At 43.6% G+C, this 230,686-nt stretch carries 155 protein-coding genes, 2 tRNA genes, 3 rRNA genes, 1 pseudogene and 2 CRISPR repeat arrays; of the genes and pseudogenes, 70 read left to right on the top strand and 91 right to left on the bottom strand.

Going from position 1 to position 230,686, the window contains the following annotated elements; all coding sequences use genetic code 11:
• Window positions 1-687: 687 nt before the first annotated feature.
• The 13 genes from AXF23_RS03150 to AXF23_RS03215 all read right to left on the bottom strand — a co-directional run bounded on the left by AXF23_RS03150 (window position 688) and on the right by AXF23_RS03215 (window position 21,775).
• The gene (locus tag AXF23_RS03150; protein WP_107624269.1) at window positions 688-2,700 is read right to left on the bottom strand and encodes a fructose-1,6-bisphosphatase; all 2,013 of its coding nucleotides are present in this window, start codon (window positions 2,698-2,700) and stop codon (window positions 688-690) included.
• Between the two features lie 2 nt (window positions 2,701-2,702).
• Window positions 2,703-3,860 (bottom strand): glycosyltransferase family 4 protein, encoded by a 1,158-nt coding sequence (locus AXF23_RS03155; RefSeq protein WP_107624270.1) that lies wholly within the window; start codon window positions 3,858-3,860, stop codon window positions 2,703-2,705.
• On the bottom strand, window positions 3,861-5,099 hold the full coding sequence (locus tag AXF23_RS03160; RefSeq protein ID WP_107624271.1) for a glycosyltransferase family 2 protein: 1,239 nt from the start codon (window positions 5,097-5,099) through the stop codon (window positions 3,861-3,863). It abuts the gene before it with no gap.
• Between the two features lie 19 nt (window positions 5,100-5,118).
• Entirely contained in the window at window positions 5,119-6,276 is a 1,158-nt protein-coding gene (gene lysA, locus AXF23_RS03165) for a diaminopimelate decarboxylase (RefSeq protein WP_107624272.1), read from the bottom strand.
• Between the two features lie 145 nt (window positions 6,277-6,421).
• Entirely contained in the window at window positions 6,422-7,738 is a 1,317-nt protein-coding gene (locus AXF23_RS03170; protein WP_107625777.1) for an aspartate kinase, read from the bottom strand.
• A gap of 46 nt (window positions 7,739-7,784) precedes the next feature.
• Window positions 7,785-8,531: a cell division ATP-binding protein FtsE gene (locus AXF23_RS03175; RefSeq protein ID WP_089366252.1), complete on the bottom strand. Its 747-nt coding sequence runs from the start codon at window positions 8,529-8,531 to the stop codon at window positions 7,785-7,787.
• Between the two features lie 256 nt (window positions 8,532-8,787).
• Entirely contained in the window at window positions 8,788-9,522 is a 735-nt protein-coding gene (locus AXF23_RS16060; protein WP_199222156.1) for a hypothetical protein, read from the bottom strand.
• A 1,943-nt stretch (window positions 9,523-11,465) separates the two neighbouring features.
• Entirely contained in the window at window positions 11,466-13,112 is a 1,647-nt protein-coding gene (locus AXF23_RS03190; RefSeq protein WP_107624273.1) for a fumarate hydratase, read from the bottom strand.
• Between the two features lie 96 nt (window positions 13,113-13,208).
• Complete coding sequence (locus AXF23_RS03195) at window positions 13,209-16,139, bottom strand: M16 family metallopeptidase (RefSeq protein WP_107624274.1); 2,931 nt, start codon at window positions 16,137-16,139, stop codon at window positions 13,209-13,211.
• 46 nt (window positions 16,140-16,185) lie between these two features.
• Window positions 16,186-18,039, bottom strand: coding sequence for a DUF4954 family protein (locus AXF23_RS03200; RefSeq protein ID WP_107624275.1), 1,854 nt, complete (start codon window positions 18,037-18,039; stop codon window positions 16,186-16,188).
• 109 nt (window positions 18,040-18,148) lie between these two features.
• Window positions 18,149-19,399, bottom strand: a complete 1,251-nt coding sequence (hflX, locus tag AXF23_RS03205; RefSeq protein WP_107624276.1) for a GTPase HflX — start codon at window positions 19,397-19,399, stop codon at window positions 18,149-18,151.
• 508 nt (window positions 19,400-19,907) lie between these two features.
• The gene (locus AXF23_RS03210) at window positions 19,908-21,296 is read right to left on the bottom strand and encodes a DUF5458 family protein (RefSeq protein WP_009010480.1); all 1,389 of its coding nucleotides are present in this window, start codon (window positions 21,294-21,296) and stop codon (window positions 19,908-19,910) included.
• A 20-nt stretch (window positions 21,297-21,316) separates the two neighbouring features.
• Window positions 21,317-21,775: a hypothetical protein gene (locus AXF23_RS03215; RefSeq protein WP_009010481.1), complete on the bottom strand. Its 459-nt coding sequence runs from the start codon at window positions 21,773-21,775 to the stop codon at window positions 21,317-21,319.
• A gap of 1,086 nt (window positions 21,776-22,861) precedes the next feature.
• Here AXF23_RS03215 and AXF23_RS03220 point away from each other — a divergent pair.
• The 10 genes from AXF23_RS03220 to tssR all read left to right on the top strand — a co-directional run bounded on the left by AXF23_RS03220 (window position 22,862) and on the right by tssR (window position 34,974).
• A complete protein-coding gene (locus AXF23_RS03220; protein ID WP_009010482.1) occupies window positions 22,862-23,284 on the top strand; it encodes a GPW/gp25 family protein in 423 nt (140 codons plus the stop codon).
• 253 nt (window positions 23,285-23,537) lie between these two features.
• Window positions 23,538-25,307: a type VI secretion system baseplate subunit TssF gene (locus AXF23_RS03225; RefSeq protein WP_107624277.1), complete on the top strand. Its 1,770-nt coding sequence runs from the start codon at window positions 23,538-23,540 to the stop codon at window positions 25,305-25,307.
• Window positions 25,304-27,745 carry an AAA family ATPase gene (locus tag AXF23_RS03230; protein ID WP_107624278.1) on the top strand — a complete coding sequence of 814 codons (2,442 nt, stop codon included), beginning with the start codon at window positions 25,304-25,306 and terminating at the stop codon, window positions 27,743-27,745. Before AXF23_RS03225 ends, AXF23_RS03230 begins: the two co-directional genes overlap by 4 nt.
• Window positions 27,730-28,665, top strand: coding sequence for a hypothetical protein (locus AXF23_RS03235; protein WP_089366246.1), 936 nt, complete (start codon window positions 27,730-27,732; stop codon window positions 28,663-28,665). Before AXF23_RS03230 ends, AXF23_RS03235 begins: the two co-directional genes overlap by 16 nt.
• 59 nt (window positions 28,666-28,724) lie before the next feature.
• Window positions 28,725-29,609 carry a TssN family type VI secretion system protein gene (locus AXF23_RS03240; protein WP_009010487.1) on the top strand — a complete coding sequence of 295 codons (885 nt, stop codon included), beginning with the start codon at window positions 28,725-28,727 and terminating at the stop codon, window positions 29,607-29,609.
• Complete coding sequence (locus tag AXF23_RS03245; protein ID WP_107624279.1) at window positions 29,596-30,747, top strand: hypothetical protein; 1,152 nt, start codon at window positions 29,596-29,598, stop codon at window positions 30,745-30,747. Before AXF23_RS03240 ends, AXF23_RS03245 begins: the two co-directional genes overlap by 14 nt.
• Window positions 30,748-30,763: 16 nt before the next feature.
• On the top strand, window positions 30,764-31,246 hold the full coding sequence (tssO, locus tag AXF23_RS03250) for a type VI secretion system TssO (protein WP_107624280.1): 483 nt from the start codon (window positions 30,764-30,766) through the stop codon (window positions 31,244-31,246).
• 16 nt (window positions 31,247-31,262) lie between these two features.
• Window positions 31,263-31,712, top strand: a complete 450-nt coding sequence (gene tssO, locus AXF23_RS03255; protein WP_009010490.1) for a type VI secretion system TssO — start codon at window positions 31,263-31,265, stop codon at window positions 31,710-31,712.
• A gap of 8 nt (window positions 31,713-31,720) precedes the next feature.
• A complete protein-coding gene (locus tag AXF23_RS03260) occupies window positions 31,721-32,695 on the top strand; it encodes a PKD domain-containing protein (protein ID WP_089366243.1) in 975 nt (324 codons plus the stop codon).
• The gene (tssR, locus tag AXF23_RS03265; protein WP_107624281.1) at window positions 32,692-34,974 is read left to right on the top strand and encodes a type VI secretion system protein TssR domain-containing protein; all 2,283 of its coding nucleotides are present in this window, start codon (window positions 32,692-32,694) and stop codon (window positions 34,972-34,974) included. The genes AXF23_RS03260 and tssR overlap by 4 nt, the downstream gene beginning before the upstream one ends.
• Before the next feature lie 1,379 nt (window positions 34,975-36,353).
• Here the strand turns inward: tssR and AXF23_RS03280 are convergent.
• The 4 genes from AXF23_RS03280 to AXF23_RS03300 all read right to left on the bottom strand — a co-directional run bounded on the left by AXF23_RS03280 (window position 36,354) and on the right by AXF23_RS03300 (window position 40,560).
• Window positions 36,354-37,190: an MBL fold metallo-hydrolase gene (locus AXF23_RS03280; protein WP_233251228.1), complete on the bottom strand. Its 837-nt coding sequence runs from the start codon at window positions 37,188-37,190 to the stop codon at window positions 36,354-36,356.
• 807 nt (window positions 37,191-37,997) lie between these two features.
• Window positions 37,998-39,002 carry a UDP-N-acetylmuramate dehydrogenase gene (gene murB, locus AXF23_RS03290; protein WP_107624284.1) on the bottom strand — a complete coding sequence of 335 codons (1,005 nt, stop codon included), beginning with the start codon at window positions 39,000-39,002 and terminating at the stop codon, window positions 37,998-38,000.
• Window positions 39,003-39,054: 52 nt separating this feature from the next.
• Window positions 39,055-39,627, bottom strand: coding sequence for a sugar O-acetyltransferase (locus AXF23_RS03295; protein ID WP_107624285.1), 573 nt, complete (start codon window positions 39,625-39,627; stop codon window positions 39,055-39,057).
• Between the two features lie 75 nt (window positions 39,628-39,702).
• On the bottom strand, window positions 39,703-40,560 hold the full coding sequence (locus AXF23_RS03300) for a DUF4348 domain-containing protein (protein WP_107624286.1): 858 nt from the start codon (window positions 40,558-40,560) through the stop codon (window positions 39,703-39,705).
• Window positions 40,561-40,701: 141 nt separating this feature from the next.
• Between AXF23_RS03300 and pheS the strand changes: the two genes are divergently transcribed.
• Entirely contained in the window at window positions 40,702-41,739 is a 1,038-nt protein-coding gene (gene pheS, locus AXF23_RS03305; protein WP_009010497.1) for a phenylalanine--tRNA ligase subunit alpha, read from the top strand.
• 659 nt (window positions 41,740-42,398) lie between these two features.
• On the opposite strand, the gene AXF23_RS03310 is transcribed toward pheS, so the two are convergent.
• From AXF23_RS03310 to AXF23_RS03320, 3 genes are all read right to left on the bottom strand, one after another.
• Window positions 42,399-42,983: a hypothetical protein gene (locus AXF23_RS03310; RefSeq protein ID WP_009010498.1), complete on the bottom strand. Its 585-nt coding sequence runs from the start codon at window positions 42,981-42,983 to the stop codon at window positions 42,399-42,401.
• A 4-nt stretch (window positions 42,984-42,987) separates the two neighbouring features.
• Window positions 42,988-44,295, bottom strand: a complete 1,308-nt coding sequence (ftsZ, locus tag AXF23_RS03315; RefSeq protein WP_107624287.1) for a cell division protein FtsZ — start codon at window positions 44,293-44,295, stop codon at window positions 42,988-42,990.
• Window positions 44,296-44,710: 415 nt separating this feature from the next.
• Window positions 44,711-45,202 (bottom strand): 3'-5' exonuclease, encoded by a 492-nt coding sequence (locus AXF23_RS03320; protein WP_107624288.1) that lies wholly within the window; start codon window positions 45,200-45,202, stop codon window positions 44,711-44,713.
• Between the two features lie 192 nt (window positions 45,203-45,394).
• On the opposite strand from AXF23_RS03320, the gene AXF23_RS03325 reads away from it, so the two are divergent.
• The 5 genes from AXF23_RS03325 (at window position 45,395) to AXF23_RS03345 (ending at window position 50,055) form a co-directional block, all read left to right on the top strand.
• Entirely contained in the window at window positions 45,395-48,085 is a 2,691-nt protein-coding gene (locus AXF23_RS03325) for a 3'-5' exonuclease (RefSeq protein WP_107624289.1), read from the top strand.
• Between the two features lie 109 nt (window positions 48,086-48,194).
• On the top strand, window positions 48,195-48,500 hold the full coding sequence (locus AXF23_RS03330) for a hypothetical protein (protein WP_107624290.1): 306 nt from the start codon (window positions 48,195-48,197) through the stop codon (window positions 48,498-48,500).
• Window positions 48,501-48,560: 60 nt separating this feature from the next.
• The gene (locus AXF23_RS03335; protein ID WP_107624291.1) at window positions 48,561-48,821 is read left to right on the top strand and encodes a SemiSWEET family transporter; all 261 of its coding nucleotides are present in this window, start codon (window positions 48,561-48,563) and stop codon (window positions 48,819-48,821) included.
• A gap of 170 nt (window positions 48,822-48,991) precedes the next feature.
• Complete coding sequence (locus AXF23_RS03340) at window positions 48,992-49,534, top strand: hypothetical protein (RefSeq protein WP_233251229.1); 543 nt, start codon at window positions 48,992-48,994, stop codon at window positions 49,532-49,534.
• A 2-nt stretch (window positions 49,535-49,536) separates the two neighbouring features.
• Window positions 49,537-50,055, top strand: a complete 519-nt coding sequence (locus AXF23_RS03345; protein ID WP_233251230.1) for a hypothetical protein — start codon at window positions 49,537-49,539, stop codon at window positions 50,053-50,055.
• 20 nt (window positions 50,056-50,075) lie between these two features.
• Here the strand turns inward: AXF23_RS03345 and AXF23_RS03350 are convergent, their stop codons facing one another.
• Both AXF23_RS03350 and AXF23_RS03355 read right to left on the bottom strand, forming a co-directional pair.
• Window positions 50,076-50,435, bottom strand: coding sequence for a hypothetical protein (locus AXF23_RS03350; RefSeq protein WP_107624293.1), 360 nt, complete (start codon window positions 50,433-50,435; stop codon window positions 50,076-50,078).
• 792 nt (window positions 50,436-51,227) lie between these two features.
• A complete protein-coding gene (locus AXF23_RS03355; RefSeq protein ID WP_009010507.1) occupies window positions 51,228-51,413 on the bottom strand; it encodes a PG1828 family lipoprotein in 186 nt (61 codons plus the stop codon).
• A gap of 342 nt (window positions 51,414-51,755) precedes the next feature.
• Between AXF23_RS03355 and mtaB the strand changes: the two genes are divergently transcribed.
• From mtaB to AXF23_RS03420, 12 genes are all read left to right on the top strand, one after another.
• Window positions 51,756-53,105 carry a tRNA (N(6)-L-threonylcarbamoyladenosine(37)-C(2))-methylthiotransferase MtaB gene (mtaB, locus tag AXF23_RS03360; protein WP_107625780.1) on the top strand — a complete coding sequence of 450 codons (1,350 nt, stop codon included), beginning with the start codon at window positions 51,756-51,758 and terminating at the stop codon, window positions 53,103-53,105.
• A complete protein-coding gene (locus tag AXF23_RS03365; RefSeq protein ID WP_107624294.1) occupies window positions 53,102-54,139 on the top strand; it encodes a glycosyltransferase family 2 protein in 1,038 nt (345 codons plus the stop codon). Before mtaB ends, AXF23_RS03365 begins: the two co-directional genes overlap by 4 nt.
• A 110-nt stretch (window positions 54,140-54,249) precedes the next feature.
• Window positions 54,250-55,062, top strand: a complete 813-nt coding sequence (locus tag AXF23_RS03370; protein ID WP_107624295.1) for a gliding motility protein GldB-related protein — start codon at window positions 54,250-54,252, stop codon at window positions 55,060-55,062.
• A gap of 883 nt (window positions 55,063-55,945) precedes the next feature.
• Entirely contained in the window at window positions 55,946-56,656 is a 711-nt protein-coding gene (locus AXF23_RS03380; RefSeq protein WP_107624297.1) for a carboxypeptidase-like regulatory domain-containing protein, read from the top strand.
• A 15-nt stretch (window positions 56,657-56,671) separates the two neighbouring features.
• Window positions 56,672-57,409, top strand: coding sequence for a carboxypeptidase-like regulatory domain-containing protein (locus tag AXF23_RS03385; RefSeq protein WP_107624298.1), 738 nt, complete (start codon window positions 56,672-56,674; stop codon window positions 57,407-57,409).
• Window positions 57,410-57,420: 11 nt separating this feature from the next.
• Window positions 57,421-58,137, top strand: coding sequence for a carboxypeptidase-like regulatory domain-containing protein (locus tag AXF23_RS03390; RefSeq protein WP_107624299.1), 717 nt, complete (start codon window positions 57,421-57,423; stop codon window positions 58,135-58,137).
• 11 nt (window positions 58,138-58,148) lie between these two features.
• Entirely contained in the window at window positions 58,149-58,856 is a 708-nt protein-coding gene (locus AXF23_RS03395; RefSeq protein ID WP_107624300.1) for a carboxypeptidase-like regulatory domain-containing protein, read from the top strand.
• 11 nt (window positions 58,857-58,867) lie between these two features.
• Window positions 58,868-59,569, top strand: a complete 702-nt coding sequence (locus tag AXF23_RS03400) for a carboxypeptidase-like regulatory domain-containing protein (RefSeq protein ID WP_107624301.1) — start codon at window positions 58,868-58,870, stop codon at window positions 59,567-59,569.
• Window positions 59,554-60,174, top strand: coding sequence for a radical SAM protein (locus tag AXF23_RS03405; protein WP_107624302.1), 621 nt, complete (start codon window positions 59,554-59,556; stop codon window positions 60,172-60,174). The genes AXF23_RS03400 and AXF23_RS03405 overlap by 16 nt, the downstream gene beginning before the upstream one ends.
• Before the next feature lie 89 nt (window positions 60,175-60,263).
• Window positions 60,264-65,813, top strand: a complete 5,550-nt coding sequence (locus AXF23_RS03410; protein ID WP_107624303.1) for an alpha-2-macroglobulin family protein — start codon at window positions 60,264-60,266, stop codon at window positions 65,811-65,813.
• Window positions 65,814-66,065: 252 nt separating this feature from the next.
• Complete coding sequence (locus AXF23_RS03415; RefSeq protein WP_107624304.1) at window positions 66,066-67,073, top strand: 4-hydroxy-3-methylbut-2-enyl diphosphate reductase; 1,008 nt, start codon at window positions 66,066-66,068, stop codon at window positions 67,071-67,073.
• A gap of 478 nt (window positions 67,074-67,551) precedes the next feature.
• Window positions 67,552-68,760, top strand: coding sequence for an MFS transporter (locus AXF23_RS03420; RefSeq protein WP_009010521.1), 1,209 nt, complete (start codon window positions 67,552-67,554; stop codon window positions 68,758-68,760).
• A gap of 703 nt (window positions 68,761-69,463) precedes the next feature.
• On the opposite strand, the gene AXF23_RS03425 is transcribed toward AXF23_RS03420, so the two are convergent.
• Together AXF23_RS03425 and AXF23_RS03430 are read right to left on the bottom strand one after the other, a co-directional pair.
• Window positions 69,464-70,879, bottom strand: coding sequence for a hypothetical protein (locus tag AXF23_RS03425; protein ID WP_107624305.1), 1,416 nt, complete (start codon window positions 70,877-70,879; stop codon window positions 69,464-69,466).
• A gap of 329 nt (window positions 70,880-71,208) precedes the next feature.
• A complete protein-coding gene (locus AXF23_RS03430; protein WP_107624306.1) occupies window positions 71,209-74,190 on the bottom strand; it encodes a TonB-dependent receptor in 2,982 nt (993 codons plus the stop codon).
• 308 nt (window positions 74,191-74,498) lie between these two features.
• Here AXF23_RS03430 and aroB point away from each other — a divergent pair, with 308 nt between their 5' ends.
• Complete coding sequence (aroB, locus tag AXF23_RS03435) at window positions 74,499-75,545, top strand: 3-dehydroquinate synthase (protein ID WP_107624307.1); 1,047 nt, start codon at window positions 74,499-74,501, stop codon at window positions 75,543-75,545.
• 204 nt (window positions 75,546-75,749) lie between these two features.
• On the opposite strand, the gene AXF23_RS03440 is transcribed toward aroB, so the two are convergent.
• The gene (locus AXF23_RS03440; RefSeq protein ID WP_009010525.1) at window positions 75,750-76,349 is read right to left on the bottom strand and encodes a DUF4738 domain-containing protein; all 600 of its coding nucleotides are present in this window, start codon (window positions 76,347-76,349) and stop codon (window positions 75,750-75,752) included.
• 1,219 nt (window positions 76,350-77,568) lie between these two features.
• The gene (locus AXF23_RS03455; RefSeq protein ID WP_107624309.1) at window positions 77,569-79,098 is read right to left on the bottom strand and encodes a DUF438 domain-containing protein; all 1,530 of its coding nucleotides are present in this window, start codon (window positions 79,096-79,098) and stop codon (window positions 77,569-77,571) included.
• Between the two features lie 371 nt (window positions 79,099-79,469).
• Between AXF23_RS03455 and AXF23_RS03460 the strand changes: the two genes are divergently transcribed.
• From AXF23_RS03460 to AXF23_RS03490, 7 genes are all read left to right on the top strand, one after another.
• Window positions 79,470-82,340 (top strand): cation-translocating P-type ATPase, encoded by a 2,871-nt coding sequence (locus AXF23_RS03460; protein WP_107624310.1) that lies wholly within the window; start codon window positions 79,470-79,472, stop codon window positions 82,338-82,340.
• A gap of 527 nt (window positions 82,341-82,867) precedes the next feature.
• Window positions 82,868-84,398: ribosomal RNA gene (locus tag AXF23_RS03465) — 16S ribosomal RNA — on the top strand.
• A 184-nt stretch (window positions 84,399-84,582) separates the two neighbouring features.
• Window positions 84,583-84,656, top strand: a tRNA-Ile gene (locus AXF23_RS03470).
• A gap of 62 nt (window positions 84,657-84,718) precedes the next feature.
• Window positions 84,719-84,792, top strand: a tRNA-Ala gene (locus AXF23_RS03475).
• A gap of 225 nt (window positions 84,793-85,017) precedes the next feature.
• Window positions 85,018-87,920: ribosomal RNA gene (locus tag AXF23_RS03480) — 23S ribosomal RNA — on the top strand.
• Between the two features lie 299 nt (window positions 87,921-88,219).
• Window positions 88,220-88,332 (top strand): 5S ribosomal RNA (gene rrf, locus AXF23_RS03485).
• The 16S, 23S and 5S rRNA genes sit together here with 2 tRNA genes alongside, the layout of an rRNA operon.
• 1,234 nt (window positions 88,333-89,566) lie before the next feature.
• Complete coding sequence (locus AXF23_RS03490) at window positions 89,567-90,961, top strand: CotH kinase family protein (protein ID WP_233251231.1); 1,395 nt, start codon at window positions 89,567-89,569, stop codon at window positions 90,959-90,961.
• 287 nt (window positions 90,962-91,248) lie between these two features.
• Here AXF23_RS03490 and AXF23_RS03495 read toward each other — a convergent pair whose 3' ends face one another.
• From AXF23_RS03495 to AXF23_RS03515, 5 genes are all read right to left on the bottom strand, one after another.
• The gene (locus AXF23_RS03495) at window positions 91,249-92,178 is read right to left on the bottom strand and encodes a DNA/RNA non-specific endonuclease (RefSeq protein ID WP_107624312.1); all 930 of its coding nucleotides are present in this window, start codon (window positions 92,176-92,178) and stop codon (window positions 91,249-91,251) included.
• A 214-nt stretch (window positions 92,179-92,392) separates the two neighbouring features.
• Window positions 92,393-92,644 carry a type B 50S ribosomal protein L31 gene (locus AXF23_RS03500; protein WP_004361523.1) on the bottom strand — a complete coding sequence of 84 codons (252 nt, stop codon included), beginning with the start codon at window positions 92,642-92,644 and terminating at the stop codon, window positions 92,393-92,395.
• A 129-nt stretch (window positions 92,645-92,773) separates the two neighbouring features.
• Window positions 92,774-94,120 carry a choice-of-anchor J domain-containing protein gene (locus tag AXF23_RS03505; protein WP_107624313.1) on the bottom strand — a complete coding sequence of 449 codons (1,347 nt, stop codon included), beginning with the start codon at window positions 94,118-94,120 and terminating at the stop codon, window positions 92,774-92,776.
• Between the two features lie 23 nt (window positions 94,121-94,143).
• Entirely contained in the window at window positions 94,144-95,379 is a 1,236-nt protein-coding gene (locus tag AXF23_RS03510) for a DUF5689 domain-containing protein (RefSeq protein ID WP_107624314.1), read from the bottom strand.
• A 21-nt stretch (window positions 95,380-95,400) separates the two neighbouring features.
• The gene (locus AXF23_RS03515) at window positions 95,401-97,980 is read right to left on the bottom strand and encodes a porin family protein (RefSeq protein ID WP_107624315.1); all 2,580 of its coding nucleotides are present in this window, start codon (window positions 97,978-97,980) and stop codon (window positions 95,401-95,403) included.
• A gap of 297 nt (window positions 97,981-98,277) precedes the next feature.
• On the opposite strand from AXF23_RS03515, the gene AXF23_RS03520 reads away from it, so the two are divergent.
• The 3 genes from AXF23_RS03520 (at window position 98,278) to udk (ending at window position 100,771) form a co-directional block, all read left to right on the top strand.
• On the top strand, window positions 98,278-99,321 hold the full coding sequence (locus tag AXF23_RS03520; protein WP_107624316.1) for an endonuclease/exonuclease/phosphatase family protein: 1,044 nt from the start codon (window positions 98,278-98,280) through the stop codon (window positions 99,319-99,321).
• A 59-nt stretch (window positions 99,322-99,380) separates the two neighbouring features.
• Window positions 99,381-99,965: a uracil-DNA glycosylase family protein gene (locus tag AXF23_RS03525; RefSeq protein WP_107624317.1), complete on the top strand. Its 585-nt coding sequence runs from the start codon at window positions 99,381-99,383 to the stop codon at window positions 99,963-99,965.
• Window positions 99,966-100,135: 170 nt separating this feature from the next.
• The gene (gene udk / locus AXF23_RS03530) at window positions 100,136-100,771 is read left to right on the top strand and encodes a uridine kinase (RefSeq protein ID WP_009013167.1); all 636 of its coding nucleotides are present in this window, start codon (window positions 100,136-100,138) and stop codon (window positions 100,769-100,771) included.
• A 139-nt stretch (window positions 100,772-100,910) separates the two neighbouring features.
• Here the strand turns inward: udk and AXF23_RS03535 are convergent, their stop codons facing one another.
• Genes AXF23_RS03535 through AXF23_RS03545 form a run of 3 tightly spaced genes read right to left on the bottom strand, consistent with a single transcriptional unit; the run spans window position 100,911 to window position 102,569 of the window.
• Window positions 100,911-101,363, bottom strand: coding sequence for a DUF4293 domain-containing protein (locus AXF23_RS03535; RefSeq protein WP_009013166.1), 453 nt, complete (start codon window positions 101,361-101,363; stop codon window positions 100,911-100,913).
• A 5-nt stretch (window positions 101,364-101,368) separates the two neighbouring features.
• Entirely contained in the window at window positions 101,369-101,710 is a 342-nt protein-coding gene (locus AXF23_RS03540) for a DNA-directed RNA polymerase subunit omega (RefSeq protein ID WP_089366773.1), read from the bottom strand.
• A gap of 34 nt (window positions 101,711-101,744) precedes the next feature.
• Window positions 101,745-102,569: an outer membrane protein assembly factor BamD gene (locus AXF23_RS03545; RefSeq protein WP_107624318.1), complete on the bottom strand. Its 825-nt coding sequence runs from the start codon at window positions 102,567-102,569 to the stop codon at window positions 101,745-101,747.
• A 149-nt stretch (window positions 102,570-102,718) separates the two neighbouring features.
• Here AXF23_RS03545 and uvrB point away from each other — a divergent pair, with 149 nt between their 5' ends.
• The 9 genes from uvrB (at window position 102,719) to AXF23_RS03590 (ending at window position 112,728) form a co-directional block, all read left to right on the top strand.
• Entirely contained in the window at window positions 102,719-104,764 is a 2,046-nt protein-coding gene (gene uvrB, locus AXF23_RS03550; protein WP_107624319.1) for an excinuclease ABC subunit UvrB, read from the top strand.
• Window positions 104,765-105,459: 695 nt separating this feature from the next.
• Window positions 105,460-106,413: a DUF4468 domain-containing protein gene (locus AXF23_RS03555; protein WP_107624320.1), complete on the top strand. Its 954-nt coding sequence runs from the start codon at window positions 105,460-105,462 to the stop codon at window positions 106,411-106,413.
• A 46-nt stretch (window positions 106,414-106,459) separates the two neighbouring features.
• The gene (locus AXF23_RS03560) at window positions 106,460-106,690 is read left to right on the top strand and encodes a hypothetical protein (RefSeq protein ID WP_089366776.1); all 231 of its coding nucleotides are present in this window, start codon (window positions 106,460-106,462) and stop codon (window positions 106,688-106,690) included.
• Window positions 106,691-109,090: a putative porin gene (locus AXF23_RS03565; RefSeq protein ID WP_107624321.1), complete on the top strand. Its 2,400-nt coding sequence runs from the start codon at window positions 106,691-106,693 to the stop codon at window positions 109,088-109,090.
• Between the two features lie 24 nt (window positions 109,091-109,114).
• Complete coding sequence (gene menA / locus AXF23_RS03570) at window positions 109,115-110,056, top strand: 1,4-dihydroxy-2-naphthoate octaprenyltransferase (protein WP_107624322.1); 942 nt, start codon at window positions 109,115-109,117, stop codon at window positions 110,054-110,056.
• 118 nt (window positions 110,057-110,174) lie between these two features.
• On the top strand, window positions 110,175-110,813 hold the full coding sequence (locus AXF23_RS03575) for an HD domain-containing protein (RefSeq protein ID WP_107624323.1): 639 nt from the start codon (window positions 110,175-110,177) through the stop codon (window positions 110,811-110,813).
• Window positions 110,814-110,836: 23 nt separating this feature from the next.
• Complete coding sequence (locus AXF23_RS03580) at window positions 110,837-111,304, top strand: nucleoside deaminase (RefSeq protein ID WP_009013157.1); 468 nt, start codon at window positions 110,837-110,839, stop codon at window positions 111,302-111,304.
• Window positions 111,305-111,394: 90 nt separating this feature from the next.
• Window positions 111,395-111,862 (top strand): hypothetical protein, encoded by a 468-nt coding sequence (locus AXF23_RS03585; RefSeq protein ID WP_107624324.1) that lies wholly within the window; start codon window positions 111,395-111,397, stop codon window positions 111,860-111,862.
• A gap of 116 nt (window positions 111,863-111,978) precedes the next feature.
• On the top strand, window positions 111,979-112,728 hold the full coding sequence (locus AXF23_RS03590) for a hypothetical protein (protein WP_107625781.1): 750 nt from the start codon (window positions 111,979-111,981) through the stop codon (window positions 112,726-112,728).
• Between the two features lie 965 nt (window positions 112,729-113,693).
• Here the strand turns inward: AXF23_RS03590 and AXF23_RS03595 are convergent.
• The 7 genes from AXF23_RS03595 to AXF23_RS03625 all read right to left on the bottom strand — a co-directional run bounded on the left by AXF23_RS03595 (window position 113,694) and on the right by AXF23_RS03625 (window position 124,077).
• Window positions 113,694-114,332, bottom strand: coding sequence for a hypothetical protein (locus AXF23_RS03595; protein ID WP_199222157.1), 639 nt, complete (start codon window positions 114,330-114,332; stop codon window positions 113,694-113,696).
• Between the two features lie 472 nt (window positions 114,333-114,804).
• Window positions 114,805-115,302 (bottom strand): STM3941 family protein, encoded by a 498-nt coding sequence (locus AXF23_RS03600; RefSeq protein WP_107624325.1) that lies wholly within the window; start codon window positions 115,300-115,302, stop codon window positions 114,805-114,807.
• 4 nt (window positions 115,303-115,306) lie between these two features.
• Entirely contained in the window at window positions 115,307-117,886 is a 2,580-nt protein-coding gene (locus AXF23_RS03605) for a Tex family protein (RefSeq protein ID WP_107624326.1), read from the bottom strand.
• A gap of 234 nt (window positions 117,887-118,120) precedes the next feature.
• Window positions 118,121-118,705, bottom strand: a complete 585-nt coding sequence (locus AXF23_RS03610) for a 50S ribosomal protein L19 (protein ID WP_107624327.1) — start codon at window positions 118,703-118,705, stop codon at window positions 118,121-118,123.
• Window positions 118,692-119,381, bottom strand: coding sequence for a murein L,D-transpeptidase catalytic domain-containing protein (locus AXF23_RS03615; protein WP_107624328.1), 690 nt, complete (start codon window positions 119,379-119,381; stop codon window positions 118,692-118,694). Before AXF23_RS03615 ends, AXF23_RS03610 begins: the two co-directional genes overlap by 14 nt.
• Window positions 119,382-119,474: 93 nt before the next feature.
• Window positions 119,475-121,697 carry a M3 family metallopeptidase gene (locus AXF23_RS03620; protein WP_107624329.1) on the bottom strand — a complete coding sequence of 741 codons (2,223 nt, stop codon included), beginning with the start codon at window positions 121,695-121,697 and terminating at the stop codon, window positions 119,475-119,477.
• A gap of 1,072 nt (window positions 121,698-122,769) precedes the next feature.
• Window positions 122,770-124,077 carry a serpin family protein gene (locus AXF23_RS03625; RefSeq protein ID WP_107624330.1) on the bottom strand — a complete coding sequence of 436 codons (1,308 nt, stop codon included), beginning with the start codon at window positions 124,075-124,077 and terminating at the stop codon, window positions 122,770-122,772.
• Between the two features lie 197 nt (window positions 124,078-124,274).
• On the opposite strand from AXF23_RS03625, the gene AXF23_RS03630 reads away from it, so the two are divergent.
• Complete coding sequence (locus tag AXF23_RS03630; RefSeq protein ID WP_107624331.1) at window positions 124,275-125,495, top strand: uracil-xanthine permease family protein; 1,221 nt, start codon at window positions 124,275-124,277, stop codon at window positions 125,493-125,495.
• Between the two features lie 98 nt (window positions 125,496-125,593).
• On the opposite strand, the gene AXF23_RS03635 is transcribed toward AXF23_RS03630, so the two are convergent.
• Both AXF23_RS03635 and hemW read right to left on the bottom strand, forming a co-directional pair.
• On the bottom strand, window positions 125,594-125,920 hold the full coding sequence (locus AXF23_RS03635) for a hypothetical protein (protein WP_009013144.1): 327 nt from the start codon (window positions 125,918-125,920) through the stop codon (window positions 125,594-125,596).
• 149 nt (window positions 125,921-126,069) lie between these two features.
• Window positions 126,070-127,296 carry a radical SAM family heme chaperone HemW gene (gene hemW / locus AXF23_RS03640; protein WP_107624332.1) on the bottom strand — a complete coding sequence of 409 codons (1,227 nt, stop codon included), beginning with the start codon at window positions 127,294-127,296 and terminating at the stop codon, window positions 126,070-126,072.
• A 205-nt stretch (window positions 127,297-127,501) separates the two neighbouring features.
• Between hemW and AXF23_RS03645 the strand changes: the two genes are divergently transcribed.
• Window positions 127,502-129,664 carry an elongation factor G gene (locus tag AXF23_RS03645; protein ID WP_107624333.1) on the top strand — a complete coding sequence of 721 codons (2,163 nt, stop codon included), beginning with the start codon at window positions 127,502-127,504 and terminating at the stop codon, window positions 129,662-129,664.
• 1,398 nt (window positions 129,665-131,062) lie between these two features.
• Here AXF23_RS03645 and AXF23_RS03650 read toward each other — a convergent pair.
• The 8 genes from AXF23_RS03650 to AXF23_RS03685 form a co-directional block, all read right to left on the bottom strand.
• Window positions 131,063-132,700: a dipeptidase gene (locus tag AXF23_RS03650; protein ID WP_107624334.1), complete on the bottom strand. Its 1,638-nt coding sequence runs from the start codon at window positions 132,698-132,700 to the stop codon at window positions 131,063-131,065.
• Window positions 132,701-132,717: 17 nt separating this feature from the next.
• Window positions 132,718-134,355, bottom strand: coding sequence for a M23 family metallopeptidase (locus AXF23_RS03655; protein WP_107624335.1), 1,638 nt, complete (start codon window positions 134,353-134,355; stop codon window positions 132,718-132,720).
• A gap of 63 nt (window positions 134,356-134,418) precedes the next feature.
• Window positions 134,419-134,646 (bottom strand): hypothetical protein, encoded by a 228-nt coding sequence (locus AXF23_RS03660; RefSeq protein ID WP_107624336.1) that lies wholly within the window; start codon window positions 134,644-134,646, stop codon window positions 134,419-134,421.
• The gene (locus tag AXF23_RS03665; protein WP_107624337.1) at window positions 134,643-135,596 is read right to left on the bottom strand and encodes a DUF4296 domain-containing protein; all 954 of its coding nucleotides are present in this window, start codon (window positions 135,594-135,596) and stop codon (window positions 134,643-134,645) included. The genes AXF23_RS03660 and AXF23_RS03665 overlap by 4 nt, the downstream gene beginning before the upstream one ends.
• Window positions 135,597-135,603: 7 nt before the next feature.
• Window positions 135,604-136,284 carry a lipoprotein signal peptidase gene (locus tag AXF23_RS03670; RefSeq protein WP_107624338.1) on the bottom strand — a complete coding sequence of 227 codons (681 nt, stop codon included), beginning with the start codon at window positions 136,282-136,284 and terminating at the stop codon, window positions 135,604-135,606.
• The gene (locus AXF23_RS03675; protein ID WP_009013136.1) at window positions 136,284-136,667 is read right to left on the bottom strand and encodes a TraR/DksA family transcriptional regulator; all 384 of its coding nucleotides are present in this window, start codon (window positions 136,665-136,667) and stop codon (window positions 136,284-136,286) included. Before AXF23_RS03675 ends, AXF23_RS03670 begins: the two co-directional genes overlap by 1 nt.
• A 140-nt stretch (window positions 136,668-136,807) precedes the next feature.
• Entirely contained in the window at window positions 136,808-140,473 is a 3,666-nt protein-coding gene (ileS, locus tag AXF23_RS03680) for an isoleucine--tRNA ligase (protein ID WP_107624339.1), read from the bottom strand.
• Between the two features lie 1,084 nt (window positions 140,474-141,557).
• Complete coding sequence (locus AXF23_RS03685) at window positions 141,558-141,989, bottom strand: Fur family transcriptional regulator (RefSeq protein ID WP_107624340.1); 432 nt, start codon at window positions 141,987-141,989, stop codon at window positions 141,558-141,560.
• A gap of 397 nt (window positions 141,990-142,386) precedes the next feature.
• Between AXF23_RS03685 and AXF23_RS03690 the strand changes: the two genes are divergently transcribed.
• Both AXF23_RS03690 and AXF23_RS03695 read left to right on the top strand, forming a co-directional pair.
• On the top strand, window positions 142,387-142,911 hold the full coding sequence (locus tag AXF23_RS03690) for a flavin reductase family protein (RefSeq protein WP_107624341.1): 525 nt from the start codon (window positions 142,387-142,389) through the stop codon (window positions 142,909-142,911).
• A gap of 48 nt (window positions 142,912-142,959) precedes the next feature.
• Complete coding sequence (locus AXF23_RS03695) at window positions 142,960-143,397, top strand: hypothetical protein (RefSeq protein WP_107625783.1); 438 nt, start codon at window positions 142,960-142,962, stop codon at window positions 143,395-143,397.
• 232 nt (window positions 143,398-143,629) lie between these two features.
• On the opposite strand, the gene AXF23_RS03700 is transcribed toward AXF23_RS03695, so the two are convergent.
• The 13 genes and pseudogenes from AXF23_RS03700 to AXF23_RS03775 all read right to left on the bottom strand — a co-directional run bounded on the left by AXF23_RS03700 (window position 143,630) and on the right by AXF23_RS03775 (window position 169,846).
• Window positions 143,630-144,919, bottom strand: a complete 1,290-nt coding sequence (locus tag AXF23_RS03700; RefSeq protein WP_107624342.1) for a histidine-type phosphatase — start codon at window positions 144,917-144,919, stop codon at window positions 143,630-143,632.
• Window positions 144,920-144,991: 72 nt separating this feature from the next.
• Window positions 144,992-146,149 (bottom strand): annotated as a pseudogene (locus AXF23_RS03705) (OprO/OprP family phosphate-selective porin).
• A gap of 149 nt (window positions 146,150-146,298) precedes the next feature.
• A complete protein-coding gene (locus tag AXF23_RS03710; protein WP_089366765.1) occupies window positions 146,299-147,090 on the bottom strand; it encodes an acid phosphatase in 792 nt (263 codons plus the stop codon).
• Between the two features lie 163 nt (window positions 147,091-147,253).
• The gene (locus tag AXF23_RS03715) at window positions 147,254-150,424 is read right to left on the bottom strand and encodes a ligand-binding sensor domain-containing protein (RefSeq protein WP_199222158.1); all 3,171 of its coding nucleotides are present in this window, start codon (window positions 150,422-150,424) and stop codon (window positions 147,254-147,256) included.
• A 1,485-nt stretch (window positions 150,425-151,909) separates the two neighbouring features.
• Window positions 151,910-152,497, bottom strand: coding sequence for a DUF417 family protein (locus AXF23_RS03720; protein ID WP_009013302.1), 588 nt, complete (start codon window positions 152,495-152,497; stop codon window positions 151,910-151,912).
• 3,301 nt (window positions 152,498-155,798) lie between these two features.
• A CRISPR array of direct repeats spans window positions 155,799-157,224; the repeat unit is 47 nt; unit sequence GTTGTGATTTGCTTGAAAAGTCTTACCTTTGTGGTATCAATAACAAC.
• 235 nt (window positions 157,225-157,459) lie between these two features.
• Window positions 157,460-158,110, bottom strand: a complete 651-nt coding sequence (locus AXF23_RS03740) for a transposase (protein WP_233251232.1) — start codon at window positions 158,108-158,110, stop codon at window positions 157,460-157,462.
• A gap of 182 nt (window positions 158,111-158,292) precedes the next feature.
• The gene (cas2, locus tag AXF23_RS03745; protein WP_199222159.1) at window positions 158,293-158,634 is read right to left on the bottom strand and encodes a CRISPR-associated endonuclease Cas2; all 342 of its coding nucleotides are present in this window, start codon (window positions 158,632-158,634) and stop codon (window positions 158,293-158,295) included.
• 6 nt (window positions 158,635-158,640) lie between these two features.
• Window positions 158,641-159,573: a type II CRISPR-associated endonuclease Cas1 gene (cas1, locus tag AXF23_RS03750; protein WP_107624346.1), complete on the bottom strand. Its 933-nt coding sequence runs from the start codon at window positions 159,571-159,573 to the stop codon at window positions 158,641-158,643.
• Window positions 159,574-159,585: 12 nt separating this feature from the next.
• On the bottom strand, window positions 159,586-164,028 hold the full coding sequence (gene cas9, locus AXF23_RS03755) for a type II CRISPR RNA-guided endonuclease Cas9 (RefSeq protein ID WP_107624347.1): 4,443 nt from the start codon (window positions 164,026-164,028) through the stop codon (window positions 159,586-159,588).
• 346 nt (window positions 164,029-164,374) lie between these two features.
• A complete protein-coding gene (locus AXF23_RS03760) occupies window positions 164,375-165,835 on the bottom strand; it encodes a PepSY-associated TM helix domain-containing protein (RefSeq protein WP_107625786.1) in 1,461 nt (486 codons plus the stop codon).
• A 424-nt stretch (window positions 165,836-166,259) separates the two neighbouring features.
• Entirely contained in the window at window positions 166,260-166,877 is a 618-nt protein-coding gene (locus AXF23_RS03765) for a hypothetical protein (RefSeq protein ID WP_107624348.1), read from the bottom strand.
• Between the two features lie 186 nt (window positions 166,878-167,063).
• Window positions 167,064-169,295, bottom strand: a complete 2,232-nt coding sequence (locus AXF23_RS03770) for a GH92 family glycosyl hydrolase (RefSeq protein WP_107624349.1) — start codon at window positions 169,293-169,295, stop codon at window positions 167,064-167,066.
• 119 nt (window positions 169,296-169,414) lie between these two features.
• Window positions 169,415-169,846 carry a hypothetical protein gene (locus AXF23_RS03775; protein WP_107624350.1) on the bottom strand — a complete coding sequence of 144 codons (432 nt, stop codon included), beginning with the start codon at window positions 169,844-169,846 and terminating at the stop codon, window positions 169,415-169,417.
• Window positions 169,847-170,420: 574 nt separating this feature from the next.
• On the opposite strand from AXF23_RS03775, the gene AXF23_RS03780 reads away from it, so the two are divergent.
• Together AXF23_RS03780 and AXF23_RS03785 are read left to right on the top strand one after the other, a co-directional pair.
• The gene (locus AXF23_RS03780; protein ID WP_107624351.1) at window positions 170,421-170,786 is read left to right on the top strand and encodes a BlaI/MecI/CopY family transcriptional regulator; all 366 of its coding nucleotides are present in this window, start codon (window positions 170,421-170,423) and stop codon (window positions 170,784-170,786) included.
• Window positions 170,787-170,843: 57 nt separating this feature from the next.
• Window positions 170,844-172,100, top strand: coding sequence for a M56 family metallopeptidase (locus tag AXF23_RS03785; protein ID WP_107624352.1), 1,257 nt, complete (start codon window positions 170,844-170,846; stop codon window positions 172,098-172,100).
• Window positions 172,101-172,849: 749 nt separating this feature from the next.
• Here AXF23_RS03785 and AXF23_RS03790 read toward each other — a convergent pair.
• The 4 genes from AXF23_RS03790 to yihA all read right to left on the bottom strand — a co-directional run bounded on the left by AXF23_RS03790 (window position 172,850) and on the right by yihA (window position 176,607).
• Complete coding sequence (locus AXF23_RS03790; protein WP_107624353.1) at window positions 172,850-173,389, bottom strand: beta-class carbonic anhydrase; 540 nt, start codon at window positions 173,387-173,389, stop codon at window positions 172,850-172,852.
• An 8-nt stretch (window positions 173,390-173,397) separates the two neighbouring features.
• Window positions 173,398-173,964 carry a DKNYY domain-containing protein gene (locus AXF23_RS03795; RefSeq protein WP_107624354.1) on the bottom strand — a complete coding sequence of 189 codons (567 nt, stop codon included), beginning with the start codon at window positions 173,962-173,964 and terminating at the stop codon, window positions 173,398-173,400.
• A gap of 247 nt (window positions 173,965-174,211) precedes the next feature.
• Complete coding sequence (abc-f, locus tag AXF23_RS03800) at window positions 174,212-176,002, bottom strand: ribosomal protection-like ABC-F family protein (RefSeq protein WP_009012189.1); 1,791 nt, start codon at window positions 176,000-176,002, stop codon at window positions 174,212-174,214.
• Between the two features lie 5 nt (window positions 176,003-176,007).
• Complete coding sequence (yihA, locus tag AXF23_RS03805) at window positions 176,008-176,607, bottom strand: ribosome biogenesis GTP-binding protein YihA/YsxC (protein ID WP_009012188.1); 600 nt, start codon at window positions 176,605-176,607, stop codon at window positions 176,008-176,010.
• Between the two features lie 177 nt (window positions 176,608-176,784).
• Here yihA and AXF23_RS03810 point away from each other — a divergent pair, with 177 nt between their 5' ends.
• The 3 genes from AXF23_RS03810 to AXF23_RS03820 all read left to right on the top strand — a co-directional run bounded on the left by AXF23_RS03810 (window position 176,785) and on the right by AXF23_RS03820 (window position 180,068).
• Window positions 176,785-177,768 (top strand): Gfo/Idh/MocA family protein, encoded by a 984-nt coding sequence (locus tag AXF23_RS03810; protein WP_107624355.1) that lies wholly within the window; start codon window positions 176,785-176,787, stop codon window positions 177,766-177,768.
• A 41-nt stretch (window positions 177,769-177,809) separates the two neighbouring features.
• Window positions 177,810-179,015, top strand: coding sequence for a DUF4421 domain-containing protein (locus AXF23_RS03815; RefSeq protein WP_107624356.1), 1,206 nt, complete (start codon window positions 177,810-177,812; stop codon window positions 179,013-179,015).
• A 66-nt stretch (window positions 179,016-179,081) separates the two neighbouring features.
• Window positions 179,082-180,068, top strand: a complete 987-nt coding sequence (locus AXF23_RS03820) for an N-acetylmuramoyl-L-alanine amidase-like domain-containing protein (protein ID WP_107624357.1) — start codon at window positions 179,082-179,084, stop codon at window positions 180,066-180,068.
• Window positions 180,069-180,399: 331 nt separating this feature from the next.
• Here the strand turns inward: AXF23_RS03820 and AXF23_RS03825 are convergent, their stop codons facing one another.
• From AXF23_RS03825 to AXF23_RS03845, 5 genes are all read right to left on the bottom strand, one after another.
• Window positions 180,400-181,503, bottom strand: coding sequence for a bifunctional methionine sulfoxide reductase B/A protein (locus AXF23_RS03825; protein WP_107624358.1), 1,104 nt, complete (start codon window positions 181,501-181,503; stop codon window positions 180,400-180,402).
• A gap of 109 nt (window positions 181,504-181,612) precedes the next feature.
• Window positions 181,613-182,545 (bottom strand): thioredoxin-disulfide reductase, encoded by a 933-nt coding sequence (trxB, locus tag AXF23_RS03830; protein ID WP_013265243.1) that lies wholly within the window; start codon window positions 182,543-182,545, stop codon window positions 181,613-181,615.
• A 113-nt stretch (window positions 182,546-182,658) separates the two neighbouring features.
• Window positions 182,659-183,279, bottom strand: coding sequence for a deoxynucleoside kinase (locus AXF23_RS03835; RefSeq protein ID WP_009012182.1), 621 nt, complete (start codon window positions 183,277-183,279; stop codon window positions 182,659-182,661).
• A 166-nt stretch (window positions 183,280-183,445) separates the two neighbouring features.
• Window positions 183,446-184,060, bottom strand: coding sequence for a deoxynucleoside kinase (locus tag AXF23_RS03840; protein WP_042856257.1), 615 nt, complete (start codon window positions 184,058-184,060; stop codon window positions 183,446-183,448).
• Between the two features lie 80 nt (window positions 184,061-184,140).
• A complete protein-coding gene (locus tag AXF23_RS03845) occupies window positions 184,141-185,610 on the bottom strand; it encodes an alkaline phosphatase family protein (protein ID WP_107624359.1) in 1,470 nt (489 codons plus the stop codon).
• A 112-nt stretch (window positions 185,611-185,722) separates the two neighbouring features.
• Between AXF23_RS03845 and AXF23_RS03850 the strand changes: the two genes are divergently transcribed.
• The gene (locus tag AXF23_RS03850; protein ID WP_107624360.1) at window positions 185,723-186,367 is read left to right on the top strand and encodes a helix-turn-helix transcriptional regulator; all 645 of its coding nucleotides are present in this window, start codon (window positions 185,723-185,725) and stop codon (window positions 186,365-186,367) included.
• 330 nt (window positions 186,368-186,697) lie between these two features.
• Here AXF23_RS03850 and AXF23_RS03855 read toward each other — a convergent pair whose 3' ends face one another.
• Entirely contained in the window at window positions 186,698-188,686 is a 1,989-nt protein-coding gene (locus AXF23_RS03855) for an OPT family oligopeptide transporter (protein ID WP_009012178.1), read from the bottom strand.
• An 84-nt stretch (window positions 188,687-188,770) separates the two neighbouring features.
• Here AXF23_RS03855 and tsaA point away from each other — a divergent pair, with 84 nt between their 5' ends.
• A complete protein-coding gene (gene tsaA, locus AXF23_RS03860; protein ID WP_107624361.1) occupies window positions 188,771-189,433 on the top strand; it encodes a tRNA (N6-threonylcarbamoyladenosine(37)-N6)-methyltransferase TrmO in 663 nt (220 codons plus the stop codon).
• Window positions 189,434-189,572: 139 nt separating this feature from the next.
• Here the strand turns inward: tsaA and AXF23_RS03865 are convergent, their stop codons facing one another.
• The gene (locus AXF23_RS03865) at window positions 189,573-189,896 is read right to left on the bottom strand and encodes a hypothetical protein (protein ID WP_107624362.1); all 324 of its coding nucleotides are present in this window, start codon (window positions 189,894-189,896) and stop codon (window positions 189,573-189,575) included.
• On the bottom strand, window positions 189,896-190,414 hold the full coding sequence (locus AXF23_RS03870; protein WP_107624363.1) for a zinc ribbon domain-containing protein: 519 nt from the start codon (window positions 190,412-190,414) through the stop codon (window positions 189,896-189,898). The genes AXF23_RS03865 and AXF23_RS03870 overlap by 1 nt, the downstream gene beginning before the upstream one ends.
• A 169-nt stretch (window positions 190,415-190,583) precedes the next feature.
• Between AXF23_RS03870 and AXF23_RS03875 the strand changes: the two genes are divergently transcribed.
• From AXF23_RS03875 to AXF23_RS03915, 9 genes are all read left to right on the top strand, one after another.
• On the top strand, window positions 190,584-191,180 hold the full coding sequence (locus AXF23_RS03875; RefSeq protein WP_107624364.1) for a DUF3256 family protein: 597 nt from the start codon (window positions 190,584-190,586) through the stop codon (window positions 191,178-191,180).
• 73 nt (window positions 191,181-191,253) lie between these two features.
• Window positions 191,254-192,516 carry an MFS transporter gene (locus AXF23_RS03880; RefSeq protein ID WP_107624365.1) on the top strand — a complete coding sequence of 421 codons (1,263 nt, stop codon included), beginning with the start codon at window positions 191,254-191,256 and terminating at the stop codon, window positions 192,514-192,516.
• Window positions 192,517-192,542: 26 nt separating this feature from the next.
• Complete coding sequence (locus tag AXF23_RS03885; protein ID WP_009012172.1) at window positions 192,543-193,091, top strand: bifunctional nuclease domain-containing protein; 549 nt, start codon at window positions 192,543-192,545, stop codon at window positions 193,089-193,091.
• A gap of 78 nt (window positions 193,092-193,169) precedes the next feature.
• Window positions 193,170-193,904 carry an RsmE family RNA methyltransferase gene (locus AXF23_RS03890; protein ID WP_107624366.1) on the top strand — a complete coding sequence of 245 codons (735 nt, stop codon included), beginning with the start codon at window positions 193,170-193,172 and terminating at the stop codon, window positions 193,902-193,904.
• Window positions 193,905-194,284: 380 nt separating this feature from the next.
• A complete protein-coding gene (locus AXF23_RS03895) occupies window positions 194,285-197,545 on the top strand; it encodes a TonB-dependent receptor (protein WP_107624367.1) in 3,261 nt (1,086 codons plus the stop codon).
• Window positions 197,546-197,705: 160 nt separating this feature from the next.
• Window positions 197,706-198,038, top strand: coding sequence for a cupin domain-containing protein (locus tag AXF23_RS03900; protein ID WP_089366729.1), 333 nt, complete (start codon window positions 197,706-197,708; stop codon window positions 198,036-198,038).
• A 307-nt stretch (window positions 198,039-198,345) separates the two neighbouring features.
• Window positions 198,346-199,422: a cyclically-permuted mutarotase family protein gene (locus AXF23_RS03905; RefSeq protein WP_107624368.1), complete on the top strand. Its 1,077-nt coding sequence runs from the start codon at window positions 198,346-198,348 to the stop codon at window positions 199,420-199,422.
• Between the two features lie 209 nt (window positions 199,423-199,631).
• Window positions 199,632-200,858, top strand: coding sequence for an MFS transporter (locus tag AXF23_RS03910; protein ID WP_107625787.1), 1,227 nt, complete (start codon window positions 199,632-199,634; stop codon window positions 200,856-200,858).
• A 98-nt stretch (window positions 200,859-200,956) separates the two neighbouring features.
• Window positions 200,957-201,874 (top strand): dihydrodipicolinate synthase family protein, encoded by a 918-nt coding sequence (locus AXF23_RS03915; RefSeq protein WP_107624369.1) that lies wholly within the window; start codon window positions 200,957-200,959, stop codon window positions 201,872-201,874.
• A 119-nt stretch (window positions 201,875-201,993) separates the two neighbouring features.
• Here the strand turns inward: AXF23_RS03915 and AXF23_RS03920 are convergent, their stop codons facing one another.
• From AXF23_RS03920 to AXF23_RS03955, 8 genes are all read right to left on the bottom strand, one after another.
• Window positions 201,994-203,034, bottom strand: a complete 1,041-nt coding sequence (locus AXF23_RS03920) for an asparaginase (RefSeq protein WP_107624370.1) — start codon at window positions 203,032-203,034, stop codon at window positions 201,994-201,996.
• 1,233 nt (window positions 203,035-204,267) lie between these two features.
• A complete protein-coding gene (locus AXF23_RS03925; RefSeq protein ID WP_107624371.1) occupies window positions 204,268-204,600 on the bottom strand; it encodes a hypothetical protein in 333 nt (110 codons plus the stop codon).
• A 21-nt stretch (window positions 204,601-204,621) separates the two neighbouring features.
• A complete protein-coding gene (locus AXF23_RS03930; protein ID WP_107624372.1) occupies window positions 204,622-205,146 on the bottom strand; it encodes a hypothetical protein in 525 nt (174 codons plus the stop codon).
• A 415-nt stretch (window positions 205,147-205,561) separates the two neighbouring features.
• A complete protein-coding gene (locus AXF23_RS03935) occupies window positions 205,562-206,968 on the bottom strand; it encodes a DUF4091 domain-containing protein (protein WP_107624373.1) in 1,407 nt (468 codons plus the stop codon).
• Between the two features lie 74 nt (window positions 206,969-207,042).
• Window positions 207,043-208,437 (bottom strand): sialidase family protein, encoded by a 1,395-nt coding sequence (locus AXF23_RS03940; RefSeq protein WP_107624374.1) that lies wholly within the window; start codon window positions 208,435-208,437, stop codon window positions 207,043-207,045.
• 24 nt (window positions 208,438-208,461) lie between these two features.
• Entirely contained in the window at window positions 208,462-210,450 is a 1,989-nt protein-coding gene (locus AXF23_RS03945) for a glucosamine-6-phosphate deaminase (protein WP_107624375.1), read from the bottom strand.
• A complete protein-coding gene (gene nagB, locus AXF23_RS03950) occupies window positions 210,450-211,238 on the bottom strand; it encodes a glucosamine-6-phosphate deaminase (protein ID WP_107624376.1) in 789 nt (262 codons plus the stop codon). Before nagB ends, AXF23_RS03945 begins: the two co-directional genes overlap by 1 nt.
• 47 nt (window positions 211,239-211,285) lie before the next feature.
• The gene (locus tag AXF23_RS03955) at window positions 211,286-212,608 is read right to left on the bottom strand and encodes an MFS transporter (protein ID WP_107624377.1); all 1,323 of its coding nucleotides are present in this window, start codon (window positions 212,606-212,608) and stop codon (window positions 211,286-211,288) included.
• A gap of 254 nt (window positions 212,609-212,862) precedes the next feature.
• Here AXF23_RS03955 and AXF23_RS03960 point away from each other — a divergent pair, with 254 nt between their 5' ends.
• Complete coding sequence (locus tag AXF23_RS03960; protein WP_107624378.1) at window positions 212,863-214,407, top strand: alpha-L-fucosidase; 1,545 nt, start codon at window positions 212,863-212,865, stop codon at window positions 214,405-214,407.
• Between the two features lie 246 nt (window positions 214,408-214,653).
• Here AXF23_RS03960 and AXF23_RS03965 read toward each other — a convergent pair whose 3' ends face one another.
• The 5 genes from AXF23_RS03965 to pgk form a co-directional block, all read right to left on the bottom strand.
• Window positions 214,654-215,262, bottom strand: coding sequence for a type 1 glutamine amidotransferase family protein (locus tag AXF23_RS03965; protein WP_107625788.1), 609 nt, complete (start codon window positions 215,260-215,262; stop codon window positions 214,654-214,656).
• Between the two features lie 793 nt (window positions 215,263-216,055).
• On the bottom strand, window positions 216,056-216,943 hold the full coding sequence (locus AXF23_RS03970; RefSeq protein ID WP_107624379.1) for a hypothetical protein: 888 nt from the start codon (window positions 216,941-216,943) through the stop codon (window positions 216,056-216,058).
• A complete protein-coding gene (locus AXF23_RS03975) occupies window positions 216,933-217,310 on the bottom strand; it encodes a LytTR family DNA-binding domain-containing protein (protein ID WP_232214092.1) in 378 nt (125 codons plus the stop codon). The genes AXF23_RS03970 and AXF23_RS03975 overlap by 11 nt, the downstream gene beginning before the upstream one ends.
• Before the next feature lie 116 nt (window positions 217,311-217,426).
• A complete protein-coding gene (locus AXF23_RS03980; protein WP_107624380.1) occupies window positions 217,427-218,047 on the bottom strand; it encodes a SanA/YdcF family protein in 621 nt (206 codons plus the stop codon).
• Window positions 218,048-219,067: 1,020 nt separating this feature from the next.
• Window positions 219,068-220,318: a phosphoglycerate kinase gene (gene pgk / locus AXF23_RS03985; RefSeq protein ID WP_107624381.1), complete on the bottom strand. Its 1,251-nt coding sequence runs from the start codon at window positions 220,316-220,318 to the stop codon at window positions 219,068-219,070.
• 116 nt (window positions 220,319-220,434) lie between these two features.
• Here pgk and queC point away from each other — a divergent pair, with 116 nt between their 5' ends.
• On the top strand, window positions 220,435-221,091 hold the full coding sequence (gene queC / locus AXF23_RS03990) for a 7-cyano-7-deazaguanine synthase QueC (RefSeq protein ID WP_107625789.1): 657 nt from the start codon (window positions 220,435-220,437) through the stop codon (window positions 221,089-221,091).
• 274 nt (window positions 221,092-221,365) lie between these two features.
• Here the strand turns inward: queC and AXF23_RS03995 are convergent, their stop codons facing one another.
• Together AXF23_RS03995 and serS are read right to left on the bottom strand one after the other, a co-directional pair.
• Window positions 221,366-223,747, bottom strand: a complete 2,382-nt coding sequence (locus AXF23_RS03995) for a bifunctional dihydroorotate dehydrogenase B NAD binding subunit/NADPH-dependent glutamate synthase (protein WP_107624382.1) — start codon at window positions 223,745-223,747, stop codon at window positions 221,366-221,368.
• 170 nt (window positions 223,748-223,917) lie between these two features.
• A complete protein-coding gene (gene serS / locus AXF23_RS04000; RefSeq protein WP_107624383.1) occupies window positions 223,918-225,207 on the bottom strand; it encodes a serine--tRNA ligase in 1,290 nt (429 codons plus the stop codon).
• 261 nt (window positions 225,208-225,468) lie between these two features.
• Window positions 225,469-230,615: direct repeats of the CRISPR family, unit length 37 nt; unit sequence GTCTTAATCCTTGTTTTAATGGAAGATACTCTCAGAG.
• Window positions 230,616-230,686: the final 71 nt, after the last annotated feature.

Genomic DNA, 230,686 nt, shown 5'->3' on the forward strand with positions numbered 1-230,686 from the left:
CAACAGAGGCCTCACCCCCAGCCCCTCTCCGAATGGAGAGGGGAGTGATCACCGAGATACCCCTACATGTCCTCCAGATGTTTAGCAGCCCATCTCCTTTCATCAGCAGGCCAAAAGGGGTAACCTCACATACTACTCCCCTCTCCATTCGGAGAGGGGCTGGGGGTGAGGCCTCTGTGAATTCTGTATGCCGGAGGCCTTCTGTGGGATCGAAACAGTGCGCAAAAATGTTCTGTTATATCTGTGAGTTCTGTGAGAGAAAAACCTCCCCGGCGAGTCTCATAGGCCTAATCTCATAGCGAGGGTGCGTTCTATTTCTCACAGAGTAACACAGAAGAACAGAACACACAAAGTTTCACAGAGACATTAAGTCAACCAATATCACAGAACCTTACAGCCACCTTTAGCTATAACGTTCTGTGAATTCTGTATGCCGGAGGCGTTCTGTGGGTTCGAAACTGTGCGCAAATGGGTTCTGTTAGATCTGTGCGCTCTGTGAGAGAAAAACCTCCCCATGCTTCGTATCAGTAGTTCAAAAGGTGCAAGCTCACCTATTTTTAGTATTTCAGGATTTGATTTTCAAGGTATTAGAAGAATGTTTTTAGCTAATGTAGACAGGTAATGTGCGATACAGAAAGATGACGAAAAAGAAGAAGGGACACACACTGTGCGCCCCTTCTATTCGACTTATACCTTCTGTGGAGTCTTTCTTTCTACCTCCGTAAGGAAGCCACTTCGATAGGCATAGAGGAGTTCCTCGAGTGCTTCTATCTGTAAGCGTAGCTCTGTACCCTTATCGGTATCTTCTACACGCAGCCTTTGTTGGTTCATCTCAACAATCTGTGTGGTCGAAACAATGTCTGTTCCTCGCTTGATAGCATCCTCAGTTGAGGTGAAAGGCTCGTGCTGTACGAGTTGGAAACCACGTGAGTGGAACACCAATGTATAGCCCGCAATACCCGTCTCCTTATGGTAAGCCTGTGAGAAACCACCATCAATCACCATCAACTTACCGTTTGCTTTGATAGGGTTCTCGCCCTTGACGACATGAACAGGCATGTGACCGTTGATGATATGACGGTTAGGCTGAGGCACATCGAACTCGTCTAAAATCATGTCGACAATTTCCTCGTTGTCACGCATCTCAAAGTAATATCCTTTCTTCTCGTGGTGTGTCTCCTTGTCGGCTATGAAATAGCGTTCGAAGGTGGCCATCTTAGCCTTGTCAAAGAGCGGACTGTCTGGTCCTGACCATAGGTAGAGGAAGAAGTCGATAGCGTCTTGTCGTTGCTCTTCTGTCTGTAGGTCGTTGTTAGACTGGAATGCCGAACGAATCTTCATACCTGTCTGATAGAGCAACTCCTTACCCTTCAGTTTCACACCCGGTTCTATCTCAACCTCCTTTAGTTTCCCTTCTTCGGTGAGCGGGATAGACGCATGGAAGAGAAGGTTATGGTTGAATATGTTATACATACAGCCATGACGGAGCAGAGAGCGGATATGACTACGTAGCTTCTCACTACCCGTGAACGACTGATGAAGGCGGTCGATGAGAGCCTGTTCAGCCTCAGTCAGCTTGTCGGGGTGCTTAGGGTCGATGGTAGGGAAGTTGCATGAGCGCATCTGATATTCCTTGCCATCAAGTTTAATCGTACCCTTCTTATAGTCAATCGCATTGAGGAGGCGGCGGTCATCCATCTTCCAAAGTGGGTGACGGCTTATCATCTGCGACTCAATCTTGAACTGAATAACACTGATAGCCTTGTGCATCTGTGCCGTAAGAGTCAAGCTACGCTCGTCGAGCGGATTATCTTTTGACACCTTCGGGATGAACTCCTCGCATGGATCGTCACCATAGACATCCATTGCGAAGGTGGCCAACTGGATAAGATTAATACCATATCCGTCCTCGATAGTAGCCATGTTAGCATAGCGAAGAGCAATACGAATGACGTTACAGATACAAGCATCGTTACCTGCAGACGCTCCCATCCATAGGATGTCATGGTTACCCCACGTGATATCCCAGTTATGATAGTTCTTCAAAGTGTCCATCACGATGTGAGCACCCGGTCCTCTATCGTACATATCACCCAAGATGTGCAGCTGGTCGATGACTAATCGCTGGATAACCTCGCATATAGCGATGATAAAGTCGTCGGCCCGTCCGGTGGAGATAATCGTCTTGATAATCGCACTCACATAGTCGGTTTTATCCTTGTCGTCGGCATGTTCGTGTAGTAACTCTTGTATGATATAAGAGAAATCGGCTGGTAATGACTTTCTCACCTTCGAGCGAGTGTATTTACTGGATACGTCACGACAAACCTCAACGAGGCGGTGTATTGTGATATGATACCAATCCTTGATGTCTTTCTCTTGCTTTTTAACGAGCTCTAACTTCTGTGCTGGGTAGTAAATCAAGGTACATAGTTCCTGTTTCTCCACGTTCCTCAGTCGCTCACCGAAGAGTTCGTTCACCTTTCTTTTGATGTTGCCAGATGCGTTCTTCAGTACGTGTTGGAAGGCTTGATGCTCTCCGTGAATATCAGCAAGGAAGTGTTCAGTACCCTTAGGAAGGTGTGCGATGGCCTCAAGGTTGATAATTTCTGTAGATGCTTCAGCGATGTTTGGGAACGATTTAGCTAAGAGTCGTAGATATCGTTCATCCTTTTTTAAGTCGTATTTCTTCTTTGTCATGTTCAATGTCTTTGTTCGAAATTGTTTCTTATCATGCCCTTTGTCTTCCTATCATTGCGTGGAGGGAAGGGCATAAAACCCTCTTTTAGGAGCGTCTTCTCCGCCAGTAGTTGTATCATCCGACATGAATAGCGATAGAGACGCAGGTGGCGAAGCACTTCTGCTAAGCGGTCTTCGTCGTAGTCATTATACTTTATAACTTTGTATAAATCAGTTAGTAAGCGTAGTGACAGTCTCTTTTTCCGTTCTATCTGACGTGTGTTTGCAATGATGGTAGCTATCTGCTTGAAGATAGCGTCTTCTTTGCTTGTATAGTCATCAAGCCTTTGACGGGTCATGGGGAGGTTCCCAACGAGTTTGTCAGTGTCCACCGACGTTGTTTCCTTGGGTCGTAACAATGGGAAACGACGGATAACTGCGGTGTCGATGGCGGGTGCGTTGAGTTGTAAACGGCTGATAGCACTATCGACAATCTCCCTTACTCCCTCGTCATCAGCATAGAGTAAGACTCTTCTCCATTGTTCTGGGTTGAGGCTTCGTAGGTTGAGAAGCTGGTCACTCGGTAGGAGGTTGTGTATAGACTCCTCTGCTAAGCCAACGTGAAGGAGGCTTGGGATGGCGTCTTTCTCCATTGCCGTCATGACAAACTGGTAACGTGTGTCGAGCACCTTACGATAGAATGTTATCGTCTGTTGTGCCATCTCGTCATCTGTCAACGTACTATTTAATACGCTATCACGCACGATATCAATGCGTTTCGTCCATCCCAATGACAGTATCTCTTGCTTTTCATGCTCGTTGCTGACGAGGAGAGCGTCAGTTGATTGCACCATCTTGGCTTGATAGAGTAGGGTCTTAACCTTCTTCCTCATGCCCTGCTCCGTTGTTCTTGCCCGTTCGTTAAGTTCCCAATGCGGTGAGAAGACAACGGCACAATGCTTCTTTGCAGCCCAATTAGCGTAGGACGCAATATGATACTGCCAGCAAGAATGAATATGAACGATGTCGGGTCGGAAATCAGCAAGGAGTTTCTTGAAATCACCCTGTTGTGTAATCGTTTTAACATCAGCATATTCTTCCTGCGCAGAGGTGAGCCGCAGCAGTTGATCAGAGAGCAGATTGCCTGCCTTTATACTGTCTATGTAATGGATAATGCGCATTTATAGTTTGTGAGAGATGAAGTCATACTTGTCTGCACGATGGTATTTTAGCTTATAACCAAGGTGCTTCCATGCAATGGCAAGCTCGTATGGGATAATCTTCCATGCTGGGATGTCTAAGTCGAAACGGCGTAATGCTTTCTTACCGATGGTTAGTCGGAGGATAAGGGATAGTATAAGTGCCAGTCCGGCAGCTGCTGTAATGGTCCACATACCGAGGAGGTAAGAGACAGCGAGTGCTGCACACTGCAACACATAATTGCCATGTAGTGCCGTCTGGTCGATGTAAGGGAGGAGACGATGGCGTGTTGTCCGCTCAAGGTGTTGGCGATTCTCCATATAGAAGAGGTGTCCTCCGAGCCAAACCTTATCTGTTGGTGCCTCTTCAATGAGCGTTCCTTCATCCGAGTTCTCGAACGTCAGGTTATCAGCCTTCGCATACTTATTCACCATGAAGTCGTATTCTCCACGTATATACTTGAGGTTTCCACGAAATCCCTCAGCCTGTAAGAAGGTCTTCTTACGGAACACTAAGGCATTAAAAGGGCATGCATAGGCCCTGTTATGCTGGTATTCACGCATGAAATAGCGGGCTAAGTAATGACGCTCAAAGCGTCGATAGTCGGGCGTCTCATCCTCGTATCGGGTGTAGCCGACAACGAGCTCTTTCCCTTCTTGGCAGTTTCTTGCAAGGGCTTGCAGCCAGTTATCACCCGTAGGAAAGCAGCAGATGTCAGCCATTAAGACCCAATCATACCTTGCAGCCTTAACTCCTAAGGTGATGGCAAGCTTCTTCTTGCTCATATAACGAGACGATTCAGGGATGAAGGTGGTGTATAGATGGGTGTTGGAAGCAAAGCGCTTGAGCACATCACTTGTCTCATGATCATTCTGAGGGGCCACGACAATCACCTGAAAGTCTGTTGGATAGTCCTGATTCAGATAGAGTGGGAGGTTCTTTGCAAGCTCTTGTGCATTGTCGTGGGGCGTGAAGATAATTGAGATAGGGGGTAGTGACGGGTGTTCCTCAGCCTTGTCATCAAGCTCCGCTATCGTTTCCTTTCCCTCTTCCTCAGGCTCCTCTTCTGTGCTTGTATCGTCACTTTCGTTGGTAGAAGATGGTAAACCATACGCAACAATCCCCACTCTTCGAAAGAAGGGATTGAACAATGAGGTCAGTACTGCTACCAGTATCAGCACTACTGAGGCTATGATGGTTGTATTATCAAAAGTGAACATTGATTTAATTCGTTATTGTTTATAGTTCGTCGGAGGTGTAACCAGCAGGCAACTTCCTACAGTTATATTGCGAAGCCATGATTTCTCCGTATGCACCAGCAGACCGCATTGCTATCAGGTCACCCCGATGTACGGTGTTGAGGGCTATTGCCTTTGCAAAAACATCACTCGATTCGCATATCGGACCCACCACGTCATAGGTGGACAAAGGGCCGTCGTTGGATAGATTCTCTATCTTATGGCTTGCTTGATAGAGGGCAGGTCGAATCAAGTCGGTCATTCCTGCGTCTACGATAGCGAACTGTTTAGCCATCCCTTGTTTGACATACAGCGTGCGAGTAATGAGACTTCCCATCTGTCCAACGACTGCTCTTCCTAACTCAAAGTGTAACTTCTGTCCGTCTCTTAACTTTAGATAGCGTGCGAAAGTATAGAAGTAAGACTTAAAGTCAGGGATGGGGTGGCTGTCAGGCTGGTCGTAGTCGATACCCAATCCACCGCCAACATTGATGTTCTTAATCGTTATATTCTCCTCTTCCAGATGGTCTTGTATCTCGTTGATGCGGCTGCAGAGGTGGCGAAAATCCGTCATTTCGAGCAGCTGAGAACCGATGTGAAAGTGCAAGCCAATAAAGTGGATGTTCGGCATCCTGCTTGCTTCAAGGATGGTAGGGAGCATGTCCTGCATCGCAATACCAAACTTATTCTCAGCCAGACCAGTGGTGATCTTCTCGTGTGTATGTGCCCCTACGTCAGGGTTAATACGGAAGCAAACATTGGCTATCTTGCCCTTCTTGGCTGCTAACTCATTGATAATCTCTAACTCAGCGACACTTTCTACGTTGAAGCAGAAGATGTTCTTGTCCAGACCAAGGTTGATTTCCCAGTCGGCTTTACCCACACCAGCATAGACAATCTTGTCTGCTGGGAAGCCACAGTCTAAACTTCTTTGTATCTCACCACCACTGACACAGTCGGCTCCCAGTCCTGCCTGTTGGATAATGTTCAGTACTTTAGCGTTCGCATTGGCTTTAACAGCATAGTGAACGACGAAGTTCTCATACGTCTTCAACTCATTGTTAATAGCTTGCAAGGTCTCCCTTAGGAGGTTGCAGTCGTAATAATAAAATGGAGTCTCCATCTTATTAAACTTATCAATAGGGAATTCTTGTGTCATGTGTGTTGTGTCGTGATGTAGTGTTTATCTGAGTTATAGAGGAGACATACGCCCTCGTATGTCCACTTGTCTGCTTTTGTCATGAACAGGCGAGGGCGTTCATTCCTTCGGATAAATACTTATTGTGAATTTATCAGTTCTTGCCTTAGTTAAAGAGTACGCTTGAGAGCGACTGCAAGGCACGTTTCTTATCTTCTTCACGGATAAGGAAAGAGATGTTGTAGTTACTGCCACCGTAGCTAATCATGCGTACAGGTATGTCCTTCATTGCGTCAGTTGCCAACGTCTCAAAGCCTACATTGCTCCAGTCGAGGTCGCCCACCACGCATACAATACACATATCTGTATCGACGGTCACAGTGCCATACTTCTTCAATTCATCTACTATCTCAGACAGGTGGCTATCGTTCTCTATAGTCATAGACACGCCCACCTCGCTGGTAGTAATCATGTCGATAGAAGTCTGATAGCTCTCGAAGATTTCAAACACCTTACGTAGGAAGCCCGAAGCACCAAGCATTCTGCTTGACTTAATCTTGATGGCTGTGATATTGTCTTTGGCTGCCACGGCTTTAATCTTCCTCCTTACCAATGTGTTATTGATGATAGTTCCCTCCACATCAGGGTCCATCGTGTTCTTTAAACGAACTGGGATACCCGCATACTTAGCAGGTTGAACACAGGTAGGGTGTAGAATCTTCGCACCGAAATAAGCCAACTCTGATGCTTCTTCAAAGTTCAGTTGGCGCACAGCCTCGGTCTTCTCCACCACACGTGGGTCGTTGTTGTGCATACCATCGATGTCTGTCCATATTTGAATCTCCTCAGCGTTGATAGCAGCACCTACGAGTGAAGCCGTATAATCAGAGCCACCACGCTGCAAGTTGTCCACCTCTCCGTAGGCATTACGGCAGATGAAGCCCTGTGTGATATATATCTGATAGCCCTTGTTCTCGTCCATGATGGCTGTCAGATGCTCTTTGATATACTGTGCGTCAGGCTCCGCATTCTTATCAGTGCGCATGAAGTCGAGTGCAGAAAGTAATGTTGCTTTAACGCCTTGTTCCTTTAGATAGTTCACAACCATATTGGTTGAGAGTATCTCACCTTGTGCTACAATGCTCTTCTCTTCGAACGAAGTGAAGAGATCCTTGGTGAATGTGCGTAAGTAGTTGAACTCTTCATTAAGGAACTGGCGTGTCTTCTGTTTGTATTCCTCAGTCGAATACAGCTCTTCAACGTGTCCGAGATATTTTTGTTCGAGGCTGTTGATAAGTTCGTTAGCACCCTCTGGGTTCTTGCGATAGAGGTAGTCAGATATTTCTATCAGTGTGTTTGTCGTTCCACTCATTGCTGAGAGCACGATGAATGTTGGCTCTCCTGACTTTGTTATCAAGGCGGCTACGCTCTTCATTCGTTCTGGTGAACCAACAGAGGTACCTCCAAATTTCATTACTTTCATCATCTTCAATCTTTCTATATGTGGATTTTTGCTGAGCTCTACGGGCTTAATCGTTTGGCTCTTGTTCGTCAATAGTCTCTACAGGGGCCGTCTCTTCGGCTAATTCGCACACCTGCTTCTTGTCGGTAAGGAGGGTAAGCTCGCCTTCATGACAGCGATAGACCTTACCAGGGAATTGGTCGAGGAGGTTGATGTTATGGGTTGACATGATAACTGTCGTCCCTGCCTTGCAAGTGTCTTTGAGGATACTAACGATGTTGGCAGCCGTCTCTGGGTCGAGATTACCAGTCGGTTCATCGGCAATGATAATCTTTGGAATATTCAACAAGGCACGTGCTATGGCAATACGCTGCTGTTCTCCACCAGAGAGTTCACTTGGCATTTTGGTCCGCTTGTCGGTCATGCCCACCTGTGCTAACACCTCATCAATACGGCGGTCAATCTTTTGACTGTCGTTCCAGCCCGTTGCCTGCAAGACAAACTTGAGGTTCTTTGCTACAGAACGGTCATGTAAGAGTTGGAAGTCTTGGAAGATAATACCCATTTGCTTACGTAGGGAAGGGATGCGACTACGCTTGATATTGGGCATACTCTCCTCAAGTACGACTGCCTTCTCTGCGTCTTCACTGTCAATGTCCAGCTCGCCATAGAGTGTTTTCAACAGCGAACTCTTACCCGAACCAACCCGGCCAATGAGATAGATAAACTCTCCTGTTTCTGCTTGAAAGTCAACGTCTTTCAGAATTAAGCGTTCATCTTGATATATGTTTACCTTCTTGTAGTCTATTAACATGATTATCTCTGTATGATTTATTATTGTCGATTGATACTTTCGTCCGTTGTCTCTTGACAAGGATTTATTCTGCAAAGGTAGTAAAAAACACTGTAATAGCTGCAGGAAATAAGAGGTTTAACGCATTTACACTTTATTATGAATATGCAAGAACAGCTTTCACAAACCATCACGGCTGTGAAAGCTGATAGAACCCCTACTGTTAGAGGCTCTTAATCGCTGAATACTTGTCTTTAGATGAGTTTAAGATGTAGTCTTATTTGTGTTTGGTTTGTTGGCGAAACGCTGCTTTCAGCTTATTAGAGAAATCTACTGACTGTGCCGAATCATTGAAGTTAATGTAGATATCTTCGTTGTTCTTTGTCGTGATATGTGTCACATTCGTATCATCAGAATGTAAGTATAATAGCACATCCTGCCCTTCTTCGGTCTTGAAATGACCCATATTAATTTCGCCAAGTGACATCCCGTTTGTTCTTACCCCAATGGGTGGCACGGTAGCGTTGCCGTCTACTTGTGTAATACTTGCTATCGGTATTTCCTTAGCATACGACCCTTCAATAAACAGCGTATCATTTCTAATCATCGTGTCGTTGTCGTTCCCTGTGATTGGGAGGGCTGCAATGAGAGGGATCATACCTAATATCACAATGATCGAAAGCATGAGCACGAGCAAGCTTTTCCCTTTCTTCTCTATCATGTACAGTTGTAACAGCATGTAAACGATAGCTGCTATCTCAGGGATGAGTATGACGACAAGTTGATAAGTTTCCCAATGAAAGACAAAACAGGTGAAGCCACCGACGAGGATGATGCTACCAGCTAATATTAGTGCTATCTTTATCCTCCTCAGCCGTTTAAGTCCTTCCTCACTTTTAAGTTTCGCTTTCGGTATTCTTGACCCAAAATTGATAGAAGAATCAGGTCCGATAGTGCTGCCGATAACGATTAGTGGTAAGCTCATCAGTAATATTACAATGATGTCCATCATATCTTTTCTTGGTTTAAAGTTATTTTTCTACGATGTTCTGTGCTCCTAACTGCATTCTATCTGACGGTATTATCTAATCTATTGCAAATATATAATAAAATTCAATACGGCGCAACTATTTGAAAAGAATAAATCTTTCTACATTGATGAAGATTGATGTTCTCTTACAAAGAATAGTGATGACAGAAGATAACATCATCACCTAACACCCAACATCCAACACCCCCCGGCCCCAGCTGGCCCCTCCCCTTCCCCTCCCCCGAAGGGAAGGGGAGTGATCACCGAGATACCCCTATAGAGTGGATATAGGCTTCGCATTGTCCTTTATTAGAAGTCTTGTATGAGTGTCTTGGTGTGTTTTTTCTCACAGATTTACACAGAATAACAGAACACACAGGGGTCAGAAAAATAGCGGCCCCTCCCCCGGCCCCTCCCCCGAAGGGAAGGGGAGTAATCACCGAGATACCCCTATAAAAAGGATGTAGGCTTCGTTATGTCCCTTAATGGCAGTCTTGTAGGGGTAACCTCACATACTAATAACCAGTTGGCCCCTCCCCCGACCCCTCCCCCGAAGGGAAGGGGAGTGATCACCGAGATACCCCTATAGACAGGATGTAGGCTGCTTTTTACCTTCTTATTGGTATCTTCATTAGCAGTAATGTTCTGTGAATTCTGTATGCCGGAGGCCTTCTGTGAGATCGAAACTGTGCGCTAAAAGGTTCTGTTAGCTCTGTGAGTTCTGTGAGAGAAAAAACTCCCCAGCAAGCCTCATAGGCCTAATCTCATCGAGAGGGTGCGTTCTATTTCTCACAGAGAACACAGAAGAACAGAACACACAGCATTCCACAGAGACATTAAGTCAACCGATTTCACAGAACCTTACAGCCATCTTTAGCTGAAACGTTCTGTGATATCTGTATGCCGGAGGCGTTCTGTGAGCTCGAAACTGTGCGCCAAAAGGCTCTGTTAAATCTGTGAGTTCTGTGAGAGAAAGACCTCACCACGCCCCATGCAAGCAACCCAATAGGGGTAACCTCACATACTATGCCCCTCCCTGCGGGGGAGGGGTTGGGGGAGGGGCCAGTATCTTATGGGCTCGAAATAGTGCGCCAAAAAAATCCGTGAACTCTGTGTGCTCTGTGAGAGAAAAAACTCCCCAGCGAGTTGTTTGTGTGTTATCTCATACGAGTGGGTGCGTTCTATTTCTCACAGAGAACACAGAAGAACAGAACACACAGCATTCCACAGAGACATTAAGTCAACCGATTTCACAGAACCTTACAGCCATCTTTAGCTGAAACGTTCTGTGATATCTGTATGCCGGAGGCGTTCTGTGAGTTCGAAAAGTGCGCCAAATGGGTCTGTCAAATCTGTGAGATCTGTGAGAGAAAAAACTCCGCAGCGTTTTACTTGTGTGTTGTTTTATTGAGAGGTAAACATATTATGTGAGTATTCCTAACGTGCTGTCCGATGAACTGGAGGACATTTATAAACACATATAATCTGCTTGTAATGTAAAGAAAATTCACTCCTCGGTTTGAGAATACGCCCCTCTCCCTTGTAGAAGACGCCTGTTTAGCAGGCAGAACACGTCCTTCTTGCATGCAGAACACGCCCTTCTTGAACTTAGAAAAGCGTCTTCTTCTTTCGTGTTTAGCAAGTTGTTGATGCTGTGAGAGTTACGGTAATGATAGAGAGGAGTGGCTTAGGCGGTTTTAGTGGAACTTATCACATTATTATGTAAAGATATTTCACTATTGAAAAGGTGATGTTTTTCGAGAGAAGAGCAAATAAAAAAGCGGTATAAGGACGCCGAGAATGTACGTCTTATACCGCTTTGTAAGATGAGGCTATACCCACGTTTCGTTAGGAGAGGGGATGTCCTCTCCTACGAATTACGATTACAACCATCGTTGGTAGAGCCGTGATATGTATGTGTAGGATTACTTCTCGCAGCTACAGCCAGTCCAAGGCTTCAGCTCTTTGAAGAAGTCATGACCCTTGTCGTCGACGAGGATGAAGGCAGGGAAGTCCTCAACGGTAATCTTCCAAACCGCTTCCATACCCAACTCTGGATACTCTACGCACTCAATACTCTTGATGCTGCTCTGTGAAAGGACAGCGGCTACACCGCCGATAGTACCGAGGTAGAAGCCACCATGCTTCTGGCAGGCATCTGTCACAGCCTGTGTACGGTTACCCTTTGCAATCATCACGAGTGAACCACCATGCTCCTGGAACTCATCAACGTATGGGTCCATACGGTTGGCAGTGGTAGGTCCCATTGAACCACATGGGTAGCCCTCTGGAGTCTTGGCTGGTCCTGCATAGAGAACAGGGTAATTCTTGATGTAATCAGGCAATTCCTCGCCAGCATCCAAACGTGCCTTGAGCTTAGCGTGAGCAATGTCACGCGCCACGATGATAGTACCCTTGAGGTTAACACGTGTTGAAACAGGATACTTTGTCAGTTCAGCACGAACAGCATCCATACCCTTGTCGAGGTCGATCTCTACGCCCTTCGCACCTTCTCCAGGCTTGCGATACTCTTCAGGGATTAGTTCACCAGGGTTGGTGTCCATCTTCTCCAACCAAATACCGTCCTTATTAATCTTTGCTTTGATGTTACGATCGGCAGAACAGCTAACACCCATACCGATAGGGCAGCTTGCACCGTGACGTGGCAGACGGATGATACGGATGTCATGAGCCAGATACTTACCACCAAACTGTGCTCCGAGACCAATCTTATGAGCCTCTTTGAGGATTTTCTCCTCGAGGTCGAGGTCGCGAAAAGCACGTCCTGTCTCGTCGCCAGTAGTAGGGAGATTGTCGTAATATTTGATACTTCCGAGTTTAACAGTGAGGAGGTTCTTCTCTGCAGAAGTGCCACCAATCACGAAGCAGATGTGGTATGGAGGGCAAGCAGCAGTACCGAGGCTCTTCATCTTCTCAACGAGGAAAGGAACAAGAGTACCTTCATTCTGAATAGTAGCCTTGGTCATTGGATAGAAATAGGTCTTGTTGGCAGAGCCACCACCCTTAGCTACCATGATGAAACGGTATTCAGCACCCTCAACAGCCTCGATGTCGATCTGTGCAGGGAGGTTACACTTCGTGTTAACCTCGTCATACATATTCAGAGGAGCGTTCTGTGAGTAACGTAGGTTCTCCTCAGTAAAGGTGTTGAAAACGCCACGAGAGAGTGCTTCCTCGTCCTCGAAGCCTGTCCAAACCTGCTGACCTTTCTCGCCATGGATGATAGCCGTACCCGTATCTTGGCAGAAAGGCAACACGCCCTTCACGGCCGTCTCTGCATTACGAAGGAACTGAAGCGCAACATACTTGTCGTTCTCAGAAGCCTCTGGGTCGGTCAGTATCTTCGCAACTTGCTCATTGTGTGCACGACGAAGCATGAACTCACAATCGTGGAAAGCCTCCTGTGCCAACAAGGTAAGTGCTTCCTTGCTCACCTTCAAAATCTCTTTACCTTCAAACTCACCAACGCTGATACCCTCTTTAGATACGAGGCGGTACTCAGTGTCATCTTTGCCCAATTGGAACATTGGTGCATACTTGAACTCTGCCATAATGTTTTGTTTAGCTGTCTGCCCTTTGTTGTTAGGGCAGACAGGTTTTGTTCTATTTGTTTATAATATGTTTTTGTATTCTGTTCTTACTGTTTATTAATAGCCGAAAATCTCTTCTGTTGTCACTTTCTTGATAGGTGCAATCTTTTCTAAGGCCTTGAGGTCAAGCTCTTTCTCGTTACCAAGGATGATATACTTGAAGGTCTTGTTAGCAATATACTCCTTCTCGAAGTTGATAACATCCTGCAGTTGCAGACTTGGAAGGGCCTTGTAGATCTTTTCACTCAATGAGCTATCGAGGCCTAAACGCTGTAGAGCAAGATAAGCGGTCAGTACAGAGTACTTTGTTGTACGCTGTGAAGCAAGGTTCTTCATCAAGCTCTGCTTTGCAAGGTCGAAACCACTCTGACGTACAGGGACGTTATTGAGGAGCTTATTGAACTCGCCTACGCAGTCCATCATCTTATCGTTTTGTGTGATGATATAGGTGTAGAAGCTCTCACTATCGCCCAAACGGGTTGGCGAATCATACTGTGCATAAGCAGAATAAGCCAATCCGCGTGCCTCACGTAACTCTTGGAAGACGATGGCATTCATACCTCCTCCGAAATACTCATTGAAGAGTGCGATGATAGGAGCACGGTCGGCAGACCACTGCTGGTTCTGGTTATGGAGTTGAACCATGTATATGTTCTTCGCATCGTAAGGTGCAATGATAACCTCGTTCTTAGGAGTTGTCTGCTCTGTATAGCGTTTTGCAGCAGGCACCTCAGCAAATTTCTTAGGCGACTGAATAGTCTTGCTGACAAGAAGGTCGACCTCTTTCAGACTTGAAGGACCATAGTAGAGTACGGTCTGCTTGTAGTTCTTTAAGCTCTTCAACACATTAAGGAACTCTTGTGGGTTCATTGCTTTCAGCTTCTGTTCGCTGATGATGTTACGTGTTGGGTTATACTCACCGAAAGACGCATAGTTTCTTAGTGCAGAGAAGTTAGCCTTCTGGTTTGCTTTATTGTCTTTGCGTGCCTTGACAACTTGGTCAACATAAAGCTCGTAAGCCTCTTTGTCGACCTTAGCATTGTTGAGTAAGTTGTTCAACAGAGCAAGTGCTTGTGGCAAGTTAGCGTTCAGTCCGCTCAGTGTGATGTATGAACGGTCATAGCTCTCACTGATGCTATAATCGCAAGCAAGCTTATAGAATAGCTGTCTTACCTGCTCGTTATTGAGCTTGTTAGTACCTAAGTAATCGAGATAACCGCTTGCATAGCTGAGCATTGGAGAGTGCTCAGAACCGAAAGGAAGTACGAAGCACATTGTAAAGAGGTCGTTGCTTGTGTTCTGCTTATAGAGAACAGGCAAGCCTTTCTTGGTTGTTGCCTTCGTAAGGTCACGCTTGAAGTCAACAAACTGTGGCTGAATAGGCGTTGTCTTGGTGTTTACAATCTCCTTAAGGAAATCGCTCTGCTTGTCGTTATTGGTAGGGATAGGTGTGATAGTAGGCTTCTCAACCTTCTTGATAGTGGTGTCGTTGCCCTGTTCCTTGTAGACACAAGCGAAGTCGTTACGGAAGAATTGATTAGCAAACTTTACTATCTCGGCCTTTGTCAACTTTGAGATGCGATTGAGCTTATCGACCTCCTGCTTCCAGTCTTTGTGGTTGATGAAAGCATCCACATACTGTTTCGCACGGAACTGATTGTTATCTAACTGCGTATAGTAGTAGCGCTTGTAGTTGTTAACGATAGATGGCAACAGATCATCAGAGAAGTTTCCCTTCTTAAGTTTCTCTATTTCATCCAAAGCAAGGCTACGCACCTCCTGTAAAGTCTGTCCGCTCTTAGACTGTCCATAGACATAAAAGACGGAGTAGTCGTTCATATCGGTCACTCCAGCCTCTATCTCTTGTACTTTCATCTTCTGACTGAGGTCGAGATCGAAGAGTCCTGCCTGTCCGTTAGACAAGAGTTGTGCTACAATCTCTAATGTATCAATCTGTTGAGAATTGCTTGGTTCAGCGCGCCAACCCATGAAGAGCATAGGAGCTTCCTTACCAATAACAGTCGTGTCGACGGGTGCTGTGAGTACAGGCTGGGCTGGGAACTGTGGTACGTCGATGTGAGCACTTGGCTGCCAGCTGCCGAAGTACTTATCAATCGCTGCTACTGTCTTGTCTGGGTCGAGGTCGCCTGAAAGACAGATGGCGATGTTGTTAGGTACATAATACTTCTTGAAATAGTTCTTGATATTGGTGATTGAAGGATTCTTCAGGTGCTCACCGAGTCCGATAGTTGTCTGTGTACCGTATGGATGGGTAGGGAAGAGCTTTGCGAAGAGGGCTGCATAGACCTTACGCCAGTCGCTTGAAAGACCGATGTTATACTCCTCATACACCGCCTCCAACTCTGTGTGGAATCCACGGATAACCATGTTCTGGAAGCGATCGGCCTGAACTCTTGCCCAAGTGTCTATCTCGTTGGATGGAATATTCTCTACATAACACGTTACATCATTTGATGTATAAGCGTTAGTACCCTCACTACCGATGGCGGTCATCATCTTGTCGTACTCATTCGGGATATTATAACGAGCTGCAAGTTGTGAGATAGAGTCAATCTGATGGTACCACAGCTTGCGAGCAGCAGGGTCTGTGATACGGCGATATTGCTCGAAACGAGCCTCTATAGAGTCGAGGTAAGGGCGTTCTGCCTCTACATTAGATGAACCAAAGTGGGTAGTACCCTTAAACATAAGGTGCTCTAAGTAGTGTGCAAGGCCTGTTGTCTCCTTTGGATCATTGCGAGAACCAGTGCGCACAGCGATGTATGTCTGTACACGAGGCTTCTCTTTGTTGACGGAAAGGTAGATTTTTAGACCGTTCTTCAGCGTGTAGATACGTGTCTGCATCGGGTCGTTCGGTACGCTCTCATAGTTGTAATGCTGCGCATAGACCGTCACTGATGCAAATAGGAACATTAGTCCTAAGCTTAGTCCCTTGATAAGGGAACTGTTGAGGGAATGTTTTTTCATACAATCAGTATTTGTTTATTATTATAATAAGGTAGTGAATGTAATGCTAATTCTCAAAGTCAACCTCATGGTCGAGGCTGTGGACGAATGATTCAAAGACCTCTCTGTCTACATCACCCATCTCATATTCCTTCTCGGCATCCTTCTTTATCTCAGCTATCCATGCTCGGCGAGCTTCGATATAGTCTTGTTTGATACGTGCATCGTACTCTGGAGTGATCTCGTTGATGCCGTAGTATTCCAGAATCATGCGATAGGTCCATGCCCATTGATAGATGCGATAGTTCTCGTTAATCTCTTCGAAGCGGTTAACTACTTCTTCTATCGTTTCAAGACAGCCGTTCTTTACATCCTCGATGAGGCGCCGCTCCTCTGAAACAGGGAGTAGAAGGCCAGAGAGATCATCCCATCGTCCGAGTCCAACCTCGGTCTGTGGCTTACCAAAGAAGCCCCATTTATGTGCTCGTTTCAGTACCGCTCCCATGTAGATGCGCAGTGCGATGTCATAATATTTGATACCTTTTCGTAGACTGGAAGCATTGATGACGTATTCATGATAGTTATAAGATGAAACATTGTCACCACTTGCCTGACGTAGATTCTCAAGTATCTTCTTACCTTGTAAAATCTCTCCAACAGAGTAGGGGGATAGCCAGTCGAAGTTAACAATGCTCTTTTGTGTCTGCTGTGGACGCATGTCACGCTTCGGCCATTTGCGTATGTCACGATAAAGACCAACTGTTGTGATGTTGCGACCAGGCACGAGATACATCTTGTCGGCCTCTGCTATGAGGTAAGAGAAAGGTAGGGCAGTCGTGTTAGGGTGGTGCATCAGCTTACCGAAACATACGGAGAACGTACCGATAGTTGCTGGCATAAGCAGATAACTACCACTGGCTGTCTTCGTGCCACGCTCTAAGATGCCCCAATGCATGGGTCCCATCTTATACGCATGATTAGAGAAGTTGGTGCCAGAACCAGCGTTATAGAAAGAGAACATACCACCGATAAGCAGTGAACTCTTGTGATGTGAGGCACAAAACGGGCCACAGAAGGCAGCGCAGGCCTCACCGTTTGACATAAAGGAATTGGCGAAGAAGACGCTCTGTGAGGCTGTGAAGCCATTGCTTATCTGGCAGGCTTCACCCACGAAGCAGTCTTGCATCTTCACACTATTTACTATGCTCGACCCATCAGAGATGATAGAATTCTCGCAGATGACGCCCGTTCCGATGTAGACGCTGGCATACTCGGAGCTGAGGATGGTACAGTCGCTCAGACGACTGGCTCCTGATATCTCGCAATCGGTCTGAATAACAGTGTTGGTAATCTCCTTTGTGTTGACAATCTTTACGTTGTTACCTATCGTACCACGCTCAGGATTGGTGCGGGCTATCTCCTCCTTGACCAGTCTACGTATGGCATTCTTAAGGTCTTTGTCGTTGAAGTGCTTCACCATAAAGGCTGCGAACTGGCTATTAAGGTCATGGAAGAAGATGACATTACCGTCTCCTACCTCGTTCAACACCGATATAAGGTTACCTTCACCGTATGTTGCTCCCTCCGTAGTCTCCATGACAGAGATATTAGAGATGAGGCAATCGTCCCCAATAGTATAGTTATTAATATAGTTGCCGACCTTCTCTATCAGGCAGTTATTACCAACGGTTACATTACGTAGGGTCGCATCGTTGATACCAGAATGCTTGACAAAGCCTTTTGTTATCTCAACTTCTTTCTGCACACAACCCAACTGTATGTCTCCATAGAACATTACTCTATGGAAGAACTTGGCTTGAAATCCATCCTCAGCAACCTTTACTCGGTTCCAATCTTCCGCCCAACAGCTATTGCTCTCGAGGGTTTCTATCTCTTCAAAGGTAAGGGAACGATATTGCATAAACTATCTCTTTTGGTTGTTTTTATTAGGCTTATTGGCCTTATAGGGCCTATTGGGCTAATAAGGCCAATAGGCCCTATCGAGCAATTAGGCCTATTGCCTATCCTCATTATTCCTCTTCAATATTGTAGAGGAAGTCATTATAAGGATATTTCTGTACGTGTAACTCACGTACCTTCTTATAGAGAACCTCCTTGAACTCGTCGATGTTCTCCTTATTCTTAGCCGAAATGAATAGACAATTGTCGTGTTCTTTGGCCATCCAAGTCCTCTTCAGTTCGTCCAAGGTCATATTCTCCTTCGTAGCAGGGGTGAGGTCGTCTTCCTCTTTCTCTATCCAATGATAATTGTCAATCTTGTTGAAGATAAGCATAGACGGTTTGTCAGCACAGCCCAGTTCGCTGAGTGTCTGGTTGACGACCTGTATCTGCTCTTCAAAGTCAGGATGTGAGATATCCACAACATGCAAGAGTAGGTCGGCTTCCCGCACCTCATCGAGTGTAGACTTGAATGAATCGACCAAGTCAGTGGGCAACTTACGGATAAAGCCTACGGTGTCAGCCAACAGGAAAGGTAGGTTATCCACAACGACCTTACGCACAGTAGTGTCGAGCGTAGCAAAGAGCTTATTCTCTGCAAACACCTCACTCTTAGCCAGAAGGTTCATAGTAGTAGACTTACCCACGTTCGTATAGCCCACTAAAGCGACTCGAATCATACGACCACGGTTCTTTCTCTGTGTCACCTTCTGCTTGTCTATCTCTGCAAGACGTTGCTTTAGAAGGGTCATACGTTGCAAGATAATGCGTCGGTCCATCTCTAACTGCGTCTCACCCGGACCACGTAGACCCACCGAGCCCTTACCTCCTCCAGAGCCAGAACCACCTCCTTGTCGTTCGAGGTGAGTCCACAGACGTTGCAAGCGAGGCAGCATATAACGATACTGCGCCAGCTCCACCTGCGTCTTGGCATTGGCTGTCTGTGCGCGCATAGCAAATATGTCGAGGATGAGCGAGGTTCGGTCTAATATCTTGACACCGAGCTCCTTTTCGATATTACGTATCTGTTTTGCCGACAGTTCATCGTCGAAGATAACCATACCGATAGGCTCCTCCTCCTCGTCCTTTAGTTTTATATAGTCTCTAATCTCCTCCAGTTTACCCTTGCCGACGTAGGTGACAGCACTTGGACCCGTCACTCTCTGCGTGAACCGCTTCACAGTAACCGCCCCAGCAGTATCAGCGAGGAACTCTAACTCATCAAGATATTCCTTCGTTTTATCCTCGTTTTGCTCCTTGGTGATGAGACCTACGAGTACTGCTGTTTCTGTTTTTACATCAGATATGATAAATTCTTTCATTCAATAATCCGTTTATAACTTGTTTGTGTGTTGTGAAGTGTAATTCTCTACGGCTTAGGTAAGTGCACACTGCCACATGGCAAAGTTACTCATAAATTCTGAAAAATGCCAATGATAAGCCCCTTTTTATGCACTTAAAGCGAAAGTGTCCGATTGTTTTCACAAACCTGTCGTATCCGAGTAGTATTCTTCTCTTCTTTCTTCAACCGTTTTCTTCTATTTTACCTACGCTCTATCACCCAAAATGAAAGTAACACTTTGAAGATTGTAAGACCAATATATATTTGTAAACATTAGTCAATCAGCGACTTATCAATGACCTTGTAAAAACCGCTAAAGCTCTATCTCTATCAACCCAACTACTTGTCAACCCATCCACTCGTCAACTTGTAAACTCGTCAACTTGTCCTCCTCCTCGTGAACCATTAGTATTCAAAATAGAAAAGTGGAATGAACACCGATGGTTAACGGCATTCATTCCACTTAATAAGACGTGTTAAGTGATAGCTTATTTATCTTGTTTATACTGGCTTTCCCAGTTAGCTTCCTCTGGTTCCTCGCCCTTTCGGCCCTCTAACTGTATCACAAAGCTCTTTGCAGGGAAGTAAGGAGTGATGTGGATGTCCAGTAAGACACGGTCCTTCTGATTAGGGTCTTGCTCAATTCTGATGACCCTAAACTTCTCAATCAAGCGTGTAGGACCTTGGATACTATCAAGGAATTTAACAATCTGGCTCCTTAAGTCGGCCTCAGTACGGGTGGTCCAGTTCTCGAAGGCACGGCGGTTTAGGAAGTCGAAGAGCACCTTAGAGATGTAATCGAACACTCGAACAACTGAGTAAGTCTGCAATCCAAGGTTGTCACCATTGAAGAGTGTCTTAGCAGAGAAGGCCATCACCTTGCTATACTCATTAACCATCGGTACAAGACCCATGCGTTCAATCTCCGAAATCTCACTCTTCTTCAAGTCGAAATGGACACTCTCAACATCGTTCAGACCGCCGAACTTCTTACCAGCAACGACCTGTGACATCAGTGTACTGTATATCTTTCCAGCAAGAGCAGACGAACCCGGAACATAGAGGTTGTCCTCTTCTCCTACCTGAACAACCTTCTGTCTACCTAAGAGCCAGTTACAAGTCATGATGATATTCGACTTATAGATGTCGCCACCAGAGTGGTCGGCATTAAAGAAGATGTCTACTACATCATCCGGAGTCTCCAAGTCTTGGAAGTCAGTAAGGAGCATTACCTTATTGCTATGAGCAATCTTTCCCCATTTGTCAAGCACTGCGTTTGAGCCTAAGTAGCCTGGGATGACAAGCAGAGAATAGTTACGACGCAGGTCTAAGCGGTCGAAGTTCTGTTTCAGTTCATTACTGATATAGTCGATGAAGAGCGGGTTGTCCAAGTCTGTCAACTGGTCCATCTCGGCATTGACAATCGTGATGTTCTTCACCTTCTGACTCTCCGTGTTACGATAGAAGAGGGCCACTGAGCGATAAGCCGTCTCTAACTCACGTGTACGAGCAAGAACTTTATTAAGGTTCTTATTCAGTAAGTCCTCAACGTGAAGGGCTCTTTCTTTCGCCTTATCTCTCATCTGTTCAGCTGATTGACCAGACTTTAAGAGGTCGATCCAGACCTCCAAACGATTGGCCAGAACCTTACGTTCGTTCTCCCACTGCGCATCAGAGAGGAAGATGTTACGGCGTGCTTTGCGTGAAGGGTTGAGATTAGAGAATCCGTCAATGATATTTTCTAAGAAGGTAAAACCGCCGTATTCCTTCAGTTTATCAAGTGCGGCAGCAGCAGACGAGGTACTTTGTTGTGCAACAGTCGACTTATTTACAACAGGAGCCTGCTGTTCCTTCGCTTTTATTTTATTATTATCCATTTCCTAATTCATTAAGATGATTATTTAGCATCAGCGTTATTAACCTCGTCAAGTGAGCTCTGTAACAAGTCTAAGATGGCTTGTCGTGTTTCAGGATTAGCCAAGGCTTTCAGCAAGGCTTTGTTTGATGACAGCTGACGAGCTATCTTTATATTCTGTTCCTTTTCAACATCAAGCTTACTAAGGAAGTCACTGTTCTCCTTTAACTTATCTGCATTGAAGTCGCCTAAGTTCTTGAATCGCATCGTCTCAAGTACGTCCTCGCCGTTGTCGTCCTGCATTTCGACATTAACAGATGGTGAGAAGTGCTCGAAAACATCCTCTACAGTCTGCAAGCCGTACACTGTTTCAGGACTTACAGGAGCCTCGTCGGTTAATTTCTGTACTAATAAAGTTCTGTTGGAAGGTATGTCGGCAATTGACTCATTAGCGTCAACGTTTACCTCATTACCACCAATTCCATAATCGTAAATGGCCATGTTTTTTATGTTTAAGTTTTATATTAATCCTTTACAAGAATGTTTATAATCAGGCACAAAACTATAAAATTTACATGAAAATATCGTAATTTAAATGTGAAAAGAATTTTATAAGCGTTTTTTTTATCATATTTTATTGATTGTTTTTATTTTGAACATGTATTGAGCTATTGGTCCCCACGGGGTTTAGAGTTTTTTAACTATGGGCGACAGATGGTGGGGGTTGGGTGTTGGGTGTTAAGTGTTAGGTGTTGATGGATTGTTTTGTTGGGTGTTGGGTGTTGATAGTTGGGGTGTTAGGTGATGAGTGTTAGGTGTTGATGGTGTGCTTTGTTGGGTGTTAGATATTTACTATTGAGTATTAAAGTCTACATGTTAGTAATATCAAATTAAACATCCACAACTACAAACGTCATTGGTTTTCTCATAGCAGCTTGGGGCTCCCCTCCTTCGGAGGGGTTGGGGGAGGTCCCCTCTACCCACCTATCCTCTTGTCATTTTTTTTCGCTCTTCTATGTTCGAGAACACGCCCTTCTCCGTTTGAGAACATGCCCTTCTTGGGGCAAGAGGAGGCCCTTCTTGAGGCAAGAAGGGCATGTTCTCGAACGCTGTCTGTAATGTGTTGATTCCTTGTAGGTTACAAGCTCGATGCAAGAGGATATTATACGCTTGTTTTGATGGTGAGTTGCTTGATAAGATGTAATGATTTTTTTGTGGTTCTATGAGGCTTTGGGAACGGGGAAAGGACTGAAGAGATGGGCGATGGGAGAGGTGGATAGGGTGAGAGGGGAGGCGCGACGAGTCGTTAGCAGAGAACGATGTTCAGTGTAGGATAGAGCGATGCCCTATATATAATAAGGTGTACAGAGATGATAAATAATGATAACACGAGCTGCAGTCATACTCTCTTTGCAGAAAGGTAGTAAGTATTCAAAGTGTTGAGAGATAAAGTTTTATAACAAAAGCAGCTGTTCAGAAGGTCTAACAGGATTAGTAATCAAATACTTATAAATCATTAAAATCCTAAAAAAAACACCTATATCTATTAAAAATAATATATATTTGCACAACAATTAAAAGCGTAGAATGAACTATCTAAAACTGCCGCTGGATTTGTCAGGGGCCTTAAATGGTCAGATTCAACGATGTTCTTATGAGGAATCAATAGCGCAACATCTGATGATGTTGGTTGTTTCCCGGTGTGGTGAAGTAGAGGGAAGGGAAGATTACGGATCGGTTATTTGGGACTTAGAATTTAATCAAGTCTTAAAGAACGAGGATTGGGAAGAAAAGGTCAGACAGTCACTTGAAGCCACCATAACTAAGTATGAGCCTCGTTTGAAGGATGTTGAAGTAAGAGTGGAACTAACTGAAGTAGAGGAAGACATACGTAGTAAGTTCCCTAACGCTCGTAAACGTGTACGTTTATGGGTCAAGGGTCTTATCGTCAGAAACGACCAACAGTTTAATTTCAGTACACATCTTTATATTAGTCCGATATCACAATAGGGGCGACTGACAGTGAAGAGGAAATAAGACAATGGGACGTTTGATAGCCTTAAACGATATAATACGCTCGAAACAGTATTCTTGTTGTATGCTGCATGCGGCTAGGACTGTTATAGGCAATGCTGAAAAGGGCGCTTTCATGTCTTGTTGGGCAATCTTCTCCGATGCTTCATGGTGTTTTACTGATGAGGCCCCATGTAGTCAACCGATGGTGGACAAGGATAGACATCATTGTTCGTAAGATAATAGTAAAATGGTAGATAAAAGACAACAGATAATAAAGGATCGTCTAAGAATGTTCGCAATGGACTTGTGGAACATCACAGACTTAAGTCAGATAGACCCTGTTATTGATCTCATACTTGACGTAATAGCTTATAACAGTAGCCGTCTCCATCAGAGTATAGTAGACTCTGATGCCGACATCCTAAGCCGTTTGGCTCGTTTGATGGTACCTTTGAAATGGTCGCTCCCTTCTCCTTCTCATGCCTTGATGAGTGTTGACCCTAAGTTTGATGAGGTGAAACAGCTGACGACCAACGACTGTTTTTACGCAAGGAAGATGATGTTTGAGAAGGGATGGCTCGAACTTTACTTCTCTCCTCTAAGCAATTATCCATTGGTGAACGCCAAGATCAGAGCGATAGCCTTCGACCAACAGATCAACTATTACACTGACAGAAGCGTGGACAGGCCGGTCATTCCTGACGTAGAGATACCTTCAGAAGAGGGGACAGTATGGATAGGTCTGAACATGACACAAAGCGTGTTGCGCTCAACGAAGCGTCTTGTCTTGTGCATCCTACCCGAAGATGGCAGTCTCTCACCGTTCTTGCGCGACATAGAAGTCTATGACGGGCAGGGCGAACAACTAAGTGTATCGGTGCCAGAGTTCCCCCTCGAGCAGTGCGAACGCTATCATTACTTTGATGAGATAAGTAGTTATTATGCCGACAACTTTATCCAGATAGACCTTAACTCCCATTTCCTATCGACAAACCCCTTCTCTACTTACCCCTCAGCGTGGGAGACGAGTGAAGGAGAAGAGAAAGAAGAGTTAGTATGGTTACAGTTGAAATTCCCAGTGGTGTTCAATCGTGTCGACTTTGCGAAGGTAAGATTCCTACTTAACACATACCCCGTGGTCAACCGCAAGCTCGTCGCGATGCAACATGACTACACTCGAAGAGGAAACATCGTAGCCCTCCCTTGTGAGGACAACCGCTTCTTGCTCAACATAGAATCCTTCCAAGACGATGGCAATCATCAGTATATAGACGTGGGACAGTGCTATGACGAGCATCCTGTCGGGACTTATAGCCTATACTTTGGAAACTTAGAGAGATTTGACTCAGACAATGCGCGCACATTAATTCATAAGCTTATTCAACTCATACATGAGGATGGTAGTGCTTTTGGAAGTCTACAGATAGACACGCTCTCAGACCAGTTGAATAATCTCTACAATAATATTGAGAACATAGAAAAGGGTGTCTTCGACTTTGTTCAGGACAAGAGTATTCCCCGTTCGTTCCTCTTTACGCAGCCTTACAAGCGTACGGCAGAAGCCGAGGTGCGCTATTGGATAACCGATGCCGACCTGGCTAACGGTTTAGACAGTCGAACGTCAGTATATCAAGCAGAGAACGAACGTTTCCTATCAGAGAGCCTTTCTTTCCAGACAACAACCAAGTGTGGTAATGCACACGACACCGAACGTGAGATTGTCAATCGCCTCCGTTATGGCTTACTAACGAAGGATAGGATCGTAACACGTGAAGATATAAAGAGCTTCGTATTATGTTGTTTGGGTCCACAAGCAAAGTCAGTCGATGTAAAAGACGGTATTGCTATCTCCAAAGACGTACGTCGTGGTATCATCAGGACGACAGAGATAAGAATAGCCCTCTCTCGTTCAGGCAGAGAAGAGGGTATCGACTTACCGTCCATGACCTTGTTCTTAGAGCGAGAACTGACCAAACGCTCTGTAGATAAGACCCCTTATAAGATTTATTTCGTATGAACACACAGAATTACAGCAACAGTCTTGTAGCCGCTATAAAGTTGGCTAAGGCCATGGCCCACCAAGATAAGCACCTCTCATTTGGTGTAGCTCATTTAGTCATAGCCATGTTGACCGAGCAAACAGGTCTGCGTGAGATACTCAACTCAATGCAGAAAGAGGTGGCGTATGTCAGCGATTGGTTTGAAACCTATCGTGAGATGTATGTCGGTGTGGAGCATGATGCAGGCGAGATAATCCCTGACCGTGAGGTGGAGACGGTGCTCGACGAGGCCGAACGGTCTAAGATAAAACTCGGAACAGACTCGGTTGATGCCTTGTGTGTATTCGCTGCCGTCGTAAGAGACGGTGTTGTCTACTCTCATCAACAGATAGAATCGATCGGAGTGACCGAAGATGAGATAATGGAATACTTTGAGGCATCAACCTCACCACTATCGCCTGTCTCTGAGATGGATATGGGTAGTTCTATTCAATACGTGTCCGACCTCCGTCGAGCAGAGCTTCTTGAAGAGGGTAAGTTGATTATCGGGCGCAGTAAAGAGATACGTCTTATCTTGGAAACACTGGAGCGTTCGGAGCGACAAGGCATCCTCCTTGTTGGTGCACCAGGTGTTGGAAAGACGGGAATCATAAAGGCTCTTGCCCATGAGATGGAGATCAATCAAGATGAAATAATCAATCAGACATCGTTGGTAGGCCTGAATACGTCGAAAGTACTTGCACAGTCGGGCAATGAGACGGAAGTAACGCAGAAGATGACAGCTGTATTACAAAAGATGAACCAGGCTAAGAGCCGTGGAGTATTGGTCATTGACGACCTGCAGCTACTGCTTGAAAGTGGCAATCCCACAACGGCCACCTATATTCTCAACAATCTTGACGCACAGATATGTGACGGTTCTGTCACGTTGTTAATGGTGCTCTCGATGGATGCCTATCGTAAGCATGTAGAGAAACATTCCATCGCTAATAAGTTGAACATCATTAATGTAGAAGAACTTGAGCCTAACATCCTTCGCAGTGCATTGTTAAGACATAGGCCAACACTACAAGCCTTTTACAGTCTGGCTATGACGGAGGAATCGTTCATCAGCGCTTATAACCTTTCTAACAGATATTATAAGGAGAAGAGTCAACCAGCCTCAACATTAGACTTGATAGACAGTACGGCCGCTTCAGTGCGATTGAGCAACAAGAATGCGGTAGGTATTGTGGAGCAGCTTGTCGAACAGTATGAGAAATACAAGGCAATGCCAATAGAAGAGGTAAGCGACTTCGATTTACATCTACTTTATTATACTATATTTAATAAGGTGAGTGTTGTCTTGACTTCAAAGGTTGAAGACAACTATATACTTACTGATGACGACTCGACAGAAGAGAAACTCAATAAGCTTGGAAAGATACTTAACGAATTGACAGTGCTCTCAGAGAAAGGCATAGAGAAGGTTAGTTCGTTAGAGATAGAGTCGGTTGTAGCAGACGATACGGGTATCCCTATCGGTAAGATTCAGGCTCAAGAGAAGGATAGACTGTTAGGAATAGAGACCAAGCTACACGAAAGAGTCAAAGGACAAGATAAGGCTATTCGAACGCTGTCTGACGCTATCATTGAGTCACGAAGCGGACTGAGTGATCCGAAGAAACCTATTGGTTCGTTCTTCTTCCTTGGTCCTACGGGAACAGGTAAGACTGAGCTGACAAAGTCGTTGGCCGACCTTCTTTTCGATGACGATACGGCCATGATACGTTTCGATATGTCTGAGTTTAAGGAAGAACACTCTGCTGCTTTGCTCTATGGTGCTCCTCCGGGTTATGTAGGCTATGAAGAGGGTGGCTTACTGGTAACGAAGATACGCCAGAAACCCTACTCTGTTGTGCTGTTCGACGAGATCGAGAAGGCACACAGCAGTGTTTATGATATCTTCCTACAGATTATGGATGAAGGAAAGGTGCATGATAAGCTCGGACGAGAAGGCGACTTCTCTAACGCAATCATCATCTTCACGTCGAATATTGGTAGTCAATGGATTGCAGAACAGATACAGAAAGGACACCAGCCAACGTCTAACGAATTGATAGAAGTGATGTCGAAGTACTTCCGACCAGAGTTCTTAGGTCGTCTGACGGAGGTTGTCCCCTTCTCACCTATTACCGAACAGGTTGCACAACAGATATTCCTTCTACAGTTCTCACGCCTACAGAAACAGCTGTTAGAGCAGAAGGAAATACAGTTAGACTTGGCCCCAGAGACCATTGCATACCTCACTTCAAAGGGCTTCTCACCACAGTATGGAGCACGCCCTATCGCTGGTGTGGTAAGAACCTACCTAAAGAAGACTATCTCAAAGCTGATAGTATCAGAAATGATCAAGCCCGGTGACCATATTATCGCAACTTATAAAGATGGCAATCTACAATGGAATCACGTATAACAACATCTGAAAGAGACTTAGAAAGGTTCTGTAATAGTGACGCCAGAAACCTTATCGCAGAGGTGTTCTATGCTGAGTTGCAGTTCGTTACAGATGAGAATCTACTGGATAAGACGGTTGTTGTGAGCCATGGAATGAATAGTCGTGTGAACTCGCAAGACATCATCGACCTGCAAAAAGAGGAGGTTTATAAAGATGGACAACTACGAGATCGAATCATACTGAACATCGCTCGCAATGGCTTCTACCATCAGTTGCCAGAGTTCCTATTCCATCCTATTTCGCTGAGTGCACCTGGGATGAGTAATAAGGAGGTCGTTGAGGCTATCCGTTTGAATAGAAAGAAGGCCGAGCAAGCCGTTCACTTCTTCTCTCCCTTTGATACAATGATGTTCCATGATAGTGTGTCTATCTTCGAACGACAGCTGACGTTGTTTGATGAACCGTATGAGAACGTCATTTTCAAGAGCTTTACTAATGTCTTCTTTGCCAAGTCGGCTCCCCTTACAGCAGGTGAACGATATAAGTTGTTCCTGTGTCTTCGCAAGGTGGAGGACTATAAGGAAAACCTCTCAGCACTGGAGGAACTACTCTTGACGGTATGTGATATAGATGCTCAGATGCGTTATGTCTATCATTACGAGGACGACTTACCTTATATGAACTTGGGCGACTGTGTGTTAGGAGTTGACTCTGGTCTTGATGGACGGTTGCTTTGTGAATTAGACGATGTGGAGGTGAAGCTTATCTTCCACGATAGTGTGACAGAGAGTAGACTGAAGAAGCAAATGGAGATAGTAAGGTATATCTTGTCTTTCTTCCTCCTTTCTTCAAGAGACATAAGGCTTATCTATACAATAACATCAAATACAGAACTTGTCTTAGGACAGAACTTTTTGGGTTACGATACGAACTTATAATAAAAGAACTTAGCTTAGAACAATAGCTTTTAGGCTACGACACGAACTTACAACATATAATGAAACCATTAATATTATTCTTTGTAAAGTACTTACTTGCACCGCTCTTGGCAATCATCATGGTATCTGTCATGGGTGCCTTGAAGTCTGTTCGACAGCAGTTGAGCGTGAAGAGGATTATTGTCTTCTCATTGATAACGGCTATCTTCCTTGCTATTCCGTCCCTTCTGGGGTATCTTAGGAATGAGTATGTATGGGGAGGACTATTCTTGACAGTTGTTGCTTACTTAGTTCTTGGGTTCTTCTACTTGTGGGCGCTACGAACGTTTATCAGTAAGAAGAACGACGACATGGCTATGGAAATCCTTGTTATGGTATTGTCAGGGATATTTGGTATGTGGTCATATTACCTTATCTTTGATTGGATTAGCAATGGATTAGAGTACACACCATGGGCTATGACAGCTGTCTGGTGGTTTTCTATACCCTACTTCGTATTTAGAAGCTATCGTTTCTTCCGTAATATCCAACCTCCAATATATGACTTATGGCGCATCAACCATAGTGGCTTTAACCGTAACTACTGGGATACGCTTGATACCTTCAAGGCTACAACGGTGAAGGTAAAGCTTAAGAGGCATATTGGCGACTATGGTTATACTACGCTCTCAGTACGTTTGGCAGAAGGGATTGCCTTAGGTGACTGGTTTGATTGGCTTGTAGAAGACCAAAACCGACGCTTCCCACAGGCACAGATAGACATAGCGATGGATAATTCAGAGAGTGGTTGGATATTCTATACGAACAAGTGGTTCCGCTATCCATTGTTCATTAGGATGCTTGACCCACGGCGAACTGCTTCAGAGAATAGGATTAAGAAGAACCAAGTTATCTATATAAAACGAGTAAAAAGCATAAACGATATACAGCATGAAGAAGATTGATCACTTACCTGTTAACTGGGTTAACGGACAGAAGATTAATAGTTCTCATTTCTTTGAAACCTACTATAACGTAGTTGAAATGCAGAAACTAAATAGGGAGGACACGCTCACAAGCTATAATTATGGGTTAGGACAAAGCATGGAGGGAGCTGACCATTCGGTTGTCTTAGACGTACGAGGAGAGACGGCAAAGACCTTAACTGTGCGCTTAATCTCATGTAATGCAGTCACAAGAAACGGCTTCCATATCTCCTATACAAAGGACCTCTATGGTGACTTTGTACCAGAGGGTACACTCCAGAATATGGATATTGACCTATCGACTCGACAGGTCGTTTGTGTCATGCTAACGGTGAATCCATATAAAATGTTGCCTGTTGGTGTACCTGATCCAGAGACTACTCCACTGCATCATCCGTATGTTCTGCCAGAGATAACACTGCAGCTTGTAGCAGAGCAGAACCTTAACAAAGCCTTTTTAGAGGGTAATAGCCTTATCGTAAGTAAGATAGTTGTTGACAACGGAACCTTTGCGGTTGATGAAGACTATATCCCTGCTATTCAGCAAACGAACTTCTTTGATAAGGCGTCAGAGTTCTTGACTTATTTTGAGAAGACCCTTGAGGAGACGCATAATAATGCTTTGAAGGTCTATTCAAAGAACATTACCAATCCACACCGTAGTGTCTTGGCTGACAATACCTTTGCTTTATGCGATGTGATTAAGGCCTTCTACGGTCGACATATCTTCGAGTTGAAGTATATATTAGGTGAGAAGGCACCTATACACGTCGTACACTTAGCCAATGAGCTTGCCACTCTCTTACTTTCAACACTACGTTCATTACCAGAGAAGGACTTTGAAACACTTTTACAATACTTCGATGAGTGGACCAACATACGTCCTTCTGAATTTATGAACAATGCCAGTAAGGTGGCACATATAAGTTATAACCATGGCGAGATAAGCCAGTCATTCTCATTGATATACGCTTTCCTCAAAGTAATCCACACCCTCTTCCAGAAGTTAAGTGACTTGGAATACGTCGGACTCATCAAGGAGAACATCATTATCAGCGAGGAACACAACGGTAAAGCGTCTGAGAATGAGAGGAAATCATGGAAGGTTTGGGACTAAGTAGGAGGTACTCACAATGACAGAGAAAAATAAGAAAGAACGCCGACAGGCGATGAGTTCCTTCATCTTCATCTTTAGTTTCACTCTATTACTCTTCGTTCTGTTTGCCATTTGTACGTTAAAGACAGCCGAGAGGGGCATCAGCTTGTTAGACGAGAAGAAGGTTCGCTATGATGACATCTTCCGTAAGCAAGCGGGATACAACTATCGTATGGACGAGATCTTCAAAGATATGAATAATCTCTACACTCAGAAGCGTACGGACAATGAGCAGGCTCAATACCAGATGATTATTGCCCGCAAGTGGCAGGGGATGCAAGACGAGATTCATCAGGCTGATGCTGACACCACCAGCTATGTCCTCTATAACGTACTGTTCAATCAGTTACAGTCGACGCAAGATGTTTCTGCAACCTTCTTCGACGAGAAGCGCGACCTTGACTACATCATGGAGCAGATACAAAGGGCACAAGATATAAAGAAGAATAAGAAAAGATAAATAACAGAAGATTATTATGACAAGAGATGAGAAAATATGGTCAACCATAAAGTTCACGCTGTTACTGTTCTTCTCAGTGACTTTGTTATACATATTAGTCTGTAAGTACGTGATGCCTATACCTGTTTCTGTGACAGGGAACACGGTTCAAGAGATCAATGACGCTGAGGCTGTCTTATCCGATCAACAAAAGATGGCCGAGCAGATGAAGGCTCTCAAGACCGATATCGACTCCCTTAACTTTGATATTCAGCAGACGCAACGTATCGGAGAGATAAAGGACAGGATGTCGCAGTTACAGAACAATTACAGACAACATTCCTACAATACGAAGTATCTATATTGTATGCAGGCCTTCAAGACCATTCAAGCCTACTTTGACATCAAGCAGAACTTGTATTGGGCATCGAAGACCAAAGAGGATAGAAAGCGTATTCTGGAAGAACTAAAGACTCAAATTCAATAAATATAATTATGACTGAAAGACAAAAAATCATTTTGGCAATCGTCTCGGGCTTGGCTATTGTGGGGCTTGTGATTGCTTTGCTGCTTCCTTCAAGGACGGTAGACAAGAATCTGGATTTCTATATCCAAGATCAGAATGTGAACAATCAGTTGGAAGTAAATGAGCCACTGAAATTCATTGTTAACGACTCGTCTGCCGTTGTGGATAAGCGAGTTCTATGGAAGATGGGTAATGGGGATAGTATTGTTGGTAATCCTAATATCAGCTATACCTATCATCAAGCGGGCCGATACCTCATCACCTTGCAGGTTGATGGTAAGGTTGTCAAGGAGAAGACGATTGATGTTGTCAAGCTCACAAAGGACACCGTGGCCGTTGACTCAGTCCCTAAGATTGTCGGACCAAAGCAGGGTTTCGTAGGCGAAAGCCTTGTCTTCTCCGCTGATGGCGATGGTATGACAAGTTGGTTATGGGAGTTTGGTGAGAGCGGAACGATTGACGCCTTCGAACGTCAGGTCGTTTATAAGTATGATAAACCAGGTAAATACCTCGTGAAGCTTAAGACTAACACCACACTCTACCCTGTTTCTCAGGTTGTTACCATCCTTGATAAGGTAGACGCAGTGCCTGCTGACATGGGAGAAGAGGAACAGGCTGAACCGCAAGAACCTATTGACACGTTGGCATTGGTGCAGAACGACATTAAACGCCGCCTACAGGCAATAGCCAATGCAGGCGCAAGAGACCAAGAGGCAGTGCGCTCTAACATGGGTTATATCAATGATACCTACCTCAGAGGCAATGGTGGAAGGGTGATTGTACAGGTGAATGGCGAACGCTATAACCTATTCCCTGACTACTGTCAAGGCCTTCATTATCTGGAAAGTAACCGTTATAGTCGTGTCAGCATAGATGATGTTAAGGTGGATGACTTCCATCGTATTACTAAAATAGAAGTAACTCAAAGAAATATAGGAAAATGAAGAAAGGATTTATAAAGACGTTATATGGGTTGTCTGGACTTGTCTTCTGCCTTGCTTTACCGCAATGTCTCACTGCTCAAGTGGCTCGGTATGACAAGACGAAGACCGTTGGTCATACCAGTTTCAATTACCCAGTAGGTGGAGCAGGGGCTCAACAGGTTCGTGATAATAACGATATTCATATCGTACTCTCCGACAGAAGCCATAATAAAGCATACGCTGAACCCTACGCACAGCGTGTGTTAAGCGAGCAGAAGATGGGCTCTCCTTTCTATGTCATCGGTGAGAAGAATGGTTATTATAAGGTGGTAGCAGCCAACCAAGAGCTACTTGGACAGCCTAAGGGACTCTTTGCACCCCTTTACAGTGGCCGTACTCACTTTAAGGATGCTAAGAAGTCGCCTTTCGTAGGCTGGATTGACAAGAATGCGGTCTTGGAGTTCAATCATTCTTTTGTGTCAAAAGACAATAACTTCCCGCTCCGCTATCGTGTTGGTGCTACAAGGGCTGCACGCTTGTCCGACCTTAAGACGTTCTTCACAAAGGACTCGCTCAATCTCTATAACGACCCCTTCTTCCTTGAGAAGACCAAAGGGAAGCTGGTAGATGGGCAAATTGTCTATGCTTATAAGTATGATGTCAGCCGACAGGCCGTACTTGTTGCGGACCGTCCAGCACTGTCTGATTCCTTGCGAACAGTCTTGGGATGGGTGCCATCCGACCTCATTGCGATGGTAGGACAGAACCGTGTTTTCCTGCTCGACTCGCCTTATCCTGTCTTTGGCAATTATCAGCTTGGGTCTAACCTGCTCTTCACTTCTGACGGCAACTACTTGGGCAACTATGAAGACCCACGTATTGCTATTAATATGCCACTCGCTCTTTGGGACAGAAAGAAGTCGATGATGGTTAATGCTAAGGGTGAGGATGTGTCGGTTGCCGACCTCGATCAGCTGATTGAGAACAGTAAGAAGATGAATATCCATCTGATATTCTATAGTCAAGACCGCATGCAGGTGCGCAACTTGCTCAATGCCTTACAGGGCTTGGAGGGTAAGTTTGGCAAGGCCAGTCAGGTCAGATTTTCTGCTACAGCCGTGTCGGATAAGAGCAACAAGCACCTTGCGTTGACATCCGACTTTGGTAGTTGGATTGATTTCTTGGCTAATGCAACAGCACCCAACACGCTCCCTGTCTCTGGTGGCGCAGGTTTCCATGCTGCCATGAACAAGATATTCTCTGAGACTCCTTATACTAAGTTCGAGAATAATGTGTTTATCATCTTGGGTACAGATGAGTTCCCTACGTTTACTTCTGAGATTAACGCAGAGATGTACACACGTTCTGCTACCTTGTTCTTAGCGCAGATGCTTGGTAGAATGACGCCTTCTTACCAGAGCTTCATACTACAGTCAAAGACCTTGTTAGACAATAACACCTCTGAGTACATGAGTTATGCGAAGGACTATCTATGTGCTTCTGACTGGTCGAAGGGTGGCTTGTTTACCGATATCAGTACTGAGAGCGAGAACGCTTTCGTATTGGATGCACCGAAGAACGGCATTGTGACGGGTGGTTTCGTCTATCCTCGTCTTGATACAGAGCTGACGAACACTGGCTTTGCAAGGGTCCTCGACTCTCTCTTTGTACGTATTGATGAGCGCAACCAGAAACTGGTAGCGGTCTCTACCGACGCTGAGAACCAATACGGTGCACTGCGTGCTATCCCAACACAAGAGATGGTTAACACCACTAAAGATGCTGGTGTTCCTGTTGAGAGCATAGAGAAGAACAACATCAACGACCTCTATTTCAAGGAGATGTTAATCTCTCCTATGGAGTTGTCAACCTACGATGAGGGTTATCTCTTTGATGCTGTTGAGTTGAAAAACCTCCTTGAAGGCTATCGCGCCCTCATGCCTTATTTCCATGCCGACTCTCTTTCTAATCAGCAACTGTTTGAGTTGAGAAGGAACTTTAAGCTGCAGAGCGACTTAGTCAACCGTCTTTCTTATCGCACAGTACTGAAGAATAAGTCGTCTATCTCGTCTGTCTTCTATCATCGATTGAGTGTCCCAAGCTCTGACGTATTGAATAACATCGTACGAGTAAAGGACATCACACGTAAGAAATGTGATGAGAGTAAATGGGAGGCAGCCTATAAGGAGATGCTTGACAGGCTCGTCGATCTTGAGAGTCGCTTCAAGTCTGGCCGCTTAAGGACCGTCCTTGTGGCTGGTAAGACTTATTACTTTGTGCCGATTAAGGAGGTTCCTTAGTCGGAGAGGGGCTGGGGTGAGGCCTCTGAAGGGTGTTGGATGGTGGGTGTTAGGTGTTGATGATTAGCCACATGGGTATCTCGGTGATTACTCCCCTTCCCTTCGGGGGAGGGGAAGGGGGAGGGGCCAACTGGTAGTTAGTATGTGAGGTTACCCCTACTGGGCAGCTTACATGGGGCGTGGAGAGTTTTTTCTCTCACGCTGGTGAGTTTTTTCTCTCACAGAGCGCACAGAGTTCACGGAGCTTTTTGGCGCACAGTTTCGATCCCACAGAAGGCCTCCGGCATACAGAGAACACAGAGCGTTTCAGCTATCGTAGATACTAATAAGGGACAACGCAAAGCCTACATCCTTCTTATAGGGGTATCTCGGTGATTACGCCCCTCCCTTTGGGGGAGGGGAAGGGGGAGGGGCCATCATCTTTTTGGCCTTTGTGTGTTCTGTTCATCTGTGTAAATCTGTGAGAAATAGAACGCACCCACTTGATGAGATGACACACAAACAACTCGCTGGGGAGTTTTATCTCTCACAGAGCGCACAGAGTTCACGGAGCTTTTTGGCGCACTGTTTCGAGCCCACAGAAGGCCTCCGGCATACAGAGTTCACAGAGCGTTGCTGCTAAAGGTGGCTGTAAGGTTCTGTGAAATCGGTTGACTTAATGTCTCTGTGAGATGCTATGTGTTCTGTTCATCTGTGTTCTCTGTGAGAAAAAGAACATTTTTGAGACTCGCGGGGGAGTTTTATCTCTCACAGAGCACACAGCGTTCACGGAGCGTTATAATACACGTTCCCAGGCCACATGGAGGTGGTCAGCGTAGTAAAAAATCATTACATAATTGCAAGCCAAATGTCCTCTAAAAAAGAGTATAGCGTTGGCTCTGAAAGAGTAGATAATCTACAAGAAATCAATGTGTTACGAATAGCGTTGAAGAAGACGCCCTTCTTGCCTCAAGAAGGGCGTCTTCTGCATGCAAGAAGGGCATGTTCTCGAACGAAGAAGGGCATGGTCTGCTACGTTAAAGGGCATGGACTATATGCAAGGGGAACGAAAAATGTTGACAAGGGGAGAGGTGGGTAGGGGGGACCTCCCCCAGCCCCTCCGAAGGAGGGGAGCCCCAAGCTGCTAAGACCTCCCCCGACCCCTCCGAAGGAGGGGAGCCTCAAGCTGCTATGAGAAAACCAATGACGTTTGTTGTTGTGGATGTTTAATATGATATTACTAACATGTAGACTTTAATACTCAATAATAAACACCTAATACCCAACAAAGCACACCATCAACACTTAACATTAAACACCTAACACCCACCAAAGCACATCATCAACACCTAACATTCGACACCCATCACCCACCAAAGCACTTCATCAACACCTAACACTCAACACCTAACACCCACACTAAGCCCATCGTATGCGAAGAAGACATTCTTAGGGAGTTTCTTCTGCGCCTCTTCATGTAGACCGATACGGTGGGTGAGGTGGGTGAGGTAGGTGCGCTTGGCACCAATCTTCCTACTAAAAGCGATGGCATCAGCGATGAGTTGGTGCGAGTGGTGCGTGTGTTCCCATCGTAATGCGTTCACGACAAGAGTCTCTACACCCTCGAGATAGGGCAACTCTGCGTCGTCTATCGTCTTCATATCTGTGATGTAAGCCAGCTTACCGAAGCGGTAACCGAGGATGGGGAGCTTACCATGCATTACAGTAATCGGTGTTACCTCGATGTCACCAATGACGAACTTCGCATGAGGTTGGATACTATGAAGGTTCAGTTTAGGTACACCTGGATATAAATGGTCGGTGAAACAGTAGGGAAAGTTGTGTCGTAAGCCCTCACAAGTAGTTGCGTTAGCATAGACGTCGATGTCGCCTAACGCACAGAAAGGGCGCACATCGTCAATGCCCCCTACGTGGTCATAGTGGATGTGGGTGATTAATAAACCATCAATCTTGCGGAATGTCTGTGCCAACATCTGCTGGCGAAAGTCGGGCCCACTGTCTATGACAATGCGAGTAGTGGCTGTCTCTAATAAAGCGGAGGTACGTAAGCGCTTGTCGCGTGGGTCCTTACTCCTGCAGACAGCACAGTTGCAGCCTAATACGGGTACTCCGTTGGATGTACCAGTACCAAGGAAGGTGAGGACCTCCCCCAACCCCTCCGAAGGAGGGGAGAGCCTAACGGAATGCTCGCTGCGTATGTCTTCTTCTCGTTTCATTGTCTGCCTCTTGTTAGATGATTATATGTCTTAATTACTCAAACGACTATACTCCTTTTGTACAAAGGGTATCTCTTCTGCTAAAAGACATTTTCTCTTATTATTTCAAAGGTTTTTTTTCAGCTAAAAGACGCTTAATTCCTTTTCTTCAAAGGGCTATTTTTCAGCTAAAAAACGTATTATCTTCTTATTTCAAAGGGTGTCTCTATTGTTAAAAGATGCTTGTTTCTCTTATTTCAAAGGATATACTTTCTGTTAGAACATGTCTGTTCTTCTTATTTCAAAGGGTATATCAGTAAGTTGGTGATAGGTGTTATTCGTTGGTTTATATATCCTTATTGTTTCAAGGGTTAGGTTTTATCATTTGTTTAAGAGACGTTTTAAGACAAGACATATTAGTAGTCACGTCCCATCTCAATATTATTCAACAACACAGAACTTGCCCCTTGTTAGCCCCCGTTAGGCTCTCCCCTCCTTCTGAGGTGCTGGTTTTTATTTGTTTAAGGGACGTTTTAAGACAAGACATATTAGTAGTCACGTCCCATCTCAATTTTATTCAACAACACAGAACTTGTCCCTTGTTAGCCCCCGTTAGGCTCTCCCCTCCTTCTTAGGTGCTGGTTTTTATTTGTTTAAGGGACGATTTAAGACAAGACATATTAGTAGTCACGTCCCATCTCAATATTATTCAACAACACAGAACTTGCCCCTTGTTAGCCCCCGTTAGGCTCTCCCCTCCTTCGGAGGGGCCGGGGGAGGTCCCAGCAGGATTGCTCTCCCCTCCTTCGGAGGGGCTGGGGGAGGTCCTCACCTCACATTCACCTCTGGCAGAATCTCAACTCCAAATTTCTCCTTCACATCATGTTGTATCGTCTCGCAGAGGCGCACCACGTCGGCACCAGAAGCCCCACCAAGGTTGACCAATACCAATGCTTGCTTCGCATAGACGCCTGCAGGGCCTAAAGCCTTACCCTTCCAGCCACATTGTTCAATCATCCATCCGGCCGGAATCTTCTCATGTTCAGCATCGATAGTATAGTGGGGCATACGCTCATACAACGCTGCCAACTCCTCATACTTAGCCTTAGGAACGATAGGATTCATAAAGAAGCTGCCCGCATTACCTATCTCTTTCGGGTCGGGAAGTTTAGCATTACGAATGTCAGTAATCGTCTGACGAAGTTCTATGGCAGTAGGGTTCTCGATGCCTCTCTCGGCCAATGCCGCACGGATATTACCATAGTCGAGCTTAGGCTGATAGGTCTTTGAGAGTCGATAAGTGACGGATGTGATAAGATACTTATCACGCCATTCATGCTTGAACTTACTCTGTCGGTAGCTATAAGCACAATCAGCATTCTTGAAATGGTGCACTTCACCAGTGGAGATCTCCACCGCCTCGACCTCATCTATCAAGTCTTTGGCTTCAGCACCGTATGCTCCGATATTCTGAACAGCACTGGCACCGCACTCACCAGGGATTATAGAGAGGTTTTCTGCACCATAGAGCTGATGAAGAACACAGTAGTCTACAAAGTCATCCCATACGTAAGCTGAGCCACAACGTACTCGCTCGTCATCGAGACGCTCGATAAAGGAGATGCCAGAATGGACTACGGTACCCTTGTAATCACCTGTGAGTAGGAGGTTGCTACCGCCTCCGAGAATCAATAGGGGATAGTCGTCTTCTGTCAAGGAACGCACAAGCTCCTGTGCTTCCTCTACTGATTCGTATTCAACAAAACGCTGACATTTAGCGTCAATACCGAAGGTGTTATGCTTTAGCAGACTATAGTTATGCTCTATTCTCATGTTAACTGATATCGTTTTTGCGTTTCTCTTTGTTCTTATATATAGAAAGGTGTTATCCTTCCTGATATCTTATTACTTTTGCAGGATTGCCCACTGCGACGGCGTTGGCGGGTATGTCCTTCGTTACCACAGCCCCTGCACCAATCACAGCATTACGTCCAATCGTCACACCAGGCAGGATAACCGCTCCTCCTCCTATCCATACGCCATCTTCTATCCTAACGGCTTTAGCGTAGACTGTCCACCCTCCGCCTGGAAGCATGCGTTCCTTGGCATTGACAGGATGGGTAGCTGTATAGATCTTCACGTCTGAGCCGATAAGAACATGGCTACCGATGTCAATACGACTATTGTCTATAAAGGTGCAATTCATGTTGATTACCACCCAGTCGGCCATGTGTATGTTAACACCATACTCACAATGAAAGTCTACATCAATATGTATTCTTTCGCCAACAGAGCCAAACAGCTGTTCGATAATCCTACGTTTCCCCCCAGCGTCAGCATAGTCACAATCGTTCAACTGGCGCAATAGGCGTTTAGTACGTATCGTTATCTGTTGTATCTCTGGGTCGATAGCATTGAATAACTCGCCGTCGATGGCTTTTTGGAGTTCACTTTTCATCTGCAATAAGGCTTAAACAACCGAGTAACAGGATTAAAGAAAGACCCACAACCAAGGTGGTTGGGGGTCTTACTATTAATATGCTATAATCTTCTCTAACCTCCAACTCTTGCCATGAGTCTTAAAGACAAGTTGCGTCTCAGCCCCATTTGACAATCCACGGAAGGTCACTATCTTATGGTCAGTCTCTGTGTATTTCTGCCCATAGAGGATGTTGTAAATCATGTCATGTGGTATCTCTGGAAGGAATGACGCCCATTCTTCTGCCGGGATAGTGGTGTTCACGGTTGCAGTCTCCTCTCCGTTAGGGTCAGGACCAGTGTAAGCTAAGGTGCTCTTCACGTAACCCTTGCCTCCAGAAGCAAAGAAACGATGGAGGAAATCGAGGAAGTCTGCATTGTAACTATCCTTGAACGAGATGGTACGAATCTGATTTAACTTCCAGCTTCCATCCTGGTGATCGAACCAATACTGCTCTATCGTGCCCTTTTGTAAGCGTATCTTCTCAACGATGACACTGTCTAAGTCGGTTGACTTAGGGTATTTCATTTGTGCTTCATTATCGAAGATAAGCGTGTAATAACCCTGTTTACGGAAGAAGTAATCCATCTTCCATGCATCACGAGTCAGTTTTGTTGTCTTTGTACCATTAACGACTGGCAGTGGAAACTTAACTCTGTTGCGTTGTAGTTTCTTGTTGGCAATAAAGTTAAAGAAGAAGTCGTCGAATAGTTGGTCAGCTGCTTTAGGCATAGGAGTAGCAGCTATTACCTCCGTGGCAGAGTCGACGCTGTCTACAGTGTCAGCCTCATCGGCCTCTGTAGAGTCAGTGTTTATACTGTCATCGCCATCTACCTTCTTGCTTGTACAGCCCGTAGTAACAGCTACCATAGCCACACAAACACACATAATAAGTAAAAACGCTTTTTTCATACACTCTTTTTATTCATCTCAAACTTGCTGCAAAAGTACGATATTTATTTCTAATAAGATAGGAAATAAGCAAATTTATATTAGGCGAATTTCTCCGTTACGATTATAAATTGTACCTTTGCAGGAAAATAAACAAGAACTATGTTATTAGACAAGATAGAAGAACTTCTCAAAGAAGTGAGTGCACTCACAGCAAAGAGTGCTGATGACGTAGAGCAGCTCCGTCTGAAATACCTCAGTAAGAAGGGCGAAATCAATGCGTTGATGGGCGAGTTTCGTAACGTGGCAGCCGACCAGAAGAAGGTTGTCGGTATGAAGATTAATGAATTGAAGCAAAGTGCTCAGAACAAGATCAACGAACTCAAGGATCAGTTGGAGACCAGTGAAGCACAGAGCGATGATATCGACTTGACACGTACGGCTTATCCTATCGGGCTCGGTACACGCCATCCACTGACGTTGGTAAAGAACGAGATTATTGATATCTTTGCCCGTATGGGATTTACCCTATACCAAGGTCCGGAGATAGACGACGATGAGCACGTCTTTACTATGCTTAACTTCGCTGCTGATCATCCGGCTCGTGATATGCAGGACACTTTCTTCATTGAGCGTAGCAATACGATGGACGTTACGAAGAATGTGCTTCTTCGTAGTCACACATCGAACGATGAGGCTCATTATATGTCTACTCACGAACCTCCAATACGTGTGCTTTGCCCTGGACGTGTCTATCGTAACGAGGCTATCTCGGCTCGTGCGCACTGCTTCTTCCATCAGGTTGAGGGCTTATATGTCGATAAGAACGTTAGTTTCACCGACCTTAAGCAGGTGCTTCTGACCTTTGCTCGTGAGATGTTCGGTGCAGATACGAAGATACGTCTGCGTCCAAGCTATTTCCCATTCACTGAGCCAAGTGCAGAGATGGACATCAGCTGTAATATTTGTGGCGGTGAGGGCTGTGGCTTCTGTAAGCATACTGGCTGGGTAGAGATACTCGGCTGTGGTATGGTCGACCCTCATGACCTTGAGGCTTGTGGCATTGATTCAAGCGTATATACGGGCTATGCCTTCGGTATGGGTGTTGAACGTATTGCTAACCTCAAGTATCGTGTTAGCGACCTCCGCCTCTTCTCTGAGAATGACACCCGCTTTCTCCGTGAGTTCGAAGGAGCTTAGTGATGGGTGATGGGTGTTGAGTGTTAGGTGTTAAGGGTCAGTTAGGTGTTGAGTGATGAGTGATGGGTGTTGATGAATAGCTTATACTCTACTCAAGGACACCTCTGCGATATATTACATCTACGCAAGTCTTCGTTGCGATTGAGCATAGATAATATGCATGTGAGGGGCAGTTTGTCGATTATTTAGCACCTAATAAAATAAGTGTGAAGGCTTAGTACTATATGTCCGAAGCCCTCGGACAACGTGTCCGGGGCCTTCGGACAGTTTGTCCGGAGCGTCCGGACAATGTTTGTAAAGCCTTTGAACTGTTAGTGTGGACGCTTTGAATAATATGTTCAAAGCCTTTGTATAATAAGAGTGGACGCCTTTAATAAAATGTTCAAAGCCTCCAGATAATAATTGTGTACGCTTTTGAAGATAAGTGTTAACCCTTTGGTTAACAGTTGTGTACCTTTCGAACGTTTGTAGAAAAGGGTTACAAAATCTCTTGTAGTTGCTATATTATATAAGGTATAAGGCTGTCTAACCTTTCAGAAAGGACTTGTCAATGTCAGTCTAAATACTTACTCGTTAACTAACCATCATCACCTAACACTCAACACCCACCACCCCTTGTTAACAATTCATCATCACCTAACACTCAACACCCACCCCCATCACTCCCAAACCACCAACTCTCGTGGTAGAGTAATAATCTTCAAGCGTTGATACCAGATGCGGGTAGAGTTGGAGAGCTGCCGTTTACGATGGCTACTGACGATATAGTAGCTTGCAAGATACTCGTCCATGACATCACAAAAAGCCTTTTTGATGCGCGAACACTTCTCGTTGATGGCATTATCAAGCGGATTGATAAGATGGTCGATACTCTCTTCAATCTTCTCATTGTCAGATAGTCGGGCTGTTTTACAGTACAATTCTAATAGCTCTTGTCGGTGTTCTGATAGCCGTTTCAGCTCTATTCCCTCTGGATGATGTAGGAAGAAGAGATACACAGCCTTATGTACTGGGGTCAACTCAACCTCTTTCTCCATCTCAGGTAACAGGAAACGATAGTCGGAAGTGATGACAAGAGGAGACAGCCGACTCTTTGCTAATTCTATGCGCAGCTCCTCGATGACCGCTGAGCCACCTAAGCTTTTCAAGAGAAGGTCGTAACGACCCAAGCCAATCAGCCGTTGACTTGCATGCTGCACAATGTCGGCTAACTGTTCGGGGGTTTGCATGATTGGGTCAGACATAAGCCTACTCCTCCCCTCCTTCAAGCATTTCAGATGTCAGCTGACGCATACGAGCCTTCAACCTGTCTAAGAATGACAGTCGACCAGATGGTTCCTGCGCTACTGGTTCAGGCTCTGGACTGACCACCTTTACCGCAGGTTCAGGTACTATCGTTGGTTCTACGATAAATTCGGGTTCCGCCTCTTTTGGCTCGATGGGTTCCTCCTTTATCGTAGGAGGAACTGTTGTCTCTTCAGCAACAGCAGGTTTACGCCTCACAGGTTTGTACAGTTTGTTGATAATCTCATCATAGTGTTCGCTCATCTCTTCGGTCTGCTCGTCCGCTTCATGTACGTTACTCTTATCAAGACCAGTAGCGAGAATTGTCACCTTAGCGTCCTCACCCAAGCTGTCATCGGTACTTGTGCCCCAAATAACGTCTATATTCACATCGAGAGTGTCCATGAAAGCGTCTATCTCGTTCATCTCCTCGACAAGTAAAGGCTTATCGTTACTGGTGTAGATATTGAATAGTATGCGCTTAGCCTGACTGATGTCACTGCCATAGAGGAGGGGAGAGTCGAGTGCACTCACAATGGCATTCTCCACACGATGTTCCCCTTTTGCACGCCCCATAGCCATGATAGCACTGCCACCACTGCGTAAGGTGTTCTCAACATCACGGAAGTCAAGGTTGATGTCACCCTCCACTGTGATCAGTTCTGAGATACTTTTCGTAGCATTCAGTAGGATGTTATCGGCACGCTTAAAGGCCTCTTTGATAGGAAGAGGTGAGTCGCTGTAGACATCGCAAAGCCGTTCATTATTGATAATCAGCAAGGCGTCCACATTCTTACGCATCTGTTCGACCCCTTTGATAGCCTTGATAATCTTGCGTTTCTTCTCGAAGTAGAATGGAATAGTTACTATACCGATAGTAAGAATACCCATCGATTTAGCCACACCAGCCACGACAGGGCCCGCACCCGTCCCTGTTCCGCCACCCATACCAGCTGTCAGAAAGACCATCTTCGTGCCGTCGCTCAATAGTCGTTTTATATCTTCAATATTCTGTTCAGCCTCCGACTTACCCTTTTCAGGTACTCCTCCTGCTCCCAGTCCTGTACCCAACAGAATCTTGACAGGTACGTTAGAGTGTACAAGCGACTGACTATCAGTGTTGCAGATAGCAAAGGAGACGCTGCTAATACCTTCGTTATACATGTTCTTAACAGCGTTACAACCACCACCACCAACGCCAATCACTTTGATAAGACGCTGTGTCTTGTCCTCTGGAATATCGAAATCAATAGGGATATACTCTTCTGTCATCGTTATTTATGTTGCACTTGATTATGTTTACAAAGGTATGAATTAAATAAAAAAGAGCCAAATTTCTGCAAGGCTTGCAGGTTTTCATTTATATTACTGACATCTATCAAAACCACTTGAAAGACTGATAGACAGCGTTCGCCATGCCCTTGTAGGCAAAAGAGATGGGATGAGAATTATGGTCAAAAGTATCATTAAGACAGCCCATTGGCTCAGTCAGAATCCTATATGAGGCTTGGGCGGATTATTACAGTTATCTTTTATATAGAAAGACAACGAAGCCCAGCCCTTGTGAAAAAGCTTATCAAAATTACCACCAGCACCTCTCACGCAGCATATCATCATCACCTAACACTCAACACCCCCCACCTCTCGTTAACTATTCATCATCACCTACCACTCAACACCCCCCACCCTACAATATTTCTCGTGCTATCCACGCACAAGCCTCAGCGTCAGCAAGGGCGTGATGATGGTGGATTAGCTCAAAGCCACAGGCTGAAGAGACCGTATGTAACTGATGGTTCGGGAGGTGAGGAAAGTGATGTCGGGCCGCTTCCAGCGTGTCGAAGAACTCATAGTCAGGGTAATCCATCTGGTAGGTATGGAACGATGCCATCAGACAAGACCTATCGAAAGATGCGTTATGGGCCACAAGTGGCAGGCCTTCTATCTTCGGCTCGATCTGTTCCCACACCTCGCTGAATACCGGTGCACCATCAGTATCGGCACAGGTGAGCCCATGCACCTGCGTACATCGCCATTGATAATAATTCGGTTCGGGCTGTATAAGCGAATAGAAAGAGTCAACAAACTCTCCATCCCTTACTATCACTACTCCTACCGAGCATACACTACATCGCTCAAAGTTAGCTGTTTCAAAGTCAATTGCCGCAAAGTCCTGCATAGTTTACTGTTGATTATATTAATAGTCTACGATAGGTTACTTCTATAAATAAGGTTCTATGTTGTGTAACATAAAGTATCTACGCACAAAGTTACAACTTTCTTTTCATTCTTTTAGGCTGATAACGAGTTATTTCCAATCTTTTTCTTACTTTTGCAGAAGGAGTATCTACTGCTATAAAGAATACTATCTATGGAAGAAAACAGTTACACACCCAGTTTAGACCAGTATCAGATACCTGTTGTAGAGGCAAGTCAGGGCTATCACCTTGTGCTTGCGTCGCCAGGATGTGGTAAGACTCATATCCTTGCAGAGAGGGTGAGGTATGCACGAGAAAGGGGTGTTAAGTATGAGGATATGCTCTGTCTTACGTTCACAAACCGTGCTGCGAGGGAGATGATCAACCGTATCCAAAAGGTAGTAGGAGGTGATTTCTCTGAGTTGATGGTAGGTAATGTGCATCGTTTCTGCTCTAAATTCCTCTTTGAACAGGGTCGTATACCAGCCGACTCGGCTATTATTGACGACGAAGAGGCGGTGAGCATCATTGCAGACTATCGCAATGAAGATGAGGAAGGAGTAACAAGAGACTTCAATAGGTACAAAGGCTATCAGACAATCATCTTCTTTCAGCATTTCATCTATCAGTTAGAACACCACCACCCATGGAAGTATTACCTCCATCCTGAGAGCTTTACGGATGGTGATAGAGAAGCGATAAAACACATCTGTGGCTCACAGAAGATTGATTATAACGAACAGGCCGTAGTGAATATCTATCGTCATGCACAGGAATACATGGACGAAGCGAATGCACCTGGGCTTGATGCAAAGTTAGCCGATAGGATACGTGTATTGCTATGGAAGATGTATTACGCTGGCTGTTACGCCCGTTATAAAGAGGAAAACCACCTTTTCGATTTCGAGGACCTGCTCCTCTTCACCTACGACATCTATCGTTCCGACCCAAGCTGTAAGCGTTATCCATGGATACAGGTCGATGAAGTGCAGGATCTTAACGGTATGCAACTCGCTATCATCGACCTTCTAACGGCAAAGGACAACCCGATGGTGATGTACTTAGGCGACGAGCAGCAGGCTATCTTCTCTTTTATGGGGGCGAAAGTGGAGACGTTAACCCTCTTGAAGATGCGCTGTAAGGGTAATATCCACCATCTACAGCGCAATCACCGTTCGCCAAAATACCTCCTCGACATCTTTAATGACTATGCTGAAAAGCAACTGAAGATAGACCGCGAACTACTCCCTCTCTCCGACAACGACACGAAGGCCACATTAGGCGACCTAAGAATCATACATAGCAGTACGATTGAAGCCGAACAGAAGGATATTACCGCTGAGGCTCTCCGCCTTTACGAACAGAATAGCGAGGAGCGTACAGCCATCATCGTCAGCTCTAATTCGGATGCCGACCGTATCAGTGAAGCGATGTCGGAGGCTGCCCTAACCCACTTTAAGGTGTCTGGTCGCGACCTCTTCGATACACCAGATGTAAAGCTGTTGTTGGCTCATTTGAGTGTACTCTCCAATGAACATAACTCTATCGCATGGACACGTATCATGAAGGGCGTGCGTGCCTTCCCTTCTCATGCCCTTGCTCGCCGATTTAATTGGAAGCTGAAACAATTGGCACTAACGCCTTCCGATTTCCTTCTCTATCCCGAAAGCTGTTACACGGCAGAGTTCCTTCGTGCCTACAACGAGGACGAAATCGTTGTTTTCGATACTGAAACAACAGGGTTGAATGTGTTTACTGATGACATCATAGAGGTTGCGGCCATACGAATAAAGGGTGGGGAAGTGGTTGGCGAACCGCTCGACCTCTACATAGAGACCGATAAGCCGATTCTGCCAATGCTCGGTGACAAGGAGAACCCGATGTATGCTATCTACCATGAGAAGCTGGCCACGGGCGAACTGCTCCCTCCTGCTGATGCCCTACAACGCTTCCTTGCCTACGTCGGTACCAGTCCTATCCTCGGTCATAATGCCAACTACGATTATAATATATTAGACAACAATCTGCAACGTCACTGTAATGACACGATGCAAGCACATCCTATTCGTTGCTTCGACTCGCTCAAACTGATAAGACTATTGGCTCCGAGCCTTCATTCTTATAAGTTGGAAAGCCTGCTTGAAACCTTCCACTTGACAGGTGTCAACAGTCATCAGGCGATTGATGACGTGCGGGCAACGGTCAGTCTTGTGCGCCTCTGTGCTGAGAAGGCACGTGAGAAACAGGCCAGTCAAGAGGCTTTTATCCACCACCCAAAGGTGAAACCCTTTGCAAATGTGCTCCGAAGCAATTATGGCGAAAGCTATCGAACGGCCGTCAAGCGTCTCTATAAGCCCTCTGTCGACCCTGAGCTTGCCCTCGTAAGTGAGCTTTCAACGGCCTATAAGGCCTTTCGTCTCGACGGATTAGTCAATGACATCCCCCGATTAGACTATATCCTTCGTTATCTCCGTATAGATATGTTGACGGATGAGGGGGTGGCCAATGCCCTTGCCCCACAACTCTCGCAGTACATGATGGATATTAACACACTCAAAGAGGCCGATTTCTGTAATAGTAAGAGTATCCTTGAGCGTATCTATGTGACGACTGTTCACAAGGCCAAGGGACTGGAGTTTGATAATGTTATCATCTTTGATGCTGCCGACGGACGCTATCCAAACGCCTATAACAAGACAAAGCAGCAGGATGAAGAGGATGCTCGTAAGTTCTATGTGGCCATGTCACGTGCTAAACGTAGGCTGTTCATCGCCTATGCCCTACAGATGGTCGACCGCCACGGGAGGGTTTTCAATCGTGAACTAACACCTCTGATGGAGAGCATACAGAAGTATTTTAATTAGACAGAAGCTCCTTTTAATAATACGAATAAATACTTTTTATACATCAAAGGATAGTTTTCTGACTTTAAAAGATTACCTTTGTGCGCAAAAGAGAACTAAGTTACATAGGATGGATACAAAGCGATTACTTGCAACAAGTGGGTCAATGCTCATGGCGTTGTCGGCTTTTGCGGCCAATAATCAAGGTGCACAGAACATGGCATCGAGGTTGTTAGGGGGTACAATTGCACTCAGTACCATGCTCATCATTGGCTTTTTCAGTATCATAGGTTATGTTATCGTTGCAATGATGGCACGAAAAAGAAACAGAAGCATTGCTTTATGGATTCTTTTTAGTCTGTTGGGTACACCTTGGTTGATGATTTTAATCCTTTTCTGCATTGGTAAGGATAACACTGGTTTACAGGATAGATAACGATTAATCAGACTGTTGAAGCGTCGTTAAGATTATAGATAACAATTAATAAATACAATTATGACAAAAGAAAAGTTCTTCACCTCTATGGGATGGGTTGGTATGGTGACATCTATTTTGATGTATGTATTCTACATCCCACAGATAGAAAACAACTTAGCGGGGCAGAAGGGAACTTTCATTCAGCCATTTATGGCAGGTATAAACTGTACCTTGTGGGTCGCATACGGATTGTTCAAGGAGAAGCGTGATTGGCCTTTGGCAATTGCTAACACGCCAGGTATCATCTTTGGTTTTGTAGCTGCTTTCACCGCATTGTAAGTTCAGAACACAATACGACATCGTCCTCTTCACTCTTCTGGGTGGGGAGGATTTTTGTTTTTAGGCTGATAATCAGTGGAAAAGCTTTGTTGTTTGAGAATCTTTTCGTATCTTTGACGCAGCTAACAGCAGCTATTTACGAACACTATAAACATACTATAACGATGCGTATGAGAAGATATCAAACGGCCCTAACACTGTTCTTTCTCTCGCTTCTATTGCTTGCCTGCAAGACAAAGCAATCTGATGAGGCGAAGGATTCGGGTGTGGCAGCAGGTCATTTCCCTGACCAGAGGGAATATCTAAAGGAGTTCAAGGACGACATAGTCATCATGGAATGTGGAGATTACGACTTCAACACGACTCCAATAGGTATCGGAAATAAGTTCTTTACACTGTTGCATGGATGGGTATATACCGATGGAGTCCTCTCGCATACCATAACAGGTCAGGGACTGACAGAGGGTATCTTGGTGCAAGACTTCCCCAATTATGAGGATTTGAAAGAATATGGTGGCTATTATGTTTCGGACAAACCCTACATCAAAATGAATCTTTATCGCACGAAGGATGCCGTCTGGTTTATGAATAAGCGGTATCCTATCGAAAGAGAAAATGCTGACAGTATCTTCTCGCCATTAATGAAAACGGGGAGTGGGGAGATTCGTTCGGTTTGGATATTTGTAGGGGATATTCCCTTGAAGAGTAAGTAATTGTGACGTATGAAGACGGTTCTAATACTCTTTTCTTGCTTCTTTCTTCTCTCTTGCACGATGAGGACGAGGAATGCAGAGGCTGTTCATTCTCCATACGACACGGTGTCAGTCTAGCAAAGGACGAAGAAGGACAGAAAATATATAATGTTGTTTCTGAGAAGGCAGTAACGGCTAATGGTGACTCGCTGTTTGATAAGAGGCGAACAGAGGTGCCGAAACAACTGAGCGACAAGGAGTTTGAACTCGCTAAGACCCTTGTGAGGCGTTATGTCGATAGTCATCAAGACAGTTATCTGCCCTTTGATTCTTATTTCCAGCAATACTTAGGCTATAAGAAAGGGGACGTTCTGATGGCTGATGTCGCCTTGTTTTCATCTTACAAAATCGTCTATCAAAAGGGAGTTGCAGGGATTATTTGCGAAGACTATAGGGTGAAATTCAAGTATCTGAAGGACCTTGGAAAGGAGCGTAAGATGCTTACTATCAACTTGGATAAGGGAGTTATCGTCAGAGAATAAGATGAACTTCGAGATGCTACTTATCTCTTTTGCCGCCTGAACGCTACTGTTTGCTTTTCATACCATGGTAATCCTTCGATAACCAACACACTATCATGTAATTCTAAAACCTTACATCGGGCGGTGTCCTCCTCGTTATACACTAAGAAAAGCGAGTCTTTTGCAAAGTGATAACGGTTAAACCATCTGCAGGTGTCGCCCATCCCCGGGTCGAAAACCGCGGTTGAGTCGGTCACGTCGAGTATTGGAGGCATACCGACGATAGTCTTTTTCACGCCTACCCACTTACCTGTAAATGCTTGGGGATAAACGGGTCCGTTGTACCTGCTGCATGCGATGAGCAGAACTGACAATAGGAAAGGATATAAAAGATGTCTCATACTTTACGAATTTACCGATGACTTCCTCTAAAATAAGGGTGCTTGCTGTTGCAAGCAGACCAAAAGAGAGGAAAGAACCCTACCTCTTTTATAGTGTAAACGTACTTAATCGTAGAAAATTGCTTGGTGTTGATGATTTCTATAAGAACTGATGTGGATTCGGAAACACTTTTCTCTATGGGTTGAAATATGTTTACAAAGAAGGGATAAGATTGTGGACAAATACAAAGGAAACGCATGTGAAGGTTGTAGACGTAAGTCGCATGATGTCAGAGGGTTGTGAGGTCGATTGTAGAAAGGCCTCTTCTTGGTGCAAGAAGGGCGTGTTCTTGGTGCAAGAAGGGCATGTTCTTCAACGTTGAAGGGCGTCTTCTTCAGCCATGAAGGGCGTGTACTGGTAAGGAGAGGATTGAAAACTCTTTACAATAGGAGTTTGTTGTGTTGTACTGCAAAGCTGTTTCTGTGTATTTCTTTTCGCTTTTCTTTCTGTGAGCGGTGGACTTGTCAGTTCCAAAGCATGTATGGATAGGGTAGGTGGTTAGGGCGTGCTTTATCTGAGTGTATAGATAAGCAGTATAGAAGGTATGCTAATGTAGGGGTAGAGCGATAGCGTAGAAAAGCATAGACCGACTAATCCTTTTTTCTTCTCATGGATGGAGTCGACTGCTTAAAATGCGGTAGAAGCTATTAGAACAGGCTGATGACTGATATAGTTCAGCCTTATAGGCACAAAAAAAACCGCAGGACAAGGTCCTGCGGCCAATTTCTCTCTTTTTCTGTTCGTACTCTGAATTACTTAACAGAGTCTGGAGCAACTGAGTCAGCAGCAGCTGAGTCAGCGTTAGCGCTATCTACCATAGCTGAGTCAACAGTTGAGTCTGCAGTAGAGTCAGCGTTCTGAGCTGGTTTAGAGTTACCATTACAAGATGCGAAAGAGATAGCTGCAATAGCTACGAACATTAAAACTAATTTCTTCATTTCTTTGCTTTTTTAAATCTGTAAAACAATCATTTGTTTGTTAAAACGATGCAAAGGTAAGTATTTTTTTTATACGGCAATAATATTTTTAGGACTTTTTTTGTTCTTTGAAAGCGGTGTTCTTGCAAGGTGTTGATACTCAACTATATACAAATAGTAAATAAATGTTAATGTTTTAGATGTGTGCCTACACAATTTGAAAAGGCTTCGTTTTTTGCTATCTAAAAGTCTTCTCTTGGCGTGAAAAATCTTCTTTTCTTTGTCTTTCTTACCTTTTTATAATGTGCAAACGGCCTCTTTTCTTTGGTAATGTGTTCATTTTACTGTAACTTTGCAGGTTATATGATAGATACAGCAGCATTTCAAGGCAAGACAGCCAGGTTCTATACGTTGGGTTGTAAGCTCAATTTCTCAGAGACAAGTACCTTCGCGCGTACCTTATATAATATGGGCGTGCGTGAAGCGAAGAAGACAGAGCAGGCAGACATCTGCCTGATTAACACCTGTTCGGTCACTGAGGTTGCCGATCATAAGTGCCGTCAGATTATTCATCGTATGGTCCGTCAGAACCCAGGAGCCTTTGTCATCGTGACAGGTTGCTATGCTCAGCTTGAGAGTGCAACGGTAGCGAAGATTGAAGGAGTTGACCTTGTCTTGGGGAGTAATGAGAAGGCTGACCTCGTGCAGTACCTTAGTGACGCATGGAATAAGGTCGATTCTGCTAAGGAAGAAGCACAGGAAGGGGAGTACCACTCTGTCAAGACGAAGGATATCAAGAGTTTTCAGGCAAGTTGCTCACGTGGTAATCGCACGCGCTACTTCCTTAAGGTGCAAGATGGATGTAATTACTTCTGTACTTATTGTACGATTCCCTTTGCACGAGGTTTCTCTCGTAACCCTACCATTCAGTCGCTTGTTGCACAGGCAGAGGAGGCTGCCAAGGAGGGAGGAAAGGAGATTGTGCTAACGGGAGTGAACATAGGTGACTTCGGAAAGACCACTGGCGAGAGTTTCTTAGACCTTGTCAAGGCATTAGATAAGGTTGAGGGAATACAGCGTTACCGCATTAGTTCGTTGGAGCCCGACCTGATTGACGATGACTTAATAGCCTATTGTGCCGAGTCACGAGCCTTTATGCCTCATTTCCATATCCCCCTTCAGAGTGGTTCTGACGAGGTGTTGAAGTTGATGCACCGCCGTTATGACACGCAGCTCTTTGCCCACAAGATACGACTCATTAAGGAGAAGATGCCGAGAGCATTTATCGGTGTGGATGTAATGGTGGGTTCTCGTGGTGAAAGACCAGAGTTTTTTGAGGACTGTTATAATTTCCTCAATTCCCTTCCTATCACTCAACTGCATGTCTTCCCCTACTCTGAACGCCCAGGCACAGCGGCCCTGTCAATCCCTTACGTGGTAGACGACCGTGAGAAGAAACACCGTGCTCACAAGCTCTTGAAGCTGTCGGACGAGAAGACACGGGCTTTCTATGCGGCGCATATAGGGCAGGAAGCCAACGTACTCTTCGAGAAAGCCGCACGTGGTAAGGCTATGCATGGTTTTACAGACAACTATATTCGTGTGGAGCTATCGCCTGCGCAGGCAAAAGAGGAGTATGACAACCAAATCCTCCGAGTACGTTTAGGCGAGTTCAACTTCGACCAGAGCTCATTAAAAGCAGACCTCTTATGAAAGTAGCCATTGTCATTCTGAACTGGAACGGACGCAGCATGATGGAGCAATACCTGCCTTCTGTGCTGAATTTCTCACGTGATGAAGCCGAGATAATCATTGCTGACAATGCCTCAACAGACGATTCTGTTGCATGGCTAAAAGCTACTTATCCCTACTTACGAGTGATTGAGTTGCCGGAGAACTATGGCTTTGCTGAGGGGTATAACCGTGCTCTTAAGCAGGTAGACAGTGAGTATTACGTGCTACTAAACAGTGATGTCGAGGTGACGCACCACTGGTTAACACCGCTCATAGAGGAGATGGAAGCCCATGAAGACATAGCGGCTTGTCAGCCGAAGTTGCTCTCTGTGGCCAATCCTGACGCTTTTGAGTATGCGGGAGCATCGGGTGGCTTCCTCGACCGTTACGGTTATCCGTTCTGCAGAGGGCGTATCTTTGACACGGTGGAGGACGATAATGGGCAGTATGATAACAGTGAGGAAGTACTTTGGGCAACAGGTGCTTGCTTGATGATACGTGCTATAGACTATTGGACAGCAGGCGGTTTAGATGGGCGTTTCTTTGCCCACAATGAGGAAATAGACCTCTGTTGGCGTCTGCATCAGATGGGGAAACGCATCTTCTGCTTCCCTGAGAGTTATGTCTATCACGTCGGAGGCGGTACGTTACCCAAGTCGAATCCACGTAAGACCTTCCTGAACTTCCGCAATAACCTTACTATGTTGTGGAAGAACTTACCAGAGGATGAGTTGAAGCATGTCATGCGTGTAAGATGGTTCTTAGACTATCTCGCAGCATTTCAAGCACTGATACAGAAGCGTAATTGGGGTGAGTTCAAAGCGATACTATCGGCACGTCGTGCCTTTAAGAAGTGGAGACACGAGTTCGAACGGCTACCAAGTCATCTTGAGAAGAGCGATGGTCATAGAGAGAAACTACCGTCCTGTACGTATGATGGGCGCAAGGAGTATTCCCTTCTTTGGCAGTATTATGTGAAAGGACATAAGCTCTTTGAGACTCTACCTGAATAAAAATAAGAAAAGATTACACGTCTTTTTAATATTTTTAGCATATCACTTGCGCTTTAAAATAATTTTTAGTAATTTTGCAGAGAATACTCAAATATTGTAAAAAGTAACCAGTGAAATATCTCTATTACATATTAGTTGTCGTACTGTTCACCTGCGTTGGTTGTCAGTTTAGGCTTACATCAGATGATGGGAGAGACTCCTCTCTATTGTTTGAGATAGATCGCTATGACCGTTTGGAGTATCGTTATTTGACGACAGGAGATTTCTCTGCCCTCCAGCAGATGAATACTGAGTATCCTATTGAGACTCGTACGCTAATAGAAGATGTAGTAAAGATAGGCGAGATAACCGACCCTGACATCAATACTAAGTTCTTGAAGTTCTATCAAGACACAACTTTACAGTCGGTCATCGCCGCTGTCGAGTCGGAGTATGCCAATACGGAGGACCTTGACCACCAGTTTAGTTCGGCTTTCAAACGGTTGAGACAACTCTTGCCAAACGTTGCCATACCAAGAGTCTATGCTCAGATATCGGCGTTAGACCAGAGTATTGTGGTCGGAAATGGTACGATAGGCATCTCATTGGATAAGTATCTCGGACCTAACTACCCATTGTATGCGAAGTTCTACTCGCCTACACAGCGCAAACAAATGTCGCGTGAGTACATCCTACCAGACTGTATGACCTTCTACTTGATGAGTGTCTATCCTCTTCAACACTTTGAGTCGCGTCCGCAGGTGGAGCGTGATCTACAAATAGGAAAGATACAATGGCTTGTTAATCAGGTCATGACGAAGCGCATCTATCACAGTCGTTACGAAGAGGCGGTCGATGAATATATGAAAAAGAACCCAAAGATCTCGTATGAGGAACTGCTTCGTATGACAGATTTCTCTAAGTTTAATACCACTGGATATTAGCGGCTACTACTCAGTTGAGCTGAAACAATTATACAGTCCCCTCTCAGAACCAACGGTGTCGACCGTAGGAAAGGTTTTGCAGAGGGGATTTTTGTGTCTATACGTTTGTGCGTTTGGTATGTATTCTTCTCTTAACAAAAGTCTATTCGTTTGTTTTCTTGCTGATTGGCAGTTTCCTTCTCTCACAGAGAGCATAGTCGAAACAGATACATTCTACCCACGGTCGAACGTATGAGAAAAGTGATCTTTCCTCCTTCTCAACCTCCGCAGGGAGGAGTGTGTGGTGTGCGATCATCTCTATAAGGCGTTCGTGAAGAAGTAAGAAATCATTACATATCATTGTGCTTAATCTGTTCAAAATGCGAGAACTCTCCCCTCTGTAATCGAGTCTATAACCCACAAGAAATCAACACATTACATACTTCATTGAAGAAGACGCCTTTCTTGTCCCAAGAAGGGCCTCCTCTTGCCCCAAGAAGGGCATGTTCTCAAACGAAGAAGGGCATGTTCTCAAACGTAGAAGGACGAAAAAATAGATAAGGGGAAAGGTGGATAGAGGGGACCTCCCCCAGCCCCTCCGAAGGAGGGGAGCCCCAAGCTGCTATGAGAAAGCGAACGATTTTTGTATTAGTGGGTATATAATGGACAATTACTTCAACTCGCTTTAATACTCAATAGTAAACACTTAACACCCTACAAAACACGTCATCAACAACTAACATTAAACACCCAACACCCAACAAAGCAATTCATCACCACCCAACACTAAACACCCACCACCCATCACCCGCCTAACAAATTTGTTAGAACATTCTTGTTTATCCTCTTTTTTTTATATATTTGTGGCGAAAACTATTATGTTCTAACACTTAAACGATAATTTATGGAAAAAGGGAAAGCTATCTGCAAAGTCCTGAAAGAGGTTCGTCAGAGAATTGCGAAAGAGAATGGAATAAGCTACAAGCCGGTAGAGTGTCATCATGAGGGCGAATGTTCTGGTACTTGCCCAGGCTGCGAGAAGGAGATTCGTTACCTCGAAGAACAACTGAGGAACAAGCAGCGTGGAGGATTGGGATTGAAGGTTGCGGGTATTGCAGCAGGCGTCTGTGTGACAGTATTGCCAATGGCTGCTATGGTACAAACAGAGAGTAAGATTAGTCTGGAGGCGAATCCCCAGCTCATAAAGCAGGATAGTGTAGAAGTGGTGGACCTGACGAAGGGTAATCCCGATGCTGTGCTCTTACGTGGACAGGTGCTTGATAAGGATACAAAAGATTCATTATTTAGAGCAGTTGTTATGTTGAAAGGGTCAACAGCACCCAATGCATTGGGGACATGTACCAATGTGGATGGCTGGTATGCGGTGAAAGCTCTGCCAACCGACACCTTAGAAGCTGAATTTGTAGGCTATCATAAGACTTATGTAACGGTTAAAGAGCTGTTAGCGACAAAGGATAAGACGATTTATCTTGAGCAGGATACTACCAATTGGCATAAGACTATCACCGTTGGGGGCATAGAAGGAACATCAGGGAAGCATCATCCAAAGAAAGGACCTAAGTCGCACAAGGAAAAGAAGTGCAAGAAGAAATAAAGAGAAGTTGATAGTATGACGAAAGGAAGGAGTACTTGTAAGTTGCTGAAGAGTATTCGGCAGCAGATAGCGGATGCCAATGGTATCAGCTATCAACCTAAGGAGTGTCAGCACAAGGGGGATTGTGCGGGTACTTGCCCTGCTTGTGAGGAGGAGATACGTTACCTTGAACGGGAGCTGAAAGCACGTAAGGGTAATGGCTTCGGTATGAAGGTGGCTGGTATTGCAGCAGGTATTTGCGCTACGGTAATGCCGATGACCGCTGCTGCGCAAGCTGTTAAGTCTGATAGTACGGCTAACCCTCCAGTGCAAACAACCAAGAAAGCCCCTATAAAGGTAGTAGACCTTTCTGATAGTTGTGCATCACCTGTGGTTGTACGTGGAATGGTCATAGACGAAGAAAATAAAGAACCTGTGATAGGGTCAGCTGTTTTCATAGACGGAACAAGCAAGGGCGTTGCAACAGATATAGATGGACAGTTTGCTTTGAAAGTTCCGTCAGACACGTCGTTGGTTATATCATCTATAGGATACTATAGTAAGAAGGTTCGTGTAAGTTCTCTTTTAAGTTCTGACAATAATGTTATTATGCTTGAAAAGGATGCGATGACGGGTTTGGTTGAAGTAGTAACAGTAAATGCAGCAAGTGACTCTGGTAGAGATAGGAGCGCAAGTAATATTGATGATGTGTATGGTCACATGACTTATAAACCAAAGTCACACGTGGAGAAGAATAAGAAGAAGTGTAAGTAAGGATAAGGATTATGGCAAAAGGAAAGAGTACATGTAAGTTGCTGAAGAGTATTCGGCAGCAGATAGCGGATGCCAATGGTATCAGCTATCAACCCAAAGAGTGTCACCACAAGGGGGATTGTGCGGGTACTTGTCCTGCTTGTGAAGCGGAGATACGTTATCTTGAACGAGAGCTGAAAGCAAGTAAGGGTAATGGCTTCGGTATGAAGGTGGCTGGTATCGCAGCAGGTATCTGCGCCACGGTAATGCCGATGACCGCTGCTGCGCAAGCTGTTAAGTCTGATAGTACGGCTAACCCTCCTGTACAAACTGCCAAGAAAGCCCCTATAGAGGTAGTAGACCTTTCTGATGGATGTGCATCACCTGTGATTGTACGTGGAATGGTCATAGACGAAGAAAATAAAGAACCAGTGATAGGGGCAGGTGTTTTTATAGACGGAACAAACAAGGGCATTGCAACAGATATAGATGGACAGTTTGCTTTGAAAGTACCATCAGCCACGTCGTTGGTTATTTCATATATAGGTTGTAAGGATAAGAAGGTTCGTGTAAGTTCTCTTTTAAGTTCTGATAATAATGTTATCATACTGGAAGTCTCTAATTTATCGGGTATATCGTGCATAGCAGGAGGAGTCGTGACTGTTGTGCCAAACTACGATGACGTGTATGGTCACATGACTTATAAACCAAAGTCACACGTGGAGAAGAATAAAAAGAAGTGTAAGTAAGGATAAGGATTATGGTAAAAGGAAAGAGTACTTGTAAGTTGCTGAAGAGTATTCGGCAGCAGATAGCGGATGCCAATGGTATCAGCTATCGACCCAAAGAGTGTCAGCACAAGGGGGATTGTGCGGGTACTTGTCCTGCTTGTGAGGAGGAGATACGTTATCTTGAACATGAGTTAAAGGCACGTAAGGGTAATGGCTTCGGTATGAAGGTAGCTGGTATTGCTGCTGGTATCTGCGCTACGGTAATGCCGATGACTGCTGCTGCGCAAGGTGTTAAGCCTGATAGTACGGCTAATCGTCCTGTACATACAGCTAAGAAAGGCGATGTAAAGGTAGTAGACCTTTCTGATGGTTGTGCATCACCTGTGGTTGTACGTGGAATGGTCATAGACGAAGAAAATAAAGAACCAGTGATAGGGGCAGGTGTTTTTATAGACGGAACAAACAAGGGCATTGCAACAGATATAGATGGACAGTTTGCTTTGAAAGTTCCATCAGACACGTCGTTGGTTATTTCATATATCGGTTATGAGAAGCAAAAGGTTCGTGTAAGTTCTCTTTTACGTTCAGAGAATAATGTTATTATTCTTAAAACCGATGGAAATTTGCTACTTGGAGACCTTGCTGTATTTACGAAGACAGTATATAACGATGATGTATATGGTCGTAGGACTTATAAGGTGAAGTCGCATAAGGAGAAGACGAAGAAGTGTAAGTAAAGATTAAGGTTATGGTGAAAGGAAAGAGTACTTGTAAGCTATTAAAGAGTATTCGGCAGCAGATAGCAAATGCGAATGGTATTAGCTATCAACCCAAAGAATGTCACTATGAAGGGGAGTGTGCGGGTACTTGCCCTGCTTGTGAGGCAGAGATACGCTATTTAGAGACACAGTTAAGAGAACGGAAACGCAAGGGATGGGGCATGAAAGTGGCTGGTTTGGCTGCAGGCATTTGTGTTGCTACGGTCCCGCTTACATCATGTCAGAATAGTCCCAAAGCTTGCAACGTTGAGAGCAAAGCTCAGGATTCTACTGATATGTTAGTTCAGGGCGAGACAGAAGTTATGCCAGAAGCACGCACAAGAGATTTGAAGTGCTCCATAGCTATTAGTGGGCGAGTGCTTAATGCGTCATCTGGTGATGCAGCTTCTGAGGTTAATATTATTATACAAGGTGGTAAGAAGAGAGTGTCTTTGGGCGAGGATGGAAGGTTTGCCTTGCAGGTTAACCGCAATGACACGCTCGTGTTCTCATCTTATGGGTATATAAATAAGGTGATAGCAGTGAAGTCTATTCGTAATCCTAACGATATGGTTGTCCGTTTAGAGCCCTCTCTTGACAAAGTAGGAGAGATAGACAGGGAGTATTTAGAGAAAGAGTTAGAAAACAGTGCAGCCCCGCAATCCCATCAAGAGAAATGCAGTCAGAATTAACATCACCGTTTATAGCCATCAATCGGCATAGGCTCTCTACCGATGGGGAGGGCGTAACAACATTGGTAGGGTTCCATGGTTGTCCGCTTCATTGCGTCTACTGCTTAAATCCTCAGTGCTTACAAGCTGACGGGGTATGGTGCAGGATGACGCCAGGAGAGTTATATAGTGAGGTGGAGATAGACGACCTCTACTTTATGGCAACGGGTGGTGGCATCTGCTTTGGAGGTGGTGAACCCCTCTTACATTCAGACTTCATCAAGGCCTTTGCAGGCATAATGAACCCTGAATGGATGTTGACAATAGAGACATCACTTAATGTACAGCTTGAGAGGGTCAAGTCTGTTGCCCCTTTGATAAAGCTGTGGTATGTTGATATTAAGGATATGAACCCTGATATCTATAAGGCATACACTTGTAAAGACAACGCTCTGGTAATCAGTAACCTTCAGTGGTTAGCAGCGAACGGGTATGCTGATAAGGTGATTATTCGTTTACCCTTGATACCCAAATATAACACAGACAAAGACCGACAAGAGAGTCGGCAGCAGTTGGAGAAGATGGGCTTTACACGCTTCGATACGTTTAATTATATAATAAGGTAGGAATATTAATACTCTATAATATACATAGTTCATCTTTTGAAATATCCTTTGAAATCATTATCTTTGCAATTAATAAAAAGAAAGAGAGTATGAGAAAATCCCTTATCATTTTATCAATTATATTTCTGTTGTTGCCTATCAGCGTAACAGCACAGAGTTTTGATGTCCTATGGCAACAAGTAAATCAAGCAGAGAGAATGGACCTGCCAAAGACACAAATCAGCTTATTGCAGCAGATTGAACGGAAGGCACAGAAGGAGAAAGCCTATGGACAGGTGTTGGCAGCAAGTCTGATGGCATCAAGGTTACAGACAGAGATAGCTCCAGACTCTGCTGAGGTGGAGCTTAAACGATTGAAGGCAAAGGCAAAGATGGTAGAAGGTAAGGATGAAGTCTTATCGGCTATCTACAACTGTGTCTTGGGTGTGATAAGTCGGAATGAAGATGATGGTAATGCTGACGACTACTTTAAGAAGGCACTTGCCAATCCTTCTCTGTTGGCAAGCCAGAAAGCAGCTGACTTTCAGCCGTTGGTAGAAATCGGTAAAGACGATAATATCTTCAAGGGCGACCTGTTGCATGTTATTGGTATGCAGGTGGGTAACTACGATAAACTACATAGTTATTACAAAAGTGTTGGAAACCGAGAAGCAGCTTGCTACACGGCCTTGATGGGGATAGAGGAGAAGGAAGAGAGTATTCCAAAGCTCGACTCACTCATGCAAGAGTATAGCGACTTACCTATAAGTGGGGAAGTTGCAATACAACGTTATCTATGTATGGGCAAGGACACACCCGTTGAGAAGAAGATAGCTTATATTGATGATGCCCTCGTTAGATGGGCCTCATGGAAGCGAATAGTGCGTTTACGTAATATCCGTATGTCACTGACAAAACCGATGTTCGATGCTCGTTTTGATAAGTCTAATGTTAGTTCGTCGGAGAAGAATAACTGGGTTAGACTGAATACACGCAACTTGTCGAATGTTACCGTAACTGTTACACGTACGAGACTGGCTGGAGATCACCTCCTTCGTGTCAATGTTGAGAAGGATAGGGACAAGTTGATGGCAAGCCTGTTGCCCGCAACAAAGCAGACAATCATCCGTACTTACACTGGTTATAAGGACTATGAAGAAGTGAAGGACTCCTTCTTAATGCCTACATTACCTTTGGGTGTCTACCTTATTAAGATAGAGAGTTCTAATAAGGATGTCCTACCAGAGTATGCTTTCTACTATGTTAGTGACCTCTATGTAATGTCTGAACAGCAGCCGAAGGGGCTGTCACGGTATGTTGTAGTTAATGTTGTGGATGGGCAACCAGTAGCCGATGTAAAGGTTAGAGCTACCTATGCAGAATATTATGGTAAGCCTTCTGTTGTAAAGAAGCAGGTGACGAACAAGAAAGGGGAGGTCGTGTTTGAGTCGGAAAGCAATACCCCAAAGATTTATGTCGCTACGAGTAAGGACAAAGCCTTTAGGGAAGTAAGACTGGAAAGTTCGTATGATTACAGTGGGAGAAACTATGACAACTTGGTGACTGAGGTCTTCACGGATAGGAGTATCTATCGTCCTGGACAGACAGTGCACGCATCTGTCATTGCTTATCAGAATACAAAGCAAGGCTATAAGACGAAAGCTGCAGGCGGACTAACCTTCGATATGATCTTACGTGACGCTAATTATAAGGAGATTGGGCGTAAGTCAGTGACTACAGACAGCTTCGGTACTGCTGCAGCCGACTTTGAGCTGCCTACAAGTGGACTGACTGGACGATTCTCTATCAAGGCAGATTATGGTACAAAAGGGTATGAGTCATTCTCGGTAGATGAGTATAAGCGCCCAACGTTTGACGTAAGTTTTGACGAATATAAGGATAAGTATGCTATCGGTGACACTATCAAGTTGATTGGACATGCTAAGAGTTTTGCTGGTGTACCAGTACAAGGTGCAAAGGTGCATTACGTTGTCACGCGTAATACAAGCTATTGGTGTAGCTTCTATGAAGACGTTGCAAGCGTGAACGAACAGGACGTTATGACAGATGATAAGGGTGAGTTCGTTGTTACCGTACCTTTTGTATTTTCTGACAAGGTCATGAAGGAAATAGAAGCCGGTAATAAAGACTTTCGCTCACTATTCTATCGTTTTAGTGTGGAAGCGTCGGTGACTGATGCTGCCGGTGAGACACATGAGGGCTATGCGTCGTTACCAATAGGGACAAAAGAGACGTTCTTGTCTTGTAATCTCCCTTATAAGAATCTGCGCAATAGCCTTAAAACGATAAAGTTCGGTTACTATAATGTTGCAGGAAATACTCTTGATGGTACCGTGAAATATGTGATAGTACCACAGCAGAAGGATAAGAGTAAGTATGTATATGGCAATTACACGACCGTGAAGGCTAATGAGGAGGTTGCTATAAAGGCTTTGTCCTCTGGAACTTATCGTCTACATGCAATTTGTGGGACGGATACAATAGACCACGACTTTATTGTCTTCTCTTTAGACGATAAGCGTCCTGTTATTGAGACACATGACTGGTTCTATCTAAGTGGGAACCAATTCCCTCGTGATGGAGGTCCTATTTATATGCAGGTAGGCTCAAGCGATGAGAATCAGTATGTTGTTTATTCTATCTTCTCAGGCGATAAAGTGATTGAGACAGGTGCTTTCAATCAGAGTAATAGTATAACGACACGCAAGTTTATATATAAGGAAGAGTATGGTGATGAGATATTTCTTAATTATGCTTGGGTAAAGAATGGCGTTCTGTATAGGCATTCTGAGAGGATTAGCCGTCCGTTACCAGATAAGAACTTAATAGTGAAATGGAAGACATTCCGTAATAAGCTCACCCCAGGACAACAGGAGGAATGGACAGTGACCATTAATCGTCCTGATGGTAAGGCGGCTAATGCTCAGTTGATGGCAACGCTTTATGATAAGAGTCTTGACGAGCTTATGTCTCATTCATGGAGCTTTATCAACTTCTTCTCACTTAACTATACATTTGCTGAATGGCGTAGTCCTCGCTATAGTGGCTTCTATCTTTCAGCTGATGCAAACCTTCATTATTATAATGTGGATCAGTTGTCTTTCTCAAAGTTTGATAGCCGCTTCTTACAACAATTTAGTTTTCCAGATACACGTGATTACTCTTCTCAATCCTACAGGATGATGAGTATGACACGTACTTTTGATTCACGGGCTGAGACAAAGGAGTCTCCTATGGCCGAGGTATCTAAGGATGGCTATGAAGATGACAATGGATCGGAAGTGAAATTTACTGCTCCTGTGATCAAGAAAGATGAGGAGATAAAACAAGAAAAGGACAAAACGAAGACTGTAAAGCCTTCTATGCGTGAGAACCTCAATGAGACTGCTTTCTTCTATCCACAGTTGCAGACAGATGGGAACGGTAATGTAAGTATTAAGTTTACCCTTCCTGAGAGCTTAACAACGTGGCGCTTCATGGGATTAGCACACGATGAGGATATGAACAATGGCTTCCTTTCTGATGACATCGTGGCTCAGAAGACCTTGATGGTGCAACCTAACATGCCTCGCTTTGTCCGTATGGGTGATGAGGCGATGCTTTCTGCGCGCTTGTTCAACCTTTCTGAGAAGGATATCAATGCTAAGGCAAAGATTGAAATACTTGACCCTGCAACGGAGAAGGTGCTCTTCACGGATAGTAAGGCTGTTGTCTTGAAGGCACAGGGGGGTGGTTCGGCAACATATAGTTTAGCTTCATTGTTGGCAAAGGACGCTAACAAGCTTACAGCTGACCAATCCTTGCTCATTGTACGCTTCCTGGTTGAGGGCGGTGGGTTCTCTGATGGGGAGCAACACTACCTTTCAGTACTTCCTAATAAGGAGTATGTTACAAACACCTATCCGTTTACTCAGAATGAGGCGGGCGTTAAGACAATAGATATCAGTAAGCTCTTCCCAAAGAAGAGTACCGACCAGAAACTTACAGTAGAGTACACTAACAACCCTAACTGGTTGATGATTCAAGCCTTGCCATACATCTCTAAGACAAATGACGATAATGCTATCAGTCTTGTATCGGCTTATTATGCAAATTACTTGGGTAATCACATCATGAGTACTTCACCAGTGATTAAGCAGACTATTGAGCAATGGAAGAAGGAGAGCAGTAAGGAGACTTCAATGATGTCGGCTTTGGAGAAGAATCAAGAACTTAAGTCGCTGGCACTTAATGAGACGCCTTGGGTGATGGAGGCAAAGAACGAAAGCGAACAAAAACAGCAACTCGTGCGTTTCTTCGACGCTAATCAGTTGCAGAACAACCTTACTTCAATCTTCAAGAAATTGAAGGATTTGCAGCAATCTGATGGTTCGTTCTCTTGGTGGCCAGAGATGAAGGGAAGTCTGTATATGACGGTTGCGGTGACAAAGACACTCGCTCGTCTGCAGAGTATTACGACTCCTACACCAGAGCAAACGGACATGATTAAGGCTTCTTTCCGTTTTATGGATAAGAAGGTGGCTAAGTGTGTGAAGGAGATGAAGCGTTACGAGAAGGAGTATGACACTACTCTCTTCCCGTCTGATGACCTTTGTGATTATCTCTACACCAATGCTTTGTTCTATCACGACCGAACTACAAATGATATAAAGTACCTCATTGACCGCTTGACCAAGAGGCCTACGGAATTAACCATTTATGGTAAGGCTAACACAGCAGTAATTCTTCAGCAGTATGGTAGGATTGAGAAGGCACGTCAATACCTACAGAGTATCAAGGAATATACGGTTTATACGGAGGAGAAGGGGCGTTACTTTGATTCTAAAAACGCTTATTACAGTTGGCGTGATTATAAGATACCAACGCAGGTAGCGGCTATCGAGGCTTTAAAGACCATCGCACCTAACGATAGTAAGACGCTTCTCGAGATGCAGCGGTGGCTCTTACAGGAGAAGCGCACGCAGGCTTGGGACACACCATTGAACTCTGTTAATGCTGTTTGGGCCTTTACAAATAAGGGTAACTGGCTGATGCAGAACGGAGAACACGCTACGTTGTTGCTTGACAACCAACCTTTACAGACGACACAGCCTACTGCTGGCTTGGGATATGTGAAGGCCACGCAGCCTGTCGACATTCAATCGCCTTCCCGTCATGAGCTAACAATCAATAAGACAAGCACAGGCACCAGCTGGGGGGCGGTCTATGCACAGTTCTTCCAGGCTTCGACAGACATCTCTGCAGCCGCATCTGGAATGAAGATTATGCGTGAGGTGCTGGTAGATAGCGTGTCTTTCAAGAAGACTATGCACCTTAAGGTGGGTGACAAGGTGCGCATCCGTTTGACAATCATTGCTGATCGTGATTACGATTTCGTACAGGTTGTTGACAAGCGTGCGGCCTGCCTTGAGCCTGTCAGCCAGTTGAGTGGTTATCGTTGGGGGTATTATATTGCTCCAAAGGACTACACCACTAACTATTACTTCGATGAGATGGCTAAGGGTAAACATGTTGTTGAGACCGAGTATTACGTTGATCGCGCTGGTGTTTACCAAACTGGAACCTGTACAGTACAGTGTGCATACGCACCAGAGTATAGCGGACGCACTGGAGCCATGGTTATTCAGGTGAAGGAGTAGATAAGTAGACGAGTAGACAAGTTGATGAGTTGACAAGTAGACAAGTCTACAAGTGAACGAGTTATTAGATAGTGAGGCGGATAGGGGGTAGTGTCTTAACTTCCTTTCATTCGTTTCAGTGACAAGTAAAGATTGATGAGTTGACAAGTAGACAAGTCTACAAGTGAACGAGTTATTAGGTAGTGAGGTGGATAGGGGGATATTTCCTTACCTCCCATCCACTCCTCTCACTCTTTTATACAAATAGTAGGAATGCTTCAAATAGAGATAGATAACGGTAGTGGTTTTTGCTTTGGTGTGACCACAGCCATAAAGAAAGCCGAGGAAGAATTAGCCAAAGGGACAAAGTTATATTGCTTAGGTGACATCGTACATAACAGTATGGAGGTGGAGCGTCTGACGAAGAAAGGACTCATCACCATCAACCATGAGCAGATGCGCGAGCTTCATGATGTGAAGGTTCTACTGCGTGCTCATGGCGAGCCTCCCGAGACCTACGAGCTTGCAAGGCGTAATAACATTGAGATCATAGATGCTACTTGCCCCGTGGTCCTCGCCCTTCAGCGGCGTATCAAGACTCAGTATGAGAAGGGACGACAGTCTTCTTATATGATAACATCCAAGGGTAACACAACTGTCGACGACCCATCAAAACTCAGACCCTTAACAAAAGGAGAAGACACGACATCTTCCTCCTCTGTATCTCTCCCTCCTGCAGTGGGCGAGGGACAAACCCTTAGTGCGTCGTCCTCCATTGTCATCTTTGGAAAGAACGGTCATGCAGAGGTTCTCGGACTGGTTGGTCAGACCCATAGTCATGCCATTGTGATAGAGAAGTTTGAGGATGTAAAGGCCTTAGACTTCACCCATGACATTTATCTCTACTCTCAAACGACAAAGAGTTTGGATGAGTTTCATAAGATAATAGACTACATCCAGCGTCATATCTCCCCTGATGCTAAGTTCCAAAGTTTTGATACTATCTGCCGACAGGTGGCTAATCGCATGCCCAACATCTCTACCTTCGCTGCCCGTCATGACTTGATTCTCTTCGTGGCAGGGCGTAAGAGTTCGAATGGTAAGGTCCTCTTCCATGAGTGCCTAAGTGTGAATCCAAACTCCCATCAGGTTGAGAGCGCTGATGAAATCGACATGAACTGGTTTAATGGGGTAGAGACAGTAGGCATCTGTGGCGCAACGAGTACACCAAAATGGCTGATGGAGGAGTGTCGTGATGAGATACTTCGACATACGAAATGACACTTTTTTTTATCTTTTTACGAAGAGTTTGAATGCGAAAGCTATCTTTTTATGATAGACTTTCGCATTTTTTTTGTACCTTTGCACCGTCATTCAAGATTTAATGTGGCTTTATTGCAACACTTGAGTTAGGTTTTCTCTTGAAATGACAACATACAGAGTAACATTTGTTGGGCCTTCCAACAATTATAAATGATAGAGCATATCAGTCGTTGATAATAGGTGTTTAGGGACTTATATACTCTTTGGTAATCTTTTCATAACGCTTAAAGAAGTGAGAAGGTGCCATTTCTAAGGTTAGTGTTCAATCACATCCTTTGACATCTCTGTTCCTGTTATCAAAGCGTTGTAGCACTGAAAACATTGTGCATCATTCTTGCTTGTGGGCATCCCATCACTCCTTTATTTTGGAGCATATCTCTTATAGTCCCATATTACATATATAATAGTATTCATCAAAAGTGTTGTTAATAGACTTATGAAAGAACAAAAGAGTTTCCTTGTACCTATGGCATTCTTAGGACTAATGTTTTTCACTTGTGGTTTTGCACTGGGTATTAATTCTTTATTGGTACCAGTATTGAAGGTGTCGTTAAGCGTCTCTTCCATGGAAGCGTATATGCTTATTGGTGCAACATTCCTTCCTTTCCTCATCTTTGGCTATCCTGCGGGAATATTAATCAGTAAGATAGGGTATAAGCGTACGATGGCTACTGCGTTTGGAATGTTTGCCATAGCTTTCGGAGCATTTATCTTCTCGGCAGATGCAAAGAGTTTTCCTTTGTTCCTGACGGCTTCTTTTTTCTGTGGAACGGCCAATACCTTCTTACAAGCAGCTATTAATCCTTACGTTACGATATTAGGACCAACGGAGAGTGCCGCAAAGCGTATCTCTATTATGGGTATGATTAACAAGTTAGCTTGGCCAGTATCGCCTCTGTTTATTGCTTTCTTTGCAGGAGCCTCAGGCAGTGTTGCTATAGATGACTTAGGTAAACCCTTTGCTGTGATTATCTTTCTTTTCATTGCTTTGGGTGTTGTGGCGCTTTTATCACCATTACCAGAGGTGAAGGCCGCTGGTGAGGATAGTAGTGAAACAGATGAGATTGACCAAGAGGTGTCTGCTTATGCGAATAGTAAAAAGTCTGTTTTCCAGTTTCCACATTTGGTTCTTGGCGCTATTGCCATCTTCTTTTATGTTGGTGCAGAGACCATCGTCTTGGGTACACTGATTGATTATGCAAACGAGTTAGGGCTTACTCATCCAGAGAACTACTCTTGGATAACACCGATTAGTATTAGTATTGGATATATAGCGGGAATTATCCTTATCCCTAAGTATCTTTCTCAGACACGTGCTTTACAGATATGTTCGTTCGTAGCCTTGCTGGGCACTGCCCTTGTCGTCCTTCTCCCAGGGGTTTATAGTATCTTTAGTGTTGGTGTCATGGCCTTAGGCTGTTCACTGATGTGGCCTGCTTTTTGGCCTTTAGCACTGATGGATTTGGGTAAGTTCACCAAGAAAGGGTCGTCACTCTTAACCATGGGACTTATCGGTGGAGCAGCTATCACAGTGTTGTTTGGCCTCTTAAAGGATGTTTTAGATGCTCGATATGCCTATGGTCTTTGCTTTGTATGCTTTGGTTATATCATGTTCTATGCGTTCAAGGGCTATAAGTTGCGTTAACAGAATATCGTCTGAAAGTGCTTTAAGTTCCTACACAACAAGCTCTTGATGAGACGCTTAACTATAGGCTTATAGCACATCATAATCTTTAGAAGTATTAGATTTGCGGGATTACCTTTACGGAGGTAGTCCCGTTTTTGATGGTTCTTTTATTCTAAGTGCACAATCTCTTTCGTGCGACAACCTTATAGAAGGCACTGCTATAAGGTACCTTCTCGGGTGCGAATAGGTCCTTACTCATTCTGTGAAAACCTCTGAGGATTAAACCTTCAGATAACTTTCTTAATTCATGAAAATATGTGACAAAAACACACAGGTTTGTCCTTAAATCAAGACAATATCATCTGTAAAAACGAACTTCGTAACTTGTAATATATCAGCATATTACATACTCTGTTGAAGAAGACGCCTTTCTTGCCTCAAGAAGGGCGTCTTTTGCATGCAAGAAAGGCATGTTCTTGAACGCAGAAGGGCCTCTTCTTGAACGTAGAAGGGCGTGTATTAGTTTCAAGAGGGGCGAAAATTATTGACAAGCCGTTAAGGAGTTAAAGAGTAGTAAGGGGTGAGAACGAGGGAAGACAAGGCTATCTGCCCTCGCTATGTTTGTGTTTTACAACCTGTTCGATACATACTCCTCGCATAGATAATCAGCCGTTAACACTATGAAAAACCCTTGTGTCGCCACTTGAAAAGCCCATTGAGCCTAATAACTAACCTCGATAGAGGCTGGATAAACACGATAGGGGTCGTAGTATTCGGTGCAACTATTTATCATGTCTTGCAGGTTTGGCTTCACAGTCTTACGATAACATTCCTGCCCATTGACGACGACTGTCACGGGCTTAGCCATGTTTACGAGCTTATTGTTCAGATAGATACGTAGCCGTCCACCCTTTGCTGTGGTGTAGTTACGGTTGAATTTCATTTCAATTCCCCATTGTTTGTCACGCTCAACAGCGGTGTATTCCACCTCTCGAATACTGACTCTTACCACGTTATCATGGATAGTCATGTCATAGTAGGTGCGATTCTTCGTAGGAGAAGCTATCACTTGAAGGTTGTAGAAACCTGACCTATGTCGCCCATCCATCTCGTAGTCTTCCCAAAGAACAGTCTTTGGATAGGGGTTACGGACAAATTTTCTCAGCCAAGGGGTGGTGAGGTCATAATTAATATGGTGTTGCATCCCAGGTAGAAGATTGATGCGATGAACAAAGAGCGGCCGCTTGTCGGCATCCATGGGACGTGCCAACTGTGCCGAATCGAAGGCCACTTGCGTGTAGTAAGTCAGTATGTTGCGGTAGAACCCAGTGTCGTCAGCCCCGGTAAGGAATGAGAACCCTATGTTAGCACAGTTCTCTATCGGTGCATTCTTCAGTGGTTCGCCCCCTGCCATAGGCCCCGCTGCAGCCCAGTAGTCGGCATAGAACGAGGCAAGACGCTGACTGCCGTAGCCTCCCTCAGATATTCCGAAGACATAAAGGCGGTTGGCATCGACATTGCCCTCGGCGAGTGCTTGTCGGAGAAGGCGTTCCCAAGCAAATTGCTTAGCCACCTGCCACCAGCGATAGTAGTCGCCCTCGTTAGGAATCTGTGGGATGAAATAGAGCGAAGGACCGTCTTTGAACCTGTTACCTAAGGCAAGTCCGGTAGACCATTCATGTTCTTTCGGACCAGAACCATGCAGGTAAAGAAACAAGGGCAACTTTCCCTCGCTGCTTCCCTTCCATCCGTAATAGTAGGGCATGACCGCATCTTTCTCCAAAGCCACAGGCAGGTGCCATGAAGCCTTCACCCCTTTCCGTAAGTCCTCGGGCTTGGCAAGTTTCTCTTCCTTCAACGCTCGGTTGGCTTCACACCATGCCGTCCACACCATCTTTTGGTTTTCTGCAATCTCATTAGCCTTCATTACTTGTTGTATAGACGTCGTATAAGGTCGGTTACGTTGGTAGGCCTCCTTGCTCTTCAGCTCCTCGTCCTGTTTTGTTTTGAGTGTTTGTAGGAAATAGTTCTTCACCTTCTCCTGCATATTTCGTCCCTGTGCGTGAGCGATGTGTGTGTTTGCAGAGAGCGCAAACAGCAAGCCCACAGCAATAATAAAGTGATTGGTCTGTCTCATTTTACGACTTTGTATCTTCAATGTATTTGTTTGTTAGGGTTCAGTCCCTTGTAAGATTTAGCTTTGCAGACAAAGGTAAGCATTTTCAAAGGACTGTGCAAGAGTTCTTAAAAGAATGAAGCCTCACCCCTGACCCGCTTCGTTAGGAGATAGGTCGGGGTGAGGCTCTCTCGCTCTTTCTGGTATCGACGTCGTTTGTTCAGTCTGTCGTCGTTCACTCCTATGTCTTTTCTTTTATTGTCAGCCTAATCTTGTTCGCACTGTTACCTTGTCTTTTATCCTCAGTCAGACAGCGCTCACGCCCCTACGCTAACCATATATCTTGTCTATTAGAAGCCACCGAAGCCACCGCCTGATGGTGGAGGACCCGGTGGACGTTCGCCTCTTGGAGGTCGCTGATCGCCACCTGGGCCCATACCCGGCCCGTTTCGGTCGAAACCAGGACCATCCTTTGGTTTCGGCATAGCGTTCTTACCACCAAAGAGGTTCAATCGGTAGGTTGCTCTCAGCATGATATAGCTGTTGATACTATTGTATTCTGTATCCGTACGGCTCACCGAGTTGATGACACGTGAGAGGTTACTTTGCTGACGAAGGATGTCATAGAACTGCAAGCTGAAGGTCAGTGCGTTTCCTTTTAGCATACTCTGTGATATTTGTGCGTTCCAAAGTAGCTCGTTAGTGTTCAATGAAGCGTCGCTATAACCACGTCGACTGTTCTGGTGGAGATCGGTCGAGATGCTCATGTTCCATGGTAGGTTAAGACTCAGCGTACCACCATAAGCGAACTGCCATGTGCGTAGGTTGCTCATACTCTGCAGGTTGTTCTTCGTGTTAGTATAGTCTACTGACCCGTCTAACTCTAACTCCAACCACGATGTACGATAACTTGCAGCAAGTCGTTCAGCTAAGTTAAGCGACTTCGTGATATTCTTGTCTAAGCTACTTGTACGGTTCAGCTGTAGATAGCTGACGTAGCGGTTGAAGTTAGCACGGCTGAAGCTATGGATGTTCCATACGCCAGCTGAGTCGATACTCATGTTATACATCAGTCCTGCATCAGCTCCCCAGTTGCCATTCACATTGACAGGCTGTATCGTACGAGCACCTGTGACAGCATCGTAGGTGACACTGTTTCCTATGGCGTTTCGGGTTGTTGAGAAGTTTGCAAAGGTCATCAACGCCTGCGCATGACTCTGTTTATAGGTGTTATAGAACAAGCGGAAATTATTGGTGAAGGCTGGTTTCAGACCAGGGTTACCAATTGAGATGTTCTGTGGGTCGGTGTTGTCGACGATACTAAGCAGCTGGCTCATTGTTGGTTGAGCGATCGTACCCCTATAGTTGATACGTAGGTTGCTCTGCTCACTGAACTTATAACGGAAGTCGAAGGTAGGACTCCAGTTGAATACCGTGCGTGCTGTGTCGACATGTACACCGAGGTAGTCCTGCATGTAAGTGGAGTGCTGTGGTTGGAACATTACTCCCACGTTCATCTTCCATTTGTCGCGTATCATCCTCATCATCACTTGCATGTCGTGAGTATAGGTGCGATACTCAGAGTATCGACTCAAGTTATTATCAAGGTAGTTGCCCAATGGGTTGGTCAACAAGCCGAGATAGTTGTCCCATGAACGGTAGGCAGGTTTCAAACTACCGAACGTCCCTGATGGTAAAGCCGACAGGTCGTAAGTGTCACGGTCGCTCTTTGAGAAGCCATACTTAAACTGGTAGCTGAATTGCAAGTAAGTCTTGCGAGCTATTGGTTCGCTGTAAGTAGCCTGCAAAGCATAGTCCCAGCTCTTTGTCGGCATGAGGTTGTAGCGGTAAGCACGGTAGGTAGAGTCGTTACCGAGAGCGTCCTGCAACTGAAAATACTCAATGTCTTGTGTTGAGAACGTCTTAGAGTCCGAATTACTATAGTTGGCATCTGTGCGCAAGGTGACGTTTCGTCTGTTGCTGGAGAGCTTGCGGTTCACCTGTAACATAGCCCCCAAAGTAGTGGTGTTACCATAGCTGATGGTCATGTTACGCTGTGTGTTCACCATCACGCCAAGCCCTTTCAGCTGTGCGATAGCGGCTGTTGACAATGGATCGTCAACCGTTTCGTAGGGGTCGGCATTGTAGGCTGCAGACGAACTAACGACCTGTCCGTCGCTCTTACTTAGTCGGAAATTTGGTCGGAACATAATGTTCCATACAGAGTCGGGACGCCACTCGAGTCTGAAACGCCCATCCCAAGAGTTACTCCTGGTGTATTCTTGTGACAAGCGGTTCGCAAATGAGCCTTGTCGTGCTACGAAGTTCTCACTCGCTACACGTGTGTTTAAGTCGCCATTAGCGTGGTTCCAGCGCACACTACCGTCCCATTGTAGGGTCTTACCATTGTCGTAGTTCATGTTCAGACCCACCATCTTGGTAGCGTTCAGACCTTGGCGCACACCGCCGAAGCCGCCACGTGGACCACCTCCAAAGCCCATGTCGTTGACATTATTGGCTGATGCAAAGCCCATCATACGGAACTTATTATTGAAGTAAGCGCCCATCGCCTTCTCTGAATAGCGGTTTTGCGTACCGATACCGAGGTCGATATTAGAGAAGAGACCCTTGTTCATACCCGACTTGATACCGAAATCGAGTACTGTCGACTCGTTTCCGTCATCAATACCAGTAACTCTACTGAGGTCACTCTTCTGGTCGTAGGCCTTAATCGTTTGTATGATAGAGGTAGGAAGGTTCTTCATTGCGGTCTTGGTGTCGCCCACCATGAACTCTTTCCCATCTACAAGAATCTTCTTAACCTCCTTACCATTAATCTTAATCGTACCGTCGCTTGACACTTCTGCACCCGGTAAGCGTTTTACGAGGGCCTCGATAGTGGAGCCTTCAGGCACTCGATAGGCCGAAGCATTATACTGAAAGGTATCGGCTTTAACGACTACTTTCGGTGCACTGGCCACTACCTTAACCTCTTTCAATGTCCTTGTGTCTACTTGGAAGTCTAATTGTCCTACCGAGACATCCTGCTCGTTGGCAATAGTAATGTTTTGGAAAATAGTCTTGTAGCCTACATACGATGCCTTTAAGATGTAGCGTCCGTTATTAGGAGCCGTAATCTTAAAGCTTCCTGCTTCGTCTGATGTGGCACCAACGACGTAGCTACTGTCCTGCTTCAGCAGCTGAACAACAGCAAAAGGTACCTTTTCTTTTAACTCTCCATCGTAGAGAGATCCCGTAATTGTCCTGTTCTGTGCCAGCATCGATATAGAGCCAGACAGCAAAAGAACAAACGTCAACAGTCTTTTTACCATAAGTTTATTGTTAAGTTCTTAATCTTGTCGTAGGACGATAAGTATGACGATGAAAAAAGAATAAGGTTTAATGAGATATAAGTAATTTATTAAAATAGTTGTTGTTCGGCTGGTTGTTGAGGCCGAATGAAAGTTCTCTGCGTAGGAAAACACGGTGTGTAATCCTCTGAAAGGGTTGCACATAGAGTGAGCAATGTGCGCAAAAACGTGACAGATAGTATTAAAGTGTGTGAAATATCTGCGTGTTTCTGTGTTTTCGTAAGCTGAAAAAGCTTATTTTTGTATTGTGAACTATAGAGGAGAAGCTTATGAAACAGAACATTATTATATCCAAACAGTTCAAGAGTGAACTGGCGACAGCGATCTCTGAGTGCGAGAAAGACAAGATATTTGTGCTTGTTGATGAGACGACACGTGAGTTGTGTTGGGAGCTTATCAAGGATGATTTCTGTCTAAAAAAGGCTCAAGTGATTACGATTGGGACGACAGATAGCTGTAAGACGCTCGATACCTTGGTGGCTGTATGGGAGGCCTTACAGCAGGGAGGGGCTACGCGTCACTCGCTGTTGATAAACCTCGGTGGTGGTATGGTGACCGACCTTGGTGGCTTTGCGGCATCAACATTCAAGCGGGGCATTAACTTCATTAATATTCCTACAACGCTTCTTGCGATGGTTGATGCCAGTGTTGGCGGCAAGACGGGCGTGAACTTCGGTGGATTGAAGAATGAGATTGGGGTCTTCAATGAGGCGAATACGGTTATTCTTAACACTGATTGGCTTAAGACACTCGACACTGCTAATATCCGCAGTGGCTATGCTGAGATGCTAAAACATGGTTTGATTGCTGATGAAAAGATGTGGGCTGAGTTGATAAACTACAACCTTGCTGAGCCAGACCTGCTGTTGTTGAGTGGAATGTTGGGTAGAAGCGTATGCGTAAAAGAACGAATTGTGGAGGAGGACCCGCACGAGAAGGGTATTAGAAAGGCCCTTAACCTTGGTCATACCTTTGGTCATGCGTTCGAGTCATGGGCTTTAGAGCATCGTCCTATCCTTCATGGATATGCTGTAGCCTTTGGTTTGATAGCTGAATTATACCTCTCTGTAGTGAAGACGGGTTTTCCAACAGAGCGTATGCGGCAGACTGTCAGTTTCATTCGTGCGTATTATGGGGTGCTGCCCATCACTTGCAACGATTATGCAAGGCTCATTGAGCTGATGTACCATGATAAGAAGAACCGTGGAAATGAGATTAATGTCACGCTCTTAGGGGGTATTGGCGACATCCGTATCAACCAGTCTGTTAGCGAGGAAGAGGTGAAAGAGGCCCTTGACTTTGTGAGAGAAGGGTAGTAAAAGGTATTGGGCTAATAAGGCTAATAAGGCTAATAAGACTTAAGCCTAATCACCAATCTTATCCTATTGGGCCTCCCCTCCTTCGGAGGTGTCGGGGGAGGTCCCAGCAGTTTAGTACTCCCCTCCTTCGAAAGAATTGTAGGGGATTTAGCAGCTTGGGGCTCCCCTCCTTCGGAGGGGTCGGGGGAGGTCCCCCACTCCCTACACCCCTTCTTCCTCCGATTTATCCACTTCACTCTTCGGCTGTTCGGGTTGGTCGCTTGGAGTGTCTAATTGTGTTGCCTTATTGATACGCATCCTACTCATGTTATCGATGGTTACGTCTAAGGGAACATACTCGTCGCTCTTTGGGTCAGGAGAGCCAACACTTGCTCCGAAGTATAGTTTGTTGCCCTCAGCTCGGTCGAACATGAAACCTATCAAGGCTCCGTTCTTAGCGTACTGATTGTCGGTAAACTCTCTGAAATCGTCTTTTGTAAGCGTACGGTCGTAGAATGATGAACCATCCGAGCGTAGTATCTGTACTTGAAACTTGTTGTCATAGTATTTGCGGCCGTCCTCGTCACTTACAGTAGATAGTGATTTATCTGCAAAACGATGTATGCGAATTGTATAGGTAGCACCCATCCACTCCACTTTCTTCTCATACTTGAATTCATCCATAGCCTTTGTACCACTCGGCACATGAGGTTTTGGAGCTATCTTAGTGATGATATCGTTTGATTTTCTTTCTTGCTTGCAAGCCGTAACACCCAAGAGTAGTAGGCTCAAGCTTATGATGTGTAATATATTTCTTGTCATAATACATGATTCTTGTAGGCAAATTTACGTATTTTCTTTGAACCTTGCAAGGATGAACAATAAAAGATAGCTTTACAGAGGGATTAGGGTTGATGGATTGCTCGGCTATTTCTACGGGCGAGTGCTTGGTGAGGTGAGGCTTCTATTGGCTGTAAGGTTCTGTGTTATCGGTTGACTTAATGTCTCTGTGAAATGCTGTGTGTTCTGTTATTCTGTGTTATTCTGTGAGAAATAGAACGCACCCACTCGATGAGATAATGCCTATGAGATTTGCTGGGGAGGTTTATCTCTCACAGAACTCACAGATTTAACAGAACATTATAGCGCACAGTTTCAAACCCACAGAAGGCCTCCGGCATACAGAGAACACAGAGGCCTCACCCCCAACCCCTCTCCGAATGGAGAGGGGAGTAGTATGTGAGGTTACCCCTATTAGGCTGCTGATAGGAGGAGAAGACATACGAATCATGTGGAGGACATGTAGGGGTATCTCGGTAATCACTCCCCTCTCCATTCGGAGAGGGGTGGGGGGTGAGGCTTCTGTTGGCTGTAAGGTTCTGTGTTATCGGTTGACTTAATGTCTCTGTGAACCCTTGTGTGTTCTGTTCTTCTGTGTAAATCTGTGAGAAAAAACACGCTGAGGCACTCCTACAAGACTTCTAATAAAGGACAATGCGAAGCCTATATCCACTCTATAGGGGTATCTCGGTGATTACGCCCCTCCCTTTTGGGGAGGGGAAGGGGGAGGGGCCAGCTGGGGCCGGGGGATGTGCTGTTGCGGTGATCACTCCCCTCTCCATTCGGAGAGGGGCTGGGGGTGAGGCTAAAAGGGCGTCTTCTTCGTTTGAGAACATGCCCTTCTTGCATGCAGAAGACGCCCTTCTTGAGGCAAGAAGGGCGTCTTCTACAACGTTGTTTGTAATAGCTTGATTTGTTGACTATTATGAGTGTGATAAAAGGAGATGATATATGCTTATTTTGCAGATACTTACTTTAATAGTATGTAATGATTTTTTACGATGTTATTGATTATCCTGAACGGTGGAGACATTACCGATTTTTCTCATGTGGAGATGTTGATAAATAGGGTGGACACGTCCCATATTTTTTTATTAGTAGTCCTATAAAGAGCAACCTCACCCCCTGCTCCCCTCTACAATCAGAGAGGAAGCGGGGGTGAGGTTGTCTTTATAGGGATAGACCCACTGTTAAATCTATTTTAGATACAATCTTTTAGCAACTGAATAAACCGCTCTTCGCCTAATCCAGAACGTTCAGCAGCAGTGCGGACAGTAGCCTTCTTGAGTATCAACTTGCCTAATGGCGTGTTCAGCATCTTGAAGGATGGATAGCGAGCAGCAAGTTCCTTCTTTAGATGAGGATAGACTTCAAAGAGGTCTTTCAGACGTGTGTCTGAAGTTATCTCTATCTGCTTGTCTGCTTGGGCAGTAGGTGCGTCGTCGTTCTCTTCGCTGGTAGCGGTGGTGGTTGATACGTTTTCCTCCTCTTTACCAGCCCATGTCAGCAAGGTCTGTGAGCCAGTCAGCTCACGGATATGCGTACAGTCTTGCATCATTTCGAGTACGCCACGGAAGCGACCTTGCTTATCGCGCACAGCAAAGTAGACGATATAGAGGAACACTTCAGGCTTGTTAATCCAGAACTCAGCCTTGTCTTGTTCGCCACTACGGAACTTTGCAACAATCTCCTCAACGATGTGCACGCTCTTACGAGGGTGGCAGTTAGATACCTGTCGACCGATGACATTCTTCGACCTTGGGAAGATGCGGTGGTCAGTATCAGAATAGAATTTCACCAACTCGTTCTCGTCTACGAAGGAGATGTCGATTGGTAGGTGCTGATAGATGAGGTTGATTTGCTCTAAGGTGAGCTTACCTGTAGCCACATCCAACTCCTGCTGTGGTCCTGCCGAGTAGCCATACTTACTGAGTAGGGCTTGGAGGTCTTCTGCAAAGCCTTCTTTAGGTGTTGAGTGGTGGGTGTTGGGTGATGATGGAGTGTCCACAGTGAAGAACGCAAAACCAATCTCTTGGTCGCCTGCCTTCATGTCCTCAAACTCTTCCGCTGATATAAGTGCGTAAGAAGTAGGGTAGAGAATAGTCTCTTCCTTCTCCATCAAGTCGCGTGCATTAGCTATTAACTCACTTTGAGCAGCGATGAAGGCCTCTTCGTCGTTAGCCTCTAAGAGTCGCAGCGACTCCTTGATCTCATCACGGATGATGTCGTCAAAGTTCCACATCGTCGTTGTTGGGCGGTCGAAGCCCTTCTTCTCCAAGAGAGGATAGAGTTGGTTCTGCTTACGTTGGTAGTGGATAGGATACTGACGTATCTGGTCGTAGAGTTCTAACCACTGGTTCTTTATCATCGGATACTGTATGAGGTCCTCAACAGCAAGGAGCAGTCGGCGCATCTCGTCGTTCTCTTTATAATAATGTGAAAGTGGGTGGTCCTCTGGTACATCTGGTCGACTATAATCCATGAAACCCTCTACGAGTTCAATAATCTTGCGCATGTCGGCACGGATACACTCATCGTCCTCACGCGACTTCATATTTTGTTCGATGAAGGCAAGGTGATAAGGGCGTATTTTCCCTACCTTTGTCTTCATCTGCTCACGTGCCTCTTCTAATGAGAGCTGTCCTGTCTCGTACTTTTCCTCCAGTTCAAGCATTGCTTGCATCTTCTCCATTTCAATCTTCGGGAGAAAGTCTTTCATCTTATTTGCCATAACTCTGTTACTGATTTTATTGTTTTCTGCTGCAAAGATAAGGCCTTCTTTGGAAATAGAAAGATAACAAATGTGACTGAGTTAAGTTAAAAAAAGATAATATATCACTTGTCGGCTGAATGCGTGTTGTGGTTTGTTATTCAAAAGATTTTGGTTATGATTCGTAATATTTATGGTTATAAAGGTTGTTAATAACAAAATATTTGTATCTTTGCAGACATATCAAGTGAAATTGAGCGTAATGATTCTCAATGGTGTTTACCAGTCAATAGAACGAGAGACGGAAATCTTCTAAACGCTACACTACCAAAGAGATAATACGATTGCAGAACAAGAAAAAATCTAACTAAATATATTTGCAAAGTAAAGTTATGGAGCAAAAAAGACATTATGAAGGGTTGACTGACACGGAGGTGTTGGCCAGTCGTGAACAACATGGGGCTAATGTGTTAACGCCTTGTGAGAAGGATCCACTATGGAAGCAGTTCTTAGAGAAGTTTGAGGACCCACTCATTATCATCCTTCTCATTGCGGGTTTCCTCTCTATCGCTATTTCTTGTTGGGAATACTGGGGACTACATAGTGAGGACGGAGTGGCTGTCTTCTTTGAACCAGTGGGTATCTTTATCGCTATCCTTTTGGCTACAAGTATTGCATTCTACTTTGAACTGAAAGCAGATAAAGAGTTCTCTATCCTCAACCAAGCGAATGATGAGGAAGAGGTTGAGGTGATAAGAAATGGTAATGCGACGACAGTTGCTAAGAAGGATATTGTTGTCGGCGATGTTGTCATTATCAATACAGGATCAGAAATACCAGCAGATGGTAGGTTGCTCGAGGCTATCTCGCTTTATGTTGACGAGTCAACGCTGAATGGAGAGAGTGTTCCTGCTTATAAATCAGTAAAAGAAGAGGAGTTTGACAAGGATGCCTCCTACGCTACTAACCAAGTGTTGCGTGGTACGAAGGTGATGGAAGGACATGGCATCTTTGTGGTTGAGGCTGTAGGCGATAGTACTGAAAATGGTAAGGTGTTTGAGGCTGCGCAAATAGACGATAGCGTGAAGACACCGCTTAGTGAACAGCTTGACGGACTGAGTGAGCTTATTACGAAATTAAGCTATGTCTTTGCAGGATGTATCATAGTAGGTAGATTGAACGTGTTCTTCCATTGGCAACCAATTGTTTGGACGTTGAGTATTCCTACGTTAATATTCTTCTGGCTTGTTATCAAGAAGTTTGAGGGATGGAAATGGTTTGTTAATACGTTCATAACGATTGGCTATTTCCTTATCTTAATGGCTTGTGTTGTCGTGTTCCATATAATGCTTCTTCCTGAAGAGAGTATGACGGGCTTGTTGGCGCATACGCTGAATACAATGATGATTGCCGTTACCTTGATTGTTGTGGCTGTACCAGAGGGTCTTCCAATGGCTGTGACGTTGAGCTTAGCCTATAGTATGCGAAGGATGATGAAGACGAACAATCTCGTGCGTAAGATGCATGCCTGCGAGACGATGGGAGCAACGACAGTCATCTGTACAGATAAGACGGGTACGCTGACACAGAACCAGATGCGGGTTTATCAGACGCAGTTCTATGCCCTGGATAAGCAACAATTGGATGAGAGTCTGGCTGCACGTTTATTGATGGAGGGGATATCGGTTAACTCTACTGCATCTTTGGATTACTCGGAAAAAGACAAACCTAAGGTATTGGGGAGTCCTACTGAAGGGGCTTTGTTGCTGTGGCTGAATGATCATCAGATATCTTATAGAGAGATAAGAAGTAATGTGCAAATCGTTGAGGAGCTACCGTTTACTACGGAAAGGAAGTATATGGCTGTGCTCGTCAAGTCTACGCTGATGGAAGGAAAGCAAATCCTCTATGTGAAGGGTGCTCCTGAGATTGTCTATGGACTCTGTAAACAGACGGATTGTGATGTTACGAAAGAGGATATCGAACGGCAGTTGGAAGAGTATCAGGAGCAGGCTATGCGTACGCTGGGCTTTGCTTATCAGATTGTTGACGGTAAGGAGGATGTGTTTAAAGAAGGAAGAGTAGTGGCTGATGGCCTTATCTTCCAAGGGATTGTCGCTATCAGCGACCCTGTTCGTGATGATGTCCCTGCTGCTGTGGCTGAATGTATGAAGGCGGGGATTGCTGTGAAGATTGTGACAGGCGATACCTCAAGGACTGCTAAGGAGATTGGACGACAGATAGGACTGTGGACAAGCAGCGATTCGGATAAGAATATTATTACAGGACCAGAGTTTGCGGCTCTTTCTGATGCTGAACTTGATAAACGAGTGGAGGACTTGAAGATTATTTCTCGGGCTCGCCCGCTGGATAAGAAACGACTGGTTGAGTCGTTGCAGCGGTGTAATGAGGTGGTTGCTGTTACAGGTGATGGTACGAATGACGCTCCTGCATTGCAGGCGGCACATGTGGGACTCTCTATGGGCGATGGTACGTCGGTGGCTAAGGAGGCTTCGGATATTACGATTATCGATAACTCTTTTAGTAGTATCGGTAAAGCGGTGATGTGGGGACGTTCGCTCTATCAGAATATACAACGGTTCTTACTCTTTCAGCTTACAGTTAATGTTGCGGCTTGTTTCCTCGTCCTTGCTGGTGCTTTCATGGGTACGGAATCTCCGCTGACAGTAACGCAGATGCTGTGGGTGAACCTTATCATGGATACTTTTGCGGCTATGGCACTGGCTTCTCTGCCTCCGTCTGAAAGGGTGATGAAGGATGCTCCGCGTGACCGTAATGCCTTTATTATCAGCCGTTCTATGGGCTGGAATATTCTTGGTGTGGGTGGCTTCTTCTTTGTGATGCTGTTGGCTTTACTTTATATCTTCGAACATGCTGATATTACGGCATTAAAGGATATTATCCATCTGCAGCTTGGTAGCACTAATGGACTTAGTCCGTATGAATTAACTTTACTCTTTACTATCTTTGTTATGACGCATTTCTTCTATCTGTTTAATGCTCGCGCATTTGAAACAGGACGTAGTGCTTTGCATTTCAAAGGGTGCCGGGGATTGCTCTTTATCGTCATGATTATTCTTATCGGACAAATAGCTATGGTGGAACTGCCTATCTTGCAGAAGTTCTTTAACATTGCTAAGGGGGGATTGTCATTGGAGGATTGGATTATTATCATACTTGGCTCTTCTTTGGTTCTATGGGTTAGAGAGGCTTGGCATCTGATAAAGCCTAAAAAGAAATAGTATGGCTGTAATGTCAATCTTGGCTTAATTAGGTCGTGAAAGGATGACGGTCGGCACAAGAGGCTTATTTTTTGCAAGAAAGGGATGCGTATTATATAATAAGGTGTAATGCTGTTTAATTCGCTCCTAACGAAGAAAAATTAAGTTTTTGATAAAAATTTCTCTCAAAACATTTGGAGGTTACAGAGAAAGTCTATACCTTTGCACTCGCTTTACAAAACAAGCCACCTGGCAAGTTAACGTAAGCAACGTTCTTTGAAAAGATTTACATAAACAGAGAAGTAGTACAAGAAGCGTCTGTCTGACATTAAATGTCATTCAGATGGGTAAAAGAAACGAACCGATCAATTCATTGTTCCTGCTTTTGAGGTACCGCCTCAAAACACTATGGAACAAAAGAAAAGGTGCTTTTTACTTGATACTTTTAGGATAAGCGTTCTGAAACAGAGATTACTCGGTGAAGCGTTTGGGTTAACATGGTATCCATTATCATTTATCACCCATCACTTATCACCAAAACATATTTTACAATGGAGAGTTTGATCCTGGCTCAGGATGAACGCTAGCTACAGGCTTAACACATGCAAGTCGAGGGGAAACGGCATTTAGTGCTTGCACTGAATGGACGTCGACCGGCGCACGGGTGAGTAACGCGTATCCAACCTACCCATTACTGTGGGATAACCTGCCGAAAGGCAGACTAATACCGCATAGTCTTCGATGACGGCATCAGATTTGAAGTAAAGATTTATCGGTAATGGATGGGGATGCGTCTGATTAGCTTGTTGGCGGGGTAACGGCCCACCAAGGCGACGATCAGTAGGGGTTCTGAGAGGAAGGTCCCCCACATTGGAACTGAGACACGGTCCAAACTCCTACGGGAGGCAGCAGTGAGGAATATTGGTCAATGGGCGAGAGCCTGAACCAGCCAAGTAGCGTGCAGGATGACGGCCCTATGGGTTGTAAACTGCTTTTGTATGGGGATAAAGTCAATCACGTGTGATTGTTTGCAGGTACCATACGAATAAGGACCGGCTAATTCCGTGCCAGCAGCCGCGGTAATACGGAAGGTCCGGGCGTTATCCGGATTTATTGGGTTTAAAGGGAGCGTAGGCCGGAGATTAAGTGTGTTGTGAAATGTAGACGCTCAACGTCTGACTTGCAGCGCATACTGGTTTCCTTGAGTACGCACAACGTTGGCGGAATTCGTCGTGTAGCGGTGAAATGCTTAGATATGACGAAGAACTCCGATTGCGAAGGCAGCTGACGGGAGCGCAACTGACGCTTAAGCTCGAAGGTGCGGGTATCGAACAGGATTAGATACCCTGGTAGTCCGCACAGTAAACGATGGATGCCCGCTGTTGGTACCTGGTATCAGCGGCTAAGCGAAAGCATTAAGCATCCCACCTGGGGAGTACGCCGGCAACGGTGAAACTCAAAGGAATTGACGGGGGCCCGCACAAGCGGAGGAACATGTGGTTTAATTCGATGATACGCGAGGAACCTTACCCGGGCTTGAATTGCAGAGGAAGGATTTAGAGATAATGACGCCCTTCGGGGCCTCTGTGAAGGTGCTGCATGGTTGTCGTCAGCTCGTGCCGTGAGGTGTCGGCTTAAGTGCCATAACGAGCGCAACCCCTCTCTTCAGTTGCCATCAGGTAATGCTGGGCACTCTGGAGACACTGCCACCGTAAGGTGTGAGGAAGGTGGGGATGACGTCAAATCAGCACGGCCCTTACGTCCGGGGCTACACACGTGTTACAATGGCCGGTACAGAGGGATGGTGTAATGCAAATTGCATCAAATCTTGAAAGCCGGTCCCAGTTCGGACTGGGGTCTGCAACCCGACCCCACGAAGCTGGATTCGCTAGTAATCGCGCATCAGCCATGGCGCGGTGAATACGTTCCCGGGCCTTGTACACACCGCCCGTCAAGCCATGAAAGCCGGGGGTGCCTGAAGTCCGTGACCGCAAGGATCGGCCTAGGGCAAAACTGGTGATTGGGGCTAAGTCGTAACAAGGTAGCCGTACCGGAAGGTGCGGCTGGAACACCTCCTTTCTGGAGAGTTCGCTTATTAGTTGATTTAGTTGATAAGTATTTAAGTATACATGTTAACAAGTTAACGGTAATCAAGAAAATAAAAGAACCTTTGGTTCGTTTTCTTCTTGTACTCACTGATACTGTTTTAAGAATAAGAGAAAGGAAGTCTGGCATGAATAGCCGAAGTGATTTCTTCCAACTCAGTCCTATAGCTCAGTTGGTTAGAGCGCCACACTGATAATGTGGAGGTCGGCAGTTCAAGTCTGCCTGGGACTACACATAGATTAAGTCAAATGTGTAACAGGCTGAATATCCTTTAATCCTTTTCTCTATCCCTTGGGGGATTAGCTCAGTTGGCTAGAGCACCTGCTTTGCAAGCAGGGGGTCAACGGTTCGAATCCGTTATTCTCCACTTCGCTGTTCCATGCTTCTGAGGCACTGCCTCAGAATACAAAGAGTAACAGCACAAGATCTTTGACATATTGACACAAGCAAGACTGTAAGTAGAACTAATATTCCTTATTATATAGGAAGAATTAGTATTCTCATTCATGAAGATTAATCTTCATAATGTTTAGAATCATACAACAGCTGAAAGTATGAGCTACATTCTTTGTAATTAATTACAAAGAAGGCGAAGAAAGTAAGAAAGGGCGCATGGCGGATGCCTTGGCTCACGGAGGCGATGAAGGACGTGATAAGCTGCGATAAGCCTTGGGTAGGTGCAAATAACCTTTGATCCAAGGATTTCCGAATGGGACAACCCAGCAGGTTGAAGACCTGTTATCACTACAGACGTAGTGAGGCGAACGGAGGGAACTGAAACATCTTAGTACCTCTAGGAAGAGAAAATAAACTAATGATTTCCCTAGTAGTGGCGAGCGAACGGGAAAGAGCCTAAACCTGCTTTGTGGCAACGCTTAGCAGGGGTTGTAGGACCACGTTGTCGTACTTAGATTGTGAGGAGAATCTACTGGAAAGTAGAATCATAGAAGGTGATAATCCTGTATCCGAAGCATGACGAGACGTAGTGGTATCCTGAGTAACGCGGAACACGTGAAATTCTGCGCGAATCTGCCGGGACCATCCGGTAAGGCTAAATACTCCCGTGAGACCGATAGTGAACGAGTACTGTGAAGGAAAGGTGAAAAGCACTCCGATTAGGAGAGTGAAATAGTTCCTGAAACCATGCGCCTACAAGCGGTCGGAGCCGCGTAAGCGGTGACGGCGTGCCTTTTGCATAATGAACCTACGAGTTACCATGTCTGGCAAGGATAAGTAACAAGAGTTACGTATCCGCAGTGAAAGCGAGCCTGAATAGGGCGTCAAGTCAGATGGGGTAGACGCGAAACCAAGTGATCTACACTTGCCCAGGTTGAAGTTCGGGTAACACCGAATGGAGGACCGCACGGATAAGCGTTGAAAAGCTTCCCGATGAGGTGAGTGTAGGAGTGAAAGGCCAATCAAACTTGGAGATAGCTCGTACTCCCCGAAAGGCATTTAGGTGCCGCGTGCATCGATCTCCATAAGAGGTAGAGCGACCGATAGGTCAAGAGGGCTTCACCGCCTATCGAGACCTGACGAACTCCGAATGCTTATGGACAGCAGATGTGCAGTAAGGGGGCGGGTGCTAAGGTCCGTCCCCGAGAGGAGAAGAATCCAGACCGCCGTCTAAGGTCCCGAAATTCTGTCTAAGTTAGTCTAACGAAGTCTGGTCCCCGTGACAGCTAGGATGTTGGCTTGGAAGCAGCCATTCATTCAAAGAGTGCGTAACAGCTCACTAGTCGAGGGTCCGGGCATGGATAATAATCGGGTATAAGTCAGATACCGAAGGCGCGGGATAGTAATGTATATTAAAAGTATCGGTAGGGGAGCATTCCATCGACGTTGAATGGTGAAGGTAACTGATCCTGGAGTTTATGGAAAAGCAAATGTAGGTATAAGTAACGATAAAAAGGGTGAGATTCCCTTTCGCCGAAAGACCGAGGTTTCCCGGGCGATGCCAATCAGCCCGGGGTTAGTCGGGTCCTAAGTCTCAGCCGAATGGCGAAGGCGATGGCAGATGCGGTTAATATTCCGCAACTCGCATTATCAGTGACGTGGAGACGGAGCAGTGACACTGCCGCGCCCTGACGGAATAGGGCGTTTAAGTGCGTAGGTTATGATAGTGGCAGGCAAATCCACCACTTGAGCTGAAACACGAAAGTACAGCATTTCCTTCGGGAAGAGTTGAGTGCAGGTAATCATACTTCCGAGAAAATCCGCTAAACTTAATGATACTGCGACCCGTACCGCAAACGGACACACGTGGTCGGGTAGAATATACTAAGGCGTTGAGAGATTCATGGTTAAGGAACTAGGCAAATTGACCCCGTAACTTCGGGATAAGGGGTCCTCATAGTAATATGAGGCGCAGAGAATAGGTCCAGGCAACTGTTTAACAAAAACACAGGGCTGTGCAAACTCGAAAGATGATGTATACAGCCTGACACCTGCCCGGTGCTGGAAGGTTAAGAGGAGATGTCACTAGCAATAGGAAGCATTGAATTGAAGCCCCAGTAAACGGCGGCCGTAACTATAACGGTCCTAAGGTAGCGAAATTCCTTGTCGGGTAAGTTCCGACCTGCACGAATGGTGTAATGATCCGGACGCTGTCTCAACCATGATCTCAGTGAAATTGTAGTATCGGTGAAGATGCCGATTACCCGCGATGGGACGAAAAGACCCCGTGAACCTTTACTACAGCTTAGCATTGACCTTGGTCATCCGATGTGTAGGATAGGCCGGAGGCTTTGAAGCGGGTGCGCCAGCATTCGTGGAGCCATCCTTGAAATACGGCCCTTTGGCTGTCTGAGGTCTAACGCGCCTGTGGCGCGGACACTGCTTGGTGGGTAGTTTGACTGGGGTGGTCGCCTCCAAAAGTGTAACGGAGGCTTCCAAAGGTGCCCTCGGGCCGATTGGTAACCGGCCTTATAGAGTGCAATGGCATAAGGGCGCTTGACTGGGAGGCAGACATGCCGAGCAGGCAGGAAACTGGGGCATAGTGATCCGGCGGATGTGTATGGAAACTCCGTCGCTCAAAGGATAAAAGGTACTCCGGGGATAACAGGCTGATCCCCCCCAAGAGCTCATATCGACGGGGTGGTTTGGCACCTCGATGTCGGCTCGTCACATCCTGGGGCTGGAGAAGGTCCCAAGGGTTGGGCTGTTCGCCCATTAAAGTGGCACGCGAGCTGGGTTCAGAACGTCGTGAGACAGTTCGGTCTCTATCTATCGTGGGCGTTGGAGTTTTGCGTGGTGCTGACACTAGTACGAGAGGACCGTGTTGGACAGACCTCCGGTTTACCAGTTGTGCCGCCAGGTGCACCGCTGGGTATCTGAGTCTGGATTGGATAAGCGCTGAAAGCATCTAAGTGCGAAGCCAGCCGCAAGATGAGAGCTCCTCATAAGGGTCGTCATAGACGATGACGTTGATAGGGTGTAGGTGTAAAGACGGTGACGTCAAAGCCGAGCACTACTAATTGCCCGAAACTTTCTTCGGGTCTTCCGCCTCCAGAGTTTGGAGAGCGGAGACCAGTGACTCAGACTTTGAGTTGTGTAATCTTCTTGATAGGAAGATATGAGTTCTATATGTTTTGCTTGTGGAAATACGTCACCTTATACGGCTGACAAGTCAGTAGACGAGTTGACAAGATAACGAGTTAACAAGTAAACAAGTTATTAGTTCTATGGACAATGTTTAATAACGGATCTACTGATAAGAAGACAGAAAGACGACAAGGATAAAGGCAAATAATTAGTCAACTTGTCACCTGTGAACTAGTCAACCGAGAGAAATATTAGGTGGTTATTGCGGCGGGGTCCCACCTCTTCCCATTCCGAACAGAGAAGTTAAGCCCGTTTGCGCCGATGGTACTGCAATGCAATGCGGGAGAGTAGGTGGCCGCCTTCTTTTATAAGAGCCTTGAAGAGAAATCTTCAAGGCTCTTTTTTTGTTGTTAGTTGATTATTGATAGGTGTTGATAGTGTGTTGTTAGTGGATGTTTATGGGCTAATGAGGCTAATAAAAGCAATGAGCCTTATATGGCTAATGAGCCTAATGGCGTAAGGCTGATAAGACTAATGGGCCTAATAGCGTAAGACTGGTAAGGCTAATGGGCCTAATAGCGTTGGGCTGATAAGACTTATGGGCCAAATAGTGTTGGGCTGATAGGGCTAATGGACCTAATAGCGTTGGGCTGATAAGGCTGATGGGGCTAATAGTGTTGGACTGATAAGACTAATGAGCCTAATAGTGTAGGGCTTATTGGCCTAATAGCGTTGGGCTGATAAGGCTAATGGGCCTAATAGCGTAAGGCTAATAAGGCTGATGGGTCTAATAGTGTAGGACTAATGAGACTAATGGCGTAAGACTATAAGGCTAATGAACCTTATACTGTAGGGCTGATAGATCTAATGGACCTGATAGTGTTGGGCTGATAAGGCTTATGGGCCTAATAGCGTTGGGCTGATAAGGCTAATGGGCCAAATAGTGTAAGGCTGATAGGACTAATTAGCCTAATAGTGTTGGGCTGATAAGACTAATGGGCCAAATAGAATAGGGCTGGTATGGCTAATGGGCCTAATAGTGTAGGGTTGATAAGACTAATGGGCCAAATGGTTTAGGGCTGATAAGGCTGATGGGGCTAATAGTGTAAGGCTAATTAGGCTGATGGGTCTAATAGTGTAGGACTAATGAGACTAATGGCGTAAGACTATAAGGCTAATGAACCTTATACTGTAGGGCTGATAGAGCTAATGAGACTAATGGCGTTGGGTTGATTGGGCTAATAGGCCTAATAGAATAGGGCTGATTGGGCTAATGGGCCTAATAGCGTAAGGCTAATAAGGCTGATGGGTCTAATAGTGTAGAGCCTAATAGCGTAAGGCTGATAAGGCTAATGGACCTTATACTGTAGGGATAATAGGGCTGATGGGCCTATTAGTGTTATATACTAACAGAGTATAGTTTTCATGCATAATTATAAAATAATTTGCTTTATATTATATTTTTTAATAACTTTGTAACGGCAATTAATCTATTACAACTCACTTTAAATACTTGGCTTAATCCAGCAAATTATCTCTTTATGTTATATCTTTTAAGCTAACTTGATCTGATTAATTTACATCGTTTTTTTACTTTATTGGTAGTATTTATAAGTAGTAGTTTAGCTACTTTTGCACAATCCAATAACGTTCTGCCAACTGATTTAGGTCAGTCTATTCCTGTATTAGTGCTGCGAGGTACGTTTAGTAGCGAATACCAAAATGGGACAGTGGACTTTTATAGCTCACAAGGTGCAACTCTTGTCAGTTACGAGGCTAAGATAAAGTGGCGAGGAGGAAGTACTAACACTGAAGGAAAACATAAACGTAATTATAAGATAAAGTTTAAGGAGAAACAGCAGTTTTTCGGTTTGAAAGCTGATAAGAATTGGATATTAGATGCTGGACAACAAGACTTGTTTAGACTGCGTAACCGTATAGCTACTGAATTATGGAATGACTTTGCGCGTAAGCCTTACTACACTGCAGACGGAGCCGAGGTCGTTACCGGTGTTAGAGGACGAGTGGTAGAGGTCTTCCTAAATGATGAGTATATCGGAATTTATAGCTTGACAGAAACGATGGACAATAAGACGTTAGGTCTAAAAAAGTCGAAGAAAGGCATTATTCATGGTCAGTTATGGAAGACAAGTGGGCGTGGTTTATCGATGATGTATAATACTCCTCCATCATTTGATAACACTTCTTCAACTTGGGATGTCTTTGAGACAAAGTATCCTGATATTAAGGATGTTAATCCTACCGACTATTCACCCTTATGGAAGGCTATTAACTTTGTAGTTAATAGTAGTGATGAGGAGTTCAAAGATTCAGTTGCTTATTATTTTGATTTACCTGTTGTTGAGGACTATTATATCTATACTCAAACTTTATGTGCAGTTGATAATATAGGAAAGAATATGTACTGGGCAATATATGACAGTAAGGAGTCACAAAAGATTACTTTTGCCGTTTGGGATTTAGACTTGACAGTTGGTAGTTCCTATCTTAAAGTTTATGATCAGAAATATACGTTACCTAACCATATTATAAAAGGGTATTTCAATTTGATAAAGCGTTTGATAGCCACGAATGCAGGTAATTTCAATTCGCAGGTGAGGGAGCGATACTGGTCAGCAAGAAAGGATGTTTTGTCGACAGACAGTCTGATTGCACGTTATAAAAGCTATTATCAGTTATTAAAGAAATGTGGTGCAGCTGAAAGAGAAACACAGCGATGGAGTGGAGACACGGATATATTAGAGCAAAAGATTGATTACGACAAAGAGATGGAGCATATTGCCAATTGGATTACTCGTCACATGAAAGTGCTTGATAGGCAATTGTTTAATGATCCTAATGCTATAAAGCCTTCCCGAGTAGCAGCAAACGAGTCGGATGATGTCTATACGCTTCAAGGAATAAAGGTCGATCCCAATCATTTGGGTAGTGGAGTTTACGTTAAGGGTCGTAAGAAAATATTTATAAAATAGTAGCTTTACAAAACCAATACATGCTTTTTTTGATTTAAGAAGACGCCCTTCTTGCTTCAAGAACATGCCCTTCTTGCCTATAGAAGACGCCTTTCTTGAACCAAGATAGGCGTCTTCTTTGGTGTTGTTTGTAACCTTCTGAATATGTGATGGTTGCGAGTAACGATCAGTATGTATGTCTTGTACTTTCTCCCCAACCTCCTATACGAATTTATGTAATGATTTTTTGTAATGTAACAGACGCTGGTAGGCATTCTACACTATAATTATTGATAGTGTAGATAAGCTTATTTGATATTCCAAATGAGAGTCATTTGGTCGTGTGATTTTGCTTCTACATTACGCTCAATATTGTCAGGAAGATTGCAGAAGAAGTCGATACCAGTTTTCTCCTCGAGTTCCCTGATGCTAACAACATAAGGTTTGAGCGATGTTCCGCTATTGTTTTCGTGCTTAAACCAGAAACCGATAGCTTTGTATTGCCACTCTCCTTGTCCTTTCACCTTATATTTCATCAGTGCAGCAGAGAAGAAATAAGTAGGGACGATAAACTTATTTCTGATATAGGTAAATTGTCCTTGATTGTCAATCGTACCACCACGGCAAATGAACAGCGTATCCTTAGATCCACCAGTGGCAGTGATGTAGGTTCTCATCTTTCTCTCCATCACTTCCCAGATACCAGCATTAAAGCCGTGAACCTGTGGTTGCATATTACTAAGGAAGAAAGTCTGGTCATTAGACTCTCGGCTGTTCACCCTGTCTTGAGAGGGACAAAGGTGTCCATGGTCATAGCCAGATCCATAATAGGGGTCGTCTGAGAAGAAAGCATTAGCGGTCCATAGGGGGTCCATAGGGTAGAGGTTAGGGCTATTTTGGGGCTTTCTTTCTGCATTCTGTTGTGCATTGCTGGCATAAATCTGATAGCATGTCCATCTATTCGACATCTTCTCTATGTCCCATTCAACGCTATAATTCACCTCTCCAGTCCTCAGTTTATGAGTGAGGACAGTACTGTGTCCACCCTTTAATTTAGGGAACTCCAAGCGATGTGTCGCACTACGTAAGTCTTTAAGATTAGAATTTATGTTATTGGTAATATCCTCCGTTCCCCCTGTATTAGTAGAGCTATCATCATCCTTACTACATGCAGTAAATAAGGCGAGCGAAAGGAGTGTAACTACCCATACGTTTCTTTTTCGTGTTATCTTATACATTCTTTTGTTTTTGGGTGGTTGATGTGAAAGTTTTAGAGATGTTAACGCAACCAGAATAGGAGGAGACGCAATGCATCCCACTATTCACTTTACTCCATTTAATAATAGACAAAAAAAGTGTTTGTGCTTTGTTGAAAGCAAAAGTGCGAGCAAACGTATATGCAACTACGTTTGTTCGCACTTTGTATGTAATAATGTCGAAGGGTATTATCGATTACTTCTTCAACTTACCGTAACGGCTCATGAAGCGGTCAACACGACCTGCTGTATCGACAAGCTTGCTCTTACCGGTATAGAATGGGTGAGAGGTGCTTGAGATTTCGACTTTTACCACTGGGTAAGTTTCGCCTTCAAATTCTACCGTCTCTGAAGTTTTGCATGTAGACTTTGTAAGGAACATATCACCGTTGGACATATCCTTGAATACGACGGGGCGATAGTTTTCTGGATGAATACCTTGTTTCATTTTGTTTTTATCTAATTGTTAATAATGTGCTTACCATTGTCTCTCCATTAACTAATACGGAGTTAGACACTTTACAGGGTGCAAAATTACGAATAATTCTGCACCCTGCCAAATATTTTAAGCTGTTTTTTATTTAACTTCTACGTTCTGTATTTCCCATGTACCAGCTGGATTTGTTCCATCACAAGTGTAGAGGAAACCTATGCGGACATTGCTTTGACCAGCATAAGCAGAAAGATTACATGTTGACGTAACAAACTTCCAGTCTTTAGCAGGATATGTAGAAACAGGGACATCATGCCAAGTAGTTCCGTCAGTTGATACTTGAACTTTGAAGTTGTCAGCTGCTGTTGTGAAGAAGTTTGCTGCAACTTGGAAGGTTAAAGTAGCTGATGTTTTTCCAACAAGACTAAACGCTGGTGACTCTAAGCGACTTTGTGCTGCATAATTGGTATTATTCTTATATGATGATGCCTTCATATATTTTTTACTTGCATCATGTTTCCAAACGAAAGAAAGGTCGGATGGGAGTGTAATATTATTGATAGTAAAGTTATCCATACCAGTCTCAAACTTAGCAGTAAGACCAGTAGCAGCAGGCTGAGGAGTTGAAGCACCGCTGATAGAGATAATCTTATTGTTCTTATCAACCTCCATGATGACCTTGCCCTGCTTATTGGTGAAAGCCTTTAAGTTACCCTTAACAACTACTGTTTGACCAGCCTGAAGATCAGTCTTAGCAGCGAAGTCAGCACCATTGAGACCCTTACCAGAGAATACCTGGAGCGTCTTGTCCGTACCATTATCAGAGATATAGTAAGTGATACTCTTATAGTTTTCATTATAAGAAACCACCTCAGAGATGATACCCTTAACATAAGCCTCACCCGTAGCAGTCTGGTTAGCTTGAATCTTCTGTACAGCTTCAGCAACAGACCATGCCGTAGCCTCAGTGTTCAAGTCGGCTGTTGGTGTAGGCTGAGCAGCCTTATTGCCATTAAGCGAGTAGATATAGTTGCCCTGTGTGAACTCCTTCGTACCCTTGAAGTTTACAAGTTTACCATAGACAACAACCTTATCACCAGCGTTAAGTTTGTCATTTGCAGTAAACTTCTTATTACCGAGCGCATAACCACGATAGACAGTCAGCTGTCCCTTGGTCGTTCCATCGTCAGAGATAAGGTAGGTAGCGTTACCATAGTTAGCAGCGTCAATCTCCTTAACGCTAACGATCGTACCAGAAACATATACCTCCTTATCAAGGTCTTGACCCGCCTCAATATACTTCAAGGCAGCAGCAACGTTGAATGGGTCGGCCTCAGTACCTGTTCCTGCAGTAGGAGTGGTAGGCGTGTTAGTATTGTTATTGGTATCCTCATCAAAGGTAACACTGTATGGAGCAGGGACGTTCTCACAACTTGTAAAGGCTGTAGCAGTCATCGCCAGCGCCATCATTGAATAAATAAACTTTTTCATATTCTGTATTGTTATTTGTCTTGTTAATTAATTGAGATAATCTTACTGTTGCGTCCAACCTGTGGGTTTGAGGTTGGTTCGTAGTAATCTAAGGTGCCAAGGATGACCACCTTCTTTCCTACAGCAATCTGTGAAGCGCTTGTGAACTTATCGCCATTCAAGTACAAGCCACGGAACACCTGCAAATGGTCAGCTGTTGTACCATCGTTAGACAGGTAGTAGCGAGCATTACCATACTGAGTTGACACCTCGTCAATCTGTGAGATGATACCCTTGATATAGTAAGTGTTAGCATCCTTCTTATTCAACTTAGCGTATGCCAAGGCACGTGTGATGTCCAATGGGTTAGCCTGAGTACCATCACCCTTGCCAGGGAGACCCTTAAATGGGTCGACCTTCTCGGCAGCCTTGATATCATCAAGAGAGCGGATGATAATTTCCCACTGGTTATTAAAGCGTTTGAAGATACCAACGATATCAACCTTACCCGTTGGAACCTTGCTATTAGCGAATTTAGCAAAGTTACTGTTATAAACGATAACCTTTCTGCCATCCTGCTCGTTTAGGGTCCAGCTAACGCTACCCGCACCACCGTTAGCATCAGCGAAAGTGTCAGTCACCTTACTGCTGTTACTACTCTTAAAGCTAACGTTACGGATGATACCCAACTTACCACCATCAGTATCGAGGTCCCAAGTCGTGGCATTGGTACCAGAAGCAAACTCAGTAGGTTCGACCTTATTACCAGAAGAGAGAATCTTATAGTGCTGATCCCAAACAGCACGGCTTATACGACCAATGGTTGTTGCACCAGCAGCATTCATAGAAGGAACGCCAATCTGTGCCTGCTTACCATAGTTACCAACGTAAAGGTCCTTTAGACTAACCAAGATCTCCGTACCGATAGGTAGAGCACCATGTAAACCACCCTGTGCAACACTAACGATAATAGCACCAGTTGCGTCCTGCAAAGCCAATTCCTGATAGATGTTACCAGCAACGTCAGTACTTGTAACCACCGCCTTAATCTTTATGTCGTCCGTAACCTTAGCATAGCTGATGCCATTACGATAGTCAGTAGCAATATAGTTAGCAAACTTACTCTTCAGTTGAGCAATAGAGATGACATTCGTCTCAGCCAGTTCGTTATTGCCGTAAGGAGCTGAACCAGTATCAGCAGGTTCAGCGTAGCTATCGCCCATACATGCTGCAAAGAGCACGCAGACAGCTGCCATCATTAAATATTTCAGTTTCTTCATAATCGTTTCCTGTCGTTAGTTTTAGAATTTATAAGCTACATTCAACATACCATTGATACCATTCACATAATATTTCTTAGGATTGCGGTAGAAGTCGTAAGCACGAGTTGTAGCCGCACCAGTTGTCTTGTTGACAGTATAGTTACTACGGCTCTGTTCATAACCACCACTAACAATCTTCTGATTGTTCAGTAAGTTGGTAATCATCAAGTTGATTGACAGACTTCCATGACGGAGATAAAGACTCTTACCGATAGACGCATCGAGCATAAAGCCCCCATGTCCCTCACTCTGTGCGTAAGGAGTATAATTGCCATCAGCATCCATACCGCCAAGGGAGGTACCCATTGTGCGGAGAGTATTGCCGTAACTAAGGCTTGGAGCGTAGGAGAGGTAGATACGATCATAGTAGTTACCGCTCAAGTCAATGAACCATCCACCTTTGTGATAGCTAAGGATAGCGCTGTAGACACTTAGTGGTGTACTTGCTTCGCGCATCCCCTTATTGTAAACAACATCCTTGTTGTAGGTGCTCTTAGTAGAATTCAAGTAGATAACATCAGCATTGTTAGCATTCTTAGCCTCGCTCCAAGTACCGAGAGTCTTGAAGTTAAGGAAGCTTGTGAGCTTGAAGTCAAGTCCCAACTCAATACCATAATAATTCTTTTTCATGTTAGTCATGCTAACGTATGTGAAGGAGTTAGCATCATCAAAGTAGAAGTTCTGCCACTCGGTCACGTGTGTCATGTGGTTGTAGTAGCCACTGAGGTTAGCACGGAGCCAACTACCAGAGTATTGATAGCTAAGTTCGCTTGAGAAAACACGCTCATTGTGGAGGTTAAGAACAAAGTCATTATTCATCTCAGGAGCAGCAAAAGCAGTGTTAGCATTGGGTGCACGGTGCTCATAACCCAGTCCGAGAGAGATAACATTGCCGCCACCAAGGGTAATATTAGCGTTAGACTTGAAACCACCTGTTAGGAAATCAGCATGCTTACTCTTGCCATCAGAATTGTCAGCAAACATACCATTGCGCATGTGACCTACACGATACATGTTGTCATAGCCAACTTTAGCAGCAATCATATAGTGGAGCTTGCCAATCGTCTGTGCATAGTTTGACCAAAGCTGACCACGACGTACGTTGATATTATAGTCGTAACCGAATGTATCACCCTCATATACAAGCTTTCCTAAGCCCAAAGTACTCATAGTGTTAAGGTCGTATTGCACACGTGGGTCAGATGTTGCGTAGGTTCCGACAGCGTAAGTGTTGATGTTATGGAAACTCTTTGCGCCCAAGAGGTCTTCCATTGTCTGATAGTGACGAGCTAAGGTTTGACCGAGAGAAAGACCAACGTTAAGTACTTGATTCTTACCGATACGGTTTGTAAGAGTAGAAGAAAGCCTTGTTGTCATCGCATCGTTGTGCTTAGCCTGCAAGTAGTAAAGAGCGTCCTCGCCGTTGGCTGCAGCCTGTCGGTTAGCATAGTAAAGTCGATCCCATTGAATTTGTCGGTTCTCCTTATTGCCCCACCAGTTGACAGCAGCCTGCCAATCAGAGAAAGCCTGTGCTGTACGGTAGCGTGTATCATTCTGATCCCACACGTCATAGTAGCTACTTGGAAGGTTCTTCCAGTAGTCAGGTTGTGGGTTCTCGCTATTGTTATAGTTCAGTTTAGTGCTCTTATACATAGAGTACTGAGCAAAGAGACTTGTCGTCAACTTCATTTTCTTGTTGATATCCCAATCCCAAGTGAGGATAGCAGAAGGAGCGAAATCGTTTACAACACGGCTGTTGCGCTTGTGACCATTCTGATAACCCCAGTATGGATTGTACTGATAATCATTGGCAAGCCAGTAAGCCTCGTCAGTACTTGCGCCCTGTGTAGAACGCTCAGTTGGGTTACCCCATGTAGACAAAGCTAAAGAATGACCATTGTCCCACTTCTTCTGAACACCGAAATAGTAAGACAATGAGTTATAGAAAGTACCCTCAACGTAACCACGGTTAGCCCAACGATAAGCAACGCTGGCAGCAATAGCCCAGCCCTTAGCGTTGAATCCACTTGCATAGTTGTACATACCACGAAGGGTATAGTTACGGTTAGCAGCAGAAAGAGTGATACGGTGTCCACCAGCCATAGAACCAGCACGGAAGTCATAGTTGTTACTTCCAGCCAAGGCAGTCATTGAGAAGTTGTTATTCTCAAATGGAAGTGCATAGTCAACGTTACGTGTCTGTTGGTTAATTCCACCAACCATAGAATAGCGGAACTGGCCACTTTCCATGTCGTTCATCGGTGCACCATTGATATAAACATCGTTATATTTCTGGTTAAGAGCACGGTAACGGAACCGCATAGGCGAATATAAGAACCCCACTTGTGAAGCATAGACGTTACTGTTTGAGTTGAGAATCGTTACATTTTCGTTCATGTCATTGTTCTCACCTAACTGCGCTTCAGTGAAGGTGAACGCCGATTCATCCATAGCGTTGGCCGTCTGCGCCTGCTGGCTCGTCTTTGTATTGGTATTCTGTGCGACCATCATAGACGAACTACATAGTGCTAAAACGGCAAGTTTCAGCTTTTTCTGCATAGTTGATTACATTAAATAGGTGTTATACTATAGACTGCAAAGTAACGAAATAAATTTGGAAATAGAAAGTCTTTTTGATGAATTTTTCGAGAATTATGCGTAAATGTCGGATTAATTACCGATATTTGCAAATCAAACGAGACTGTGTTCTGGGATTTGGTTACGAGCGCCATGTTGTCTATAGTTTGTAGGCAAGGTTAGACCTAATTATGCTCTTGTATCCGTTTTATTATTGAAATCCAGGTTGAAGGTAGTCTTCGTTCAGACACGCTGATAAAAACAACAACATAAAAGATAATGAGAAAGTTACTATTAGTTCTTTTCTGTACCGTGTTATTCGGTACATCGGCTTCTGCTCAGAAGAAGTTTTCTGTTTATGCTATAGGCTTTTATAATGTAGAAAACTTGTTTGATACAACACATGATGAGGGTAAAAACGACCACGATTTCACGCCGACAGGAAGTTACCAGTGGAACGAGATGAAGTATAATCATAAGTTGCATAACATGGCATCAGTATTGGCAGAGATGGGTACAGATGTTCTTCCGAATGTTGGTTGTGCGGTTATAGGATTAGCAGAGGTTGAGAACGACCATGTAATGAACGACCTCACATCCCAACCAGAGTTATCGGCACGTGGCTATAAGTATGTACATATCGAAGGACCCGACCATCGTGGCATCGATTGTGCACTGATTTATAATCCGAAGCTCTTTACCGTAAGAGATACAAAGTTGGTACCTTATGTTTATGATTTTCCAAAGGACAGCACTCGTGCTACACGTGGCTTCCTCACTGTTAGTGGTACCTTAGCAGGCGAACACGTAACGATTGTAGTGTGCCATTTGCCAAGTCGTGGCGCAGGTTCTTACTATCGTGAGTTAGGAGGTAAGCAGGTAAAGGCGTTGAAGGACTCACTTCTTCGTGAAGACCCAAAGGTTAAGGTACTTGTGATGGGTGATATGAATGACGACCCAACCAACAAGAGTATGTATGAGTGTCTGTCTGCAAAGGGCGAAATCAGCGAGGTTGGTGCTGGTGACATGTATAACCCATGGTATAACATCCTTGTTAAGGAGGGTACAGGAACTTTGCAGTATCAGGGTAAGTGGAACCTTTTTGACCAGATAATCATGACTCCTAACTTATTAAATAAGGATGGTAAGAAAGATTTCTCAGAGTTGAAATACTGGAAGAACCAAATCTTCCGTCGTGATTATCTATTCCAAGAGTCTGGTAAGTATAAGGGTAATACCAAGCGAACCACTGCTGGTGGTGTGTGGCTCGATGGTTATTCAGACCACTTACCAGTTGTAACTTACTTTGTAAAGCAGCAGTAGAGGTTATTAGGCTTATTAGGCTAATTGGCCCAATAAGCCTTATTGATAATAGTATGACAATGGAAATAGAAACACATCCCTTTGAGCCTTGGCTCCCATCGAACGCTAAGTTATTGCTTTTAGGAACCTTTCCGCCAGCACCAAAACGGTGGTGTATGGAGTGGTATTACCCTAATTACACGAATGACATGTGGCGTATCTTTGGTCATATCTTCTTTGGTGATAAGCAGTACTTTGTGGACGAAGAAAATAAAACATATAAGCTCGACTTACTCAAGCCGTTCTTGAAAGAAAAGGGAATAGCCATCTTTGACACAGCCTTGCGTATCTATCGTACGACAGGTACGGCATCAGATAAAGACTTAGAGATAGTTGAGCGTGCCGACCTTGATGATATGCTTCGTTCACTACCTGATTGTAAGGCTGTGTTAGCTGCTGGTCAGTTGGCGACAACGGTTTTTACAGAGCATTATGGTATTGATGCGCGAAAGATGAAGATGGGAGATCGTAGGGAGTTTAGCTTTGAGAATCGGACATTATACCTTTACCGTGAGCCAAGTAGTAGCCGTGCTTATCCTATGAAGGTGGAGAAGAAGGCTGAGTATTACGAAAGGATGTTTAGGGATTTAGGGATATTAGGCTAATAAGGGCAATGGGGCTAATAAGGCTAATGAGCCTAATAGGGCTAATAACCCAATGGGGCTTATAAGGCTGATGGGCCTAATAGGGCTAATGACCCAATAGGGCTAATAAGGCTGATGGGGCCAATAAGGCTAATAATCCTAATAATTAAGAATAATAAAAATCAATCAAGATGAAGGATAAAATAACTATCATTGGCATAGCCGGTGGAACAGGTTCAGGAAAGACTACCGTAGTAAAGAAAATTGTAGAGAGTCTTCCTCCTCATTATGTGGCTGTTGTACCATTAGATTCATACTACAATGACACGACAGAACTTACCGATGAAGAGCGTAAGGCAATCAACTTCGACCACCCAGATGCCTTCGACTGGAAATTACTGATTAAGCAGGTCAATGAGCTTCGAGAGGGAAGAGCAGTCGAGCAGCCAACCTACAGTTATATTCTCAGCAACCGTTTACCAGAGACTATCCATGTAGAACCAAAGCCAGTGATTATCGTTGAGGGTATTATGGCCTTGAGTAACAGACGTCTACGAGAGATGATGGACCTCAAGATATTCGTTGACTGCGACCCAGACGAGCGTCTTATTCGTAATATTCAGCGTGACACAATAGACCGTGGGCGTACTGTCTCAATGGTAGTTGAGCGTTATTTAGAGGTATTGAAGCCTATGCACGAGCAGTTTATAGAGCCAACAAAGCGTTATGCCGATATTATCATCCCGCAAGGAGGTGAGAATGTGAAGGGTATCAGTATCCTTTGTAAGTATATCGAAGGACTGATGCCAGAAGATAAAGGTGAGTAAATAGCAAGTAGGCACTTACTTTTTAGGGGAATATTGGGCTTATTAGGCTAATTAGGCTAATAAGCCCAATAACAAAAAAGATACAGCATTAAAGGGCAAACCCTTTGATGCTGTATCTTTATTATATAAGGTGTTAGATTTATCTAATTCTGTCAGCAGCTCTTACCAAGGCCTCATCAGCAAGGATAGCGTGGCGTGCAAGCCACAAGAGGACGAAAGCGACGAGTGGTAGACAGGCTGCGAACTCAATATGGAAAGTAAAGCCATTCATGGAAATCTGGCTGAACACGCCATAAACCACATACCATCCAATAATCATCAACATCGAGAAAGCACAGGCACGAGCCTGACGTTTACGATTATGATAGTCGAAGATAGCAAAGAGGTTGATAGGGCAAGTAACTAAGAGAATAGCAAACAAGGCCCACACACTAAAGTCTTTACCTCCATTCGCATTGCTTATCCAGAGGTTCATCAACGTACTCTCTGTACCCATTCCTTTTGGTTCAAAGCTCCCCACAGGCAAGCACAGACAAGCAATAGACGCCAGCAATGCCAGAAACAAGAATATTGTTTGTTTCCTTTGTATCATAGTTTTTAATATTCTTCCTCGTTCAGAGCATCCTTAGAAGGGTCGCGCCAATAAACGTCACCATCCAAAAACTCCTCTGTAGCCAACAGTGTTGGCTTAGGCAGTTTCTCGTAATAACGGCTAATCTCAATCTGCTCACGGTTCTCGAAAACCTCGTCAAGAGAATCGTTATAAGAAGCAAACTCAGCAAGTTTCTTACTCAAGTCCTGCTTTATTTCAACCGAGATCTGGTTTGCTCTCTTTGCTATGATAGCAACACTTTCATAGATGTTACCAGTATCTTTCCACAACTCCTGAACATCTCGGGTTACCGTATTTGACGGTGCTTTTGACTTCTTGTAATCCATTCTAATTGTCTATATTTTATAAGTCTGTTATTCTTTAATCTTTTGTAATCTGCTTACACTTCTTGATATATTCCTCAGCTGTCTTGCGCTCCTTTGACTCTGGGTACTCATTGATAAATCCGTAGCACTCGTCTTCGGCATCTTGGAAACGCTGAACCTTCTTCTCCTCGACACTCATCTGCGCCAGTTCAAACTTGCTCTTCATAATGAGTATTGCGAATTTCTCACGTAAGTCGCTATAAGGATAGTCGTTCAGAGCGTTTTGTGCCGTGATGATGCAAGCCTCATAGTTATTACCGCCACTGGTACAGTTACCAAAGTAAGAGCCAAGATTATAGTATAACTTCGCATTAAGATACTCCTTACGAACGAGCTTGTCTTGTAAGGCGAAGAGTCGCTGTTGGGCCGTCCCTTTCATCTTACCATTAGGGTAGATGTCCAAATACTCTTGGAAGGCAGCAATCGCAGCGATGGTAGGTGTCTGGTCAAGACGTGGTTCTGGTGTACCCTCGAAAAGACTTTGTCCGATGTAGAACGATGCCATCTCAGCATATTGTCCACGTGGATAGGTCTGGTAATACTTCTTAAATGTCTCAGAAGCAGCCTGATAGTCTTTCAGTCCATACTCCGCCATAGCCAGCATATAAAGACATTCTTGCGCATTATCCGTACCTTTTTCAACCATTACAAGGTCTTGCAAGAGAGGAACGGCAAAGCCATATTTCCCCTTTGCAAAGCATTCCTTTGCAAATTCGTATTTATAGGCATTGTTCGTAGTCTTATAGACTTTATTATATTCCTGAGCACAACTGGTCAGGAGTAAGGCAGCGCAAATGCCAACGAAAATTCTTTTCTTCATAATTTGACTTTGAACTGCAAAGTTACATATTATTCTATAAATACGCAAAGGAGGTATGCTTTTTTATCATAAAATCACTATTAATTGTATATTATCAGCGATTTTTTATATCTTTGCAAGCAAAGATTGATTCACTTGACGTGTAGGAAATGAACTTCAAACTAACATCGAAATATAAGCCGACAGGCGACCAACCAGAAGCAATAAAGGAACTAACAGACGGACTGGAGCGTGGCGATAAGAGCCAAGTGCTCTTGGGTGTGACGGGTTCGGGTAAGACCTTCACCGTTGCCAACGTCATTGCAAATGTCAATAAGCCAACCCTTATCTTGTCGCATAACAAGACCTTGGCTGCACAGCTTTATGAGGAGATGAAAGGATTCTTCCCTGATAATGCTGTAGAGTATTATGTCTCTTATTATGACTACTATCAGCCTGAGGCTTATATGCCTGTGACTGACACCTACATAGAGAAGGACTTGGCTATTAATGACGAGATTGACAAGCTCAGACTGTCTGCCGTATCTTCTTTATTGTCAGGTCGTAAGGACGTGATCGTCGTGTCTTCCGTATCATGTATCTATGGTATGGGGGCACCAGTAGCGATGAAAGAGAACGTCATCTCCGTTAAGAAGGGTCAAGTGATTGACCGTAATGATTTCTTACGTCGCTTGGTAGATGCACTCTACATGCGTAATGATATCGAACTACAGCGTGGTAATTTCCGTGTGAAGGGCGATACTGTCGACATAGCGATGGCTTATAACGATAATGTCCTGCGTATCACGTGGTGGGATGATGAGATTGACTCTATCGAGGAGGTGGATGCTGTCGACTTCCACCGCCTTGCCACCTTCGATGCCTACGAGGTCTATCCAGCCAATCTCTTTGTTACATCTAAGGAGCAGACCGAAGGGGCGATCCGTCAGATACAAGATGACTTAGTGAAACAGGTTGACTTCTTCAACGAGGTTGGCGACCATATCAAGGCACAACGTATCAAGGAACGAGTAGAGTATGACATTGAGATGATTAAGGAACTCGGTCATTGTTCGGGTATCGAGAACTATTCTCGCTATTTCGATGGGCGTGAGGCGGGTATGCGACCTTACTGTTTGCTCGACTTCTTCCCGCAGGATTACCTCATGGTGATTGATGAGAGCCATGTCAGCGTGCCGCAGATTTCAGCGATGTATGGCGGCGACCGTGCGCGAAAGAAAAACCTTGTCGAGTATGGATTCCGTCTTCCTGCTGCCTTCGACAACCGTCCGTTGCGTTTTGAGGAGTTCCATAGCCTCATTCATCAGATTATCTATGTGTCAGCCACACCAGCCGACTTCGAGTTAGCTGAGTCTGAGGGCGTTGTCGTCGAACAGCTCATTCGTCCGACGGGACTGCTCGATCCGGAGATTGAGGTGCGTCCTTCTGAAAATCAGATAGACGACCTTATGAACGAAATTGTTATCCGTGCCGAGAAAGAAGAGCGTGTCCTCGTGACGACACTGACCAAGCGTATGGCCGAGGAGCTTACCGAATACCTGCTGAACCATGATATCCGAACGGCTTACATCCATAGTGATGTGGCCAGTCTGGACCGTATTAAGATTATTAACGACCTCCGTGCGGGTATCTATGATGTCCTTGTGGGTGTCAACCTACTGCGTGAGGGATTAGACCTACCAGAGGTTTCCTTGGTGGCCATCCTTGATGCCGATAAAGAGGGATTCCTTCGTAGTCATAGAAGTCTGACGCAGACGGCCGGACGTGCGGCACGTAACGTACATGGAAAGGTGATTATGTATGCCGATACGGTTACGGAGAGCATGCAAAAGACCATCGACGAGACCTTACGTAGGCGTACGAAACAGCTGAAATACAACGAAGAAAATCATATCACACCACAGCAAATTGTTAAGGCTATTAAGGGTACGCTGCCAGTGGGCGGTGAGACAAATGTCACCTCACAGACCGCTTCTATCAGTAAGAATATAGGACAAGCCTACGTCGAGCCTAATGATGATATCCTATATGCTGCCGACCCAATTGTTGCGAAGATGAGTAAGGCACAGTTGGAGAAGAGTATTGCCAACACAACTGCCCTTATGAAGCAGGCAGCAAAAGACCTCGACTTCCTCCAAGCAGCACAGTATCGTGACGAGATTATCCGTCTGCAAAAGGAGTTGGAAGCCAAGTAATGTATCGACTTTGACGTGATGCGTAGAGCGAGAAGATTTCAGAACAATTCTGTATTGTGTCTGAACGTGTCGTTGTCATGGGTAACTTCTTCCCCAACCTCTCCTTAACGGGGAACAGCGTAACCACCGTGGTGCCCCTATAAGATAGCGGATAAAAGAAGAAAGAACGGTGAATGTGTGTGTGGAAATTGTAAGGATATTTCACTAATCATATTCCTCTCATTTCGAAGAGAGGCCAGAGATGGGGTAAGAAGACGCCCTTCTCCGTTTAAGAACATGCCCTTCTTGCATTAAGGAAACGCCCTTCTTGATGCAAGAAGGGCATGTTCTTAAATGCAGTTTGTAATATGTTGATTTGTTGTGTATTATGAGTTTGTTTATAACTCATGTGCTACTCCTCTATTGAGGGTATCCGCATTGGTTCTATGTAATGATTTTTTACAAGTTTCTTGATGTTCCAGAAGCATAAAGAGAGCATCGTGCTTGCCCCATGAAAGACACTGAAAGAAATAGAGAATAGTTTTCCTTTCCCATAGAAAAACCAGCATTAAGACTCATGGAAAAGCGGATGAAGCCTATAAATCAATAGCAGAAAGCAATAAAAAAAAGATAAAAACTTATCGAAAGGTTCGATAAAGCAAACAATAATTTGTATCTTTGCTTGTTAAAATATCATTAGATAAAAGTTTGTGATTATGAAGAGAACGTTGATATTCCTATTTCTGTGTATCCCTTTGATGGCTTTGGCACAGACTACACTGACCCCAAAACAGAAGTTAGAGCAGGCACAGCGCCAGTTAGAAGAGGCTAAAGCTGCTTTGGAACAGGCTAAGGCTGATGCTGCAAAAGCCAAGGCTGAGGCTGAAGCCAAGGCCAAGAAAGAGGCTGAGGACAAGGCGAAAGCAAGCGAAGTGGAGAAGAAGATTGCCGAGATGAACGCTGAGGCTGAACGCTTGAGTCGTGAGGCTGCTGCACTGCGTGAGGCTGCTAATAAGGCACAGATGGGTACGAAGACTACTACGACGAAGGCAAATACTACCACAAACACGGTGGGTAATACGACGTCTGACGCATGGGTCGTTCCGACGACAGCTGCAACAGCTGCCGTGCGTACGAAGAATGTGGACACAGATAGCAAGGCTAACAAGGACATTTATCTACAGAAAGGACTCATACCAGAGGTCAACGGACAAGTAATGTGGACGGAGACAATCAGTGTGCCGGGCGCTACTGCAGACGAACTCTACGATAAGGCTTTTGCTTATCTGACGGCTTTGACGCAGGATAAGAACCAGTTAGAAGGTAGTAAGGTGGCCTTGGTTAACAAGGGAGAGCATAGCATTGTTGCCACAATGCGTGAGAAGTTAATCTTCTCTTCTTCGTTCCTTTCACTCGACTTCACCCAGTTTAATTATGTCTTACAGGCTACCTGCCGTGACGGAGAGGCCACGCTGACGATGAACCGTCTGACTTATCGCTATGATGTTCAGGGTAATGTGTCTGACTTGTCAGCAGAGCAATGGATTACAGATAAGTATGCTGTGAACAAAAAACATACTCGTCTCTTACCTGTATCAGGTAAGTTTCGTCGTGCAACGGTCGACCGTAAGAACGCAATCTTTGATGGTTTTGCACAGGCTTTGAAGTAGTCTGCATGCAAGACATCGCTTAATGAAATTAGAATACAGATAGAAAATGGAAATAGAAAACAGTACGGCACGTCGTCCAGAACACCGACGTCGTAAAAAAGAAATCAACGACAGGTTCCTACCTATCCGTCAATGGCTTAACATCATCTTCATGGTTGGGGCCGTTGTGGGCGTGGCTGTCTATCTACTTGCCGATACAAACACACCCGGTATAATAATAATTCTTGCATCGATGGTCTTTAAGATGATCGAAAGCCTACTCCGTTTTATTCGTTAAATGAAGAGACTTACTTTCTTATTTGCGCTTTTTGTGCTCGTGGCCAATGCTGCCCTGGCACAGACTGATGACACCTCTATGCCTAATGATGACGGTACGTTTACGGCTGATGGATATAGGAATAATCGTAAATTAGGGCGCTCTGACTCTATACAAAGTCAGCATAAAGAGATACCACGAGGGATGAAGGTGTGGACAATAGACGAACGTTTCGGCGACCGCAAGGCTGCTGTTCCTGACACGTTGTCGTATATGTTCATGAATGAAGGGCTGACCACTGGACTGCGAGGGGAGTATAATGTATTGGGAAACCTTGGCTCTCCACGTCAGAACCGTATCTTTATTGATCGCGCTCTACCGTCAGAGTTCCTTTTCCTCGACCCGTATAGTATGTTTATCGTGCAGCCTGGTGACTTCCAGTTCACCTCCACACTCTCGCCGATAACGGTTCTTACCTATAATACAGCGGGTAATCGAAACAACGGAGAAGACCGCTTTAAGGCTCTCTTCGCAGTTAATGCGGGTAAAGAATGGGGCTTTGGCTTCAAGTTCGACTACCTTTATGGACGCGGATATTATAGTAGTCAGAGTACTTCTCTCTTTAATTACTCTATGTGGGGGAGCTATTTAGGCGAACGCTATCAGGCTCACTTGCTCCTATCTCTTAATCATCAGAAGGTTGCTGAGAATGGGGGTATCACCAATGATGCCTATATCACGCATCCAGAGTCGTTCCGTGACAGTTATAGCGAAGAGGAGATACCAACCGTGCTAAAACAGAATTGGAATAGAAACGACAATCAACACGTCTTCTTTAATCACCGTTATAGCCTCGGTTTCTTCCGTAAGGTGCCAATGACAGCAGAGGAGATTAAGGCGAAGGAGTTTGCCCTTAAATCCCATAAAGCACAGGCTGCTGAGAAGGATAAAGAGAAGGCTCGACGACAGGCAAAGGCGAGAGGAGAGAAATTCGACGAAGAGGCATACGACAAGACGAAGCGTTCTGCTGGGCGTCCAGACGATGCTGTGATTGCTGGTGATGTACCACAAGCGAAGAAGGATACGGCCAATGTGAGTGGTAGCGACCGTATGACGGTCAACTTGGAGGACTCTACACAGATGGCTAACCTTAAGAAGAAGGACGCTTTGGCTAAGGACTCTACACAGAAATGGATGAAGGATGAGTATGTGCCAGTGACGAGCTTTATCCATACCCTACGTTTTGATAACTATCGTCGTATCTATCAAGCCTACGACACTCCGACAGATTTCTATGCACAGAACTATTTTAACTATGGTAGTGCTGCGAATGATTCTATCTATGACACGACAAAGCACTGGGCATTGAAGAATACTTTTGCCCTCGCTCTACTTGAGGGTTTCAACAAGTGGGCCAAAGCAGGACTGAAAGCCTTTGTCTCTTACGAGTTGCGTCATTACACACTTCCTTCTATGACAACGCCATCGGGTGCTACTGTCTCCCTATATAATGGTGAGCAGACATGGAACCAACACGACGTGTCTGTGGGTGGTCAGCTGTTGAAGACACAGGGTAAGACCTTCCATTATGACGTGAGTGCTGAGGCCTGGGTGGCTGGTAGTCGTGCGGGACAGGTACATGTGGATGGGCATGCCGACCTTGGTTTCCCACTCTTGGGAGATACTGTTCAGTTGGCTGCGACGGCTTTCTTCCATCGTTCTGCCCCTTCCTTCTATATGGGTCAGTACTTTGGTAAGCATTACATGTGGGATAATAACCTCGGTCAGGAGATACACTCTCGTCTTTTGGGTGAGTTCTCTCTGAAGAAGACGCGCACTAAGCTGCGTGTAGGTTATGATGTTCTCAAGAACTATACCTACTTTGGTATACAGAACGACCGTGTACAGAGTGGTGATAACTACCTTGTTCAGCATAACAATCTGAATGTCCGTCAGTCGGGCAGTCCTATTAGTTTGCTGACAGTACAGCTCCAACAGGATTTCCGATTGGGTATCTTTAATTGGCAGAACGTGCTGACCTTACAGAAATCAAGTAAGGAAGATATACTCCCTGTACCGACCTTCAACGCTTATAGTAACCTCTTCATTCGATTTAGAATAGCACGTGTCTTGGATGTTGACCTTGGTGTTGATGGTCGTTACTTCACGAACTATTATGCTCCTGAATATATACCGGGCATAGGCAGCTTCGGCATACAAGAGACGGAGGCAAGTCGTACGAAGATGGGTAATTATCCGCTTCTTAATGCGTATGCGAACTTCCAACTCCAACACACTCGCTTTTTTATAATGTTTACACATGTGAACTGTGGGGATGGAGGAAGGTATTTCTATACACCTCACTATCCTCTCAATCAGCGATTGTTACAGTTCGGTATTAGCTGGAACTTCTTCAATTAATCATCAAGAGAATAAGGGATTAAGGTGATAATAGAGAACAATAACATAACAACCAACAGTCTTGCAGCATGGATACTGGCTGCGCGTCCGAAGACGCTCACCGGTGCTATGGTGCCTGTGATGATAGGTACGGCATGGGCTTGGAGGTTAGGTGGCGGGGAGGACTTTCGGGTCTTGCCTGCTGTACTTTGTTTTCTCTTTGCCTTTCTGATGCAAATAGACTCCAACTTCATTAACGACTACTTCGATTGCATAAAGGGTAACGACAATCGAACGACACGGTTAGGACCGAAACGGGCTTGTTCGGAAGGGTGGATAACGCTCCCTGCGATGCGGCTGGGGCTTGTCATCACCTCCGTAATGGCTTGTCTTGTAGGACTTCCACTCATCTTCTTTGGTGGTTGGGAGATGATTGTCGTAGGAGGAGTGTGCGTTCTTTTCGCTTTTCTCTATACCACTTATTTCTCTTATTTAGGTTTAGGAGACGTACTGGTATTAGTCTTCTTTGGTATCATCCCAGTAGTCTTTACGACCTACGCCATCCTGCCCAATCATTCACAAGCCCTTTGTCTTCAAGTGATTATGTCGGGAGTTATATGCGGATGTGTGATAGATACCCTCCTTGTTGTCAATAACTATCGTGACAGAGAGAACGACAAACGTGACGGAAAGATAACACTCATCGTACGAATAGGTGAGGGAAGGGCAGAAAGGCTCTACTTAGCTTTAGGGCTTGTCGCTTACCTTCAGCTGCTTCTTCTTCTCTTTTCAGGGGAGAGCGGTAGTCTTCTCACCTTCTTATTCTTGTTCATCATCTTCCTACCCTATAGTGTCTTGCATTACAAGACAGCCATGCGAATGAAGAAGATAAAGCGAGGCAAAGAGCTGAACACCATCTTGGCACAGACAGCCCGTAACATGCTGCTCTACGGAATAGCAACCGCAATAGCAATCGTTAGCATGTAAAATGTTCCCGCCAAGCCCCACCTGTTATTATCACAATTCCTTATCACCCAACATTCAACACCCCTCACCCTTTAACTCTATTCATCATCACCCAACACCCAACACCCCTCACCCAACAATGCAACAACCCAATCTTGAAATAATGACCTTTGTGGAACGTCAGATACTTCCACGATACAATGATTTCGGACGGAGTCATGGACTCGGACATGTGCAACGTGTCATTAAGAGTTCGCTTGCTTTAGCAGCCGTGACAGGCGCCGACGTGAATATGGTCTATGTCATTGCGGCCTATCACGACCTTGGTATGGAAGGTCCACGGGCCATCCATCATCTCACAAGTGGTAAGATTCTCGTTGCTGACCAACGCCTTCGTAAATGGTTCTCTACCGAACAGATAAAGATTATGAAGGAAGCTGTTGAGGACCATCGTGCCAGCAGTTCGCGGGTACCACGTAGTATTTATGGGAAGATTGTGGCTGAGGCTGATCGCGACCTCGAGCCAGAGGTGGTCTTCTCTCGTGCCATTCTCTTTGGAATAGAGAACTATCCAGAGAAGAACGATGACGAGATGTGGCTGCGTTTCCGTGATCACATGAAAGAGAAATATGGGCGTTCTGGTTATCTGAGGCTATGGATACCAGGTTCTCCGAATGCTAAGAACCTTGAGACGATACGTAAGACGATAGATGACGAAACGGCATTAAGAAAAGTATTCGACCGTATCTATCGACAGATACGAGAAGAAGATAAATGAAAGAAAAGAACAGAATAAAAGATATGACGAACGAAGCTTTAATGCGAAGGGCCATCGAACTCTCGGCCGATAGCGTACGTAATGGTGGCGGACCATTTGGGGCTGTTATTGCTCGAAGGGGTGAGATCATCGCAGAAGGTAGTAATGGTGTAACGATTCAGAATGATCCAACGGCACACGCAGAGGTATCTGCTATCCGTAAAGCCTGTCAGAAGCTGGGTACATTCGACCTCTCAGGCTGTGACATCTATACCTCTTGTGAACCTTGTCCTATGTGCTTGGGTGCTATCTATTGGTCGCATCTCGATAAGATTTACTATGCTAACGACAGAAAGGACGCTGCTAACATCGGATTTGATGATGATTTCATCTATCAAGAGATAGAGGTAGCACCGCAGTATCGCAAGAAACCATCTGAAATACTGCTGCGTGATGAGGCGATAAAGGTGTTTCAGCTGTGGGATGAGAAGCTGGATAAAACGGAATATTAGCGTCCCTAACCATAGAGTCAATGTCGCACACAGCTGTCGCATTGATTTTTTTCATATCGTTAGTACGGCGGTTAATCTACTAAAAGGGTGATGAAGAGAGAAAAGATAAGAATAACAAGGACCTTAGTTATCACGGTGTTTGTCTCGACACTACTGATAGAGTTTGTCTTGTTGTTTATGCATGGATGTTATGATGGTGATGGTCTTCGTTTTAATCTACGGGAGCAGACTTTCTCTGTAGAGGAGGGCTGTGTCTGTGGAGGGGGCTTAAACTTTAGCAGTGAAGATGCTGCAGATAAGTTCTCTGTCATTTATAATAAGAATATACACGCCTTTTGGTATGATAGTTACAATCCATCTGTCCTTGATATCAATAATCTCCCCGCCTGTTGCCGTGTTGTTTTGCATGACGATACGTTGTTACTTCATCGTCTGCCATTGCTGCCAAATACAGCTTATAACGTCTATCGTATGTCTGGTTGTCGCAGGGTACGGACGTTAACCATTGTAACAGACCAACAGGGTAAGGTTGTTCATTATCGTAAGAATAATTTTTAAGCGAGATAGTATGCGGTCTAAGAAGAAGGTGTCTTTGATGAGAAGAGTTCTTCTTGTGTGTTCAGAGGGGTTGTGAAGGATTTGTGTTATAGGATAAAAAAGTGTATCAGATGGGTATGAGTAATAAAAGATTGTTTAGGAGTTTAATGTCGTTTCTCCTTCTCCTCGTGGGGTTGGGACAGCCAGTGTATGCCCAATACACGTCAGGCCAAGACACTACACGGTGTCTATCGGTGCGTGACTCTTCAGCAACGGAGGCCTTTGGGAAGAAGACAGATAGGCAAGTTACCGCTTATTATTATGCTAATAAAGCAAGTCTCGTAGATAAATACTTTCGTAGGGGGATGTCGAGAATAAGCATACTGAATATTCCTAAGGGTAAACGACCTGCCCCAGAAAGCTATTTGAAACGAAGATATATCAGGCGACACCTAAAGTACTTTAAGGCTGGTGCTTCTTGTATCGTTTCTAAAGCGATGTTAGAACGATACGATGGTGACTCTATCGGGAAAGCTGATAACAGTCAGTTTATTATGACAAAGGCTGAGATGGATAGCGTCTTGACAAAGAGTCATGGTGACTTATCACGTATTGAACATGAGTTGGGAATCCCTTCTGGGGCATGGAAACATCGGGTGTTGGTAAGAATTGACATTCCTAAACCAAAGAAACTGAGGTTGAGAATGGCGTCGGGAAACGAGGTCGGGGCGAATGTACTATGGCTTCCGGGTGGTCTCTTACCTACTGGATATAAGGAGGCGGTGATAGATAGGATTCCAAAAGGGAAATATAAGGCTTCGCTGATAGTACTTACTGGAGAGATAGATGACGGACTCGCTGTGCCGAATAAGAATGAACAGAAATAGTGGAAAGCTGGTGTAGTGGGCTTAAAGAGGGGATATGGTTATAGAGGAAGGGCTGTCGATGAGGCCGTGAGGTGGCTAATAAAATAGTTGACATATATTCGGACATGAATAGACTACGGCTTTCAAGTATTTTTCTTAGAATTGTCTTGAAATGAGTTAGTGGCATATAGCTTTGAGGAAGTCCCTTATTTATGGTTCTTCCGTTAAATGTGTAGATTGTTAAAAGAATGAGATTAATCCATATACATGGTAAGATTACCTCCAATAAGATTGTTTTATAGGGGGGAGTAAACTATATGATAAATGTAATTAGGTGTGATGTCTATCTGTCGTCTATAACCTGCTTATTTCCTTATTAAATCATGTTTGTAAACTATTTTCGTACATCTCAAACCCAATACATGCTCTTTTGGCTTCTAAAAGACGCCCTTTAAGCTTGCAAAAGATGCTCTTTAAGACCCTTGCTAACGCCCTTTTGAAGTCCAATTAGGCACCTTTTACTTTATACTTGGTAACTAATTGATACCCTGTTGATTGCAAACTTGCTTCATGTGTGTATTTTTGCCGTTAGTTATAGGTATTTTCCTTGAATTTATGTAATGATTTTTCAAACCCTTGCCTGCAGGTTTTCGAAGTCTTAAAACGAAAAGATTTTCAATGAAAGAGGATGACAATAGGATAGATAGTTGACTGTCTCAGCTATATTCGTGTTTAATGAGTAACTTTGGCTCTTACGTTAAAGCACTACGAAAAGCGTCCACACATTTAACGGAAGAACCTTACTTATTAGTAGAGAGAGACCGTTGGCGGAGTGACATCGTACTCGTAAGTTATTTTGTAAATACACAGGATGAGGGGAGTGTGGCCTGTAAGCAGAGGGAACTTGGGACTGGTTGCAGGATAATGGGCGGTCTGTTCTTTATTTGCTTGATACTGCTTTGAGACGGATTTATATGGTTGAGAAGTTATGACCCTTGTTGTCTCCTTTGAAAAACATGTAGACCTATCCTCCAGAAAAGCCGTACGACGAGGACGGTTAGTAGGAGAGATAGTACGCCACCAATGATGTAGGCTGTTCTTCTTTGGTCCCAGTAGTAGGTGTTATTATCAATGAGGTGGATGGAAGAAGGACTTATTTGGCGTGTAAGACCTTGATAGGTAAGACTGTCAGTATGGGTCCCGTCCTGTAGATTAAATATAAAGTATCTACCGTCCGCCTTACCGATCACGGAGTCACCAATCACTTGTATGTGTGTAACGTCAGATATTAGTATCTCGTTGTAAAGGTCGTCTTTCTTGCATATACCTCCATTGTCGGGTGTATCAATACTGCTCAGTTCGTAGTTATTCTTCAGTGGTGTGCTCCAGCTATCACCAATTCCTATATCCGTTCCAAGAATGATTGCGATGATAATCATTGCTACTAAGCTACTTGCAGCGTAGGTGAAAAGAGCCACACCCGGCGTGAAGAAGGAGAGTATCATCCTCCTCTTCCTCTGTTCTTTACAAAGGAAATAAGTAAAGGGGAGCGTTAGTAAGCCTGATACTAAGGATAGTAGTAGGAAGATAACGGCCCAGAAAATAAGAACGAAAAGTATTCCCATATTTTATATTGTTTAATTTAAAGAGAAGAGAGTGACGATACTCTCTACCTCTCTTTGATGTACTTAAAATGATGTTATCGCCTTTTCAAGTGATAGAGACATCACGCTTTATGGTGTTCATCTCCGTCTCTTGAGACAGTATTGGCTAACTCTATGATAAATGAGTACTCCCAACACGCTCCGTCTCTGTACATAGATAATACGTCTCTCCACCCAAAATAAAAGTTGCTGTCATTACTGTCATTCATTCTCATCACCTAACTTATTAATTTACAGGAGGGTTGCATGAAATGTTAAATATGACAGCAAACTAAAATAAAACTTATCTTGTATAATATGTAATGATATAGAGTAAGAGGTTATCGCTCATATTCATCTGATTTATACGTCGTTTATTATTAGAAGCGAGAGTGTTAGCTTATCAGACCAACGAGGCCGACAAGGGTGGTGGAGTACTGGTTGACAACTTATCTTATTGATGTTCTGCCAACTTCTCTTTGCACAATGCAAGTGCTTCCTCGGCTCTTCCATCTATTAAATAAGCAGGGAAAGCGTAGTTGGCATTGATAGTTTTTAGGTTGTATTCCATTGTCTTGCGTTTTATCCACGATGGTTCGCTTGCAAGAACCTCTGTAGGATTCTTCATTTGGATGGTTATCAACCTATTACCCTTAAAGCGTATCAAATCGAAATCGGCTATTTCACGCCATAATATTTCCTTAGCTCCATAGATAGAAAGGCCGCTATCAGTAAACTCAATATCTTTCTTATGGGTTATGATAAGTTTTATCTTTCTATAAGTCATGTATAAAACACTTCCACCAAAGAAGGTGACGGAGAGTACACCAGCAACCTTTATCTTCCAAACAGGATAGGTTGTTGTGGAGGTATCCATGGTAAGGAGCCATATTCCTAAGATTGTAAATGCTATGCCACCTAAGTAAGCAAGGGTCTTCTTTGTCTTATTCATATCTTTATTGTTTGATATTCTTCATACTTAATCCAATGCGTTTGCGACGCATGTCGACCTCAACAACACGGACACGGACGTGCTGATGGAGGCGAATAACCTGTGTGGGGTCGGAGACGAAACGGTCGGAGAGCTGGGAGATGTGTACAAGTCCGTCTTGATGAACACCGATGTCAACGAACGCACCAAAGTTGGTAATGTTCGTCACAATACCCGGTAGTTCCATTCCAACAATGAGGTCGTTGAGGGAATGGACGTTCTTGTCAAACTCGAAGACCTCCACCTCGCCACGTGGGTCACGTCCTGGCTTCTCAAGTTCGGCAATGATATCACGTAGGGTAGCCTCTCCTAATCCTTCAAAAGGGGGCAGAGATGTCTCGCTCAAACCCTCCGAAAGAGAAGGAGTAGTCCTCTTCGAACCCCCTGAAAGGGTGTTAGTAGCAATCTCACTATCAGTTGCAGAAGACTTACTATTAGACCCTCTTCTCTGCGAACCATTACCTATAGTCTCCTTCGCTATCGGAGAGGAGGAACGAGGAGGGAGACTGCTTGGGCTTAGAGAGGTAAGACCTTTATGGATGTAGCGTTGGATATCAATCTGAGACAAGAGTGACTTATTACCAATCAAGTCCTTTATCGTACAGCCATGGTCCTTTGCCATCTGTTCAACAATGTGATAGCTTTCGGGATGAACAGCAGAGTTGTCGAGCGGGTTTTTGGCATTGGGGATGCGAAGGAAGCCTGCACATTGTTGGTAAGCAGTATTACCCAGACGCTTCACCTTCTTTAATTGGGTACGAGAAGTGAAGGGACCGTGCTCATGACGATAGTCGATAATGTTCTGAGCAAGGGCCGGACCGAGTCCGCTAACGTAGGTAAGTAAGTGACGAGAGGCTGTATTGAGATTGACTCCCACCTGATTGACACAACTCATCACCGTTTGGTCGAGTGAGTGCTTGAGCTTTGATTGGTCGACATCGTGCTGATATTGTCCGACACCGATACTCTTCGGGTCAATCTTTACAAGCTCGGCAAGAGGGTCCATGAGCCTTCGTCCGATGGATACAGCACCACGTGTGGTAACATCTTCATCGGGGAACTCCTCACGTGCTACGGGTGAAGCAGAATAGATGGAAGCACCGTCTTCGCTCACTACATATCTTAATATATTCCCAAAGTCGTTCGTTGTGTCTTGGAGAATATTACTAATGAAAGTCTCAGACTCCCTACTTGCCGTACCATTACCAATGGCAATAGCCTCAATCTTATAGGTGTTTATCATCCTTTGCAGCGCTTCTGTGGCTTGTCTCACCTGGTTGCGTGGAGGATGCGGATAGATTATCTCGTGATGGAGAAGAGTACCTTGTTCATCCAGACAAGCTATCTTACAACCATTGGCGAAGCCGGGGTCGAGGGCAAGAACACGTTTCTGACCAAGTGGAGGGGACAGGAGAAGTTGACGGAGGTTCTCTGTAAAGACTTTAATAGCTTCTTCGTCGGCACGTTCCTTACTCAAGGCTGCGAACTCATTCTCCATACTTGGATTGATAAGACGCTTAAAGGAGTCTTCAACAGCTTGGCTGACAAGGGTCTGACAAAGACTATGTCCACGTACAAACTGCCGTGTTAGGCGTGAGACACATTCCTCCCCCTCAATCGTAATACTTACTCGTAGAATACCTTGAGACTCACCTCTACGCATGGCAAGTAGCCTATGGCTGTTGCATCGACGGAGTGGTTCAGAGAAATCAAAGTAGTCGGAGAACTTCTGTGCCTCGTCTGTATCCTTCATCTTCTTGATAACTTTTGATGAGATGATGGCCCCACGATGGTAAGCTGTGCGGACAGTATTACGTGCTTGCTGGTTCTCTGATACAATCTCGGCGATGATGTCTAAGGCTCCTTCTAACTCCTTCGAAAGGGTGAGAGAAGCCTTCCCTAACCCCTCCAAAAGGGTGGAAATATCTACATGCTCACGGGCGAATAAAGACCCTTTGGTTCCTCCTTGATATTCCTGCCAAGCACTTGCAAGCTTGTCTCTCTCCTTTTCGGATAAGCAGGAAAGATCTGTTCTCCTCCCTACAGAAGGGTTGGAAGAGGCTGCCACGCTCATGATCTCTAATGCTAAAGGCTCCAATCCTTGTTCACGAGCAATCTGTGCTCGTGTGCGTCGTTTAGGTTTATAAGGTAGGTAGATATCCTCCAGTTCGGTAGCATCCATACAAGACAGAATCTTAGCCTCTAATGCTGTCGTGAGTTTCCCCTGCTCACGAATGGTCTTGAGGATAGTTTCCTTACGTTTAGCGAGTTCTTTCAGACGGTCGTAAAGTTCGCTGATATCGGTTATCTGAACCTCATTGAGGTTTCCTGTACGTTCCTTTCTATAGCGAGAAATGAATGGGATTGTACAGCCTTCGTTGAGTAGGATGAGGACTGCCGATACACTTCTGCGAGGGAGGGAAAGTGATTGAGAGATAAAGGAGGCCTCCTTCAGATCTCCAGAAAGGGAGGGTGTCGTATTCGCAGTCTGCTCGTTATTATTCATTGGTTCGGTCTTTTTGCCGTATGATGTTGGTCTATCCATTTATAGATGTTTTTTTGTTTGTATAGAGAGGAGAGATTACATCCCTCTAATCTGTGGAGAACAGGATAAATAGCGAACTACCTCTACAAGGTAGGCTATACTTTTAATACTCATTTACCCTTGTCTATTCTATCTTTATAAGCACTTTTTACTTATCATCTCCCATTCCTTGTTTGTCATGCGTGAGTATCTTTTTCTCTACTTGTTTAGAATGGAACAGTTTATGCCAATACCTTATCTCCTTCTTTTAGAGGGTTTGGTAGAGGCTTTTCGGGTCTCGATAACGATGGTCGGACGCATCTCTTGTCGTGGGTCCTTCCTATATGTAATAAGGTGTAGGGCGGAGATATCAGTAGACTTAATGCTCTTTGGCATTGCTTCTGTTATGCTTTTGGGTGAGAGCATATACTCAATGATAGTCAACCGCTTATGTGGTTTCTTCGGTCTACCATCTATTATCCATTGTAGTTCAGCAAAGGAGTTGGTCCTAATGAAGACGATGTCTCTTGGAGTCTTACAGAAAGTAAGATTATTCCCTTGCTTTATCTGTTCTTCTGGTGAGAATATTTGTATAGACTCAATGGCATAGGGTGGAATGAGTCTGAGTCTGTTTGCCACAATTTCTTTGGCCGAATCCGAACGCATCTCATTGATAGTGACATGCAAGAGGGAGTCGGGTAGGGGTGTACCATCAATGACACAAAGGGCTTGCCCACGTGTGCTGAGGGTGACAAGCATTGTCAGTAGTATGCAAGTCAGGAGTCTTTTCAACTGTAGTTTCGTCATCATCTTTTGTTCACCAAACTTATTTATAGGCATAAAGCAAGATGGGTTTCTTACTTTTATCACAGATGGCTTCAATCTTCTTCAGCATAGCTGGGCTTGTAGTGAAGCATCCCCACGAAGCATTGGAGAGTGGGAGATAGGAGGTTAGGTGGTGCATAATATCCACGTAACGAGAGCTATGAATGAGGATATGTCTCCGTCGTGCATTATCGTTTGAACTATCAAGACCATCAAGGGCAAAGCATAGTCCAACATTAGCAGAATAACTTTTCTCAGCAATCTTGAAATGTCCAAGACTCGAACATTGACTTCCCTCCTTGTTTGAGAAGCGTGGTTTCCACGCACTGTTGCCTTCTCCTTTGCCGTGTGCACAGGGTCCTGTGTCGAGCACGGATAATGTGTTTAAGTCGATGATAGCCATTCTGTCCTCACCTGACGGGCGTGAGAAATCAACGAGGACACAGTAGTCTTCGTTAAACCCCTTGTCGTGACAGATTTCCCACACGTCTTTGAATTGGCTTTGAAATGTGTAAGACTTTATCTTCCAATAGCCTTTTACGCCAAAGTTGAGCGTTAAGAAGAGGAGAAGGAATAAGATGAAAAGGCGGCCTCTCCTCCATCCTCTCCCTTGTAGAAAGGGGTGTGCACAGTGCGTTATCCCCATCGTTTGGGCATCCTTTGACTTGTTTCTTGTCTTATCGTTTCCCATTATTTATCTAATAGATAGTGTTATCTCGATGTCCACACCCCTCTCCATTCGGAGAGAGGATGGGGATGAGGCTGATAGCGATAGATATTCTTTCTACATCCCTCTGGCCTTCAGAAGACCCTTTGTATCAGGTGCCTTTAGACCAGTAAAGTCTGAGAAGATAGTCATAAGGTCACGAGTATTACCACGTGAGAGAACCTTCTGGCGGAAATCATCACCCACCTTACGAGTCAGTGCACCGTGTTCTGCAAAATAGTCAGCAATATTCACGGCCAATACCTCACTCCATAGGTAGCTATAATAACCTGCTGCATAACCTCCACCCCAGATGTGGTTGAAGTAAGAAGTTGAATAACGAGGAGGTATCTGAGCGTTTAGTAGACCAATCTCAGCCAACACCTTCTTCTCAAAAGCAGGTGCCTCTTCAGCTGTTGGAACCTCAGAAGGAGAGAGACAATGCCAAGCCATATCCAAGCAGGTCGCTGCAAGGTTCTCACCCAATGCGTATGCCGAAAGGAAATTGAGCGATCCAAGCATCTTCTCACGCAATGTGTCAGGCATAGGCTCATTGGTTTTGTAATGGCGTGCATAGTGGTTGAACACCTCTGGAATACTTGCGAACGACTCATTAAACTGTGATGGCATCTCTACGAAGTCACGTGCTAAGGCCGTACCGCTCAATGTGTTATACTTACAATGAGATAGCATACCATGCAGGGCATGTCCGAACTCGTGGAACATCGTCTGTGTCTCGTCCCAAGTAAGGAGTGTTGGTTGACCTTCAGGGGCCTTCGCATAGTTGCACACATTATATATTAATGGTTTCTGATTCCTATCTAAGCTCTGCTTGAGGAAGGCACTCATCCATGCACCACCGCGCTTTGTTGGACGGCGGAAGTAATCACAATAGAACAGAGCCAACTGCTTACCATCAGCATCAAGTACGTCGAATACCTTCATGTCCTTATGATAAGTAGGGATATCCTTACGTTCACGGAAGCTAAGACCATAGACGCGATGGGCCGCATAGAAGATACCATTGACAAGAACAGAGTCAAGATTGAAGTAAGGTTTCACGTCATCATCTGAGAAGTTGAACTGGTCCTTCTTCATCTTTGACGAATAATAGAAGCGGTCGTAAGGCTGGAGAGCAGTAAACGAGTTGACAGGTTGACTGGTAGACGAGTTATTTGCGTTAACTTGTTCACCTGTAAACTTGTCTACTTGTCCACTCGCTAACTTGTTCACTTGCCCCTTCATATACTCCTCAATCGCCTTTGTCTGCTCCTCAGCCTTTGGTTTATAGGCACCAATCATCTGGCGGAGAAAGGCATAGACATTATCCGTGTTTTTTGCCATAGTCTTCTCCAAGGAGTATGAAGCATAGTTTTTATAGCCCATCAACTGCGCTTTCTCAGCACGAAGACGCGCTATCTTCACGATGATAGGGAAGGTGTTGTAAGCCCCCGTACCGTCTGTACGATGGATAGAAGCATTGTAGACACGCTCACGTAGGCTACGGTTGTCGAGGCTTGCAAGGATAGGTTGCTGTGTGGTGTTCGTAATCACAATACAATAAGGTGCCTTACCGCCACGGCTTTCAGCATCTTTCTTACACTGAGCAATATCTGCTTCGCTGAGACCCGACAGTTCCTTCACATCGTTGACCCATACTGTTGCCTCATTGGCAGCTTTCGGAAGCATATCGCCAAAGTCCTGCTGAAGTTTTGCCAACTCCTTATTAATCTCTTGCATACGTGCCATCTTCTCCTTTGGGAGCAAGGCACCAGCATGAGTGAAGTCTTTATAGACTACTTCCAGCAGCTTCTTATCCTCGCCTTTGAGCGTATTGTATTCGTGGTCATATACATATTTAATACGTTGGAAGAACTTCTGATTAAACTTAACCTCGTTCTCAAACTCCGTCATTAAGGGTACTATGCTTCCTTGAGCCTTCTCTATTTCTCCTGTCTTATCGGCTGATACGAGTGCATAGAAGATGTTTGATATACGTTCCAAGTTCTTTCCACTCCGCTCGTAAGCTAAGATAGTATTGGTGAAAGTAGGCTTCTGCTTGTTGTCTGTAATCTTCTTTATCTCAGCTCTTTGCTCAGCAATAGCCAACTTGATGGCAGGCAGGTAGTCTGTACCCTTGATATGACTGAAATCAGGAGCGTTAAAAGGTAGCGTACTCTGTTTCATAAGCGAATTACTGACCGTCTGTGTCGTCTTCGGTCTTACGTTTTGTGCCTGACCTGTAAGTGCTGTGCAAGCAAGTCCTGCGGCCAGTACAACATTCTTGAGGTTCTGTTTCATGTTTTTAATTGTTGGGTATTGAATGTTGGGTAAGGGGGGGATGGGTGGTAGGTGTTAAATGTTAGGTGTTGATACCACCTATCATTTATCTCCATTTGAGCATCCGAAGCGAATCAGGTGTTAAATGTTAGGTGTTGATGTAATGCAATTCAACTTACTTCCATAGTAACTCCATGGTGGTAGGTGTTAAATGTTAGGTGTTGATATCACCTATCATTTATCTCCATCTCCATCTCCCTTTATTCCGCAAACTTACATAAAAAAAACGAGAGTATCAAATAAATCGAATAAGAAGTTAAGGTTTCTTCTCTCATAGAAAGAATGGGTGAGCAGAAGATACAGACGTGGTCAAGCGAAAAGTGCACACTTGCCCCTTTCAGAGTTGAGGGGAGTGTAACCACTGAGATACGTCTATGAGAATCTTAGAGAAGGTATCGCACATCACGAGATAAGTATTAAAACAGCAGTAGACAACAGGGAGGAAGAATGATAGACGGTATGATAACAAACGAAGGGAATGGTGGACTTGTAAATAGTTTTCAGTCGGCTTGAAACCAATACTTGCCCTTCAAGGATGAAGAAGAGGCCTAACTACGTTCAAGAACATGCCCTTCTTGCCTCTTAAAGATGCCCTTCTTGCGCCTTGAAGACGCCCTTCTTAGGTGGTGTATATAACTGATTGATTATGTGAAGGTTATATGATCACTTTTATACGTGCTTTGCTCTCTCGTTCCCAACGTTTTACAAGGTTGTTTGTAATGATTTTTCAGGACACTCTAAACAGCTTAGATGACCGACAGCGACGGCGAGCTTTGAATGGACAAAGGGTAGAATGAACAAGACTACGCATTACGTTCCTTCCATGAATGTAATCTACACAATAGGTTAAACGTAATTTTACGTGGGATTATCACAGTGTTCATGCTCCTATTTCATTCAGAAACGAATATGAGGTGAAGCCTGTCGAAGCATTTTGGGATGAGTGTTCTGATATGATAAAGACTGTTTGAAACCTCATTCAGAAGGTGGGGTAGTAGAAGATTTGTTGCTTTCTATACCCCTACAGTCAGCCTTAGTCGCCCATATACGTCCCCATAAAACAGAGGTTATTATACCGGTCAAGGACGTAATAAAGGAAGGGGTGGTCAGCTTTGAAGCTAAAGGAAGACGTGTTATCATTTGCGGAGAGATAAGCAATGTGGGTTACTTGAATGGCTTTTGCACTGACTCCGTCTTCATTAACATTCAGGTTTATCTGTTGGAAGACATCATCGACAGCAAGAGGTTGCGCACTCATCCTACTGAAATCGGCTTCATGAGAGAAGAGATTCGCCAGTCCCATGTCCCCATACAACTGCTTCAACGGGATATTCGAAGATGTAGAAAAGCAAGGAAACAGTACGTTTACATTGTCGTATGTCTTGGTGCTTTGCGCTATTTTACGTAGTTCTTTGACGGTTAACTTACGGATGACATCCTGCAAGTTAACCTTCTTCAGCGGTAGGATAGCATATAGTCTAAAACCGTTCTGTAGAGGCATTAGCAGCACCTGATAGTCCTTTGCGTTATAGCCTTGGTACATTTGCATCGTATCATCGTTCATCATCATCCGAACCTGGCGTGTTCTCCCATCTTCACAATGGAATGGCATGGACTTAGTAAGCTCCTTATAGAACGGTAAAGACCAAGCCGTCTTGAGCGTAACAGCATTGAAAAGCTGTGCTGCACGTGGTCCTGTGAGGTTGATGGGCAGCTTCGTAATGTCTCCTTTGGTTATCGTCTTACAGAGTTTGTTTGCTCTTTCTTTTCCCTTCGGAGTGTTGGCATTGTCGATAATATTGGTGAAATAATCATGTTCTAACACCTCTTGAAAATCGGGTAAAAGCTTTGTTTGCCCATTCAGTATTAGGAAGTTGGCCGTAATCATGTATCCTGACGAATCGTTCTGTTCGTCAATTCCTCCCTTTCTCTGACCAATCAGCATCGTTCTATTTAGTGAGTTGATGTCCTCAAGGTCGTCAGCAGTATAGCCGAGAGCCTTTGAGATAACCGCTTGCGTCTTCCCATTCGCCCCATTGTTGAGCATATTCAGCGAATAGATGACGGCCATTGGTGAGAGAGCCACACTCTCCTTCCCCTTTTTATTAGCAAGTAGTTGGAACAACTTAAGGCTGAACGCATTAGAAGAAGACACCAACCTCTCCTCTTTCTCAGACAGTTGATAGTCGGGATCAGCCTTCTTGGCAGCGTCCTCAAGGGTAGGCTGCAAACTTGTTGTAGCCTCCTTGGCAGTTTGTTCAAGTTTCTGTAAAGCCTTCTTAGATTGTGTACAACAAACTAATAAGAGTAGGATGGGTAGGAATAGAAGCTTTTTGGCCATAGCGTTGCGTATGTTTAGATTTAGAAAAGACGACATCAAAGATACAAAAAGAATTGGGTAAACATCTATAAAGACATACTTTTTCTATCAAAAAGTCTTTTTTTTAGCTTTTTCAACCACATTGACACACATTTTTTATACTTTTGCAAACCGAATAGAAGACAATACATCTTATCCTAATAAAAATCATTCTTTACATGAGTAATTTACAACTATCGCCAATAAGAAAGACCATTGTGGGAGTTCAATTCCTCTTTGTAGCTTTCGGCGCAACGGTCCTCGTCCCTCTACTTGTGGGGCTTGACCCAGCAACAGCGTTATTCACAGCAGGTTTAGGAACGTTTATCTTTCATTTTGTAACGAAAGGTAAGGTTCCTATTTTTTTAGGTTCTTCCTTCGCTTTCATCGCCCCTATTGTCTATGCCTCAGGTCGTTGGGGTATGTCAGGGACCTTGGCAGGAATCGCTGGTGTGGCCCTTGTCTACTTTGTGATGTCTGCTTTGATTAAATGGCAGGGCAAGAAACTATTAGACAAGCTGTTCCCTCCAGTCGTGATAGGTCCTGTGATTATTCTGATAGGCCTTTCTTTATCTAAGTCAGCGGTTGATATGGCAAAGACAAATTGGATACTTGCCTTTATCTCCTTAGGTGTTGCCGTCGTCGTTCTGTCCATGGGACGGGGCTTGATGAAGCTTGTTCCAGTAATTAGTGGTATCGTTGTAGGTTATTTAGTGGCTATGTATATGGGTGTGGTAGACTTTACTAACGTTAAAGCTGCGCCTTGGTTAGCATTACCTCCAGCGTTAGCTCATTTCCATTTGCCGCAGTTCTCTTGGGAAGCCTTCCTCTATATGATACCTGTAGCGATAGCTCCAGTGATAGAGCACGTGGGAGATGTTTATGTGGTAAGTGCCGTTGCAGATAAAGACTTCACAGAGTCTCCGGGCTTACATCGTACGATGTTGGGTGATGGTTTGGCTTGTTTAGCAGCTTGTTTCCTTGGTGGTCCACCGGTGACAACCTATAGTGAGGTGACAGGAGCAATGAGTATTACGAAGGTGACCAGCCCTCAGGTGATTCGTATAGCAGCCGCTACAGCCATCATCTTCTCGATCATCGGTAAGCTGAGTGCCCTCTTGCGGAGTATTCCTCCAGCTGTCTTAGGAGGTATCATGTTGTTGTTATTTGGTACGATAGCGTCAGTTGGTATTCAAAACCTTATCCAACATAAGGTAGACTTCAACCGTACACGTAACATCATCATCATATCTATCACCTTGACAATGGGTATTGGTGGGGCTGTACTGAACTATAAGAGTTTCTCAATCAGCGGTATCGGACTCTCAGCAGTTGTCGGTGTCATCTTAAATCTACTCTTGCCACCTGCAAAGGAGAAGAAGCTTGCAAAGAAAGAATAAGCTTATCAGTACATTAGTCAGATAAGCAGAATATACGAAACCTCCGACCTTTAGAGTGCTTTTCAGTCACTGTAAGGTCGGAGGTTGATTGTTTTTTATCAGTTGGAGAGCGAGTCTCTATACTGCTGTTTAATCTTTTCTTCGAGCTCCTCTAACGTTTGTTTGCTATTGAATAAACTCTTGATAAGGCGATAGCCTAACCATATCAAGATCATTCCTACAAGTGCAAGGAGATATTGAAGTACGATACTGTTTACGATAGTCTTTGTGTAGTTCTCGCAGATAACAAAGCCTGCAATGAAGATGACATAGTCTATCCAGCCTGAACCTTTATAGCTTTGGGCAATGTGTTGATACTCTTCGTTGTTGGCAAGAACCTCTTTGCGGTGCTCTGCCCAGTTCTTTTCAAATTCTTCGTTGGTCATGGGTTGGGTGTTGGGTGATGGGTGTTGAATGTTGGGTGATGATGAATAGTGATGTGAAAGGGTGGGGTGTTGGGTGTTAGGTGATGATGAATAGTGATGTGAAACGTTGGGGTGTTGAATGTAGGTGATGATGAATAGTGATGTTATACTTATACTTTCATTAAATCGCTCATTATGGAGTCGCTGACATAAATGCCGTTGCGGGTGAGGTGGAGATGGCCGTTATCTTCCTTCAATAGACCTTGCTGTAGTAAAGGGGTTGCAAGACGCATGAGGTGGGTGCGGTATTCTGCAGAGAGCAACGATAGGTTTATTCCTTCACATGTGCGTAGGGCTGTCATTACCATATCGTTATAATGGGTGTCAGCATCAATCTCTTCCTCCTCACAAGGACGTCTGTTCTCTTGTAGAGCAGCGATATATGCCTTTGTGTCTGCTATGTTCCAACTTCTTTTACCATTGCTGTAAGAATGGGCAGCAGCACCGATACCGATATAAGGAACGTTGTGCCAGTAAGAACTATTGTGTTGGGAACGATAAGGACTATGCACTTTAAGCATTGAATGATGGGTGTTGAGCTTAGCAAAGTTACTAATCTCGTATTGCTCATAACCGGCTTCGGATAAGCGGTCGATGAGTCTGTCGTACATCTGACGATAAAGTTCATCGTCCATGTCCTTTACCTTTCCCGCTTGAAGGAGGCGGTAGAGGGGAGTTCCTTCCTCATACATAAGACTGTAAGCAGAGATATGCTCGACATCTAAAGTAAGTAGTCGCTCTATATCTTCCTCCCATTCTTCAAGCGTCTCATTGGGGAACCCGAACATAAGGTCGACTGATATGTTCTTGATCTTGACGTCTCGTAGACGCTTGACTGCTGTCTCCACCTCGTCAGCTGTATGTCTACGGCGTAGGAAACGTAGCCGTTCATCGGAGAAGGTTTGTGCTCCCATTGAGATACGATTGATAGGTAGTGAACGCAAGCTCAGCGCAAACTCTTCCGTTACATCATCTGGGTTGCACTCCATAGTGACTTCAATAGGTGCGGTAGTGGTGCACCTGTTGCTCTCTGTATCCCATCCTAAACCAATGTGATATACCTTATCTATTGTTTGGAATATCTTCTGTAGGCTCTTAAAAGAGAGCTGTGAAGGAGTACCACCACCTAAGTAGATACTTGTCAAAGCTGTCGTTATCCCACCAGACATCGTATTGTCTTTCTCCGCACGCAGCTCCATCTCATGGCAGATAGCGTCCACATACTGTTCTTCAACAGAACGTCTTTCATCCTTCTTCCTTGCTGGTACGGTGGAATAGAACCCACAGTAAATGCAACGACTGGCACAGAAAGGTATGTGAATGTATAATCCTAACATGATAGAGCGTGTATGTGTATATATTAATGTATGCCTTACAAGAAACAATGCAAATGTACTAATAAGTTTTAAAAGAACTTGTTTTTTTCGTAAGAAACTTTGGTGCTTTCATTGAAAATGCCTAACTTAGACCGCTGAATGGATGAGTTAAGACTTATCCCCTATAATCGAATAAATTATTACTAACAGCTTAAATCTATCAGATATGAGAGTATATCAGACAAACGAGATTAAGAACATTGCCTTAGTTGGTAGTGCGGGTAGCGGCAAGACAACCCTTGCCGAAAGTATGTTGTTCGAAGCTGGTGTCATTAAACGCCGTGGTTCAGTTGAAGCTAAGAATACAGTTAGCGATTACTTCCCTGTCGAACAGGAGTATGGATATTCTGTATTTCCAACGGTGTTCCATGTTGAATGGAACAATAAGAAGCTTAACATCATTGATTGTCCGGGTAGTGATGACTTCGTTGGGGGCGCTATTACTGCGCTTAACGTTACTGATGAGGCTGTTATCCTTATTAATGGCCAGTATGGACCAGAGGTTGGAACGCAGAACATCTTCCGCTATACTGAGAAGCTGAAGAAGCCTGTTATCTTCCTTATTAATCAGTTGGATTCTGACAAGTGCGACTTTGATAACCTTATCTCAAGCATACGAGAGATTTATGGTTCTAAGTGTGTTCCGGTGCAGTATCCTATTGAGACGGGTCCAGGCTTTAATAGTTTGATAGACGTTCTACTGATGAAGAAGTACAGTTGGAAGCCTGAAGGAGGCGAGCCGATTGTTGAAGACATCCCTGCCGACCAGTTACCAAAGGCAATGGAACTACATAAAGCGCTCGTTGAAGCTGCTGCAGAGAATGACGAAGGATTGATGGAGAAATTCTTTGAAGAGGAGACTCTTACAGAAGATGAGTTGCGTACTGGTATCCGTAAGGGCCTCGTAACGCGTTCTATCTTCCCTGTTTTCTGTGTTTGTGCAGGTAAGAGTATGGGTGTTCGTCGTCTGATGGAATTCTTAGGAAATGTCGTTCCTTTCGTTGATGAGATGCCTAAGATTCATAATACACGTGGTGAGGAAGTAACGCCAGACAGCAAGGGTCCGGAGTCACTCTACTTCTTTAAGACGGGTATGGAACCGCATATTGGTGAGGTAAGTTACTTTAAGGTGATGAGTGGTTGTGTAAAGTCTGGTGACGACCTGACCAACTCTGACCGTGGTTCTAAGGAACGTATGGGACAGCTTTACGCTTGTGCTGGTGCTAACCGTATTGCTGTCGACCAGCTTAATGCGGGTGATTTAGGTTGTACGGTTAAGTTGAAAGACGTGAAGACTGGTAACACCTTGAATGGTAAGGGTACCGACCAACGTTTCGATTTCATCAAATACCCTAACTCTAAGTACTCTCGTGCCGTTGAGGCTAAGAGCTCACAGGAGACTGAGAAGCTCATGGCAGCTTTATTAAAGATGCGTCAAGAAGATCCGACATGGGTTGTCGAGCAGAGCAAGGAGTTGAAGCAGACGATTGTTCATGGGCAGGGTGAGTTCCATCTCCGTACGCTTAAGTGGCGTTTAGAGAATAATGAGAAGCTGCAAGTAGTGTTCAAAGAACCAAAGATACCATATCGTGAAACGATCACTAAGCAGGCTAAGGCTGAGTATCGCCACAAGAAACAGAGTGGTGGAGCAGGTCAGTTTGGTGAGGTGCACTTGATTGTTGAGCCATACGCAGAGGGTATGCCTGACCCAACAACTTATAAGTTTAATGGGCAAGAGTTCAAGATGAATATCAAAGGACGTGAAGAACGCGACCTCCCATGGGGCGGTAAACTTGTGTTCATCAACTCTGTTGTCGGTGGAGCTATTGATGGTCGTTTCATGCCAGCAATCCTGAAAGGAGTGATGGACTGCATGGAGCGTGGTCCTCTTACGGGTAGTTACGCACGTGATGTACGTGTGATTGTCTACGATGGTAAGATGCACCCAGTTGACTCTAACGAACTTTCATTCACCTTGGCAGCTCGTCATGCTTTCTCAGATGCCTTTAAGGCGGCTGGTCCAAAGATACTTGAACCTATCTATGACTTAGAGGTCTTTGTGCCAGGTGACTATATGGGCGATGTGATGAGTGACTTACAGGGACGCCGTGCGATGATTATGGGTATGGACTCTGAGGCTGGTTACCAGAAGCTGCAGGCTAAGATTCCTTTGAAGGAACTTGCTAACTATAGTATTTCACTGAGTTCTCTCACTGGTGGTCGTGCAAGTTTCACAACCAAGTTCGCAAGCTATGAGCTTGTTCCTAACGACATTCAGCAGAAGTTGATAGCTGAACATGAAGCTGAAGTGAAGGAAGAAGAGGAATAAACATACCATTTTTTAGATTAATATAAGTGAAGAGGTTGATTCGATGGTTACGTGATGTGGTATCGAATTCAACCTCTTTTCTTTTTGTTTTTACGTAGTTGTTTCTTTAAGATTTCTCTGAATAACCACGTGAAAAAGGCCACTGAAAATAATAGAAATAATACAGCTTATTACAAGAAAAGTTTTATTTTAGTTTGCTGTCACATTTAACATTTGCCGTAACCGTACTGTGAACTAATGAGTTAAGCGGTCGGATTGAGTGACAGGAGTGACAGGAAATTTATTTTCTCATAAATCCTCTCGCTTTTACTTAACCATAAATTGTATGGTTCAACTGATTTTATTATGGTAGTTTCAGTCATTTTTTATTGTCTTCAAAAGTGTTTCCAAACGCATGAATAGTTAGCCTCTCCTCCTTCTTCACCCTCGTAGGACGAAGCAGGGAGAGGAGCAAACTATTTATGTGGGTCCAACCTGTATTCAAAAATCTATTTTTCCTTGTGAGAGAAAGGGTAGGTCTCTCTATGAGAAAGAAAAGGTTCATCTCCTCTTACACTATCTTCCAAGTGGAATTTCAGTGATGGCATCATACGAAGGCGAACTCAGTAATGCTATAAAAAAAGGTTCTTCCGAAATTTGGAGTGACAAACTAAAAGACTTATATATTAGGCACACGGAGTCACGGAGTGGACGGAGGTAATGCAATGTCACGGAGGTGCCGACGGCACAAAGAGCGACGGAGGTATAGCATACAGATTCTTGATAACTATTTTGGGATAAGTTCTTTGTATATAAATTGCTAATAGAATTGGCAAACAAGCTCCGTCGCTCTATGCACCGACGGTGCCTCCGTGACTCCCATTGCTTTGTTTTAATAATCCTCCGTCCTCTCCGTGCCTCCGTGTGACATTGCTTCAAACTCTAAACACAAGCAGCAAAACTTATCACTCCAAAATCCTGAAGACCCATAAAAAAGCTTTATAAGCTATCGTATTGAATATCTTCAAAGAAAGGGAGAACTATCTTCTAAAAGAGTGATTGTAACCTACACGCAATCAGAAAGTTACGAATAGCATTAAAGAAAACGCCCTTCTTACGTCAAGAAGGGCGTCTTCTGCATGCATGAAGGGCATATTCTCGAACGTAGAAAGGCCTCTTCTTGTCTCATCCTCGGCCTCTCTACAAACAGAGAGGGGAGTGATTACTGAAAAATCCGTACAATTTCTGCCAGTAAGTTTACCGTTTTGTCTTCTTTTGTGCACAACTTCCTAAGAGTGACCTCATCTTTTTCTCTCCTCTCTAAACGGTGAGGGGATAGGGGTGAGGCCACCTTCGTAAGGTACAGAAAGTTCAGCTGATAAACTTTATCGACCAGTAAAATCGACTGTCTTCAGCTGTTTACTTATTAGGAACAGCAAACTTATCACCAGTCTGTTTAACCAGTTCACGCTTAAAGTAGTCGCTGTAACCTGGACGTTTTACGTGTTCGCCAAGTCCTGTAGAGGTACGGAGGAACTTACCATCCTTCTCTGGCTTGACTGCCATATCATTGAATTTCACAATCAGATGGATAGCTAATTGACGCCAACGTGCAATCATCTCGTTGCTCTTCTGAATAGAATAGTCATTGAGATACTTCACAGCAGCTGCCTTGTCGGTAGCATAGAGTGATTCAGCCTTAGTCTCCACGCCTTTTTGAGCAGCAAGGAAAGCATTGTCAAGTGAGTCGCGCACCTCCTTCAAAGCAGGGAAAAGCTGAGAGTAACGAGGGTAAACCATGTTGCTGACCCAGTTGCACACCCAGAAAGCATTCTTATCAGAGAATGTTACAGCGTCTGCTCCAGGGGTGTTAAAACACTCTGCACGCTCAGTGTTACTACAATAGATAGGTACGTAAGCAACCATGTTACCATCGTCATTACCGAACCATAAGATACCACCAATCTCACGTGGCAGCCATGAGCGGAGCTGTGCGATGTAAGAGAAACCAGTCTGCTGGGTTGAGATAGGACGTTCGTTGAAGTATTGCTTGCCATCAACTACGTATTTCAACGGAGTAGGACGGTAAGGAGACTCCCAAATGCCCTGTGCTATATCATTGTCGAGTGACAATGGAGTACCCTCATAATGGTCGCGCATACAAGCCTCCATCTTAGGTAAGTCTACCTTCTTGTCAGGTGCAATCCAAAGTGGCATGTCCTCTGCGTTAGGGTCTTTACCCAAGGCCCAAGGCAACCAACGTGACATATCCTTAAAGTGATTGAAGTAGCTCCAAACACGTGCATCACACCAGCGACGGCCTCCGAAGTCTGGTGCTGCATAGGTCATCTTCCAGTTGAAGTCCTTATCTTTGCCAGTGAACCAGCCCTTTGAACGAGCAAAGCTGATACAGTTCTTAGACGTGATAACCTCTGTGTTATAAGTAGAGAACTGACCAATGCGGCTTTGATTGGCATGAGCAGAAATCATACCGTCAGGGATGCGAACAGCAACCCATACCACCTTCTGCTTCTTATCACCGCCACAACCTTGCATCTCAAGGAGCCATACCTCGTTAGGGTCGGCTATGGTAAAGGTCTCACCACCAGAGTTATAACCGTAAGTCTCTGCGAGTGATGTCATCACTTTAATAGCTTCTCGAGCAGTCTTACTGCGTTGCAAACCAAGATACATCAATGATCCATAATCAATAATACCATCCTTATCGACCATATCTTCGCGTCCGCCGTAGGTTGTCTCGCCAATGCTCACTTGGTATTCATTGATGTTACCAATCACATTGTAGGTCACTGATGCCTCTGGAATAGCCCCGTGATGCTCATGTGTGTCGTAGTCAATAATTTCGCGACGGTCTCCCTTGGCATGAGTGCCAGCAGGATAGTGACAAAGGTTAGTAAACATGCCGTAATCATCAGCGGTGTAAGTGACAAAGACAGAGCCATCTGTCGTTGCTCCCTTAGTAGCAATGAGGTTTGTACAGGCGTTAGCATACGTAATCATTGTAAGGAAGAATAGTGTTGCAAATGATTTCTTCATACTCTACAATTTAATTGTTAATACTTTATTTTAGTCAGATATTCGTTCTTATTGTTACGGTTGTCTGTTGCAATAAGGCGCAATGTGCGTTCTTTCCCAGTAGGACGTACAGGGGTGTCAGCGAGATCACAGAAGAGTATCTCTTTGTTCTTTCCAAACTGAAGTAGGATGAACTGTCCATCGAGATAAGCCTTATAACCCTGTAGACCGCTGCCCGTGTCGGTCACCTTAAAGGATAGGTGGTGTGGGTTCAGACTCTGCTGTGTAATCGTTGGTGGCGTGTCGTCGTAGGCAAGGAAGTAGGCACATCCTAACTCACGCATCCGTCCTGTAACCCAGCCCTTTGCGTATTTCCCACCGCAGAAGGATGCTGGTGCATCAGCGTTCAAGCTGTTACGCATCGCAACATAGAGTTTCTCCGGATTATGTACCGCACCGCTTGGTTTCAAACTTATCTGTGCATAGTTGAAAAGAGGATATGCCGCTTTAGCGAAACTATAAGCCTCGGAATGTGCATTGTATGTTCGCCCATGCAGTAGTTGTAGCCATCCATTCTTTGCAAGAAGGCCTTTCTGTATATTCAGGCGTACTCCGTCTGCGATGAAGTGATTGTCTTTAGCATAATAGAGTGGTGTTGCACCCTCTGGATGATAGGCTACTGGGATAGCTTCAGGTTCACCCCTTACAGTGAACTCCTTGACGGTTTGGTTGCCAAAGACATCCTTTAAGACATAACGAAGGTGGTAGTCGCGTTGCTGGTTGAAGTTGATAATACCCTTGTTAGCGTCAGCTCGTAGGATAGGGAGCGTATTACCAGGTTCGATATAAGACTTCATAAACCAAATCTTCGTCGACAGGAAATGGTCGTAATCACCCCACGAATTAACCATTCTGTGGCAGCTTGTAGGGATGTTGTTCACATCTGAAGAGAAAACCAGTCTACCATCACAATACAGCTGAGTGTATCTAACGCCATAGTTGTTATATACCGAATCCATGTGATCACTTGCTCTTACACCAAAGCCCACCTTTCCCCATGCTTGGAAATGTCCTTTGTCAAAGGTGAAGATGCGTGAGTCTGGTGAGTGTTGGAAGACACCTTGTCCTGGTTGAGGATAGGTTTTGAATGAATAAACGGCTGGGGCTGTCTTGTCTTTAACGATACTCTTTAAGAAAGTGAGTGGGTCGTAAAGGTTGCCATTGGCGGTCTTGTGCATCTCTAAATGGATGTGTGGACCTTGTGAAGAGCCTGTATTACCGCTAAGAGCGATGAACTGTCCCTTCTTGACAGGGAACTCTCCCGGTCGGAATTTCACATCGCAAGCAAATTGTTGATGCTGGTATTGCCATTTGCGCACGGCCGCCTCAATCTGAGGGGCAAAGCGGTTGAGATGGACATAACAACTGGTATATCCATTAGGGTGGGTGACTAAGATAGCTCGCCCGTATCCGTGTTTCTCGACAATAGCTCCAGAGATATAGCCATCAGCAATGGCATAGACACCAAGATTTACCTCTCTCTCGGTCTTAATATCAATTCCTCCGTGGAAGTGATTAGGTCGTGGCTCCCCAAAGTTGCCCGCCAGTTGCACTGGGACATGCACTGGTGAACCGAAGGGGAGTATGGATAATAAAATATTCAATAACAGATTCATAGGCTATCAGATCCTTTCTTTTTATGTATATATCTGTTGTTTGCTTCGAAACAACGGATAGAATCATTTCAGTAATTGGTCACCTTTGTAGGCCCTGTACTTTCCTTCATTATCAAGGCGTAGGATTATCGTCCCAGTTATCCATTCTGTCATAGCTTCTTCCTCGGAGAAAGGATAGGTCTGGACGACTATTCCGTCTTCAATAACCACTACTCCTTGTTTGATAGTACCTGTGGTTGTCTGAATGACGTTAGCTGCGATACGTCTTAAAGACTTTGGGAAGTCTGTCATAACTTGTCTGGCCTGTCTGGTATCCCTCGTTCTCTCCTTGCGTCTTCAGGTGTCCTCGTTGGTGGAGCAGGGGGATTGCTGGAGGCTTCCTCAGGGCTGACAGGTTCGCCACCGATGGTTCGGATAGGGTCAGACTGTTGTAAGGAATCCTTTGGCTGAGCCGACTCCTGTTGTTGAACATGCATACGAACGAGTTGGATGTTATTGATTATAAGCATCTTGAACGTACTTGATGGCTGTTGTCCCTTTAGCATTAGGAAATAGCCACGTATGTTCTTTATCCGTAGAGAGTCGCTTGTGTCGATTGTCAGAGAGTTGCGAGAATCAGAAGTGATGTGTTGGTATTGTGTGATGATACTGTCATTTGTGTAAGTAACTACCATCATGATGATCGCATCACGCATCCCGTCTTGTATAATAAACTGTGAGTCGAAACTCATGAGTAGTCGATCGCCCTTGTGAAAGGCCGTGTCTGCCTTGATTTCAAAGGTCTCACGGTCGACAGGAGCGTACGGAGAAAGTATCAACGAGCGTTTTCCACGCCAGATGTCAGTGGTGTCTCCCTTAGAAGTAATATTGCCGTATTGAGCCAACTCGCTCTCTGAAGCACCTTGGCTACGTGCTTCATTCTCCAATCGCTTTGTTAGGTCGACATAGATATCGTGTAGTTTCTCTGTATGTCGCATATAGTATTGAAGTGACCTATCGAACTTCTCTTCCGATACACCATATTTCTTCATTACTGCTAACTTATATGCTTTCTGCTTGACATCCGTATAACCTTCACGATTAACCATTGCCATGGATATATGATAATCGTAAAGCATATCCTCCATCTCCGATGGTTGGATATACTCTGAAGGGATAGTTGGCTTACAACTTACGGCGAGGAGTGCAAGTAAAACTACACAGAGCGTGACGAAAGGACGGACCAAATATTTACTTCTCATTGTCAATCTACTGATTATCAGCAATGTTTTCTTTGTCAGCGACCTTCTTCTCTGTGGCTGGTACCCATCCATTGAAATCCTTTCGGAATGCAAGAATGATGATGAAGACGCCTACGGAGATGCAAGAGTCTGCAAAGTTGAATATAGGAGAGAAGAAGGTGAATGACTCTCCACCCCATACTGGGAACCAATCTGGGAATGTTCCGTGGAAAAGAGGGAAATAGAACATATCAACTACCTTGCCCATTAACACCGGAGCATAGCCCTGTCCCCATGAGACAAGTGTGGCTGGTGTAGCCCCTTCTACGTAGTATGGGGTAGAAGCGGTGAATATCTGTCCATAGAAAAGAGAGTCAAAGATATTGCCTGCAGCACCTGCTGTAATCATTGATAACACAATGATATAGCCCATTCTTGCCCCTCGTTTGATACGATTCGATATATACCAGATAAGAAAACCTATCGCTACAATACGGAAGACACTTAGGAAGAGCTTGCTTCCTAACTCCATTCCCCATGCCATACCATTATTCTCGATGAATTGTATCTGAAACCAATCGAAGATATGGATAGAGTCACCTAAATTCATATTAAGCTTGACAACGACCTTAATAATCTGGTCTATTAATATTAATAGAATTATCAGTAAGGTCGCTATCAAGCTTTGTTTTTTCTGTTTACTACTCATTAGTGATTTTTATTTGCCATCTTAGAAGCTACGCTTAGTGTCGCATGTGGCACGATACGTAAGCGTTCTTTAGGGATAAGCTCTCCTGTGATACGGTCGATGCCGTACGTCTTATTGTTGATTCTTACAAGTGCTGCTTGGAGCGCTTGGATAAACTTTTGCTGACGTTGCGCCATCTGAACCAACTCTTCTTTGGTCTGATTAGAACTACCTTCCTCCAATGCCTTGTACGTAGGTGACGTATCATTAACATCGTTAGTATTCTTATTCATCAGAATCTTCATCGTCTCGTCGTAGTCAGACTTTGCAATCGCTAACTTGTCATTTACTATCGTTCGGAACTCCTCGAGTTCCTCATCGGAATAACGCTTCTTGGTTTCCATAAGATAAAATTGAATTAGGTTATGAAAGTAATTATGATATATAGGAACTGTTGAAAGCCTGATAATAGGGACGTGCACATGACACGTCCGCTATTGTCTTGGGCTTATAGGTGAGTGGCTTACACACCCCAGTATTCTTATTAGTCTTTTCTTATTTCTATATGGAGGCTGAATTCGTCAAATTCAACATCTGTTCCATTGTTCTCTGCGAGCGTAATATCGTTGGCAAGAACCTGTGTCTTAATCAGTTCACCGAATGATGACACTGCTGCCTCAGCCTCTTTATTTGGCTCGATAACAACAGAGATGCGGTCAGTAATCTCAAGACCAGTCTCCTTACGGAGGTTCTGTATACGATTGATCAGCTCACGTGCCATTCCTTCACGACGTAGGTCTTCTGTCAGTTCAACCTCCAGCGCAACAGTCAAGTTACCCTCGTTGCTTACCAGCCAGCCTGGGATGTCCTCTGAGATGATTTCTACATCAGCAGCCTCAACCTTGATAGGCTGTCCTTCTAAGTCGAAATTGAACTCGCCAGTAGCCTCCAAAGCAGCAATCTCGTCCTGTGAGAGCGTATCCATGCGGGCTGCTACTTGCTTCATCAACTTGCCGAACTTCTTACCCATAACACGGAAGTTGCACTTAACCTTCTTGACAAGGATGCCCTGACCCTCAACGAATGTGAGGTCTTTAACGTTCACCTCGTGTTTAATAAGGTCTGCTACAGCCTCGATGTGCTTCTTTTGTGTTGCATCGATAGCAGGGACCATGATCTGTGCCAACGGCTGACGTACTTTGATGTTAACCTTACGACGCAGCGCGAGAACCATTGAAGTAATACGTTGTGCCATGTCCATACGTGCTTCAAGGTCAGCATCAATAACAGACTCGTTGGCTACTGGCCAGCGATCCAAGTGTATGCTCTCCAGTTTACCACCCAAGTCAGAGTAGAGCTGGTCGGCATAGAATGGAGCGAAAGGCGCCAACAGACGTGCAACAGTCATCAGACAAGTGTATAACGTGTCGTATGCACTCTTCTTGTCAGCACTCATCTCCTTGCCCCAGAAGCGTTTACGGTTCAAACGAACATACCAGTTACTGAGGTCATTGTTCACGAATGAGTCGATAAGACGACCTGCACGTGTTGGGTCAAAGTTCTCTAACTCTGTTGTAACACCCTTTATGAGGGAGTTAAGCTTAGAGATAATCCAACGGTCAATCTCGGGTGCCTCGGCCTTTACAGACTCGCATGTTGTAGCATCATAGCCGTCAACATTTGCATAGAGAGCAAAGAAGCTATACGTATTATATAAGGTACCGAAGAACTTACGACGACACTCATCAACGCCTTCTGGGTCGAACTTCAAGTTATCCCATGGTTCGCTGTTAGTCATCATATAGAAGCGTACAGGGTCGGCACCGTATTTGTCCATCATTTCGAATGGGTTTGTCACATTCCCCACATGCTTACTCATCTTGTTACCCTTGGCATCAAGCACAAGACCCGTTGATATAACGTTCTTGAAAGCAACTGAGTCAAACACCATAGTAGCAATCGCATGGAGTGTAAAGAACCAACCACGAGTTTGGTCAACACCCTCATTAATGAAGTCTGCAGGGAAGAATGCTGGTGGAACAGCCACGCCCTCATAGCATGAGTGTACTAATTGGTCGCGATATTCAGCCTCAGTCTTACCCGTAGCCTTCAATCCTTCTGCATTAATCTCACCTTCAAATGGATAGTGAAGTTGAGCGTAAGGCATAGAGCCGCTGTCAAACCATACATCAATAAGGTCTGATTCACGGTGCATTGGTTTACCTTCATCATTTACGAGGATAATATCGTCAACGTAAGGACGGTGGAGGTCAATCTTATCATAGTTCTCTTGACTGAAGTCACCTACCACGAAGCCAGCCTCTTTCAATGGGTTTTTCGCCATGATACCAGCTGCGACAGCCTTCTCAATCTCGTTATATAATTCCTCAACAGAGCCTATGCACTTCTCGCCACGGTTCTCATCACGCCATATTGGCAGTGGTGTTCCCCAGAAGCGTGAACGGCTGAGGTTCCAGTCATTCAGGTTCTCGAGCCAGTTTCCGAAGCGACCAGTACCTGTTGATTCAGGCTGCCAATGGATCGTCTTGTTCAACTCTACCATGCGTTCCTTCCTTGCTGTGTCCTTGATAAACCAGCTGTCAAGAGGGTAGTAGAGGATTGGCTTATCCGTACGCCAGCAATGAGGATAGTTGTGTACATGCTTTTGGATATTGAAGGCAGTACCATCCTGTTTCATCTCCATACAAAGGACAATGTTCAAGTCCTCGGCTTTCTCTGAAGCTTTCTTGTCCCATACACCATCAGGATTGAAGCGTGGGTCGTATGAGTTCTTCACATAGTCGCCTGCATGATGACCGTATGCTTCAACGTTGACACAGGCTTTTACGAAGTTCTGGTCTAACTCGTCAATAGTATAGTACTTACCTTGGAGGTCGACCATTGGGCGTGTCTGGCCCTTCTTAGAAATCAAGTAGAGGGCAGGAATGTTCGCATCCTTTGCCACCTTAGCATCGTCAGCACCGAAGGTAGGAGCAATGTGTACGATACCAGTACCATCTTCTGTTGTGACGTAATCGCCAAGGATGATACGGAAAGCCTCGCTCTCCATCTCCACAAACTTGTCACGACCATCTTCACTGGCAAACACCTTCTCTGGGTGAGCAGCTGCGTAATCGTTCACAAACTTAGGTGCATAATCGCCCGTCTGCTCAACTGGCTTTACCCATGGCATGAGCTGTTGATAGTGCAGACCCTCAAGTTCTGTACCCATCAGACGGCCTACGATACGATAAGGAACGTACTTGTCGCCACGCTCGTAGGCTGGTAGTTCGCCACCATCAGTTATCTCTCCTTCTGACTTCAGATACGCTGCTACACGACTGGCAGCCATGATGAGCGTCAGTTTCTCTGCGTCGTATGGGTTATAAGTCTCGACAATGACGTATTCAATCTTTGGACCAACACAGAGCGCAACGTTGGATGGTAGTGTCCATGGTGTGGTTGTCCATGCTACGAAGCATGGCTTGCCCCATGTCTCCTTTGGCAAGTTTGCCTTGTCAGCCAATGCCTTCCAATCCTCTGTAGGGATAGTAAACTGTGCCGTAACGGTAGTGTCCTTTACGTCACGATAGCAGCCAGGCTGATTTAACTCATGGCTTGACAAACCTGTACCTGCACCCGGTGAGTAAGGTTGAATGGTATAACCCTTATATAATAACCCCTTGTTATAGAGTTGCTTAAGGAGCCACCATAGGGTCTCAATATACTTGTTGTCGTATGTAATATATGGGTGTTCCATATCAACGAAATAGCCCATCTGTTCTGTTAACTGCTGCCATTCAGCAGTGAACTTCATTACATTCTCACGACACTTATGATTATATTCCTCTGTTGAAATATACTTGTCAGATGCATGGTTGTCGATATCTTTCTTTGTGATACCCAACTCTTTTTCTACACCCAACTCTACAGGCAATCCATGAGTATCCCAGCCTGCCTTGCGGTGTACTTGGAAACCCTGCATGGTCTTATAACGGTTGAAAGTATCCTTAATTGAGCGTGCCAACACGTGGTGAATACCGGGATGACCATTGGCAGATGGTGGTCCCTCAAAGAAGATGAACTGTGGTTCGCCCTCACGTTCATCAATACTCTTGTGGAAGATATCTTTCTTCTCCCACTCTTTCAATACTTCCTGATTTGTGTTAACAAGGTCAAGTCCCTTGTGCTCGGCGAATTTCTTTGCCATACTATATAATTGTTTTGCTTATTTTCTAAATACATGCAAAGATACAAATAACAACTGAAACTACCAAACTTTTTATTATATGAAAGACTATCCATCCTCTTTCATGCAAAGTATTAGCTTGAATTACATTTCTTGTGTCCTAATGTGTCTATTGCTATACAAGATGTATTTTGTCGTTTTGGGGCGTATTGTGTAATGATATTGCAATGGTGCAATATTATTATGTACGCCCTTTATACTTTCAGAAGATAAGGGTCGTAATGGCCTTTAGATGTAAGAAAGGATTTGTCACATCTTATTATAAGTTGGGGTTGGAATTGTTTTGCTGTCATGTTCCGTGTCTTGTGTAAGTTTGTCGGTAGTTAATAAGTTAGGTGACTGTACTCGATGAAGGTAATGAAAGGAAAGCTTGTTACTTGTGGCAGTCGTTGGGTTCTGTTCGTTGGATTGTCTTGTATGGGTAGAGATTATGGTCGTGTTTTGTAAAGAAAAATCATAGCTCCGTTTTTGAAGAGGCCTAATAAGGTTGTAGAAGATGCCTTTCTTGCATGGAGAAGAGGCCCTTCTTGAGTGTTACTAAGGCTCTTCTTGAACCTTAATAGGCGTCTTCTTCGGTACAGTTTGTAACAGTTTGATTTCGTGTTGGTTGTGAGGAGGATTTAAGATAGGGATGTTCTGCAGAGAAGGGTATTTGGGTGAGGATTTTTGTAAGATAATTTCTAAATAATCTAAGTGGCTTAGTTTGAGGGAGAGAAACAAATAACGGACGCACTGATTGTGCGTCCGTGGGGGTTGACAGATGTGCCGACTGTGTCGGTCACGGTTGTAATTTCGTTAGTTGTATGCTCATCTTACTTGTGTGATAGTCCTATTGAAGGGCATCACACTATGGGCTATGTTCCTTTGAAAACATAGCAGAAAGCAGTGTTGAAAAAACTTTTGAGATGATGTCTCCTTGTCTGTTTTTGTATTATAAATGGGCGTGACGCTTTTCTCAATATATTAGAGAATTGTCGTCAGTCACCTGTTCTGGTTCTGTACAGAGCGTTAGATAAGTGTATGTAACACGTATTGAGGGGAAGACTTAGTTAAGTCCTTCCTCCTCGCTCATTGCTTTAAGGCAGTCAGGACAGATACCTTTATAATAAAGCTGTGTATCATCAATTCTGAATCCCTTGCCGATTTCGCCAGTATAACGTGGCATTTCCATTGCCTCAAAGTCGAATACTTTCTCGCAGCGCTTGCAGAAGAAGTGTGCATGTGGCTCTGTTACACCATCGTAGCAGACACGATGATCGTCAATAGTAATCATTGATGCTGCTCCATGTTCAGACAACATACGTAGCGTATTATACACAGTTGTGCGACTAACAGTAGGGAGTTTCTTCTTTAAAGAAAGGAAGACTTCCTCAACAGTAGGGTGAGTATGATGTGTAGCGAGATAGTTCATGATTGCTACACGCTGAACAGACGGACGAATACCTAACTCTTTTAATTTGTTATAAACTGAATCCACTGTGTCTATCTTTTATCTATTTATACTTAAATCTCTACTCTCTTTTCATAACAAATCACCCGATTTTATATGGGTGACCACTTTAGTGTGATTGCAAAGGTACACATTTTGCAATAAACTGACAAATATTATGTTGGAAAAACTACAGAAGTTTATGTGGATAAGTGAGTTGAGTAGACTGGTGAACCTGCCGATGCGGGACAAGCAACTCGTTAACTCGTCTACTCGTCCACCTTGTCTACTTACTCTGTTACTCTGTCTTCTCGATAAGCAGCCTGTTCCCTTGTCCTGTTCCCCTGTCCCAAATTTTTTCTCAGAGTACTTTGTTTAACCATATAAAAGTCTTACTTTTGTATGTGGTAAAAGTTTTTATTGGTATAATAAATAATTAATTAGGATGAAGGAAGTAAGTTATAAGGACTTAAAGTTCAATCCATTCGACCTTTTAGGTAGGGAGTGGATGTTAGTCACAGCGGGTAATGAGCAGGATGGATGTAACACTATGACAATCAGTTGGGGACACCTTGGCTGTATGTGGGGCCATAACGACCCAACAGCAGTGACCTATATCCGTGCCAGTAGATATACAAAGACATTCGTGGACAGGGAAGACTATTTCACACTCTGTGTCATGGATACATCTTTCAAGAAGCAGATGGCCTATCTCGGTACGGTCTCTGGACGTGATGAAGACAAGATAGAGAAGGCTGGACTGACAAAGGTTTTTGCCGATAATAGTGTTTATTTTAAGGAAGCAAAGATGGTTCTTATCTGTAAGAAAGAGTATGTTGCCGACTTAAAAGAGAGTGGCTTTGTTGATAAAGACATTTTCGAGCAGGCTTATCCAGAAGGAAATCTTCACACGATGTATGTTGGTAAGATAGAAAAGGTCCTTGTTCGTGATGATGAGTATCTGAAGTAATCGCTGTCAATCAGCTGTTTTTTTTACTCTGATAAAGTCTATATGGATATGAGACACGTGTTTATTCTTGTTACTTTATTGCTCCTTGTGGCCTGTAAACCCTACGGTGATTATAAGGAACGTGGGCATTGGAGGCAATTGAAAGAGAACGAACGGATTGGTTTCTATTGGCGGCATAATGATAAAATCTATGCTGCTTTAGGTGACTCGGCTGTCCTTGTCAGATATGTTGAGCCTATGAAAGATGTGGATATCAGCACTTTTTATGTGAATAAGACAATCGACATGGAGTGTGAGAATTATGCAAAGGACAAGAACCATGTGTATTATCCTTTGCATGTGATAGCTGTTGATGCTGATACCTTTGGTTATGAGTATGCTACAGAGCCTATTGTCAAGGGTGCCTTCCCTTCTTCTTTCAGATATATAGGGGATGGGAAAGGGACAGACGGATATACGATGTATAAGTATGGTGAGCGAGAGTAGACAGGTAAACAAGGTTGACGAGTAGACGAGTTAACGAGCTGCTTGTAAGAGAGACATAGTAACATAGGAACGGAAGGGGGTGGTAACAGAACAATTAACTCGTTTACTTGTAACGTGTTAACTTGTCAACTTACATGAAAGACATAATAACAGAGGAACGAGTGATGGCTTACATCACAAGTAACTCGTCTACTTGTTAACTCCAGAACTCGTCTACTTGTCCACTACTTATTTACTTAATATCATCGTATGCACGGATAGCTTGGAGGAAGCGAGCGTTGACATCCTCGAAAGTATATAGTCCGTCAGTATTTTGATTGAGGCCCTTCAGCTTCAAAGAGAAAATCTGTGGAGCGTGTTGGAGGTCGAGTAAAGACATCTGTTTGAGCTGGTCAGTACTCTGATAAACGAGGTTTACGGCTATAAAAGCCTTTCCTGTAGCATCAACCCACTTCTCTATAACAAGCTTTGAACCGATAGGTGTCTTCTTCTCGATAGAGTTTGGGAGTGAATACTCCTCTACTCCAAGGGCAGCATCGACGCTGGCAATGTTTGAGTCGTGGCCACAGAGGAAGGTAAACTTACGGTCTTTGTCGTTTAACTCATCATACATATACTGTAGAAGAGGGTGAGCAACGTTGACAGCTACGATAGGTGCTGTGAAAAGAACGTCTCCATAAACATCTTTCACCTTAGCGATCTTAGTCCAATCGTCCGTTGTGAGCTTATGCCCAAAGGCTGCCTTCACGCCATCAGGCTCCTCGTAATACTGAAGGATAAACGCATCAGAGGCCGAGTTAGCATTCTTCAACGAACCTTTCATGCCTGGTTCCTGATTGAGTTCGAGCGTGATTTGGGTGTCGTTGGTGGTGAAGTCCTTTACTTCTCCTTTCTTATAATACTCGCTTTGCTTCATGTCTAAGACCTTGGCAATGAGGTCGTAGCTGTCTTTCAATCCCTTGTTGATACCAACAAGACCCTCTTTTCCACCCATGGCGTTGATTTGCTTCATTGCTTCAGAGCGGAAGGCAGGTGTACTCTTAGTAAGGCGTGGGAAGAAGATTGGGTCCATCTTTGAGGGAACATAACGGTGGTTTACACGTAAGCCAGCCACTGGCATGAACCCACTTGAGAAGTATTGTGCCGTCGCGATACAGCGTTGCATGGAGTTAGCATACACGTTTACCTCATCAATAGAAGGTACATAATTGTCTTTGAACAGCCCTGTCTCGATGGTCCACTTACGGAAGAACTGTCCCATCTCAGTCTCTAACACACCGCCTCTGAGCGTTAGCTCGCTGGCAGCCGATGACCAGTTAGTCCACTCGTGTGGCGTCATCTTGCTCAGTGCAGAACCATTGGTTGAAAGCGGTGAACGGATGTTATGACGAGAGAGGATGACAACCTCTTTTAGTTTATATTTCTCTTTGAAAGCGTCAGAACGCTGAAGCTGTGCCTGAGCCAATACTGGGCAGAGTAGAGCCAGTATCAGAAGGAGGACGAAAGAATTGATTTTTCTCATTGTAGTAATACTTTGTTAAGTCATAATTCACAACCCATAGTGTGCGACAATAGGTTGTGAATTATCAGAGTTTTAGAACTTTATCTGCAGACGAGTCTCTAAGATAGAGAACGTATTATTGTTGAATGCAGCGTTGTCAGTGGCCCGTGTGACAGAACCACGTACTCGCCAAATCATGTACTTATTGAGGTAATAGTTGAAAGTCAACGACCAATCGTTAACCTTACCACCGTAGATATTGGCGTCTTTGTCCGTTAAGGTTGAGTAGTTATAGGCCGCAACAAGCTCCATAGAACCTGGGTCTGGGGTGGCAATACCCGCATCTGCCTTGGTATAAGTATAACCTTAACCCTTGAGCAAGTAGCGTACATTGCTATAAGCACCCCATGCACTGTAGTTTGGCATGGCGTTGTCACGCTTGATACCTACGTAGAAGTACTGAGCTTCAAGACCAAAGTTACCAACCGCAAGGTTCATTTCTGGAGAGAACTTCCACAGTGCTTTAGCATCAGAGATGGTAGCTTCTTGGGCTGCGACGTTGGCTATACGTGTTGGGAAAGGAGCTCTTAAGGTGTATGACTTATGGCTGAGAGCAGCAGTCTTGTTATAACGTGGTGACTCGTAAGCACCACTGATACCGATATGGAAAATCTTACCACGCTCAGTCAATGGGCGCCATACCAATCGTGTCATCGCACCCCATGCCTCGTTACCGAGCTTATCAGTGGTCATCTTCATTGCGTCGTTCTCAGCAAACACTGATGCTGTAGCGTGGAACTTATCGCCAGCATGCACGTACATAGCACCTATCAAACGGCTATTGAAGAAGGCTTGGTTGGCTAAAGGCTCCTCCATCGAAATCTTAAAGCTTGAGGATGTACCGCTCTGGAGGCCATACTGATGTACAAAGTAGCCCATACGAATAAGGTTCTCTTTGTCGAAATTGTAGTCGAGGCTGATGTCCTTGAGAGAAAGACTTTGTCGAGCATAACCGACATCGACCTTAGCTTTCCATTTACCGTAGGTTGCGCTGACTCCCATACGTACGTCTGGGATGGCAACACCATCGTTAAGTTGGTCGTTAAGTGTCTCGTCTGTTGAGTGCATAACGCCTGCATCCATGAGGATACGACCTGAGGGTTTAACTACTAACTTTGGCTCTTCGTCTTGAGCAAAGGCACCTGTACAGGCCATTAAGCCACAGGCTGCCATAAGGATAATTCTTTTCATAGATGTATTTATGTTGTCTATATTCTATAAAATTAGGTTTTCTACTCTAAAGAGAGTGATAGGTTGAGGGAGAGAAAGGAGTTAAGTCTCTGACAGATAGTTGATATCATCAGACGAAGTTAACTCCTTTCTCGCTTTTCCTTTACGGCTTAGTTGGCAGCCTTAAAGGTGCTCTTTGCAATCTTACCCTCCTTCTTTAGCTTCGCAAACTCCTTCTTCGCCTTAGCTAACTGCTCTTGGAAAGCAGGGTCAGCATGGAGACGTGCTACGACGGCAGCACTGACAATGCGTGCTGCATCTACGTCGCTCTGCCAGTGATAACCGCAGATAACACGGCTCTGGCCCATCTGGTAGCCACGTTCAAGTATCTCATTTTGACGGTCGACATTAATCTCTGAGAGTACAAGAGCAGTTGCCCAACCGATAGCCGTATGGCCAGATGGATAAGAACCATTGGTTGAAAGTTCCTGTTGTTGCTCTGGGTTGCAAGTCATCTCTTTGTAGAAAGCAAATGGACGAACACGCATGTAGTGGTCTTTAGCACTGCGTGTAGCCAAGTCGCCAGCGTCCTCACGCATATTCAAGACGAGCTTGTAGATCTCTGGAGTTGTCTCTTTGCTAATCTTAATACCGAAGGCTTCAGAGAAGGCATTAGGTACTCCGTCGCCACCTACACGTGCGTCAGCTGCTGCTTGGTCGCCTCGTGGGGTGTCACGTTGCATCTTTCCCCATTGATATTGAGCCTGATCGTAAAGGAACTGGATGCTACCTGGCTGCGGAGGAGCAGGAAGCAGTTCGAGAGAACTTGCCTGTTGGCCGTCCTGAAGGTAGTAGAGGTCGGGCTGTGTACGAACGTCTTTAATCTTCTTTGTAGTTGTCTGTGCGAAAGTGGTCACTGAGAACATAGCCAGCAGACCAACGACTAAGGTTTTCTTTGTCATCATAATAGATTTGAATTTATAATTTTGAATTAATTAAAAGACAATTTGTTTCTGTTGTTGCAAAGGTATATGAAAAGGCTAAATAAAAATAGTTGCATCCTATTATTTGCCTAAAATAAATGGATGCAACTATTCTTAATATGCTGGTTATCAGTTGTTATGATTATTCTGATAGCTTTGTAATATAATTGACGATACTACTTGTATTACGCTTACAATAGTCGTCGAGTAGCGTCTTGTTATCTCCTATCTTACTATGATAGAGTCGACTGACAACAGGGTTTAGGTTTCCATAGATACCTAACATCCCCGGCAGGAGTGTACGCTTCACTCTTGGCATGGCAAGCAGCAGGATGAGTACCCGCACTTGCTGGCTGTTTACGCTCGTAAAGTGGAATATCTCTTGGCACACTTCTTTGTCTGTTGTGGCAAAGCTAATGAAGAATTGCTCTGATATTTGCGCTATCTGGTCTGTGACATCACGTGTAGCAGAGTCGATGTCAGCAAAGAGTTTTGAATGAAACTTCTTCATTCTCCGTTCTTCATTCTCCTTTTTTATATTGTCGTGTATGGTGGTATATTCTTCTATTAGCTGTTGGAGCGTATTTAAGTACTTGATTTGTGTGATGCGATTGTCGATAGTTTGCAACAGACGCAGCAGTACGATACGGTCACGATTGTCGATATCTTTCTCTATTGTTTGCAGTTCGTTTAATAGGCTTTCTGCCATCTCTTCGTAGCCTTTCAGCCGTTGCAATTGCACGATACTGGCTGAGATATAATCGCAAATAACCTTTAGTCCCTTCGGAGTAAAGATGTTTTCGTATTGTTCCTTGACCACGATAAAGTCTGGATAGACCTCGGCTATCGTCAGATGTTTGGTTGCTTCTTGTATATGTTGCAGCCTTTCTCTCATGCCATCGTTCAGTCCGTTGAGGACGAGCGTGCCTTCGGTCGACCGATAGAACTTATCGAGTCGCTCCTTAATCTCTTGTATATGATTGAGCCACACCTCGTTCTTCTTGCATTGTTCGATGATGATTTCGATGTTATCTGTGCTACGGGCTTCTTCCGAGTCGTGTATCATCTGGCTACATTCATACACGTCGTATTGGTGGATGCGGTCGATCTGTTCGTTAAGAAACTTCACCATCTGGAGGGCTGTGTCACGGTTTAGTCGGGCAATGCGGGCTGATAGGTTGGCGAACAGCTCATTGTTAGCTCGCAGACTTTGAGAACTGATGTTAATCGTTTCTATCTCATTACTAATAGCTTCAAGTGTGTTTTGTTCGTTCTCTGTCAGTCTGTCTTTTAGGCCTGCCAACGCTTCTAAGCGATGGCGAAGGTCGTCCTTTCTTAACTGGAGCTGCTTGTAAGTCAATGTCTTGTGCCTACGATAGCTGAAGAGAATGATACCTATTATACTCATCATCGTGAAGAGGATGATGCCAATAAGTTGTAGACTGGGGGCTTTATTATCAAAGGTAATCCACTTGGCAGCCTCCTCTTTGCCTGGAGTCAACTGTATCACGCCAAGGTCAGAACCAATGTAGAGCGTGTTGTTAAGGCTGAAAGCGGCCTGAGCATTGAAGTGTATGTCATCAAAGAAACTACCACAATCGTAGAGTCGGTTGTTTTTTATCTTGTATTTATGTATCCCCATCTCTGGTATCGTATAGACAATACTGTCATTGATACAAAAGATTTGATTGCTTCCATCGGTCCGAATGGAGTCAGCTCCTTGTATTTGAAGATAGTGATTGGTGAGGAGGAGTAGGCGAGGGCGTGGCGAATTGTAGGTGCAGAGACTATTGACAAACACCATGTGCTCGGTTCCTGCGATGCGTTCCACCTGCTTTCCCTTGCTGACAAACACACCGTGATTAAGGGTCGAGATGTATATCTTGCCGCTTTCTTGGCTTTGATGGAAGGCTGTAATATACCTGTTATTCATCGACTTCACCGTGTCTGTCTTCCCATTACGGCTGTCTACTGACAGCAGATAGTCTTGCACACCAAGTAGTAGTTTGTTTTCATGGGGCAGAAGGGCCATCGAGGTGATACGTGTCCTTGGTTGTGTCAGTAGTTGTGGACGCTTGAAGAGCTGGTTGATAAGGTATTGTTCGCCAATGTTGAACCTGAACACCTGATTATTAGCCGTATAGTAATAGATGTCTTCGCCATCGGCAAACATCTCTTTTGGCAACTCGTCGTTTTCAAAGTCATATACCTTCTTGGCTATGAGTTCGTCGGCTTTCTGGCGAAACAGCTCGTGTTGGTTGTTTACATAGATGAGGTCATTACCCATCCTACATGCTGCAACGACAGGAGGGTTGGCATTGAAGATACCAAGATGGTGGGGGATGCGCCATAGAGCGTTCTTTGTAAGGAGGATGGAGAAGCCGTTTCCATCGTCGGCAATGGCTATCCGATGTGGATTGTCGGGTACATTATTGCGGAGAGGAATACTGACAAAACGCTCTAAATTGTCGGATAAGAGTATTCTCGATGATGTAATGAAATAGTAGGTCGAGCCTGCTTTATAAAAGGACAGCACCGACTGAGGCAGTGGAAAGTGCTTGCTGTCAGCTCCGTTGATGTTTTCTATCGTTAGTTGATTGTCAGAAAGAATACAGAGGTGACCGTCATAGAAGGCTACCTTGCGTATATTCTCACCTTTATGACGTAGTTCTGTCTTCTGCGTGTGTAGGTTTATGCTTATTACTCCGGCCTGTGTGGCAGCAAAGAGCCACTTGTCGTCGACGGGGCAGAGGTTGTTGACCAAGAAGGGTTCGCAACACTGGGTTGCTGACGTCGCTTTGATAGGGTAGAGTAGGGTCAGTCCTTGCTGCGGCTGACCGATGGGCATGGAGAAAAGACCTTGTGACGTAGCGACATAGAGGTGCTTGTCTGTAATCGTTATATCGTAGGGAGAATAGCGGCTACCCTTGCTGGGAATGTCGTAGGTAAGCTGATGGAGGAGTGTGTCGGCAGCTATATTCCATAACTGCAGACCGGCATTACGTGATGCAATCCAAATCTGATTAGGATGCGAAGGGTCGCGTTCTACGTCATAGATGCGGTCGAGCCCTGTGTAATAACGCTTCCTTTCGTCCCCATTGATATGCCATATAACACCCGTCTCTCCGCCAATCCAATAGCCAGTCTTGTCTATAGACAATGCAGACAAACGGTCGGCATAGTGGAACTCTCGCTCTGATAACGACCGTGAAGGGGTTGTCTCCTTGCAACCTGTGATGACGAATAATAGTATCAAACAGAGCCAACTGACAAGAAGACGCACCTTTGCCTGTATATTGTATTCCGTAGTCATTGGATTCAACTTTGTCTGCAAAGATAACGAATTACTCTGAGAATTGACGATGTTATCTTATATTGTTTGTAGAAAAGTGACGTCTGAGAGAGTGTTATTGGATGTTTTCTTGGGTGGTAGGTGTTGATGTGTTGGGTGTTAGGTGTTGAATGTTAGGTGTTGATGAAGTGCTTTTGTGGGTGTTAGGTGATGATGTGTTGGGTGTTAAGTGTTGAATGTTCGGTGTTGATGGAGTGCTTTTGTGGGTGTTAGGTGTTGATGTGTTGGGTGTTAGGTGTTAAATGTTAGGTGTTGATGAAGTGCTTTCATGGGTGTTAGGTGTTGATGTGTTGGGTGTTAGGTGTTGGGTGTTAGGTGTTGATGAAATGCTTTTGTGGGTGTTAGGTCTTGATGTGTTGGGTGTTAGGTGTTGAATGTTCGGTGTTGATGGAGTGCTTTTGTGGGTGTTAGGTGTTGATGTGTTGGGTGTTAGGTGTTGAATGTTCGGTGTTGATGGAGTGCTTTTGTGGGTGTTAGGTGTTGATGTGTTGGGTGTTAGGTGTTGAATGTTCGGTGTTGATGAAGTGCTTTTGTGGGCGTTCGGTGTTGATGTGTCGGGTGTTAGGTGTTGAATGTTAGGTGTTGATAAAAAGGTTATGTGGATACAAGTTGTTTAGTATTGAGTCTTAAAGCAGCTTGTAAGTAACAGCATATTTCATACCCACAAAAACAAACATCGTGTACTTTCTCATGGCAGGTTTGGGCTCCCCTCCTTCGGAGGGGCTGGGGGAGGTCCCCACATCCACCTTCTCCCCTTGTCAACATTTTTCGTCCCTCTTGTTCATAGTACATGCTCTTTAAGGTGGCAGAAGAGGCCCTTCTACGTTCGAGAACATGCCCTTCTTGCATGCAGAGAAGGCCCTTCTTGAGGCAAGAAGGGCGTCTTCTCGAATGCTGTTTGTAATAAGCTGATTCTTTGAAGGTTATGATATCGGTGAGAAGGGAGGTTATACCCTTGTGTAGAGGGTGTTTAACTCGGTGTTATGTAATGTTTTTTCATGGTTTAATAGGCGTTCTCCGAGATGTGGAGTGGGATGCTTGAAACATTATTCGAGTGGTCGGATAAATCCTTGAAAGGCTTATCTGTGAGTGTTTTTTACCGCTTTCAAATGTTGTGTAGAGGATTTGTACACACGCTGTTGAGGCTCCGTATGATAGAGAAAGATGGTTACGAAAGGATTATTTTAGGACAATCTTGCGAAAGACAGACCCTCTTGTCGTGGCGTAAATATTCTGTTTATGGGATGAGAAAATGTTTTTTTCGTTATATGTGTAGGTCGGAGAAGGGAGAAAGGTTGATACATTAATAATGTATATCATGGTGAGACGATATAATGTGTAATGTTCTTTCTGCGATAAAAGTAATAGAACAGTTGCCGACGTATTTAACGAGTGAGACGAAAAAAGGGGATGTGTCGCCACATCCCCCTCGTCGTTTTAATCGTTTTATCTCTTATTCTTTTTAAGAATTCGTTGTGCACAATCGGCCAAGACAACGACCGCTCCGGCCAGAATACATACATCCTTGATGACCAGACGACCCGCACCAGTAAGTAACGGGAACCCGTGCTCGCCACTTCCTAAGTCGGGTACCCATACTTCGGGAGTCGTGACAAGGAAGGACAACGTGCCAAACGTCATGAGAATGACAAGTCCTGAACCAACGAAACCAATCTTTGGAAACCAGATACCTAATAAGGTCAAAATGCCAAATGACATAATGGCAATACCTAAACCATGAGAGAAGGTGTAGGTGTTGTTGGCTTCATGCCAGTCGTGCTTGACCTTGTCAAACTCGCCTTCTTTGAGCTTGTAGTCCTTATACTCTGGTGCTTTCTTTGTGTAGAAGAAGCTCATAAACGGACTGTTTGCCACGAATGGCACAATACCCTCTGCCTCATAGTTCCAAAACTTCAACCCACCAATCCATACAAAGATGATGAAGATTGCTATACGTATTAAATGAATACCTGTACCTTTCAGCGATGCTGCGGTATTTAGAACGAAGTCTAATAATAAATTAACTTTACTCATAATTTGTTACTGATTTATATCATGAATTTAATAAACACTCTTTTATATTTCTCTCTGCCTGCTCTTAGCTTTTTGTCCACTATTTTTTAATTTCCCATCTGCTATGTTTAAGCCTTCCACTTACCCTAATTAAGCCTCTTTTTTACGATAAGTAGGCCCTTCACTTGCTCTAATTAGACTCCCCATCTATTATGAGTAAGCCTTTTGATCACTCTAATTAGGCTCCCCATCTATTATGAGTAGGCCTTTTGATCACTTTAATTAGGCTTTCTAATTACTGTGAGCTGGCCTTTTAGTCACTTTCGTTAGGCTTTTTATTTACAGTGAGCAGGCCTTTCACTTACTCTAATTAAGCTTTCTATTTACAGTGCGTAGGCCTATTACTTACTCTAATTCAGCTTTCTGGATACTATGAGTAGGCCTTTTACTTATTCTAATTAAGTCTCATTTTAGCGATAAGTAGGTCCTTTACTTACTCTAATTAAGTTTTCTTTCCACTTATGTTATGGTAGAATCGTTTGCTACTTTATACTGTTATAGCCTTGCTTATCCACACATTCTTTTATGAGCTCGCTTCAAGTAAGTGCTACCTTACCTCTTTATTCTATGACGAATTAGCTTTTATCTTATCAATGAATTCTCTCTTATTTTGTGATGGTTTTGCTTGTATCCTTTTGTGAACATGCTTTTTGTTTATTATGAATTTTCTTTTATCCTATAATGAACATGCCTTTAGTTTATTATGAATTTTCTTTTATCCTATAATGAACATGCCTTTATCCTATAATGAACATGCTTTTATCCTATAATGAACATGCCTTTAGTTTATTATGAACTTGCTTTTATCCTATAATGAACATGCCTTTAGTTTATTATGAATTTGTTTTTATCCTATAATGAGCTCGTTTTCTCACTCAGAATGTAACCCACTAAAACCCTTGTCCCTTTGTCTTTAGAACTTCGTTAACAGTAGTCTTCCACTCCTCATTTTGAAATCGTCGGCAAAGATATATAATTCCCCGTAAACGGCAAAGAATATCCCTTGTAATTATTACAAAAATCCTTGCAAATAGTCTTTTTCATCTAAAAATACCATCTTTGTGGTATTAATAGCAATCCCCATTGTGACGAGAAAGTATAATAAATGATAAGTTGTGATTTGCTTGAAAAGTCTTACCTTTGTGGTATCAATAACAACAAGTAACTCAAGTGAGGATACTTGAGGATGTTGTGATTTGCTTGAAAAGTCTTACCTTTGTGGTATCAATAACAACCAAAAAGTAAATACAATTTATTAGAGTGCGTTGTGATTTGCTTGAAAAGTCTTACCTTTGTGGTATCAATAACAACTAATTAAAGATGATGATACATTTGTTACTTGTTGTGATTTGCTTGAAAAGTCTTACCTTTGTGGTATCAATAACAACGCTTTCTATCATCAAAAGCATAGCTTTCTGTTGTGATTTGCTTGAAAAGTCTTACCTTTGTGGTATCAATAACAACTTAAGGAAGTCGAGGGAGTAACCAAGACCTGTTGTGATTTGCTTGAAAAGTCTTACCTTTGTGGTATCAATAACAACAAAATGAAATTAAACGACAATTCAACTTATGTTGTGATTTGCTTGAAAAGTCTTACCTTTGTGGTATCAATAACAACAAAGGTAACAAAAAAGTTACGAACTACCAAGTTGTGATTTGCTTGAAAAGTCTTACCTTTGTGGTATCAATAACAACTATTATCACTCATGTCGATTTCTTTTCGTTGTTGTGATTTGCTTGAAAAGTCTTACCTTTGTGGTATCAATAACAACTTATTCCAGAGAGTTGCATTGACAGCACACGTTGTGATTTGCTTGAAAAGTCTTACCTTTGTGGTATCAATAACAACTCATTATCTCAATTTACTGTTTGATAATGGTTGTGATTTGCTTGAAAAGTCTTACCTTTGTGGTATCAATAACAACCTTTAATATTTTATATATCTTGCTGTCAATGTTGTGATTTGCTTGAAAAGTCTTACCTTTGTGGTATCAATAACAACCAAATGCACAAATGGGTAATCCTCCCTTCCGTTGTGATTTGCTTGAAAAGTCTTACCTTTGTGGTATCAATAACAACGTGTACAGAAATTTGGCGTTAACGCCTTTGTTGTGATTTGCTTGAAAAGTCTTACCTTTGTGGTATCAATAACAACGCCCGCTTAAGTCGAAGCCTGCTTCTTCTGGTTGTGATTTGCTTGAAAAGTCTTACCTTTGTGGTATCAATAACAACTTGTGAAGTTTGTTGAACCTCCGTGCTGGCGTTGTGATTTGCTTGAAAAGTCTTACCTTTGTGGTATCAATAACAACAATAGCAGCTCACAGTTCTTTAACGAAGCCGTTGTGATTTGCTTGAAAAGTCTTACCTTTGTGGTATCAATAACAACCCCATGGAGAAATGAAGCCACTCTATTCTTGTTGTGATTTGCTTGAAAAGTCTTACCTTTGTGGTATCAATAACAACTACTGTTCGCTTCTCAGCTGCTTATTTTTTGTTGTGATTTGCTTGAAAAGTCTTACCTTTGTGGTATCAATAACAACCATGCGCTCATTGAATGCATTTTGCTCACGTTGTGATTTGCTTGAAAAGTCTTACCTTTGTGGTATCAATAACAACTTGAAGGTTGGAGAGACACCTATGATTACGGTTGTGATTTGCTTGAAAAGTCTTACCTTTGTGGTATCAATAACAACATGCAACAGAAGACCATAGAACATCAACAGGTTGTGATTTGCTTGAAAAGTCTTACCTTTGTGGTATCAATAACAACCTTATAGCATGCAGTAGACTGCCAATTTTGGTTGTGATTTGCTTGAAAAGTCTTACCTTTGTGGTATCAATAACAACGATGCAGCAGCAGTTAAGAGGGCAGCAATAGTTGTGATTTGCTTGAAAAGTCTTACCTTTGTGGTATCAATAACAACTACCAAGCCTTATAATATGCAAACAGTGGAGTTGTGATTTGCTTGAAAAGTCTTACCTTTGTGGTATCAATAACAACCGTTTTCCTGCGTTATTCAAACGAATGGCTGTTGTGATTTGCTTGAAAAGTCTTACCTTTGTGGTATCAATAACAACACGAAGCCTTGTTCATAGGCCACGATGGTGGTTGTGATTTGCTTGAAAAGTCTTACCTTTGTGGTATCAATAACAACGTTTGCTTTACCAACCTTTCAAGACGTGGGGTTGTGATTTGCTTGAAAAGTCTTACCTTTGTGGTATCAATAACAACCACGTGAACCTAAGGCTTGTCCTGTACCTTGTTGTGATTTGCTTGAAAAGTCTTACCTTTGTGGTATCAATAACAACAGCCAATAGGATTGTCAACCTTTTTGCCAGTTGTGATTTGCTTGAAAAGTCTTACCTTTGTGGTATCAATAACAACTTACACAAGAAAGTAATAGTTTTCTGCTGTGTTGTGATTTGCTTGAAAAGTCTTACCTTTGTGGTATCAATAACAACCGAGAGCATCGAATTCAGCGGTAGGGACTTGTTGTGATTTGCTTGAAAAGTCTTACCTTTGTGGTATCAATAACAACTACTATGGCGAAAAACGTAGATATGCTGAAGTTGTGATTTGCTTGAAAAGTCTTACCTTTGTGGTATCAATAACAACTAAGGCTTATAAGGCTTTCTTAACTCATTGGTTGTGATTTGCTTGAAAAGTCTTACCTTTGTGGTATCAATAACAACCTCATTATCTTCTATTAATCTGTAGTTCGTGTTGTGATTTGCTTGAAAAGTCTTACCTTTGTGGTATCAATAACAACACGATGTGTATTTTGATGATGAGATGAGTAGTTGTGATTTGCTTGAAAAGTCTTACCTTTGTGGTATCAATAACAACGAGAAGACGAAAAGGGACAGCAAGGAAGAGTTGTGATTTGCTTGAAAAGTCTTACCTTTGTGGTATCAATAACAACCCAATCACCGTCACCATTCAGAAGTTTATGTTGTGATTTGCTTGAAAAGTCTTACCTTTGTGGTATCAATAACAACAATTAGAGGATTCATAATTAAGTAAATTTGTTGTGATTTGCTTGAAAAGTCTTACCTTTGTGGTATCAATAACAACCAGAAAACGGAGCAGAAAGCGCAGCAACGCGTTGTGATTTGCTTGAAAAGTCTTACCTTTGTGGTATCAATAACAACAAACTCATCAAGTTCGGTCTTCTCTGGGTGTTGTGATTTGCTTGAAAAGTCTTACCTTTGTGGTATCAATAACAACGCCAAAGGCAAATAGAATCCATCCGACTATGTTGTGATTTGCTTGAAAAGTCTTACCTTTGTGGTATCAATAACAACGCTACTTCAAGAACATATCTTTCGATATCAGTTGTGATTTGCTTGAAAAGTCTTACCTTTGTGGTATCAATAACAACTGGCTCTTAACAGGCAAGGGAGGCATGCTCGTTGTGATTTGCTTGAAAAGTCTTACCTTTGTGGTATCAATAACAACTAATTATTTTACGCAAAAGCGCAAATTATGTTGTGATTTGCTTGAAAAGTCTTACCTTTGTGGTATCAATAACAACCAAGAACGGAAAGTCTACTTGGCCTGTCAGTTGTGATTTGCTTGAAAAGTCTTACCTTTGTGGTATCAATAACAACTATTAACTTTCTTGCTTCTAGTAACTCTGTGTTGTGATTTGCTTGAAAAGTCTTACCTTTGTGGTATCAATAACAACTGATATGTGGTAAAGCATTGTGTGTTAGCGACATATAAAGTTGTTGTAAAAATAAATTTTGATCCACAACTCAAAATCCCATTCCTTTTGAATGGGATTTTTTGTATTGTATATTGATTAAAGCGAATGTATTGTAATATATTGCTGTCCGATAAAACCACTATATGCTGCAATATTCTCTCCCAACCCTGCTGAAATACGCATGATTAGTTCTAATTTCAAATACCAAGCCCCCCTAGACCAATGACAGCTCTTCTGGCGGGGCTTTTACCTGGGTAATCAATCTTTCCCAATCTCTATGTTGCTGCTCAAAGAAACTTTGTATTGATACATAACTCATAAGTAGAATTCTTATCATTGTAGCCAAGCCTGAGAAACTCCAGGGTCTCTTTATTTTATTCTTCACAAGTGTTATAAACAGATTGGCTATAAGTGTAATCCTTATTTGTTTTTTTATAGTATTCGCCCTCTCTCCATAGAAGTATCTTAGAGGAAAATTCTGTTTTAATTGCTTAAATAAGGTCTCTATTAGCCATCGTTTCTTATAGATAGCTATTATATCTTCTGCCGCCATCTGAAAATCATTGGTCAGCAGAGATATTAATCTGATTTTCCCTTTCTTGGTCTTATTCTGATATGTGATTTTTCTTGTTTTATGGTAGATATCTTTTTCCTTTGTATGCTTATGGAAGAGAATGTTTTCTACGCGTACAACTCCATAATCTGTAGTCATCTCGTAATCTGTATCAGCAATTCTTTCAAAGCTAAGATTATTTTTCCAAATGGAAAGAAATGATATTTCAACGAAAAGTCTCGTAGAGTAATTATAAGGGTGCAATGATTTATATTTTTTCTGCGTATCTCTTAGCACACCATAAGTATGCAAATTTTTATATAATCAATTTTGCTGTCATTCTTGTCATTTCTCCTCCATGAATAAATGCTTTAATTACAATGAGTTAGAAGCGAATGTTAAAATGACAGCAAAGGTAATCAAAACTAATTTCGTTGTTTTGATACTATGATTTTTCTATTTCCTTTCTTCTTTTTTAATGATATTGGGTTGTTTTAAAATAGTTCTAATTGTTGTCCAGCAGCATTTGGAGTTTGTGTCTTTTGTCCATAGAAGAGTTGAATGTTGGCAAATTGTTTGTCAGTGATGCAAAGTATCCCTACTTTTCCTATCTTAGGTAATAATGCACGAACACGTCTCATGTGTACTTCTGCATTCTCCATACTTGCACAATGTCGTACATATATAGAAAACTGAAACATAGTGAATCCATCCTTTATAAGGGATTTCCGGAAATCTGTATAGGCTTTCTTCTCTTTCTTGGTTTCCGTTGGTAGATCAAAGAATACAAGAATCCACATAATTCGGTACTCACTGAAGCGCTCAAATGCTGACATATAATTTTACATTTCTGGATAACTAATGCGTTTGATTTCTCCTGCAAAACATTTTGCAAGTGAGGCTGTAGTTTGTTGGGCTGCAATCATTAAAGGACTGCGCTTACCATTTATTACTACATCTAACATTGGAATACCGAGAAGTCGCATTTTTAAATCTCGTGTGATATCAGATATTTCTAAGTTGCATTGAATGATATCTAACACTAATTGATCAACATAAGGGCGATAGGGTTCCATAATATCATCAGCAAGACAATAGGCGTTATACCTATTATGATGATGGATTCCTAAGGTTGGCAGCAAACCACTTCCTACTAATGCTCGTGCTATTATGGCACGAAGGATAGCATAACCATAATTTAAGAGGTTATTAGGAGGTGTTCCTTCTCTGTCTCTTACAAAGTTCGGATAGGTTGTAAAGACATTCTTCCAATAATAAGCTGCAGTTCTTGCTTCAAGGTTGTCGGGATCTCCACTACGTACATCATTGGACCACACACGCATACAATTGGTTTCCTGAGCAGTATTTATTCGTAATACATGTTCTTGATTAAGAATCTTTTGTTTTATTGTCTGTTGCCAAAGCTGTTTCCGTAAAGGTAAAGAGGCTTCTAATTGAGAGCGAAAGCGTTCGTTTTGTGTAGTATTACCACATAGTGGCAGGAGTAATCCTACAGGCATACTCTTTTGATTACAAGTGATGACTGCACAGTTGTTTTCAAGCAAAGCTTCCATAGCGCCAGAGGTTATGGTAATACGCCTATTGTCAAGGACCACCACCCCGATATCTTCTATCGGGATGGTACGCTCTGCTTCTTTTTTTATAGCCTCAGGCAATGTTTTGTTATTTTCTACTTCTGGTATATGCAAAACTAATTGTGCATTTCGCAAACTTAAGTAGATTGGATTGCTGAAGCATAGGGTTTTCTTTATCATAGGCAATGAATTCTACTTTATAACCTTAAGTATATTTCCTAACCGGTCTACTTCAAGTTTCCAGCAGACAGCTTTAATCATTTCACCAGTTAAGGCTCTTCCCATTTTATTCTTAGCCTCAAACTCAAATTTATCATATATTGGCTTGGCTGCTGAATAAGGTACGAAAAGGCATGTACTTTCTGTCGCACTAACCATCTTATATATTCGTTCTTTGTTGAGTTTGCATTCACCAGATAGCTTTTCTTCTTCAGTAGGAACATATACCAAATCATTTGGAGAAAGATAGAATTTTAAATTTTCTCCTCGTTTATTCAAATCTTCTGCTGGAGACAATCCCTGTTTCAATCGTTCTATAACTTCATTTAATGGGATGGTACTGTATGAACGATTACCTTCTTTATCTTCGTAGATGGCAAAATAAAGGTTTGTTCCTTTTTGTGCCTCAACAAACTTTGACGTTTTATTGCCCGTTTCACCTACTTGGTATTTTGCTCCCTTAGGCTCTGAGACTCTAACTTTCAGAATAGGTTGGTGTTGCTTACCATTGTTATATTCAGTGATATGCTTGTTCATTTCAGCTATTCCTTCTGGAGTAAAGGCAATGTTTGGATCATTGTCTTTTGTTTCGAGGTAGTTGCGAAGAATCTTTTGGATACCAGTATCAGTAATGGTAGCAATGCGCTTAGTATCAAATGATGTGTCTACAGATTTGCGTGTAGCGACCATAGGTTCTTTTTCATCACTGTATTGCCATACGTCAACCTTGTCTACATATTTCATATTTAGACGATAGTTGATGCTTTTGAAATGTGCAAGTATTTGTTTCTTATTGAATTGTTTCGCTACTAAATTGTTGATGTAGTCGCGCAGTTCCTTGTTGCAGATAGCAGGAATCTTCTCAAGTGCATCCTTTAGTTTAACAGTAACTTTACGACGTAGATTCACTTGACCAAAAACAGTCTCTTTATGCATAGGCTTTCTTATAGCCCACATGTCTTGTCCTTTCTGCTCTGCTATTCCTTTCTTGCCATTTTTATCATACTTCTCGTAATAGTTTGTTGCCTTGTTGATGACACGGACATAATTCTTAAAGCTTACTACGACATCCTCAAGAGCTGTACGTACATCTTGCGTGAAGGTCTCCCAAGGTTTTCGAATAATACGATTCTTATCACAAAGTTTCTTTCTCAAGTCTTCTCTCTTTTCTTGACTCTTAGCAGATTCATTGTTGAGATAATTGATTATATTGTTTGATGCACAGGCTATGACGAGTGCATCCATAGCATGATGGCGATGGTCTATACGCTTCTTGCTAAAACCTCTTTGTAGTTCCAAAGGTACTGATGTCTGGAATACTTGTTTTCCTTCTTTGTTCTCCCAACGTCCAAAGTTCTCTGTATTGGTTAGTTTGTTAAGGCGTTCAAAACGAGGATAAACGATGCTGTTCCATACATCAATTAGTCCCCAATCATGTTTTAGTCGGTCTGTTATTCCTCCTGAACATGCGATAACAAACTTAGATTTTGCTTCTTGTTCACCTTCTTCTCGTACAATATTAGACAGCAGTGCCATCACCTTCTTACTGATATATCTACTGTCATTCATTTGACGATTAAGGAATTCCTGTGGTATATCCTCTAATAAGAGTTTTTCCTTCTTACGTCTGTTGTTGGCATAATGCTCTGTTACAAAGTTATAATATTCCTTAGCATCAAATATCTTTACATCGCCTACCATCGTACAATGCACAATCTCTCCACTATGTTTCTTGATGAATTCATAGCCTAACATATTACTCTTGAGCTGATTTACCTCAGCCTCACAGATGACCTTGTTTGAGAATGAATCATCAAAATATCGACTCTGTGGAATGATATGTTCTATTTGGTAAGCTGATGTGAATAGTTTTGAAAGAGAAATAGGTTTACCTGTATAGGGGGAACAGTATTTCTGATCCAGCCAAAGTCTATATTTAAGTAGTTCTTTTGCTGAAGGTTGTGCCATTTGCGAAATCTTAGAAATCTCAGGATATTGGTCATCCTCTTTAGTTAATTCCTGTAAGGCACCTTCCTCGTATATTCGTAGGATTTCCTGCTGCATAGGTGAGTAAGGGCGTACATTCTCAAACTCTTTTGCATTCTTCAGTTCCATTAAGAGACTCTTAATGCGCAGGTTGGTATTCTCATTCTGCAGAATACTTTTAGACATACGTGCACGCTGGTCGGCAGTACTCTTCATACTCCTTCCCAGCTCTATATGAATCTCATCTATGTGTCCAGCTTCCTTCCAAATATCGTGAACTGTTCTGAGAGTTTCAAGGATACACTGCTCAACGATAGGATTACGGAGTGAATGCTGCTTGAAGCCATTAATATATGCCATCAAGTTTTCTGGCTTTGTCCACCGTTGTATATCTGTAGTTTCAGAGTGTCGTCCATATACAACATAGCAAGCTAACCATTCAGGAAGTCCCTGAAAATCGGATAATTGACTGAAAGTGCGACCCATTCGTTCTTTAATCTTTTCGTCAATATCCCCATTTATGATGCTTTGAATTCTATTTCTTGTTTGTTCGCAAATGTCATCCTCATTCCACTGAGTTCCCATACGTATTACAGCCAATAGTTTCTTTATAGCTTTCTCCGAATAAGCACCATATTCCTTCTTAAATGGCTTTATCTTTAAGAAAGCATTTACAAAGTCTTCATTATCATTCAACTTTCTTAAAGCGCCTTCTGCTTCTTCCTTGGACTCAACAGAATAGAGAAGATGCCAGAGTCGGTAGAATCGTTCTTTATCATCTAACCAACTATGATCTATACCTGCTTTATCTAATGCAGCAAGTAGTTCGTGACGTGTCTCGTTGCATGGATATTTCTTCTCTTTGTCTTCAATATAGTTCCAGCGGATAGGAAATTCTTTTTCCATACCCATCTTGACTTTCTTTTGTTTGAAGAAATCTTTCAATAGAATTTCTTGATTAATTTCTTTTCTGTCGTTGAGATATGTAAACAGTTTGGTGTAGTCTTCCATAGAAGACAAATACTCAGAGGTTACTTCTTTATCCTCTGTTCTGTCAAAGAGGCGAAGATTGATTATGAATTGCCATAGTCGGAACTCCTGATAATATGGATTTGACTTTGCAATACATTTGATACCTTGTCGCTTAATTTCTCCAGTTTCTTTAATAACATATTCGTAATACTCGTATGGGCAGTCTGCTATCAGTGACTTCTTACTCTTCAGTGGTCTTTGATAGAAAATCAAGTCTGTAATTAAAAGATATGTCATATCCTTCTTCATCAAACTATCTTGATGAGCCTTGTTGTTTGGATATAACTCTTTGATACAGTTTACAAGCGTATTTAGGTCCTTTAGTTCCTTATGATATTTTGATTGTTCACGCAGAATAGCTTCCAGTTCCTTCTTGTAGAACTTTCGTTCAATGGTACGGATAAAATTACCTCTGATTTTATCAGCAGGTTCAGAAAGTATATGATCGTAGATAAATTCTCCAACTGTCTTGCCTGAATCCTCTAAGCGACTTTCAGTTCGTTTCTTACGTAGTCCCCAATCATCTTCACTTGGTGCTCGGAAGGAACGTTTTACTTCTCCATTTTTGTCCTTTTTGATAGTAATACCATCTTTTTCATATTCTGTTGTAACTATAAACTGTCTGATTTTCCCAGTCCAATCATTTAGTTCTATCTTGCTTTGCCGACGATATATCCAGCCGTTCTCTAATGTAACATTATACCAAGTGTTACCTCCTTTTCCTTCTTCGGCAGCCTCAACACTAACAACTTTCAGTTCATAATACTCCTCGCGTTTAGTTGGATCCTCTTCATCTTCCTCTCCACGTAGCTGATAGTATCCACGTTTCTGATTGAAATTGAGCAGTATCCAAGCTAATTCTTCTTTTTTGATAGCTTGTGTAAGTGCTTTCTTACGTAAGTAATAGAGTGTCCAATCCAGTGGAATCTTTCTCCCGTTAGCAACCAACCCTGGTTGACATTTTGCAAAATCAGCCATCATTTCATGGAAAGAATCCATAAAGAGGAAACGCATAGAACCATCCTCTTGTTTCTCCCATGCCAACTTAGGTTCCCCATTATCAAGGAACTTGCCATACGTTGTAGCTTCCTCTCGATTCCATCCAATGGCCTTTTCATAGTGTGAAGGTAAGAATCCCATGACGTGTAGTACTCTGTGTAAGCGTTCGCGTCTTTGTAGTACACGCTCTCTAATCCTTCTTATACCTCGGAATCCTGTTCGCGCAGCTGTTGGAGAGTCGGTCACTCCTTTATCAAAGTTACTGAGTGTGTCCTGACTCATTGGGATGATTCGACTACCAAGTTTAATCTCACGTACGTAGTTCCCGTCGTCATTAATGCAGACTTTAGCCCAACCAATACTATTGGTTCCCAAGTCTAATCCAAGAATTGTTCTCATTTTTTTCTTGTTTTGTTTGGTTCTTAATTATATTCTTTATATATTTGCAGTAGATTTTCAAGCAAGTCACAATAAGGATTATTCCGTTGTGAAAACAAACAGGGCGGGGCAACTCGCTCTTTTTGTTGTTTTATAGTGACAAAGTTATTATTAATTTTTCTAAAAAACAAGCATGTTTTACATTTTTTATTATCTGTGGTAAAGAGAATAAACTTTGTCAGATAGAGATAGTATTATTGAGGTTCAGTGGAGATTTGTAGTGCTATTTATAAATGATATAATACATTCATTGCATTGCAATTATTCTTAATTACAATGCAATGAGACCTTATCTAATTATTCCCACCTACGCCTTCTTACCTGACACAAGGGTGAAGATGATGAAGAGACCTATAACGAAGATGAAGAGGAAGGAACCTAATGCTCCAGCATAAATTCGTCCGGTGTGAACCTCTAAGGCAAGACTCCAAAGCGACATGGGCTTGTTTTTTAGTGTGTCTGGCTGTTTTGCGAATGAAGAACCTTGGAAATAGGTGGCTATACATTCCTTGTTTGTGAAGTCAGAACTATAGCCAGAGATTGTCTGTTCGTCTGGAGCTGTACCCGGTATACCTGGAGTAGAGACCATAGCATCGTTGTAGTAAAGCACTGCATTGCTCTTTCTATCCCAATAAAATAGGCCATCGAAGGAGCCTACAATCCATGCTTTGTTACTTGTATATTGCCAGACATTCTGTCCCATAACACTCACTGGGGGTGCTGTGGTGATAGGTGTTGGTTTTGACGAGAGGTTCTTAAGAGAATAGAAACCTTCTGACGTTGAGATAAGCCAGTCATGAACTTGCTCATCATAACGTATCATTCTTAGTTTGTCATTCCAAGGATTATCATTGTCTAAGGTTGTCCCAGGCAATGGCTTCGTACTGTTTGTAGCAAGGAGAATCATGAGTGGGGGACGTAAAGCCCATCCTGTTATTGCGATAAACAGTGTCAGGGCGAAGGTGTAATGCCCTATCTTTGTATGCCAAACGACCATTGATGTTGCTTTATGGCGAATCCAATACCATATACCCGTTACGCAGAGGATGATTAAGACAAGTCCAATCCCATCGACGATGAGTTTTCCTATTGTCCCAAACAGTGCACCGCTATGCAAAAGCCATATTTGACGGAACAATGACACCTTCCCTTCATTACCCTCAGCAGCCTGTAGTGTAACGCAAGTAAATTTCTTATAAGGAGCTGTAGCATAGTAGAGATGAGAGCGCGAAAGTACGATGAGCGTATCACCATGTGTCGTTATGTCGGTCAGAAGTTCGTCATTTTCTTGCTTTGGGAGGTCGACTGTTTGCCAAGATGCGTTCTTTCCCAGTTTATATAGGTTCATGACGCTAACCGCAAAGAGGTCATTCTTTGGAGTCTTAGCCATTCCTCGCATCTGTCGATAGTCTGCACCAGTAGGCAGTCCTTTGTTGTATTCTGTAAAGTTTGTAGCCGTTGTGTCAGTCTGGATGATGCCTGCAGCACCATATATGAACACCTTTTCATGGTTTTTATTATCTTTGTAACGTAATGTTCCACGTAGTAATCCGTTGTTCCATTGGCTGAATTCGTATTGACCGGGTAATATCCCACGGCTTACATTGATATTAGCAAAGAGTTGACGATGGTTGAGTACAATACCAGAAAGGCAGAACATTACCAAGAAAAATGTAACGACAATTCCAACCCATTTATGGTGTTTGCGCCATGTTTTACGTTTCATATTTTGTTGTTCGTGATATGTTGTTTTTTTACTCAGTTCTATAACGAGATACAAACTTACACAAAAATACTGTAATTAGAGCCTTTCTTGATGACATTTTTTTGTTTACATGTGTACTGTTAGGCGTGTAAATGAGTGTTATAACTTACCAGAAGTATTTAGCTTACGTATCAATTGAATATAAACCCTATCAGTTTGCCTAATTTCTTTTCATGAAAAAAAATATTTATTGTCGTGAAAAGAAATATTTATGTTCATGAAAATAATTTGTTGAAGACGGTCTTCTCATTTGGTTGTAATAGTTTGCTGCTTTCTTCCTCTTTGTTTTTTACGTTTTTGATAGGGTGATTTAAGGTGAGTAATCTTGTCTCAATACATAAATAAAAACCCCAATCAACAGGGCTTTACACAAGGTTTAGCAACTGTTAACTGGGGGATATGTTTTATAGACTGGGCTTATCTTGCCTTATTTTCTCGTCACACGAACATATCTCATCACCTTCTTAATGACTATTCTCCGAAGGTCGTTGTCATTAAACTTGGTCTGGGTCAGTTCGAACTCATTGTTGTTAATAAATCTGACTTGAAGGTTCTTGCGTGTCTTACCATCTATCTTCATAAAGAAACCATCACGACGAAAACCATACACGCCTGCGTCGTCGTCACGTTTCCACCTGCCATTGTCCTCTCTCTCTATAACACTCATGGTTCCATTACGGTAGAAGTCGAAGCGATGCAACTCATCATCGAGGTCGTCATCATCATGTCCAACGAGCGAGCGAAGGTCAACACGCTCACCAGTCTTGAAGTCTACTGGGAGGAACTTATAGTCATCATATCTGTCGATTATGAATCCCACCTTATATTCCTTGTGTGTTCTTGGATTACACACAATAGCATAACTACCCTTATTGGTCAATTCCCACGTACCAACAATCCGTGTGTTGTTGGTTGGTGTGGCTGCTACTTGCTGATTGTCATTATTTGCGTCATTGTTTGTTGCGTATGAACTGGAAAATGTAAACAGTCCACCTAATACTAAACCAGCGCACAATATGTGTTTAGAAGAAAAGATTTTTCTCATTGTTATGTACTCATTTTTGGATTAATATGTTACAAATATATGCAAACAAATTATAATGTTATTGATGAGACCTTACTCTTTTAAGTGATTTTATAGGATTAGTTGACATAATGACATCCAATTAACAGATTTATTCTAATAGGTATGAAATCTGTTAGTTGGATGCTAAAGGAATAAGATAACTTTCTATTTCACAGGTTTATCGCCCATAGTGAAGTCTATTTCAGGACCTGTTATCAGTTGTTCATGTTCAAGATAATAATGTGGATAAGGCTGTCCGTTCATTGTTATATGCTGTATGAAACGGTTGTCTTTGTCGTTTTTATCTGTACGGAGAGTGATGGTCTTACCGTTCTCAAGGTGTACCTTAGCCATGTGGAAGTAAGGCGAACCAATCATGTATTGTGTGCTACCGGGACAAACAGGGTAGAAGCCGAGAGCAGAGAAGACATACCAAGCCGACGTCTGACCGTTATCTTCATCACCACAATAGCCATCGGGCTGTGCAGAATAGAGTCGGTCCATCACCTCACGCACCCAATATTGTGCCTTCCATGGCTGTCCGCTGTAGTCATAGAGGTAAATCATGTGTTGGATAGGTTGGTTTCCATGTGCGTAATTACCCATATTCATGATTTGCATCTCACGTATTTCGTGAATGGTGAAGCCGTAATAGCTATCGTCAAAGACAGGTGGAAGTTGGAAGACACTATCCAACATTGCATTAAACTTGTCGTATCCTCCCATCAGCCGTGCCAGTCCTGCAGGGTCATGAAACACACTCCATGTGTAATGCCAGCTATTTCCCTCTGTGAAGGTATCGCCCCATTTGAAAGGATTAAATGGCGTTTGAAAACTGCCATCCTCGTTACGTCCACGCATCAGTCCTGTCTCCTTGTCGAAAACCTTCTGATAGTTCATTGCACGAAGTTTGTAGGGTTTGAGTTCCTTAGCGCTCTTTCCGAGTTTTAATCCTAACTGATAGATGCACCAATCGTCGTAAGCATACTCTAAAGTACGGGCAACGCTCTCGTTAATTCCCACGTTATAAGGTACATAACCTAAGCGGTTGTAATAGTCAAAGCCTTTGCGTCCAGTCGAACTAACGCTTGGATGTACGGCATTCGCACCATGAGTAACAGCTTTCCAAAGGGTCTCTATGTCATAACCTCGCAGTCCTTTGATGTAAGCATCAGCTACGACCGAGGCCGAGTTGTTGCCCACCATGCAGTCGCGATGGCCCGGACTCGCCCATTCAGGTAGGAATCCACTCTCCTTGTAAGCATTGACTAAGCCTGCTTGCATCTTCTCGTTCATTGACGGATAGACGAGGTTAAGCAATGGGAAGAGCGAACGGAAGGTATCCCAGAAGCCTGTGTCAGTAAAGAGATAACCCGGTAGTACTTTGCCGTTATAGGGACTGTAGTGGACGGGATTACCCTGTTCGTCAAGCTCATAGAACGTGCGTGGGAACAATACGGAGCGATAGAGGCAACTATAAAACGTGCGAAGATGGTCGATATTGTTGTCTTCCACTTCGATACGTCCTAATATGTTGTTCCATTCCTTCCTACCTTCTGACTTCACCTCGTCAAAAGTCTTGCCCTCAACTTCCTTGAGATTACGCAGTGCTTGTTCGTCACTAATAAACGATGAGGCTACCTGTACATTCACTTGTTCGCCTCGTCTCGTGTGGAACCCCACTACGGCCATAGCGTGATTGCAGGTAGAGACGGTCTTTCCATCAGACAGTTTCCCATTTTCAACACAACCCATGTAGGTGAAGTCATGGTCGAAACGAAGTACAAAATAGTTCTTGAAACCATTTGGTACACCTCCACTATTCTTTGTTGTATAGCCCACGATCGTACGCTTATCAGGCATAATCGTCACAGAAGAACCCTTGTCAAAGGCGTCAACAACAAAGTAGGCCGCTTCTGTCTGTGGATAGGTGATGCGCATAGAAGCAGCCCGACAGGTAGGACTAATCTCTGCTGTGACATCATGGTCAGCCAGATATACCTTATAATAATAGGGTGTTGCTGTCTCTGCCTTGTGGGAGAACCAGCTTGCACGTCCTTCCTCGTCAAACACCTTTTTACCCACAACAGGCATGACAGCGAACTGTCCGTAGTCATTAATCCATGGACTGGGTTGGTGAGTCTGCTTGATACCACGTATCTTATCGGCTCCGTAGGTGTAAGTCCACCCATCTCCCATCTTTCCTGTCTGTGGTGTCCAGAAGTTCATACCCCATGGTAAGGCGATGGCAGGATAGGTGTTGCCTGTTGAAAGCTCTGACTTTGAGGCCGATCCAACTAAAGGATTTACGTAGTCGACAGGGTTTTGCAACGCAAAAGCATGCCCATTAATGACGAATGTCAGTAAAAGAAAAACAAGAAAAAGGTTTCTTCTCATATTTTGATAATGTGATTTGTTATTGATATTTTAGGCTAAAAGTAAATTTATTAGTATGATTTTCTTAATGATGCAAAGTGTTAAGGGAACTATGTTGATAGTAGCTAACACTACTGAACTTATTTTACAGCCGACTTCCATATCCATAATTCGCCCATCTGGAAGCGTACTAATAATTTTGAACCAGCATCGGTCAGCATAATACCCTTGGTGCCAGGTTGTAAGAGGAATACCTCTCCTTGATTTAGTTGGTCGATGACAGTTGAGTCTTTACGGCTTGTCTCATTAGGACGAGGGAGTAAGTCGAGGTTGTTCGCATTGACTGCTCCGAAGCAAGAGCTGGTGAGTGTCACCTCGTTCACACGGTTACTAACGAAGCCTGCATCCCTTTTGTTGGCATTTTGTACGGCTTGGTTGCCTTTGTCAACTATCTCGGTAGGAATCGTCCTTACGCCGTGATAAACCTCTTTTTGAGGCTCTTCTTTTGCTTTGTTACATCCTGCAAGGATCAAGACGGTTAGTGCTAAGAATGTGTATAGATATTTTGTCATTTCTGTTTGGTTCTTTATTCGTAACTACAAAAGTACGCTTTTACGTGCATACAGGCAAACGATTATGAATAAAAACACTTGTTTAGCGTGATAGTGCAACACTACGTCCGTACTTTAAGGGCATGGTTCTTGCGAAAGTCGTGGATGATAAACCAACGAAAATACGGTGGAATAGAGGATACATTATTACTAATTATTTTTTATTTTACGTTGCTGTCATATTTAACACTTCGTGCAACTTATTATAGGTGAGTGTGTTAGATAGTCGTAATGTGTGACAGTAGTGACAGTAAATTTGGTTTTTATGAAATTACCTTATTGTCAATCTACTGAAAAGACAGACGCAACCAGCTATTCATGCGTGTCTCTTTTCGAAGCCTGAAAAATATCAGTTTTGTAGGTGAAAAGCACCTTAATAAAGGTGAGATATTCTTCTTTGGCTTGTTACTAAATATTCGTATTAGATTGATAAACAATTAATAAAATGCAAGTATTAGGTTTTATTAACGCTAATAAGTTGTGTTTATTACGAATGTTTCGTAGCTTTGCGACATAAAACAGGCGTTGAGTGAGTATGGAGAAACTAACTAAACAAGAAGAAGACGTGATGTTGCAGGTATGGCGGTTGGGTTGTTGCACAATCAAAGAGGTGTTGACACAGCTGCAAGAGCCGAAGCCTCCCTATACTACTGTGGCTTCCATCATGAACAATCTGAAGCGTAAAGGATATGTGAGTGCCGAACAGCAGGGTCTGACCTACCATTTTATAGCGAAGATAAAACAGTCGGATTATAAGTCTGACTTCATGCACAGTTTTGTTGATAAGTATTTTAAGAATTCCTTTCGAGAGATGGTTTCATTCTTTGCAAAGGAGGATAAGATTTCTCCTGACGACTTGAAGGATATTATCGATGAGATAGAAAGAGAGAAGGAAGAATAGTTTAAGATCGCAGAGCCCTTTATCCTCGTATAGCAATCACCTAAAATATTGACAATTATGGCAATCTATTTATTAAAAGTCAACATGGCTCTTGCCCTGTTCTATGCGTTTTATAAGTTGATGTTCTCGACTGACACCTTTCTTTCATGGCGCAGACATGTCCTTAACAGCAGCTTTCTTATAGCGTTATGTCTGCCTCTGATAGATTTCTCTTCATGGCTAAGTGGCAATGACAAGATGGTATCCATCACTAACGAATATGCTACTGTTGTTCTGCCAGTTGTGTCAGTCACATCAGAGGGTGGTGGCTTCTTCAATTGGGAACAGTTTGCTTGGGCTGTCTATGGCATAGTTGTGTGCGTTTTGTTCTTGCGTCTTTTATGGCAGATTGCGTCTATTATAAGGTTGAAGAACAGGTGTAAAACTATTTATATTGATGGTGTTGAGGTTTACTTGTTACGCAATGATGAGGGTCCATTCTCCTTCTTTAATTGGATATTCATCCATCTTGAACGGCACTCAAAGGCTGAGACAGACGAGATTATGACGCACGAACTGACCCATTGCAGGCAGTTTCATTCCATAGACATACTCTGTGCAGAACTGTTTTGTATGCTCTTTTGGTTTAATCCTTTCGTCTGGTTGCTGAAACGTGAGGTGCGATTAAATCTCGAATACCTTGCTGATAGGAGCGTGTTAGACAATGGTGTGGATAATAAGGAGTATCAGTACCATCTACTCGGACTAACATATAGGAAGAATGTAGCTACGATTTCAAATAATTTCAATGTTTTACCAATTAAAAAAAGAATTAAAATGATGAACAAGAAGAAGACAAACAACAGTATGCGTGTTAAGTATGTACTTTACGTACCAATGATTGTCATGTTACTTATTGTAAGTAATATTGACTCTATTGCACGTAGTGTAACGAACGTTACTGTGGACAATGAGATTGCTCCTGTAAGTGTTTTACAGAAGCAAAAGGGCCCAGATAACGATCAGAAAGTCTATACTGTGGTATCAGAGATGCCAAAGTTTAATGGTAATCTCTACCAGTGGTTGGCGCAGAATATCAAGTATCCGGCAGAAGCAAGCCAGAAGCATCAGCAAGGAACAGTTATGATAAAGTTCGTTGTTGCGGCTGATGGTAGGGTTAGACAGGCTGAGATTATACGCGGTGCTTCCCCATCTCTTGACAAAGAGGCCATGCGCATCGTCTCTGTTATGCCTAAGTGGATCCCTGGTAAGCAAGATGGTAGACCAGTAGCTGTCTATTACACGCTACCAATCAAATTTAAGCTTAGTAAGTAAGAAGGTGCTTGTTGCAGGGTGTTAGGTGTTAAGTGTTGGGTGTTGATGGCTTGTGTTGGTGGGTGATGGGTGATGAGTGTTAGGTGTTGATGGCTTGTGTTGCGAGCGTTAAAGGCTGTGACAAGTCCGTTTTCCTTTACTCATAACCGATAAAATCACGGCAGACTTTGTCCCGTTAGGCGCTCCCCTCCCTTTCGGGGAGGGGCTGGGGGAGGGGTCACTGGGGCTGGGGAAGAGGTCTATTTTCACCTTCCATGTCAACATTTTTCGCTCTCCTTGAACCTGATACACGCCCTTCTACGTTCAAGAAAATGCCTTTCTTGCTTCAAGAACATGCCCTTCTTGTACATTGAAAACGCCCTTCTTGAGGCAAGAAGGGCGTCTTCTTCAACGCTGTCTGTAATGCGTTGATATGTTGTGGGTTATAGGCTTGGAGGTATGAGATGTTATACTCCTATTTTGAAGGTGTTTAGCTTGATGCTATGTAATGATTTTTCGCAAGTCTACTGATTGGTCCAACGAATGAAGTGGGATGTCTGACACATCCTGTGGAGCGTCAGTTGAAGCCTATTACTTACCTTGTTCTTATACCTGCGTCAGGCTTAGCAGGACAGCAGAGAGGCGTGTATAAAGAGGCTGTATGTTGTCAGAGCATGAACGGAACAGGGTGGGTTGGGTCGCTATCCATAAGTGGGACGAACGCACCCAACGACCGTCAGTCCACAAGCCCACGTCATCTGTGCAACGAGCTATTCGACAGGTGTCAGCTCTCCTGTACGTGAGTCGATGATGAAACCACGTACGACAATATCTTTCGGGATGAGAGGATGCTGCTGAACAGTAGCTACCGTACGTCGCACACTCGCCTCCGTATCATGGAAGCCGTCTAAGTATTCGTTGAGATTAACATGCTTGTTTGCCTCTTGAATAGCCTCGTCTGTTATGCCACGGTCGTGCATCAGATGGAGGAAATGGGTCGCATTCATGTGGCAAGCACCACAGCCAGAGTGATGGATAATCATAATCTCCTGGCAACCCAACTCATAGATAGCAACAAGGAGCGAACGAATAACAGCGTCGTATGGCGTGAGAATGGTTCCGCCAGCAACCTTGATAATCTTTGCATCACCATTCCTTAGCCCGAGCGCATTAGGGAGTAGCTTGGTAAGGCGGGTATCCATGCAACTAACAATGGCCAACTTCATGTCTGGTTGACCAGAGGTAATAAAAGGTTCGTAGCCTTTTACGGCCACAAACCTTTTGTTATAAGCAAGTATCTGTTCTATCATAAGTATATTTATTTTACTACTCTTCCACGATAATAGGTGTCGAAAGCGTCCTCAGCATAGCCATCTTTGAGTACTTTGAAGCTGGTAGTGCTGGCGCCATTTACCTTTTTACCCATATAATAGACATCGAAGGCGTCCTTTCCATAACCCCATCCTAAGTCTTTGAAGCTGCTTGGGCTGTCGCTAATCTTCTCCCCATTGTAGAGGACAGCATTAGACGTTACAATGTAGCCTTCGGTGTAGTAGGGGTCGTAATCATCGTTAGGATTAACGGGATAGTCGCCTGGGTAGACTCTACCAGGTACTTTTAGGCGGAACGTCAGTGGGTCGACAAAAGGTAAAATCTGCCCTTCAAAATAGACGTTATACCTATCTTTCGCATACCCATAACCAAGATCAACGAAGGTGCGTGGGTCTATTCCCATCACAGGTTGACGACCATAAAAGATCCCTTTCTTATTGAATGAGTAAGGGCGTATCTGACGTGAAGACTGTGCAGAAGCACCGAGTGCGAAGGTAGCCATGAGGACTATGCAACTTAAACGCAGTTGGCGATAGAAATAATTGGTTTTCATAATCATTCTTTTTATTAGTTATTATCTTAGTTGTTATGCCGCAAAGATAATAGGAAGATATTGTTCTCCTCGTGGAATAACCCTAAAAGCGTTTAGGGGAACACCTTTCTATGAGTGGGAAGTCCCGATGGTGACGCTTTGCAAACTTACTTTTGAAGATGCGCTCACATGTATGTCTTGAGTGGAACGGATGATGTTAACGCTTTGGTAGTGAGGGGTATAGCCTAACAATACAAGCTTATATGCGTTAAGCCAGTTCGGCTAATTCCAACCAACGAAGCTCTAATTCGTCTAATTCCTCCTTCAAGATAGGGAGCCGTTTACTCTTTTCTGTCAGTTCATCCACCGACAGATTGCCAGAGCAAAGTTCCTCTTCAAGCTGTTGCTTCTCCTCTTCTAATTGTGCAATCTTATCCGTAAGCTGTTCGTATTCACGTTTCTCTTTGAAGGACAGCTTACGCTTCTGGTTGTTACGATAATCCTTCTTCGCATCGTTACCGCTGGTGTTGCTACTCTTGGCAGGTTTCTGCTGTTCCTCTTCCTTAGACTTCATCTTCTGGTAATCACGGTATTGCGTGTAGTTTCCAGGGAAGTCTTGTATCTCACCATCACCTTTGAACACTAAGAGATGGTCGACAACCTTGTCCATAAAATAGCGGTCGTGAGAAACCACGATAACACAGCCGGGGAAGTCTTGTAAATACTCTTCAAGGATTTGTAAGGTCTGAATATCCAAGTCGTTGGTAGGCTCGTCGAGTACTAAGAAGTTGGGGTTCTTCATTAAGACAGTGCAGAGATAGAGCTTGCGCTTTTCTCCTCCCGACAGCTTATACACATAGTTGTGTTGTTGTTCAGGCGAGAAGAGGAAATAGTTGAGGAACTGAGAGGCTGTCATGTGCTTCCCTCCACCAAGGTCGATATAGTCTGCTATATCCGTGATGATGTCGATAACCTTCTGATCCTCACGAAACTTTAATCCCTCTTGGGAGAAGTATCCGAAGCGAACAGTCTCCCCTATGTCAAACTTTCCACTGTCGGGAGTGACGTCGCCGAGCAACATCTTGACGAAAGTAGACTTTCCTGTGCCATTGTTTCCGACGATGCCCATCTTCTCAAAGCGTGAGAAGTTGTAGTAAAACTCATTCAGAATGACTTTCTCATCAAACCTTTTTGAAACGTATTGGCACTCGAATATCTTACTACCTATATATACGCTTGACGACTTCAGACGCACCTGTCTTTCCTCAATGCGCTGCTTTGCCTTTGCTTCTAACTCATAGAAAGCCTCTTCACGATAGCGTGCTTTATGTCCACGAGCCTGTGGCATGCGGCGCATCCACTCTAACTCTGTTCGGTAGAGATTGTTAGCACGTGCAATCTCAGCACGGGTGTTGTCAATTCTCTCCTGACGTTTCTCTAAGTAATAAGAGTAATTACCACGATAGGTGTAGATGGTGTTGTTGTCTAACTCTAATATCGTGTTACACACATTATCAAGGAAATAACGGTCGTGGGTCACCATGAAGATAGTCTTATTACCACGAGATAGATAGCCTTCTAACCATTCTATCATCTCTAAGTCGAGGTGGTTGGTAGGCTCGTCAAGGATGAGGAAGTCTGGTTCGAGTATAAGGACATTTGCCAAGGCAACACGTTTCTGTTGTCCACCACTTAGTTGTCCCATGGGTTGATCTAAGTCGTAGAGCTTCAACATCGTGAGTATCTGCTTTGCCTTTAAGAGTCTTTCAGGGTTGCCTTCATGGTTGAAACAGGCGTCTAACACACTCTCCTCTGGGTCGAAATGCGGACTTTGTTCTAACATCCCCACACGTAAGTCATTGCGATAGATGATAGACCCGCTGTCATAACCTTCTTTCCCAGTAAGAATAGAGAGTAGGGTAGACTTCCCAGTGCCGTTTTGAGCTACGAGACCAATGTGCTGTCCTTCTGCTATAGAGAATGAAATATCCTTAAAAAGAACCTGTGCTCCGAAACTCTTCGTTAGGTTTTGGACATCAAGATAGGGTATCTGTGCCATGAGTTCTATTCTAATGTCTTGTTAATTCGGTCTATATAATCTAACACTTCTTCCTTCCCAGTCTTGTTCTCTGCTGACGTAATAAAATAGGGGGGTAGTTCCTCCCATCTGTCTTGTAGCTTCTTCATCCATAGCAGAGCATTTGATTTAGCCTTCGCAGGCGATAGCTTGTCTGCTTTTGTGAAGATAATAGAGAAAGGAACATTACTCTCTCCGAGCCAATCGACGAACTCACGGTCGATCTTCTGTTGTTCATGGCGTATGTCAATCAGCACAAATACGTTCACTAACTGCTTGCGTTGGAGGATATACTGGGCTATCATCTGCTCTAACTTGTTCCTTACTGTCTTTGAACTCTTGGCATAACCGTAGCCAGGGAGGTCTACTAAGTACCACTCGTTATTAATGATAAAATGGTTGATAAGCAAGGTTTTACCGGGTTTAGCTGATGTCTTAGCTAATCCCTTATGGTTGCAAAGCATATTGATGAGGCTTGATTTGCCCACGTTAGAACGCCCAATAAAAGCATATTCTGCCTTTGAATCCTCAGGACACTTAGCCAATGATGGTGAAGATATAGTAAATTCTGAATTCTTGATAATCATATTAATGATGTGTATGTGTTATAAACAGCTTTTCTGCAAAGATACTAAAAAGTTAATAGCTAAGAATGGTCAGTTGATAGTTTTTTCGTATTTTTGCAGAAATAAAAGAGCGGTGTACGGTAAAAGGGATACTCATCTTTTGTATTCTTGATGTTGGATATAGAAAACAAAGGACAAATGAAACAAATAAACTGGGGATTTATTGGATGTGGTGAAGTGACTGAGAAGAAATCAGGACCAGCCTTTAATGAGGTGATGGGGTCGCATGTCGTGGCCGTATTTAGCCGTAGTGAGATGAAGGCTCGTTCGTATGCTGAACGGCAGGGTATCCGTAAATGGTACACAGATGCACAAGCGTTGGTAGACGACCCTGACGTTAATGCCATCTATATCGCTACACCTCCTTCTGCTCACGCTACCTTTGCTATTATGGCAATGCGGGCTGGAAAACCTTGTTATATAGAGAAGCCTTTGGCCGCATCTTACGAAGATTGCGTACGTATTAACCGTGTGTCTGAACAGACGGGAATACCATGCTTTGTTGCTTATTACCGTCGTTACCTACCTTATTTTAAGAAGGTTAAAGAGATTGTGGATAGTGGTGAATTGGGTAAGATACTTACTGTACAGGTGCGTTTTGCTGTCCCTCCGCGTGACTTAGACTATAAGCAGAATGAGCAACTGCCGTGGCGACTACAGTCGCATATCTCTGGTGGCGGCTATTTCTACGACCTTGCGCCTCACCAACTCGACCTACTTCAGAATATGTTTGGCGTTATTGTTAAAGCACATGGCTACACAGCGAATCGTGCAGGGCTTTATTCCCTTGAAGATACAGTCAATGCTGTGTATCGATTCGAGACAGGCTTGACCGGTAGTGGTGCTTGGTGCTTTGCTGCTCATGAGAGTGCACGAGAAGACCGTATCGAGGTTTATGGATCGAAAGGACGCCTTTCATTCTCTGTCTATACGTATGCTCCTATCCGTCTTTGCACCAGTCAGGGCGATAGAAACATAGAGGTTCCTAATCCTCCTTACGTCCAACTCCCTATTATTAAGTCTGTTATCGAGGATATGCAAGGCTATGGTGCCTGCGATTGTACGAGCATCAGCGCAACACCTACTAATTGGGTGATGGACCGCATACTTGGTAAAATTTAAGTGAAAGCCCTCTGGGCGTTTGTTCCTATTTAATTAATCACATGAAACTAACTATCAACGACTACCTGTTTCTATGTCTTCTCCTATTGTTATTGGGAGGAACAAAGACGTATGCGCTGTCCTCTACGGTTATTACCGATAGTGTTATTGTGGGAAAGGACAGTGGAGAGAGACTCCCTATTAAGCAGCCCACAGACACTGTGCGATGGATGCGTAGTACAGAGCCATCAGTCTTGTCAAAAGAAAAAGCTGCTAAGGGCGGTAGCTTTCTACAGCGTTTCAACGAGATTGATACGTCATATATTGAGCCTCAGAAGTATAACTTCGCTTTTATGATACAGAATACTAACACGTACGAGGTGTACCGTTTGAGTAGTTCAAGCGAACAAAGCATAACCTTCGCACCTGAGGCTACGGTGCGTATAGGGCCTTATTTCGGTTGGCGATGGATATTTCTGGGTTACACACTGGACATAAAACACTTGGACTTCTGGCATAGGAATAACAATCCTCGGCAAGAGTATGATTTAAGTTTATATAGTTCAATGCTCGGACTGGATATCTATTATCGTAAAACGGGTAATGATTATAAAATTAGACAGTTGTATCTTGGGAAGAATATAGACACTGAACCAATACGTGGAACGAACTTTGGTGGACTGACGTCGACCATTAAAGGCTTCAATCTATATTATATCTTTAATCATCGTCGGTTCTCTTATCCGGCAGCATTCAGCCAGAGTACGATACAACGTCGCTCTGCTGGTAGTCCTTTGTTGGGCATTGGTTATACACAGCATACCTTAACTGTCGATTGGAACGAACTAAATGATGTCATCAAAGAACGACTTGGTAATCGTGTCTCAAGTAGTCCGATTGATAGTACACTGATGTTCAGTGAGGTGAAGTACACGGATGTCTCTGTTAGTGGTGGCTATGCTTATAACTGGGTTTTTGCCCGTAACTGGGTCTTGGCAGGCTCTGTCTCCTTAGCACTGGCATACAAACGAAGTTCGGGAGACGTAACTCATCGAAGCTTCTCTATCAGTGACTTTAAGTTTAATAATATCAATATCGATGGCATCGGACGCTTTGGTGTGGTATGGAACAATAGCAGATGGTATGCAGGGATGAGTACTATCCTTCATGCTTATAACTATCGACGGAGCAACTTCTCTACTAATAACTTCTTTGGTAGTATTAATGTCTATGCTGGATTTAACTTTGGAAGGAAAAAGGGAACATAGTTCTCTATATTATAGGGTTGTTTGTAGCCTAATAATAGTTTGTGGTTATCATTAGAAAAGATTGTTATGACACTAAAATACTTGCTTATTTTAACAGCGCTCTTTGCCTTCTCTGCTTGTGGTGCGAAGCCTGAACAGAAAGGAAAGGGGCATGGTGCAGCAGACACTACAGTGATGGTTCGACAGGAGAGAACGGCTGTCTCAAGCGCAGCTCCTACTGAACAGGCTAACACCCTACCGTCATATATTGATCGTTATACGAAGAGTGACAGTGCACTGGTTTGTCAGTTGTTGCGAGAGTTTGCGCCACAACGACAACAACTCACCAACGAAGAGCTTGTTATTAAGATTGCACGAAAGTTTATAGGGGTGCCATACGTAGCGCACACCTTAGATAAGAACGAGGATGAAAAGCTGGTTATTAATCTTCATGGATTAGACTGTACGACGTACGTTGAGGCTGTTACCGCCCTTGCGCTTTGTGCGAAAAGAGGTGAAACTGGCTTTGCGAACTATGTACATCAGTTAGAACAAGTGCGCTATCGAGGTGGTAAGATGAGTTATGTAAACCGTCTACACTATTTCCATTGGTGGTTGGAAGATAACGAGCGCATGGGTTTTGTGAAAGAGATAGATAGCCCAATTCCACCTTTCACAGCTATTCAGACGTTGAAAATCAACTATATGAGCCAGAATGCAAGACTGTATGATATGTTGAAGAACAGCCCTGAGCGTGTTGCAGAACTTAAGAAGTTAGAAGATGCAAGCAATGGTACAAGTGTCCGTTATATCCCTAAGAGCCTACTCAATAACAGTAAGCTCCTGCGTGAGGTAGTTCGTGATGGTGACATCCTTGCGATTGTCACGAGTAAACGAGAGCTCGATACAACACATCTTGGATTTGCTATATGGCACAAGGATGGCCTCCACCTCATGAATGCCTCTAATCTTAAGAAGAACGGAAATAGGGTGGTTGATCCCTTAGAGACGCTTTATAACTATATGATGGCTCGTCCTGCTAACCTTGGAATACGTGTCGTTCGTATTCAATAAAAGCCTTTATTGGCTGATAAGCTACATCTATATATGAGCTTGACATCCGTATCTTAAAATGCAAACCATACTTATAAGGATCCCGCCTTGTCCTCTTATATACTCGTGAGGAGGATTAACGCAAGTTGTGTAGAGGTTTAATACAAGTTGTTCAGAGGCTTAACACAAGTCGTGCGGCGGCTTAATACCATTACTAAAGGTCGTTGAGAGACAAGGTAAGAGCCGTTTCTAAGTGTATTCTATAAGGTAGACTCCTTCGCTTAAGCTTATCAAATCGTTATCAATAAAAGATGCTCTGACAGAGAGCGGATGGTTCTGTCAGAGCATATACTTATTTCTTCATCTTGGCTTTGCGGGCATACTCAAAGAGAGCAGCTGGTAGATGGCAATAGCCAGTGGGGTTTTTATCAAGATAGTCTTGGTGGTATTCTTCTGCAGTATAGAAGTTTTTAAGAGGTTTAACCTCAACGGCTATCTTACCATTAATCTGCTTCTGCTCCTCTTCAAACACCTTCTTGATAGTGGGGAGGTCGGCTGGGTCGGTGTAATAAACACCTGTTCTATACTGACTACCACGGTCATTACCCTGCTTGTTTACACTTGTTGGGTCGATAGACTTAAAGTATAAGCCCAGTAAGAACTCCAAGCTGATAACTTTAGGGTCGTAGGTAATGTGCACAGCCTCGGCAAACTGTGTCTTATCTGTGCATACCTCCTCATACGTTGGGTTCTTGATAATACCATTGGCATAGCCCACTTCGGTAGCTGTAACGCCTTCTATCTGTTTGAGATAGTGCTCTGTTCCCCAGAAGCAACCACCTGCTACATATATTTCTTTCATTGGTCTTACTAAGTTTATATAGGCTCCGTAGCCCTTAGCCTTCATCTCTTTAAGTGGGATGAAGCGCAACGAAGCACTGTTGATACAATATCTCTTTCCTCCTGTCGATGCTGGTCCGTCATCGAAGACGTGTCCAAGATGTGCCTTACCAGTCCTACTCCTCACCTCTGTACGTACCATACCATGTGATGTATCAGTATGATTTGTAACGACTTTCATGTCGATTGGCTTAGAGAAGGCAGGCCATCCGCAGCCAGAATCGAACTTATCAGTAGAAGAGAAAAGCGGTTCTCCCGTTGTGACATCTACATAGATACCCTCTCTGAACTCATGATCATACTCGTTGGTGAAAGGTCGTTCGGTGGCAGCCTGCTGTGTTACAGCATACTGTTCGGGAGTAAGCATCTTTCGTAAGGTAGCATCGTCAGGACGTGTGAATTTCGTCTTAGGAGCGATGATAGAATCAGTTTGTGTCATAGCTGTCTTGGTCTTGTTTGTGCAAGATGCTGTTCCTGCCATCAGTAAGCCACAAGAGGCAGCTTCAACAATGGTCGGAAGAATCAGTGTGCACAATATGGATAAAATGTTACGCATAGTTTGTTGTGTTTATAAATGTGATTAATAAAAAAGCAAGAGATAATAAAGGGTGCGTCAAAATCCAATTTGCTGGATTCTGAAACACCCTTCTTTATATTTGTTTTGTTTACTGCTTCTGCAAGAAACGGTCAACCTCAATAGCTGCCATTGCACCTGTACCAGCTGCTACGACACCCTGACGATAGGTTGGGTCTGCCACGTCACCTGCTGCATAAACACCCTCAATATTGGTTGCTGTAGACTTTGGTTTGGTGATGATGAAGCCGTGGTCGTCCATCTCTAACTGACCTTTGAAGAGGTCGGTGTTAGGAGTGTGACCAATAGCCAAGAAGAAACCATCGATGTTAATATCGAATTTTTCCTCGTTCTCCTCACCCTTAAAGCGTACCAAATGTGCACCCTCTACACCGTCTTCACCAAAGAGACCGAGTGTATTGGTATTGTAAAGAATCTCAATATTCTCCTTCTCTGTCACACGCTTACGCATAATCTCTGCTGCACGCAACTGAGGTTTACGTACAATCATATAGACCTTATTTGCCAAACCAGAGAGATACATAGCCTCTTCGCAAGCAGTGTCACCACCACCAACAACAGCTACGGTGCGCTTACGATAGAAGAAACCGTCGCAAGTAGCACATGCACTCACACCCTGACCACGGTATTTCTCCTCATCAGGTAAGCCCAAGTACTTTGCACTTGCACCTGTTGCGATGATTACTGTCTCAGCTTCAATCTGATTGCCACGCTCATCTTCGAGGTGGAATGGACGACTGCTGAGGTCTACCTTTACGATAGAACCATCGCGAAGGTCGGCACCATAGAGCTTAGCCTGCTCACGCATCTCTGACATGAGTTGGTTAGCATCGATTCCTTCGTGGAAACCTGGGAAGTTTTCTACAATGGTTGTGGTGGTCAACTGACCACCCGGTTGAAGACCAGAATAGAGCACTGGCTGCAGATTAGCACGTCCGGCGTAGATTGCTGCGGTGTATCCTGCAGGGCCACTACCTATTATCAGGGTTTTTACTTTCTCCATTTTAATATACTGTATGATGCCCTCTGCGTGTTAATTAACGGCAAAGAAGGGCTTGATTAATACTTTTGTAACTTTTACAGAACAAATATTATGCCAAAGCGAGACAGTTTGTTTTATTCCATAGGGAACAAGCCAAAGAGTCGGTCATCAATCATGTCGGTGACACGTTTGAAGTCTTGTGGGTTGTCTTGAAAGTCTGTTGTGTCACCATCTACAATCATCAGATGTCCTTTGTAGGTCTTAATCCACTCTTCATAACGCTCATTAAGTCCACGAAGATAGTCTATACGCATCGTTTGTTCGTAGTCTCGCCCACGTTGTTGTATGTGATCAATGAGGCGAGGGATAGAGCATCGGATGTAGATCATCAAGTCTGGCAACTTTACTAAGGACAGCATCAGGTCGAAGAGGTCGGTGTAATTATTGAAGTCACGCTCTGACATGAGTCCCATGTCATAGAGATTAGGAGCGAAGATACGTGCATCCTCAAAGATAGTACGGTCTTGGATAATCGTATCCTTTGATTGTGAAATCTCTACAACATCACGAAAACGCTTGTTGAGGAAATAGATTTGTAAATTAAACGACCACCGTGTCATGTCGTTATAATAGTCTTCTAAGTACGGATTATTGTCAACTGGCTCAAAGTGAGCTTTCCATCCGTAACGTTTCGCGAGCATCTTGGTGAGTGTAGTCTTACCAGCTCCGATGTTTCCTGCGATTGCTATGTGCATAATATGTTATATCTTATGGCCTATCACATGGCTACCACTTATAAGAAAGGTGGTAGCTATCAATGTCATGGGCTTTTTATTTCGTTTTTGATTGTCAGTTTGTTTATTCCTCTTTATCCTTTGCAAACCATCGTGCAGCAGGAGGTTAGATACTTCTTGACTGTGTTTAGAAAAGTCCGAAAAGCTCTCTGTCAATCTTGTCAGTAATGAAACCAAAGTCTTTCGGGCGGTGTTGATAGTCGAGATGGTCGACATCAATCGTCAGAACACGACCTTTATATTTCTCTTTGATAAACTCCTCATAACGTTTGTTGAGGTTCTCGAGATAGTCTAAAGGCATCCTCTGCTCGTACTCTCGTCCACGTTTCTCAATGTTAGAGACGAGGTGGCTGACCGATGAACGAAGATAAATCATGAGGTCGGGGAACCGAACAGCATCCGTCATGTCCTCGAATAGCTCCATATAAGTCTCGTAGTCACGATTGTCAAGATTACCCATGGCATAGTTGTTCTCCGTAAAGACGTAGACACCCTCGTAGATAGAGCGGTCCTGTACCACTGACTCTTCACTCCTGCTAATCTCAAGTAAGTCCTTAAAACGTTCCTTTAAGAAGAACACTTCCATAGGGAACGACCAGCGTTTAATGTCTTTATAATAGTCTTCTAAGTAGGGGTTGTAATCTACCGACTCAAACCTTGGCTTCCAGCCATAGCGTTTGGCGAGCATTGTCGTGAGTGTAGTCTTACCGCTACCAATATTTCCTGCGATTGCAATGTGCATAACATAGAGTCCATGTGGCATCTTTAACATCCCTTCTAAGGTGTCGTTAAAGATGCCAGATGGCGTAAAGTAGTTTTTATTTAGAATTGATTTCTTGCCTTACCAACGCATCCATTTGGCATTTGGATATGTAGCATAGCACATACAGTAGGTGCAATATCAACGATGTGCGTATCAACGTTGGTTGCACCATGCTTCACGTTCCATCCAAAGAGTAGGAAAGGAATGTGCGTGTCGTATGGGAATGGTTGTCCATGTTGGGTCCCACGGAAGTCTGGTCTGTCCTTACCTCCAAAGAACTGAGGACGCGTTACGACGCCAATCTCACCTGAACGGCCACGGAAATAGCCGTTCTGCATACGTTCTTTAATGGCGTCAGGCATTGTAGTCTCACTAATCTTCTCTTCGTCAAAGACGTAAAGGAACTGTGGATCTTGCTTCAACCATTCTACTGACTCATCGATGATATCCTGCTTCTTACGGCCTGCGGCAGTAATGAGTGAGTCGTTCAGATAGAACTGATAGTTATCCTCACCCATGACAGGACTTACACCAAACTTCCCTTGAAGATGGTCGTTGAGGTCTTTTACGGTCTGCTTATAATCCCATCCACCAGCTGGAATACGATGTTCTCGCATATAGTTATAGTTGTGGGCAGCACCATGGTCGGCTGTAAGGAAGAGGAGATAGTTGCCTTCACCTACCTCTTTATCAAGCACCTTAAGGAACCATGCTAAGTCTTTATCCAACTGCATGTAGACTTCATGGTTCTCTTTTCCACGTGTAGAGAAGCGATGTCCGATGATGTCGGTTGACGATACGCTTATTGTAAGCATGTCTGTCTCCTTTCCTTTACCAAGTTTTTCATTCTTCAATGCAGCCTCTGCCATCTTGAAAGTCATCGTAACGCCCTGAGTCGAACCTTTGATATCGAAATTAGGAGCCGTGTGGTTTTTTGCATTGAAGTCCTCTACCCACTGTGGAAGTTTGTCCATATAGAAGGTAGATGACACGAAATGGCCTGCTGAGGTGTCCCACCAGTAAGCCGCATCGGCTGCATGACCAGCAGGAAGGATGGAGGCACGGTCCTTCAGCGCCACACCAATCACCTTTGAACGGAAGTCTGTTGCCACTTGAAGTTCGTCTCCAATCGTAGAGGTAAGCATACGACGGGGACTCATCTGGCCCTCTTTACTATCAGAACCGACGCTCTTCACCGTATTATCTTCACAGCAGTAAACACTCTTGTCGTTCTGATAGAAGTAGTTACCAGCAATACCTGTAAAGGCTGGGATAGAGCCTGTATAGACCGAACTGTGGCCGATAGCCGTCACTGTTGGCGCATAGTTGATATGTGTGTTCTCAAAGGAGAAACCTTGGTTGAGCAGTCTTTTCAGTCCGTCATTACCATACTCATCGTTGTAATAGTATAGGTAATCCCAACGCATCTGGTCGACAACAAGCCCAACAACCAGCTTTGGTCGTTGTACTTGAGCATACGTAGCTGCTGCAATCAGCAAGCCAGCTACGAGAAAAAGCAGTTTCTTCATTTTAGGTCATGTACTTAAATTATGTTGCAAACTTACGATTTTTTTTTCAATTTCTCGACTTTTTTGCCTACTTTTGCACGTGATGGAAGGATATTAAAGACAAACAAGAATTATGCAGAATATTATCGTCGCCGACAATCAAGACATCACTCGTGCTGGGATGATCTATGTGCTTTCTAAGATGAAGGGTATATCGTGTGATATAGCAGGTAGTAAGGCAGAACTGATTCGGCTGTTGAGTGGCTGTCCCGAAGCGATTGTAATATTAGATTATACGCTGTTTGACATCTCCAGCGAGTCCGATCTCCTTATCATCGGACAGCGTTTCCCGTTGTCACATCTCATCTTGTGGAGCGAAGAGTTAAGTGCCGACTTCATTCGCAACCTTGTCAATGCAAGCAGTCGGATTAGTGTTCTTATGAAGGATGCGAAGATGATAGAGATAGAACAGTGTCTTGACTATGTCCTCCGTGGGCAGCGTTTCCTCTGTCAGCATGCTACGAATATTCTTTTAGAACCAAAGCTCACACAAGAAAAAGAGTCTGTCAACTTGACGAAGACGGAGGTCGAGATTCTAAAAGAGATTGCGTTAGGACAGACAACACGTGAGATAGCAGAGAAGCGTTTCTCATCCTTCCATACTGTCAACACACATAGAAAGAACATCTTTCGTAAGTTAGGGGTGAATAATGTGCATGAAGCTATCCGCTATGCGATGCGTTCTGGACTCGTGGATGCCGCTGAGTATTATATTTAAGGACAAGTGAAAGATACGACATGACTGTTTTTTGTATCGCTTCAAAGGCTTTTGTTTGCGTTAGAAAATAGTCTTTATTCTACCACCAAACCGTGTTTCTCGAATTATTTTCATGAAAAAAAATATTTTTCTTCACGACAAGAAATATTTTTTTTCATGAAAGTAAATCTTTTTGTTCATGAAGAAAAATCACTAACGAAAGGTTGTTTACTCTGCTGATAACTTACATGTGTGGCTAATCGAAACATAAAAAAGAGCCGTATCAACACCTTTCAATGTGCTGATACGGCTCTTTCAGAGGTCGTTATAACCCAATATTAAGTGCTATCTTTACTCTGGTAACTCCTTCTTAGATAGTTTGGTAGCAAGGATAAAGTAAAGAATTAAAGCAGCGTAAGCCACGAGGGAGAGCAGTTCGGAGAGGTGATTCTCCCACCATGAAGAGTAGTCTACCTCGATGCCACCGAATTTCAGTAGGGCAGAAACAACTCCCATCAATGCACCACCAGCGATGAAGCCTGATGCTAAGAGCGTTCCCTTGTCGCCACGTGCCTTGTTGATAGCTTCGTTCTTAGAGCGAGTTGTCACGTACCAGTTGACTGCGCCGCCCACTAAGAGCGGGATGTTCAGCTCTAAAGGTATGAACATACCCAGCGCAAAAGCTAAGGCAGGCACTTTGCAGCGGTCGAGTACGAGGGCAATAATTGCTCCGATGCCATAGAGAACCCAAGGTGCACCCTGTCCACTCATCAATGGCTTGATCACAGCAGCCATTGCGTTTGCTTGAGGAGCGGCCAACTTACCAGAGTTGAAGCCGTAGGTCTTATCCAAGACAATCATCACACCGGCCACAGTGGCAGCCGAGATAATTGTGCCAAGGAACTTCCATGTCTCTTGTTTCTTAGGTGTTGTACCAAGCCAATAGCCTATCTTTAAGTCGGTAATGAACGAGCCTGCCATAGAGAGGGCCGTACATACAACGCCACCCATCAGTAAGGCTGCCAACATACCAGCGTTCCCTTTCAGTCCAACAGCCACCATGACGACAGAAGCAAGGATAAGTGTCATCAGCGTCATACCTGATACAGGGTTGCTTCCAACGATTGCAATGGCATTAGCTGCCACTGTTGTAAAGAGGAAAGCAATGATAGTAACGAGGAGAATACCCACTACTGCATGCAATAAGTTGAAGTTCATCACACCAAAATAGAAGAAGAGGAAGGTGATAAGGAGCGTTGCAATACTTCCGAAGGCAATAATCTTAAATGAGATGTCACGCTGTGTACGGAGTACCTCGTCCTGTCCACTACCTTTCCCTTTCATCTCTCGTGCGGCCAAACCTACGGCACCTTTGATGATACCCCATGATTTCACGATACCGATAATACCCGACATAGCGATGCCGCCAATACCGATTGAGCGAGCGTAAGACTTGAAGATAACCTCTGGAGCCATCTGTCCTACGGCTGTAGTGATAGATGGGTCCCACTGGTTAAGGACTGTATCTGGAAAGATGAGTGCCATTCCTGGTACAATGAGCCACCATACCGTTAACGAACCAACACAGATGATGAAGGCATATTTAAGACCGATGATATAACCAAGACCAAGGACTGCAGCGCCAGTGTTGACCTTGAAAACGAGTTTAGCCTTGTCTGCTATCGTCTCGCCAAAACCTATCATACGACTCGTTACATTCTCATTCCACCAACCAAAGGTGGCCACAATGAAATCGTAGAGACCGCCTACAAGACCGGCAAGGAGGAGGGGCTTGGCTTGACTTCCGCCCTTCTCGCCACTCACAAGAACTTGGGTTGTGGCCGTGGCCTCGGGGAATGGATACTTACCATGCTGGTCTTTCACAAAGTACTTACGGAAGGGAATCAAAAAGAGAATACCCAATACGCCGCCTAAGGCTGCCGCAATGAAAATCTTAAAGAAGTCGGCTTGTAGGTCGAGCATGTAGATGGCAGGCATAACAAAGATACCTCCCGCAACGACAGCACCTGAGCAAGCACCGATGCTCTGTATGATAACATTCTCTCCTAAGGCATTCTTACGCTTTGTAGCAGACGATACACCAATGGCGATGATGGCTATTGGGATAGCAGCCTCAAACACTTGTCCTACCTTCAAACCAAGATATGCAGCGGCAGCAGAGAATAAGACCGCCATAAGGATACCCCATGTGATAGACCAAGGACTTACTTCACGATACGACTCCTGTGGCGACATGACTGGTTTATACTCTTCGCCATCTTTCAACTCCCTAAAGGCATTCTCAGGAAGGTCGATGTTTTGATTCGCTTTATTTTCCATTGTTGATAGTATTATTTGCTTGCAAAGATAAATAAAAATCGTTTATCTTGTACCAATTCAGCATAAAATATTATCTTTGTCGGTATGAAAGAAATTAAACCTATCGCTTATTTCCGTTCTCCCTTGACGTCGAAGTTCGGTATTCCAAGGCAGAGTGGACTGGCTGACAACCTTGTCGGTAAGATTGTCTTTGAGGCTCAGTACCAACGTGAGGAGGCACTGCGTGGATTGGAGGAGTTTGACTATTTATGGTTGATTTGGGGCTTTTCTGCGAATAATTCTACCGATGATGGTAAGCTAACTGTTCGTCCGCCTCGCTTAGGAGGGAATGAACGTTTAGGGGTGTTTGCCACGCGCTCGCCCTTTCGCCCTAATGGACTTGGGTTGTCATCTGTGCGTATCAGGCGTATAACAAACGGACTCATTGAAGTAGTTGGAGCTGATTTGATGGACGGTACACCTATATATGATGTGAAACCATATATCTCCTACGTTGATAGTCATCCACAGGCAAAGGGTGGGTTTACCGATAAGAAAGCATGGAAAGAACTATCAGTCGTTATTGCAGAGGAGTATTCTAAGAAGTTTGATAAAGAGGATCTTGAGGCTTTAAAGGAGGTGCTCTCACAGGATCCCCGTCCACAGTATCAGCATGATGCAGCACGTGTCTATGGCATGCTTTTCGGTGGGAAGGATGTGAAGTTTAGGGTTGATGGGGATGTGTTAGAGGTTATGGGGGTTGATTAAGGGCTATTGGGCTTATAGGGCCTATTGGCCTTATGGGGCTAATAGGGCTAATAAGCCTAATAGGGCCAATAGTTCTTATAGAGCTTATAGGGCCTATAAGCCCTATAAGGCCAATAGGGCCTATAAGCCTAATAACCAATTATTTCTCCCTCAAATACTTTATCCACGCAAAGGGGCGGCGCTGATTAAGATAGTTAAGGTTGTTCATGTTCTGGTAAGCCTCACGCTCAAAGGATAAGTTCATATAGGCACGGCCTGTCATGGATAAGCGTATAAACCACTCGATGACATACCATATATAAAAAGGTAGGATAAGCATCTCCATCATCTGACGTGTGTGGATACGCTCGTGGTTGATGAGTTCTTTCGTTAGTCTAACGCCAGGATGGACAAAAAGAAGCCCAAGAATGTTGATGGCATCATAATTCTTGGGAGGGAAATACTTTGTTCGGATAATCTTCATTAATCGGTCTCAATTGACTCTACACGCGGCTTAGAAGTTGCAGGGGCGATAGGTTGTGGGTCTGAAGAAGCACCTGAAGATGACTCGGAGGTGCTGCTCTGTCCATCAGAACTACCTGAAGAAGCGTTGTTGCTACTGCTTCTTCGCCTTGAATGGTTACTTCTTCGAATACTATTAAACACCTTCTCAGCTTGCTCCTCTTCCTGTTTGTCGGTAGAATCATTGGCTGTCGTGTCTTTAACAACAGTGTCGAACTTAGCCTTATTATTGTCGGCTAAGTTAGAGTCAGGCTCGATAGCCGTCTGTGTATATTCTGGGTCGTTCTTGTGTTGACTATAATAATAAAAGCCGAAAGCTACAAGGAAGATCGTACCTAAGATGATAAACGTAACCATACCACGCCCTAAGGTAGGCTCATCGTTCTTGTTCTCTTTATTATCTTCATGTAGTGGTGCGTTACAATAAGGACAGTTCTTATCCTTCTCGTTAACCTCATTGTTACAATTTCGACATCTCATATTTCTTTCTTTAGCTTTGGTTTCTATCGGCAAAGGTAAAAGAAAAGGTAGATATGACCAAAACGATTTGGCTTTTTATTCGTTTCTTCTTTCTTTTTTGTACCTTTGCAGGGTCTTTCATGAGAAGATATAATCATATTAAAAACAGAATTAAAGGAGTTTTTTCGATATGAAAAGGACATTAATCGTTATATGTTTCCTAACTTGTTGGATAGGGGGCTCTGCTCAAAGCCTGCGTGAGGTGTGGATAGAAATGCCTGATAGTGTTATGCCTTATATCAGTAAGAGTCAACGAACAGAACTGGCTGATTATATTGATATGAAGGCTGTTCCAGCTGTATTGAACAGCTTTGGCGACTCTGTAAGGATTGAACGTATGACGAAGGACTACCTTTTGGTGAATGCAAATAAGGCTATGCGATTGGAGATTAAGTTGTTGGATAATAACACACTGGCCTTGGCTCAGACGTGGATGGGACCTGCCGCAGAGAGTAAGTTGAGTTTTTATAATCTTCAATGGCAGCCTAAAAAGGTCGTTGTGGCCTATAAAGAGAATATTGTAAAGCCTAATGCAATGAGTGATGAAGACTTTGCTGACCTAAAGCCCTTGCTGTTCCCTCGTATGAAAGAGTATCATCTGTCAGCTGATAATAACTCATTATCAGTGAGTTGGACCTATCCTCTGCTATCAAAGAAAGATGTAAAACGGGTCGAAGACATACTAAAGCCACAGACACTGAACTGGACTGGCGGGGCGTTTCAATAGTAAAAAACAATAGCACATTTGGCAGTTTCTGATAAAATCACTACTTTTGTGGTCATAAATAATAGCTTATAGCATGAATTTGAAGGTACGTTTGGCATTGATGAACTTCTTGGAGTTCGCAGTGTGGGGAGCTTATTTGACCTCTATGGGTCGCTATCTTGGTAATATAGGTATTGGTCCTGAGATTGGCTATTTCTACTCAATGCAGGGTGTGGTGTCAATCTTTATGCCTGCTGTGATGGGTATTGTAGCCGACCGTTGGGTACCTGCTCAGCGTCTGTTGGGCTTTTGTCACCTGCTTGCAGGTCTGTTTATGTTTGCCACAGCAGGCTACGGCTTGAGTATTGGCGAGCATGCTGAGTTCTCTACTATCTTCACTCTTTATTCGCTTTCGGTTGCTTTCTATATGCCAACATTAGCTCTCTCAAACTCTGTTGCATACAGTGCTTTGAGCAATGCAGGCATGGACACGGTGAAAGCCTTCCCACCGATACGAGTGTTCGGTACGATTGGTTTTATCCTAACTATGTGGTTAGTCGACCTCTTAGGCTTTCAGAGTAACCAGAACCAGTTTATTACCTCTGGTGTAGTAAGCATCATTCTCTTCCTTTATACATTCACCTTACCTAAGTGTGCGGTAAGTAAAGGCACAGAACAAAAGAGTTTTGTGGATGCCTTTGGATTACGTGCTTTCGCCTTATTCAAGGAGAAGAAGATGGCAATCTTCTTTATCTTCTCTATGTTGTTGGGTGTGAGTCTTCAGATAACGAATAGCTTTGCGAATCCATTCCTCTTTAGTTTCGGAGCTCAACCAGAGTTTGTTAATTCCTTTGGAGTACAGCATGCTAACATTCTGATTAGTCTTTCGCAGGTTAGTGAGACTTGTTGTATCCTCCTAATCCCCTTCTTCATGCGTCATTATGGCATCAAGAATGTGATGTTGATAGCGATGTTTGCATGGGTATTGCGCTTCGGCTTGTTTGGTGTAGGTAATCCTGGCTTCCCTGGTATCTTGATGTTTGTACTCTCAATGATAGTATATGGTGTAGCTTTCGACTTCTTTAATATATCGGGTTCACTGTTCGTTGATAATAGTACGGAGCCTGCACTCCGCTCTTCAGCACAAGGTTTGTTTATGTTGATGACCAATGGTGTGGGTGCAACAGTGGGTACATTAGCTGCTCAAGCCATTGTTAATGCTTATACACATCCGCAGGTTGTGGGTTCGGACACACTGACTGTTGGTGACTGGCAGGCATGTTGGTTCATCTTCGCAGGCTATGCCTTTGTCGTAGGAGTCTTGTTTGCTGTTATCTTCCGACCAAAGAAAGCATAATAGCTCACCGTTAAGATGTGGAGTAAATGAGTAAGGTTCAACTGGTATATGTAGGTATGTCGCAGATTGTCGGAGGTCCGGAGTTAGGGCTTCTCCTCTTGTCTAATCTCTCACAGACAAGGCAGATAGCTATTGTATGCGACCATCACATGGAGTATGAACTTGGTTTACGATCAGGAGAAAAGTCTATCACAGAACGATTCCTGCCTGAAGTACTTTGTAATATCAACCCATTGATGACCAGCGAGCATTATGAGATACTCTTTAACTCTATTGTTGATGGACAGTATAAAGCTTTGTTAGTGAACAAGGATGACCTGACACTTACGCCTATTCGAGCCTCTGATGCTGTTTTACTGGCACAGATAGCTAAGTTAAACATCTTTATGGAGGAGCATCTCTTCAATCGACAGAGTGTTGACAGTGGTAAGAGTCAGAATAAGATAGCCCTACCCGTGAATGCACTTAGTGTCGAGATGCTACATCATGCATTAGAGAAAGCAATAGAAGACGAGAACTATGAGTTGGCTTCTATGCTTAGAGATGAGATGAAGAAACGCTCGAAACTCTCTTGATAAGCAGTGTGTGTTATGTGTGTATTAGCCTGATAGTGTGCGTACTTACCAAGGAAGAAGATGTAATAAACCTAAAGAATGAAAGAAGCAAGATATTTTTACGTCCCTAACGCAGCTGTGGAAACAGCCTTACCTGCTGAGGAAGCTGTGCATGCCACACGTGTGTTAAGACTGAAGGAAGGGGACGAGCTCTTCCTTATGGATGGTGAGGGATACTTCTATCAAGCAGAGGTAACATTAGCAACAGCCAAGAAATGCCTATATGCCATTCGACAGACACTAAAGCAAGAGACCTGTTGGCGTGGGAAAATCCACCTTGCCATTGCCCCTACAAAGGATATGGGACGCGTGGAGTGGATGGCTGAAAAGGCAACAGAGATAGGTTTTGATGAGATAAGCTTCTTAGACTGTAAGTTCTCTGAACGTAAGACTTTGCGTACGGATAGGATAGAGAAAATCATTATCTCTGCCGTAAAACAGAGTCGAAAAGGGTGGAAACCAACTGTAAACGAGATGTCTCCTTTTCATCATTTCATAGAGAACTGCTCTAATCACGGACGTAAGTATATTTGTCATTGTTATCCGGAAATAGCACGAACAGACTTCTTTACCGCTATCTCGAACGATGAATCGTCTTTGTCAGGAGAGGATATTACGGTGTTGGTAGGCCCAGAAGGCGATTTCTCTATTGATGAGGTTCGCTACGCTTTGGCGCATGGCTTTGAGAGTGTAACACTGGGTAACAGCCGTTTACGCACAGAGACTGCAGGCCTTAGTGCCGTTATGATGTCGCAGCTTGCACGTAGAGTGTAAGCTGTTTTTGTGTGTATAAGGGTAGCGTTGATGCTGAATATGTCCAAAGATGAGTATGAGTAATAACACTTTTCATATTTAGCTTCATTGGTGCTAAGCGTCCTTACAATAGGTGGGTAGTCTCTCCAAACGGTGGGCTAAGTCAATGGACTAAAGCAGAGAAAGGATAACACCGTCTTTTAAGAGCATTAATAGATATATAATAAGACAAGTAGTAGGTAAAAGAACACCAATTATCAGGTTATATGAGAAAATGTTTATCGTACGCAATCAAATCGTTTTTTTTCGTTGCTCACCCGTGTAAGTATCAGAAAAAATGCTTAATTTTGCAGATACATTTAAATAACATTATTGTTTATAATTAATTATTTAGCTAAACTATGCAGAAAAGATTACTTTTCTTGATTACGTTGTTGCTTGCAATGACAACTACTGTCATGGCACAGATTACAACTTCAGGAATCAGTGGTAAGGTAATGTCTCAAGGTGAAGATGTTATTGGTGCTACCATCACAGCGACTCACCAACCCTCTGGGACCATTTACCGTGCTGTAACGAACATCGATGGCCGCTATACTATACAAGGTATGCGTGTCGGAGGTCCGTACAAAGTGACTGTAGCTTACATCGGTCAGAAGACAAAGACTTTTGATAATGTGATGCTCCGATTGGGCGAGACGGAGGATCTCTCTTGTTCTCTCGAAGATGATAGCAAGGAACTTCAAGAGGTTGTAGTAAAGGGTAGTGCAGGTGTCAACGCCACCAAGACTGGTGCAGCACAGAGTATCAACTCTAAGCAGATTGCTGATATGCCAAGTATCACCCATGGTATTGCCGATGTTGCACGACTTAATCCACAGCTGACAACGACAAACAGCGGTGCTATGTCATTTGCTGGAACAAGCAACCGTTACAACTCTTTCATGATTGATGGTGCTGCCAACAACGACGTTTTCGGTCTTTCTGGTGATGGAACGAACGGTGGTAGAGCTGGTGCGCAGCCTGTTTCAATGGAGACGATTGAGCAGATTCAGGTAAACGTAGCACCTTTCGACGTTCGTCAAGGCGGTTTCACAGGTGGTGCTATTAATGCTATTACTAAGAGTGGAACCAATGTCTTCCATGGTAGTGTCTATGGTTTCGGTAACAACCAGAACTTAGTTGGCTCAAAGTATCCGCTCGCTGATGGTGGTTATGCACCAAAGTTCAACAAGCAGAACGAGTATAATGTAGGTGTAACCTTAGGTGGTCCGATTATCAAAGATAAGTTATTCTTCTTTGCTAACTATGAGAAGACCAACAAGACCTATCCTAACCTTTACACATTAGGCTCTGAGCAGTCAGCTGTTGATGCTGTGAAGGCAAAGGATATCTTGGAGAAGATAGCTGACATCGCTAATCGTCAAGGAGTTAATTTCCCAATAGCTCTCTCCACCAGTGACATCTATACGAAGAGTAACAAGGTCGGTTTGAAACTCGATTGGAACATCAATGAGACCAATAAAGCCTCTTTGCGTTGGAGTCTTGTTGACGCTGTGCAGTTGAATAATGCTGGTTCACGCACATCAATCAACGGTAGTAGCTATGCTTTCCCATTCGAAAGCACAACCAATTCATTCATAGCTGAGTTGCAGAGTCGCCTCTCTCCATCTGTAGCCAATGAGGCTCGTGCCAGCTATGTACGTGTAAGAGACAACCGTGCTATCAGTGGTGAGTATCCAAACGTTACTATTAATAATGTAGGTGGTGGCGCAGTGAACTTAGGTATCGAGCGTTCTTCTATGGCCAACCGCTTGGATCAAGACATCTATACACTTGAGGATAACCTGACATGGTATAAGGGTAATCACACCTTTACATTCGGTACTCACAACGAATTGTATAAGTTTACAAACCTTTTCCTTCAAGATCTCTTCGGTAGTTACACCTTTAAGAACTATGACTCTTTCGTCAACTACTATAATGACTATGTAAATGGAACTATCGACCCAAGGAAGTCTTATATCAATCTATACCGTTACGGTCATGCTAATGTAGACGTAACAGGCGACCCACGCTGGGAGTCTTCGTTTGGTGCAGCACAGTTAAGTTTCTATGCACAGGACAAGTGGGATGCAACAACTAACTTTCAGTTGACCTACGGTTTGCGTATGGATATCCCTATCATCATAGACACTCCTACCGCTAATGAGCCTTTTGCTCAGTATGCTGACACCAAGGGTTGGAACGTAAAGACCAACCAGCGTTTAGCAAGTACGCCTCTTTGGAGTCCACGTGTAGGTTTCCGTTGGGACATCAACAAGGACCGTAGATATATTCTCCGTGGTGGTGTTGGTGTGTTCACAGGTCGTATCCCATTCGTTTGGATTAGTAATAACTATGCTAACACAGGTATTCAGGTATCATCATTCAATGTTAACTCTCCAACAGGATTGGAACTTTTGCTCAATCCTAATGGTCAGGAAGCAAATGCAAATAAGCTGAAAGCATTAGGAAGTCAGACTATCAACGTCTATGACCATAACTTTAAGTATGCGCAGAACCTCCGTTTCAACCTCGGTTTCGACTTCGATGTGTTGGGTATCAACTGGACAGCTGAGGCTATCTACTCAAAGACGATGAATGATATTCTGTATGAGAACCTTGCTTACGAACAGACAGGTAGAACTTTAGGAGAGGTCTATGGCAGTGCTGGCGTACCAGTAGAAGACAATCGTCCACTCTTTTCTAAGGTGACTGCAGGTAGTCCATATACAAATGTCTATAAGCTTAGCAACACCTCAAAGGGTTACACAGTAAACTTGAGTTTGAAGGGAGAGAAGCATTTCGACTTCGGTCTTGACTTGATGGCAAGCTACACTTGGACAAAGTCAATGAGTGTGAACAATGGTGGATCATCTGTTGCTGAGAGCAACTGGAGATTTAATTATACTTATCGTAACCCTAACGACCCAGAGTTGGGCAACTCTGCTTATAACATTCCTCACCGCATTCAGGCTTCTGCTTACTATCATGTAAACTATGGAGCACAGAAGCAATGGCAGACAACAGTGGGTATTATCTATCAAGCTAAGAGTGGTTCTCCATATAGTATCTACTATTATGGTGACGTTAACGAGGATGGTGCGAACGGTAACGACCTCTTCTTCATTCCTACAGATGCGCAGATTGATAAGATGCAGTTCGAGGAGACGAACTTCTCAGCTAATGCTCTTACTAACGCAGTATTTGGGGCTGGCTTCACAGCTCCTAAGTTGACGGCTGATATGCAGCGTGCGATGATGAAGCATTGGATTGGTAATGACTCTTACATGAAGAAGCATCGTGGTGAATTCTACAAGCGTTACGCTGATAACTTGGCGTTCGAACATCACTTTGATGTACATTTTGCACAGAAATATAGCTTCAAGGTGGCTGGTCAGATTAACTCTCTTGAGTTGAGCTTCGATATCATCAATGTTGGTAACCTCTTGAATAAGGACTGGGGTCACACCTATGGTGACGGCTTCGGTGTCTACTATAGCCCTGTTAACTACCAGAGAAACGGTCGTTATCAGTTCACAGGTGGTTATGCAACACGTAACTATAACGACTACTACAGCCGTTGGCGTGGTCAGATCGGATTACGTTATACATTCTAATCTGTAAGGTAAAACTATATAAAAAAGCAGAGAACTCCTGTCGGGGTCTCTGCTTTTTTTCTTACCTTTGCGCTTGATAGACAGCATCAGACAATCTGTGAGTGAACGCTCATAGCGTCTTTTTGCACTATCTTCATATACGAATAAAAAACCATACATTATGATTATTGATTTTGACAAGATTGCGGAAGAGCATATTGAAGGCTTCAAAGGAGGTGAGGGTAAGTTAGATGTGCGTGCTTTTGTGGATGATAAGGCTCGTATCATGTACTCTACTTTGCGTCCGGGAGCATGTAGTGGGAAGCACCAGCATGTTGGCTCGTTTGAAGCAATGTATGTTATCAGTGGTGAACTGACTGTTCATTATGATGACAAGACCGAGATTGCAAGGGTGGGGCAGCTTCATTATTGTCCAGAAGGTCACTTCCATTGGTTCGAGAACCGTACCGATCATGACGTAATCTACCTTGCTATTGTCCCAACATTACGTTAAGCTCGAATTATTTTCATGAAAAAAATATTTTTCTTCATGACAATAAATATTTTCTTTCATGAAAATAAATTCTTCCTCTCGTGATAATAATTCGTAATTGATGGGTAAGTGGAGTCTGAAAGTGGGCGATTACCCTCTCAGAAAGATTGGTGTAAGCCGTCAGTATGGGGCTTGTAGGAGGAAAGAATACAGTATTGATTTTATGTGTTAAGCATAAGTAAAAGCAATGATGTAGTTGTTTTATAGTAAGGAAGGGGTAACCCAAGCAATGATTCAACCTAAAACGATGAGAATTAAAAACCTAATAATGACAACGATAACTTTATTGACGGGATTGGGTGCAAATGCTTCTGATGCCGATAGCCTAATGGTGATGCGTGGCTTTCCTACCGATGAGGTGGGTATCGAACAGGGTGTGTCTGCCTGTTATGCAGGTAGGATTGATGACCAACTTGTTATGGCTGGTGGATGTAACTTCCCTGTGAATACGTTGGCTCCCGATAGTAAGAAGGTTTATTATCGTGGTATTTATGCTACCACAACTGACGATGGCGACCAGCTGAATTGGAGGTTGGTTGGCATGCTTCCTGAGCCTTTGGGTTATGGTGTCACGGTAACATACGATAACAGTATAATTGTCGTAGGCGGAATGAACAACGATGGCAGTTGTGGAAAAGTCTATCGTGTAAAGATTGTTGACGGTAAAGCCGAGGTGTTAACCCTCCCATCTCTACCCTGCACAGCTGACAATATGGCGGGAGCCTTGGTCGGTAGACACCTTTATATAGCAGGAGGAGCGATGGACGGTAAGGCTTCCAATCGTGTGTTACGCCTTGATTTAGATAATCTTTCAGCTGGATGGCAAGACGTAAAACCGTTCCCTGGTATGGTACGCGTACAGCCTGTAGCTGGTAGTATGGGTGATAATCACTTCTGTCTCTTCGGTGGCTTTGCTCCAGCAGGGAATGGTGAAGAAGCGAAATTGGCGATGGATGGATGCATATATGACGAGACAACAGATGAATGGCAGGTAGTTGAAGGACCGAAGGACGATATGAATCAACCGCTATTCGTAGGTGGCGGCGCAGCTATCAACCTGTGTAGCGACCAGCTCTTGGTCATGGGAGGTGTTAATAAAGACGTGTTCTTGTCGGCTGTCAATCATCCTCAACCCGATTATCTGAGTCACCCTATCGAGTGGTATCACTTTAATCCCTACACCTTATACTATGATAAAGCGGGCTGGAAGGTGCTCTATAAGAGTTCGGAAACGGCACGTGCTGGTGCTGCCTTAGCCCAGACCCATCATGGCTTGTACGTGATTGGTGGCGAGTTAAAGCCAAGAGTGCGCAGTAATAAGGTTGTGAAGTATCCGAAACGCTGATGCCTTTGGTTCTTTCTTCTTAGAGAAGAGTATAGAGACAAGACTTGAAAAGATGTCTATTATTAGTCATAATGGTTAGATATTACCCTTACAGAAAGGGAGTTATAAAGGATTTTCAATAATTTATTAATCGCCCATCACATCCCAAAAACAATCGACTATTGCCCATGATAAGGGATAGAGAGGTGGGAGCGGGCAGTAATCTTCTTATGAAAAAATACTATCCTTGGGTATTGGTTGCCCTTCTTTGGTTTGTAGCCCTGCTGAATTACATGGATCGACAGATGTTGTCGACGATGCAGGAAGCTATGAAAGTTGATATTGCAGAACTCAATCACGCAGAAGCATTCGGTGCTTTGATGGCCGTCTTCTTGTGGATTTACGGACTGGTGAGCCCCTTTGCGGGTATTATAGCCGACCGTGTCAATCGTAAGTGGCTTGTTGTAGGTAGTATCTTCGTGTGGTCTGCCGTGACTTATCTTATGGGTTATGCAGAGAGTTTCGACCAGCTTTATTGGCTTCGAGCCTTCATGGGCATCAGCGAAGCACTTTATATTCCTGCAGCACTGTCCCTTATTGCCGATTGGCATGAGGGGAAGTCACGCTCATTGGCTATTGGTATTCACATGACAGGCCTCTATGTAGGTCAGGCTGTCGGTGGTTTTGGTGCAACCTTGGCAGCGATGTTCTCATGGCATGCCGCTTTCCATTGGTTTGGTATCATCGGTATTGTTTATTCAGTAGTATTACTTCTCTTCTTAAAGGAGAATCCTAAGCACGGACAGAAAGCAATTTCACATGACGAACCGAAAGCTAACAAGAATCCATTCCGTGGTCTGTCGGTTGTCTTCTCGACATGGGCTTTCTGGGTGATCCTCTTCTACTTTGCCGTACCAAGTCTTCCTGGTTGGGCTACAAAGAACTGGTTGCCAACGCTGTTTGCCAATAGCTTGGATATTCCTATGTCAAGTGCAGGACCAATGTCAACGATAACAATCGCCGTGTCATCGTTCATCGGTGTTATCATGGGTGGTATTATTTCCGACCGTTGGGTACAGCGTAACTTACGCGGACGTATCTATACCAGTGCGATAGGACTCGGTCTTACTGTTCCGGCACTTATGTTCTTGGGTTTCGGCCATAGTCTTGTGTCAGTTGTCGGAGCAGGTTTATGCTTTGGTATTGGCTATGGTATGTTTGATGCCAACAATATGCCAATCCTCTGTCAGTTCATTTCTTCGAAGTATCGCAGTACTGCCTATGGCATTATGAACATGACGGGCGTGTTTGCGGGAGCTGCTGTTACACAGGTGTTGGGCAAGTGGACGGATGGAGGTGACCTCGGTCTTGGCTTTGCCATCTTAGGTGGTATTGTTGTGTTAGCACTGGTCTTACAGCTCTCTTGCCTACGACCAACAACCGACAACATGGAGTAAGAAATGTTTATAATTGCTTATTATTATCACATATAATCGCCTCTCCCACGCATGAAATCCCCTTCTTTGAGGAATAAAGGTGGAGGGCAACAATGTTTATGGAAAAGATTATCGGATTAATTGACGCACCGTTCACGCCATTCTATGCTAATGGCGATGTCAATCTTGAGCCTATAGAGGCTTATGCAGCAATGCTGCAAAAGAACGGATTGAAGGGAGTTTTCATTAATGGTTCATCTGGTGAAGGCTACATGCTTACCACAGAAGAGCGCATGCAGTTGGCTGAACGCTGGATAGAGGTAGCCCCAGAAGGCTTCAAGGTCATTGTGCACGTGGGTAGTTGCTGCCTGCGTGAGAGTGTGCGATTGGCCGAACATGCAGCGAAGATAGGTGCATGGGGCATTGGTGCTATGGCACCTCCATTCCCAAAGATTGGGCGTATTGAGGAGTTAGTGAAATATTGTGAGACAATAGCAGCAGCGGCTCCTTCACTTCCATTCTACTATTATCACATCCCTGCCTTCAATGGTGCTTTCTTACCAATGCTCGACCTCTTGAAGGCTGTCGATGGTCGTATTCCTAACTTCGCAGGCATCAAATACACCTTCGAGAGCCTCTATGAGTATAATCAATGCCGTCTTTACAAGGATGGAAAGTTTGATATGCTACACGGACAGGACGAGACTATCCTCCCAAGTCTTGCTCAAGGCGGTGCTAAAGGTGGTATCGGTGGTACAACCAATTATAATGGTCGTGAGCTGACAGGTATCATCGAGGCATGGAACAAGGGTGACATCGAGACCGCTCGAGAGAAGCAGAATTTCTCACAGGAGGTTATCAACGTCATTTGTCACTTCCGTGGCAATATCGTTGGAGGTAAGCGTATTATGAAGTTGATGGGCTTCGACCTTGGTCCTAACCGTGTTCCATTCCAGAATATGATGGATGAAGAAGAGGTGCGGATGAAGAAGGAACTTGAAGAAATCGGTTTCTTCGAGCGTTGCAATAAGTTCTAACAAACACAATACAGCCCAATATTTCCCTTTCTTCTCCCCTTTTAATGTCAATTAACTTGTTGGGGGAGTGGGAAATATTGGGCTGTTTTCTTTCCTATTGGTCGTTTGCTGTTTGCCTATCAATTATAGATAGTAATCTCACCAGCAATCGACTGTTTCATGTATTTGCGTATCGTCTCTGTATCGTTGTACTTCGCTTGTAGATACATCAGTTTCGTTACGGCAGCTTCAACCGTACTGTCATAACCGCTGATGACGCCTGCGTCCTTGAGTTGATAGCCTGTGTCGTATCGGTTCATCTCAACTTGTCCGCTGATACACTGACTGATATTGACCACAATGACATTGCGTTCTGTGACCTTTCGGAGTAAGTTCATGAGCCAAGGTTGCTGTGGAGCATTGCCACTTCCATACGAGCGCATGACAATACTACGCAACTCTGGAGCATCAAACATGTGATGAATAAGATGCTCCTCGATACCAGGGAAGAGAGAGAAGATTATCACATTATTATCTAACTCGAAGTGTGGTAGCATCGGTTTCGTGAAGTCTGGCTTTAAGATATTATGTTCGTTAAAGTTGAAATTTACTCCAGCTTCGCAGAGGTGAGGATAGTTAAAGGTGTCAAACGCATTAAACTCGTCTGCATTCTGCTTTGTTGAGCGATTGCCTCGAAGGAGATGTCCACTAAAGTAGATGCAAACCTCGGGTACCATTGGGGTGCCGTCTAATTGATGAGCAGATGCCAATTCAAGACTTGTCATGAGGTTCTCCTTTCCATCCGTACGTAGCTGCCCGATAGGGAGTTGTGAACCTGTAAGGATGATAGGCTTGGTGAGGTTCTCAAACATGAACGACAAGACCGAAGCTGTGTATGACATCGTGTCTGTACCATGCAAGACAACAAAACCGTCATACTCGTCATAGCGGTCGGAAATCACTTCTACCAACTGCTTCCAACGCACGGGTGACATGTCGGAAGAGTCGATAGGAGGGTCGAACTGATAGGTATCGACCTCCGTAGGGATGAGTTTGAACTCAGGAACGTTGTCAACAAGATGGTTGAAGTCTAAAGGCTCCAATGCACCTGTCCGTGGGTTGTGTCCCATACCAATGGTGCCACCTGTATAAATAAGTAATACTTTGTTGGTTCTGTTCATCGTGCATTAGTTTGTTACATCTGCAAAGATAACAAAAACATTTAACTCCCATCGTAAATCATACAGATTATTTTGCATATATTTGAGTAATGTCTTTCAACGTGTAGATTTTGGTTTAGGATACTCCTTCGTAGCTTGTGCTATCTTGCTGTTCGATAAGACTTTAATTGAATATTCTTTTGTGTGGGCTTCCTAATAAGTAGGTGTGATTTTATAGACTTTAGTAGAATAGGCGTTCTAACACATAAACAGCATATCTACCTTTATTCGTTTATCATATTACTGCGAGTGATTTGCTTCATTTCTAAACAGCATCTTGAGTTGTGTAAGTAATCGACAGCTTCGGTGTTCACTGGTTATACTAAGCGTATCTGGGTATCTGATACATTGTTGATAGAGATGTTACAGACTTGTTATTGTCGTTGAATAGAATAAAGCTAACGGCTAATTTAGGTTCTTCCGTTAAATGTGTAGATTGTTAATAGAATGAGATTAATCCACATACATGGTAAGCTTACCTCCAATAAGATTGTTTTATAAGGGGGGGTAAACTATATGATAAATGTAATTAGGTGTGATGTCTATCTATCGTCTATAAGCAATTTATTCCTATTAGCCTAATTAGGCTATTTAGTCCAATTGGGCTAATTAGGCTAATAACTTATTATTCTGTTATAATTTTTCACATCATAATTTTGAATACATGCTCTTTTGGCTTCTAAAAGACGCCCTTTTGGCTTGCAAAAGATGCTCTTTAAGACCCTTGCTAACGCCCTTTTGAAGTCCAACTAAGCACCTTTTACTTTATACCTGGTAACTAATTGATATCCTGTTGATTGCAAACCTGCTTCATGTGTGTATTTTTGTCGTTAGTTATAGGTATTTTCCTTGAAATTATGTAATGATTTTTCAAACCCTTGTCTGCAGATTTTCGAAATCTTAAAACGAAAAGATTTTCAATGAAAGAGGATGAAAATAGGATAGATAGTTGACTGTCTCAGCCATATTTTTGTTTAATGAGTAACTTTGGCTCTTACGTTAAAGCACTACGAAAAGAGTCCACACATTTAACGGAAGAACCCTAATTTATCTGAGGAAAACACTTTTGTTGTTTATATCCCTATCCCATAAGAGGAATAAATAAAAGGACTATAAACGTATAGACAGAAAACAATAATCGAGTAGAAAGGAAAGGCTTTGTTTTCTTTCTACTCGATTTTCACTTGTTAAGGGTTATGCTCTTATTAAGTAAGCAGCAAGACCATGACGTGGACCAAGATATTTAGCGTCTATTGTAGTAATAGGCTTGATTTCTTCTATGACATATTTCTTTCCTTGATAATTGATGATTTGGCCAACTTGATACTCTGCGTTGAAACGAACCATCTGCTTCTTGCAGCGTTCAGAGACACCAAGGAAGAGCATACGACCAGTTCCATCTGAGAAAATCTCAATCTTTGGTGTAAACTTTCCGTAGTTGATATTGTACCATACCCCTATGACTATTGCTATGATTGCGCACAGAATAACAAGTGCGGCCATTATGTAATATGTGTTTATCTCCATTTGTGACTGATGATACGAAGGTTAATTCTTTTGATACTTATTCATGTCCCAGTTTGCATAATACTCAAGGTTCTTGTGTAGAACATCGGCCTGTGAGAAATACTCCCATGGAATGTTATGGGCAGATATACCCAATACAGCACAATCAATAAATATGGTCTTTTGATATTTTCCGTAGTGGAAATAAACCTTATTGTGGTCAACACGTTCCAGTTTACCAAACATTGTTACAAAGCCGATGCCATCCTCATAGATATGTAACTCCATGAAGGGTTGTTTCTCTTTCCATTTTATCAGCGTTCCTATTACTAAAAGAATTGCAATTATCCAGAGACCGTGAATCATAAAGTTTACTCCAGATGAGAGCCAAGCTACTCCTTTCATCGAATTAGCAAAGTCTAACATAGCTTGCTGTACGTTTGGTATGCGTGTAATGCCATAAATAATAAGGAATACAACCCAACCCTGTATAACTCCTTTCCATTTTCCTTTTCCTACATATTGGCTTGCATCCAATATGTGTTTAGAAACTAATTTGTCTTCCATTTGGTTATTTAATAAGTTGTTTATTTGCTACAAAGGTATGAAAGTTCCTACAGATGAGTAATCTAAATAGGTCTTTTTTGATGTAAGATGGTCCCTCCTTTTGTCCATTTGACGTTATTTAATAGATTGAAAGGAATATTGTTTCTTTTATTGTATAGGGCAGAACCGTTTGTGAAGGATATTAACTCTGTCTCTCAATGTGCTGCTGACTGGGCAATCCCCTTAAAGACAACGTTTCCTGTCATCTCTATCATCTCATGTAGAGACTAAATTTGTAAGTTTATAATCGGTTTACTTGAAATGTTATAAATGACAGGAAATGAATATATTCGTAATATAGTAGTATCGAGAAATTCCTCCTTACTCTATTTGAACTTTATCACAACGTATAATGAGGAGTCTCTCCTTATTATGTTTATCTATTGAGTAGATATTCCATCTTTTCTATGTTTCCTTTTAATTCAGCCTCGTTAGGTGTTGGATTCATGAATAGGGAGAGCGTTTCCTCTAACTGTTGTAAGGCCTTCAAGTTCTTCTGTTGTTTATATTCCTTGCGTAGTGTTTCAATCTTGGCAACGTTTTGTACACCTCTTATGATATGTTCAAAACGACGGCTTGAGTGGTTTCCTGGATATACAATGTAGGTGTCGCCTGGTGTGAACAACTTGAAGCGACTGTCATACATAGGGTTATCAGTCCAGTTCATCCATGCCCAGCGAAGGAAACCATTGAAGCCATTAGCAAGGCAATAGAGTGGGAGGTAGGTTGCTTCGATTGGTTCGTTGTTGCTACCCACATTTGGCATTGCATCGGGACAAGCCGTGTAGGAGATGCTAATCCAACCTTTCGAATTCCTCAAAGCAAGGTCGTCTGGTGTAAACTGCTGCTTCCATGCAATACAATAATCATAGATCTTATCGACAAGTTCTTTGTGGTAATTTCCTGCTAACGACATCTTAATACCCGGTGCAGCCTCCTGCGCAATGCGATAGGCATCTTGCATAGCATCGAGGGAACGTTCGTCCATCGCTATGACGGTTCTGTCAAACCATCCTTTCTCCTTTTGATGGTCAGCAAAGGAACGTAGAAATGGAATCCACATGTCGCTGTATTCTTTGCTGTTGGTCGTAGTTTTAAGGTCCTTATAGCTTTTTGAGGCTTCGTCATAATAGGTGAAAGTCATGTCCCAAGGCACCATTGAGAAACAGTTGATGTCTCCATTGATACCACAAGAGTCGAGGAACGAAATCCAACGGTCGAAGGCTGTATAGTCATACGACCATGTTCCGTCTGCTTTTCGTGTCGTCTCAATCATCGCATCGAACTTATCATTGCTCTGTACGCCCCAAGGTTCGTAGAAGAGGATAGCTGAGGCATTGCGTTGTCCAGCACGTGCCAGCAACTGCATATAAGGACGGAGGATATCAAGATGTGCTTGACTCCAAGGAGCTACGCCATAATATCTGCTGGCAGCGTAGGGTTGTTGCCAGAAATTAAGGTGGAAATTATCAGAGAGGGAGAGCTTCCGATTGAGTACTTTAACAGTGAATGGGATGGTGCTGAGTATCTTTCCGTCTTGTAGTAGTTGTAGGTTAATCTTATAGGAACCAGTCTTAATATTCTTTGGAACCTCAATCGTGCACCAAGCAGACTTGCTATACATTGGATCGTCGGCCTTTATGCTGTCGTCACCAATGATATCGGGCATGAGCCAAGTCTGTAAGGAATCAGGGTGATTACCACAGTTTTGGAAGTCATCAGTGATAACGGCAGAAAGAAAATGAGCTGTAGCAGTCGACAGGAGTCGATTGCTACAGCTCATTGATAGTTTTAAGTTGCCCTTTACCATCTCTGGTAACGAGAACTCAAGTCCGATACGTTCGCCTTTCCAGGCTGTTATTTCTTTCTTCTCACTTGCTTTTTTTTTACAGCAAGTGGTGCTTTGGTCTGATGTGCCTTAGCTGCATCGACCATGTACTTAGAACGATCAACGTATGGAAGAATATCATATTCTCCATTAGTAATCGCCTTCAATGATAGGCTCTTGAACTCAATATCATAGCCGTCATTCTGTCCACGTACCTCATAGAGGAAGCCAATGCGCTGGTTCTTCATAAGTACCATTGTTGAATAGCATGAAGATTCGTCGGTTACGCGCAAACCTTTCTTCCAGTTGCTACCTAATGCATGGGCAGTAGAGTAGTCTGCGTAGGATGCTAACTCCTTATAGAAGAAACCTACACTATCACGTCGTGCGCTGAGTGGAACTGACTGAAGGGCTACAAAAAGCTTCTTGCCGTCAGCTATTCTCTTTGCAGGAACAATCAGAATACCACCATTGCAGGCATTTACCTGCTTGCCTGTCATATTCTGTGGCATAACCTCTTCGCCCCAGCTACCTGTAGCCTTCGCAGCATCTTTGTAAGTATAGATGTTGAAGCGTCTACCTCCATAAACGTCACGACAGCTAAGTAATACACTACCATCTGGCATCTCCTCAACCTTTGACTCATCCTGTGCAATAGAAGGAGCCTTTGAAGGAGTACCTAAGACGTGCCATGTGTGACCGAAGTCATCAGAATAGATAACGAAAGTACCGCAACGGTCAACGCCTTTCTGACGGATAGGATGTGCTACGTAAAGACGATAGAACTTGCCTTTGCGGATGTAACGGCTCTGCATAATCTTACCTGATGTGAGGAAGATACCATCTGGATTACCACCATTAGGCAACTTTCCATCGTAGAGACCGTGAATCATCTCGGTAAGATCTGTTCCATTGTCCCATGTCTTACCACCATCAGTACTGTGGAAGAAGTAAGCATGCTGCGGGTTCTGCCGAGTAGCTGTTTGATAAGCACTCTTACCAGCTACACAATGAAGGAGCACATTGTCTGACGTACGGTCAGCAATGATACTTGGATCACCGAACGCAGTACGGACGGGGTCGGCCGCATGTTCGTTACCTCGTGCCACGCAAACAGTGTCAGACCAAGTCTTACCAAAGTCCTTACTCGTCTTCATGACAATGTTTATCTGCCACAAACCATTTCTATTGTTCCATCCTACATCGGTATGACTAAGGCGGAAGTCGCAAGCAGCTAACAGTGTACCCTTACGTGTCTCAGTAATGGCTGGGATACGGTAAGGCACTGGGCTGTTCGCTCTATCAAAAACGATGGTGGTAAAACCATCATCGTTCTTGATATTGTTGTTCTTGTTTATTCCTACTGCACCTACTTGTAAGAGTGAGATACAGAGGTAAACAGTTAATAAGATCTTTTTATACATTAATCGTGATTAGGCGAATTAATACTAAAACTTATACTCTACAAATGCCTCCATTGCCTCGTAGCAAGCTAAGCCTAAGTCATCATAAAGCTTAGCAGTAGCACGGTTGCGGTCTTCTGAACGCTGCCAGAAGAGACGTTCGTCATTGCCAAGGAATGGTGCACTCTCCATCTGACTCTGATGCTTGAGGATTGAGTTACGTTTTGCACGCAGCTCCTCAGGACTGATAGGAACGCACATCTCGATGTTTTCAATTTCCCATTCTGCCCATGCACCACGGTACATCCATACACGGCAGTCCTTCAACCACTCTGCCTTAGCTTCCTTCTCAAGGTCGATAGCAGCAAGTACAGCATCTGTACACTTGCGGTGAGTGCCGTGTGGGTCGGCCAAGTCACCAGCTACATAAATCTGATGTGGCTTAACCTTAGAAATAAGTTCTCTTACAATATTCACGTCTGCTTCGCCCATTGGAAGTTTCTCAATCTTACCTGACTCATAGAAAGGAAGGTCGAGGAAATGAACATGGTCGAGTGGAATCTGGTTGAAGGTTGAAGCGGTGCGAGCCTCACCACGACGGATAAGTCCCTTGATGGTACGGATATCCTGTGAGTCGATGTCTCCTTCCTTCTTGTTCTTCAAGAATTCCTTAATCTCTTTGTACTTAGACTTGATAACCTCATCTTGGCTGTTGATAAAGAGCTGGTTGAAACCGTTGATGAAGTGCATGAAGCGTACAACCTCCTCATCACCTACGGCAATGTTACCTGATGTCTCGTAAGCCACGTGGACATCATGTCCCTGCTGTACCAAGCGGCGGAGGGTACCACCCATTGAGATAACATCATCGTCAGGGTGTGGAGAGAATACAATCACTCTCTTTGGGAATGGATTAGCACGTTCTGGACGATAGGTGTCGTCAGCATCTGGCTTACCACCTGGCCAACCTGTGATAGTATGCTGGAGGTCATTGAAAATCTTGATGTTTGCATTGTATGCAGAACCATAGAGCGCAAGGAGTTCGCTAAGACCATTCTCATTGTAATCCTTGTTGGTCAACTTGAGAAGAGGCTTACCTGTAATCTGGCAGAGCCAAACAAGTGCAGAGCGTACTAACTTGTCTGTCCATTTGCATGATGCTACGAGCCAAGGGTGCTGAATACGTGTTAGTTTAGCTGCAGCAGAGAGGTCTATAACAACATGTGCATCGTTATGTGTCTGCAAGAAAGATGCTGGGACAGCGTCACTAACCTTACCTTCAACAGTCTTCTTAATAATGTCTGCCTTCTCTTCGCCCCATGCTGTAAGGTAAATCTTACGTGCTGCGAGGATAGTGCTGACGCCCATGGTGATAGAACATGGAGGTACAGACTCCTGAGAACCGAAGCTCATCTTCATCTCCTCACGTGATGTCTCGTCAATCAAGATAAGACGTGAAGCAGAGGTAAGGCTTGAACCTGGTTCGTTGGTAGCGATGTTACCCATACGGCCAATACCTAAAAGGATGACATCAAGGCCACCTAACTCCTTAATATGCTGTTCATACTGACGGCAATGTTCCTGTACATCGTCCTGAGTGATAGTACCATCTGGTGTAAAGATGTTCTCGGCATCAATATCAATATGATTTAAGAAGCGATCTTTAAGCTGGTTGATACTGCGGTTTACGTTCTCTACGCTTAGTGGGAAATACTCGTATGCATTGAAGATAACAACATTCTTGAAACTTAACTTGCCCTCTTGATGACGCTTGATAAGCTCTTGGAAGATAGGAGTGAGCGAAGAGCCAGAGCCAACGCCCATAACATATTTCCTTCCTTCCTGCTCTCTCTTCTTGATATCAGCCTCAAGATGATTAGCAATGTCGATAGTTCCTTCCTCAATAGTTGGGAAGATATCAGTAGGAACCTTCTCAAAACGTGTTATCTCAGAGCGTTCGATAGCTGTTGCAGGACGATAAAACTCCTCAGGTATTTGATTGAGTACAATTTGTGAACTTAGATTCAGTTTCATTACAAGTTCTCCTTTTCTATGTCTTTAAAGTATTTGTATGTTTCTACTGTTAGCTTGTCTGTTGCACTTTCATCACAAACAATGATGCCGTGCTCGTGCATCTGCAATGCACTGATTGTCCACTTCTGTGTGAGCGGACCTTCTACGGCTGCGCGCAAAGCCTCAGCCTTGTTATGACCATTCACAAGAATCAATACTTCCTTAGCATCCATTACTGTACCAACACCTACTGTCAGTGCATGTACAGGAACCTTGTTAGGATCATTGTCAAAGAAACGTGAGTTTGCAATACGTGTATCTGATGTCAATGTCTTGATACGAGTGCGTGAGCGAAGAGACGAACCTGGTTCGTTGAAGGCAATGTGACCATCAGGGCCGATACCACCCAAGAAGAGGTCGATACCACCTGCCTCACGAATCATCTCCTCATAGTGCTGGCACTCTGCTTCGAGGTTCTCTGCATTACCATTTAATATATGAATATTCTCCTTTGGGCAGTCAATATGATTGAAGAGGTTTTCTGCCATGAATGAATGATAACTCTGTGGATGGTTCTCAGGTAGTCCTACATACTCATCCATGTTGAATGTAACAACATTCTTGAAGCTTACTCTCCCTTCTTTATATGCTTTTACCAACTCAGCATACATGCCCTCTGGTGAAGAACCAGTTGGCAAACCGAGAACAAAAGGCTTGTCTTGATTCTTAGCAGCATTGATACGCTCAATAACGTAGTTTGCTGCCCATTTAGATAACTTTTCGTAGTTAGGTTCTATGATTAATCTCATACTCTTTGGTTTTAATTATTATGTTTTGGTTTATTATGTTATTAATTCTATTCTTGTGCTTCTGACTTCTCTTTCTTTGTATTGTCTGGATGGGTGAATGGTACGAACCATGTAACCAGTAAGGCTGGGATGGTACATATCAATACGAAGATAAAGAAGCGGCGATAACCTAAAATATCGCTGAAAACGCCACTCAGCATACCTGGCAACATCACTCCTAAGTTCATGATACCACTTGCAAAAGCGTAATGAGCCATCTGATGTTTGCCCGGTGCTATCTGTTGCATCATAAAGAGGGAGAGTCCAACAAAGCCGAAGCCATACCCAAAGTATTCCATTACAATGGCACCGCCAATCAGCCAAAGGCTCTCTGGTTGATAGATAGCTAAGAATGTATAAGCTATGAATGGGATATTGAATACCAATGCAAGTGAGAAGAGACTCTTCTGCAACCCTCTCCAAGCAATGTAATAGCCTGCAAGGATAGAGCCAATAACAAAGGCTGCAGCACCGAAGGTACCATAGCAGAGTCCAATCTCTTGTTCGCTCAATCCTAAACCTTGGTCAGCACGTGACGCTTTAAGGAAGAGAGGAACTATCTTCATGACGAAACCCTCTGCAAAACGATAGAGGATAATGAAGAATATATAATATATAATGTGTCTTTTCTTAAAGAAGTCGACAAATACCTCTACCAGTTCTACTAATGACTCGTTTAGTGATTTGGGCGAATCTGTTGTAGCCTTCTTTGGATTTGGTAGGATGACGAAGTGGTAACAACCAATCACTATCATAATAGTAGCGATAATGAGCATGATAAACATCCATGCTTTTGTTACACCGAAATGCTCAATAAACGTACCAGCAAGGTAGACCAACCCACCTGTAGCTGCTATCTTCGCAATGTTATAGAAAGCTCCTTGCCAGCCGATCCACCTTGCTTGCTCTTCATTTGAGAGCACAGACATATAGGTTCCGTCCGCAGCAATATCGTGCGTAGCGCCGCTCATAGCAATAACCGCAAGTATCGCTATTGTAACAGGGAAGAAGAAAGGAAGATGAAGGGCAAAGGCTACTAAGGCAAAAAGCACACCTGTAAGCAGCTGTGTCAATACAACAAAGAACTTCTTTGTCTTATAGATCTCTAAGAACGGACTCCATAGTGGTTTCAAGGTCCATGGAAGCATGATAAGAGATGTCCAAAAGGCTATCTGTCCATCAGATACTCCCATTCCTTTATACATTAATGTACAAACCATATTGAGTACGACGAAAGGCATACCCATGGCGAAATAAAGCGTAGGAACCCATGTTGCAGGACTATGCAGCTTTTTATTTTCTTCTTTTAGGTTCTTAGGGTTTAGACTCATTTTCTTTATCTATGATTTTCTAAAGAAAGTAACAGTTGAAGAGGTGGTTTTACTTATCTAAAAGGTTAAATTTAACTTTAATTTACCAATGAGATAAACCTCTTGTGATGAGAACTGCACTCCCTCAATTCTAACTATTGTATTTATAACGCTTATAAACGCTTTTTATTGTATGCGTATTTGGTATTTTCAATGAAAATAATTAAATTTGCATAGAATAAAAAAAATACGTTTATAAATCATTACCTATAATTATGTGGCTGAATTCTTATTCCCATCTTTTTAAGGCAACGATAGCTTGTACAAGCTTATTATTCTCGCCGGTAGTTCTTTCAACGGTTCATGCTCAGGAACAGAATGTTGTTGTGATTAACCCGACTGACTCTCCTTCAGATATTGTTCGTAAGGCTGCAAATGTTGTTCCTTCTGCTCGTCAGTTCAATTGGCAGCGTCAGGAGCTTACTGCTTTCTTGCACTATGGTGTTAATACCTATACTGGTAGAGAGTGGGGAGATGGTAAGGAGTCGCCTGCTATCTTCAATCCAACCAATCTTGATGCAGACCAGTGGATACGTGAGTTAAAGGCTGCAGGCTTCAAGTGTGCTATCCTTACTTGTAAACACCATGATGGTTTCTGTCTGTGGCCATCGGCTTATACTGAGCATAGCGTTAAACACTCGCCTTGGAAGAATGGTAAGGGTGATGTCGTCCGTGAGGTGAGCGAGGCTTGTAAGAAGTATGGTATGGACTTTGGTGTTTACCTTTCTCCTTGGGACCGTAACTCTGCGTTGTATGGAACCGACGCTTATAATGATTTCTTTGTTAAGCAGTTGACAGAATTACTTACGCAATATGGTAAGATAAGCGAGGTCTGGTTTGATGGTGCTTGTGGTGAGGGTCCAAACGGTAAGAAGCAGGTGTATGACTTTGTACGTTGGTATGAGCTTATCCGTAAGCTACAGCCAGAGGCCGTGATAGCTGTTATGGGACCTGATGTACGTTGGGTTGGAACAGAGACAGGACGTGGTCGTGAGATGGAATGGAGTGTTGTGCCTAAGGATAATCTCGACCAGGATGCTATTGCGAAGAACTCACAGCAGGAGGTGCTGACGGCACCTGTTGGTGATATGATGGGTCAGGACCTTGGTAGCCGCAAGAAGATTGAGAAGGCAAAGTCGCTCGTCTGGTATCCAGCTGAGATTGATGTGTCTATTCGTCCGGGTTGGTTCTATCATGAGGAACAGGACAGTAAGGTTAAGTCTCCAAAGGAGTTGATGGATATCTACTTCACTTCTGTAGGAATGAATGGTGTACTTCTCTTAAATCTCCCTCCTAACAAGGAAGGTAGACTTTCTGATGCTGATGTGAGAAGTCTTCGTGGTTTCCGCCAGTTGTATGTAACAACCTTTACTGATAACCTCTTGGCGAAGGCTAAGGTTACTTGTTCTCTGTCAGAGGGTAAGGGCCGCAATGTCGTTGATGATAATTATGACACCTCTGTACGTCCTAAGATGAAGGACGGTAAGGCTGTCTTCTCATTTAAACTGAACAAACCTGTCACCTTCAATGTCTTGTCTGTTCAGGAGGATATCCGTAAGGGGCAGCGTGTAGAAAAGTTCTTACTCGAAGTAAAGGATGCCAAGGGTAATTGGAAGAAAGTTACTGAGGGAACAACTGTTGGGCATAAGCGTTTGTTGAGATTCCCTGTTGAGACCGCTAAGGAGGTGCGCCTTATCATTAGTGAGGTGCGTGCCGTACCAACTATCTCTGAAATTGGACTTTATCGCTTAAGAGATTAGAATATCATTCTCAGACTTATTACAATAAGTTATATAAAAAGAGCGTGTGTCAAAATGCAAATTAATAACTTGACAACTTTCAAACTATAAGTAGTTTTTCCTGAAACAAAGAAAAGACCATTTCTTTACTCAAAATCGAGTACAGAAATGGTCATTTTTAATGGATTGTTTCAAACTGTAAGATTATCAAAATAGTATATACATTTTGACACACCCTCTCCTCATCAATTTTATTTGTTAGTATTACTACTGTTTTACAAATCCATTCTTATAAAAGTCATACCAATCTGCAATCTTTTTAGGAGTATTGGCTTTCAGAAGTAAGAGCATTTCACGAGTGAACTCCAAGTGACCAGTAATATTTGCTGTAACGATATTTTTATCACTCACTGCCTGTGCGTTCACATATCCTGTTTCGTTCGTGTATCTTTCACCGCCCCATTGTTTAAGTTGGTCGAGACCATTACCCGTATGTTTTACGTTGTTCAAGAAGCCATGAGCACACAGAAATGATGCTCCGTTGCATATAGCTCCTACAGGTTTGCCCTTATCCAATGCTTCTTGTACCAATGGCTCAACAAGTTCTGCTTTAGGAGAATTCCATTGATTGCCACCGATAAGCACTAAGGCTGCATACTCTTTGGGCATATTCTCAAAAGAATAGTCGGGCAATGTTTTGAATCCACCAATGGAACAGACTGCATCTAATGTCGGAGCAACTGTATGCACTCTGTACTTGATTTCACTACCTGGTATTACGCCAACATGAAGGGCTGTAGAGAGAAAAGCACCTTCCCAATCTGTGTACTCATTCAATAAGACAAACAAAACTTTTTGGAGGTTTAGTAGTGCCATTATCTTATTCGCATCTTCATGATTGGCTGTGTTGTATAGTGTGGCATTGTCAACCCGTTTCTTTTCAATGTAATCGTGCATAGGATAAGCATTGATAGCAGCTTGAATACTGTTACTGTCTTTGCCAGAACCAATTGTACAAGCACAAATAGCCACATCGCATCCTAAACCCTTTAATTCTTCGAGATGATTCTTTACAGAGCATTCTCCACTTGGAAAATCTCCCTGTGTAACAATACCAACTTTTCTTCCATCGTATTCTATGACATCAAGAAAATCACCATTGGATATTTCTTTAAAACAATTGTTAGAATTTTGAGAGCTTTGTTCCAATAGCTTATCATGCACAATCGTTAGTGTTGTTGTTTTCCCACTATTTTGGGGACCTCTTAATGAGATAATTTCCATATTATTTATATTTTAATTACAAACAAAATACCTCTTCAGCGATAATGAACGTTGAATATCAAGAACTTATAAACGTAACATTGTGGCAAAAAGGCTCGAAATGACATTCTTTACCAGAACTTGTATGTATCTATTTATGTAACTTGTTGATAATCAACAGTAGTTTATACATCTTGTCGCTGAATAGTTACGTATAACCTATTCATTGATTAAATGCTTTTAAAATATAGTGCAAATATACAAAAAAACAAGATATAAGCATCTTATTCAAACTAAAATATATATATATTGTCTTAAGAACTAAAGTTTGTCATACCCTCTTCAATATATTTACGTACAAATGAGTCTTTTATTCTTTTATTTGATATTCCTATTTAACTTGTTTCTATTTTGTTTTCTTAAATTTCAACAGGTTATCTGCATATCCCTTCCAATCAGCCACTCCACAAATACTATCTGTTGGTGTGCGATAGAAGGTGTTGCCGTTGTTTCCACCTGTCAGATAGATGGCATCGGTAAAACCGTAGTCGGCAAGGGCTTGTGCAAAGTCGTAGAGCGACTCATTGTGGATTGTCTCAACATACCAGATGGCCGTAGAGCCAGCCTTACGGGCCAAGGCACAGCGTGTCACCTTACCCTTTAAGGCAAACTGTCTCTCACATATTTGTCCTGCTGATACGAGTGCAAATTGACGGAACATACTGCCATTGTGGGCTTTGACATACTCTTTTATGGAATCGTCCTGACCGATACCTATTTGCCACTTGTCGCCAACGATAATCGCGAAGCCTGCCTTATTATGGTTGCTTGCATACTCCTTACCTTGATAGATAAAATCACCTATGTATTTGTATTGATGGTTTTCATCCCAATAGAAGTCCCAACCATGTGTGACAAGACAGACGGTAGAGTCGCTGTCAGAAGGGGCCGTACGAGATAGGGTAGGCGTGAGTCCGTGTAGTTCGTATAGTCTCATACCCACACCATAGAGCGAGTCTACCTTCATCGTCACCCCTTGTAAAGTGTCTGTCGGCATCTTCTCTAAATCGCGAATGACTTCAGTTGACGTACGACTCAGTGGGTAGTCAAAGGCGATGGTACGGCTCATGGCTTTCTGCCAGAAGTAGAGGGTTGCAGCCGAAAGGACGAGAATAACAAGCAGAACAAGACCTTTCCACCATCTACGGGATGCTGGTTGCTGCTTGTCTGTTGGCTGAGAAGGCTTGAATCCCTCACCTCCTAAGAACTGAATGTCGTCGTCACTATAGCTCATTCTGCTTTTGTTTTATACCCTCTTCAAGCAGCTGCAGCGCTTTATGAGAGATGGAGTTGAGTACTATCTTTTGTGGTATTTCTTTCCTCCAAAGGCTCAGCTGGTCCTTCTTAGTGTCTATCCTACAGATATAGTGAAGGTTGAGAACATATTGTTTACCCACCCTTACGAATACAATTTCCTGCTGTCTCATCTGTTGGTCAATGAGCTCTGTGATGGCTTTAAGGTTCATCCATAACTGTAACTCCTCCCCATTTGAAAGCGTCATCACACAGTAGTTGCCGTCTGACCGGATATAAAGTATCTCGTCAAACGCCAGTCGCATCATCTCAGTGCTCCCGTTTTGTATGATTAACAGCTGTTTCACTCTCTATTGCCAACAGATTGTTATACTACTGCAAATGTAGTAATAAAAAGCTATACTCTTGTTGCTTTGTATCGAAAATCTATTCTTTTCAGTCAATCAATGCCTTAGAATAGCTACTAACAGAAGTCTTCTCGATGGGTAACATACAGGTCGATAAAGAGTTTAACTCTTGCCAACAACTCCCTTATATGTGTCCATATAGCCCTCGGATGGCGTACGTCATCAGCATTATAACCCACTGCTTTAATGTTCATCTTGTCTGCTAAGAAGATGCTACGCTCGTTGTGCCATTTTTGAGAGATGATAATCATGTCATGAATACCGAAATATTGCTTGCTATTCCTCAAAGACAGTAGGGTACGATAGCCTTGTCCATCCATCATGATGATGCTATCTGGCACGCCCCTTTCTATCAGGTCGTGGCGCATTGTTTGTGGTTCGTCATATCCTTCTCGCCTGTCTCCACTAATGATAAGCTGTCTGAACTTCCCATGTTTGTAGAGTTCTGCTGTCGCATTGATACGTGCCAAGTAAAACGAACTTGGTCTTTTACCGTCTCTTGTCTTTGGGTTAGTGCCGAGCAACAAGGCTGTCTGCATAGTGGGAACGTCATTGATATCGCTGAATGTCCTACCTTCTGCATTCCTGTCAACACTGATGTTGCACAGTGCGACGATGATGGCAAGTATGACAAGGATAGCGATGGAGAAATAAAGTATTTGTCTTCTTCGTTTCATCTGATTATGTATTTATTGAATCATTACGTATGAGTGTACTTTGTCTTGATACCTTTTCTGATTATCTCGATGCAAAGTTATACTTTTTCTCTTACCAATCACCATCTTTCTTCCACCTGCTGATGAAATGGTAGTGAGCGTGTATGAAATAGCGTAGTTTGTCTTTATTTAGATAAAACATTCCTCTGTACATCATAGCCGAGCATCATAAATTATTGAGCGAAGTCTTTTTTTCGTGGGAAAATATGTGGGGGAAATTCACTTGTAACGGCAGAAACTGGCTTTCTGTGAGTTCTGTATGTGTACAAAACTTACATTTATCTATCAGAGAAGGGTCTGATTCTTTTGTTTTCACTAACATGCTTATAGTGTATCTCGGCAATCACGCCATATTTCCGTGGTATTAATAAGGTGATGAAAAAACGTTACATGTTATCGAGCCAACTATCCTCTTAACTGGTATGTATTATATCTTAAAGTAGAGATTGTAACATGCAACAAGTCAGTAAGTTCTGAACAGCTTTTGAGAAGACGCCCTTCTTGCTCTAAGAAGGGCGTCTTCTGTCAGCAAGAAGGGCATGTTCTCGAGTGAAGAAGGGCCTTTCCTTGTCCCATCTCTGCGCCCTTTCTGAATGGAGAGAGGAGTAGTTAGCGAAATATCCCAACATTTTTTGTCTGTCCATTGCGTGTTCTCTCTTCTATTATCTGTCATTTAATAGGGTTAACCTCACTAATCACAATAGTTATAACACTCTGTGCTCTCTGTCGGCCGGAGGCCTTCTGTGGGTTCGAAACGTGAGTAAACAGGCTCCGTGAACTCTGTGAGCTCTGTGAGAGAAAAAAACACCCAGCGTCTCACCCTTTGCTCCGTTTAGAAAGAGAAACATCTTCCCAGCACTTCACCCTTCGTCCCGTTCTGTGAGAATACAAACTCCAATCCGTTTGAATCTATCGTATATACAAGAAAAGCCGTTACCTCAGATGAAGTAACGGCTTGTGTATGTTTGAGATAAAAATCTCTTACTTCTCGATAGCTGCAACGCCTGGGAGCACCTTACCCTCAATAGCCTCGAGCATAGCACCACCACCAGTAGAAACGTATGAAACCTTGTCAGCAAGACCGAACTTGTTAACAGCAGCAACAGAGTCACCACCACCAACGAGTGAGTAAGCACCGTTCTCCTGAGTTGCCTCTGCTACAGCCTTAGCAATCTCACCAGTACCCTTAGCGAAGTTCTCCAACTCGAACACGCCTACAGGACCGTTCCAAAGGATTGTCTTAGAAGCAAGGATAATCTTCTTCCATGCCTCGATGCTCTCCTCTGATGCGTCCATACCTTCCCACTCATCAGGAATCTGGTCGATAGGGAATACCTTACGCTCTGTGTCGTTAGAGAAGTCTTTACCGCAAACAGTGGCTACTGAGAGTGAAAGGTTTACGCCCTTCTCCTTAGCAGCAGCGATTACGTTCAATGCCTCTGGCATCAAGTCGTCCTCGTGGAGAGACTTACCAATCTTACCACCCTGTGCCTTGATGAAGGTATAACCCATACCACCGCCGATGATAAGGTTGTCTACCTTGTCGAGGAGGTTCTTGATTACACCGAGCTTAGAGCTTACCTTTGAACCACCGATGATAGCGGTGAATGGATGCTGAGCGTTCTTCAATACGTTATTGATAGCTGTAACCTCTTTCTCCATGAGGTAGCCTAACATCTTGTGGTCAGCATCGAAGTAGTCAGCGATAACTGCTGTAGACGCATGCTTGCGGTGAGCTGTACCGAAGGCGTCGTTTACATATACGTCAGCGTATGAAGCGAGCTTCTTAGCAAAGTCCTTCTGACGCTCCTTCATCTCTGCCTTTGCGGCGTCATACTCTGGTGTACCCTTCTCAACACCTACTGGTTTGCCTTCCTCTTCTGGGTAGTAACGAAGGTTCTCAAGCAAGAGAGCCTCGCCTGGCTTTAGTGCTGCAGCCTCAGCCTCAGCGTTACCAGCGTCCTTAGCGAACTTAACCTCAACACCAAGAGCATCGCTTACGTTCTTAACAATCTGGCTCAATGAGAGCTCTGGCTTTACCTTTCCCTTTGGCTTACCCATGTGGCTCATCATGATGAGGGCGCCACCGTCGGCCAATATCTTCTTTAGTGTTGGCAGAGCACCACGGATACGTGTGTCGTCAGTTACGTGGCCCTTCTCATCCAAAGGCACATTGAAGTCTACGCGGACGATAGCTTTATGTCCTGCGAAGTTAAAATCGTTAATTTTCATTTGTTCTTTATTATTTGTAATGTTATTATTTCCTTGTGGCAAAAATACTAATTTTTAATGGATTGGTGAAATCAAACACTATCTTTTTTGTATATTTGCAGAAAAATAAGATGGTAATGAAAGATTCGGTTATTATTGTTAGTGGTGGGTTAGACTCCATTACGTTGCTTTATGATAAGGCGGAGACTATCGCCTTGGCTATCTCTTTCGACTATGGTCAGAATCATGGGTCTAAGGAACTGCCTTATGCTCAGTATCATTGTGAGAAGTTGGGTATCCCGCATATTACTATCCCTTTGTCGTTTATGCACGAGTATTTTAAGAGTTCGCTACTTGATGGTGCTGAGGCTATTCCAGAGGGACATTATGCGGAGGAGAATATGAAGTCGACGGTTGTTCCTTTCCGTAATGGTATTATGCTTGCGATAGCGACGGGTATTGCTGAGAGTCATGAGTTGAAGCGTGTGTATATTGCTAACCATGGTGGCGACCATACCATTTATCCTGACTGCCGTCCTGAGTTTATCAATGCGATGAATGGTGCTACGGAGGCGGGCACTTTTGTGAAAGTTAGTGTTGAGGCTCCTTATACGAATATTACTAAGGCTGAGATCGTGGCACGTGGCGCTGCGTTGGGAATTGACTATGCTAAGACTTGGAGTTGCTATAAGGGTAGCGACGTACACTGTGGTAAGTGTGGTACGTGCGTAGAACGTAGAGAAGCCTTTGAAGCGGCGGGTGTGAAGGACCCGACTGTTTATAGTGAGGATTAACGGCGTTTGGCTGTTGCTGCTTATCCTTTGATTGCTAAAAATAAAATGGGGATGTGCCATAATAAGGACGTCCCTTTTTTGTATCCTCATACTTACCTTGTCAGCAAAAAGGTCTACCTTTTTTGTCAAAAGGGTTGACCTTTTTCGCAAAAAGGGTCTACCTTTTTACTATAAAGAGCGATTGTTTTTACAAAGAGCTATGCTTGTTACTACAAAAAACGAGGATGCGTCTGGTTTGACACACCCTCGTCTCGTTATTTATCCCCTGTTGGGGTTAAGCTAATAGTTGTTCTGCCATATTTGCAGCGGCTCTTCTTCCATCTCCCATAGCAAGGATGACGGTTGCACCACCACGTACGATGTCACCACCAGCATAGATTTCTGGTTGCGAACTCTGCATCTGTTCGTTGACAACGATTGTGTCTTTACGACCTAACTCAAGTCCTTTTACTGACTTAGGTACCAATGGGTTAGGTGATACACCTACGGCAACGATGACCTGATCGCACTCAACAGTGACGGTCTCGCCTGTCAATTCAGGACGGCAGCGACCACTTGCGTCTGGTTCTCCGAGTTTCATCACGTCTAAGACGGCTGCACATACACGACCTTTCTCATCCGCCTTATATTCCTGTGGATTATGAAGAGTGAGGAAGTTAATACCCTCTTCTTTAGCATGTTTCACCTCTTCAAGACGTGCAGGCATCTCGGCTTCAGAACGACGATAGACAAGTGTGACGTCTGCGCCTAATCGTTTGGCAGTACGACAAGAGTCCATAGCTGTGTTACCACCACCGATAACCAAGACTTTCTTACCCATAATGATTGGTGTGTCGGTCTCTGGATTGGCTGCGTCCATGAGGTTCACACGTGTCAGATACTCGTTACTTGAAAGGATGTTGATGGCGTTCTCACCTGGAATACCCATGAAATTAGGCAATCCGGCACCTGATCCAACGAAGATACCCTTGAAGCCCTTCTCCTTTAAGTCTTCTATACTGATGGTCTTACCGACGATAGTATCGGTCTGGAAGTGTACGCCTATGCGACGAAGATTGTCTATTTCGACATCAACAATCTTGTTTGGCAGACGGAACTCAGGGATACCATATTTCAACACACCGCCAATCTCGTGCAGTGCCTCAAATACATAAACCTCGAAGCCACGCTTAGCCATATCGCCAGCAAAGCTTAAGCCTGCAGGACCAGAACCGATAACGGCAACCTTGATACCATTAGATGGTGCAACAGTAGGCAGTGCCATGTGTCCACTTTCACGCTCGTAGTCGGCTGCGAAACGCTCAAGATAACCGATGGCTACGGCTGGTGACTTCATCTTCAAATGGATACAACGGCTCTCACATTGCTTCTCTTGTGGACAAACACGGCCACATACGGCTGGTAGGGCAGATGTTTCCTTGAGTATCTTGGCTGCTTCGAGGAAGTCGCCACGCTCTATATTCTTAATGAAGTCTGGTATGTGAATATTTACAGGACAGCCCTCTACGCAAGAAGGTTTCGGACAGTCAAGGCAGCGTTTAGCCTCTTGCATAGCCATTTCTGGGGTTAATCCGATATTTACCTCCTCTAAACGGGTCTTCGCACGATAGTCGGCATCCAGCTCTGGCATCTTCACACGCTCTATAGCTGTGCGCTCCTTTGGCTTGAGGGCCTTGCGTAATGTGGTGCGCCAATCGGCTCCCTCCAACTCTTCTGATAGGTGGGCTGTAGGGGATGAAGTGTTTTCTTCTTGACAGTTTGCTGCTCCATTTTCTGCGTTGTTCTTATCTCCTGTCTTCCCTTGAGCCTCTTTTTCTGACTTGTTTCCCGCCAGGCACTCCCCTCCTTCGGAGGGGTTGGGGGAGGTCTCAATCTCCTTAAACGTCCCCATTCGCTTGAACATCTCATCCCAGTCGACGAGGTCGCCATCGAATTCAGGACCATCAATGCAGACAAAGCGTGTCTTACCACCTATTGTCAGACGGCAAGCACCACACATTCCTGTTCCGTCCACCATGATAGTATTAAGTGAAACATCGTTAGGAATGCCGTATTTCTTAGCTAAAAGAGAGGTGAATTTCATCATGATAGGAGGTCCGATAGCTAACACCTTGTCTACGTGTTCGCGCTGTATCACCTTCTCAACGCCCACGGTGATGACACCTTTCTCTCCGTAGGAACCATCATCGGTCATGATGATAACCTCATCAGAGTATTTCTTTACATCGTCTACCATGATAACTAACTCCTTTGTGCGACCGGCGAGGACAGAGATTACTCTGTTACCAGCCTGCTTCAGTGCTGTAAGGATAGGGAGAATGGCAGCGATACCAATACCACCACCCGCACAGATAATCGTACCGTAGTTCTCTATGTGGGATGGGGTGCCGAGTGGTCCGACAATATCAACAATCTCATCGCCTTCATTCAACTGGCAAAGCTTTGTTGATGAGCGTCCTACCTCTTGGATAACCATGGTGAGCGTACCCTTTACTGGGTCCGATTTCGCAATGGTGTAGGGTACACGTTCGCTGTGGTTGTCAACACGCACGATGATAAAGTTACCTGGACGGCAGCTTCGTGCAATGAGCGGTGCTTCTACTTCTAAGCAGAAAACCTTCTCTGAAAACTGTTGTTTACGGATAATCTTGTTCATGGAGTGGTAATAGATATGAAAAGTACGGCCCCTATATTCCACTTATACAATGGGTGTTATCCAATTGGATAGAGGTGTATGATGATAGAATTAGGTTAGATACTTTATTTGTTTAAATTAGTTGTTCGCGGTAATGATGCCCCTCCTTGTTAGGGGAGGGGCTGTATTCTTTAGTCCATCTTGTCATCGAGCATCTCGAAACCACAGTAAGGAACGAGTACCTTTGGTACACGAATACCCTCTGGGGTTTGGTTGTTCTCAATGATAGCTGCAACGATACGTGGTAGAGCAAGGGCTGAACCATTCAATGTATGGCAGAGTTCAATCTTCTTATCTTCGGCATGACGGTAACGACAGTGCAGACGATTTGCCTGATAGCTTTCGAAGTTTGACACGCTTGATACCTCCAACCAACGCTCTTGTGCAGCACTCCACACCTCAAAGTCATAGCAGAGAGCAGCTGTGAAGCTAATGTCTCCACCGCAAAGACGGAGGATGTGGTAAGGCAATTCAAGCTTCTTTAAAAGACCTTCAACGTGGTCTAACATCTCATCCAATGACTGATAAGAGTGCTCTGGCTTATCGATACGTACAATCTCAACCTTATCAAACTGGTGTAAGCGGTTCAAACCACGTACGTCCTTACCATAGCTACCAGCCTCACGACGGAAACAAGCAGAGTAAGCACAACGCTTAATAGGCAGGTCTTGCTCGTTGAGAATCTCGTCACGGAAGATATTTGTTACAGGAACCTCAGCTGTTGGGATAAGATAGAGGTCGTCAAGATTAGCATGATACATCTGTCCCTCCTTATCTGGCAACTGACCAGTAGCCTGACCAGACTCCTGATTTACTACCAATGGTGGCTGTACTTCCAAGTAGCCACTCTTACGAGCTTCATCGAGGAAGAAAGCCTCTAAGGCACGTTGGAAGCGTGCCATCTTACCGATATAGAGTGGGAAACCAGCACCAGTAATCTTCACACCAAGATCGAAATCTACCAAGTTAAACTTCTTCAGTAAGTCCCAGTGGCACAATGCGTCAGCAGGTAGGTTTGGCTTCTCGCCACCTTCCTTTACAACAACATTGTCCTCAGCATCCTTACCTTCTGGTACGATGTCGTTAGGAATGTTTGGTATTGTGAGTAACACGTTGGTCATGTCTTTCTGAGCCAAATCCATTATCTCTTGGAGAGCTTTGTCAGAAGACTTCAAAAGTGCCACCTCTTCCTTTATTTTATTAGCTTCGTCTTTCTTTCCTTCTTTCATCAGTCCACCAATCTGCTTCGAGAGTTGATTCTGCTGTTGCTTGTTTGTGTCGAGCTTCTGCTGAGTCTCGCGACGCAGACGGTCATATTCTAATACTTTCTCAACTGCCTCGCGTGCACCGTTGAAGTGTTTCTTCTCCAGTCCTTTGATGACGCGTTCAGTCTCTTCACTGATGAGCTTTAATGTAAGCATAACGTTCTAATCTTTATTTTAATTTGTTTCTGAGAGCAAAGTTACGAAAAAACTTCTATAAGTCAAAAACATTTATATTACTTATTTTGTTATTTGCTTGTTGGAAAGGAAGGGATAGTAGCTTCTGATAAAGAAATATGTAATTACAAAAGACAAAGCCGTTCCCAATGCTTTGTACGTTGGATATCTCTTTGGGTTATGCTGCCTTTTTACGACAGCCGCAGTAAATCACTTGTCTGCAAAAAAAACTTATGCTGAAAGGTGTTAATCCTTGTTTTAATGGAAGATGCTCTCAGAGAAGGCATTAATGTCTTACCTAAGGACAACTACGTGTCTTAATCCTTGTTTTAATGGAAGATACTCTCAGAGAGCCTAAACGAAGTAGATGGCTTGAGAATTGTAAATGGTCTTAATCCTTGTTTTAATGGAAGATACTCTCAGAGGAAATGGAAAATAGTTTTAGGCTACCGGCTCCAGAGTCTTAATCCTTGTTTTAATGGAAGATACTCTCAGAGTTTTTATTTATGATAATCGAAAATTACCAACGTCTTAATCCTTGTTTTAATGGAAGATACTCTCAGAGGGGTACTTGATAGCCTTAAAGAAGGATTTGATAAGGTCTTAATCCTTGTTTTAATGGAAGATACTCTCAGAGCCTTATAAGTCATACATGAAAGGTCAAGTATTCACTGAGTCTTAATCCTTGTTTTAATGGAAGATACTCTCAGAGACTTTAACGAGTCTAACAACGTAACACGTGCACACTGTCTTAATCCTTGTTTTAATGGAAGATACTCTCAGAGACGTGCACGCTTAGTATTCTCGTTTGCATCACCAAGTCTTAATCCTTGTTTTAATGGAAGATACTCTCAGAGTGTTTGGATTTCGCCGTATCGGATTTATCCGATGGTCTTAATCCTTGTTTTAATGGAAGATACTCTCAGAGGTAGTATGGAGACAAGAGCTATCGTAATTCTTTATGTCTTAATCCTTGTTTTAATGGAAGATACTCTCAGAGAGACTTGCAAGTCTACTTGAAAATTACAACTAAGTCTTAATCCTTGTTTTAATGGAAGATACTCTCAGAGTCTTGTGGAATGGAAATGTGCGATGAGTTTCCTCTTTGGGTCTTAATCCTTGTTTTAATGGAAGATACTCTCAGAGAGGCGACTATGTGGCTACATTCGACATTTCCCGCGTGTCTTAATCCTTGTTTTAATGGAAGATACTCTCAGAGATAAAATTTGCAAGCACTTTATTAAAATGAAAAAGAAGTCTTAATCCTTGTTTTAATGGAAGATACTCTCAGAGTGTGGAATGGAAATGTGTGATGAATTTCCTCTTTGGTTGTCTTAATCCTTGTTTTAATGGAAGATACTCTCAGAGTTAACGAATAAAATTAAAAGAGTATGCAAACAATTAGTCTTAATCCTTGTTTTAATGGAAGATACTCTCAGAGTGGCGTTTTGTACATTAAATCAAATCCTTGACAGTCTTAATCCTTGTTTTAATGGAAGATACTCTCAGAGAGAGTCAGGTCAAGTCAATGAGAGTATTATCTCCGTCTTAATCCTTGTTTTAATGGAAGATACTCTCAGAGTTCAAGCGAAAAGCCTTACGTAACTGTATCTAAGTGTCTTAATCCTTGTTTTAATGGAAGATACTCTCAGAGCCCTATTAGCTGGTAGTTTTGTAAATACCACAGGGGTCTTAATCCTTGTTTTAATGGAAGATACTCTCAGAGGACAAATTCATTTGTCTTGATTTCTCAATTAAGTCTTAATCCTTGTTTTAATGGAAGATACTTTCAGAGCTTCGATTTAAGTCGCATTTTCCCTGAGTTATTCCAGTGTCTTAATCCTTGTTTTAATGGAAGATACTCTCAGAGTTCAGATTACCCAAAGGTAACAAAAGAAAATTTGCAGTCTTAATCCTTGTTTTAATGGAAGATACTCTCAGAGCAACAAATTATGAATATCAAAAAGACAAAAAACTTGTCTTAATCCTTGTTTTAATGGAAGATACTCTCAGAGAACTTCAAAAGCAACAAGAGTATGGAAAATCTTGTGTCTTAATCCTTGTTTTAATGGAAGATACTCTCAGAGAGCAGAGGTAACGAGACGGTAACCGTCTCTTCTATTCGTCTTAATCCTTGTTTTAATGGAAGATACTCTCAGAGCATCATCAAACACTCAGAGCGCAGAGGTAACGAGAGTCTTAATCCTTGTTTTAATGGAAGATACTCTCAGAGACGTCCTCAAAGAAATGGGGTACAGAAAAACAGTAGAGTCTTAATCCTTGTTTTAATGGAAGATACTCTCAGAGTCTTGAAAGCTGCAGATATAGCTGCAAGAAAGGTGTCTTAATCCTTGTTTTAATGGAAGATACTCTCAGAGCGTTTGATAAAATAGTTGCTCTTTTCTCAAACGGTCTTAATCCTTGTTTTAATGGAAGATACTCTCAGAGTTACTTTTGAAAATTTTAAGTTTGAGTTCGATAAGTCTTAATCCTTGTTTTAATGGAAGATACTCTCAGAGGAACGTTACAGTTCTTAAGAACATTGCCACAAAGTCTTAATCCTTGTTTTAATGGAAGATACTCTCAGAGTATCTTACTTAGATATAATTAAAAAGCAAATAGATGTCTTAATCCTTGTTTTAATGGAAGATACTCTCAGAGCCAGGCATGATTGAAGAGCAATATGAGCTTGCTAAAGGTCTTAATCCTTGTTTTAATGGAAGATACTCTCAGAGCGCAGGTTAAGTTCATCATGCCAGATGGTAGTATGAGTCTTAATCCTTGTTTTAATGGAAGATACTCTCAGAGTGCTACAAGCGTGCAGACTGATGGCGACGTTGGGGTCTTAATCCTTGTTTTAATGGAAGATACTCTCAGAGTACTTCAGCGGCATGGATCCTTACAGCACTGGGTGTCTTAATCCTTGTTTTAATGGAAGATACTCTCAGAGATATGGCAAGTAAAAGTAGTTCGCACTCCAGATTGGGTCTTAATCCTTGTTTTAATGGAAGATACTCTCAGAGAGAACCGTTAGCTACATATCGCTCGCACAGCTTATCGTCTTAATCCTTGTTTTAATGGAAGATACTCTCAGAGCAGACAACGCTGCAGACTTTGTTGATTATCTCGAATGTCTTAATCCTTGTTTTAATGGAAGATACTCTCAGAGTATATAAAGAGCTATATAGCGAGCCTATTCCTGCGTCTTAATCCTTGTTTTAATGGAAGATACTCTCAGAGGAGCGCAGAGGTAACGAGACGGTAACCGTCTCTTCTGTCTTAATCCTTGTTTTAATGGAAGATACTCTCAGAGATTTTTCAGTTACAGGTTACATCTGCAAAGACGCGTCTTAATCCTTGTTTTAATGGAAGATACTCTCAGAGAAAAGTTCGGGTCGAAGATCCAAAAACCTATTAAGGTCTTAATCCTTGTTTTAATGGAAGATACTCTCAGAGAGAAACAAAATACCCACCAATGGAAGCCACAACACGTCTTAATCCTTGTTTTAATGGAAGATACTCTCAGAGTATACAATACATTGGCAAAAGTTACGGTGTATAGTCTTAATCCTTGTTTTAATGGAAGATACTCTCAGAGTTTTTCAGTTACAGGTTACATCTGCAAAGTCTTAATCCTTGTTTTAATGGAAGATACTCTCAGAGGACTTCGCAAAGGAATTGTTTCTTTTGTCTATAGAGTCTTAATCCTTGTTTTAATGGAAGATACTCTCAGAGGTTACAGGTTACATCTGCAAAGACGCAGACGTTGTCTTAATCCTTGTTTTAATGGAAGATACTCTCAGAGCCATCGCTCGCTTCGGTATTATCATCAAACATTCAGGTCTTAATCCTTGTTTTAATGGAAGATACTCTCAGAGTTAGTAGCACGTTCGGGCAACCAAACATATTCGGTGTCTTAATCCTTGTTTTAATGGAAGATACTCTCAGAGAGAAAAAAATCGGGTCGAAGATCCAAAAAACCTATGTCTTAATCCTTGTTTTAATGGAAGATACTCTCAGAGTGAAGACGATCCGATATTAGAATCCGATTGCGGAGTCTTAATCCTTGTTTTAATGGAAGATACTCTCAGAGTGATTTCGATTATCACATATTGGACACTTGAAGGGGTCTTAATCCTTGTTTTAATGGAAGATACTCTCAGAGTTTTTACAATATTCGTAACACTGATTAGATATAGTCTTAATCCTTGTTTTAATGGAAGATACTCTCAGAGTAAATGGGCAAATAATGTTATGAATATCCGCAAAGTAGTCTTAATCCTTGTTTTAATGGAAGATACTCTCAGAGACCGTGTTTAATTGGGATGTTTCCGAGTTAAACGGTCTTAATCCTTGTTTTAATGAAAGATACTCTCAGAGACGTAACACGCGCACGCCTCGTCTTCACCTTTAACGTCTTAATCCTTGTTTTAATGGAAGATACTCTCAGAGATATGGGTGAGAATGAAAAGGCGTGTCTAAAAGCTGTCTTAATCCTTGTTTTAATGGAAGATACTCTCAGAGCACGCCTCGTCTTCACCTTTAACGCTAATGTAGAGGTCTTAATCCTTGTTTTAATGGAAGATACTCTCAGAGCTTGCAGCACGTTCAGGAAATCAAACCTATTCTGTGTCTTAATCCTTGTTTTAATGGAAGATACTCTCAGAGTATAATGAAGGGTCTCTTACTGGCGCCTGGGTTAGTCTTAATCCTTGTTTTAATGGAAGATACTCTCAGAGTTAAATTACTTACAATTATGGAAAAGAAGAATGTTGTCTTAATCCTTGTTTTAATGGAAGATACTCTCAGAGACAGTCGTTAACAACGGCTCACGTGAGTATAGCTGTCTTAATCCTTGTTTTAATGGAAGATACTCTCAGAGTATTCAAAATGGAAAAGAAAAGTATTATTGAGAATGTCTTAATCCTTGTTTTAATGGAAGATACTCTCAGAGTCATCTAATTCGTCTTCTTTGTGATAGAACTCCAAGTCTTAATCCTTGTTTTAATGGAAGATACTCTCAGAGGAATATAGAATATAATATTTAATTTAAACCAGCCAGGTCTTAATCCTTGTTTTAATGGAAGATACTCTCAGAGTAACAAAGGGATATGACATCGATATGAATGCAATGGTCTTAATCCTTGTTTTAATGGAAGATACTCTCAGAGCCTGGCATGCTTGAAGAGCAATACAAGCTCTCAAAGTCTTAATCCTTGTTTTAATGGAAGATACTCTCAGAGCAGACTGAGGGTGCGGTTGGGATTCCCGACATTCCTGGTCTTAATCCTTGTTTTAATGGAAGATACTCTCAGAGCAAGGAAAAGCAACTGTCACAATGGTAGAGATACCCGTCTTAATCCTTGTTTTAATGGAAGATACTCTCAGAGAGCAAAGACTTGTGTCCCTTTGTATATCGTCGTTTGACGTATGTCTACCCTTGTGGAAATGAGTTTATTAA

This window comes from Prevotella sp. oral taxon 313 (assembly GCF_003043935.1).
Lineage (GTDB): Bacteria > Bacteroidota > Bacteroidia > Bacteroidales > Bacteroidaceae > Prevotella > Prevotella jejuni.

What these genes read in the sequence shown, in the direction of transcription:
- AXF23_RS03955 (WP_107624377.1), bottom strand. Translation starts at nt 212,608, where the DNA reads ATGAGTCTAAACCCTAAGAACCTAAAAGAAGAAAATAAAAAGCTGCAT.
- nagB (WP_107624376.1), bottom strand. Translation starts at nt 211,238, where the DNA reads ATGAGATTAATCATAGAACCTAACTACGAAAAGTTATCTAAATGGGCA.
- AXF23_RS03840 (WP_042856257.1), bottom strand. Translation starts at nt 184,060, where the DNA reads ATGCACATTGCAATCGCAGGAAATATTGGTAGCGGTAAGACTACACTC.
- AXF23_RS03715 (WP_199222158.1), bottom strand. Translation starts at nt 150,424, where the DNA reads ATGACTACGGAATACAATATACAGGCAAAGGTGCGTCTTCTTGTCAGT.
- AXF23_RS03220 (WP_009010482.1), top strand. Translation starts at nt 22,862, where the DNA reads ATGAACTATCTAAAACTGCCGCTGGATTTGTCAGGGGCCTTAAATGGT.
- AXF23_RS03900 (WP_089366729.1), top strand. Translation starts at nt 197,706, where the DNA reads ATGATTATTGATTTTGACAAGATTGCGGAAGAGCATATTGAAGGCTTC.
- AXF23_RS03430 (WP_107624306.1), bottom strand. Translation starts at nt 74,190, where the DNA reads ATGGTAAAAAGACTGTTGACGTTTGTTCTTTTGCTGTCTGGCTCTATA.
- AXF23_RS03405 (WP_107624302.1), top strand. Translation starts at nt 59,554, where the DNA reads ATGCAGTCAGAATTAACATCACCGTTTATAGCCATCAATCGGCATAGG.
- AXF23_RS03580 (WP_009013157.1), top strand. Translation starts at nt 110,837, where the DNA reads ATGACGAACGAAGCTTTAATGCGAAGGGCCATCGAACTCTCGGCCGAT.
- AXF23_RS03645 (WP_107624333.1), top strand. Translation starts at nt 127,502, where the DNA reads ATGAGAGTATATCAGACAAACGAGATTAAGAACATTGCCTTAGTTGGT.
- AXF23_RS03540 (WP_089366773.1), bottom strand. Translation starts at nt 101,710, where the DNA reads ATGGATTACAAGAAGTCAAAAGCACCGTCAAATACGGTAACCCGAGAT.
- AXF23_RS03810 (WP_107624355.1), top strand. Translation starts at nt 176,785, where the DNA reads ATGAAACAAATAAACTGGGGATTTATTGGATGTGGTGAAGTGACTGAG.
- AXF23_RS03790 (WP_107624353.1), bottom strand. Translation starts at nt 173,389, where the DNA reads ATGATAGAACAGATACTTGCTTATAACAAAAGGTTTGTGGCCGTAAAA.
- AXF23_RS16060 (WP_199222156.1), bottom strand. Translation starts at nt 9,522, where the DNA reads ATGATGGACATCATTGTAATATTACTGATGAGCTTACCACTAATCGTT.
- AXF23_RS03420 (WP_009010521.1), top strand. Translation starts at nt 67,552, where the DNA reads ATGAAAGAACAAAAGAGTTTCCTTGTACCTATGGCATTCTTAGGACTA.
- AXF23_RS03440 (WP_009010525.1), bottom strand. Translation starts at nt 76,349, where the DNA reads ATGACAAGAAATATATTACACATCATAAGCTTGAGCCTACTACTCTTG.
- AXF23_RS03710 (WP_089366765.1), bottom strand. Translation starts at nt 147,090, where the DNA reads ATGACAAAGAAAACCTTAGTCGTTGGTCTGCTGGCTATGTTCTCAGTG.
- AXF23_RS03560 (WP_089366776.1), top strand. Translation starts at nt 106,460, where the DNA reads ATGGAAATAGAAAACAGTACGGCACGTCGTCCAGAACACCGACGTCGT.
- AXF23_RS03390 (WP_107624299.1), top strand. Translation starts at nt 57,421, where the DNA reads ATGGCAAAAGGAAAGAGTACATGTAAGTTGCTGAAGAGTATTCGGCAG.
- AXF23_RS03935 (WP_107624373.1), bottom strand. Translation starts at nt 206,968, where the DNA reads ATGAGCTGTAGCAATCGACTCCTGTCGACTGCTACAGCTCATTTTCTT.
- AXF23_RS03865 (WP_107624362.1), bottom strand. Translation starts at nt 189,896, where the DNA reads ATGAAGATTATCCGAACAAAGTATTTCCCTCCCAAGAATTATGATGCC.
- AXF23_RS03340 (WP_233251229.1), top strand. Translation starts at nt 48,992, where the DNA reads ATGAGAAGATATCAAACGGCCCTAACACTGTTCTTTCTCTCGCTTCTA.
- yihA (WP_009012188.1), bottom strand. Translation starts at nt 176,607, where the DNA reads ATGATTATCAAGAATTCAGAATTTACTATATCTTCACCATCATTGGCT.
- AXF23_RS03395 (WP_107624300.1), top strand. Translation starts at nt 58,149, where the DNA reads ATGGTAAAAGGAAAGAGTACTTGTAAGTTGCTGAAGAGTATTCGGCAG.
- AXF23_RS03300 (WP_107624286.1), bottom strand. Translation starts at nt 40,560, where the DNA reads ATGAAAAAAGCGTTTTTACTTATTATGTGTGTTTGTGTGGCTATGGTA.
- AXF23_RS03515 (WP_107624315.1), bottom strand. Translation starts at nt 97,980, where the DNA reads ATGCAGAAAAAGCTGAAACTTGCCGTTTTAGCACTATGTAGTTCGTCT.
- AXF23_RS03215 (WP_009010481.1), bottom strand. Translation starts at nt 21,775, where the DNA reads ATGGCCATTTACGATTATGGAATTGGTGGTAATGAGGTAAACGTTGAC.
- AXF23_RS03960 (WP_107624378.1), top strand. Translation starts at nt 212,863, where the DNA reads ATGTGGCTGAATTCTTATTCCCATCTTTTTAAGGCAACGATAGCTTGT.
- AXF23_RS03320 (WP_107624288.1), bottom strand. Translation starts at nt 45,202, where the DNA reads ATGCAGGACTTTGCGGCAATTGACTTTGAAACAGCTAACTTTGAGCGA.
- hemW (WP_107624332.1), bottom strand. Translation starts at nt 127,296, where the DNA reads ATGTTAGGATTATACATTCACATACCTTTCTGTGCCAGTCGTTGCATT.
- AXF23_RS03325 (WP_107624289.1), top strand. Translation starts at nt 45,395, where the DNA reads ATGGAAGAAAACAGTTACACACCCAGTTTAGACCAGTATCAGATACCT.
- AXF23_RS03875 (WP_107624364.1), top strand. Translation starts at nt 190,584, where the DNA reads ATGAAAAGGACATTAATCGTTATATGTTTCCTAACTTGTTGGATAGGG.
- AXF23_RS03415 (WP_107624304.1), top strand. Translation starts at nt 66,066, where the DNA reads ATGCTTCAAATAGAGATAGATAACGGTAGTGGTTTTTGCTTTGGTGTG.
- AXF23_RS03700 (WP_107624342.1), bottom strand. Translation starts at nt 144,919, where the DNA reads ATGAGAAAAATCAATTCTTTCGTCCTCCTTCTGATACTGGCTCTACTC.
- tssO (WP_009010490.1), top strand. Translation starts at nt 31,263, where the DNA reads ATGACAAGAGATGAGAAAATATGGTCAACCATAAAGTTCACGCTGTTA.
- AXF23_RS03365 (WP_107624294.1), top strand. Translation starts at nt 53,102, where the DNA reads ATGAAAGTAGCCATTGTCATTCTGAACTGGAACGGACGCAGCATGATG.
- AXF23_RS03280 (WP_233251228.1), bottom strand. Translation starts at nt 37,190, where the DNA reads ATGAAACGAGAAGAAGACATACGCAGCGAGCATTCCGTTAGGCTCTCC.
- AXF23_RS03980 (WP_107624380.1), bottom strand. Translation starts at nt 218,047, where the DNA reads ATGAAACGAAGAAGACAAATACTTTATTTCTCCATCGCTATCCTTGTC.
- AXF23_RS03200 (WP_107624275.1), bottom strand. Translation starts at nt 18,039, where the DNA reads ATGCAATATCGTTCCCTTACCTTTGAAGAGATAGAAACCCTCGAGAGC.
- AXF23_RS03780 (WP_107624351.1), top strand. Translation starts at nt 170,421, where the DNA reads ATGGAGAAACTAACTAAACAAGAAGAAGACGTGATGTTGCAGGTATGG.
- AXF23_RS03905 (WP_107624368.1), top strand. Translation starts at nt 198,346, where the DNA reads ATGACAACGATAACTTTATTGACGGGATTGGGTGCAAATGCTTCTGAT.
- AXF23_RS03720 (WP_009013302.1), bottom strand. Translation starts at nt 152,497, where the DNA reads ATGAGTAAAGTTAATTTATTATTAGACTTCGTTCTAAATACCGCAGCA.
- AXF23_RS03350 (WP_107624293.1), bottom strand. Translation starts at nt 50,435, where the DNA reads ATGAGACATCTTTTATATCCTTTCCTATTGTCAGTTCTGCTCATCGCA.
- udk (WP_009013167.1), top strand. Translation starts at nt 100,136, where the DNA reads ATGAAGGATAAAATAACTATCATTGGCATAGCCGGTGGAACAGGTTCA.
- AXF23_RS03155 (WP_107624270.1), bottom strand. Translation starts at nt 3,860, where the DNA reads ATGCGCATTATCCATTACATAGACAGTATAAAGGCAGGCAATCTGCTC.
- pgk (WP_107624381.1), bottom strand. Translation starts at nt 220,318, where the DNA reads ATGAAAATTAACGATTTTAACTTCGCAGGACATAAAGCTATCGTCCGC.
- AXF23_RS03335 (WP_107624291.1), top strand. Translation starts at nt 48,561, where the DNA reads ATGACAAAAGAAAAGTTCTTCACCTCTATGGGATGGGTTGGTATGGTG.
- AXF23_RS03400 (WP_107624301.1), top strand. Translation starts at nt 58,868, where the DNA reads ATGGTGAAAGGAAAGAGTACTTGTAAGCTATTAAAGAGTATTCGGCAG.
- cas9 (WP_107624347.1), bottom strand. Translation starts at nt 164,028, where the DNA reads ATGAGAACAATTCTTGGATTAGACTTGGGAACCAATAGTATTGGTTGG.
- AXF23_RS03925 (WP_107624371.1), bottom strand. Translation starts at nt 204,600, where the DNA reads ATGGAGATAAACACATATTACATAATGGCCGCACTTGTTATTCTGTGC.
- AXF23_RS03965 (WP_107625788.1), bottom strand. Translation starts at nt 215,262, where the DNA reads ATGGCACTACTAAACCTCCAAAAAGTTTTGTTTGTCTTATTGAATGAG.
- AXF23_RS03160 (WP_107624271.1), bottom strand. Translation starts at nt 5,099, where the DNA reads ATGTTCACTTTTGATAATACAACCATCATAGCCTCAGTAGTGCTGATA.
- uvrB (WP_107624319.1), top strand. Translation starts at nt 102,719, where the DNA reads ATGAACTTCAAACTAACATCGAAATATAAGCCGACAGGCGACCAACCA.
- ileS (WP_107624339.1), bottom strand. Translation starts at nt 140,473, where the DNA reads ATGGCAAAGAAATTCGCCGAGCACAAGGGACTTGACCTTGTTAACACA.
- AXF23_RS03245 (WP_107624279.1), top strand. Translation starts at nt 29,596, where the DNA reads ATGAAGAAGATTGATCACTTACCTGTTAACTGGGTTAACGGACAGAAG.
- AXF23_RS03600 (WP_107624325.1), bottom strand. Translation starts at nt 115,302, where the DNA reads ATGAATAAGACAAAGAAGACCCTTGCTTACTTAGGTGGCATAGCATTT.
- AXF23_RS03915 (WP_107624369.1), top strand. Translation starts at nt 200,957, where the DNA reads ATGGAAAAGATTATCGGATTAATTGACGCACCGTTCACGCCATTCTAT.
- AXF23_RS03585 (WP_107624324.1), top strand. Translation starts at nt 111,395, where the DNA reads ATGAAGAGAGAAAAGATAAGAATAACAAGGACCTTAGTTATCACGGTG.
- AXF23_RS03665 (WP_107624337.1), bottom strand. Translation starts at nt 135,596, where the DNA reads ATGAGAAGTAAATATTTGGTCCGTCCTTTCGTCACGCTCTGTGTAGTT.
- AXF23_RS03870 (WP_107624363.1), bottom strand. Translation starts at nt 190,414, where the DNA reads ATGAGATGTCGAAATTGTAACAATGAGGTTAACGAGAAGGATAAGAAC.
- AXF23_RS03595 (WP_199222157.1), bottom strand. Translation starts at nt 114,332, where the DNA reads ATGGGAATACTTTTCGTTCTTATTTTCTGGGCCGTTATCTTCCTACTA.
- AXF23_RS03500 (WP_004361523.1), bottom strand. Translation starts at nt 92,644, where the DNA reads ATGAAACAAGGTATTCATCCAGAAAACTATCGCCCCGTCGTATTCAAG.
- AXF23_RS03815 (WP_107624356.1), top strand. Translation starts at nt 177,810, where the DNA reads ATGAAACTAACTATCAACGACTACCTGTTTCTATGTCTTCTCCTATTG.
- AXF23_RS03425 (WP_107624305.1), bottom strand. Translation starts at nt 70,879, where the DNA reads ATGAGACAGACCAATCACTTTATTATTGCTGTGGGCTTGCTGTTTGCG.
- AXF23_RS03945 (WP_107624375.1), bottom strand. Translation starts at nt 210,450, where the DNA reads ATGAAACTGAATCTAAGTTCACAAATTGTACTCAATCAAATACCTGAG.
- AXF23_RS03880 (WP_107624365.1), top strand. Translation starts at nt 191,254, where the DNA reads ATGAATTTGAAGGTACGTTTGGCATTGATGAACTTCTTGGAGTTCGCA.
- AXF23_RS03850 (WP_107624360.1), top strand. Translation starts at nt 185,723, where the DNA reads ATGCAGAATATTATCGTCGCCGACAATCAAGACATCACTCGTGCTGGG.
- AXF23_RS03795 (WP_107624354.1), bottom strand. Translation starts at nt 173,964, where the DNA reads ATGAAAACCAATTATTTCTATCGCCAACTGCGTTTAAGTTGCATAGTC.
- AXF23_RS03615 (WP_107624328.1), bottom strand. Translation starts at nt 119,381, where the DNA reads ATGGGAAACGATAAGACAAGAAACAAGTCAAAGGATGCCCAAACGATG.
- AXF23_RS03575 (WP_107624323.1), top strand. Translation starts at nt 110,175, where the DNA reads ATGCAACAACCCAATCTTGAAATAATGACCTTTGTGGAACGTCAGATA.
- AXF23_RS03460 (WP_107624310.1), top strand. Translation starts at nt 79,470, where the DNA reads ATGGAGCAAAAAAGACATTATGAAGGGTTGACTGACACGGAGGTGTTG.
- AXF23_RS03385 (WP_107624298.1), top strand. Translation starts at nt 56,672, where the DNA reads ATGACGAAAGGAAGGAGTACTTGTAAGTTGCTGAAGAGTATTCGGCAG.
- AXF23_RS03225 (WP_107624277.1), top strand. Translation starts at nt 23,538, where the DNA reads ATGGTAGATAAAAGACAACAGATAATAAAGGATCGTCTAAGAATGTTC.
- AXF23_RS03545 (WP_107624318.1), bottom strand. Translation starts at nt 102,569, where the DNA reads ATGAAGAAAAGAATTTTCGTTGGCATTTGCGCTGCCTTACTCCTGACC.
- AXF23_RS03175 (WP_089366252.1), bottom strand. Translation starts at nt 8,531, where the DNA reads ATGTTAATAGACTACAAGAAGGTAAACATATATCAAGATGAACGCTTA.
- aroB (WP_107624307.1), top strand. Translation starts at nt 74,499, where the DNA reads ATGAAACAGAACATTATTATATCCAAACAGTTCAAGAGTGAACTGGCG.
- AXF23_RS03150 (WP_107624269.1), bottom strand. Translation starts at nt 2,700, where the DNA reads ATGACAAAGAAGAAATACGACTTAAAAAAGGATGAACGATATCTACGA.
- AXF23_RS03260 (WP_089366243.1), top strand. Translation starts at nt 31,721, where the DNA reads ATGACTGAAAGACAAAAAATCATTTTGGCAATCGTCTCGGGCTTGGCT.
- AXF23_RS03610 (WP_107624327.1), bottom strand. Translation starts at nt 118,705, where the DNA reads ATGCCTATAAATAAGTTTGGTGAACAAAAGATGATGACGAAACTACAG.
- murB (WP_107624284.1), bottom strand. Translation starts at nt 39,002, where the DNA reads ATGAGAATAGAGCATAACTATAGTCTGCTAAAGCATAACACCTTCGGT.
- AXF23_RS03520 (WP_107624316.1), top strand. Translation starts at nt 98,278, where the DNA reads ATGAGAAAGTTACTATTAGTTCTTTTCTGTACCGTGTTATTCGGTACA.
- AXF23_RS03240 (WP_009010487.1), top strand. Translation starts at nt 28,725, where the DNA reads ATGAAACCATTAATATTATTCTTTGTAAAGTACTTACTTGCACCGCTC.
- AXF23_RS03835 (WP_009012182.1), bottom strand. Translation starts at nt 183,279, where the DNA reads ATGCACATAGCAATCGCAGGAAACATCGGAGCTGGTAAGACTACACTC.
- AXF23_RS03895 (WP_107624367.1), top strand. Translation starts at nt 194,285, where the DNA reads ATGCAGAAAAGATTACTTTTCTTGATTACGTTGTTGCTTGCAATGACA.
- AXF23_RS03910 (WP_107625787.1), top strand. Translation starts at nt 199,632, where the DNA reads ATGAAAAAATACTATCCTTGGGTATTGGTTGCCCTTCTTTGGTTTGTA.
- AXF23_RS03555 (WP_107624320.1), top strand. Translation starts at nt 105,460, where the DNA reads ATGAAGAGAACGTTGATATTCCTATTTCTGTGTATCCCTTTGATGGCT.
- AXF23_RS03785 (WP_107624352.1), top strand. Translation starts at nt 170,844, where the DNA reads ATGGCAATCTATTTATTAAAAGTCAACATGGCTCTTGCCCTGTTCTAT.
- abc-f (WP_009012189.1), bottom strand. Translation starts at nt 176,002, where the DNA reads ATGGCACAGATACCCTATCTTGATGTCCAAAACCTAACGAAGAGTTTC.
- AXF23_RS03845 (WP_107624359.1), bottom strand. Translation starts at nt 185,610, where the DNA reads ATGAAGAAACTGCTTTTTCTCGTAGCTGGCTTGCTGATTGCAGCAGCT.
- AXF23_RS03295 (WP_107624285.1), bottom strand. Translation starts at nt 39,627, where the DNA reads ATGAAAAGTGAACTCCAAAAAGCCATCGACGGCGAGTTATTCAATGCT.
- AXF23_RS03495 (WP_107624312.1), bottom strand. Translation starts at nt 92,178, where the DNA reads ATGTATAAGATAACACGAAAAAGAAACGTATGGGTAGTTACACTCCTT.
- AXF23_RS03660 (WP_107624336.1), bottom strand. Translation starts at nt 134,646, where the DNA reads ATGACAGACTTCCCAAAGTCTTTAAGACGTATCGCAGCTAACGTCATT.
- cas2 (WP_199222159.1), bottom strand. Translation starts at nt 158,634, where the DNA reads ATGTCAGCATTTGAGCGCTTCAGTGAGTACCGAATTATGTGGATTCTT.
- AXF23_RS03940 (WP_107624374.1), bottom strand. Translation starts at nt 208,437, where the DNA reads ATGTATAAAAAGATCTTATTAACTGTTTACCTCTGTATCTCACTCTTA.
- AXF23_RS03310 (WP_009010498.1), bottom strand. Translation starts at nt 42,983, where the DNA reads ATGTCTGACCCAATCATGCAAACCCCCGAACAGTTAGCCGACATTGTG.
- AXF23_RS03170 (WP_107625777.1), bottom strand. Translation starts at nt 7,738, where the DNA reads ATGAAAGTAATGAAATTTGGAGGTACCTCTGTTGGTTCACCAGAACGA.
- trxB (WP_013265243.1), bottom strand. Translation starts at nt 182,545, where the DNA reads ATGGAGAAAGTAAAAACCCTGATAATAGGTAGTGGCCCTGCAGGATAC.
- AXF23_RS03650 (WP_107624334.1), bottom strand. Translation starts at nt 132,700, where the DNA reads ATGAAGAAATCATTTGCAACACTATTCTTCCTTACAATGATTACGTAT.
- AXF23_RS03455 (WP_107624309.1), bottom strand. Translation starts at nt 79,098, where the DNA reads ATGGCAAATAAGATGAAAGACTTTCTCCCGAAGATTGAAATGGAGAAG.
- queC (WP_107625789.1), top strand. Translation starts at nt 220,435, where the DNA reads ATGAAAGATTCGGTTATTATTGTTAGTGGTGGGTTAGACTCCATTACG.
- AXF23_RS03565 (WP_107624321.1), top strand. Translation starts at nt 106,691, where the DNA reads ATGAAGAGACTTACTTTCTTATTTGCGCTTTTTGTGCTCGTGGCCAAT.
- tsaA (WP_107624361.1), top strand. Translation starts at nt 188,771, where the DNA reads ATGAAAGAAATTAAACCTATCGCTTATTTCCGTTCTCCCTTGACGTCG.
- AXF23_RS03230 (WP_107624278.1), top strand. Translation starts at nt 25,304, where the DNA reads ATGAACACACAGAATTACAGCAACAGTCTTGTAGCCGCTATAAAGTTG.
- AXF23_RS03770 (WP_107624349.1), bottom strand. Translation starts at nt 169,295, where the DNA reads ATGAGAAGAAACCTTTTTCTTGTTTTTCTTTTACTGACATTCGTCATT.
- AXF23_RS03930 (WP_107624372.1), bottom strand. Translation starts at nt 205,146, where the DNA reads ATGGAAGACAAATTAGTTTCTAAACACATATTGGATGCAAGCCAATAT.
- AXF23_RS03410 (WP_107624303.1), top strand. Translation starts at nt 60,264, where the DNA reads ATGAGAAAATCCCTTATCATTTTATCAATTATATTTCTGTTGTTGCCT.
- tssO (WP_107624280.1), top strand. Translation starts at nt 30,764, where the DNA reads ATGACAGAGAAAAATAAGAAAGAACGCCGACAGGCGATGAGTTCCTTC.
- AXF23_RS03195 (WP_107624274.1), bottom strand. Translation starts at nt 16,139, where the DNA reads ATGAAAAAACATTCCCTCAACAGTTCCCTTATCAAGGGACTAAGCTTA.
- AXF23_RS03190 (WP_107624273.1), bottom strand. Translation starts at nt 13,112, where the DNA reads ATGGCAGAGTTCAAGTATGCACCAATGTTCCAATTGGGCAAAGATGAC.
- ftsZ (WP_107624287.1), bottom strand. Translation starts at nt 44,295, where the DNA reads ATGACAGAAGAGTATATCCCTATTGATTTCGATATTCCAGAGGACAAG.
- tssR (WP_107624281.1), top strand. Translation starts at nt 32,692, where the DNA reads ATGAAGAAAGGATTTATAAAGACGTTATATGGGTTGTCTGGACTTGTC.
- AXF23_RS03535 (WP_009013166.1), bottom strand. Translation starts at nt 101,363, where the DNA reads ATGATACAAAGGAAACAAACAATATTCTTGTTTCTGGCATTGCTGGCG.
- AXF23_RS03210 (WP_009010480.1), bottom strand. Translation starts at nt 21,296, where the DNA reads ATGGATAATAATAAAATAAAAGCGAAGGAACAGCAGGCTCCTGTTGTA.
- AXF23_RS03970 (WP_107624379.1), bottom strand. Translation starts at nt 216,943, where the DNA reads ATGAGCTATAGTGACGACGACATTCAGTTCTTAGGAGGTGAGGGATTC.
- AXF23_RS03655 (WP_107624335.1), bottom strand. Translation starts at nt 134,355, where the DNA reads ATGAATCTGTTATTGAATATTTTATTATCCATACTCCCCTTCGGTTCA.
- AXF23_RS03825 (WP_107624358.1), bottom strand. Translation starts at nt 181,503, where the DNA reads ATGCGTAACATTTTATCCATATTGTGCACACTGATTCTTCCGACCATT.
- AXF23_RS03525 (WP_107624317.1), top strand. Translation starts at nt 99,381, where the DNA reads ATGGAAATAGAAACACATCCCTTTGAGCCTTGGCTCCCATCGAACGCT.
- mtaB (WP_107625780.1), top strand. Translation starts at nt 51,756, where the DNA reads ATGATAGATACAGCAGCATTTCAAGGCAAGACAGCCAGGTTCTATACG.
- serS (WP_107624383.1), bottom strand. Translation starts at nt 225,207, where the DNA reads ATGCTTACATTAAAGCTCATCAGTGAAGAGACTGAACGCGTCATCAAA.
- AXF23_RS03505 (WP_107624313.1), bottom strand. Translation starts at nt 94,120, where the DNA reads ATGAAAAAGTTTATTTATTCAATGATGGCGCTGGCGATGACTGCTACA.
- cas1 (WP_107624346.1), bottom strand. Translation starts at nt 159,573, where the DNA reads ATGATAAAGAAAACCCTATGCTTCAGCAATCCAATCTACTTAAGTTTG.
- AXF23_RS03235 (WP_089366246.1), top strand. Translation starts at nt 27,730, where the DNA reads ATGGAATCACGTATAACAACATCTGAAAGAGACTTAGAAAGGTTCTGT.
- AXF23_RS03630 (WP_107624331.1), top strand. Translation starts at nt 124,275, where the DNA reads ATGAGTAATTTACAACTATCGCCAATAAGAAAGACCATTGTGGGAGTT.
- AXF23_RS03620 (WP_107624329.1), bottom strand. Translation starts at nt 121,697, where the DNA reads ATGAAACAGAACCTCAAGAATGTTGTACTGGCCGCAGGACTTGCTTGC.
- AXF23_RS03820 (WP_107624357.1), top strand. Translation starts at nt 179,082, where the DNA reads ATGACACTAAAATACTTGCTTATTTTAACAGCGCTCTTTGCCTTCTCT.
- AXF23_RS03890 (WP_107624366.1), top strand. Translation starts at nt 193,170, where the DNA reads ATGAAAGAAGCAAGATATTTTTACGTCCCTAACGCAGCTGTGGAAACA.
- AXF23_RS03355 (WP_009010507.1), bottom strand. Translation starts at nt 51,413, where the DNA reads ATGAAGAAATTAGTTTTAATGTTCGTAGCTATTGCAGCTATCTCTTTC.
- hflX (WP_107624276.1), bottom strand. Translation starts at nt 19,399, where the DNA reads ATGAAAGAATTTATCATATCTGATGTAAAAACAGAAACAGCAGTACTC.
- AXF23_RS03885 (WP_009012172.1), top strand. Translation starts at nt 192,543, where the DNA reads ATGAGTAAGGTTCAACTGGTATATGTAGGTATGTCGCAGATTGTCGGA.
- pheS (WP_009010497.1), top strand. Translation starts at nt 40,702, where the DNA reads ATGTTATTAGACAAGATAGAAGAACTTCTCAAAGAAGTGAGTGCACTC.
- AXF23_RS03765 (WP_107624348.1), bottom strand. Translation starts at nt 166,877, where the DNA reads ATGAGAAAAATCTTTTCTTCTAAACACATATTGTGCGCTGGTTTAGTA.
- AXF23_RS03625 (WP_107624330.1), bottom strand. Translation starts at nt 124,077, where the DNA reads ATGGCCAAAAAGCTTCTATTCCTACCCATCCTACTCTTATTAGTTTGT.
- AXF23_RS03775 (WP_107624350.1), bottom strand. Translation starts at nt 169,846, where the DNA reads ATGACAAAATATCTATACACATTCTTAGCACTAACCGTCTTGATCCTT.
- AXF23_RS03670 (WP_107624338.1), bottom strand. Translation starts at nt 136,284, where the DNA reads ATGAGTAGTAAACAGAAAAAACAAAGCTTGATAGCGACCTTACTGATA.
- AXF23_RS03855 (WP_009012178.1), bottom strand. Translation starts at nt 188,686, where the DNA reads ATGGAAAATAAAGCGAATCAAAACATCGACCTTCCTGAGAATGCCTTT.
- AXF23_RS03605 (WP_107624326.1), bottom strand. Translation starts at nt 117,886, where the DNA reads ATGGATAGACCAACATCATACGGCAAAAAGACCGAACCAATGAATAAT.
- AXF23_RS03690 (WP_107624341.1), top strand. Translation starts at nt 142,387, where the DNA reads ATGAAGGAAGTAAGTTATAAGGACTTAAAGTTCAATCCATTCGACCTT.
- AXF23_RS03995 (WP_107624382.1), bottom strand. Translation starts at nt 223,747, where the DNA reads ATGAACAAGATTATCCGTAAACAACAGTTTTCAGAGAAGGTTTTCTGC.
- AXF23_RS03590 (WP_107625781.1), top strand. Translation starts at nt 111,979, where the DNA reads ATGAGTAATAAAAGATTGTTTAGGAGTTTAATGTCGTTTCTCCTTCTC.
- AXF23_RS03675 (WP_009013136.1), bottom strand. Translation starts at nt 136,667, where the DNA reads ATGGAAACCAAGAAGCGTTATTCCGATGAGGAACTCGAGGAGTTCCGA.
- AXF23_RS03330 (WP_107624290.1), top strand. Translation starts at nt 48,195, where the DNA reads ATGGATACAAAGCGATTACTTGCAACAAGTGGGTCAATGCTCATGGCG.
- AXF23_RS03920 (WP_107624370.1), bottom strand. Translation starts at nt 203,034, where the DNA reads ATGAACAGAACCAACAAAGTATTACTTATTTATACAGGTGGCACCATT.
- lysA (WP_107624272.1), bottom strand. Translation starts at nt 6,276, where the DNA reads ATGACACAAGAATTCCCTATTGATAAGTTTAATAAGATGGAGACTCCA.
- AXF23_RS03695 (WP_107625783.1), top strand. Translation starts at nt 142,960, where the DNA reads ATGAGACACGTGTTTATTCTTGTTACTTTATTGCTCCTTGTGGCCTGT.
- AXF23_RS03380 (WP_107624297.1), top strand. Translation starts at nt 55,946, where the DNA reads ATGGAAAAAGGGAAAGCTATCTGCAAAGTCCTGAAAGAGGTTCGTCAG.
- AXF23_RS03510 (WP_107624314.1), bottom strand. Translation starts at nt 95,379, where the DNA reads ATGAAGAAACTGAAATATTTAATGATGGCAGCTGTCTGCGTGCTCTTT.
- AXF23_RS03635 (WP_009013144.1), bottom strand. Translation starts at nt 125,920, where the DNA reads ATGACCAACGAAGAATTTGAAAAGAACTGGGCAGAGCACCGCAAAGAG.